Origin of the sequence: Ensifer sp. CCNWLY38, assembly GCF_037120565.1 — a bacterium.
Classification (GTDB): domain Bacteria; phylum Pseudomonadota; class Alphaproteobacteria; order Rhizobiales; family Rhizobiaceae; genus Ensifer; species Ensifer adhaerens_H.
In genome coordinates this window covers 56,825-276,879 of sequence record NZ_JBBBBO010000001.1, presented here as the reverse complement: position 1 = coordinate 276,879, position 220,055 = coordinate 56,825, and the positions used below count along the sequence as shown (strand labels likewise).

At 62.3% G+C, this 220,055-nt stretch carries 243 protein-coding genes and 2 tRNA genes (1 of these 245 cut by a window edge); 128 read left to right on the top strand and 117 right to left on the bottom strand.

Translation table 11 applies throughout. From position 1 onward, the window contains the following. Positions 1-152, top strand: the final stretch of a protein-coding gene (gene mcpU, locus V7S54_RS01480) for a methyl-accepting chemotaxis protein McpU (protein ID WP_442892529.1). 1,936 nt of this gene lie to the left of the window's left edge; only the last 152 of its 2,088 coding nucleotides appear in the window; its start codon lies beyond the left edge, outside the window; the stop codon is at positions 150-152. Positions 153-442: 290 nt separating this feature from the next. On the opposite strand, the gene V7S54_RS01475 is transcribed toward mcpU, so the two are convergent. The 7 genes from V7S54_RS01475 to V7S54_RS01445 form a co-directional block, all read right to left on the bottom strand. Further along, positions 443-1,693, bottom strand: a complete 1,251-nt coding sequence (locus tag V7S54_RS01475; RefSeq protein ID WP_065372644.1) for a class I SAM-dependent RNA methyltransferase — start codon at positions 1,691-1,693, stop codon at positions 443-445. Then, positions 1,690-2,460 (bottom strand): TlyA family RNA methyltransferase, encoded by a 771-nt coding sequence (locus V7S54_RS01470; RefSeq protein ID WP_065372643.1) that lies wholly within the window; start codon positions 2,458-2,460, stop codon positions 1,690-1,692. Before V7S54_RS01470 ends, V7S54_RS01475 begins: the two co-directional genes overlap by 4 nt. A gap of 213 nt (positions 2,461-2,673) precedes the next feature. Then, positions 2,674-4,587, bottom strand: a complete 1,914-nt coding sequence (dxs, locus tag V7S54_RS01465) for a 1-deoxy-D-xylulose-5-phosphate synthase (protein WP_065372642.1) — start codon at positions 4,585-4,587, stop codon at positions 2,674-2,676. A gap of 244 nt (positions 4,588-4,831) precedes the next feature. After that, on the bottom strand, positions 4,832-5,755 hold the full coding sequence (locus V7S54_RS01460) for a pirin family protein (protein WP_057250730.1): 924 nt from the start codon (positions 5,753-5,755) through the stop codon (positions 4,832-4,834). Positions 5,756-5,864: 109 nt separating this feature from the next. Next, a complete protein-coding gene (locus tag V7S54_RS01455; protein WP_057250728.1) occupies positions 5,865-6,116 on the bottom strand; it encodes an exodeoxyribonuclease VII small subunit in 252 nt (83 codons plus the stop codon). A gap of 2 nt (positions 6,117-6,118) precedes the next feature. After that, on the bottom strand, positions 6,119-7,048 hold the full coding sequence (locus V7S54_RS01450; RefSeq protein WP_065372641.1) for a histone deacetylase family protein: 930 nt from the start codon (positions 7,046-7,048) through the stop codon (positions 6,119-6,121). A gap of 63 nt (positions 7,049-7,111) precedes the next feature. Next, positions 7,112-8,083 carry a zinc-dependent alcohol dehydrogenase family protein gene (locus V7S54_RS01445; protein WP_065372640.1) on the bottom strand — a complete coding sequence of 324 codons (972 nt, stop codon included), beginning with the start codon at positions 8,081-8,083 and terminating at the stop codon, positions 7,112-7,114. A 16-nt stretch (positions 8,084-8,099) separates the two neighbouring features. On the opposite strand from V7S54_RS01445, the gene V7S54_RS01440 reads away from it, so the two are divergent. Continuing rightward, complete coding sequence (locus V7S54_RS01440; protein WP_065372639.1) at positions 8,100-8,501, top strand: acyl-CoA thioesterase; 402 nt, start codon at positions 8,100-8,102, stop codon at positions 8,499-8,501. A 170-nt stretch (positions 8,502-8,671) separates the two neighbouring features. On the opposite strand, the gene V7S54_RS01435 is transcribed toward V7S54_RS01440, so the two are convergent. From V7S54_RS01435 to V7S54_RS01415, 5 genes are read right to left on the bottom strand one after another with little or no spacing between them, the layout of a single operon-like run. Beyond that, a complete protein-coding gene (locus tag V7S54_RS01435; protein ID WP_065372638.1) occupies positions 8,672-9,853 on the bottom strand; it encodes a thiolase family protein in 1,182 nt (393 codons plus the stop codon). Beyond that, positions 9,831-11,333 (bottom strand): class I adenylate-forming enzyme family protein, encoded by a 1,503-nt coding sequence (locus tag V7S54_RS01430; RefSeq protein ID WP_065372637.1) that lies wholly within the window; start codon positions 11,331-11,333, stop codon positions 9,831-9,833. The genes V7S54_RS01435 and V7S54_RS01430 overlap by 23 nt, the downstream gene beginning before the upstream one ends. A gap of 4 nt (positions 11,334-11,337) precedes the next feature. Continuing rightward, a complete protein-coding gene (locus V7S54_RS01425) occupies positions 11,338-11,901 on the bottom strand; it encodes a biotin transporter BioY (RefSeq protein WP_058320391.1) in 564 nt (187 codons plus the stop codon). 36 nt (positions 11,902-11,937) lie between these two features. Beyond that, positions 11,938-12,543, bottom strand: coding sequence for an energy-coupling factor transporter transmembrane component T family protein (locus V7S54_RS01420; RefSeq protein ID WP_083203463.1), 606 nt, complete (start codon positions 12,541-12,543; stop codon positions 11,938-11,940). Beyond that, the gene (locus tag V7S54_RS01415) at positions 12,537-13,217 is read right to left on the bottom strand and encodes an energy-coupling factor ABC transporter ATP-binding protein (RefSeq protein WP_065372636.1); all 681 of its coding nucleotides are present in this window, start codon (positions 13,215-13,217) and stop codon (positions 12,537-12,539) included. Before V7S54_RS01415 ends, V7S54_RS01420 begins: the two co-directional genes overlap by 7 nt. A gap of 172 nt (positions 13,218-13,389) precedes the next feature. On the opposite strand from V7S54_RS01415, the gene V7S54_RS01410 reads away from it, so the two are divergent. The 3 genes from V7S54_RS01410 to V7S54_RS01400 all read left to right on the top strand — a co-directional run bounded on the left by V7S54_RS01410 (position 13,390) and on the right by V7S54_RS01400 (position 16,802). Further along, positions 13,390-14,586: a winged helix-turn-helix domain-containing protein gene (locus V7S54_RS01410; RefSeq protein ID WP_065372635.1), complete on the top strand. Its 1,197-nt coding sequence runs from the start codon at positions 13,390-13,392 to the stop codon at positions 14,584-14,586. Between the two features lie 137 nt (positions 14,587-14,723). Beyond that, positions 14,724-16,139, top strand: coding sequence for a metalloprotease TldD (tldD, locus tag V7S54_RS01405; protein WP_065372634.1), 1,416 nt, complete (start codon positions 14,724-14,726; stop codon positions 16,137-16,139). A gap of 6 nt (positions 16,140-16,145) precedes the next feature. Next, positions 16,146-16,802: a hypothetical protein gene (locus tag V7S54_RS01400; RefSeq protein ID WP_065372633.1), complete on the top strand. Its 657-nt coding sequence runs from the start codon at positions 16,146-16,148 to the stop codon at positions 16,800-16,802. A gap of 25 nt (positions 16,803-16,827) precedes the next feature. Here V7S54_RS01400 and V7S54_RS01395 read toward each other — a convergent pair whose 3' ends face one another. Beyond that, on the bottom strand, positions 16,828-18,087 hold the full coding sequence (locus V7S54_RS01395) for a serine hydrolase (protein ID WP_442892533.1): 1,260 nt from the start codon (positions 18,085-18,087) through the stop codon (positions 16,828-16,830). A 221-nt stretch (positions 18,088-18,308) separates the two neighbouring features. Here V7S54_RS01395 and V7S54_RS01390 point away from each other — a divergent pair, with 221 nt between their 5' ends. Further along, complete coding sequence (locus V7S54_RS01390; protein WP_065372631.1) at positions 18,309-19,361, top strand: polysaccharide deacetylase family protein; 1,053 nt, start codon at positions 18,309-18,311, stop codon at positions 19,359-19,361. An 11-nt stretch (positions 19,362-19,372) separates the two neighbouring features. On the opposite strand, the gene pdxH is transcribed toward V7S54_RS01390, so the two are convergent. Beyond that, positions 19,373-19,996, bottom strand: a complete 624-nt coding sequence (gene pdxH / locus V7S54_RS01385; RefSeq protein WP_065372829.1) for a pyridoxamine 5'-phosphate oxidase — start codon at positions 19,994-19,996, stop codon at positions 19,373-19,375. A 315-nt stretch (positions 19,997-20,311) separates the two neighbouring features. On the opposite strand from pdxH, the gene V7S54_RS01380 reads away from it, so the two are divergent. The 4 genes from V7S54_RS01380 to V7S54_RS01365 all read left to right on the top strand — a co-directional run bounded on the left by V7S54_RS01380 (position 20,312) and on the right by V7S54_RS01365 (position 23,736). Beyond that, entirely contained in the window at positions 20,312-20,764 is a 453-nt protein-coding gene (locus V7S54_RS01380; RefSeq protein ID WP_065372630.1) for an RT0821/Lpp0805 family surface protein, read from the top strand. Between the two features lie 206 nt (positions 20,765-20,970). Beyond that, the gene (locus V7S54_RS01375) at positions 20,971-22,077 is read left to right on the top strand and encodes a DnaJ C-terminal domain-containing protein (RefSeq protein ID WP_065372629.1); all 1,107 of its coding nucleotides are present in this window, start codon (positions 20,971-20,973) and stop codon (positions 22,075-22,077) included. Between the two features lie 208 nt (positions 22,078-22,285). Beyond that, positions 22,286-23,104, top strand: coding sequence for an enoyl-ACP reductase FabI (fabI, locus tag V7S54_RS01370; protein ID WP_057250703.1), 819 nt, complete (start codon positions 22,286-22,288; stop codon positions 23,102-23,104). A gap of 47 nt (positions 23,105-23,151) precedes the next feature. Then, entirely contained in the window at positions 23,152-23,736 is a 585-nt protein-coding gene (locus tag V7S54_RS01365; protein ID WP_058320385.1) for a histidine phosphatase family protein, read from the top strand. Positions 23,737-23,785: 49 nt separating this feature from the next. On the opposite strand, the gene V7S54_RS01360 is transcribed toward V7S54_RS01365, so the two are convergent. Continuing rightward, on the bottom strand, positions 23,786-24,046 hold the full coding sequence (locus V7S54_RS01360) for a DUF1344 domain-containing protein (protein ID WP_065372628.1): 261 nt from the start codon (positions 24,044-24,046) through the stop codon (positions 23,786-23,788). A gap of 295 nt (positions 24,047-24,341) precedes the next feature. On the opposite strand from V7S54_RS01360, the gene V7S54_RS01355 reads away from it, so the two are divergent. The 3 genes from V7S54_RS01355 to ribB all read left to right on the top strand — a co-directional run bounded on the left by V7S54_RS01355 (position 24,342) and on the right by ribB (position 29,854). Continuing rightward, positions 24,342-27,515 (top strand): bifunctional diguanylate cyclase/phosphodiesterase, encoded by a 3,174-nt coding sequence (locus V7S54_RS01355; protein ID WP_065372627.1) that lies wholly within the window; start codon positions 24,342-24,344, stop codon positions 27,513-27,515. 113 nt (positions 27,516-27,628) lie between these two features. Further along, positions 27,629-28,726 (top strand): chorismate synthase, encoded by a 1,098-nt coding sequence (aroC, locus tag V7S54_RS01350; protein WP_065372626.1) that lies wholly within the window; start codon positions 27,629-27,631, stop codon positions 28,724-28,726. A 27-nt stretch (positions 28,727-28,753) separates the two neighbouring features. Then, positions 28,754-29,854, top strand: coding sequence for a 3,4-dihydroxy-2-butanone-4-phosphate synthase (ribB, locus tag V7S54_RS01345; protein ID WP_065372625.1), 1,101 nt, complete (start codon positions 28,754-28,756; stop codon positions 29,852-29,854). A gap of 134 nt (positions 29,855-29,988) precedes the next feature. Here the strand turns inward: ribB and V7S54_RS01340 are convergent, their stop codons facing one another. Further along, the gene (locus V7S54_RS01340; RefSeq protein ID WP_373419799.1) at positions 29,989-30,543 is read right to left on the bottom strand and encodes an invasion associated locus B family protein; all 555 of its coding nucleotides are present in this window, start codon (positions 30,541-30,543) and stop codon (positions 29,989-29,991) included. A gap of 341 nt (positions 30,544-30,884) precedes the next feature. Here V7S54_RS01340 and coxB point away from each other — a divergent pair, with 341 nt between their 5' ends. From coxB to rnhA, 13 genes are all read left to right on the top strand, one after another. After that, positions 30,885-31,766, top strand: coding sequence for a cytochrome c oxidase subunit II (gene coxB / locus V7S54_RS01335; RefSeq protein ID WP_065372624.1), 882 nt, complete (start codon positions 30,885-30,887; stop codon positions 31,764-31,766). 20 nt (positions 31,767-31,786) lie between these two features. Next, a complete protein-coding gene (gene ctaD, locus V7S54_RS01330; RefSeq protein WP_065372623.1) occupies positions 31,787-33,475 on the top strand; it encodes a cytochrome c oxidase subunit I in 1,689 nt (562 codons plus the stop codon). Between the two features lie 98 nt (positions 33,476-33,573). Then, positions 33,574-34,530, top strand: coding sequence for a heme o synthase (locus V7S54_RS01325; RefSeq protein WP_065372828.1), 957 nt, complete (start codon positions 33,574-33,576; stop codon positions 34,528-34,530). Next, complete coding sequence (locus V7S54_RS01320) at positions 34,530-34,670, top strand: hypothetical protein (protein ID WP_141679272.1); 141 nt, start codon at positions 34,530-34,532, stop codon at positions 34,668-34,670. Before V7S54_RS01325 ends, V7S54_RS01320 begins: the two co-directional genes overlap by 1 nt. 11 nt (positions 34,671-34,681) lie before the next feature. Further along, on the top strand, positions 34,682-35,275 hold the full coding sequence (locus V7S54_RS01315; RefSeq protein WP_065372622.1) for a cytochrome c oxidase assembly protein: 594 nt from the start codon (positions 34,682-34,684) through the stop codon (positions 35,273-35,275). Positions 35,276-35,339: 64 nt separating this feature from the next. Then, positions 35,340-36,218, top strand: coding sequence for a cytochrome c oxidase subunit 3 (locus tag V7S54_RS01310; RefSeq protein ID WP_065372621.1), 879 nt, complete (start codon positions 35,340-35,342; stop codon positions 36,216-36,218). A gap of 102 nt (positions 36,219-36,320) precedes the next feature. Continuing rightward, positions 36,321-36,809, top strand: coding sequence for a L,D-transpeptidase family protein (locus tag V7S54_RS01305; protein WP_065372620.1), 489 nt, complete (start codon positions 36,321-36,323; stop codon positions 36,807-36,809). Then, positions 36,806-37,189: a DUF983 domain-containing protein gene (locus V7S54_RS01300; RefSeq protein ID WP_065372619.1), complete on the top strand. Its 384-nt coding sequence runs from the start codon at positions 36,806-36,808 to the stop codon at positions 37,187-37,189. The genes V7S54_RS01305 and V7S54_RS01300 overlap by 4 nt, the downstream gene beginning before the upstream one ends. Next, positions 37,158-37,922 carry an SURF1 family protein gene (locus V7S54_RS01295; protein WP_065372618.1) on the top strand — a complete coding sequence of 255 codons (765 nt, stop codon included), beginning with the start codon at positions 37,158-37,160 and terminating at the stop codon, positions 37,920-37,922. Before V7S54_RS01300 ends, V7S54_RS01295 begins: the two co-directional genes overlap by 32 nt. Positions 37,923-37,977: 55 nt before the next feature. Next, entirely contained in the window at positions 37,978-38,343 is a 366-nt protein-coding gene (locus V7S54_RS01290; RefSeq protein WP_065372617.1) for a DUF1304 domain-containing protein, read from the top strand. Between the two features lie 3 nt (positions 38,344-38,346). Beyond that, entirely contained in the window at positions 38,347-39,357 is a 1,011-nt protein-coding gene (gene ispH / locus V7S54_RS01285) for a 4-hydroxy-3-methylbut-2-enyl diphosphate reductase (RefSeq protein WP_065372616.1), read from the top strand. Positions 39,358-39,396: 39 nt separating this feature from the next. After that, on the top strand, positions 39,397-40,377 hold the full coding sequence (locus tag V7S54_RS01280) for a homoserine kinase (protein ID WP_065372615.1): 981 nt from the start codon (positions 39,397-39,399) through the stop codon (positions 40,375-40,377). Then, the gene (rnhA, locus tag V7S54_RS01275) at positions 40,374-40,841 is read left to right on the top strand and encodes a ribonuclease HI (protein WP_065372614.1); all 468 of its coding nucleotides are present in this window, start codon (positions 40,374-40,376) and stop codon (positions 40,839-40,841) included. The genes V7S54_RS01280 and rnhA overlap by 4 nt, the downstream gene beginning before the upstream one ends. Positions 40,842-40,989: 148 nt before the next feature. Here rnhA and V7S54_RS01270 read toward each other — a convergent pair whose 3' ends face one another. Together V7S54_RS01270 and V7S54_RS01265 are read right to left on the bottom strand one after the other, a co-directional pair. Next, entirely contained in the window at positions 40,990-41,475 is a 486-nt protein-coding gene (locus V7S54_RS01270) for a peroxiredoxin (protein WP_057250664.1), read from the bottom strand. A 74-nt stretch (positions 41,476-41,549) separates the two neighbouring features. Further along, positions 41,550-42,392, bottom strand: coding sequence for a protein-disulfide reductase DsbD domain-containing protein (locus V7S54_RS01265; RefSeq protein WP_065372613.1), 843 nt, complete (start codon positions 42,390-42,392; stop codon positions 41,550-41,552). 168 nt (positions 42,393-42,560) lie between these two features. Between V7S54_RS01265 and V7S54_RS01260 the strand changes: the two genes are divergently transcribed. Further along, on the top strand, positions 42,561-43,166 hold the full coding sequence (locus V7S54_RS01260; protein ID WP_057251089.1) for a YqgE/AlgH family protein: 606 nt from the start codon (positions 42,561-42,563) through the stop codon (positions 43,164-43,166). A gap of 111 nt (positions 43,167-43,277) precedes the next feature. Here V7S54_RS01260 and V7S54_RS01255 read toward each other — a convergent pair whose 3' ends face one another. The 4 genes from V7S54_RS01255 to thrC all read right to left on the bottom strand — a co-directional run bounded on the left by V7S54_RS01255 (position 43,278) and on the right by thrC (position 49,909). Then, entirely contained in the window at positions 43,278-46,187 is a 2,910-nt protein-coding gene (locus V7S54_RS01255; protein WP_065372612.1) for an EAL domain-containing protein, read from the bottom strand. Continuing rightward, positions 46,187-46,798, bottom strand: a complete 612-nt coding sequence (locus tag V7S54_RS01250; RefSeq protein ID WP_057250658.1) for a GNAT family N-acetyltransferase — start codon at positions 46,796-46,798, stop codon at positions 46,187-46,189. Before V7S54_RS01250 ends, V7S54_RS01255 begins: the two co-directional genes overlap by 1 nt. Positions 46,799-47,190: 392 nt before the next feature. Continuing rightward, the gene (locus tag V7S54_RS01245; protein ID WP_065372611.1) at positions 47,191-48,492 is read right to left on the bottom strand and encodes a M16 family metallopeptidase; all 1,302 of its coding nucleotides are present in this window, start codon (positions 48,490-48,492) and stop codon (positions 47,191-47,193) included. Between the two features lie 16 nt (positions 48,493-48,508). Next, a complete protein-coding gene (gene thrC, locus V7S54_RS01240; protein ID WP_336408023.1) occupies positions 48,509-49,909 on the bottom strand; it encodes a threonine synthase in 1,401 nt (466 codons plus the stop codon). A gap of 280 nt (positions 49,910-50,189) precedes the next feature. On the opposite strand from thrC, the gene V7S54_RS01235 reads away from it, so the two are divergent. Beyond that, positions 50,190-50,741: a hypothetical protein gene (locus V7S54_RS01235; protein ID WP_058320523.1), complete on the top strand. Its 552-nt coding sequence runs from the start codon at positions 50,190-50,192 to the stop codon at positions 50,739-50,741. A gap of 183 nt (positions 50,742-50,924) precedes the next feature. On the opposite strand, the gene V7S54_RS01230 is transcribed toward V7S54_RS01235, so the two are convergent. Both V7S54_RS01230 and V7S54_RS01225 read right to left on the bottom strand, forming a co-directional pair. Beyond that, complete coding sequence (locus V7S54_RS01230) at positions 50,925-52,031, bottom strand: ABC transporter substrate-binding protein (protein WP_057250656.1); 1,107 nt, start codon at positions 52,029-52,031, stop codon at positions 50,925-50,927. Positions 52,032-52,257: 226 nt separating this feature from the next. After that, positions 52,258-52,953 carry an HAD family hydrolase gene (locus tag V7S54_RS01225; protein ID WP_065372609.1) on the bottom strand — a complete coding sequence of 232 codons (696 nt, stop codon included), beginning with the start codon at positions 52,951-52,953 and terminating at the stop codon, positions 52,258-52,260. Positions 52,954-53,131: 178 nt separating this feature from the next. Here V7S54_RS01225 and V7S54_RS01220 point away from each other — a divergent pair, with 178 nt between their 5' ends. After that, entirely contained in the window at positions 53,132-53,800 is a 669-nt protein-coding gene (locus V7S54_RS01220) for a GntR family transcriptional regulator (RefSeq protein WP_057250651.1), read from the top strand. 124 nt (positions 53,801-53,924) lie between these two features. On the opposite strand, the gene V7S54_RS01215 is transcribed toward V7S54_RS01220, so the two are convergent. Continuing rightward, entirely contained in the window at positions 53,925-54,605 is a 681-nt protein-coding gene (locus V7S54_RS01215; protein WP_065372608.1) for an ArsR/SmtB family transcription factor, read from the bottom strand. Between the two features lie 93 nt (positions 54,606-54,698). Between V7S54_RS01215 and V7S54_RS01210 the strand changes: the two genes are divergently transcribed. The 4 genes from V7S54_RS01210 (at position 54,699) to V7S54_RS01195 (ending at position 57,285) form a co-directional block, all read left to right on the top strand. Further along, entirely contained in the window at positions 54,699-55,019 is a 321-nt protein-coding gene (locus tag V7S54_RS01210) for an NIPSNAP family protein (RefSeq protein WP_065372607.1), read from the top strand. Between the two features lie 3 nt (positions 55,020-55,022). Continuing rightward, entirely contained in the window at positions 55,023-55,373 is a 351-nt protein-coding gene (locus V7S54_RS01205; protein WP_065372606.1) for an antibiotic biosynthesis monooxygenase family protein, read from the top strand. A 135-nt stretch (positions 55,374-55,508) separates the two neighbouring features. Then, the gene (locus tag V7S54_RS01200) at positions 55,509-56,639 is read left to right on the top strand and encodes a site-specific DNA-methyltransferase (RefSeq protein ID WP_057250643.1); all 1,131 of its coding nucleotides are present in this window, start codon (positions 55,509-55,511) and stop codon (positions 56,637-56,639) included. Positions 56,640-56,883: 244 nt separating this feature from the next. Further along, positions 56,884-57,285, top strand: a complete 402-nt coding sequence (locus V7S54_RS01195) for a YkvA family protein (RefSeq protein WP_065372605.1) — start codon at positions 56,884-56,886, stop codon at positions 57,283-57,285. 52 nt (positions 57,286-57,337) lie between these two features. Here the strand turns inward: V7S54_RS01195 and V7S54_RS01190 are convergent, their stop codons facing one another. Continuing rightward, a complete protein-coding gene (locus tag V7S54_RS01190) occupies positions 57,338-57,955 on the bottom strand; it encodes an HAD family hydrolase (RefSeq protein WP_336408022.1) in 618 nt (205 codons plus the stop codon). Positions 57,956-57,978: 23 nt separating this feature from the next. Further along, positions 57,979-59,067 carry an A/G-specific adenine glycosylase gene (gene mutY / locus V7S54_RS01185; protein ID WP_065372603.1) on the bottom strand — a complete coding sequence of 363 codons (1,089 nt, stop codon included), beginning with the start codon at positions 59,065-59,067 and terminating at the stop codon, positions 57,979-57,981. 93 nt (positions 59,068-59,160) lie between these two features. On the opposite strand from mutY, the gene V7S54_RS01180 reads away from it, so the two are divergent. From V7S54_RS01180 to smc, 3 genes are all read left to right on the top strand, one after another. Next, positions 59,161-59,667, top strand: a complete 507-nt coding sequence (locus tag V7S54_RS01180; protein WP_065372602.1) for a DUF721 domain-containing protein — start codon at positions 59,161-59,163, stop codon at positions 59,665-59,667. Between the two features lie 115 nt (positions 59,668-59,782). Beyond that, positions 59,783-60,610 carry a DsbA family protein gene (locus tag V7S54_RS01175; protein ID WP_083203460.1) on the top strand — a complete coding sequence of 276 codons (828 nt, stop codon included), beginning with the start codon at positions 59,783-59,785 and terminating at the stop codon, positions 60,608-60,610. Between the two features lie 102 nt (positions 60,611-60,712). Beyond that, complete coding sequence (gene smc, locus V7S54_RS01170; RefSeq protein WP_065372601.1) at positions 60,713-64,174, top strand: chromosome segregation protein SMC; 3,462 nt, start codon at positions 60,713-60,715, stop codon at positions 64,172-64,174. 14 nt (positions 64,175-64,188) lie between these two features. Here the strand turns inward: smc and V7S54_RS01165 are convergent, their stop codons facing one another. Continuing rightward, the gene (locus tag V7S54_RS01165; RefSeq protein WP_065372600.1) at positions 64,189-64,446 is read right to left on the bottom strand and encodes a caspase family protein; all 258 of its coding nucleotides are present in this window, start codon (positions 64,444-64,446) and stop codon (positions 64,189-64,191) included. Positions 64,447-64,763: 317 nt separating this feature from the next. On the opposite strand from V7S54_RS01165, the gene ppdK reads away from it, so the two are divergent. From ppdK to prfH, 3 genes are all read left to right on the top strand, one after another. Next, positions 64,764-67,430, top strand: a complete 2,667-nt coding sequence (ppdK, locus tag V7S54_RS01160; protein ID WP_065372599.1) for a pyruvate, phosphate dikinase — start codon at positions 64,764-64,766, stop codon at positions 67,428-67,430. Positions 67,431-67,831: 401 nt separating this feature from the next. After that, positions 67,832-69,046 (top strand): RNA ligase RtcB family protein, encoded by a 1,215-nt coding sequence (locus V7S54_RS01155; protein WP_336408021.1) that lies wholly within the window; start codon positions 67,832-67,834, stop codon positions 69,044-69,046. Beyond that, positions 69,039-69,650 (top strand): peptide chain release factor H, encoded by a 612-nt coding sequence (gene prfH, locus V7S54_RS01150; RefSeq protein ID WP_336408020.1) that lies wholly within the window; start codon positions 69,039-69,041, stop codon positions 69,648-69,650. Before V7S54_RS01155 ends, prfH begins: the two co-directional genes overlap by 8 nt. Before the next feature lie 95 nt (positions 69,651-69,745). Here the strand turns inward: prfH and V7S54_RS01145 are convergent, their stop codons facing one another. After that, a complete protein-coding gene (locus V7S54_RS01145; protein ID WP_065372596.1) occupies positions 69,746-69,997 on the bottom strand; it encodes a hypothetical protein in 252 nt (83 codons plus the stop codon). Between the two features lie 275 nt (positions 69,998-70,272). After that, positions 70,273-70,656 carry a hypothetical protein gene (locus tag V7S54_RS01140; protein ID WP_065372595.1) on the bottom strand — a complete coding sequence of 128 codons (384 nt, stop codon included), beginning with the start codon at positions 70,654-70,656 and terminating at the stop codon, positions 70,273-70,275. 267 nt (positions 70,657-70,923) lie between these two features. Between V7S54_RS01140 and V7S54_RS01135 the strand changes: the two genes are divergently transcribed. Continuing rightward, positions 70,924-71,832: a DUF1499 domain-containing protein gene (locus tag V7S54_RS01135; protein ID WP_065372594.1), complete on the top strand. Its 909-nt coding sequence runs from the start codon at positions 70,924-70,926 to the stop codon at positions 71,830-71,832. Between the two features lie 24 nt (positions 71,833-71,856). Here V7S54_RS01135 and V7S54_RS01130 read toward each other — a convergent pair whose 3' ends face one another. From V7S54_RS01130 to V7S54_RS01115, 4 genes are read right to left on the bottom strand one after another with little or no spacing between them, the layout of a single operon-like run. Then, positions 71,857-72,504, bottom strand: a complete 648-nt coding sequence (locus V7S54_RS01130; protein ID WP_065372593.1) for a DUF4166 domain-containing protein — start codon at positions 72,502-72,504, stop codon at positions 71,857-71,859. Continuing rightward, positions 72,501-72,953, bottom strand: a complete 453-nt coding sequence (locus V7S54_RS01125) for a thiol-disulfide oxidoreductase DCC family protein (protein ID WP_065372592.1) — start codon at positions 72,951-72,953, stop codon at positions 72,501-72,503. Before V7S54_RS01125 ends, V7S54_RS01130 begins: the two co-directional genes overlap by 4 nt. Before the next feature lie 2 nt (positions 72,954-72,955). Next, on the bottom strand, positions 72,956-73,879 hold the full coding sequence (locus tag V7S54_RS01120; protein ID WP_065372591.1) for an MBL fold metallo-hydrolase: 924 nt from the start codon (positions 73,877-73,879) through the stop codon (positions 72,956-72,958). A 17-nt stretch (positions 73,880-73,896) separates the two neighbouring features. Beyond that, positions 73,897-74,193 carry a cupin domain-containing protein gene (locus tag V7S54_RS01115; protein WP_065372590.1) on the bottom strand — a complete coding sequence of 99 codons (297 nt, stop codon included), beginning with the start codon at positions 74,191-74,193 and terminating at the stop codon, positions 73,897-73,899. Positions 74,194-74,406: 213 nt separating this feature from the next. Here V7S54_RS01115 and V7S54_RS01110 point away from each other — a divergent pair. Then, positions 74,407-74,481 (top strand) — tRNA-Gln (locus V7S54_RS01110). A 129-nt stretch (positions 74,482-74,610) separates the two neighbouring features. Continuing rightward, positions 74,611-74,793, top strand: a complete 183-nt coding sequence (locus V7S54_RS01105) for a YegP family protein (protein ID WP_065372589.1) — start codon at positions 74,611-74,613, stop codon at positions 74,791-74,793. Between the two features lie 67 nt (positions 74,794-74,860). Here the strand turns inward: V7S54_RS01105 and V7S54_RS01100 are convergent, their stop codons facing one another. After that, entirely contained in the window at positions 74,861-75,298 is a 438-nt protein-coding gene (locus tag V7S54_RS01100; RefSeq protein WP_065372588.1) for a hypothetical protein, read from the bottom strand. A gap of 317 nt (positions 75,299-75,615) precedes the next feature. On the opposite strand from V7S54_RS01100, the gene V7S54_RS01095 reads away from it, so the two are divergent. Next, positions 75,616-75,692: transfer RNA gene (locus V7S54_RS01095), tRNA-Pro, on the top strand. A gap of 86 nt (positions 75,693-75,778) precedes the next feature. Here V7S54_RS01095 and V7S54_RS01090 read toward each other — a convergent pair. The 11 genes from V7S54_RS01090 to V7S54_RS01040 form a co-directional block, all read right to left on the bottom strand. Beyond that, a complete protein-coding gene (locus tag V7S54_RS01090; protein WP_336408019.1) occupies positions 75,779-76,630 on the bottom strand; it encodes a tyrosine-type recombinase/integrase in 852 nt (283 codons plus the stop codon). 68 nt (positions 76,631-76,698) lie between these two features. Then, complete coding sequence (locus V7S54_RS01085; RefSeq protein WP_336408018.1) at positions 76,699-77,094, bottom strand: hypothetical protein; 396 nt, start codon at positions 77,092-77,094, stop codon at positions 76,699-76,701. Further along, positions 77,091-77,552 (bottom strand): DUF4326 domain-containing protein, encoded by a 462-nt coding sequence (locus V7S54_RS01080; RefSeq protein ID WP_442892532.1) that lies wholly within the window; start codon positions 77,550-77,552, stop codon positions 77,091-77,093. The genes V7S54_RS01085 and V7S54_RS01080 overlap by 4 nt, the downstream gene beginning before the upstream one ends. A gap of 149 nt (positions 77,553-77,701) precedes the next feature. Beyond that, positions 77,702-77,878 (bottom strand): hypothetical protein, encoded by a 177-nt coding sequence (locus tag V7S54_RS01075; RefSeq protein WP_336408016.1) that lies wholly within the window; start codon positions 77,876-77,878, stop codon positions 77,702-77,704. Continuing rightward, positions 77,875-78,300 (bottom strand): ASCH domain-containing protein, encoded by a 426-nt coding sequence (locus V7S54_RS01070; protein ID WP_336408015.1) that lies wholly within the window; start codon positions 78,298-78,300, stop codon positions 77,875-77,877. The genes V7S54_RS01075 and V7S54_RS01070 overlap by 4 nt, the downstream gene beginning before the upstream one ends. Further along, entirely contained in the window at positions 78,300-78,635 is a 336-nt protein-coding gene (locus tag V7S54_RS01065; RefSeq protein WP_336408014.1) for a cell division protein FtsQ/DivIB, read from the bottom strand. Before V7S54_RS01065 ends, V7S54_RS01070 begins: the two co-directional genes overlap by 1 nt. Next, complete coding sequence (locus V7S54_RS01060; protein ID WP_336408013.1) at positions 78,632-78,799, bottom strand: hypothetical protein; 168 nt, start codon at positions 78,797-78,799, stop codon at positions 78,632-78,634. Before V7S54_RS01060 ends, V7S54_RS01065 begins: the two co-directional genes overlap by 4 nt. After that, on the bottom strand, positions 78,792-79,700 hold the full coding sequence (locus V7S54_RS01055; RefSeq protein ID WP_336408012.1) for a hypothetical protein: 909 nt from the start codon (positions 79,698-79,700) through the stop codon (positions 78,792-78,794). The genes V7S54_RS01060 and V7S54_RS01055 overlap by 8 nt, the downstream gene beginning before the upstream one ends. Next, complete coding sequence (locus V7S54_RS01050; RefSeq protein WP_336408011.1) at positions 79,697-80,035, bottom strand: hypothetical protein; 339 nt, start codon at positions 80,033-80,035, stop codon at positions 79,697-79,699. Before V7S54_RS01050 ends, V7S54_RS01055 begins: the two co-directional genes overlap by 4 nt. A gap of 73 nt (positions 80,036-80,108) precedes the next feature. Next, the gene (locus V7S54_RS01045; protein WP_336408010.1) at positions 80,109-81,020 is read right to left on the bottom strand and encodes a DUF2303 family protein; all 912 of its coding nucleotides are present in this window, start codon (positions 81,018-81,020) and stop codon (positions 80,109-80,111) included. 36 nt (positions 81,021-81,056) lie between these two features. Beyond that, positions 81,057-81,407, bottom strand: coding sequence for a hypothetical protein (locus V7S54_RS01040; protein WP_336408009.1), 351 nt, complete (start codon positions 81,405-81,407; stop codon positions 81,057-81,059). Here V7S54_RS01040 and V7S54_RS01035 point away from each other — a divergent pair. After that, positions 81,406-81,576 carry a hypothetical protein gene (locus tag V7S54_RS01035; RefSeq protein WP_336408008.1) on the top strand — a complete coding sequence of 57 codons (171 nt, stop codon included), beginning with the start codon at positions 81,406-81,408 and terminating at the stop codon, positions 81,574-81,576. The genes V7S54_RS01040 and V7S54_RS01035 overlap by 2 nt on opposite strands. A 37-nt stretch (positions 81,577-81,613) precedes the next feature. Here the strand turns inward: V7S54_RS01035 and V7S54_RS01030 are convergent, their stop codons facing one another. From V7S54_RS01030 to V7S54_RS01020, 3 genes are all read right to left on the bottom strand, one after another. Beyond that, on the bottom strand, positions 81,614-81,835 hold the full coding sequence (locus V7S54_RS01030) for a hypothetical protein (RefSeq protein ID WP_336408007.1): 222 nt from the start codon (positions 81,833-81,835) through the stop codon (positions 81,614-81,616). 117 nt (positions 81,836-81,952) lie between these two features. Continuing rightward, the gene (locus tag V7S54_RS01025; protein ID WP_336408006.1) at positions 81,953-82,294 is read right to left on the bottom strand and encodes a hypothetical protein; all 342 of its coding nucleotides are present in this window, start codon (positions 82,292-82,294) and stop codon (positions 81,953-81,955) included. A 59-nt stretch (positions 82,295-82,353) separates the two neighbouring features. After that, positions 82,354-83,085, bottom strand: coding sequence for an XRE family transcriptional regulator (locus V7S54_RS01020; protein ID WP_336408005.1), 732 nt, complete (start codon positions 83,083-83,085; stop codon positions 82,354-82,356). Positions 83,086-83,151: 66 nt separating this feature from the next. On the opposite strand from V7S54_RS01020, the gene V7S54_RS01015 reads away from it, so the two are divergent. The 32 genes from V7S54_RS01015 to V7S54_RS00860 all read left to right on the top strand — a co-directional run bounded on the left by V7S54_RS01015 (position 83,152) and on the right by V7S54_RS00860 (position 109,017). Next, positions 83,152-83,364 (top strand): helix-turn-helix domain-containing protein, encoded by a 213-nt coding sequence (locus V7S54_RS01015; protein ID WP_336408004.1) that lies wholly within the window; start codon positions 83,152-83,154, stop codon positions 83,362-83,364. A 224-nt stretch (positions 83,365-83,588) separates the two neighbouring features. Beyond that, complete coding sequence (locus V7S54_RS01010; protein WP_336408003.1) at positions 83,589-84,071, top strand: hypothetical protein; 483 nt, start codon at positions 83,589-83,591, stop codon at positions 84,069-84,071. Position 84,072: 1 nt separating this feature from the next. Then, positions 84,073-84,303 (top strand): hypothetical protein, encoded by a 231-nt coding sequence (locus tag V7S54_RS01005; RefSeq protein ID WP_336408002.1) that lies wholly within the window; start codon positions 84,073-84,075, stop codon positions 84,301-84,303. Then, the gene (locus tag V7S54_RS01000; protein WP_336408000.1) at positions 84,303-85,661 is read left to right on the top strand and encodes an SAM-dependent methyltransferase; all 1,359 of its coding nucleotides are present in this window, start codon (positions 84,303-84,305) and stop codon (positions 85,659-85,661) included. Before V7S54_RS01005 ends, V7S54_RS01000 begins: the two co-directional genes overlap by 1 nt. After that, positions 85,661-86,200 (top strand): hypothetical protein, encoded by a 540-nt coding sequence (locus tag V7S54_RS00995; RefSeq protein ID WP_336407999.1) that lies wholly within the window; start codon positions 85,661-85,663, stop codon positions 86,198-86,200. The genes V7S54_RS01000 and V7S54_RS00995 overlap by 1 nt, the downstream gene beginning before the upstream one ends. Next, positions 86,197-86,871 carry a hypothetical protein gene (locus V7S54_RS00990; RefSeq protein WP_336407998.1) on the top strand — a complete coding sequence of 225 codons (675 nt, stop codon included), beginning with the start codon at positions 86,197-86,199 and terminating at the stop codon, positions 86,869-86,871. Before V7S54_RS00995 ends, V7S54_RS00990 begins: the two co-directional genes overlap by 4 nt. Next, positions 86,868-87,161 (top strand): hypothetical protein, encoded by a 294-nt coding sequence (locus tag V7S54_RS00985; protein WP_336407997.1) that lies wholly within the window; start codon positions 86,868-86,870, stop codon positions 87,159-87,161. Before V7S54_RS00990 ends, V7S54_RS00985 begins: the two co-directional genes overlap by 4 nt. Next, positions 87,158-87,805, top strand: coding sequence for a hypothetical protein (locus V7S54_RS00980; RefSeq protein WP_336407996.1), 648 nt, complete (start codon positions 87,158-87,160; stop codon positions 87,803-87,805). The genes V7S54_RS00985 and V7S54_RS00980 overlap by 4 nt, the downstream gene beginning before the upstream one ends. Continuing rightward, complete coding sequence (locus tag V7S54_RS00975) at positions 87,802-89,046, top strand: helix-turn-helix domain-containing protein (protein ID WP_336407995.1); 1,245 nt, start codon at positions 87,802-87,804, stop codon at positions 89,044-89,046. Before V7S54_RS00980 ends, V7S54_RS00975 begins: the two co-directional genes overlap by 4 nt. Next, the gene (gene nusG, locus V7S54_RS00970; RefSeq protein ID WP_336407994.1) at positions 89,030-89,689 is read left to right on the top strand and encodes a transcription termination/antitermination protein NusG; all 660 of its coding nucleotides are present in this window, start codon (positions 89,030-89,032) and stop codon (positions 89,687-89,689) included. The genes V7S54_RS00975 and nusG overlap by 17 nt, the downstream gene beginning before the upstream one ends. A 768-nt stretch (positions 89,690-90,457) precedes the next feature. Next, the gene (locus V7S54_RS00965; RefSeq protein WP_336407993.1) at positions 90,458-91,096 is read left to right on the top strand and encodes a P27 family phage terminase small subunit; all 639 of its coding nucleotides are present in this window, start codon (positions 90,458-90,460) and stop codon (positions 91,094-91,096) included. A 9-nt stretch (positions 91,097-91,105) separates the two neighbouring features. Then, positions 91,106-92,854 (top strand): terminase large subunit, encoded by a 1,749-nt coding sequence (locus V7S54_RS00960; protein WP_336407992.1) that lies wholly within the window; start codon positions 91,106-91,108, stop codon positions 92,852-92,854. Positions 92,855-92,856: 2 nt separating this feature from the next. Beyond that, positions 92,857-94,092 carry a phage portal protein gene (locus V7S54_RS00955; protein WP_336407990.1) on the top strand — a complete coding sequence of 412 codons (1,236 nt, stop codon included), beginning with the start codon at positions 92,857-92,859 and terminating at the stop codon, positions 94,090-94,092. Then, a complete protein-coding gene (locus tag V7S54_RS00950; protein ID WP_336407989.1) occupies positions 94,043-94,924 on the top strand; it encodes a head maturation protease, ClpP-related in 882 nt (293 codons plus the stop codon). The genes V7S54_RS00955 and V7S54_RS00950 overlap by 50 nt, the downstream gene beginning before the upstream one ends. A 9-nt stretch (positions 94,925-94,933) precedes the next feature. After that, positions 94,934-96,202, top strand: coding sequence for a phage major capsid protein (locus V7S54_RS00945; RefSeq protein WP_336407988.1), 1,269 nt, complete (start codon positions 94,934-94,936; stop codon positions 96,200-96,202). A gap of 74 nt (positions 96,203-96,276) precedes the next feature. After that, complete coding sequence (locus tag V7S54_RS00940) at positions 96,277-96,738, top strand: hypothetical protein (protein WP_336407987.1); 462 nt, start codon at positions 96,277-96,279, stop codon at positions 96,736-96,738. 45 nt (positions 96,739-96,783) lie between these two features. Then, positions 96,784-97,080: a hypothetical protein gene (locus tag V7S54_RS00935; protein ID WP_336407986.1), complete on the top strand. Its 297-nt coding sequence runs from the start codon at positions 96,784-96,786 to the stop codon at positions 97,078-97,080. Positions 97,081-97,085: 5 nt separating this feature from the next. Beyond that, entirely contained in the window at positions 97,086-97,691 is a 606-nt protein-coding gene (locus tag V7S54_RS00930) for a head-tail connector protein (protein ID WP_336407985.1), read from the top strand. A 1-nt stretch (position 97,692) separates the two neighbouring features. After that, entirely contained in the window at positions 97,693-98,013 is a 321-nt protein-coding gene (locus tag V7S54_RS00925; protein WP_336407984.1) for a phage head closure protein, read from the top strand. Then, positions 98,013-98,147, top strand: a complete 135-nt coding sequence (locus V7S54_RS00920; protein WP_336407983.1) for a hypothetical protein — start codon at positions 98,013-98,015, stop codon at positions 98,145-98,147. The genes V7S54_RS00925 and V7S54_RS00920 overlap by 1 nt, the downstream gene beginning before the upstream one ends. Before the next feature lie 191 nt (positions 98,148-98,338). Continuing rightward, the gene (locus V7S54_RS00915) at positions 98,339-98,794 is read left to right on the top strand and encodes an HK97-gp10 family putative phage morphogenesis protein (RefSeq protein ID WP_336407982.1); all 456 of its coding nucleotides are present in this window, start codon (positions 98,339-98,341) and stop codon (positions 98,792-98,794) included. A gap of 3 nt (positions 98,795-98,797) precedes the next feature. Next, the gene (locus V7S54_RS00910) at positions 98,798-99,190 is read left to right on the top strand and encodes a DUF3168 domain-containing protein (protein ID WP_336407981.1); all 393 of its coding nucleotides are present in this window, start codon (positions 98,798-98,800) and stop codon (positions 99,188-99,190) included. A gap of 13 nt (positions 99,191-99,203) precedes the next feature. Further along, positions 99,204-99,893: a phage tail tube protein gene (locus V7S54_RS00905; RefSeq protein ID WP_336407980.1), complete on the top strand. Its 690-nt coding sequence runs from the start codon at positions 99,204-99,206 to the stop codon at positions 99,891-99,893. 9 nt (positions 99,894-99,902) lie between these two features. Next, positions 99,903-100,274: a hypothetical protein gene (locus V7S54_RS00900; RefSeq protein WP_336407979.1), complete on the top strand. Its 372-nt coding sequence runs from the start codon at positions 99,903-99,905 to the stop codon at positions 100,272-100,274. Positions 100,275-100,426: 152 nt separating this feature from the next. Next, the gene (locus V7S54_RS00895) at positions 100,427-100,582 is read left to right on the top strand and encodes a hypothetical protein (RefSeq protein WP_336407978.1); all 156 of its coding nucleotides are present in this window, start codon (positions 100,427-100,429) and stop codon (positions 100,580-100,582) included. Between the two features lie 3 nt (positions 100,583-100,585). After that, positions 100,586-102,496, top strand: a complete 1,911-nt coding sequence (locus V7S54_RS00890; RefSeq protein ID WP_336407977.1) for a hypothetical protein — start codon at positions 100,586-100,588, stop codon at positions 102,494-102,496. After that, positions 102,496-103,218 carry a hypothetical protein gene (locus V7S54_RS00885; protein ID WP_336407976.1) on the top strand — a complete coding sequence of 241 codons (723 nt, stop codon included), beginning with the start codon at positions 102,496-102,498 and terminating at the stop codon, positions 103,216-103,218. The genes V7S54_RS00890 and V7S54_RS00885 overlap by 1 nt, the downstream gene beginning before the upstream one ends. A 2-nt stretch (positions 103,219-103,220) precedes the next feature. Then, the gene (locus V7S54_RS00880) at positions 103,221-103,802 is read left to right on the top strand and encodes a transcriptional regulator (RefSeq protein WP_336407975.1); all 582 of its coding nucleotides are present in this window, start codon (positions 103,221-103,223) and stop codon (positions 103,800-103,802) included. Continuing rightward, entirely contained in the window at positions 103,799-104,197 is a 399-nt protein-coding gene (locus V7S54_RS00875; RefSeq protein ID WP_336407974.1) for a DUF6950 family protein, read from the top strand. The genes V7S54_RS00880 and V7S54_RS00875 overlap by 4 nt, the downstream gene beginning before the upstream one ends. Further along, on the top strand, positions 104,194-106,377 hold the full coding sequence (locus V7S54_RS00870) for a hypothetical protein (protein WP_336407973.1): 2,184 nt from the start codon (positions 104,194-104,196) through the stop codon (positions 106,375-106,377). Before V7S54_RS00875 ends, V7S54_RS00870 begins: the two co-directional genes overlap by 4 nt. Positions 106,378-106,432: 55 nt before the next feature. Continuing rightward, on the top strand, positions 106,433-108,718 hold the full coding sequence (locus tag V7S54_RS00865; protein WP_336407972.1) for a hypothetical protein: 2,286 nt from the start codon (positions 106,433-106,435) through the stop codon (positions 108,716-108,718). Between the two features lie 14 nt (positions 108,719-108,732). Next, a complete protein-coding gene (locus V7S54_RS00860) occupies positions 108,733-109,017 on the top strand; it encodes a hypothetical protein (RefSeq protein ID WP_336407971.1) in 285 nt (94 codons plus the stop codon). Here the strand turns inward: V7S54_RS00860 and V7S54_RS00855 are convergent. Beyond that, positions 108,986-109,912, bottom strand: coding sequence for a glycosyltransferase family 2 protein (locus V7S54_RS00855; protein WP_336407970.1), 927 nt, complete (start codon positions 109,910-109,912; stop codon positions 108,986-108,988). The genes V7S54_RS00860 and V7S54_RS00855 overlap by 32 nt on opposite strands. A gap of 85 nt (positions 109,913-109,997) precedes the next feature. After that, the gene (locus tag V7S54_RS00850) at positions 109,998-110,708 is read right to left on the bottom strand and encodes a hypothetical protein (RefSeq protein WP_336407969.1); all 711 of its coding nucleotides are present in this window, start codon (positions 110,706-110,708) and stop codon (positions 109,998-110,000) included. 92 nt (positions 110,709-110,800) lie between these two features. On the opposite strand from V7S54_RS00850, the gene V7S54_RS00845 reads away from it, so the two are divergent. The 4 genes from V7S54_RS00845 to V7S54_RS00830 are packed head-to-tail and all read left to right on the top strand — an operon-like array spanning position 110,801 to position 112,603. Continuing rightward, the gene (locus V7S54_RS00845) at positions 110,801-111,763 is read left to right on the top strand and encodes a peptidoglycan-binding protein (RefSeq protein ID WP_336407968.1); all 963 of its coding nucleotides are present in this window, start codon (positions 110,801-110,803) and stop codon (positions 111,761-111,763) included. Further along, on the top strand, positions 111,763-112,044 hold the full coding sequence (locus V7S54_RS00840; protein WP_336407967.1) for a hypothetical protein: 282 nt from the start codon (positions 111,763-111,765) through the stop codon (positions 112,042-112,044). The genes V7S54_RS00845 and V7S54_RS00840 overlap by 1 nt, the downstream gene beginning before the upstream one ends. Continuing rightward, positions 111,935-112,186: a hypothetical protein gene (locus V7S54_RS00835; protein WP_336407966.1), complete on the top strand. Its 252-nt coding sequence runs from the start codon at positions 111,935-111,937 to the stop codon at positions 112,184-112,186. The genes V7S54_RS00840 and V7S54_RS00835 overlap by 110 nt, the downstream gene beginning before the upstream one ends. Before the next feature lie 48 nt (positions 112,187-112,234). Further along, a complete protein-coding gene (locus tag V7S54_RS00830; protein ID WP_336408058.1) occupies positions 112,235-112,603 on the top strand; it encodes a hypothetical protein in 369 nt (122 codons plus the stop codon). Between the two features lie 3 nt (positions 112,604-112,606). Here V7S54_RS00830 and V7S54_RS00825 read toward each other — a convergent pair whose 3' ends face one another. Both V7S54_RS00825 and V7S54_RS00820 read right to left on the bottom strand, forming a co-directional pair. After that, a complete protein-coding gene (locus V7S54_RS00825; RefSeq protein ID WP_336407965.1) occupies positions 112,607-113,455 on the bottom strand; it encodes an HNH endonuclease signature motif containing protein in 849 nt (282 codons plus the stop codon). Between the two features lie 282 nt (positions 113,456-113,737). Beyond that, on the bottom strand, positions 113,738-115,342 hold the full coding sequence (locus V7S54_RS00820; RefSeq protein ID WP_336407964.1) for an AAA family ATPase: 1,605 nt from the start codon (positions 115,340-115,342) through the stop codon (positions 113,738-113,740). Positions 115,343-115,726: 384 nt separating this feature from the next. Between V7S54_RS00820 and V7S54_RS00815 the strand changes: the two genes are divergently transcribed. Together V7S54_RS00815 and V7S54_RS00810 are read left to right on the top strand one after the other, a co-directional pair. Further along, positions 115,727-116,566 carry a DNA adenine methylase gene (locus V7S54_RS00815; protein WP_336407963.1) on the top strand — a complete coding sequence of 280 codons (840 nt, stop codon included), beginning with the start codon at positions 115,727-115,729 and terminating at the stop codon, positions 116,564-116,566. A gap of 455 nt (positions 116,567-117,021) precedes the next feature. Continuing rightward, positions 117,022-117,435 carry a hypothetical protein gene (locus V7S54_RS00810; protein WP_065372826.1) on the top strand — a complete coding sequence of 138 codons (414 nt, stop codon included), beginning with the start codon at positions 117,022-117,024 and terminating at the stop codon, positions 117,433-117,435. Between the two features lie 77 nt (positions 117,436-117,512). Here V7S54_RS00810 and V7S54_RS00805 read toward each other — a convergent pair whose 3' ends face one another. Then, complete coding sequence (locus V7S54_RS00805) at positions 117,513-117,692, bottom strand: hypothetical protein (protein ID WP_065372825.1); 180 nt, start codon at positions 117,690-117,692, stop codon at positions 117,513-117,515. A 514-nt stretch (positions 117,693-118,206) separates the two neighbouring features. Here V7S54_RS00805 and V7S54_RS00800 point away from each other — a divergent pair. Then, positions 118,207-118,350: a hypothetical protein gene (locus V7S54_RS00800; RefSeq protein WP_176707513.1), complete on the top strand. Its 144-nt coding sequence runs from the start codon at positions 118,207-118,209 to the stop codon at positions 118,348-118,350. A gap of 20 nt (positions 118,351-118,370) precedes the next feature. On the opposite strand, the gene V7S54_RS00795 is transcribed toward V7S54_RS00800, so the two are convergent. The 5 genes from V7S54_RS00795 to V7S54_RS00775 form a co-directional block, all read right to left on the bottom strand. Next, positions 118,371-118,565, bottom strand: a complete 195-nt coding sequence (locus tag V7S54_RS00795; RefSeq protein ID WP_065372587.1) for a hypothetical protein — start codon at positions 118,563-118,565, stop codon at positions 118,371-118,373. 136 nt (positions 118,566-118,701) lie between these two features. Then, on the bottom strand, positions 118,702-120,207 hold the full coding sequence (cysN, locus tag V7S54_RS00790) for a sulfate adenylyltransferase subunit CysN (RefSeq protein ID WP_065372586.1): 1,506 nt from the start codon (positions 120,205-120,207) through the stop codon (positions 118,702-118,704). After that, positions 120,207-121,160, bottom strand: coding sequence for a sulfate adenylyltransferase subunit CysD (cysD, locus tag V7S54_RS00785; protein ID WP_065372585.1), 954 nt, complete (start codon positions 121,158-121,160; stop codon positions 120,207-120,209). Before cysD ends, cysN begins: the two co-directional genes overlap by 1 nt. A gap of 43 nt (positions 121,161-121,203) precedes the next feature. Next, on the bottom strand, positions 121,204-121,962 hold the full coding sequence (locus V7S54_RS00780) for a phosphoadenylyl-sulfate reductase (RefSeq protein ID WP_065372584.1): 759 nt from the start codon (positions 121,960-121,962) through the stop codon (positions 121,204-121,206). Positions 121,963-122,203: 241 nt separating this feature from the next. Further along, entirely contained in the window at positions 122,204-124,108 is a 1,905-nt protein-coding gene (locus tag V7S54_RS00775; protein ID WP_336407962.1) for a HAMP domain-containing methyl-accepting chemotaxis protein, read from the bottom strand. Between the two features lie 382 nt (positions 124,109-124,490). On the opposite strand from V7S54_RS00775, the gene V7S54_RS00770 reads away from it, so the two are divergent. Together V7S54_RS00770 and V7S54_RS00765 are read left to right on the top strand one after the other, a co-directional pair. Continuing rightward, positions 124,491-124,880: a DUF6152 family protein gene (locus V7S54_RS00770; protein ID WP_065372582.1), complete on the top strand. Its 390-nt coding sequence runs from the start codon at positions 124,491-124,493 to the stop codon at positions 124,878-124,880. Beyond that, the gene (locus V7S54_RS00765) at positions 124,877-125,356 is read left to right on the top strand and encodes a DUF2214 domain-containing protein (protein WP_065372581.1); all 480 of its coding nucleotides are present in this window, start codon (positions 124,877-124,879) and stop codon (positions 125,354-125,356) included. Before V7S54_RS00770 ends, V7S54_RS00765 begins: the two co-directional genes overlap by 4 nt. Before the next feature lie 8 nt (positions 125,357-125,364). Here V7S54_RS00765 and V7S54_RS00760 read toward each other — a convergent pair whose 3' ends face one another. From V7S54_RS00760 to betI (V7S54_RS00735), 6 genes are all read right to left on the bottom strand, one after another. After that, entirely contained in the window at positions 125,365-126,000 is a 636-nt protein-coding gene (locus V7S54_RS00760; RefSeq protein WP_065372580.1) for a flavodoxin family protein, read from the bottom strand. Positions 126,001-126,263: 263 nt separating this feature from the next. Then, positions 126,264-127,160, bottom strand: a complete 897-nt coding sequence (locus V7S54_RS00755) for a sigma-70 family RNA polymerase sigma factor (RefSeq protein WP_065372824.1) — start codon at positions 127,158-127,160, stop codon at positions 126,264-126,266. A 338-nt stretch (positions 127,161-127,498) separates the two neighbouring features. Beyond that, a complete protein-coding gene (gene betA, locus V7S54_RS00750) occupies positions 127,499-129,148 on the bottom strand; it encodes a choline dehydrogenase (RefSeq protein WP_065372579.1) in 1,650 nt (549 codons plus the stop codon). 216 nt (positions 129,149-129,364) lie between these two features. Further along, a complete protein-coding gene (betB, locus tag V7S54_RS00745) occupies positions 129,365-130,828 on the bottom strand; it encodes a betaine-aldehyde dehydrogenase (RefSeq protein WP_065372578.1) in 1,464 nt (487 codons plus the stop codon). A 1-nt stretch (position 130,829) separates the two neighbouring features. Further along, on the bottom strand, positions 130,830-132,365 hold the full coding sequence (betC, locus tag V7S54_RS00740; protein ID WP_065372577.1) for a choline-sulfatase: 1,536 nt from the start codon (positions 132,363-132,365) through the stop codon (positions 130,830-130,832). A gap of 14 nt (positions 132,366-132,379) precedes the next feature. Then, positions 132,380-132,964: a transcriptional regulator BetI gene (gene betI, locus V7S54_RS00735; protein WP_065372576.1), complete on the bottom strand. Its 585-nt coding sequence runs from the start codon at positions 132,962-132,964 to the stop codon at positions 132,380-132,382. Between the two features lie 146 nt (positions 132,965-133,110). Between betI (V7S54_RS00735) and V7S54_RS00730 the strand changes: the two genes are divergently transcribed. Both V7S54_RS00730 and V7S54_RS00725 read left to right on the top strand, forming a co-directional pair. Then, positions 133,111-133,659: an HdeD family acid-resistance protein gene (locus V7S54_RS00730; protein WP_065372575.1), complete on the top strand. Its 549-nt coding sequence runs from the start codon at positions 133,111-133,113 to the stop codon at positions 133,657-133,659. Positions 133,660-133,907: 248 nt separating this feature from the next. Beyond that, complete coding sequence (locus tag V7S54_RS00725) at positions 133,908-135,704, top strand: GGDEF domain-containing protein (RefSeq protein ID WP_065372574.1); 1,797 nt, start codon at positions 133,908-133,910, stop codon at positions 135,702-135,704. Positions 135,705-135,724: 20 nt separating this feature from the next. Here V7S54_RS00725 and betI (V7S54_RS00720) read toward each other — a convergent pair whose 3' ends face one another. Beyond that, the gene (gene betI / locus V7S54_RS00720) at positions 135,725-136,306 is read right to left on the bottom strand and encodes a choline-binding transcriptional repressor BetI (protein WP_058325519.1); all 582 of its coding nucleotides are present in this window, start codon (positions 136,304-136,306) and stop codon (positions 135,725-135,727) included. Positions 136,307-136,408: 102 nt separating this feature from the next. Between betI (V7S54_RS00720) and choX the strand changes: the two genes are divergently transcribed. From choX to V7S54_RS00705, 3 genes are all read left to right on the top strand, one after another. After that, positions 136,409-137,344, top strand: a complete 936-nt coding sequence (choX, locus tag V7S54_RS00715; protein WP_065372823.1) for a choline ABC transporter substrate-binding protein — start codon at positions 136,409-136,411, stop codon at positions 137,342-137,344. Beyond that, positions 137,341-138,153, top strand: a complete 813-nt coding sequence (locus V7S54_RS00710) for an alpha/beta fold hydrolase (RefSeq protein WP_065372573.1) — start codon at positions 137,341-137,343, stop codon at positions 138,151-138,153. The genes choX and V7S54_RS00710 overlap by 4 nt, the downstream gene beginning before the upstream one ends. Before the next feature lie 78 nt (positions 138,154-138,231). After that, positions 138,232-139,230, top strand: coding sequence for an NAD(P)H-quinone oxidoreductase (locus V7S54_RS00705; protein WP_065372572.1), 999 nt, complete (start codon positions 138,232-138,234; stop codon positions 139,228-139,230). Between the two features lie 370 nt (positions 139,231-139,600). On the opposite strand, the gene V7S54_RS00700 is transcribed toward V7S54_RS00705, so the two are convergent. Further along, on the bottom strand, positions 139,601-140,086 hold the full coding sequence (locus V7S54_RS00700; RefSeq protein ID WP_065372571.1) for an NUDIX hydrolase: 486 nt from the start codon (positions 140,084-140,086) through the stop codon (positions 139,601-139,603). Between the two features lie 89 nt (positions 140,087-140,175). Next, positions 140,176-140,913, bottom strand: coding sequence for a DUF3750 domain-containing protein (locus tag V7S54_RS00695; RefSeq protein WP_336407961.1), 738 nt, complete (start codon positions 140,911-140,913; stop codon positions 140,176-140,178). A 71-nt stretch (positions 140,914-140,984) separates the two neighbouring features. On the opposite strand from V7S54_RS00695, the gene V7S54_RS00690 reads away from it, so the two are divergent. Beyond that, positions 140,985-141,992 (top strand): asparaginase, encoded by a 1,008-nt coding sequence (locus tag V7S54_RS00690; protein ID WP_065372569.1) that lies wholly within the window; start codon positions 140,985-140,987, stop codon positions 141,990-141,992. 49 nt (positions 141,993-142,041) lie between these two features. On the opposite strand, the gene V7S54_RS00685 is transcribed toward V7S54_RS00690, so the two are convergent. Beyond that, on the bottom strand, positions 142,042-142,794 hold the full coding sequence (locus V7S54_RS00685) for a DeoR/GlpR family DNA-binding transcription regulator (protein WP_065372568.1): 753 nt from the start codon (positions 142,792-142,794) through the stop codon (positions 142,042-142,044). A gap of 91 nt (positions 142,795-142,885) precedes the next feature. Between V7S54_RS00685 and V7S54_RS00680 the strand changes: the two genes are divergently transcribed. Then, positions 142,886-143,257: a DUF4406 domain-containing protein gene (locus V7S54_RS00680; protein WP_065372567.1), complete on the top strand. Its 372-nt coding sequence runs from the start codon at positions 142,886-142,888 to the stop codon at positions 143,255-143,257. A 116-nt stretch (positions 143,258-143,373) separates the two neighbouring features. Here V7S54_RS00680 and V7S54_RS00675 read toward each other — a convergent pair whose 3' ends face one another. Next, a complete protein-coding gene (locus V7S54_RS00675; RefSeq protein ID WP_065372566.1) occupies positions 143,374-144,105 on the bottom strand; it encodes a DUF4198 domain-containing protein in 732 nt (243 codons plus the stop codon). 241 nt (positions 144,106-144,346) lie between these two features. Between V7S54_RS00675 and V7S54_RS00670 the strand changes: the two genes are divergently transcribed. After that, positions 144,347-144,967: a glutathione S-transferase family protein gene (locus V7S54_RS00670; protein WP_065372565.1), complete on the top strand. Its 621-nt coding sequence runs from the start codon at positions 144,347-144,349 to the stop codon at positions 144,965-144,967. A gap of 18 nt (positions 144,968-144,985) precedes the next feature. Here the strand turns inward: V7S54_RS00670 and V7S54_RS00665 are convergent, their stop codons facing one another. Continuing rightward, positions 144,986-145,909 (bottom strand): bestrophin family protein, encoded by a 924-nt coding sequence (locus tag V7S54_RS00665; protein ID WP_065372564.1) that lies wholly within the window; start codon positions 145,907-145,909, stop codon positions 144,986-144,988. Between the two features lie 170 nt (positions 145,910-146,079). Here V7S54_RS00665 and V7S54_RS00660 point away from each other — a divergent pair, with 170 nt between their 5' ends. Continuing rightward, positions 146,080-146,664, top strand: a complete 585-nt coding sequence (locus V7S54_RS00660) for a dihydrofolate reductase family protein (protein WP_065372563.1) — start codon at positions 146,080-146,082, stop codon at positions 146,662-146,664. A gap of 6 nt (positions 146,665-146,670) precedes the next feature. On the opposite strand, the gene V7S54_RS00655 is transcribed toward V7S54_RS00660, so the two are convergent. Both V7S54_RS00655 and V7S54_RS00650 read right to left on the bottom strand, forming a co-directional pair. After that, positions 146,671-147,024, bottom strand: a complete 354-nt coding sequence (locus V7S54_RS00655; protein ID WP_065372562.1) for an MmcQ/YjbR family DNA-binding protein — start codon at positions 147,022-147,024, stop codon at positions 146,671-146,673. Between the two features lie 30 nt (positions 147,025-147,054). Continuing rightward, complete coding sequence (locus V7S54_RS00650) at positions 147,055-147,264, bottom strand: hypothetical protein (RefSeq protein WP_065372561.1); 210 nt, start codon at positions 147,262-147,264, stop codon at positions 147,055-147,057. Between the two features lie 89 nt (positions 147,265-147,353). Here V7S54_RS00650 and V7S54_RS00645 point away from each other — a divergent pair, with 89 nt between their 5' ends. Then, positions 147,354-148,292, top strand: a complete 939-nt coding sequence (locus V7S54_RS00645; RefSeq protein ID WP_065372560.1) for a LysR substrate-binding domain-containing protein — start codon at positions 147,354-147,356, stop codon at positions 148,290-148,292. 29 nt (positions 148,293-148,321) lie between these two features. Here V7S54_RS00645 and V7S54_RS00640 read toward each other — a convergent pair whose 3' ends face one another. Then, positions 148,322-148,984: a glutathione S-transferase family protein gene (locus tag V7S54_RS00640; protein WP_065372559.1), complete on the bottom strand. Its 663-nt coding sequence runs from the start codon at positions 148,982-148,984 to the stop codon at positions 148,322-148,324. A gap of 203 nt (positions 148,985-149,187) precedes the next feature. On the opposite strand from V7S54_RS00640, the gene V7S54_RS00635 reads away from it, so the two are divergent. The 4 genes from V7S54_RS00635 (at position 149,188) to V7S54_RS00620 (ending at position 154,499) form a co-directional block, all read left to right on the top strand. Beyond that, complete coding sequence (locus tag V7S54_RS00635; RefSeq protein ID WP_065372558.1) at positions 149,188-149,565, top strand: hypothetical protein; 378 nt, start codon at positions 149,188-149,190, stop codon at positions 149,563-149,565. Positions 149,566-149,686: 121 nt separating this feature from the next. Continuing rightward, positions 149,687-151,057 carry a PepSY-associated TM helix domain-containing protein gene (locus V7S54_RS00630; RefSeq protein ID WP_065372557.1) on the top strand — a complete coding sequence of 457 codons (1,371 nt, stop codon included), beginning with the start codon at positions 149,687-149,689 and terminating at the stop codon, positions 151,055-151,057. Positions 151,058-151,232: 175 nt separating this feature from the next. Beyond that, a complete protein-coding gene (locus tag V7S54_RS00625; protein ID WP_065372556.1) occupies positions 151,233-153,566 on the top strand; it encodes an EAL domain-containing protein in 2,334 nt (777 codons plus the stop codon). Positions 153,567-153,710: 144 nt separating this feature from the next. Then, complete coding sequence (locus tag V7S54_RS00620) at positions 153,711-154,499, top strand: L,D-transpeptidase family protein (RefSeq protein ID WP_065372555.1); 789 nt, start codon at positions 153,711-153,713, stop codon at positions 154,497-154,499. A 76-nt stretch (positions 154,500-154,575) separates the two neighbouring features. On the opposite strand, the gene V7S54_RS00615 is transcribed toward V7S54_RS00620, so the two are convergent. Continuing rightward, complete coding sequence (locus V7S54_RS00615; RefSeq protein WP_065372554.1) at positions 154,576-155,052, bottom strand: MarR family winged helix-turn-helix transcriptional regulator; 477 nt, start codon at positions 155,050-155,052, stop codon at positions 154,576-154,578. A 114-nt stretch (positions 155,053-155,166) separates the two neighbouring features. Here V7S54_RS00615 and V7S54_RS00610 point away from each other — a divergent pair, with 114 nt between their 5' ends. Next, positions 155,167-155,589 carry an organic hydroperoxide resistance protein gene (locus V7S54_RS00610; RefSeq protein WP_057250528.1) on the top strand — a complete coding sequence of 141 codons (423 nt, stop codon included), beginning with the start codon at positions 155,167-155,169 and terminating at the stop codon, positions 155,587-155,589. A gap of 119 nt (positions 155,590-155,708) precedes the next feature. Here the strand turns inward: V7S54_RS00610 and V7S54_RS00605 are convergent, their stop codons facing one another. Next, the gene (locus V7S54_RS00605) at positions 155,709-155,921 is read right to left on the bottom strand and encodes an alkylphosphonate utilization protein (protein ID WP_057250526.1); all 213 of its coding nucleotides are present in this window, start codon (positions 155,919-155,921) and stop codon (positions 155,709-155,711) included. Between the two features lie 95 nt (positions 155,922-156,016). Then, a complete protein-coding gene (locus V7S54_RS00600; protein ID WP_065372553.1) occupies positions 156,017-157,591 on the bottom strand; it encodes a helicase HerA-like C-terminal domain-containing protein in 1,575 nt (524 codons plus the stop codon). A 339-nt stretch (positions 157,592-157,930) separates the two neighbouring features. Between V7S54_RS00600 and V7S54_RS00595 the strand changes: the two genes are divergently transcribed. Then, a complete protein-coding gene (locus V7S54_RS00595; RefSeq protein WP_057250522.1) occupies positions 157,931-158,323 on the top strand; it encodes a DUF2780 domain-containing protein in 393 nt (130 codons plus the stop codon). A 90-nt stretch (positions 158,324-158,413) separates the two neighbouring features. On the opposite strand, the gene V7S54_RS00590 is transcribed toward V7S54_RS00595, so the two are convergent. Next, positions 158,414-159,619 (bottom strand): MFS transporter, encoded by a 1,206-nt coding sequence (locus tag V7S54_RS00590; RefSeq protein ID WP_065372552.1) that lies wholly within the window; start codon positions 159,617-159,619, stop codon positions 158,414-158,416. Next, positions 159,619-160,251 (bottom strand): NAD(P)H:quinone oxidoreductase, encoded by a 633-nt coding sequence (gene wrbA / locus V7S54_RS00585; protein WP_065372822.1) that lies wholly within the window; start codon positions 160,249-160,251, stop codon positions 159,619-159,621. The genes V7S54_RS00590 and wrbA overlap by 1 nt, the downstream gene beginning before the upstream one ends. 107 nt (positions 160,252-160,358) lie before the next feature. Between wrbA and V7S54_RS00580 the strand changes: the two genes are divergently transcribed. After that, positions 160,359-161,270, top strand: coding sequence for a LysR family transcriptional regulator (locus V7S54_RS00580; protein ID WP_336407960.1), 912 nt, complete (start codon positions 160,359-160,361; stop codon positions 161,268-161,270). A gap of 98 nt (positions 161,271-161,368) precedes the next feature. Here V7S54_RS00580 and V7S54_RS00575 read toward each other — a convergent pair whose 3' ends face one another. The 3 genes from V7S54_RS00575 to V7S54_RS00565 all read right to left on the bottom strand — a co-directional run bounded on the left by V7S54_RS00575 (position 161,369) and on the right by V7S54_RS00565 (position 164,801). Then, positions 161,369-162,529, bottom strand: coding sequence for an MFS transporter (locus V7S54_RS00575; protein WP_065372551.1), 1,161 nt, complete (start codon positions 162,527-162,529; stop codon positions 161,369-161,371). Between the two features lie 150 nt (positions 162,530-162,679). Then, positions 162,680-163,516 carry an aldo/keto reductase gene (locus V7S54_RS00570; RefSeq protein WP_065372550.1) on the bottom strand — a complete coding sequence of 279 codons (837 nt, stop codon included), beginning with the start codon at positions 163,514-163,516 and terminating at the stop codon, positions 162,680-162,682. Positions 163,517-163,619: 103 nt separating this feature from the next. Continuing rightward, positions 163,620-164,801, bottom strand: a complete 1,182-nt coding sequence (locus V7S54_RS00565; RefSeq protein ID WP_065372549.1) for an MFS transporter — start codon at positions 164,799-164,801, stop codon at positions 163,620-163,622. 140 nt (positions 164,802-164,941) lie between these two features. Here V7S54_RS00565 and V7S54_RS00560 point away from each other — a divergent pair, with 140 nt between their 5' ends. Further along, positions 164,942-165,835 (top strand): LysR family transcriptional regulator, encoded by an 894-nt coding sequence (locus V7S54_RS00560; RefSeq protein WP_065372548.1) that lies wholly within the window; start codon positions 164,942-164,944, stop codon positions 165,833-165,835. A 12-nt stretch (positions 165,836-165,847) separates the two neighbouring features. Here the strand turns inward: V7S54_RS00560 and tam are convergent, their stop codons facing one another. The 6 genes from tam to V7S54_RS00530 form a co-directional block, all read right to left on the bottom strand. Continuing rightward, complete coding sequence (tam, locus tag V7S54_RS00555) at positions 165,848-166,618, bottom strand: trans-aconitate 2-methyltransferase (RefSeq protein WP_065372547.1); 771 nt, start codon at positions 166,616-166,618, stop codon at positions 165,848-165,850. A gap of 11 nt (positions 166,619-166,629) precedes the next feature. Further along, positions 166,630-167,292, bottom strand: a complete 663-nt coding sequence (locus V7S54_RS00550; protein WP_065372546.1) for a haloacid dehalogenase type II — start codon at positions 167,290-167,292, stop codon at positions 166,630-166,632. 191 nt (positions 167,293-167,483) lie between these two features. Continuing rightward, positions 167,484-168,044 carry a phosphatase gene (locus tag V7S54_RS00545; protein ID WP_065372545.1) on the bottom strand — a complete coding sequence of 187 codons (561 nt, stop codon included), beginning with the start codon at positions 168,042-168,044 and terminating at the stop codon, positions 167,484-167,486. A gap of 107 nt (positions 168,045-168,151) precedes the next feature. Next, positions 168,152-168,835: a YoaK family protein gene (locus tag V7S54_RS00540; RefSeq protein ID WP_065372544.1), complete on the bottom strand. Its 684-nt coding sequence runs from the start codon at positions 168,833-168,835 to the stop codon at positions 168,152-168,154. A 111-nt stretch (positions 168,836-168,946) separates the two neighbouring features. Further along, positions 168,947-169,987 carry a zinc-dependent alcohol dehydrogenase family protein gene (locus V7S54_RS00535; protein ID WP_065372543.1) on the bottom strand — a complete coding sequence of 347 codons (1,041 nt, stop codon included), beginning with the start codon at positions 169,985-169,987 and terminating at the stop codon, positions 168,947-168,949. Further along, a complete protein-coding gene (locus tag V7S54_RS00530; protein ID WP_065372542.1) occupies positions 169,984-170,511 on the bottom strand; it encodes a GNAT family N-acetyltransferase in 528 nt (175 codons plus the stop codon). The genes V7S54_RS00535 and V7S54_RS00530 overlap by 4 nt, the downstream gene beginning before the upstream one ends. 153 nt (positions 170,512-170,664) lie before the next feature. Here V7S54_RS00530 and V7S54_RS00525 point away from each other — a divergent pair, with 153 nt between their 5' ends. Next, entirely contained in the window at positions 170,665-171,546 is an 882-nt protein-coding gene (locus tag V7S54_RS00525; protein WP_065372541.1) for a branched-chain amino acid aminotransferase, read from the top strand. Between the two features lie 66 nt (positions 171,547-171,612). Here the strand turns inward: V7S54_RS00525 and V7S54_RS00520 are convergent, their stop codons facing one another. The 3 genes from V7S54_RS00520 to V7S54_RS00510 all read right to left on the bottom strand — a co-directional run bounded on the left by V7S54_RS00520 (position 171,613) and on the right by V7S54_RS00510 (position 173,406). After that, positions 171,613-172,125: a hypothetical protein gene (locus V7S54_RS00520; protein ID WP_065372540.1), complete on the bottom strand. Its 513-nt coding sequence runs from the start codon at positions 172,123-172,125 to the stop codon at positions 171,613-171,615. A 212-nt stretch (positions 172,126-172,337) separates the two neighbouring features. Continuing rightward, positions 172,338-172,925, bottom strand: coding sequence for a TetR/AcrR family transcriptional regulator (locus V7S54_RS00515; protein ID WP_065372539.1), 588 nt, complete (start codon positions 172,923-172,925; stop codon positions 172,338-172,340). 142 nt (positions 172,926-173,067) lie between these two features. Next, a complete protein-coding gene (locus tag V7S54_RS00510) occupies positions 173,068-173,406 on the bottom strand; it encodes a hypothetical protein (RefSeq protein ID WP_065372538.1) in 339 nt (112 codons plus the stop codon). Positions 173,407-173,625: 219 nt separating this feature from the next. Between V7S54_RS00510 and V7S54_RS00505 the strand changes: the two genes are divergently transcribed. Continuing rightward, the gene (locus tag V7S54_RS00505) at positions 173,626-174,228 is read left to right on the top strand and encodes a superoxide dismutase (RefSeq protein ID WP_057250491.1); all 603 of its coding nucleotides are present in this window, start codon (positions 173,626-173,628) and stop codon (positions 174,226-174,228) included. An 84-nt stretch (positions 174,229-174,312) separates the two neighbouring features. On the opposite strand, the gene V7S54_RS00500 is transcribed toward V7S54_RS00505, so the two are convergent. Then, complete coding sequence (locus V7S54_RS00500; protein ID WP_065372537.1) at positions 174,313-175,008, bottom strand: helix-turn-helix transcriptional regulator; 696 nt, start codon at positions 175,006-175,008, stop codon at positions 174,313-174,315. 131 nt (positions 175,009-175,139) lie between these two features. On the opposite strand from V7S54_RS00500, the gene V7S54_RS00495 reads away from it, so the two are divergent. The 4 genes from V7S54_RS00495 to V7S54_RS00480 all read left to right on the top strand — a co-directional run bounded on the left by V7S54_RS00495 (position 175,140) and on the right by V7S54_RS00480 (position 178,410). Then, entirely contained in the window at positions 175,140-175,772 is a 633-nt protein-coding gene (locus tag V7S54_RS00495) for a LysE family translocator (RefSeq protein WP_065372536.1), read from the top strand. A gap of 235 nt (positions 175,773-176,007) precedes the next feature. Next, positions 176,008-176,454 carry a c-type cytochrome gene (locus V7S54_RS00490; protein ID WP_065372535.1) on the top strand — a complete coding sequence of 149 codons (447 nt, stop codon included), beginning with the start codon at positions 176,008-176,010 and terminating at the stop codon, positions 176,452-176,454. 208 nt (positions 176,455-176,662) lie between these two features. After that, positions 176,663-177,577 carry a c-type cytochrome gene (locus V7S54_RS00485; RefSeq protein ID WP_065372534.1) on the top strand — a complete coding sequence of 305 codons (915 nt, stop codon included), beginning with the start codon at positions 176,663-176,665 and terminating at the stop codon, positions 177,575-177,577. Positions 177,578-177,735: 158 nt separating this feature from the next. Next, positions 177,736-178,410, top strand: coding sequence for a nitroreductase family protein (locus tag V7S54_RS00480; protein WP_065372533.1), 675 nt, complete (start codon positions 177,736-177,738; stop codon positions 178,408-178,410). Positions 178,411-178,518: 108 nt separating this feature from the next. On the opposite strand, the gene V7S54_RS00475 is transcribed toward V7S54_RS00480, so the two are convergent. From V7S54_RS00475 to V7S54_RS00440, 8 genes are all read right to left on the bottom strand, one after another. Beyond that, positions 178,519-179,106: a DJ-1/PfpI family protein gene (locus tag V7S54_RS00475; protein ID WP_065372532.1), complete on the bottom strand. Its 588-nt coding sequence runs from the start codon at positions 179,104-179,106 to the stop codon at positions 178,519-178,521. A gap of 10 nt (positions 179,107-179,116) precedes the next feature. Continuing rightward, positions 179,117-179,620: a GNAT family N-acetyltransferase gene (locus V7S54_RS00470; RefSeq protein WP_057250477.1), complete on the bottom strand. Its 504-nt coding sequence runs from the start codon at positions 179,618-179,620 to the stop codon at positions 179,117-179,119. Positions 179,621-179,834: 214 nt separating this feature from the next. Then, on the bottom strand, positions 179,835-180,248 hold the full coding sequence (locus tag V7S54_RS00465; RefSeq protein WP_065372531.1) for a MerR family transcriptional regulator: 414 nt from the start codon (positions 180,246-180,248) through the stop codon (positions 179,835-179,837). 139 nt (positions 180,249-180,387) lie between these two features. Further along, positions 180,388-181,269, bottom strand: coding sequence for an alpha/beta fold hydrolase (locus tag V7S54_RS00460; RefSeq protein ID WP_065372530.1), 882 nt, complete (start codon positions 181,267-181,269; stop codon positions 180,388-180,390). Between the two features lie 229 nt (positions 181,270-181,498). Beyond that, the gene (locus tag V7S54_RS00455; RefSeq protein WP_065372529.1) at positions 181,499-181,966 is read right to left on the bottom strand and encodes a hypothetical protein; all 468 of its coding nucleotides are present in this window, start codon (positions 181,964-181,966) and stop codon (positions 181,499-181,501) included. Positions 181,967-182,071: 105 nt separating this feature from the next. Then, positions 182,072-184,405, bottom strand: coding sequence for a glucose/quinate/shikimate family membrane-bound PQQ-dependent dehydrogenase (locus V7S54_RS00450; RefSeq protein WP_419178145.1), 2,334 nt, complete (start codon positions 184,403-184,405; stop codon positions 182,072-182,074). 517 nt (positions 184,406-184,922) lie between these two features. After that, positions 184,923-186,428, bottom strand: coding sequence for a protein adenylyltransferase SelO (locus V7S54_RS00445; protein ID WP_065372528.1), 1,506 nt, complete (start codon positions 186,426-186,428; stop codon positions 184,923-184,925). 255 nt (positions 186,429-186,683) lie between these two features. Continuing rightward, the gene (locus V7S54_RS00440; RefSeq protein WP_065372527.1) at positions 186,684-187,640 is read right to left on the bottom strand and encodes a homocysteine S-methyltransferase family protein; all 957 of its coding nucleotides are present in this window, start codon (positions 187,638-187,640) and stop codon (positions 186,684-186,686) included. Between the two features lie 239 nt (positions 187,641-187,879). On the opposite strand from V7S54_RS00440, the gene V7S54_RS00435 reads away from it, so the two are divergent. Continuing rightward, a complete protein-coding gene (locus V7S54_RS00435; RefSeq protein ID WP_065372526.1) occupies positions 187,880-188,497 on the top strand; it encodes a TetR/AcrR family transcriptional regulator in 618 nt (205 codons plus the stop codon). Here V7S54_RS00435 and V7S54_RS00430 read toward each other — a convergent pair. The 5 genes from V7S54_RS00430 to gstA form a co-directional block, all read right to left on the bottom strand. Further along, entirely contained in the window at positions 188,494-189,012 is a 519-nt protein-coding gene (locus V7S54_RS00430; protein WP_065372525.1) for a DUF1697 domain-containing protein, read from the bottom strand. The genes V7S54_RS00435 and V7S54_RS00430 overlap by 4 nt on opposite strands. Before the next feature lie 125 nt (positions 189,013-189,137). Further along, the gene (locus V7S54_RS00425) at positions 189,138-191,246 is read right to left on the bottom strand and encodes a S9 family peptidase (protein WP_065372524.1); all 2,109 of its coding nucleotides are present in this window, start codon (positions 191,244-191,246) and stop codon (positions 189,138-189,140) included. A gap of 149 nt (positions 191,247-191,395) precedes the next feature. Beyond that, on the bottom strand, positions 191,396-191,608 hold the full coding sequence (locus tag V7S54_RS00420; protein ID WP_065372523.1) for a tautomerase family protein: 213 nt from the start codon (positions 191,606-191,608) through the stop codon (positions 191,396-191,398). A 10-nt stretch (positions 191,609-191,618) separates the two neighbouring features. Further along, positions 191,619-192,011: a nuclear transport factor 2 family protein gene (locus tag V7S54_RS00415; protein WP_065372522.1), complete on the bottom strand. Its 393-nt coding sequence runs from the start codon at positions 192,009-192,011 to the stop codon at positions 191,619-191,621. Next, entirely contained in the window at positions 192,008-192,622 is a 615-nt protein-coding gene (gstA, locus tag V7S54_RS00410) for a glutathione transferase GstA (protein ID WP_065372521.1), read from the bottom strand. Before gstA ends, V7S54_RS00415 begins: the two co-directional genes overlap by 4 nt. 135 nt (positions 192,623-192,757) lie before the next feature. On the opposite strand from gstA, the gene V7S54_RS00405 reads away from it, so the two are divergent. Continuing rightward, positions 192,758-193,162: a winged helix-turn-helix transcriptional regulator gene (locus V7S54_RS00405; protein ID WP_065372520.1), complete on the top strand. Its 405-nt coding sequence runs from the start codon at positions 192,758-192,760 to the stop codon at positions 193,160-193,162. Positions 193,163-193,187: 25 nt separating this feature from the next. On the opposite strand, the gene V7S54_RS00400 is transcribed toward V7S54_RS00405, so the two are convergent. After that, the gene (locus V7S54_RS00400; RefSeq protein WP_065372519.1) at positions 193,188-194,108 is read right to left on the bottom strand and encodes a LysR substrate-binding domain-containing protein; all 921 of its coding nucleotides are present in this window, start codon (positions 194,106-194,108) and stop codon (positions 193,188-193,190) included. Between the two features lie 148 nt (positions 194,109-194,256). Here V7S54_RS00400 and V7S54_RS00395 point away from each other — a divergent pair, with 148 nt between their 5' ends. Next, positions 194,257-194,529 carry a DUF2798 domain-containing protein gene (locus tag V7S54_RS00395; RefSeq protein WP_065372518.1) on the top strand — a complete coding sequence of 91 codons (273 nt, stop codon included), beginning with the start codon at positions 194,257-194,259 and terminating at the stop codon, positions 194,527-194,529. 147 nt (positions 194,530-194,676) lie between these two features. Here V7S54_RS00395 and V7S54_RS00390 read toward each other — a convergent pair whose 3' ends face one another. Further along, positions 194,677-196,773: a right-handed parallel beta-helix repeat-containing protein gene (locus V7S54_RS00390; RefSeq protein WP_336407959.1), complete on the bottom strand. Its 2,097-nt coding sequence runs from the start codon at positions 196,771-196,773 to the stop codon at positions 194,677-194,679. Between the two features lie 286 nt (positions 196,774-197,059). Beyond that, positions 197,060-197,899: an SDR family oxidoreductase gene (locus V7S54_RS00385; protein ID WP_065372516.1), complete on the bottom strand. Its 840-nt coding sequence runs from the start codon at positions 197,897-197,899 to the stop codon at positions 197,060-197,062. A 133-nt stretch (positions 197,900-198,032) separates the two neighbouring features. Here V7S54_RS00385 and V7S54_RS00380 point away from each other — a divergent pair, with 133 nt between their 5' ends. Continuing rightward, entirely contained in the window at positions 198,033-198,389 is a 357-nt protein-coding gene (locus V7S54_RS00380) for a winged helix-turn-helix transcriptional regulator (RefSeq protein WP_065372515.1), read from the top strand. A gap of 60 nt (positions 198,390-198,449) precedes the next feature. On the opposite strand, the gene V7S54_RS00375 is transcribed toward V7S54_RS00380, so the two are convergent. Then, complete coding sequence (locus V7S54_RS00375) at positions 198,450-199,313, bottom strand: VOC family protein (protein WP_065372514.1); 864 nt, start codon at positions 199,311-199,313, stop codon at positions 198,450-198,452. A 305-nt stretch (positions 199,314-199,618) separates the two neighbouring features. Here V7S54_RS00375 and V7S54_RS00370 point away from each other — a divergent pair, with 305 nt between their 5' ends. Continuing rightward, the gene (locus tag V7S54_RS00370) at positions 199,619-200,041 is read left to right on the top strand and encodes a universal stress protein (RefSeq protein WP_065372513.1); all 423 of its coding nucleotides are present in this window, start codon (positions 199,619-199,621) and stop codon (positions 200,039-200,041) included. Positions 200,042-200,103: 62 nt separating this feature from the next. Beyond that, a complete protein-coding gene (locus V7S54_RS00365; protein WP_057250441.1) occupies positions 200,104-200,448 on the top strand; it encodes a TraR/DksA family transcriptional regulator in 345 nt (114 codons plus the stop codon). A 47-nt stretch (positions 200,449-200,495) separates the two neighbouring features. Here the strand turns inward: V7S54_RS00365 and V7S54_RS00360 are convergent, their stop codons facing one another. Further along, entirely contained in the window at positions 200,496-200,951 is a 456-nt protein-coding gene (locus V7S54_RS00360) for a GNAT family N-acetyltransferase (RefSeq protein ID WP_065372512.1), read from the bottom strand. A gap of 238 nt (positions 200,952-201,189) precedes the next feature. Here V7S54_RS00360 and trhA point away from each other — a divergent pair, with 238 nt between their 5' ends. Continuing rightward, positions 201,190-201,846, top strand: coding sequence for a PAQR family membrane homeostasis protein TrhA (trhA, locus tag V7S54_RS00355; protein WP_065372511.1), 657 nt, complete (start codon positions 201,190-201,192; stop codon positions 201,844-201,846). A gap of 7 nt (positions 201,847-201,853) precedes the next feature. On the opposite strand, the gene V7S54_RS00350 is transcribed toward trhA, so the two are convergent. The 3 genes from V7S54_RS00350 to V7S54_RS00340 form a co-directional block, all read right to left on the bottom strand. After that, on the bottom strand, positions 201,854-202,378 hold the full coding sequence (locus tag V7S54_RS00350) for a hypothetical protein (RefSeq protein ID WP_065372510.1): 525 nt from the start codon (positions 202,376-202,378) through the stop codon (positions 201,854-201,856). A 110-nt stretch (positions 202,379-202,488) separates the two neighbouring features. Beyond that, entirely contained in the window at positions 202,489-202,896 is a 408-nt protein-coding gene (gene msrB, locus V7S54_RS00345) for a peptide-methionine (R)-S-oxide reductase MsrB (protein WP_065372509.1), read from the bottom strand. A gap of 95 nt (positions 202,897-202,991) precedes the next feature. Next, positions 202,992-204,584 (bottom strand): EAL domain-containing protein, encoded by a 1,593-nt coding sequence (locus V7S54_RS00340; RefSeq protein ID WP_083203473.1) that lies wholly within the window; start codon positions 204,582-204,584, stop codon positions 202,992-202,994. Between the two features lie 461 nt (positions 204,585-205,045). Between V7S54_RS00340 and V7S54_RS00335 the strand changes: the two genes are divergently transcribed. From V7S54_RS00335 to mucR, 8 genes are all read left to right on the top strand, one after another. Next, positions 205,046-207,406 (top strand): putative monovalent cation/H+ antiporter subunit A, encoded by a 2,361-nt coding sequence (locus V7S54_RS00335; RefSeq protein ID WP_065372507.1) that lies wholly within the window; start codon positions 205,046-205,048, stop codon positions 207,404-207,406. Beyond that, a complete protein-coding gene (locus V7S54_RS00330; RefSeq protein WP_065372506.1) occupies positions 207,403-207,822 on the top strand; it encodes a Na(+)/H(+) antiporter subunit B in 420 nt (139 codons plus the stop codon). Before V7S54_RS00335 ends, V7S54_RS00330 begins: the two co-directional genes overlap by 4 nt. Continuing rightward, the gene (locus tag V7S54_RS00325) at positions 207,822-208,199 is read left to right on the top strand and encodes a Na+/H+ antiporter subunit C (protein WP_065372505.1); all 378 of its coding nucleotides are present in this window, start codon (positions 207,822-207,824) and stop codon (positions 208,197-208,199) included. Before V7S54_RS00330 ends, V7S54_RS00325 begins: the two co-directional genes overlap by 1 nt. A gap of 7 nt (positions 208,200-208,206) precedes the next feature. Beyond that, entirely contained in the window at positions 208,207-209,769 is a 1,563-nt protein-coding gene (locus tag V7S54_RS00320) for a Na+/H+ antiporter subunit D (protein ID WP_065372504.1), read from the top strand. Further along, entirely contained in the window at positions 209,766-210,242 is a 477-nt protein-coding gene (locus V7S54_RS00315) for a Na+/H+ antiporter subunit E (protein ID WP_065372503.1), read from the top strand. The genes V7S54_RS00320 and V7S54_RS00315 overlap by 4 nt, the downstream gene beginning before the upstream one ends. Beyond that, positions 210,239-210,613 (top strand): cation:proton antiporter, encoded by a 375-nt coding sequence (locus V7S54_RS00310; protein ID WP_065372502.1) that lies wholly within the window; start codon positions 210,239-210,241, stop codon positions 210,611-210,613. The genes V7S54_RS00315 and V7S54_RS00310 overlap by 4 nt, the downstream gene beginning before the upstream one ends. Beyond that, positions 210,610-210,969 (top strand): monovalent cation/H(+) antiporter subunit G, encoded by a 360-nt coding sequence (mnhG, locus tag V7S54_RS00305; protein WP_065372501.1) that lies wholly within the window; start codon positions 210,610-210,612, stop codon positions 210,967-210,969. Before V7S54_RS00310 ends, mnhG begins: the two co-directional genes overlap by 4 nt. Positions 210,970-211,372: 403 nt before the next feature. Then, entirely contained in the window at positions 211,373-211,804 is a 432-nt protein-coding gene (gene mucR, locus V7S54_RS00300; RefSeq protein WP_034789336.1) for an exopolysaccharide biosynthesis transcriptional regulator MucR, read from the top strand. Between the two features lie 355 nt (positions 211,805-212,159). Here the strand turns inward: mucR and V7S54_RS00295 are convergent, their stop codons facing one another. The 3 genes from V7S54_RS00295 to V7S54_RS00285 form a co-directional block, all read right to left on the bottom strand. Next, on the bottom strand, positions 212,160-212,582 hold the full coding sequence (locus V7S54_RS00295; protein ID WP_065372500.1) for a SufE family protein: 423 nt from the start codon (positions 212,580-212,582) through the stop codon (positions 212,160-212,162). Positions 212,583-212,766: 184 nt separating this feature from the next. Continuing rightward, positions 212,767-213,456: a hypothetical protein gene (locus V7S54_RS00290; RefSeq protein ID WP_065372499.1), complete on the bottom strand. Its 690-nt coding sequence runs from the start codon at positions 213,454-213,456 to the stop codon at positions 212,767-212,769. 208 nt (positions 213,457-213,664) lie between these two features. After that, positions 213,665-214,135, bottom strand: a complete 471-nt coding sequence (locus V7S54_RS00285; RefSeq protein WP_057250413.1) for a DUF5330 domain-containing protein — start codon at positions 214,133-214,135, stop codon at positions 213,665-213,667. 641 nt (positions 214,136-214,776) lie between these two features. Between V7S54_RS00285 and V7S54_RS00280 the strand changes: the two genes are divergently transcribed. From V7S54_RS00280 to V7S54_RS00265, 4 genes are all read left to right on the top strand, one after another. Next, on the top strand, positions 214,777-216,345 hold the full coding sequence (locus V7S54_RS00280; RefSeq protein WP_336408057.1) for a sensor histidine kinase: 1,569 nt from the start codon (positions 214,777-214,779) through the stop codon (positions 216,343-216,345). Then, entirely contained in the window at positions 216,317-217,282 is a 966-nt protein-coding gene (locus tag V7S54_RS00275) for a peptidoglycan-binding domain-containing protein (protein ID WP_065372497.1), read from the top strand. Before V7S54_RS00280 ends, V7S54_RS00275 begins: the two co-directional genes overlap by 29 nt. A 65-nt stretch (positions 217,283-217,347) precedes the next feature. Then, positions 217,348-217,707, top strand: coding sequence for a DUF1491 family protein (locus tag V7S54_RS00270; protein WP_065372819.1), 360 nt, complete (start codon positions 217,348-217,350; stop codon positions 217,705-217,707). Between the two features lie 65 nt (positions 217,708-217,772). Next, positions 217,773-218,696, top strand: a complete 924-nt coding sequence (locus V7S54_RS00265) for a MerR family transcriptional regulator (RefSeq protein WP_065372496.1) — start codon at positions 217,773-217,775, stop codon at positions 218,694-218,696. A 104-nt stretch (positions 218,697-218,800) separates the two neighbouring features. Here V7S54_RS00265 and V7S54_RS00260 read toward each other — a convergent pair whose 3' ends face one another. Beyond that, the gene (locus V7S54_RS00260) at positions 218,801-219,874 is read right to left on the bottom strand and encodes a DUF2336 domain-containing protein (RefSeq protein WP_065372495.1); all 1,074 of its coding nucleotides are present in this window, start codon (positions 219,872-219,874) and stop codon (positions 218,801-218,803) included. Positions 219,875-220,055: the final 181 nt, after the last annotated feature.

Below are 220,055 nucleotides of genomic sequence, written 5' to 3'. Positions count from 1 at the left end.
AGGGCACGCAGCAGAATGCAGCGATGGTCGAGGAGCAGACGGCGGCAAGCCATGGCTTGGCCTCCGAAGCCGCTTCGCTCAATGCGCTGCTTGCCCAGTTCAACCTCGGCGAAGTGCAGGCGGCAAACGGGGGTCGTCGTCGCGCGGCCTGAGCGGAGGAACACCGCAATAACAAAGCGATAAGGCCACCGCCGTGAATCCGTATGGCAAGTGCCTCAAGCCTGATATGACAAAGGCCCGGGAAACCGGGCCTTTGTCATTGGGATGCTGTTGACGTCATCCGCCGACCTTTTCTCCCGTCATCCTCGGGCTCGACCCGAGGATCCAGCGACATAGAGGGCCCGTACATGGATGCTCGGGTCGGCCCGAGCATGACAGAGAGCGAAGGTAACAATCTGGGACAAGGCCGAGCAGTGGCGCGGCTCGGAAAGCCGGCTTGTCCTCATTTCTCCAGCGTTGCCACCGCCTCGACATGAGACGACCAGAGGAACTGGTCGATCGGCGTCACCGAGGTGATGCGATAGCCGGCAGCGGTCAGGATCGAGAGGTCGCGCGCCAGCGTGACCGGGTTGCAGGAGACGGCGACGATCTTCTTGACGCCGGAGCGGGCGATCTCGTGACATTGCGCCTCGGCGCCGGCCCGCGGCGGGTCGAAGACGATCGCGTCAAAGACCTTCAGTTCCTGCGCCATGACCGGGCGGCGGAAGAGGTCGCGCTTCTCGATCGTTACGGGTTTGAGCCCTTGCGTGTTGCGCGCGGCGAAATCGAGCGCTTTCAGCGCCTTGTCCTCGCCTTCGACCGCATGAACGCGCGCCTTGCGAGCGATGCGGAGCGCGAAGGTGCCGCAGCCGGCAAAGAGATCGGCGACGCGCTTGGCCTTGCCGAGATGATCGAGCACCAGCTTCGCCATTGCCTCTTCGGCCTCGGCTGTCGCCTGGGTAAAGCTGCCCGGCGGCGGCGAGACCGGGACGCCGCCGAAGTCGATCACCGGCTTCACCGGTTCCACGATGACCTCGCCGTTAAGGCTGACGCGGGCGATGCCGCGCTCGGCCAGCACCGCTTCGACCGTGCGGCGGCGCTCGCGGTCGTCGAGCTTCTTGATGCCGTCGACAGCGAGGTCGAGGCCGGAGAGCGTTTCGAGCACGGTGATGCGGAACGGCTCGGCATTGACGGCCATCGCCGTGCCGATTCTGGCGATCGTTGCGAGCTTCGAGACGATGCCCGGGCTCGCGATCGGACATTCGGAGATCGCGACGATGTGGTGGCTTTCGGCCTGGTTGAAGCCGAGAAGCAGGTCCTTCTCGGTCTTGCGCGCGGTGAAGACGGCGCGGCGGCGCTGGCCCGGTTCGGCGGTGATGAGCGGCGCCACCTCCGGCTTCAGCCCTTTCGACTTCAACGCGGCGATCACGAGATCGCGCTTGAAACCGTGATAGAGCGTGTCCGAAGCATGCTGCATCGTGCAGCCGCCGCAGGTGCCGTTGACGCCGTCGGGCCCGAAATGACGACAGAGCGGCTCGATGCGTTCGGCAGAAGGCTCCCTCAGGGAAATCAGCGTGCCGTGCGACTTGTTGACGGCCAGAGCCACGCTCTCGCCAGGCAGCGTAAACGGTGCATAGATCGGGCCTTCGTCACCCTCGGCAATGCCGTCCCCCTGCGCGCCGAGGCGAGTGATCGTGACCGTCTCTGTGCTCATGGCTTCTTGCCCGCCAGCAGGAACTCGACATTGCCGTCACCGCCGGCGATCGGCGAGGGGATCAGGCCGAGGCTCTGCCATCCCATGTCCTCGACGAGCCAGCGCTCGAGTTCGGCGGCGACCGCCGGTGCGCTGTCGGGATCCTTGAGCAGCCCCGCCTTGCTGATTGCATCGCGGCCGGCCTCGAATTGCGGCTTTACCAGCAGGATGCAATGCGCGCCGGGAAGCGCCATCTCGAGTGCCGGGGGGAGGGCGAGCTTCAGCGAGATGAACGAGACGTCGGAGACGACGAAAGTTACCTCGCGATCGTCGATATCGTCCTCTGTCATCGCGCGGGCGTTGAGGCCCTCGATGCTGGTGACGCGCGGGTCACCTTCGATGCGCGGATGGATCTGGCCGTGACCGACGTCGATGGCAACCACGTGCTCTGCGCCGCGCTTCAAAAGCACTTCGGTAAAGCCGCCGGTGGAGGCGCCGATATCGAGACAGCTTTCGCCCGAGGGATCGAGCGCGAAATGATCGAGTGCCGCGACAAGTTTCAACGCTGCGCGCGAGACATAGTCCTGCGCCGGGTCATCAATGGTGATCGTCACGCTTTCGGCGAACATTAATGACGGCTTGGTGACCGTGCGGCCATCGACCTTGACGGTGCCGCGCTGGATCGCGTCTCGAGCGCGGGCGCGGCTGGCAACCAGTCCCGTGTTGAGCAGCAATTGATCCAGGCGCACCCTGTTTCTGTGTTCTTCATTCTGGCGTTCTTCTGACATGTGTTTCTCATGGCGACTTGCCGGCAGAATGGCAAGCCCTTGCGGCCGCAGCCATGGAGCCCTTTGGGTGAGACGGGTAGAAAAACTCAAAAAATAGGGGAGACGACGGGTCATGGCGCAGGACGATGGCTAGAAATTCTGCATATCCGTCTGGAAAAGCAAAAACCCCGGCTCAGCACCGGGGTTTTTCTTTGTGTCGTGTCGCGAAAGTCGTCAGCCGGCAGCGCCGATGCCGATATCCTGCTTCTGGCCGAGCGCCTTGAAAACAGTAGAGACGATACCAGCGCGGTCGAGACCGGCGGCGGCATACATGGCCTCGGGCTTGGCCTGTTCCATCCAGATGTCAGGCATGACCATCGGGCGCACCTTCAGGCCACCGTCGAGCAGGCCGTCTTCGGCGAGGAACTGCAGCACGTGGCTGGCGAAGCCGCCGACGGCGCCTTCCTCGATGGTGATCAGCACCTCATGGTTACGGGCCAGCTGGCGGATGAGGTCATGGTCAAGCGGCTTGGCAAAGCGGGCGTCGGCAACAGTCGTCGAAAGGCCGGCAGCGTCGAGATCTTCGGCGGCCAGCAGACAGTCGGCAAGGCGGGTGCCGAAGGAGAGCAGCGCCACCTTCGATCCTTGCTTGACGACGCGGCCCTTGCCGATCTCGAGGATCTGGCCGCGCTCGGGCATTTCGACGCCGACGCCTTCGCCGCGCGGATAGCGGAACGAGATCGGGCCGGCATCATAGGCGGCGGCGGTGCGCACCATGTGCTTGAGCTCCGCCTCGTCGGCGGCTGCCATCACCACGAAACCGGGGAGCGTGGCGAGATAGGTCGTGTCGAAGGAGCCTGCATGGGTCGGGCCATCGGCGCCGACGAAACCGGCGCGGTCGATCGGGAAGCGCACCGGCAGGCCCTGGATCGCCACGTCGTGCACCACCTGGTCGTAGCCGCGCTGCAGGAAGGTCGAATAGAGCGCCGCGAACGGCTTGTAGCCTTCGGAAGCAAGACCGGCGGCAAAAGTTACGGCGTGCTGCTCGGCAATGCCGACGTCGAAGCAGCGCGACGGATGGACCTTGGCGAATTTGTCGAGACCGGTGCCGGACGGCATTGCGGCGGTGACGGCGACGATCTTATCGTCGAAACCGGCTTCCTGCGTCAGCGCATCGGCGAAGACGGAGGTATAGGCCGGAGCGTTCGGCTTGGCCTTCGCCTGGGCGCCGGTGATGACGTCGAACTTGTTGACCCCGTGATACTTGTCGGCTGCGGCTTCCGCCGGCGGATAGCCCTTGCCCTTCTGCGTGACTACATGGATGAGCACCGGACCCTTGCCATTGTCGCGCACGTTGCGCAGCACGGGCAGGAGATGGTCGAAGGAGTGCCCGTCGATCGGGCCGATATGGTAGAAGCCCATCTCTTCGAAGAGCGTGCCGCCGGTGACGTAGCCGCGGGCATGCTCGACAGCGCGAGTGATCGCCCGGTCGACGGTCTTGCCGAGATAGGCCGTCAGCTTCTTGCCGACTTCGCGGATGCCCATGTACGTGCGGCCGGAGGCAAGGCGCGCCAGATAGGCGCTCATGGCGCCGGTCGGCGGCGCGATCGACATGTCGTTGTCGTTGAGGATGACGATCAGCCGTGCATCGAGCGCGCCGGCATTGTTGAGCGCCTCATAGGCCATGCCGGCCGAAAGCGCGCCATCACCGATGACGGCAATGACGTTGCGGTTCTTGCCGTCGAGATCGGCGGCGACCGCCATGCCGAGGCCGGCGGAAATCGAGGTCGAGGAATGGGCGGCGCCGAAGGGGTCGTATTCGCTCTCTGCACGGCGGGTGAAGCCGGAAAGACCGCCTTCCTGGCGCAGCGTGCGGATGCGGTCGCGACGGCCGGTCAGGATCTTGTGCGGATAGCACTGGTGGCCGACGTCGAAGATCAGCCGGTCATCCGGCGTGTTGAAGACCTTGTGGATGGCAATCGTCAGTTCGACAACGCCCAAGCCCGCGCCGAGATGGCCGCCGGTGCGCGACACCGCGTCGATCATCTCTGCCCGGACCTCACCGGCAAGCTGCGGCAGATCCTTGTCGTCGATCTTCTTCAGATCGTCGGGGAAAGTCACCTTGTCGAGCAAGGGAGTAGCCGGCATCGGATTGGTTGGCAGTTGTGTCACGCTGCATGCCTCATGCGCGCCGCGGGATCAGGCGCGCGATAGTTGGTGGTACCGTCGAAGCGGCTCTTTAGACGCAATCGTTGCTGAATGCAAAATTAGGCGTTCCTGCGTCGTCAACCAAGAGACTAGCGCATGATTCTGTGAATCGAAATCGATTCAAGCGCCATGAGGCAATGTTGCGCGGTCTTATGCACTCATCCCGCTCTACTTTCGGTCGAGATCAGCTTTCGGGCAGGGGAACGAATTCTTCCTCGTCGCCGGGCACGATGTCGAAGCGACCGGTGCGCCACTCTTCCTTGGCTTTTTCGATGCGCTCCTTGGAGGAGGAGACGAAATTCCACCAGATGTGGCGGGCGGAGCCAAGTGCTGCACCGCCGAAGAGCATGACGTGACAGCCCTCGGGCCCGGCGGTCACCGTGATCTCGTCGCCCGGACGGAAGACGAGCAGCTGGTTGTCGGCAAAGTGGTCGCCGGCGATGATCGCCTCGCCGGAGAGAATGTAGAGCGCGCGTTCTTCCCACTGTGCGGCAAAGGGGGCGCTTTTGCCCGGAGCGATGTTGAGGTCGACATAGATGGTGTCGGTGAAGACCGAGACGGGCGACTTCGCGCCTTCGAAATTGCCGAGGACCACCCGCGCCTTGATGCCGTCGTCGCTCATATGCGGCAGCATGCGCTCCTCGGTGTGGCTGAAAATCGGGTCGATTTCTTCCTTGTGGTCGGGCAGCGCCAGCCAGGTTTGCAAGCCGGAGATCGAGCGAGCGTGGCCGCGCTGGTTTTCGGGCGAGCGCTCGGAATGCACGATGCCGCGGCCGGCGGTCATCAGGTTCACGTCGCCGGGGCGGATCACCATCTCGGTGCCGAGGCTGTCGCGATGCTTGATTTCGCCGTCGAAGAGATAGGTGACGGTCGAAAGCCCGATATGCGGATGCGGGCGCACGTCGATCGCCTCGCCGGCGCGCAACAGCGCCGGGCCCATGCGGTCGAAGAAGATGAAGGGACCGACCAGGCGCCGTTTCGCCGACGGCAGGGCGCGGCGAACCTGCAGCCCGCCGATGTCGCTGGTGCGCGGAACGATCAGATGTTCGATGGCGTCGCAGGCGGGCTTGTCGCCGGCGAGCGGATCGGGGCCTGGAAAGAAGGACATGGCGCGTGCTCCCGTTTATGCTGTCATATCAATAACTAGCGCCTGCGCACTGAGGCGGCTAGGGACCAATCCGATACGAAGCGTTTCCGCGGAGCAATCAATCCACTTCTCAATCGGCGTCGAGCGGCTCCACGCCCTGCGGCTTGCCGGCCCGGTCGAGGCGGATCTTTTCGATGCGGTCTTCGGCAGCCTTCAGCAGCGCCTCGCAATGCTTCTTCAGCGCTTCGCCACGCTCGTAGATCTCGATCGACTTGTCGAGGGCGACGTCGCCGCGCTCCAGCGCCGAGACGATCCGTTCCAGTTCCTCGACGGCCTGCTCGAAGGAGAGGGCGGAAACGTCCGGTTGCGTGGTGTTGTTCATGGTTACCCTCTCATCAGTCTTAGGATATGCAGGCCGGCCGATTCGGCCAGGCCTTGAAGGTCATAGCCGCCTTCGAGCAGGCTGACCATGCGGTTGCCGGCGCTGCGGTCGGCGATCTCGTGCAGGCGCCCGGTCGCCCAGTCGAAATCCTCGGCGACGAGGTTGATCTGTGCCAGCGGATCGCGGTGATGGGCGTCGAAGCCGGCGGAAATCAGAATGAAATCCGGCCGGAAATTGGTGAGCGCCGCAAGCACGCGGCTGCGGAACGCCTCGCGGAATTGCTCGCTGCCCATGTTCGGCGACAGCGGCGCGTTGACGATGTTGCCCTTGATGCCCGTCTCGTCCTTGGCGCCGGTGCCGGGGTAAAGCGGCATCTGGTGCGTCGAACAGAAGAGCACAGACGGATCGTTCCAGAAAATGTCCTGCGTGCCGTTGCCGTGGTGCACGTCCCAGTCGACGATCGCGACGCGCTCGGCGCCGTAGGCCTTCTGTGCGTACCGGGCGGCAATCGCCACCGTGTTGAAGAGGCAGAAACCCATCGCCTTGTTCTTTTCGGCGTGGTGTCCCGGCGGGCGCGCCGCGACGAAGGCGTTGTCGGCTTCGCCGGAAAAGACCGCGTCGACCGCGGCGGTCGCCCCGCCGATGCCCGTCAATGCGGCTTCGAGGCTCAAGGGGCTGGCATAGGTGTCCGCCTCGAAATGGTTGATGCCTTCCTCCGGGATGGCGCGCTTGACGTTACGCAGGTGTTCTTCCGGGTGAACGAGCAGAACGAGATCTTCGCTCGCCTTCTTCGCCTCGATCCGCTTGAGATCGGCGAAGTTCGGATGTTCGAGCGCAAGGTTCAGCGCCTTCAGCCGGTCCGGCCGTTCGGGATGCCCCTCCGGAACCTCGTGTTCCAGAAAGACCGGATTTTCATAGAGGAACGTGGTCATGTCGCGAAACCTAGTGCTGTCACCCTGCAAGGTCCATGGCGAGGCAGTCGAAAGGCGGAATTTTCAACAGCGCGGATCGAGCAGCAGTTTACCGTCGCGGCCCGCATCTGCCTGATGCGCAAGCGCCGCGCCGAGCTGGCTCAATGGATAGATCTCCGCGATCCGGCTGGAAAAGAGACCGGTGCGCAGGCCGTCGAAACTTTTTGCGAAGGCGGCCTCGATCGCGAGCCGTCCGGCCGAATGCACCCAGGTGCGCAGCCACAGGAAGGAGAAGCGGATATCCGACCGCGCCTGGATCACTGCCTGAGATACCGGTACGCCGCTCAGCGCCCCGTACTGGATGAAGGCGCCGCCGGGTTCGAGCGTGCGAAGGACGAGGTCGCCGGCAAACGGACCGCCGACGGCGTCGATGATCGCTTCGAGCCGGAGTTCGGGTAAACGGCTCTCGTCGCCAAGAACAACGTGGCCGGGAACGTCGCCGGCAAGCCGCGCGGCGCTGCGTTGACTGCGAACGATGCCGGTGGCCTCCGCCCCTTCGCCGGCAAGCAGCTTCATCAGCATGCCGCCGATGGCCGACCCTGCCGCCGTGACGCCGATCCGTCGTCCTTCGAGCGAACCCAAATGACTGCGCAGCGCATCGATCAACTGCAGCGCCGTCAGCGGATTGACGTAGCAGGTCGCTGCATCTGTGTCGGTGATGTCGTCGGGCAATGTGAAACACCATTCGGCCGGTCGCAGCAGATACTCCTGCCAGAGGCCGCTGGCGCCGATCGGTACCACTCGGTCGCCGGGATTCAACGAAGTCACGCCGCCGCCGACGCGCGTCACCGTACCGAAGCCCTCGAAGCCCGGAACGAAGGGCAGGGTTGTGCGGGCGCTGTAGGCGCCGGTCACCGGGATGAGATCGGACGGGTTGATGGCGGCAAGCGACAGCGCTACTTCGACTTCGCCCGGTCCCGGTGCGACGCGTTCCCCATCGACGAGCGCAATCACTTGCCGGGGGTCGCCGAACTGTCTAACGAGGGTGGAGCGCATCGTCGGGGAGCCTCGCATGGACGGCAGGGAGCTGGAGAACGTTACGGAAATCCGTATTCCGTTTCGCGATATAGACATGCACGGCCATATGCACAATGCCGCCTATTATGCCCATGCGGAAGCAGCCCTTTCCAGTCTTTGGCGCCACCGTCCCCATGTGGTGAACGAGCCGAGCTATCTCGTGCGCCGCTCGGCCTGCGTCTATCACCGCGGCCTGCGTTACGACGAACCGGCCCGCTTCACTGTCAACGTAACAAAGATCGGCGGCAGCTCGATCAGCTTCGCCGTCAAGGTCGAGGCGCGCGGCCAACTTGTGGCGGAAGTGGAGGTCGTCTGGGTGGCGGTCGATCCGCAACGCCACACCCCCCTGCCGCTGCCGACCGCGACACGGGAATGGCTGACGGCCTATACGGTCTGAACCAAAGCAATTGCAGGAAAAGTGCGAAGCGGTTTTCCGTCCGCAATTGCGCACCCTCCAGCTACGATTGCAGGAAAAGTGCGAAGCGGTTTTCCGTCCGCAATTGCGTACCCTTCAGCTACGATTGCAGGAAAAGTGCGAAACGGTTTTCCGTCTGGAACTGCGCGCGCTCAAACCGCGCGAAACAGGGCGACGATGCCCATGCCGCCGCCAACGCCCATCATCGCCAGTCCTTCGGTGCCGGCGGGCGCGGTCGACATTTGCGAGAAAAGCCGGACCGCAAGGATTGCTCCTGATGCGCCATAGGGATGGCCGAGCGCGATGGCGCCGCCATCGAGATTGACCCTTTCCTTGGCAATATCGAGCTGGTCGAGGCTGCCAAGCACCTGTGAAGCGAAGGCCTCGTTGAATTCGATGAAATCGACCTTGGCCGGATCGAGCGCGGGTTGCCGCACTTTCAGCTTCTGCATCGCCGGCACGGGGCCGAGGCCGAGAAGGTTGGGGTGCACGCCGGCCGTCGTGGCATCGACGAATTCGACCGCGAAGGGAACGCCGAGCCGTTTTGCCTCCGCGAGGCTCGTCACCAACACGAGCGCCGCTCCGTCATTGATCGGGCAGGCATTGCCGGCGGTCACCGTGCCACCCTCGACGAAGACCGGCTTCAGCCGCTGCAGTGTTTCCATCGACGCGTTCGGACGCGGGCACTCATCGCGAGACACAAAGCCCGCCGCCGTCTCGATCGGCACGATCTCGCGGACGAAACGGCCGGCAAGCTCGGCTTCAACGGCGCGGCGATGGCTTTGAAGCGCAAAGGCATCCTGCCGTTCGCGAGAGATCCTACAGGCGGTCGCGACGTTTTCGGCGGCGACGCCCATGTCCGGATCGCCGATTTCGTCCGGCGCCATGCGGGCGCGCTTGACCGGCGCGAGCTCGCCGCCGCGCTCCAGCGGCGGCCTCAGACGGATATGCGCGCGGCTGGCGCTCTCGGTCCCGCCGGCCAGGTAGAAGCGGCCGGCACCCGCCTGGATCATCCGCGCCGCAAGCGTGATCGCCTCCAGCCCGGAGCCGCATTGCCGATCGACGGTCACGCCCGGCGTCGAGACCGGCAGGCCTGCTTCGAGCGCTGCGAGCCGGGCGAGATTGCCGGCGCTGTTTGCGGCATTGCCAAGGATGACGTCGTCGATCTCGGTCGCTTCAAGCCCGACATCGCCGAGAATACGGGCGATCAGCGGTGCTGCCAGCTGCGAGGGTTCGATATCGCGAAGCGTGCCGTTGACCCGGCCGATTGGTGTCCGGAGCGCGGCGATGATCACCGGTGTGCGTGCCGGCTCAGTCGATGAGTTCGAGAGCATCGTTTCCATCCGCGATCCATTGCCTGAGCGTGCCCGCCGCCACCTTGCCCGACTGCGTCATAGGCATCTTCGAGCAGAGCCAGATGCGGCGCGGATGTTTGTAGCGCGGCAGGTGGGCGGCGAGATGACGGTCAAGCGCTTCTCGGTCAAATATACTGCCAACCGGCTCGATGACGGCGACGAGTTCGCTGCCGAGGTCCGGATGATCGAGCCCGAGGACGAGCGCAGCATGAACGTCAGGGTAGGCGACAAGTGTCGCCTCGACTTCCTGCGGGTAGATGTTATTACCGCCCGACAGCACCATACCGCCGGCGCGCCCGAGAAGATGAAGCGTACCGTCGTCGTCGAGGAAGCCGATGTCGCCCACCGTCGCAAGCTGGCCAAGACGGCGGAAACCGGCGCCATCGGCGTCGCCGACATAACCGTCGGAGATGAGGGCGCTGTTAACGAAGATCGTCCCCGTTTCGCCTGTGGGCACTTCATCCCCTGTGTCATTGCGAATGCTGAGCGCAACGCCGGGAAAGGCGCTGCCGACGGCGGTGGCCGAAGCGGTGTCGTCCTTTGTTGCGACGCTGATGAAGCCCAGTTCCGAAGCGCCGTAATATTCGATGACCTCCGCTTTCGGAAAAGCGAGTGCGGCGACGGCGCGATCGCTCGCCGTCAGTTTGGCGCCGGCGACGGTGATCTGTGTGACGCAGGCCTGCGGTCTGTTCGTCGCCGCGGCGCAGAGCCGCCGCAGCATCGTCGGTACCAGCACCAGGCGTTGCACTTTCTCCGTCTCGATGATGGTGAGCGCTCGCGCTGCGTCGAAATGAGCCGCCCCGATGAATTCGGCGCCGGCGACGAGCGTTTCGGCGAGCGCGTAGAGCGTCAGCCCGTGCGCCAGGGGACCGGGAGCAAAGGTGCGGGTGCCATGGTCGATGCCAAAAAAGCGCGCGCCGGTGGCCAGGCTCCTGCGCCACGAGCCGCGATCACGGATGATCGCTTTCGGCGTGCCGGTCGTTCCCGAGGTGAAAACGACCAGAAACGGCTCGCCGTCTTTGCCGGCTGCGAGCGGCGCTCGCTCTTTGCCTTCGCTCTCGTGAAAAGACCGCGTCTCGCCGTTTGCCGGAACGTGAAGAGACAAGTCCGCGCCATTGGCGCTGATGATGAGATCAGGAGACAGACGATCGCGCATCGCCTGACGCGTCGCTTCCGGCAGATGTGGGTCGATGAGCGCGACGCAGTTGCCTTGGCTGGCGGCGGCGAGAAAGGCGGCGGCGAAGAGTGGATGATTGCCGGCCTCAAGTACGATCAGGCGCGCGCGGTTGCCAAGCACGCTGCGGTGCCCGGCACTCCCCGCCAAATCGTCGAACGCCGCAACGAGCTGTCCGGCGAGGCGCTTCAGCTCATCGAAAGTGAAAACCCGGCCCTCCATACGGAAGGCCGGGGCATACGGATGTTCCTCCGCGTGGCGATGGATCGCGGCGGCAAACGGCATCGGCTCAGGCGCGTGCCGGCAGCAGCGGATAGCCGGCGTAGACGGCGCGGGCGGCCAGCGTTGCGATCGCTGCCTTCAAGAGGTCGCCCGGGATGAAGGCGAGCGAACCGGTGGCGACGGTCAGGAGCGGCGTGCCGGTAACCGCCGAAACCCAGGGCATGCCGATCGCATAAAGCACGACGATGCCGCCGAGGACGGAGGCGAGGAAGAAGCCGATGAACTGGCGCGTTTCCGCCTGGCCCTCGCGCACGGTGCGCTGGGCAATCAGGCCGGTGACAAAGGTGGCGACGACCCAGCCGATGATGAAGCCGCCCGATGGGCCGGCCAACACGGCAAGGCCGCCGCGACCACCCGAGAGCACCGGCAGGCCGATGGCGACCAAAAGCAGGAACAGGAGAAAGGCGAGTGCGCCGCGCTTGGCGCCGAGAATGCACCCCGCGAGCATCACGCCCATCGACTGGGCGGTGATCGGCACCGGAATGAAGCCGAGCGTGATCGGCGGAATGAGGCCAAGCACGACGACGATCGCGGCGAAGAGGGCGATGAGGACGAGATCTCTGGTGTTCATGACGTTGCGGTTCCCTGTGTATTAGATTTTTCGCATCTATTGGCGACGAAATCCGCGCGCGTCAATTGCCGCCGCGATGGTATCGGCATCTTTGAGCGTCAGGATGATCAGCGGCCCGATGATCGTCAACGGTCGGATCGGCAGGCCGCGGGCGCGGTGCGCCTCGCGGATCGCCTCGTAGCGCGCGAAGATGTCGGGGACGAAGCGCAGCACCAGCCCGAGCGCCAGGCTGACATCGGCCGCCCGCAGCCAACCGAGCCGTTCGAAAGGGGTCAAGAGGATGGTGATCTCGTCCATGAAGGCGCTGATCGTCGTCGTCGCCGTGACCGCGGCCGCAAACAGCACCAGGGCCATCAGCCTCAACGTCAGGGTCGCGACCTCGCCGACCGGCAGCAGAAAAAGGTTGACCGCGGCCAGAAAGAAGATCGTCAGGAAGACGAGTCCGACGCGCGCGATTGCCTCCTTCAGGGGGAGCCCGACGGAAAGATAGAGGCCGGCGGCAAGGACGAAGGCGATCGCCTGCAGCGCCAGTGAACCGCTGAGGAAGAGGACGATGCTCAGGGCTACGAGTGCAATGAGCTTCACTCTCACCGGCAGACGGTGCAGCAGGCTGTCGCCTTCGATGTGCAGGCTCGTCAGCATCCGGCAATCTCGTGGTAGCGGCGAATGGTCTCTGGCGGGTCGCCATCGCCGGCAAGCCGCCCCTCGTGGAAGAGCAGCAGCCGGTCGACATTCTCGACGAGTGCAAGATCGTGGGTGATCACGACAGTATCCTCCGGCAGCCCCTCGATCGTTTCGGCGACGTGTCGTCGATTGCGCAGGTCGAGCTGGTTTGTCGGCTCATCGAGGATGAGGATTTTCGGATCGGTGACGACGACGCTCGCCATGGCGACGAGCTGCGTCTCTCCGCCCGAAAGCTCATGCACGCGCCGTCGTGCCAGATGTTCGATGCCGAAGCGCGACAGCGCGCCTTGCATGCGGCGGTCGATTTCCTCGCGCGAAAGGCCACGGTTCTTCAAGCCGAAGGCGATGTCTTCGGCGACGATGGGCATGATCAGCTGGTGCTGCGGGTTCTGGAAGATAAAGCCGGCTTCGGAAAGCACGGCGCGATCGTCTTCGACCGTGTTGAGCCCGTTGACCATCACTCGGCCCGAGGAAGGCTTGACCAGGCCATTGATCAGCCGGGCGAAAGTGGTCTTGCCGGAACCGTTGAGCCCGATGATGCCGACGCGCTTTTCGCTGAGCGTCAAATTCAATGGGTGCAATGCCACCCGCTCGCCGAAGCGGACCGCGCAATCGGTAAAGCGGATGTCCATTCCGTCCCTCGCTATCTTCGGCTCGCGCCGTTTTCGGGGTGCTCTATAGGCCAAGTCCGACAACAAGGGCAATGCGGTGAAGCGGGACCGAGATCCGGGCGGAATACGGCGCATACATTTCCTCATGCTGCTTCAGTTTGAATTATGGGAATAAAAGCCTATTCTTGTCGCCATGACGATTCGCCTTTCCAACAGCGACGCCCGTCGCATCTTCCTCGCCAAGCAGGGCCTTTCCGGCGCTCCGAACCGTGCGCTCGGCAAGGAGGGGTTGCTGAAGCTCATCCACGACATCGGCTTCGTGCAGGTGGACAGCATCGCCACGGTCGAGCGCGCCCATCACCAGATCCTGTTTGCCCGCAACCAGACCTACCGGCGCGAACATCTGACGGCGCTCCTGGAAGACGATCGAGACCTGTTCGAGCACTGGACGCACGACGCCTCGATCATTCCGAGCAGCTTCTTCCGCTACTGGAAGCACCGCTTCAAATGGGAAGGCGAGACGATCGTCGAGCGCTGGCAGAAATGGCGTGGCGAGGGCTTCGAGAAGGGCTGTGACGAGACCTATCAGCGCATCGCCGAGGGCGGACCGGTGCTGGCCCGCGACCTCAAGGAAGCCGAGCACGAATCCGGCGGCTGGTGGAACTGGCATCCCTCGAAGACCGCACTCGAAGTGCTCTGGCGCACCGGAAAACTGGCGATCGCGCGGCGTGAGAATTTCCAGAAGGTCTATGATCTGACCGAGCGGGTGATCCCGCCGCATCATCAGGATGGCGATGTTAGCCACCAGGAGTTCATCGATTGGGCTTGCCGCAGCGCGCTCGAACGCCTGGGCTTTGCCACCCACGGCGAGATCGCCGCCTTCTGGGATCTCGTATCCCCCGACGAGGCGAAGACCTGGGTTGCCGAGCATCGCGATGAACTTTGCGAAGTGTTGATCGAGGCGATCGATGGCGGCCGTCCGCGCGCCGCCTTCGCCTTCACCGGTTTTCCGCAAACGCTCGGCGATATCCCCGAGCCGCCAGGCCGTGTCCGCGTACTCAGCCCCTTCGACCCGCTGCTGCGCGACCGCAACCGCACCGAGCGCCTGTTCGGCTTCTTCTATCGCATCGAGATCTTCGTGCCCGAGGCAAAGCGCGAATACGGCTACTATGTCTTTCCACTGATCGAAGGTGACCGGATGATCGGCCGCATCGACATGAAGGCGGACCGCAAGCGCGGCAGCCTCGATGTGCGCAAGCTCTGGCTCGAGACGGGCGTCCGCGCGTCGGCCGGCCGCCTGGAGCGCATCGATGCGGAACTGGAGCGGGTCGCCCGCTTTGCCGGCGTCGAAAAGGTGGAGCGCCTCGAAGGCTGGAACGCGACGCTGTAGCACCTTGAACTGCTGCATAATTCCCTGGACCGATCCTGATCTAGGGAATTATGCAGCAAGTGATATTTTCCTTGGCTTGAACCCGCGGCCTTCCTAAATGGAGGCGATAGAATTTCTCGATGCGGGAGCGCACTGCCATGAACACCGATCTGATGAGCCTCTTCGATGCCGACGAGGCAACGATCCGTAAGGTTCTCTCGGAGACGCTCGCCGGCGCCGACGATGGCGAACTCTTTCTTGAACATGCGCAGGCCGAAGTGCTGTCCTTCGACAACGGCCGTCTGAAGGGCGGCAGCTTCAACACCGACCAGGGCTTCGGCCTTCGTGCCGTCGCCGGAGAAGCGGTCGGCTACGCCCATTCAGGCGAGCTTTCGCTGTCGGCGCTTCGCCGCGCTTCCGACGCGGTGGCGCAGGTCACCCGCGGCTATGCCGGCTCCTATGCGGCTGCGCCGCAGCGCACCAACAAAAAGCTCTATGGCGACGAGAACCCGATCGGCGAGCCGAGTTTCGAGGCGAAGGTCGCCCTCTTGCAGGAAATCGACGCCTATCTGCGCGCCAAGGATCCCAAGGTTCGGCAGGTGACGGCGTCGATCGCGGCAAGCTGGCAGGTTGTCGACATCCTCCGGGCCGACGGCCACCGCGTGCATGACGTCAGGCCGATGACCCGCATCAACATCTCCGTCGTCACCGGTGACGGCGACCGCCAGGAAAGTGGTTCCTTCGGCACCGGCGGGCGTCGCGGCTTCGGCGATTTCGTCACCGAGGAAAACTGGAAAACGGGCGCCGATGAGGCGCTGCGCCAGGCGCTGGTCAATCTCGAAGCGATCGATGCGCCGGCCGGCACCATGGACGTGGTGCTCGCCTCCGGCTGGCCCGGCGTCATGCTGCATGAGGCTGTCGGCCATGGCCTCGAAGGTGATTTCAACCGCAAGAAAACCTCGGCTTTCGCCGGCCTTTTGGGCGAGCAGGTCGCCGCTAAGGGTGTCACCGTCGTCGACGATGGCACCATCGAGGCGCGCCGTGGTTCGATTTCCATCGACGACGAGGGTACGCCGTCCGGCTACAACGTGCTGATCGAGGACGGCAAGCTCGTGGGTTACATGCAGGATCGGCAGAATGCCCGGCTGATGGGCATGCAGCCGACCGGCAACGGCCGCCGCCAGGGCTACGCCCATGTGCCGATGCCGCGCATGACAAACACCTACATGCTCTCGGGCGACAGGACGCCGGAAGAAATCATCGCGTCGGTCAAGAAGGGCATCTATGCCGTTTCCTTCGGCGGCGGCCAGGTGGACATCACCTCCGGCAAGTTCGTCTTCGGCTGCACCGAGGCCTATCTGATCGAAAACGGCAAGATCGGCGCGCCGGTCAAAGGTGCCATGCTGATCGGCAACGGTCCGGACGCGATGAAGCGCGTGACGATGGTCGGCAGCGACACCAAGCTCGACACCGGCATCGGCAATTGCGGCAAGGCCGGCCAATGGGTGCCTGTTGGCGTCGGGCAGCCGCATCTGCGCATGGATCAGATCACGGTCGGCGGCACGCAGGCATAAGATCGAATGTCGGTCTTCACGCTCTCGTTTCTGTCGCCGGAGACCGCCACGCCGAGTCACGAACTCAGGTTCGACGCGGATGCTGGCGAGATCGCGCGGGCGCTGGGGCTGCGGGACGCCGTTATTCCAGGCCATGTCTACTACCAGCTGGATCGAAACGATCTGACCATCCTGTCTTCGCTGCTCGGGCTCGCCTTGCCCGCGACCGACGAGGAGGCTCTGCTTCGACGGCCACAGGCAATCGATGCGATGCCCTATCTGGTTCACACCGACTACGAACTTCCGCTGATGCTCGAAGGGCGCAAACCCTTTGCATATTTCTGCGATGACCCGGAATCGTCGTGGTTGGAGGAAACGCGAGCGCTCTTCGCACCGCACGTGGACGCGGGGACCTTCCTTCTAGGCACCTTCGCGTTCTCGAGGATGTGCCCGACGTCAACAGGCGGCGAGAAGGAGCAACGCACCGTGTATCTCACCTATGCACTGCCGGGCGAAGAATGGCGCTTTGCGCACTTCAGGAAGCGCCGCCACCAGCTCTTTCACAACTGGCGTCCATGGACTGCGGAAGACGAGCGCGAGGAAGGATTGCTCCTCGGCTATAGCGAGGAGCAATGCGACTGGTGGCTCGCGAATCGTTTCCGCAGGATCGTCGCGGAAACTTGATGAAGACCGCCTCTATTGCCGCCGCTCACCCGCGCGACGGCAGCATCATGCAATCATAGGAGCGCTGCTTGAGCGCATCGCAGGCCGCGGCCGCAGCGTCCCGGCTCGAGAACCCGACGAAGCGGGCGCGGTAGATCGCATTGGCGCCCTTGCCGACAGCTTCAGTGTAGGGCGTGGCTCCGGCGAGGGGAGCGCCGGCCTCGGAGCGTGCCTGAGCGAGCAGCATGCGGGCCGCCTCGGCAGACGGTGCCGCCGAAATCTGGATCTGCCAGCCGCCAGCTGCAGCCGGTGCCGCCGCCGTCGTTTCGATCTCAGCCACCTCGGTGGGCCGTTCCGCAGGTATAGCGGCTGTGGATGTTGCCGCAATCAAAGCGGCAACGGAATCCTGCTTCGTCCGCTGGGGCGTGGCAAAGGGCATCGGAACGTCCGATGTCGCGGCCGACGTCACCTCGACCACCTTCCCGCCGCGGGTGGACGCGACCAGCTGCCGCCCGATCTTCGTCGAAGCCTTGCCGACATGGCGATCGAGAAGTGCCGCCATCTTGGCATCGCGGCTGCGCGCCGACCGCCCACCGAGCACGACGCCGACCACCCGGCGATTGCCGTCCTTGACGGCGCTGACGAGATTGAAGCCGGAAGCGTTGGTATAGCCGGTCTTGATGCCGTCCATGCCCTCGTAGCGATACATCAGATTGTTGTGGCCGCGGACCTTGCGGCCGCGGAAGCTGAAGCTCTCGGTGGCAAACAGCCGGTATTCCCTGGGAAAGTCGCGCATCAGCGCGACGGCAAGCGTCGCCATCTCACGCGCTGTCGTCACCTGCTGGCTGGCCGGCAAGCCGGAGGCGTTGATGAAGACCGTCTTGCGCATGCCGAGCTGCCGCGCCTTGGCGGTCATTATCCTGGCAAAGTTTGCCTCCGACCCTCCGAGCTTTTCCGCCATTGCCGTCGCGGCATCGTTGCCCGAACGCACGATCATGCCGAGTACCGCCTCGCGGACCGTGATGGTCATGCCGGGCTTGAGGCCGAGGCGCATCGGCGGCTTGGCCGCCGCCGCCTTCGAGACCTTGATCGTGCTGTCCCAGGAAAGTTCGCCGCGCCGCAGCGCCTCGAAGGTCATGTAGACTGTCATCATCTTGGTCAGCGAGGCCGGATGGTTGAGGACATCAGGGTTTTCGGCCGAGAGGACTTTGCCGGTGCGCGCATCCAGTACCAGCGAGGCGGTTCCGGCGATCGCCGTTGCGGACCCAAGCGCGAAAGCGAAGATCGCAAGCAGGAGGCAGCGCAAAGTTTTCATGTCGATCCCCGTCGGAAAGCGCCATCGGTCACAGGCGCGATGCTGTTTCGTTTTGTGACAAGATCCGTGTCTTTGCTGCAACTTTAGGGCGGAACGTGGCGGTCCCGCCCTGTTTTCGGGGCCGTGGTAAATGGCCAATGAATGTCCTCTCCGTTCAACAAGGTTTAACGCCCTCGCCGTTAACTTTCCAGGCCTGTATGCCGCGAGGAAACATGGGGCCGACCGTCAGGAACACGATCGCGACAATTGTTCGCCGCGCCGCCATCGCCGGCGGGCTGGAGGTCGCCGGAGCGCTGAGCCGCGTCGGGCTGATGGCTGGCGCGCGCGGAAAGGGGGCGATCTTCACGCTGCACCATGTCCGGCCGAGGCTTGTGCGTGCCTTCGATCCCAACGCCCATCTGGAGATCACGCCGGAATTCCTCGACGCAGCTTTGACGACGCTGAAGCGTGACGGCTATCGCTTCGTCCCGCTCGAACAATTGCCGGACGCGTTGGCCGCCGGAGGCGGGCCGATCGCCTGTTTTACGCTTGATGACGGCTACCGGAACAATCTCGCGCATGCGCTGCCCGTGTTCGAGCGCCATGCTGCACCCTTCACCGTGTTTGTCACTGGTGGCTTCATCGATCGAACCCATACGCTCTGGTGGGAAACGCTCGCCGACGTGCTGGCGACGAAGGAGACGCTGCGGTTCGACTTCGGTCACGGTGTCGAGACGCTGCCAACGCATACGACTGCAGACAAGCAGGCGGCCTTCAATCGTGTCGCGGCGGTCGTTCATAGCCGCGATGAAGCGACGGCCATTGCATTGCTGAACGCCGTAGCGATCGAACACGGTATCGATCCGCTGGCGATCACCGAACGGCTGACTTTGGATCAGAAAGGGCTTCGGCGGCTGATCGAAAGCCCGCTGGCCAGCCTCGGCGCACACACCATCAGCCATCGCTCAGTCGCGCGCCTGAGCGGCGACGACGCAAGGCGAGAAATTCGCCAGTCGGCGGAGCGTGTCGAGGCCATTACCGGCCGGCAGCCTCTGACCTTCGCCTATCCCTATGGCGACCCACCGGCCGTCTCGGCGCGCGATCATCGCATCGTCGCCGATCTCGGTTTTTCCCTCGCGGTCACCACCCAGCCCGGCACGCTCGTCGAACGCGCAAAATCCAGCCTTCATGCGCTGCCGCGCATTTCGCTGAATGGGCATTTCCAGCGGGCACGTTACGTCTCGGCGCTGGCGTCCGGCATCCCATTCCGCTTGGCGGGCGCCTGAACGGCCGCCAACTAAGGGTACATGCGCACCTTTTCCCAGCCGCCTTCGGGTGTTGCGCGACGGAACTCCATCCGGTCATGCAGCCGGAAGGGGCGGTCGTGCCAGAATTCGATCGAGGTCGGGCGGATGCGGAAGCCGGACCAATAGCTCGGGCGTGGGATCTCGCCGAGCGCGTGGCGGGCGGTGTATTCGGCGACGGCCTTTTCCAGTGCGAAGCGGCCCTCCAACGGGCGTGACTGTTTTGATGCCCAGGCGCCGATGCGGCTGCCGCGCGGCCGGCTCTTGAAGTATTCGTCTGCCTCTTCGTCGGTCACGATCTCGACCGGACCGCGCACGCGCACCTGCCGCCTCAGGGATTTCCAGTGGAAGCACATGGCCGCCTTGCGGGCGCCAAGGATTTCCTGGCCCTTCTGGCTCTCGAAATTCGTGTAGAAAACGAAGCCGCGTTCGTCGAAGCCCTTCAGCAAAACCATGCGGACATTCGGCAATCCGTCGCCGTCGACGGTGGCGAGCGCAACCGCGTTCGGATCGTTGATTTCGCTGCCTTCCGCGTCCTTCAGCCATGTGCCAAACAGGGAAAAGGGCTCATTTGATTCGGTGAAGTCACCGCTTGCATTCTCACTATCTTTAGAAATCAATGGCTTATACCCCAGTTATCCGAAGGTTCTCCAAGAGGTGGTTCTCCGCTCGCCGAATGACGATTCGGAGGACCTCGTGAACGGACGGGAAAACGACGCGGAGAACGCGCAGCTAAGTAATTGTTTCCCGTTGGGTCGTAAGGAACCGCTTGTTAACTCATTCGCCGCCATTATTGCCTTCCAATGCCGTGATGTCTGGCGCGGAAATGCTTCGGGATGAGCCCGACCGGTATTTCCGCATCAAAAATGTCGGAGCCTGTACGTTGACCTTCTCGAGCAGCGTGCGGCTCCAGCGAGTCTGACAGGATTGCCGTGCAAGACATAGCAAAGTGGATCGATACCAAGAAGGGGTATTCCTTCGCCTTGCTGCGTAGCGCGGCAATTTGCCTGCCGGTCCTGGCGCTTTCCGGCTGCATGGGCGCGGGTCTCGATTTCTTTGGCAGCGGCGTCGACCGCACGGTCTCGACAGGCACCGTTCCGGTTGCCAAGACCTCCGATGGCCTCTCCGACGCCGTGATGGTTCGCAATGCTGTGACTTCGGCCGAACTCGGTGGCGGTACCATCAACCCGATCCCCTGGGCCAACGCGACTTCCGGCAGTGCCGGTGTCATCAGCATCATTCAGGAAGACCGCGCAAGCGGCATGCTCTGCCGCCGCTTCACCACGACGCGCCATTCCTACGAGGGCATCGCAAAGTTCGACGGCAGCACGTGCCAGGGTGGTGATGGCGCCTGGTATCTGACGAGCTTCGGCCCGCGCGCCTAAGATAGCGCGGCAATCGGCGATTAACCACAATTCTCTAAAAGTGCGAACGATCGTCCGCGGCGCTCGTTCCAGAGCCGGTGGCGCCGTTGCGGCTAACCACTATTTAGCAAGTTCTCCGGATCATCGGTGCTCAGTGGACGGGCGACAATGACGCCTTCAATCGGGGCATAAGGCGGGCATCAGGGAGAGGCCGCCGATCAGAGAAGATGGTAGAAGCCATGCGTGATCCCTATGCGATCCTCGGCGTCCGGCGCAATGCCGGGCAGGACGAAATCAAGGCGGCCTGGCGTTCGCTGGCAAAGGCCGTGCATCCGGACCATAACCAGGACGACCCCAGCGCCGCCGAACGCTTTGCCGAGGCAGGCAAGGCCTACGAGCTTCTGCGCGATCCAAAGCTCAGGAGCCGCTACGACTATGCGCGCCGAGAGGCCGAGCTTCGTCGCATGGAGGCGATGAAGGCAAAGATGCGTGGCAATGTGCAGGAGGAGGCGCCCGTCGACGCGGAGACTGCCGAGGACGCCATCTCACAGATCTTTGGCGCCGAGTCTCGTGCCAAGTCGGCCCGGCCATCGCCGAAGCCGGCGTCGAACCCGACGCCCGGGCCCGCGCCGAAACCGGCAGCGGCCAAGGAGCCGGAACGCCCGGCTCAAGCTGCCGAGGCAAAGCCTGAACCTGTGGCCGAGGCGCAGCCGGAAACAGTGGCAAAGACGGATACGCCGCTCATGCAGCGCGCCGCAGCGCCCGCAGCTGAACTCGTCGCAGCCATCGTCCGGCGCATCCGCGGCCGCGCAGCAAAGACCGCCGAGAAGGTGCCCGACCTTACCGTCGATCTGGCTGTCAGCATCGAGGACCTGATCAATCGCCATCGCCTGACTGTCGAGCTTCCGGATGGCGAGAGCCCGAAGGTTCAAATTCCCCCGGGTGCCGTCGATGGGCAGACCATTCGTCTTACGGAGCAGGGCTATCGCGTCACCGGCATGAGCCGTGGCGACGTCGTCGTCACGCTTAGGGTCGATCAGAGCGGCACCTTCCGCACCCGCGGCCTTGACCTGCTCACGACCCTGCCGATCGATCTGCAGGGTGCCGTCCTCGGCTGCGAGGAGCGCATCGAGACGCCGGTTGGTCCGGTCACCGTCGTCGTTCCGGCCTGGTCCGGTTCGGACAAGATCATCCGTCTCGCAGGCCAGGGCCTGCCCGGAACCTACGGGACCCACGGCGATCTTCTGGTGGAATTGCGACTGGTCCTGAAAGACACGCCGGATGAGAAGGTGACTGATCTGATGAAGTCGCAGCGCGACGGATTCTATCTGTGACGGTCCATTTGTGACAGTTCGCTGACACTTTGAACCAATATTACGGGGACTAACAGTTCCTGATCTCAGGCGCGCTTGAACCACCCTTGCCACTATGCCATAGGCAATTCTCGGCAATTTGCCGCACCCGTTCGGTGGGGTGTCTATGACATTTGTGAACTTTGGCACCGGCGCCGGCCGTTGCTGGAAATAGTATTGGGGACTTACCATGGCTCAGGCATCCGGTCTGATGAAGGGCAAACGCGGCGTCATCATGGGCGTTGCAAACAACCGTTCCATCGCATGGGGCATTGCCAAGGCCATCCACGCGCAGGGTGGTGAAGTTGCGTTGACCTATCAGGGCGATGCGCTCAAGAAGCGCGTCGAGCCGCTGCTCGCCGAGATCGACGGCTTCATGGCCGGCCATTGCGACGTTAGTGACGAAGCCAGCATCGACGCCGTCTTCGATACGCTCGAAAAGCAATGGGGCAAGATCGATTTCGTGGTGCACGCGATCGGTTTCTCCGACAAGGACGAACTGACCGGCCGCTACGTCGATACCTCGCCGGAGAACTTCGCCAAGACGATGCAGATTTCGGTCTACTCGTTCACCGCGGTTGCTCGTCGTGCTGAAAAGCTGATGACCGATGGCGGCTCGATGCTGACCCTGACCTACTACGGCGCCGAAAAGGTAATGCCGAACTACAACGTCATGGGTGTCGCCAAGGCTGCGCTCGAAGCCAGCGTGAAGTACCTCGCGGTCGACCTCGGCCCGAAGAACATTCGCGTCAACGCCATTTCCGCCGGCCCGATCAAGACCCTGGCCGCCTCCGGCATCGGCGACTTCCGCTATATCCTCAAGTGGAACGAGTACAACGCGCCGCTGCGCCGCACCGTGACGATCGAGGAAGTCGGCGACGTCGGCCTCTACATGCTCTCCGACCTGTCGCGTTCGGTCACCGGTGAAGTCCACCACGCCGACAGCGGCTACCATGTCGTCGGCATGAAGGCGGTGGACGCGCCCGATATCTCCGTGCTCAAGGACTGATCGGCACGGCTTGCCGGTTCGACGGCCCCGCTGCCCGGAGACATGTTGTGCTGATCTATGTGATCCGTCACGGACAGACCGACTGGAATGCCGAAAGCCGGCTCCAGGGGCAGAAGGACATCCCGCTTAATGATTTCGGTCGCCAGCAGGCGACCGGCAATGGCGCCGCACTCGCCGGTATCCTCGGCACCGACGCCGCGCATTTCGATTTCGTTGCGAGCCCGCTTGGCCGCACGCGCGAGACCATGGAGCGCGTGAGGCTGGCGATGGGGCTCGATCCCGCCGCCTACCGTACCGATGAACGGCTGAAGGAGGTATCCTTTGGTGACTGGGAAGGGCACACGCTTCCCGAGCTCAAGCGCTCGGCGCCGCAAAGGATCGCCGAACGGCGCGCGGTGAAGTGGGACTTCATTCCGCCGGGACCTGATGCCGAGAGTTACGAGATCCTCTCCTGGCGTGTTGCCGCCTGGCTGAAGGATGTGACGAAGCCGACCGTCTGCGTCAGCCACGGCGGCGTCATCCGGTCGCTTTTCAAGCTCTTTGGAGAAATGGAAGCCGAAGAGGCTGCGTCTGCGGCGATCCCGCAGGATCGCCTTCTGCGCATTTCCGGCGGTGCCATCGGCTGGATCTGACGGCCGAAATGAAAGAGCCGCCCCAGAGAGAAGGGCGGCGGATCGCTGCTTACTGTACGATTTCTAGGTCGTTGATGACCCGTTTGCCATCGACTTCGGTATAGAAGACCAGAACCTTCACGCCCTCCTTCAGGCCCTCGAAATTGAATTCTTCGGGTGCCTGGTAGCTCTTGCCATCATCGAGCTGCAGGCTGAGACGTTCGGTGTCGACACCCGTAATGGTCGCTTCCACGTCGGCGCTTTCCGCAAGAGCGGACAAAGGCGAAAGCAAGCCGGCGGTGGCCATGAGCGCGGCAATGACGAAACGCATCTTTCTTGCCCTTTTCAACGATTCTGCGAACATTCCTGTCATCACCCTTGGTCCCCGATTGTGGCAAAAATTGCCTTGTGACTTGGCTTTTGGCCGCCAGGCCCCGGTTTTTTGATGGCCCGTCCGACGCCGGAAGACTGGACGGCGACATCGTTTTTTTCAAGCGGGGGAGCGTCGAAGTAGGGGCGGCGGAATATTGATTTCCCCATGAATCATAGGGTTTTCCAAGGATTTGTGACGAAAGCCAATCTTAAGGTTCGCTCGCTACCTTTGGTTGGGGATCGAGGGGAAGAGATTGAACATCATCGACGTTCTGCGCCAGCGCATTCGGGCGGCAGCCAAATTTGCGAAACCATCGCTCATACCAGCGGCGATCGCCGGCCTCGTCGTGTTTGCCGGCGGGTACGTCTATGAGCGGCAGAATCGCGAAAACTTCCAGAATGACCTCAGGATCGACGTCGAGAACGAACTGAACCTCATCGCCAACCGGTTGCAATCGGAGATAAACACCAACATCGCCGCGCTGAACGGATTTGCCAACAGCATCGGCGTGCACCCGGCGATGACGCCTGACGATTTTACCGTCATGGCAACGAAGCTTCTTCTCCAGAACCCGCAGATGGTGCGCGCTTCGGCTGCGCCCGCCGGTGTTGTGCGGATCGCCTTCCCGCGTGAAAGCCAGCAATGGTTCGTCGGCACCGATTTCAACAGGTTCGGCGCGACAAGGCACGCAATAGAACGCGCATCGTCGACGGTGAGACCCGTGATGATCGGCCCCATTCGCCTGCCGAGCGGCCGTAACGGCTTCGAGCTTTTCTTGCCTGTCTTTTCCAAGATCCAGGGGCGGATGGAGCGCTGGGGCTATGTCGAGGCCATCATCGACGAAAAGGCGCTCTATCGCGCCGCGCGCCTTCTGGAGGCGGGCAGCGAAACGCCGGAACTGACAAAGGATCATCGCCACGTCGACGTTCACCTCGCGATCAGGGATATCTCCGAGCAGGAACGCATCCAGGACGCGTTCTTCGGCGACGACGCGCTTTTCCGCAAGGCGCCGGTAACGCGTCGGCTGGATCTGGCGGGTGGCGCATGGGAGCTCGCAGCCATGCCGGTTGGCGGGTGGGACCAGCTTCCCGAAGACATCGATGCCACTCGCTTGGCGATCGCCGCCGCTGTCGCAATCGTGGTAATCCCGATCCTCTTGACCGGCGGGCTCTTCAACGAACGGCAGCGCAACATTGCCAAGCTGAAAGCGCGGGAAGGGGAGGTGATGACGCTGTCGCACCGGCTGAACCTCGCGCTCGACGCGTCCAAGATCGGCGTCTGGGAGATCGATGTCGAAACGCAGCAGCGCTCCTGGGACGATCGCATGTTCCACCTGCATGGGCTGGAGGTCCATCTGGAGGAACCGACCTATGAGGAGTGGCGCGCAACGGTGCATCCGGAGGACATCGGCATCGCCGCCAACGCGCTGTTCCGCAGCCTGGACGACGGGTTGGAATATCGCTCGCAATACCGGGTTGTGCTGTCTGACGGAACCTTGCGCCACATCCGCAACGTCGGATCCAGCCACCGCGGCGCCGATGGGCGCGCAAAGGTCACCGGCATCAGCTGGGATGTCACGGACGACGTTATGAAGACCGAGAGGCTGACTGCGGCCAAGGCCCAGGTCGATCAACAGAACCTCGAGCTCGAACAGGCACTGAAGGGTCTTTACGAGCGTGAGCAGGATCTTGAACTGCTTTCACGCCGGCTCGACCTGGCACTCGATTCCTATCGATGCGGCATGTGGGAGGCGGACCTCGATAGCGGACTGACCTATTGGGACGATCGCATGCACCAGCTCTACGGTCTCGTCTACACCGATGGGACCACTAATGAAGAGACATGGCTCACCGCGCTTCATCCCGATGATCGGGCGCCGGCGCTGGACGCGGTCAACCGCGCAATCGCGGCGGACGAGACCTATGTGCACCAGGCGCGCGTGTTTCTGCCGGCTGGCGGCGTCCGCCACATCCGGTCGGTCGGCAAGCTTCATGTGGCGCCGGATGGTGCCCGCAAATTCGTCGGCATGGCGCTCGACGTCACCGAAGACGTGCTGATGACCGAGCAATTGCGGGTCGCCAAGGCCATGGCCGATGCGAAGAACGCCGAGCTGGAGCAGGCGCGGGTGCGGATCGAGCACAACGCCCTGCACGATCCCCTGACCGGTCTTGGAAACCGCCGCATGCTCGACAAGGCGCTGGAGCGGTTGGCGAGGGCCGGTGATCACGAGGATATCGCCATCCTCCATATCGATCTTGACCGCTTCAAGCAGATCAATGACACGCTCGGCCACGCAGCCGGCGACGCCATGCTGATCCATGCTTCCGAAATCCTCCGGGCAAATATCCGGCCCGGCGATATCATCGCCCGCATCGGTGGTGATGAGTTCGTGGTCGCCGTCACCGGTGCGCCCGGCGAGACGGCACTGGCAGCGCGCTGTGACCGGATCATCGCTGCGATGCGCCAGCCGGTCGACTACAACGGTTTTCCCTGCCGCTTCGGTGTCAGCATCGGTGTGGCGGTGGGCCGTGGCGCGGAAATCGATGCGCGCAGGCTGCTCGTCAATGCCGATATCGCGCTCTACCGGGCCAAGGAGGCGGGCCGTAACCGCTATCAGTTCTTCACCGAGGTGTTGCAGGCCGAAGTGGTGACCGCCAAGCGGATCGCCGACGAGATCCTCGAAGGCATCGAACGGGACGAGTTCGAACCCTGGTATCAGCCACAGTTCGACGCGACCACGCTTGCGCTGTGCGGAGTGGAGGCGCTGGTGCGCTGGAACCACCCGCGTGAGGGCGTCCTGACGCCGGATCGTTTCCTTGGCATCGCCGAGGAATTGAATGTCACGGCGGCGCTTGATCGCCTCGTGCTCGAAAAGTCGCTGATCGACCACATGCGTTGGGCGGCCGCCGGCCTGAGAGTTCCCAAGATCTCGGTCAATGTTTCGGCGAAGCGGCTTCAGGAGGATGATCTGCTGTCCTCGCTCGAAGGCTTGAGCATCGCGCCCGGCCAGATCTGTTTCGAACTGGTGGAATCGATCTTCCTCGATGAGAGCGACGACATCGTTGCCACCAACATCGAAGGTATCAAGAAGCTCGGCATCGATATCGAGCTCGATGACTTCGGCACCGGTCATACCTCGATCGTCAGCCTGCTGAAGATCAAGCCGAAGCGGTTGAAGATCGATCGGCAGCTCGTCGTTCCGGTTCTGGGCGCACGGCGGGAGCAGGCCCTGGTGCGTTCGATCATCGAGATCGCCCGCTCGCTCAACATCGAGACCGTTGCTGAAGGCGTCGAGACGATGGCGCATGCGGAGATGCTCGGCATCCTCGGCTGCGACGTCCTGCAGGGCTATGCCTTCTCCCGGCCGTTGAGCGCGGAGAAGTTCCTCGCCTTTGCGGCCGACCGCGGCCTGCGCCTGGCATCGTGACGAAGCGACGGCGGCAGGCGCAAAAGTCTTTCCCCGTCCCCGGCTTTCCACTAAGAGAGGGCATCCGCGTACGAAATGTACGGCCGTTGCTTGCTTAAGGTCCGGTAGCCTTCATGTCGCATAACACTTTCGGTCACCTCTTCCGCGTCACCACCTGGGGCGAAAGCCACGGGCCGGCGCTTGGCTGCGTCGTCGATGGCTGCCCGCCCGGCATCCGTTTCACGCTCGCCGAACTCCAGGCCTGGCTCGACAAGCGCAAGCCCGGGCAGTCGCGTTTCGTGACGCAGCGCCGCGAGGATGATCTCGTCAAGGTGCTCTCCGGCGTGATGTTCGACGAGGACGGCGAGACGATGATCTCGACCGGGACGCCGATCTCCATGCTGATCGAGAACACCGACCAGCGTTCGAAGGACTATTCCGAGATCGCCAAGCGTTACCGCCCGGGCCACGCCGACTATACTTACGATCTGAAATACGGCATCCGAGACTATCGTGGCGGCGGCCGTTCCTCGGCGCGCGAGACCGCGGCGCGCGTTGCCGCCGGCGGCATCGCCCGCAAGGTCGTGCCGGGCCTCGTCGTGCGCGGCGCGCTCGTGCAGATCGGCCAACACAAGATCAACCGCGCCAACTGGGATTGGGCCGAGGTCGACAACAACCCCTTCTTCGCCCCGGATCCGGAGATCGTGCCGGTTTGGGAGGAATATCTCGACGGCATCCGCAAGGCCGGCTCCTCGATCGGCGCCGTCGTCGAAGTGGTCGCCGAGGGCGTGCCCGCCGGCATCGGCGCGCCGATCTATGCCAAGCTTGATCAGGACATTGCCTCCAACCTGATGTCGATCAACGCCGTCAAGGGTGTCGAGATCGGCAACGGTTTCGGTGCGGCCGAGATCACCGGCGAGGAGAACGCCGACGAGATGCGCATCGGCGCCGACGGCAAGCCGGTCTTCCTCTCCAATCATGCCGGCGGCATTCTGGGCGGCATCGCCACCGGCGAACCTGTGATCGCGCGTTTTGCCATCAAGCCGACGTCGTCGATCCTCACCGAGCGTCGCTCGGTCGACAGCGATGGCAAAGAAGTCGATGTCCGCACCAAGGGTCGCCACGACCCCTGTGTCGGCATCCGCGCCGTGCCGATCGGCGAGGCGATGCTTGCCTGCACGATCGCCGATCACTACTTGCGTGACCGCGGCCAGACCGGCCGCCTCAAGTAATTCGCCCTCTATTTCGGGAAGAGCACCATGTCCTATGACCAGAAGCGTGTCGTCGACGCCATCCGCGCCTTCGAGGCCGGCGAAATCGTTGTCGTGACCGATGATGATGGCCGCGAGAACGAGGGCGATTTGATCGTCGCCGCGGTGCATTGCACGCCGGAGAAGATGGCCTTCATCGTGCGCCATACGTCGGGCATCGTCTGCACGCCGATGCCGCGCGAGGAGGCGAAACGCCTCAACCTCAATGCCATGGTTGCTGAAAACGATTCTGCCCATACGACGGCCTTCACCGTCTCGGTCGATTTCAAGCATGGCACCACGACCGGCATTTCCGCCGATGATCGTACGTTGACGGTGCGCAACCTCGCCAATCCCAATGTCGGGCCGACGGACTTCGTTCGCCCGGGCCACATCTTCCCGTTGGTCGCCCGCGAAGGCGGCGTTCTCATGCGCTCCGGTCATACGGAAGCCGCCGTCGACCTCTGCAGGCTCGCAAGCTTGCCGCCGATCGGCGTCATCTGCGAACTCGTCAACGACGACGGCACCGTCATGCGCGGACCGCAGGTCGCAAGCTTTGCCGACACCCACGGCCTCAAGCAGGTTTCGGTCGCCGACCTCATCGCCTACCGTCAGCGCAAGGAAACGCTGATCGAGCAGGGCGGGTCCTTCGATATCGAAACGCCCTACGGTGCGGCCAAGGGTCATTCCTATTCGCTACCCTGGGATCCGATGCAGCATCTCGCCGTCGTCTTCGGCGATATTCGCGATGGCGTCGATATCCCGGTCCGCCTGCATCTCGAAAATGTCGGCGCCGATGTGTTCGGCAAGGACTGCCAGATCGATCGCGTCATGAAGCGTATCGCCGACGAGGGCAGGGGGGTCATCGTCTACCTGCGCGAAGGATCGGTCGGTGTCGGCGTGTCGCAAACGGCCCGCAAGGGCAAACACGATCGTGAAGCACATGACGAGGCGCAGGCGCGCGAGAACGAATGGCTGGAAATCGGCCTCGGCGCGCAGATCCTGAAAGATCTCGGCATCAGCTCTATCCGTCTTCTTGCCTCGCGGGAGCGCCACTATGTTGGCCTCGAAGGCTTCGGCATCAAGATCGCCGGAACCGACATCATCTAAAGCATGACGCCTCTGAATACGACAAAGCCCGGATCGTGGATCCGGGCTTTGTCGTTTGTACCGGTGCCGGCCAATAAAAAAGCCGCGCTCGAAGCGCGGCGTTGTGTCTTGTTTGCGTGGGGTCCGGCGACCGGTCAGGGCAGCGCGTCGTAGCCTTCGCCGAAGCCCTTGAGATCGACCGGGATGCCGATGCCTTCTTCCGGCGACTGGAAGACGATGAAGGTCGCCGTCGCGCCGGAGCGGAAGGTCTTCAGCAACTCGTCCTCGAGCACGACTTCCGCATAGCAGCCGTCGGAGAAGCAGCGCACGAAGTAGGCGCGGCCGATATCCTTGCCGTCGACATTGAGGCCGAGGCCGTTTGGCAAAAGCACGCCGAGCGGAGCGAGCACGCGCAGGATCTTCGCCTTGCGGTCCGCCGTCTTCAGCACGACCACCGACAGGCCGACTTCCGGCCGGTCCTCGGCAATGACGTTCTGCATCAGCGCGCACTGGTCGGTGGAAGCGCCTGCCGGCTGATCGCAAACGATCGACCACGCGCCGTGGTTGGACTTGACCGTGCCGGGTGTTCCGGCGGGCTGCTGGGCCAGGCTCTGAGCGGGGAGAGCGAGAACGGCAAGGCCGAAGGCGGCGAAGGCCGACAGTCGCGAAAAGAGGGGCAGGCCCATGTAAACCTCAAAACGTCGAATCATCAGGGCTATTCTTGAAGCGCGCAGGAATAAATGAAAAGCCCTGCGGGGCACATTCCAGCGTCATATGGCGGAAATTGGGCGGGTTAACGCCCTCTCCTGTGTGTTGCCGCGCGAACCGCGTGCGATCGCGCCTCCAGGGGCGCGGAAGACGTCATATAAGTCGATTCGTGACGGCTTCTAAGGGGTGCCTGTGTGAAAAGATGCGTTTGTGCAAAAATGCCGCATGGGGTTGATTGGTCAGATGTTGCGGCATCGGACAAACTGTGGTTTGAAGCGCAGCAGTATCGCAGGGATTCTGCGTTCCGGTTTGATCCTGATCAAGCGCATTGGGGAGACATATTGTGAAAAACAAGGCTTATGCAGTTCTGGCAGCGCTTGCCTGTCTGCTTTTTGCTTCGAGCGCCTTTGCTGACAAGCCTGTCGATTGGCAGACGAACTTTCAGTCGGCCGCTACGGGCATTATGGAAGAAATCACATGGTTTGAACATTATACCCTGTGGTTCATCATTCCGATCACCCTCTTCGTTCTCCTCCTGCTGATCATCGTCGTGGTCAAGTTCCGCGAGAGTGCTAACCCGGTTCCCTCCAAGACCAGCCACAACACCGCCATCGAAGTCGTCTGGACCGTCGGTCCGGTCATCGTGCTTCTTTTCCTCGCCATTCCGTCCTTCCAGCTCCTGACCGCGCAGCTCACGCCGCCGGCCAATCCGGACCTGACGGTCAAGGCGACCGGCAACCAGTGGTACTGGTCCTATGAATATGAAGTCGGCGAAAGCCCGCTCTCCTTCGACAGCCTGCTGATGAAGGAAGAAGATCGCGCCGCCCTCGGCAAGGAAGACAAGAAGGAATATCCGCGCCTGCTCGCCGTCGACAACGAAGTTGTCATTCCGGTCGGCAAGACGGTGCGTGTCCTCGTCACCGCCGCCGACGTGATCCATGCCTTCGCAATGCCTGCCTTCGGCGTGAAGATCGATGCCGTTCCCGGCCGCCTGAACGAAACCTGGTTCAAGGCTGACCGCGAAGGTCTGTACTACGGCCAGTGTTCCGAGCTCTGCGGCAAGGATCACGCCTATATGCCGATCGCGATCCGCGTTGTTTCGCAGGAAAAATACGACACCTGGCTCGCAGCCGCCGCAACCAACATTGGCGATGCGAACAAGGCGCTCATGGCGTCCATCGATGCGGCCAAGACCGTCGACGTCGCCGCAAACGCCGCACAGTAATCGGAAGGGGAGCTCGACCCATGGCTGGAACAGCCGTTCATCACGATCAACGCCATGATCACTCCGATCATGGCCACGCAGACCATGCGCATAAGCCTCTGAGCTTCTTCCAGCGCTGGTTCCTGTCGACCAACCACAAGGACATCGGCACGCTGTACCTGATCTTCGCGATCATCGCGGGTATCATCGGCGGCACGCTTTCGGTGTTCATGCGCGCCGAACTGCAGGAGCCTGGCATCCAGATCTTCCACGGTCTGGCGCAGATGGTCTACGGTTTCGAGGGCGATGCTGCCATCGACGGCGGTAAGCACATGTTCAACGTGTTCACGACCGCGCACGCGCTCATCATGATCTTCTTCATGGTCATGCCGGCGCTGATCGGCGGTTTCGCCAACTGGATGGTTCCGATCATGATCGGTGCACCGGACATGGCGTTCCCGCGCATGAACAACATCTCCTTCTGGCTGATCATCCCGGCCTTCCTGCTGGTGCTGCTGTCGATGTTCGTCGAAGGTCCTGCAGGCGCCTATGGTGCAGGCGGCGGGTGGACGATCTATCCGCCATTCTCGACATCGGGCATGCCCGGGCCGGCCATGGATTTCGTGATCCTCGGCCTGCACATCGCTGGCGCGTCGTCGATCCTCGGCGCGATCAACTTCATCACCACGATCCTGAACATGCGCGCTCCGGGCATGACGCTGCACAAGATGCCGCTCTTTGCCTGGTCGGTTCTGATCACCGCCTTCCTGCTGCTGCTTTCGCTGCCGGTTCTGGCAGGCGGCATCACCATGCTGCTCACCGACCGCAACTTCGGCACGGCCTTCTTCGCGCCTGAGGGCGGCGGCGACCCGATCCTGTTCCAGCACCTGTTCTGGTTCTTCGGTCACCCGGAAGTGTACATCCTGATCCTGCCGGGCTTCGGCATCGTCAGCCACATCGTCTCCACCTTCTCGCGCAAGCCGATCTTCGGCTACCTCGGCATGGCCTACGCCATGGTCGCGATCGGCGCCGTCGGCTTCATCGTGTGGGCGCACCACATGTACACCGTCGGCATGTCGCTCGACACGCAGCGCTACTTCGTCTTCGCGACGATGGTTATCGCTGTTCCGACCGGCGTTAAGATCTTCTCGTGGATCGCGACGATGTGGGGTGGTTCGATCCGCTTCACGACCCCGATGGTCTGGGCGATCGGCTTCATCTTCCTGTTCACCGTCGGTGGCGTCACGGGCGTTCAGCTCGCCAACGCCGGCCTCGACCGTTCGCTGCACGACACCTACTACGTGGTTGCTCACTTCCACTACGTTCTGTCGCTCGGCGCCGTGTTCGCGATCTTCGCCGCCTGGTACTACTGGTTCCCGAAGATGACCGGCTACATGTACTCCGAGTTCGTCGGCAAGCTGCATTTCTGGGTCATGTTCATCGGCGTGAACCTGATCTTCTTCCCGCAGCACTTCCTCGGCCTCGCCGGCATGCCGCGCCGCTACATCGACTACCCGGATGCCTATGCCGGCTGGAACATGGTTTCGTCCTACGGCTCCTACATCGCGGCCGTCGGTGTCCTGATCTTCCTCTTCGGCGTCTTCGAAGCCTTCGCCAAGAAGCGCGTCGCAGGCGACAACCCGTGGGGCGAGGGCGCGAACACTCTGGAATGGCAGCTGTCTTCGCCGCCGCCGTTCCACCAGTGGGAACAGCTCCCGCGCATCAAGTGACGGGCAACGAACAGAAGCCGCCGGTTCCGGCGGCTTCACCCCGCCGGGAAACCGGCGACAAACGGCCTTTGCGGCCGGGACTTGCACAGGGACACGACATGACGGTCATCGACAATCACGAAGCAGTCGGCATGGAAGGCGCACCGCGTCTGTCCGAAGCCTCTGCGCGCGATTATTTCGAGCTTCTGAAGCCGCGTGTCATGTCCCTCGTCGTCTTCACGGCGCTCGCCGGGCTCGTGCTCGCGCCGGGCCACATCAATCCCTTCATCGGCTTCATCGCTATTCTCTGCATCGCCGTCGGCGCAGGTGCGTCCGGCGCCCTGAACATGTGGTATGACGCCGATATCGATGCGGTCATGAGCCGTACCGCCAAGCGCCCGATCCCGGCAGGCAAGATCCTGCCGCAGGAAGCGCTGGCTTTCGGCCTGACGCTCTCCGCCTTTTCCGTGATCATCCTCGGGCTCGCCGTCAATTGGCTCGCAGCCGGGTTGCTCGCCTTCACCATCTTCTTCTACGTGGTCATCTACACGATGTGGCTGAAGCGCTCGACGCCGCAGAACATCGTCATCGGCGGTGCGGCCGGTGCTTTCCCGCCGATGATCGGCTGGGCTTGTGTCACCGGCGCCGTATCGATCGAAAGCATCGTTCTCTTCCTGATCACCTTCCTGTGGACGCCAGCGCATTTCTGGGCGCTTGCCCTCTTCAAGATGGGCGACTATGGCGCCGTCGGTGTGCCGATGATGCCGAATGTCTGCGGCCAGGCGACCACCAAGAAGCAGATCGTCATCTATGCTGTGCTGACTGCGCTCATCGGTATCTGTCCCACCTTGCTCGGTTTCGCGAGCATCGGTTACGGCCTCGTCGCAGCGGCACTCGGTCTCGGCTTCATCTGGTATTCGATCGGCGTGCTGCGCATGCCGGAAGCGGATGAGCGCATGCTGCCCGCCAAGAAGCTGTTCGCCTTCTCGATCATGTATCTGTTCGTGATCTTCTCCGCCCTGATGGCGGATCACCTGATCGTCAATATCTGGCTGAACGCCGGGAGTATTGCCTGATGGAAACCGTCAAGCTCACTGAAGCCCAGAAGAAGTCGCGCCGAGGCCGCAACATTGCGCTCGGCTTCGTCCTCGCGGGGCTCGTCGTTCTGTTCTACATCGTCACGCTGATCAAGTTCGGCAACGGCATGGTCAGCTGAGGCAGGATGGCATGACGAATTCACCGGAAATCACGCCCAAGCAGCACTCGAACCGCGTCGTCGTCGGCACTTGCCTCGCCTTCGTCGCCGGGATGGTCGGCATGGCCTATGCGGCCGTGCCGCTCTACGACATGTTCTGCCGCGTCACCGGCTACAACGGTACGACGCAGCGCGTCGAGCAAGCTTCCGATGTGATCCTGGACGAGAAGGTGAAGGTCACCTTCGACGCGAACACCTCGGGCGGTCTGCCCTGGGAGTTCAAGCCGGTCCAGCGCGACATCGATATCCGCATTGGCGAAACCGTGCAGGTGATGTACCGGGCGAAGAACCTGTCGTCGAAGCCGACCACGGGCCAGGCGACCTTCAACGTCACGCCGATGCAGGCTGGTGCCTATTTCAACAAGGTACAGTGCTTCTGCTTCACCGAGACGACGCTGCAGCCGGGAGAGGAGATGGAGATGCCGGTGGTATTCTTCGTCGATCCGGACATCGTCAAGGCGGTGGAGACCAAGGACATCAAGACGTTGACGCTTTCCTACACCTTCTACCCGCGCGAACCGTCGAAACCGGTGGCGCAGGTGAAGACGGAAGAGAACAAACTTTGACTGGAGGTCCTTTTCGGCTATGCCGGAAGGGCGACAAGAGAGAGACATTTCGGGGATTACTGACATGGCCGGTGCGCATCAGAAGAATCACGACTACCACATCATCGACCCGAGCCCCTGGCCGTTGCTTGCCTCGATCGGCGCCTTCGTCATGGCGTTCGGCGGCATCTGCTACATGCGCTACCTCGCGGGCAGCTCGCTGAAGATCTTCGGCCTCGAGTTCGCCAACGTCTGGATCCTGCTCGCCGGTCTGATCATCGTTCTCTACACCATGTTCGGCTGGTGGTCGGACACGGTGAAGGAAGCGCATGAGGGCCACCACACCCGTGTCGTGTCGCTCCACCTGCGCTACGGCATGATCATGTTCATCGCTTCGGAAGTGATGTTCTTCGTGGCCTGGTTCTGGGCCTTCTTCGATGCGAGCCTGTTCCCGGGCGAAGCCATCCAGGCAACACGCTCTACCTTCACCGGCGGCGTCTGGCCGCCGAAGGGCATCGAAGTGCTCGATCCGTGGCACCTGCCGCTCTACAACACCGTCATCCTGCTGCTTTCGGGCACGACGGTCACCTGGGCACACCACGCTCTGCTGCACAACGACCGCAAGGGCCTGGTCTCGGGCCTGACGCTGACCGTCGTTCTCGGCGTGCTGTTCTCCTTCGTTCAGGGCTACGAATACGCCCACGCTCCGTTCGCCTTCAAGGACTCGATCTACGGCGCGACCTTCTTCATGGCGACCGGCTTCCACGGCTTCCACGTTCTGGTCGGCACGATCTTCCTGCTCGTCTGCCTCATCCGTGCCCTGCGCGGCGATTTCACGCCCAAGCAGCACTTCGGCTTCGAAGCGGCTGCCTGGTACTGGCACTTCGTTGACGTCGTCTGGCTGTTCCTCTTCTTCTCCATCTATATCTGGGGCAGTTGGGGTGCGCCGATCGCTCACGGCTGATAGCGCGAGCATCTCGATCTTTATGAACAGGGCGGTTGCAGCCATGCAACCGCCCTGTTCTTTTGGTGGCTTGTGGTGATGGAAACGCGACAGGGGTGCGAAATGCGGGTTGCGTCGATCACGGTCATGGCGGTGCTGGTCGGATCCGTCTCGGCTGCGGCGGACGACGTTGCGGATAGGGTCGTCGTCCACAAGGAACGACGGCTCTTGCAGCTCTTCCACGATGGGCAGGTGATCCGCGAATATTCCGTCGCGCTCGGCGGCAACCCCGTTGGTCACAAGCGGCAGGAAGGCGACCAGAGGACGCCGGAAGGGCTCTATCTGCTCGATTGGCGCAATCCGGGAAGCGGCTACTACAAATCCATCCACGTCTCCTATCCGGCACCGGAAGATACCAAGTCTGCGGTCGCAAATGGCGTCGATCCCGGCGGCATGATCATGATCCACGGCCAGCCCAATTATTTCGGCTGGCTGGCGTTTTTGACGCAGCGCTTCGATTGGACGAATGGCTGTATTGCCGTTACCAATGCCGAAATGGAAGAAATCTGGACGATGGTCCCCAACAACACGCCGATCGAGATCAAGCCGTGAGCGAAGACAAGGCACATTTCCCGCCGGTGGACCCGGTGATGACAGGGATCAAGGGGCTTTGCCCGCGCTGCGGCCAGGGCAGGCTCTTCGACGGTTTTCTCAAGGTCAAACCGGCCTGCACAAGCTGCGACCTGGATTATCGCTTTGCCGATTCCGGCGATGGCCCGGTGGTCTTCGTCATCCTGATCGTCGGCTTTGTCGTCGTTGGCGCGGCGCTTTGGGCGGAGGTCAACTTCAGCCCACCGCTGTGGCTGCATTTCCTGTTGTGGATCCCGCTTGCGACTATCCTCAGCCTCGGACTGACACGCATGCTCAAGGGCGTCCTGATCAACCTGCAGTACCGCAACAATGCGCGCCCGGGCGAGATCGACCGTGGCTGAGATCGAAGTCAAGAAGCGCGGCCTCGTCGGACGCCTCGGCGCCTTCCTTTTGCTCGCAGTCGCCTTCGCCATCCTTATCTCGCTCGGCACCTGGCAGATGCAGCGGCTGCACTGGAAGGAAAGTCTGCTGACAGCGATCCAGGAGCGTCGGTCGGCGCCTCCGGTGTCGCTTGGCGACATCGAGAAGATGCTCGCGGATGGCGTGGACATCGATTACCGCACCGTCACGGTTACCGGCACCTTCGATCACAGCAAGGAGCGGCATTTCTTCGCGACCTTTAACGGCCGCACCGGCTACTACGTCTTCACGCCGCTGACGCTCGACGATGGCCGCGTGCTCTTCGTCAATCGCGGCTTCGTGCCCTTCGAACAGAAGGATTCGTCCACCCGTCTTGCGGGCGAGCTTCCCGCCTTCGTGGGCATCAACGGCCTCGCAAGGCCGAAGCTTGACGAGAAACCGTCGTCGCTCGTTCCGGACAATGATCTCGCCAAGAACATCTTCTACTGGAAGGATCTCGACACGATGGCGTCGTCGGTCGGTCTTCCCGCCGACAAGGTCGTGCCGCTGTTCGTCGATGCCGATGCGACACCCAACCCCGGTGGCCTGCCGATCGGCGGTGTCACCCAGTTCGACCTGCCCAACAACCATCTGCAATACGCGCTGACCTGGTATGGGCTGGCGGCAGCACTGGTGCTGGTCAGCGGTCTCTACGTGGCGCGCCGCGGGCGATAGCCCGGACGGCGCCGCCGTGCTAACCCTGCTGAAGGGATCGACAGCGGGGAATAAGATGGCGATTATCGCGAACACTCTGATTGCCGTGACGGGCTTGCTGCATGTCGGCTTTCTCGTGCTCGAGATGTTCCTGTGGACAGGACCTCGGGGGAGGGCTGTCTTCCGCATGACACCGGAGCAAGCGGAGACAACACGGGTCCTTGCCGCCAACCAGGGGCTTTACAACGGGTTCCTCGCGGCTGGCCTGTTCTGGTCGTTGATCCAATCGGAACCGTCCTTTGCCTTCGAGTTGAAGGTGTTCTTCCTTGTGTGCGTGATCCTTGCCGCTATATATGGCGCGTGGTCGGTCAAGCCGCGTATCCTCTTAATCCAGGGCGGCTCGGCGATCGCAGCGCTTGTTTTCCTTCTATTGGCATTCTGATCCATGGCATCATCAGCGGCAGCAAAATCCCCGATCACCATTCGCCTGTGCGGGCCGCGCGGCTTCTGCGCCGGCGTCGACCGGGCGATCCAGATCGTCGTCCTGGCGCTGAAGGAATTCGGCGCGCCCGTCTATGTCCGCCACGAGATTGTGCACAATCGCTATGTCGTCGAGGGCCTCGAGGCCAAGGGCGCGATCTTCGTCGAAGAGCTCGACGAGATCCCGCCGGAGCACCGCAAGCAGCCGGTGGTCTTCTCGGCCCATGGCGTGCCGAAATCGGTGCCCGCGGATGCTGACGCCCGCAATCTCTTCTATCTCGACGCCACCTGCCCGCTGGTCTCCAAGGTCCACAAGCAGGCGATGCGCCACAACCGTCTCGGCCGCCACGTGGTCTTGATCGGCCATGCCGGCCATCCGGAAGTGATCGGCACGATGGGGCAGTTGCCGGAAGGCACGGTATCGCTGGTCGAGACCGTCGAGGATGCAGACGTTTATCAGCCGCCGGACCCGGACAATCTCGGCTTTGTCACCCAGACGACGCTGTCGGTCGACGACACGGCCGGCGTCATCAAGCGGCTGCACGAGCGCTTTCCGAACCTGACGGCGCCTGCTGCCGATTCGATCTGTTACGCCACCACCAACCGCCAGGAGGCGGTGAAGCAGGCAGCGCCGGGCTGCGACCTGTTCCTCGTCGTCGGTGCGCCGAACTCTTCCAATTCCAAGCGACTGGTCGAAGTGGCGCTGAAAGCGGGTGCGAAGAAATCCGTGCTGGTCCAGCGTGCATCGGAAATCGACTGGGACGAGATGGGCGATATCTCGACGGTGGGTCTGTCGGCTGGCGCTTCGGCGCCCGAAGTGATCGTCAACGAGATCATCGAGGCGTTTCGCGAACGCTATGAAGCGCAGGTGGAACTCGCCGATACGGTCGAGGAAAACGAGAACTTCCTCGTCAACCGCGAGATCCGCCATGTGCCGCTGACATCAGCCGACATGGCCTTCGTCAACGGCGAATAGTCATATTTCTTGCCCGCATTTTCTTGAGAGTGGAAGCCCTTGGCAGTTTACACCGATATCACGGAAGACGATCTCTCCCGTTTTCTCACCGCCTATGACGTCGGCCAGCTGACCTCCTACAAGGGGATCGCCGAAGGCGTCGAGAATTCCAATTTCCTGATGCACACGACCAAGGGCTCCTACATTCTCACGCTTTACGAAAAGCGCGTGAACGCCGATGACCTGCCATTCTTCCTGGGATTGATGCACCATCTGGCCGACGGCGGCCTGTCCTGCCCACTACCGCTGCCGCGGGCCGATGGCAAGCTGCTCGGCGAGCTCTCTGGCCGCCCTGCCGCCGTCATCTCGTTCCTCGAGGGCATGTGGCTGAGGAAGCCCGAGGCAAAACACTGCCACGAGGTTGGGAAAGCGCTTGCCGCCATGCACCTCGCCGGTGAAGGCTTCGCGCTGAAGCGCACCAATGCGCTTTCCGTTGGCGGCTGGCGGCCCCTCTGGGTCAATTCCGAGGCACGCGCCGACGAGGTGCAGTCGGGTCTCAAGGACGAGATATCGGCGGAGCTCGAGCATCTGGAACGCCACTGGCCGAAATCCCTGCCGGATGGCGTCATCCACGCCGATCTCTTCCCGGACAATGTCTTCTTCCTCGGCGACCAGCTTTCCGGCCTGATCGACTTCTACTTCGCCTGCAACGACTATCTCGCCTATGACGTTGCCGTCTGCCTGAACTCCTGGTGCTTCGAGAAGAACGGCTCCTACAACATCACCAAGGGCATGGCGATGCTTTCGGGCTACGAGAGCGTGCGCAAGCTGACGCCGGCCGAGGTCGACGCCCTGCCGCTGCTCTGCCGCGGCTCGGCGCTGCGCTTCTTCCTGACGCGGCTCTACGATTGGCTGATGACGCCCGCCGGCGCGCTGGTGGTCAAGAAGGATCCGCTCGAATATCTGACGAAGATCCGCTTCCACCGGGCGATCGCTTCGAGCGCGGAATATGGCCTGCGCCGAGACGAGGGCCAGGCATGAAACACGTCGACATCTTCACGGACGGCGCCTGCTCCGGCAATCCGGGGCCGGGCGGCTGGGGCGCCGTGCTGCGCTACGGCGAGGTGGAAAAGGAACTCTCCGGCGGCGAAGCCGAGACGACCAACAACCGCATGGAACTGATGGCGGCGATCTCGGCGCTCGATGCGCTGAAAAGCGCCTGCGAGGTCGATCTCCATACCGACAGCAAATATGTGATGGACGGCATCTCCAAGTGGATCCACGGCTGGAAGAAGAACGGCTGGAAAACCGCGGACAAGAAGCCGGTGAAGAACGGCGAGCTCTGGCAGGCGCTGGATGAAGCCAATCGCCGACACAAGGTGACCTGGCATTGGGTCAAGGGCCATGCCGGCCACCCGGAAAACGAACGCGCCGACGAGCTCGCGCGCAAGGGCATGGAGCCCTTCAAGAAGGGCCGCCGGTCGGACTCTCTTCTCGTGAAATGAAAAACGGGCCGTTGAGGCCCGTTTCCATTTGCACTTACTTCTGCGCTCAGAGCAATTCCAGGAAAAGTGTGAAACGGTTTTCCGTCCGGAATTGCGCAATTTCAAACAGTTGGAGCAATTCGCTGTTTCAATGAAACAGTGAATTGTTCTAGAGCTGTTCGAGCATCGCCGCAGCGCCTGAAACGGTCGCCTGGCCCGGACTTTCTTCGAGATTGAGCGACTTCACCACGCCGTCCTCCACCAGCATCGAATAGCGCTTCGAGCGGACGCCAAGCGTGCCGGCCGAAAGGTCGATGTCCATGCCGAGTGCCTTGGTGAAAGCGGCGTTCCAGTCGGAAAGGAAGTGGATCTTGCCCATGCCGCCGGACGCGGTTGCCCAGGCGCCCATCACATGCAGGTCGTTGACCGAGACGACGGCGATATCGTCGATGCCGCGGGCAAGGATCGCGTCGCGGTTTTCGAGATAGCCGGGCAGATGGTTGAGCGAGCAGGTCGGCGTGAAGGCACCGGGAACGGCGAAGAGCACGACGCGCTTACCCGCGAAGAGCTGATCGGTGGTGACCTCCACCGGACCGTCGGCGGTTTTTTCCTTGAAGGTTGCGGCTGGCAGTTTGTCTCCGACGGCGATGGTCACGGCACTCTCCTTGCGTTTCTTGAGTCTTCGCTTCTCCGTTCGCGTCGGAGAACTCGGCGGACTATAGATGCGGCCTAATCAAAGGCAAGGGTCGTCTCCATGCTGCGGCCCTTGGCGCGTATGGTGACAACGATTGGCTTGCCCTTGAGTTCCCTGTCCTTGCCGGAGAGGCGAACGGGGACGGCTGCGCTGAGGCCCGTCTCGCCCTCGATCGCGATCTCGGGTTTGCCGAAGGAAACGCCGGAAGGGCCAGCCAGGAACAGCTCCGGATGGTCCGCGCCGTCAGGCAAATGCACGGAGAGGTGCAGCACGGTTTTTTCCGCATCATAGCGGCTCGCCGTGACGGCAAAGTCCTTGGAAGGTGCTTCCGGCAGTGCGGCAACCGCGTTATCGATGCGCGCGCTGTCGAGCGGATTGTCGAAGTCGCCCTGCTTCAGCGCCAGCGTCAATTCGCCCTGGACCGGGATGCAGATGTCCTCGCAGATGCCGAGAAACACCGAGGCGCGAATATTGACGTCGCCGGTGCCTTGGACGCGCTTCAGTATCAACGGGAAAGCGACCGACTTGTCGTAACCGACATAGCGCACGACTCCATCGTCGAACGTCTTCGGCACCGGGAAGCCGATCTTCTCAAGCACGACGCCGCTCGCCGGATCGATCGTCACCTGCGGAGGGATGCCGCTTGCGCCCGGCTCGCGCCAATAGGTCTTCCAACCGGCGTTGAGCTTGACTTCGAGCGTTGCGGGGATCGTACCATCCTGCCTGGGTTGGGCTGCGACGAGGCGGATCATGCCGCCTGGAGAGGTCACCCAGTCGCTGGTGGCCGCCTGTGCAGCGACGGTAAGAAAAAAAGCGGCGATGAGGCTTGCCGCGCCAATGAACTGGGCCATGTTCTGGTGTGTGGAGCGCTGGATCATATCGGAAGCAATATCGCTTTTGCCGATGCTGCTCCAGACGCTCCAAGAGAGCAACGATCATAATCGCTTGATCGGACACGGCGAAGTGAACGTCGTGCGTGCAATATTTCCCGGCCGCGACGCTGAGGCGCTTTTCATTTCGCGGCGAATTGGTAGGCTGTTCCCATGATGTCGACTCCGATGGCGCAGAAGAGACGGGAGCGAGGTTTCCTTGACGGTCAATTCCTGATCGCCATGCCGGGAATGTTTGATGCCAACTTCGCCCGCACGGTCATCTTCATCTGCGCCCATTCCGACGACGGTGCGATGGGCTTCGTGCTCAATCGGCCTCAGCAACTGACTTTTCCGGACGTGTTGCTTCACCTCGATATTCTCGACGAGGAGGAGGCGATCCGGCTTCCGCAGATGACACGGGATTTCCAGATTCAAGCCGGCGGACCGGTTGAGACTGGGCGCGGCTTCGTGCTGCATTCCGACGATTATCTGAGCGATTCCAGCATTCCGGTCAGCGATGACATCTGCCTGACGGCAACGCTCGATATCGTCCGCGCCATTTCGCGCGGGGAGGGGCCAGTCAGGGCGACGATGATGCTCGGCTATGCCGGCTGGGGTCCGGGGCAGCTCGAGGCGGAAATCACCCAGAACGGCTGGCTCACGAGCCCGGCACGCGAGGAACTGATCTTCGACAAGGCGCTGGACGACAAATACGACCGGGCGCTGGCGCTGATGGGCGTGTCGGCCGCGATGCTCTCGGTGGACGCAGGCCACGCCTGATCGCCGTCTTAGCCGGCTTTCTTCAAATCATACATGCTGAAAAACTGAGCCCGTCGGGTGTTGCCGACGGGCCAGGCAAGATTGTGCGTTGCCGGGGGCGCCTTGGCGAATTCACGCCCGCTTCATCAGCGGAAAGCGCTCCTTCAGCAGCCGCTGGATTGATTCCGAGCCGATCGGCGGGCCGAAGAGGAAGCTCTGGCCGTAGTCGCAGCCCATCTGTGAAAGCTGGATCGCATCGTCTTCGGATTCGATACCCTCGGCCACCACCTGCATGTCGAGCTCACGCGCCATGGTGATCACCGAGCGCAGGAGAATGCCGCGCTTGTCGCTCGGGTCGCGCACCAGCGCCTTGTCGATCTTGATCGTGTCAAAGGGGAAGCGGGTGAGGTAGGAAAGCGACGAATGGCCGGTACCGAAGTCGTCGAGTGCCAGTTTCAATCCGGCTTCCTTCAGCTTTTCGAGGACGAGACGGGCCTGCTCGGGATTTTCCATCACCAGCGATTCCGTCAGTTCCATCTTCACCTTACCCGGATCGCAGCGGTTTTTGGTGAGGATCGCACGGACGTCGTCATAGAGCTCGTTGTTGAGCAGCTGCGCGCTCGAAAGGTTGATCGAGACGAAGATCGGCAGGTCGCCGGTCTGAAGTTGCCATTCCGTCAGATCGCTCGTTGCCTTGTCGAAGGCGAACATGCCGAGTTGGTTGATGAGGTCGGAATTCTCGGCAATCGGAATGAACTCGGTCGGCGAGATGTTGCCGCGCTTCGGATGATCCCAGCGCATCAGCGCTTCGAAACCGGCGATCTCCGCATCGTTCAGCCGGACGATCGGCTGATAGACCAGCGAGAGCTCCTTGCGTTCGATCGCCCGCTTGAGATCGGCTTCGAGCTGAAGCCGGTCGGATCCCGAAGTACGGAAGGCAGGGCGGAAGGGCTCGACACGATTGCCGCCTTCCTTCTTCGCCCGGAACATGGCGAGCTCGGCATCGTCGAGCAGGCCTGCCGCGCTTTGCTCCTGATCGAGCCAGGAGACGAGGCCGATCGAAGCCGTCAGGTTGATTTCGCGGTTGCCGTAGTTGAGCGGCACCATGATCGCCTTGCTCACCGCGTCGGCGAAATCCGCGACCTTGGCGGGATCGCGCTCCGACATCAGGATCAGGCCGAACTGGTCGCCGCCGAGGCGGGCAAGCGTATCCTGCGGGCGCAGCAGCCGCCGCAGCCGCCGCGTCAAGGCGATCAGGATGTTGTCGCCGGCGGCGATGCCCAGGAGATCGTTGACCTGCTTGTAGCGGTCGATGTCGATTGCGAGCACCGTCGGGCGGACCGAATTGCTGCCGTCGGCCATCAGCAGGATCGCCTGAAGCCGGTCGAGGAAGACCTGGCGGTTCGGAAGGCCGGTCAGATTGTCGAGCAGCGCGTTGTGCAGCAGACGCTCCACGGAATTACGCTGTTCGGTGATGTCGATAATCGTGCCGACGCAGCGGATGATTTCGCCGTTGGCGCCGAGCACTGGCCGGGCGCGAATGGAAAGCCAGTGATAGTGGCCGTCTTCAGCGCGCACGCGGAATTCATGATTGAGCTTGCCGCGACGACGCTCGAGCAGCACGTCGAGTGTCGCCCGGAAGCGGTCGCGGTCGTCGGGATGCAGACGCGGCAACCAGTTGCGCAAGGGGCCATGCATGCTGCCGAGCGATAGGCCGAGCTGGGTCGAGATATCGGGCATGGTCACCACGCGGTCGCGGGCGACGTCCCAGTCCCAAACGGTGTCGCCGGAGCCGGTGAGCGCGAGCGACTGGCGTTCGAGATCCGAGAACAGGCCCTGCTGGTAGCCGCTGCCGGCAACCGCATGCTGCATGACGGTGAAGCCGATCAGGAGCACGATGAGGACGAGACCGCCGCCGAGCGCCGGCTGCACGATGTCGTTGGCGAGCTGGCCAGTGACGGTCAGCCACGCGCCGAAGAGCCAGACGAGTATGAGCAGCCAGGCAGGCACCAGAAGGATTGCCCGGTCGTAGCGGTTGAAGCCGAGATAGGCGATCAGCACGATCCCGACCGTTGCCGTCAGCGCGAAGGAGAGGCGGGCGATGCCCGACGCAATTGCCGGATCGTAGACGGCGACGCCGAAGAGCAGGCCGAGGCCCAGGATCCAGGCGAGCGTGGCGTAACCCAGATGCTGGTGCCAGCGGTTGAGATTGAGATAGGTGAACAGGAAGATCACGAGGCCCGCCGCGAGGAAGACCTCGGTGCCCGCTCGCCATATTCGCTCGTCGCCAGCGGTGACGCTGATGAGCTTCGACAGGAAGCCGAAATCGACGCAGATATAGGCGAGAACCGCCCAGGCGAGCGCCGCCGTTGCCGGCAGCATCGAGGTTCCCTTGACGACGAAAAGAATGGTCAGGAACACCGCGAGCAGGCCGGCAATGCCAAGCACGATGCCGCGGTAGAGCGTGAAGGCGTTGACCGTGTCTTTGTAGGAGTCCGGCTCCCACAGGTAGATTTGCGGCAGCTCCGGCGTCGCGAGTTCGGCGACAAAGGTGATGATGACGCCCGGCGCCAGCGTGATGCGGAAGACGTCCGCCTCGTCGCTCGGCTCGCGGCTGAGCGCGAAGCCTTCGCTGGGCGTGATCGAAAGGATGCGCTTGGAGCCGAGATCCGGCCAGAAGAGTTTGGAATTCACCAGCCGGAAATGCGGCGCCACGATCACGCGGTCGAGCGGTTCGGCCGAAACGTTGGCGAGCGCGAACACCGCCCAGTCGCCCTGATGGTCTTCGCTGCTGGAGCGCACTTCGATGCGGCGCACGATGCCGTCGGTTCCGGGCGCCGTCGAGACCTGGAAGGCCTCGTTGCGGCCGCTGTAGATCTCGGTTGTCGCCGTCAGGTCAAGCGCGGTGTCCTCGCGCGAAATCTTCACCGGCTCCAGAGCCTCAGCCGCACCGCCGAGCGCGCAGAAAAACGTCGTGAGCGCAATCAGAAACGCTGCCAGCTTCGAGGCTGACCAAGCGAAGGGCGAGCGGGCTAGAGGCATCAAAGGGGCATATTCCTGTTCGGTAGGGCATCGTCGGACAGGAGAGAAAAGAGCACGTGGTCTCGCCACTGGCCATTGATTCTCAAGTACTGTCTTAAGTAGCCTTCACGCTCAAAACCGGCCTTTTCAAGGAGCCGGATGCTTCTTGAGTTGTCCGGAATACAGGCTGCTTCAATACGGTGCAACTCAAGGGTCGAAAAGATGTAGGGAATAGCGAGCCTCAGGGCAGCGTACATATGGCCCTTGCCGGCGTGGCGCGCGCCCATCCAGTAGCCGATCATGCAGTTTTGCCCCGCGCCGCGGCGGATGTGGCCGATCGTCAGCCCCCCGAGCAGCGTCTCGTCTGGCTTGTGGAAAAGAAAGAGCGGCACGGCCTGGCCAGACGAATATTCCTGTTCGTTGCGGATGACCCGGCTGCGAAAGGAACTCTCCGTCATCTCGTCAGTACGCCAGGATGGTTCCCAAGGCTCCAGGAAGGCGCGGCTCTCGCTTCTGAGCTGGTACCATTGACGATAGTCGGCATAGCGCGGGAGCCGCAGCAGATAATTCTGGTCGGCAATTTCGATCGCCTCCGGCTGCCGCGACAGGAACCGAAAAACCGATCGTGTCATAGCTGCCTCCGAGGCCGTCCAGTTTGCGTGCGGGGACCTTTTATCATCCGCCCGGCAGCGCGCCTTTGCGCTGTCACAAACCGAAACGTGTCACAACTTTGCGCGCAAATCGAATCCGAATTTGCGAAAAGACGCAAAGACTTCACCATTTGGATATGGTGTTTGCGTCCTCGGCGGCCCGGGGCAATTTCAGGAAAAGTGGCAAACGCTTTCCGCCGGGGTTGCCTACAGCGCCGCGCGTCCTGTCAGACGCGCAAAGGTCGCTGTAGCACTTTGATTTTCTGCATGTCTTTGTCCTTAAATCGAGGTCGATTTAAGCGGACATGCAGTAGCCTCGAAAAGGTAAGATCATTTCACGGTTTCGATGAAACCATGAAATGATCTAGGCCCGACTAGCTGGCGACGGCGTGCGGTACGGCGGCCTTGCCGGTCAATGACGACAGGATGTCGTTCATCGGGGCGAGCTGTTCCAGCGGGCCGATGGCCGAGAGCGTCGGGGTCGTGTCGAAGAACAGCCGGCCGGCTAGGTCGGTCAGACGCTCGATGGTGATGCCGGAGAGGCGCTCCATCAGTTCTTCGTTGGGGATCGGGCGGCCGTAGAGCATCATCTGGCGGGCGATCTGGCCGGCGCGAGCGGCCGGGCTTTCCTGGCCCATCAGCAATTGTGCACGGATCTGGGCGCGGGCCCGCTCGATTTCCTGCTGCTCGATGTTCATCGAGGACTTGCGCAGTTCGTCGACGATGACGGGCATCAGTTCCGGCAGGTTCTCGCCGCCGGTTGCCGCGTGCACACCGAAGATACCGGTGTCGGAAAAGCCCCAATGGAAGGCATAGACCGAATAACAGAGGCCGCGATGTTCGCGCACTTCCTGGAAGAGGCGGGAGGACATGCCGCCGCCGAGGATGTTGGCGAGGATCTGCGAGCAATAGAAGTCGCGGGCGTGATAGGCCTTGCCTTCGAAGCCGAGCAGAACCTGGGCGTCCATCAGGTCGCGCGTCTCGCGGCTCTCACCACCGGTGTAGCGGGCGGTTTCGAGCACCGGGGTCGCGATCGGCGTGCGTGGAAGCGAGGCGAAACGCTCCTCCACCTGGCGCACGAAGGCGTCGTGCTCGACGGCGCCGGCCGCGACCACGAACATGCGATCGGTCGTATAGTTGCGGCCGAGATACTGGCGGATCTGGTCGGCGGAAAACGACATGACCGTATCGGGGGTGCCGAGGATCGGACGTCCGACGGTCTGGTTGCGATAGGCGGTCTCGGCGAAACGGTCGAAGACCACGTCATCCGGCGTGTCGTCGGCAGCGCCGATTTCCTGCAGGATCACGTGCTTTTCGCGCCGCAGTTCTTCGTCGTCGAAGCTGGATTCGGTGAGAATATCGGCGAGAATGTCGACCGCCAGCGGCACATGGTCCTTGAGGACACGGGCATAGTAGGACGTCGTCTCGGTCGACGTGGCGGCGTTGACTTCGCCGCCGACATTTTCGATTTCCTCGGCAATCTGGCGGGCCGTGCGCCGCGCGGTGCCCTTGAAAGCCATGTGCTCCAGCAGGTGGGCAATGCCATGTTCGCCCAGGGTTTCATTACGCGAACCGGACTTGATCCACACCCCGAGCGCCACGCTTTCAAGATGCGGCATCTGCTCGGTTACCACCGTCAACCCGGAAGGGAGCCGGGTGCACTCAACTTTCATCATACGTTTCTTCTCGTTCTTACCCCCGGAGACGGGTGCGCTCGCCGATAAAGGTCTCGACGCTCTTCAGGTCCGCATCCAGGATATCGAAACGCTCCTCCCTGTTCATCAGGTCAGCAAGCCACGTCGGAAGCGCCGGGTCAATACCACTGGCCGATTTTACCGCGTCCGGGAATTTTGCCGGATGGGCGGTGGCAAGCGTCACCATGGGGGCGGACGGCTTCTCGTGCTTCTCGGCGACGAAGACGCCGACAGCACTGTGGGGATCAAGCAGATAGCCGGTTTTTTCCAGCGTCTTGGCGATCGTCTTGGCCACTTCCTTCTCCGAGGCGCGGCCGGCGCGGAATTCCTTGCGGATGGCCTTCAGCGCCTTGTCGCGAATGGTGAAGGAGCCGGACTGCTTGAGGCCGTCCATTGCCGCGCGCACTTCGCCCGGGTCGCGGTCGTTCGCCTCGAACAGAAGCCGTTCGAAGTTCGACGAGATCTGGATGTCCATTGACGGCGCCGTGGTCGCCTTGACGTCGCGCATCTCGTAGCGGCCGGATTTCAGCGTGCGGGCGAGAATGTCGTTCTCGTTGGTGGCGATCACCAGCTTGTCGATCGGCAGGCCCATGCGCTTGGCGACGTAACCGGCGAAGATGTCGCCGAAGTTGCCGGTGGGCACCGTGAAGGAGATCTTGCGATCCGGGCCGCCGAGCGCGACCGAAGTTGTGAAATAATAGACGATCTGGGCCATGATGCGCGCCCAGTTGATCGAGTTGACGCCCGAAAGCTTGACGCGATCGCGGAAGGCGGCGTCGTTGAACATGGCTTTGACGAGGTTCTGGCAATCGTCGAAGTTGCCCTTGACGGCGATGGCGTGAACGTTTGATGCCTGCGACGTCGTCATCTGCCGCTGCTGCACCTGCGAAACCTTGCCGTGCGGGAAGAGGATGAAGATGTCGGTGCTTTCGCGGCCGGCAAAGGCATCGATCGCCGCACCGCCGGTGTCGCCCGAGGTTGCGCCGACGATGGTGGCGCGCTCGCCGCGCTCGGCAAGCACGTAGTCCATCAACCGCGCGAGCAGTTGCATCGCAACGTCCTTGAAGGCGAGCGTCGAGCCGTGGAACAGCTCCATGACAAAAGCATTTGGGCCGGTCTGCACGAGCGGCGCCACCGCCGGATGGCGGAAGGTGGCGTAGGCTTCGTTGATCATTTCGCGGAACTTGGCCGCCGGGATCTCGCCATTGGTGAAGGGTTCGAGCACTGTGAACGCGATTTCCTGATAGGATTTTCCGCGCAAGCCCCGGATTTCCTTCTTCGAAAACTTCGGCCATTCCTTGGGGAGATAAAGACCGCCATCGCGCGCAAGACCGGCAAGCAACGCGTCGCAGAAGCCGAGAGGAGCGGCTTCGCCGCGCGTCGAGATATACTTCACCATGATTGTCCTTCGTCCCACCTGCCGATCGCGACGACCCTAGAAAGCGGCGCCGCGGTTTGCCCGTCTTATTGCGTCAGTCCTTGACAAAGTCTGCATCTATTCTTGTCACCGACGCAATTTCCGACCGTAGATCAGGTTTCGGAAAATTCGGAAGGGACACGCCGACCCAATCGATTTTTCAGTTTGTCGCTGCTATAGACGATGCCCGAAGGCCATGAAAGGTCTTCCGGCCGAGATTTCGGTCAAGGAGTTTCAACCGGTCCAGCAGAGGTTGTTCAACGTGTTTGGCAAAGTATCCCGGCCTGTTCTCGCAATATCTTTTCTCGCGGTCCTCGCCGGCTGCAACAAGACGCAATCCGGCGGAGCGATCGATGCGGGCGGCAGCGCCACCGCTCCGACGCCAGCCGTCGTCCAGGCCGCGTGCCCGCAGGTCATCCTGCGCGATGGCACGTCGGTGTTCACCAGCTACGCCAAGGGCGCCAAGAACGACCCGACGAAGGTCGTTTATCAGGCCTCTCTTGCCGACACGACGCGCCAATGCGTACAGAGCGAGAGCGCGATGACCATTACTGTCGTGGTCCAGGGCCGCGTCGTCAGCGGTCCCGCCGGCGGTCCCGGCAAGATCACCATGCCGATCCGCGTGGCTGCGACCGACGAGGACAAGACGCTCTATTCCGAGCTGACGCAGCATGCGGTCGAAATTCCTTCGACCGGCTCGACGCAGTTCGTCTTTACCAAGGCCGACGTGACACTGCCGGCAGGGTCCGGTTCCAATGCCACGGTCTATGTCGGCTTCGACGAAGGTCCGCCGGCAAAGGGCAAGAAAAAGTAAGCTGCGATTGCAGCCTGCAAACAAAAACGCCGGGGCAAGCCCCGGCGTTTCTATTTTATATCGCGGTAGATCACGATGATCTTGGGTCGGATCGACCCAAGATCATAAACGTGATCGACTCTCATAAGTTAGGGCGGGATGCGGGCGGAAAACCGCACACACTTTTCCTCATCCCGCTCTAACTTACTCAGCCGGAACGCTCTTGCCGCCTTCCCACTTGTAGAGCGAGAAAGCCTGCGAGGTGAGGTCGCCGGCTTCGCCGTAGGTCAGCTTGCCGAGCACCGTGTCGATCGCTTCGCCGGACTTGATCGCAGTGGCAACCGCAGTCGCGTCTTCGGCGGAGCCGGCCTTCTCGATGCCAGCCTTCAACACCTGCACGGCGGCATAGGCGTTGAGAGTGAAGGCTTCGGCCGGAATGTTCTTCGCCTTCAGCGCTTCGACCGCCGGAGCCGATGCCGGGTTGCGGGTCGCGTCGCTGGCATTGGTGTAGACCGTGCCGGTCGCAGCTTCGCCGCCGATTGCCCAGAACTCGGTGTTCGACAGGCCGTCGCCGCCGAAGATCTGTGCCTTCACGCTCTGGTCGTGCATCTGGCGTGCGAGCAGGCCGCCTTCCGGATGGTAACCGCCGAAGTAGACGACATCGACATTCTCGGCCTTCAGACGGGTGACGATGGCGCTGAAGTCCTTGTCGCCCGGGTTCAGGCCTTCATAGACGACCTCGGTGATGCCGCCTGCGTTGATCGCCTTCTTGAAGCCGTCAGCGAGGCCCTTGCCGTAAGGAGCCTTGTCGTGCAGCACGGCGACCTTCTTGTCCTTGAGGTTCTTGACCACATAGGCAGCGGCGACTTCAGCCTGCTGGTCGTCGCGGCCGCAAGTGCGCAGCACGTTCCAGAGACCGCGGGTGGTGAGGTCAGGCGTCGTTGCCGTCGGCGTCACCATCAGAATGCCGTTCTCGGCGAGAACGTCGGAAGCCGCCATCGAGGTGCCCGAAAGCACCGGGCCGACGACGTAGCGGATGCCTTCGCCGGCTGCCTGGTTGGCAACCGAAACGGCCTGCTTCGGGTCGCCGGCGTCGTCGAGCAGCTTCAGGACGATCTTTTCGCCGTTGATGCCGCCAGCCTTGTTGATCTCTTCAGCGGCCGTTTCCGCCCCGTTCTTCACCTGCTCGCCATAGGCCGCGACCGGGCCGGTGAGCGGCGTGATGACGCCAACGGTGATATCGGCAAAGGCGAGCGGGCCGAAGGCGACGCTGGCCGCCAGGGTCAGGCCAGTCAACATTGAAAGACGCATAGTGTTTCCTCCTAGAAATACCCCTGATGGGGCTTGCTTGATATGGCCCTCGTGCGCGGCTTTTCGAAAACCGGGGAGATTTTCTAGGGGATGCGACGCCACTGCAATGTGTCATCGTGTCCCTCGACGCCTAATTGGACGCCGGCCGTGGTGGCCGAAGGCTTCTTTCCCGCTCCGACGGTAGCCGGGGCGAAAGGGTTTGCGGTCGATATCGGCCGCACAGGCGTCAGGCCGTCATCGACTCCGACCACTCGGAAAGTGCGGCGATGACACCCGGCAGCGCCGACATGCGCGAAATCACCGTCTCCGCGCCCGCCTCGGTCAGCTGGTCGGCATGCGAGGGATGGGTGTGCGAGCCGCCGGTAAAGCCGACAACGCGCATGCCGGCGGCGCGCGCGCCGTGAATGCCGTGCACCGAATCCTCGATGACCAGCACGCGGGACGGGGCGACGCCCATCTGCTTGGCGCCATGCAGGAAGATATCCGGCTTCGGCTTGACGCGGTCGGCGCCGAGGTCACGGGCGGAATAGATGTGGCGGCCGAAGTGGTCCTTTATACCGACTTTGCCCAGCATCATGGCAAGCCGTGCCGAGGTCGAGTTGGAGCAGATGCAGTGCGGCAGCGTCAGCTGCGCCAGCATCTGCTTAACGCCGTCGATGATGTTGAGGTCGCGCGCGAGGCGCTCGTCGAGGATGACGTCGACCTTGCTGATCAGGGAAGCCGAAAGCGGGATGCTCGCTTCCTTTTCGATCTGCAGCAGCGTGTTCTGCCAGGTCATGCCGGCAAAACGCTCCGCCATTTCTTCGACGCTGATCGGGTAGCCCGCTTCGGTGAGCAGTGCTGCTTCGACTTCAGAGGCGATGATTTCGGAATCGACGAGAACGCCGTCGCAATCAAAAATGATGAGATCGATACCGGACATTTGGTTCAGTTCCCTGGGAGGAGAGGCGCCGCAGGCGGGGGAGGATCGGTCGCGCGGCGCGGGGATTTCGTACGCCAGAGCTTTATACGAAGGCGGCCTAAAGCTCAACCTTTGGAAATTATCGAAACCGCAGTTCCGCTTGCTCGACAGTATTGTTTCGCGGCTCTATCTGTAGGCGATGGAAAAGCAGCAGGACGACACACTTGCAAGTCGCATCAGCAGGGCACTCGCCGAGAGGATCATCTCCGGCATTTTGATGCCCGGGGAGCGCTTGCGGCAGGATCACATCGCCGAGGAATTCGGCGCGAGCCACGTCCCCGTTCGCGAGGCCTTTCGGCGGCTGGAGGCCCAGGGGCTTGCCGTCAGCGAACCGCGCCGCGGCGTCCGCGTCGCCTCCTTCGATCTCAAGGAGGTGAGGGAGGTTGCTGAAATGCGCGCGGTTCTCGAAGTGCTGGCACTTCGCCATGCGATCCCGCATTTGACGCCGGCGATCCTTGATCGGGCGGAAGCGGCGACGGTCGCCGCCGACACCTCGCGCGACGTGCGCTCCTGGGAAGCAGCGAACCGCGCCTTTCACCGATTGATCCTGCAGCCCTGCGGCATGCCGAGGCTCTTGGCGGCGATCGACGATCTGCATGCGGCCAGCGCCCGCTTTCTCTTTTCCGCCTGGCGCACGAGCTGGGAAGCGCGCACGGATCACGATCATCGCGCGATTCTTGCCGCTTTGCGCGAAGGCCGCGGCGACGAGGCCGCGAAGATCCTCGAGCGACACGTGGGCTGGATCGGCAAGACGCCGGTGAGGACCGCCGCAGGTGAGACCCGCGAGGCTTTCTCGATCGTCGGCTAGAAGCAATTCCAGGAAAAGTGTGAAACGGTTTTCCGTCCGGAATTGCGTTGCCTACGAAGCAATTCCAGGAAAAGTGTGAAGCGGTTTTTCCGTCCGGAATTGCGTCGATTTAGACGCGTGGCCGCTATTGCGGGAACAGCTCCGAAAACGCCTTGTCGCCATTGGCCGTAAAGCGGATGGCGCGGCTGTTGGCCTCGCGTTTTGCCCAGCCCCTGTCGATGAACAGCGTCAGCAGCGCTTCGCCCAGAGATCCCGCGAGATGTGAGCGGCGCTCGCTCCAGTCGAGACAGGTGCGGCAGATCGGCCGGCGGGATTTTTTCAGTGCGGCATAGTCGATGCCGAGCGCCTCGATCCGGCTCTGGCCGGCCGGCGTCAGCGCCAGGTCGTCACCGGTGATCTCGATCTGCTTCTCTGCAATCAGGCTGTCATACATGCGCACGCCATAGTCGCCGGCGAGATGGTTGTAGCAGACGCGTGCCTTCCGGAGCGCCGGATCCTTCGGGCCTGGGCGGTGACGGTTCATGCCGCGGCTGGCGGCAAAACCCATCAGGTTCTCAAGCATCAGGCCGACTTCGTCTTCCGCGAGCTGAAAGTAGCGGTGCCGCCCCTGCTTGCGCTGGGTGAGCAGACCGCCCGCCTCGAGCTTCGAGAGGTGGGAACTTGCGGTCTGCAGCGTGATACCGGCATGGGTCGCGAGCTCGGTCGCCGTCAGGGCACGGCCGGCCATCAGCGCCGTCAGCATGTTGGCGCGGGCGGGATCACCGATCAGCGATCCGATGAGAGCGATGTCAGGGCCTTCCTTCATACTTCGATCGTAGTCGAAGCATCCCTGTCAAACAAGCGGGCATAGTCACCACATCGAAGGCCCGCGAAATGCCGTGGCCACAAGGAGACGACGATGATCACCTGCTTCATCCGCTACGAAATTGATCCCTTCAAGAAGGAGGAGTTTGCCACCTATTCGCGCAACTGGGGCGAGGCGATCCCGCGCTGCGGCGCGGATCTCATCGGTTACTACGGGCCCCACGAAGGTTCGGCGACAACGGCCTACGGTGTCTACAACATCGAGAGCCTCGCGGCTTACGAGGCCTATCGCGCACGGCTCTCAGCCGATCCGCTCGGCCGGGAGAATTACGCCTTTTCCCGCCGCGAGCGGTTTATCCTGAAGGAGGACCGAATCTTCCTGAAGAACGTATCTACACCTGCCGGAGGTAAGTGAAACATGATTGCCGTCATCTTCGAAGTCCTGCCGGCCGACGGTCGTCGCGACACCTATCTCGGCATTGCCGCCGATCTGCGCCCTTTGCTTGACGACATCGATGGCTTCATCTCGATCGAGCGGTTCCAGAGTCTCGCCAATCCCGACAAAGTCCTGTCCCTATCCTTCTGGCGCGACGAGGAGGCGGTGAAGGCCTGGCGAAACGGCGCCGAACACCGTGCTGCGCAGGATGCGGGACGCCATGGCGTCTTTGCCGACTATCGCCTGCGCATCGCCTCCGTGATCCGCGATTACGGGCTGAACGAGCGCCGTGAAGCGCCGGCCGACAGCCGCGCCTTTCACGACTCCAAATGAATCGCCGCAGCAAAAATTCTCACTAACATATCGGGAATACGAACTTTTTCGGAACGGCCTTCAGGCTTTGGTAACCATCTTCGGTAACCATAAGCTCCATAGTCCGTTCCGAGTAAGCGTATTTGCGAGTTGTCCATGTCTTCAGTTGTTTCGCTTGCCGAAGTCTCCCGCTCCACCCGCCCGCTGGGCTGGCTCGACAGCATCATCAAGGGTGACTGCGTTGCGGCGCTCAATGCGCTTCCCGACAATTCGGTCGACGTCGTTTTCGCCGACCCGCCCTACAATCTCCAGCTCGGCGGCATGCTGACCCGTCCCGATCAGTCGGTGGTCGATGCCGTCGACGACGAGTGGGACCAGTTCGCCTCCTTCGAGGCCTATGACGCCTTCACCCGCGCCTGGCTGCTGGCCTGCCGCCGCGTGCTGAAGCCGACCGGCACGCTTTGGGTTATCGGCTCCTACCACAACATCTTCCGCGTCGGCGCCATCCTGCAGGACCTGCACTTCTGGATCCTCAACGATATCATCTGGCGCAAGACCAACCCGATGCCGAACTTCAAGGGTCGCCGTTTCCAGAACGCCCATGAAACGCTGATCTGGGCGACGCCGAACGCCAATGCCAAGGGCTACACCTTCAACTACGATGCGATGAAGGCGGCCAATGACGACGTGCAGATGCGCTCCGACTGGCTGTTTCCGATCTGCTCCGGCCATGAGCGCCTGAAGGGCGACGACGGCAAGAAGGTGCATCCGACCCAGAAGCCGGAAGCACTGCTCGCCCGTATCCTCATGGCCTCCACCAAGCCTGGCGACGTCGTGCTCGATCCCTTCTTCGGCTCCGGTACGACCGGTGCCGTCGCCAAGCGCCTCGGCCGTCACTTCGTCGGCATCGAGCGCGAGCAGGACTATATCGACGCGGCTTCGGCACGCATCGACGCGGTCGAGCCGCTCGGCAAGGCCATGCTGTCGGTGATGACCGGCAAAAAGGCCGAACCGCGTGTTGCCTTCAATACACTGATCGAGAGTGGCCTGATCAAGCCGGGCACGGTGCTCACGGACGCCAAGCGCCGCTACAGCGCCATCGTCCGCGCCGACGGCACGGTCGCTTCCGGCGGCGAGGCCGGCTCAATTCACCGCCTGGGCGCCAAGGTCCAGGGGCTTGATGCATGCAACGGATGGACATTCTGGCACTTCGAAGACGGGAACACCCTGAAGCCCATCGACGAACTCAGAACCGTCATTCGAAATGATCTGGCAAAGCTGAACTGATCAACCAGTTCGCCAGATCCTTCGAAAAGCGCTCCGACCGGTTTTTGTACCTTCAGTCCCGGAAGGAGTGCTTTAAATGCCCGGAATCCTCGAAAAGGGGTTTCCGGGCATTTGTATGTTCTCGGTATGCTTGCCGGAACCGCTTACGCGATGGGCAACGAAGCTGCGCCTGATTGCCAATTATCGTGTCCGGAAATAGGGTTCGGAGAAACCTGTCTTCACCCGAACAAGGGTTGCCATCCGCATGACCTCGCCCGATCGACTCCAGCGCGTGAAGCAATGGGCGCGTCAAATCAAACGCGACGTCGTCGCACTCTGGTTCGCTGCACGAGATCTTCGAACGCCGCTTTCAGCGAAATTCGTTGCCGGCGCCGTCGCCGCCTATGCGCTGTCGCCGGTCGACTTGATCCCCGATTTCATTCCGGTGCTCGGCTACCTTGATGATCTGGTCATCGTTCCGCTCGGCATCCTGCTGGCGGTGCGTCTCGTGCCGCCGGCGCTGATGCACGAGTTCCGGGAGCGGGCGACGGCTTTGGAGGGGCGCCCGTCCAGCCGCGGCGGTCTGGTCGCGATCCTATGCATCTGGCTGGTGGTCGCAGCGCTTGCTGGCTGGGTGGTGTGGCGGATTGTTTCGGCCGAAAGCTGACAATACCGCAACTTAGCTGGCCATCGGCTGGTTTTCGGCGAGACGGCCTGCGTCAGGGATGGATGCCGTAGGCGACGAAGTCGGCTTTCAGCTTCTCCGGATCGACGAAATGCACCGCGTGCCATCCTGCGAGCCGTGCGGCTTCGACGTTCGGAACGCTGTCGTCGATGAAGAGCGTGGCCGAGGGGGTAAGCCCGAAGATGCGGGTGTGCGTCTCGTAGATGGCAATGTCGGGTTTGATCAGCTTCACGTCGCCCGAAACCGTGACGCCGCGCGGCAACGTCAGGAAGGGATAGAGCTGCTGGGCCTCGCGGAACGTATCAGAGGCGAAATTGGTCAGCATCGTCACGTCGCGGCCTTCGGCGATCAGCCGCTCCAGCAGCGAGACCGTTTCGACATAGGCGTGCGGGACCATCTCCTGCCAATGCTTGCGGAACGCGCGGATCTGCTCTTCGCGTTCCGGATGGTCTTTGATCAAAAGCGCTTCGGCTTCCTCCCAGGGGCGGCCACGGTCCTGCTCGATGTTCCAGTCATGGGTGCAGACATTGGCGAAGAACCATTCCCGCTCGGCCTCGTCGGGAATGAGGCGGCTATAGGGCAGGTTGGGATCGTAATGTATCAGCACCTTGCCGATGTCGAAGACGATGTGGCGGATATCGATGCTGCTCATGACTGCATTCCTTGCTCGATCTTTCAGCGTTCAGCCTTGAAGGCGTCAGGGATTGCTTGGGTGATCGCCTTTTTCATGACCGTCGGCAGCGCCTGGGCCCTGAGGGAGTGAACCGGTTCCCACCAGCCGTCGCCTTCCGTTCCGGCGCGCGCGACATTGGCGCGGTAGACGGAGAGACGCAACTCGAAATGTGTGAAGACGTGGCTGATGGTTCCGCAGTCTTCCCAGGGCGCGACGAAGGGTTGGGAGGCGAGCGAGGTGTCGCCGTCCTGACGCGATGTCCAGTCGGTGCCGGGCACCTCGGTCATGCCGCCAAGAAGGCCGGTTTCGACCCGCTTGCGCAGATAGACGGCATTGTCGGCATCGATCGCGACGAAGGCCGCGCCGCGCCGAAGTGGCTTTTCTTTTTTCTGCGCCTTGCGCGGAAAGGTCTCGGGATCGGCAACCGAGAGCGCGCGACAGTGCGCACGGAAGGGACAGAGCGAGCAGGCAGGGCGCTTCGGCGTGCAGATCGTCGCGCCGAGATCCATCATCGCCTGGGCGAAATCGCCCGGACGATCATCAGGCGTGAGGATGGCGACGCGCGCCCACATTTCGGGCTTCGCTGCCGGCAGGGGCGTTTCGATCGCATAGAGGCGCGAGATCACCCGCTCGACATTGCCGTCGAGCACGGCGCTTTTGCGATTGAAGGCAATCGCCGCGATCGCGGCTGCGGTGTAATCGCCGATGCCCGGAAGGGATTTCAGCCCGTCTTCCGTGTCGGGAAAACGGCCGCCGTAATCGTTCGCGACGGCTTCGGCACATTTCTTCAGGTTGCGGGCACGGGCATAATAGCCGAGCCCGGCCCAGGCCTTCATCACGTCCTCGTTGTCGGCGCGCGCCAGGTCCTCGACGGTCGGCCACAGCGACAGGAACTTCTCGAAATAGGCCTTCACTGCCTGGACCGTCGTCTGCTGCAGCATGACCTCCGACAGCCAGACGTGATAGGGATCGGCAACGATCCCTCGGCTCGCCATAGGCGGAGAGACCCGCCAGGGCAGGTCGCGGTGGTGCCTGTCGTACCATTCCAAAAGTAGGGGAGCGGCGTCGGCCGCTGGGATTGTATCGTGCATGATTTGCCGGGAGTTCTCTTTCCGGCCTATACTTGGCGAAGCGGAGCCGCGGCATCAAGGCTCAATCGACGTTGCATACAGAAAGTCGCTTTCGTGAGTGAGCAGAAGCCCCGCAAGGGTGTCGTCCAGATCAGCGAAGTCGCCAACGGCCTGATCGACCCCGTCCTCGCCAAGCGGGCAGGCATCAACACTATGCTGCTCGGCTCCTGGGACGAAATTGCCGGGGAAGGCTTCGCCGATTGCACAAGGCCGGAGAAGATCGCCTGGCCGCGCCGCGCCTCGGAAATCTCGGGCGAGGGCGGCTACCAGCCGGGCGTGTTGACGGTTGCTTGTGAAGGCGCACGTGCGCTCTTCCTGACCCATGCCCAGGGCGAACTGATCCAGCGCATCAACGGCTTCTTCGGATTCTATGCCATCGGGCAACTGCGTATCGTTCAGAAGCCCGTGTCGCCGCAGCCCAAACACCGTGGCAAGCCGAAGCCGCTTTCGGGAGAGCCCGCGCGCCGGCTGGAAGCGATGGTCGAGGGCATAGAGAGCGAAGAACTGAAGGCAGCTTTGCGTCGGCTTGGGACGGCCGTGCTCGCGCCGCGTCGGCGATAGGGCCATCAGCCGGTCACAATTCTTTGAATTCTGTTGACGACCGGCCACTTGCCGCCCTGCGCGCAGCAAGATATCGAATCCGCACCATAAATCCCTCCGAACACGGGTCAAATTCATGTCCGCTTCCGCAATGAACCTTACGAAACGCCTGCTCAGCGGTGCCGCCATCGCAACCGTCGCCTTGGTGCTTGCTGCCTGCAGCGACGAAAAGAAGGAAACGGCATCGACCGCGCCGACTGAGGCGAGCGAGACGGCGGCAAAGCCCGCTACGGACGCCATCACCACGGCATCGACGGCCGCGACCCCGGCAAGCACCGAAGCAAAGCCGGCTGCAGGCACCGAAGTCGCTCAGTCGACGGCTGCTCCCGTGAAAGTCGAGCTTCCTTCGTCGGAAGGTTCGGTCGATCAGGCCAAGCTGCTCGAGCCGGGCGCCCTGCCGGAAATGGCGCTGGGCGAAGCCAATGCGCCGGTGACGATCGTCGAATACATGTCGATGACCTGCCCGCACTGCGCGGCCTTCCACAACAACACGTTCGAAGCCATCAAGACGAAGTACATCGATAGCGGCAAGGTCCGCTTCATCGTGCGCGAATTCCCGTTCGATCCGCGCGCGGCTGCCGCCTTCATGCTGGCGCGTTGCGCGCCGGAAGGCCAGTACTTCCCGATGATCTCCATGCTCTTCAAGCAGCAGCAGCAGTGGGCCGCGGCCCAGAATGGCCGTGATGCACTGTTGCAGATGTCCAAACTCGCCGGTTTTACACAGGAGAGCTTCGAGGCCTGCTTGACGAACCAAAAACTTCTGGATGATGTGAACTCTGTCATGCAGCGGGGCGCAAAGGATTTCGGCGTACAGTCGACGCCGACCTTCTTCGTCAATGGTGAGCACTATTCGGGGGACATGTCGGTTGACGTTATGTCGGCCCTCATCGACAGCAAGCTCTGATCCTTCGCTTTTCCTGAAAACGGGCGACGGCAGCAGCCGTGCGCCCGTTTTTTTCGTTTTGCGGCGCTGTAGAGGGGGGTACTCCACCTCAGCGTCGCCCGCATGAAGTTCAACAAGCTTCGCCTGCTCGGCTTCAAATCCTTCGTCGAACCGACCGAGTTCATCATTGAGCGGGGCCTGACCGGCGTCGTCGGGCCGAACGGCTGCGGCAAGTCGAACCTCGTCGAAGCGTTGCGCTGGGTGATGGGGGAGAACTCCTACAAGAACATGCGCGCCTCCGGCATGGACGACGTGATCTTCTCCGGATCCGGCAACCGCCCGGCGCGCAACACGGCGGAAGTCGGCCTCTATCTCGACAACAGCGATCGCACGGCACCGGCCGCTTTCAACGACAGTGACGAGATCCAGGTGACGCGCCGTATCGAGCGCGAACAGGGCTCCGTTTACCGCATCAATGGCAAGGAAGCGCGCGCCAAGGATGTGCAGCTCCTCTTTGCCGATGCCTCGACCGGCGCGCGCTCTCCGTCGATGGTCGGGCAAGGGCGTATCGGTGAGCTGATCGCCGCCAAGCCGCAGGCGCGTCGGCAACTCCTCGAAGAAGCAGCCGGCATCTCCGGCCTGCACTCGCGCCGCCATGAGGCGGAACTGCGCCTCCGAGCAGCCGAGACCAATCTCGAGCGCCTTGACGACGTAACCTCGCAGCTCGAAAGCCAGATCGAGAGCCTCAAGCGCCAGTCGCGTCAGGCCAATCGCTTCAAGATGCTTTCGGCCGACATCCGCAAGCACGAGGCGATCCTGTTCCATATCCGCTGGGTGCACGCCAAGGAGGCGGAAGCGGACGCGACGAGCCAGCTCAATCAGATCACAGCGCTGGTCGCGGAAAAGGCGCAAGCGCAGATGCAGGCGGCGAAGGATCAGGCGATTGCCAGCCTGAAGCTGCCGGAGCTGCGCGAGAATGAAGCGCGGTTCGCGGCAGCACTTCAACGCCTGCAGATCGCCCGCTCGCAGCTCGAAGAAGATGCTGGCCGGATCCTGAGGCGGCGCGACGAGTTGCAGCGCCGTCTGGCGCAGCTTGCCGAAGATATCGCCCGCGAAGAGAGGCTCGTCGTCGACAATGCCGGTATCCTGTCGCGGCTCGACGAGGAAGAAGCCGAGCTCAGCGACATGCTGGCCGAGGCCGACGACCGTGCGACGGAAGCGCGCGAACGGCTGCAGGAGGCGAACGAAAAGCTCGCCGGCAACGAAGCGCTGTTGGCGCGGCTGACCGCTGAGCGTGCCGAGGCGCAGGCCGGCCGCAACCAGCTCGAACGCACTCTCCGTGATCTCTCGGAGCGACAGGCCCGGCTTGCCCGCCAGCTCGCCGATCAGTCGCGCGATCTCGACGAGCTCGACCGGCAGATGGCCGCACTTCCCGATCCGCATGAGAAACAGGGCCAGGTCGAGGTCGCCGAAGCCGCGCTCGAAGAAGCCGAAACCAATGTGCTTGCGATCGAGGAAGCACTGGCAGAGGCGCGTCGCGCCGAGGTCGAGGCACGTCCGCCGGTTGATCGTGCACGCGCTACCCTCAACGGCATCGAAACCGAAGCACGCACGATCCGGCGCATGCTGGAAGCGGTGGCTGGCGGCACCTATCCCGCCGTCGTCGAGGACATGAAGGTCGACCGAGGCTTCGAAATCGCGCTCGGCGCAGCCCTTGGCGACGATCTCGATTCCCCGCTCGAAACGGACGCGCCGGCCCATTGGCGGGCGCTGGGAAATCATGCCGGCGATGCCGGCCTGCCGGAGGGCGTTACGTCGCTGATTGCGCATGTGAAAGCGCCGGATGCGCTGACCCGCGCGCTGAAGCAGATCGGCATTGTCGCAAGCGAAGCGGATGCGGAACGGCTGCTGCCTCTGTTGAAACCGGGCCAGAGCCTGGTAACGAAGCAGGGCTCCGTCTGGCGTTGGGATGGTCACGTGACCGGCTCCGAGGCGCCAAGTGCTGCCGCCCTGCGGCTTGCTCAAAAGAACCGGCTGGCCGAACTCGATGCCGAGGCTGAAGGCGCCGCGGAGGCGCTGCGCCGCGCAGAGGCCCAACTCGCGGCCGCCGGTACGCGCATCCGCGCCGAAGACGAAAGACTACGGCTCTCGCGCGATGCGCAGCGCATGATCACCCGACAACTGGCCGAAGCCCGTGATGCCCTTGCTGCCGCCGAGCGTGCGTCCGGCGATCTCGCCCGTAGGCGCGCGGTATTGGCGGAAACGCGCAGCCAGATCGAGGCCCAGATCGAGGAAGTGGCCGAGCAGATCGAAACGGCCAACGACGCGCTGGCGGATACGCCCGATCTTTCGGAGCTGGAACTGAAACTGCGCACCCAGACGGCCGATGTCGCCGCCGATCGTGCCGCTGTTGCCGAGGCCCGTGCCGCCCATGACGGCCTGGCGCGCGAGAACGAGGCCCGCCAGCGGCGCATCACCGCGATAGCCAACGAGCGCCAGACCTGGAAGGCGCGCGCCGCCAGCGCCGAAGAGCATATCTCCACGCTACGCGACCGCGAGGCCGAGGCTCGCGGCGAGGTGGAAGAACTGATCGACGCGCCCGACGAGTTCGATGACAAGCGCCGTGCGTTGATGAACGAATTGCAGAAGGCCGAAGCGGCACGGCGCGAGGCGGCCGACCTTCTCGCCGAGGCCGAAAATCACCAGCGCGAGGCGGATCGGCTGGCGGCGACGGCGCTGTCCGAGCTTGCGGAATCGCGCGAGAAGCGTGGCCGCGCAGAGGAACGCCTGGTCTCGGCCCGTGAGCGCCGCGTCGAGATCGAAGCACGCATCCAGGAAGCACTCTCCTGCGCGCCGCATGAGGTGATGCGCCTGACCGGGCTCGCTGTCGATGAGGCGCTGCCGGACATGCGCAACATCGAGCGCGAACTCGAACGGCTGAAGATCGAACGCGAACGGCTTGGCGCCGTCAACCTGCGCGCAGAAGAGGAGCAGAAGGAGCTTTCCGAAAAGCTCGCCCTTCTCCTTAGGGAGCGCGACGACGTCATCGAGGCGATCCGCAAGCTCAGGAGCGCCATCCAGAACCTGAACCGCGAGGGCCGCGAGCGCCTGATCGCCGCTTTCGATGTCGTCAACGTCCAGTTCCAGCGGCTGTTCACCCACCTCTTCGGCGGCGGCACTGCCGAGCTGCAGCTGATCGAGAGCGACGATCCGCTGGAAGCGGGCTTGGAAATCCTCGCTCGCCCGCCAGGCAAGAAGCCGCAGACCATGACGCTGCTTTCGGGCGGTGAGCAGGCGCTGACGGCGATGGCGCTGATATTTGCGGTATTCCTCACCAATCCGGCGCCGATCTGCGTGCTCGACGAAGTGGATGCACCGCTCGACGATCACAATGTCGAGCGCTACTGCAACCTGATGGACGAAATGGCGGCCTCGACCGAGACCCGCTTCATCATCATCACCCACAACCCGATCACCATGGCCCGCATGAACCGCCTCTTCGGCGTGACCATGGCCGAGCAGGGCGTGTCCCAACTCGTCTCCGTCGACCTGCAGACGGCGGAACGGTTGCGCGAAGTGGTCTAGATCATTTCATTGTTTCATCGAAGCGCGGCCGCAAGGCCCCTGCGATCCGCGTTGAGCACAAGATCGGTCTCAAATCCCTGGCCCTTGAGGAAGGTGCCGAATGCTTCGGCGTCGCGCGAGGCATTGGGCAGAGTTCCTGCTGCCACGTAGTTCGTCAAGCCGACGACGAGCGCAAGCCGCTTGCCGCTCTCCTCGGCGAGGCCATGCCCGACCACGAGCAAGACCATCGGGACCGAGAGGAGCCAGGATCTCACTTTCGCACGCCATTGCATGACCTACCCTCCAAGCCCACGGGACTGAAACGGATCGCCACGACGGGATATTCTCGGATGCGCCCCATCGCGTGCAATTATATTAGTTTTTTATAATGTATCCGGCAATATCGACACTCAAGCCTCTGGCGGGCATTTGTGGTGCCGGTAGAAGAGGCGAAGCCCATCTTATTTGGGTCCCGGCCTGAGGCCCGCCAATATGTTGCATTGTTACAGAAAATGATGCGGTGCAGCATAAATCTTCGCCGGATGCATTTTCAGCCTGAAGCATATACTGTAAATCGTCATAAAACACTGTATCTGGGTGGAGAGCAGGCATGACGAAATGGGTTTACACCTTCGGCGGGGGCAAGGCCGAAGGACGTGCAGGTGACCGCGAGCGGTTGGGTGGCAAGGGCGCAAACCTTGCCGAGATGTGCAACCTCGGCTTGCCGGTGCCGCCTGGCCTCACCATCGTCACCGATGCTTGTAACAACTTCTTCGACAACGACAGGCAAATGCCTGACGGCCTGCACGATCAGGTGCGCGAGGGTATCCGCCGGATGGAGGAGGTGACGGGCCGCGTCTTCGGCGACACGGCTCATCCCTTGTTGCTTTCGGTTCGCTCCGGCGCCCGCGCCTCGATGCCGGGCATGATGGACACGGTTCTCAATCTTGGGCTCAACGACGAGTCCGTGCACGCGCTCGGCCATGACGCCGGCGACGCGCGTTTTGCCTGGGACAGCTACCGCCGCTTCATTCAGATGTATGGCGACGTGGTCATGGGCGTCGATCACGACGTCTTCGAGGAAATCCTCGAAGATGAGAAGGCGCGTCTCGGTCACGAGCAGGACACCGAGCTCTCCGCGGTCGAGTGGCAGCATGTCATCACCCGCTACAAGGAGGCCATCGAAGAGGCGCTCGGCGAGCCGTTTCCGCAGGATCCGGAAGTACAGCTTTGGGGCGCGATCGGCGCCGTCTTCTCAAGCTGGATGAACGCGCGCGCGGTGACCTATCGTCACCTGCACGGAATTCCGGCTGCCTGGGGCACGGCGGTCAACGTCCAGGCGATGGTCTTCGGCAATCTCGGCAATTCGTCGGCAACCGGCGTCGCCTTCACTCGCAATCCGTCGACCGGCGAGAGCGAACTCTACGGCGAGTTCCTCGTCAACGCCCAAGGCGAAGACGTTGTTGCCGGCATTCGTACGCCGCAGAACATCACCGAGGCTGCGCGCCTCGCCTCCGGTTCCGACAAGCCGTCGCTCGAAAAGCTGATGCCGGAAGCCTTCACCGAGTTTCGGTCGATCTGCGATACGCTCGAGCGGCACTACCGCGACATGCAGGATCTCGAGTTCACCATCGAGCGCGGCACGCTCTGGATGCTGCAGACGCGCTCGGGCAAGCGTACCGCCAAGGCGGCGCTGAAGATCGCCGTCGACATGGCGGAGGAGGGGCTGATCTCCGAGCAGGAGGCCGTCGCCCGCATCGATCCGGCCTCGCTCGACCAGTTGCTGCACCCGACGATCGATCCGCATGCGCGGCGCGATATCATCGGCTCCGGCCTGCCGGCCTCGCCAGGTGCTGCGACCGGCGAAATCGTCTTTACCTCCGAGGAGGCGGTGCAGGCCGACAAGGAAGGCCGCAAGGTCATTCTCGTGCGCGTCGAGACCAGCCCGGAAGATATTCACGGCATGCACGCCGCTGAAGGCATCCTGACGACCCGCGGCGGCATGACCAGCCATGCGGCTGTCGTTGCCCGCGGCATGGGCACCCCTTGCGTTTCCGGCGCCGGCAGCATCCGCGTCGATCTTCGCAACGAATTGCTGACCGCCGGAAGCGTGACGCTCCGCAAGGGCGACATCATCACCATCGACGGCTCGTCTGGCCAGGTGCTGAAAGGGTCGATCGCCATGCTGCAGCCGGAGCTTTCCGGGGACTTCGGCAAGATCATGGCCTGGGCGGATGCCAGCCGCCGCATGACTGTCAGAACCAATGCCGAAACCCCGGCGGATGCGCGCGCGGCGCGCTCCTTCGGCGCCGAAGGCATCGGCCTCTGCCGCACCGAGCACATGTTCTTCGAGGACGACCGCATCAACGTCATGCGCGAGATGATCCTCGCCGACGACGAGGCCGGCCGGCGCTTGGCGCTCGCCAAGCTCCTGCCGATGCAGCGCTCGGATTTCGCCGAGCTGTTCTCGATCATGCATGGCCTGCCCGTGACGATCCGCCTGCTCGACCCGCCGCTGCACGAGTTCTTGCCGAAGACCGACGAGGAGATCGCCGATGTCGCCGGCGCGCTTTCGCTCGACCCGTCGGCACTGCGCCAGCGTGTCGACGAGCTGCACGAGTTCAACCCGATGCTCGGCCATCGTGGGTGCCGTCTGGCAATCTCCTATCCTGAGATCGCCGAGATGCAGGCACGCGCGATCTTCGAGGCTGCTGTCGAGGCCGCCCGCGAAACCGGCGCAGCCGTCGTTCCTGAAATCATGGTGCCGCTCGTCGGCCTCCGGGCCGAGCTCGACTACGTCAAGGAGCGCATCGACGCGGTCGCCAAGGAAGTGATCGGCGAAGCCGGCATCGGCATCGACTATCTCGTCGGCACGATGATCGAACTGCCGCGCGCGGCATTGCGCGCCGGCGTGATCGCCGAAGCGGCCGACTTCTTCTCTTTCGGCACCAACGACCTGACGCAGACGACCTTCGGCATCTCGCGCGACGACGCCTCACAGTTCCTGGCGACCTACCAGCAGAAAGGCATCATCGAGCAGGATCCCTTCGTCTCTCTCGATTTCGATGGCGTCGGCGAACTGATCCAGATCGCCGCCGAACGCGGACGACGCACCAAGAACGGCCTCAAGCTCGGCATCTGCGGCGAACATGGCGGCGACCCGGCCTCGATCCGCTTCTGCGAGGACGCCGGTCTCGATTACGTCTCCTGCTCGCCGTTCCGCGTACCGATTGCCCGTCTTGCCGCCGCTCAGGCGGCAATCAACGGCAAGGGGTAGGGGCGCCCTTTGCGTGTTGCAACGATGCAACGCGCGGGCGCTGGTTGTCGGAGCCCTGCATTCCTGGTTGCAACCGGCGAGCGGATAGTGCATCAGCACCTCGTTCGCGCCGTGTCGGCGCGGGCGATCACTACAGCGCCGCGCGTCTTATCAGACGCGCAAAGGTCGCTGTAGCACTTCGAATTGCTGCATGTCTTCGTCCTTAAATCGAGGTCGATTTAAGGAGACATGCAGTAGCTATGCATGTGCATAGCGGTTTGTTCAGAACGGGAGCGGAAAATGACGCAGTGCGTTTCCACACGCCCCTTGGGGCTTCGCGGCTGATCAGCGTTGATGCGCTGAAAGGGCCCGTCCTGCCGGCCAATGTGCCGGCTGTTTGACCCTGTTCTGGATTATTTTTCATGGGCAATCATTCTTTTGGGGACATCGTCCCCGAAGGCGACGATGGTGCGCGCAGAGCGACCGTCACGCATTATTTTACTGCCGGCAGCTGGATTGAAGGCGCGGCAGTTCATCAACTGGCGGAAATTGCCAGTCTCCCCGGCATGGTCTCGGTCGCGGGTTTCCCGGACCTGCACCCGGGCAAGTATGGCCCCGTCGGTATGGTCGCGCTTTCGCAGCGGCTCTACCCGCAGCTGATCGGCAACGATATCGGCTGCGGCATGTCGTTCTTCGAGCTCTCCTTGCCGCTGCGCAAGTTCAAGGTCGAAAAGGCGGCCGAGCAACTGCGCAGGCTGGAGCAGATCGATCTCGGCGACATGGCAACCCGCCTGGCGGAGCACGACCTTTCGCCTGACATGGGCCCGCAATCCCTCGGCACCATCGGCGGCGGCAACCATTTCTGTGAGCTGCAGGCCGTGGACGAAGTGTTCGAGTACGAGGCGGAAAGCGTGGCCGACCGGCAGAAGCTCTATCTTCTGGTCCACTCGGGCTCGCGTTCGCTGGGCGCCGATCTTTTCGGACGCACGCTCGGCACGGAACACCTGCGGGACGGTCTGGCTATCGGTTCGGCCGCCGCCGTTGAATGGCTCGCCGGAAGCGGCGAGTGTGTTCGATGGGCTTCGCTTAATCGGCGAATGGTGGCGGAGCGGGCAGCGCGGGCGTTGCGTGCCGAGCTGTCGCTGGTTGCCGATATCCCGCACAACCTGGTGCGGGCCACGGCGTCGGGCTTCCTGCACTATAAGGGCGCGGCCGCAATCGGTGAGGATGCCGTCGCGCCGGTCGCTGGATCGCGCGCGACGCGAAGCTTTCTGGTGCGCGCCCTGGCTGGTGCGGAGCGATCGCATTGGGGCATCTCGCACGGTGCGGGGCGGAAATATGACCGCAAGGCCATGCACGGCCGCGTGGGTGGCAATCGTTCCGATCGCGATGCCTTGCGCATCAATGCCTGGGGTGGTCTCGCAATCTGCGAGGATCGCAACCTGCTGATCGAGGAGGCGGCAGGCGCCTACAAGGATGCCGCTAAGGTTGTCGCCGACCTCGAGGCATTCGGGCTTGTTCGGCCGATCGCGGCGATGAAGCCGCTCGTCACCTACAAGAACGTGCAGCCGCAGGAGCGGGTGCGCGCGAAAACGAAGTGGGAGCGGACGACGATCAGGAGGATGCGCCATGGGTGAGGTGACGCTCTTTCTGACCTCCGGCAACGGTCCGGTGGAATGCCGCATCGCCATTGCCGCGCTGATCGACATCTTGGGCAAGGAAGCCAAGGTCAACGGCTGCAGCTTTGACCTGGCCCTTGGCGGGCAACCGGATGCGTTCGGTCCAAAATCCGCAATCGTCACGATGGCAGGCGCTCGATCCGAAGATTTGGCGAGAGCCTATTGCGGGACGATTCGCTTTGTTTTCAAGAGCTCGGTTAGAAAAGGGCATCAACGGCAAAACTGGTTTGTCGGTGTCCGGCAAGTGGATCTTTCCGGCGTGGGCGTTGTACCGACGATCGAGCTTGGGGATTTGCGCTTCGAAACCTTGCGAGCCGGCGGGCCCGGTGGCCAGCATCAAAACACCACCGATAGCGCCGTGCGGGCGACGCATGTCCCCACGGGCCACACGGTCGTCTGCCGAGAGGAGCGATCGCAGCATCGTAACAAGGCAACTGCAATCCGCAGGCTAGCCATTCTGGATCTCATCGCCGCCGGGAACGAGCAGCAGGAAAAGACGGCCTTGTTCATGGCCAGCAAGGAGCTGGAGCGGGGTAACGCGGTCAAGACCTTCCGCCTGTAGCCTTGTTTGGCGATCCGGGCTTGTGCGCCCGGGTCGCCTTGATGCGCTAATTGTCGGGCCGCGACATTGCCGGTTGCTTCGGTTGAACGACCCCGTCAGCGCATGATGACGACGGGGCGGTCCCAGCCCCACATCATCACGTCGTTCTGATAGCGGAAGGCGCGCGATTCAGCGCGTCGGTCGAGTTCGATGCGTTGCAGGCAGGTGGCAAAGGCGTCGGTGCCGCGGCGGAAACCGTAGGAGGCGCAGGTGTTGCCGTCGGCGATGCGCCGTTCCTCAGGTGTCACCGTCTGGCACGCCGTCAGCAGCAGGGCGGCTGCGACTAGGATCGTCAATCGGGTCGTCATGGTGTTCGTGCCTCCTGAGTGCCGGCGCGTGCCGCCTTCGGGTCCATTTCTCGAATCGCAATTAATATAGGGAGTTGCGCCGAAAATCGAAGCGGATCGCGCCAATTCTGGGGCGCGCGCGCGGTCACATGCAGCGGCGCCGTAAAGCGTCCGATGTCGTCCTGAAAGTTGATTTTCGGAGGCTTGGCCCGACGTGACCAACACGCCAGCACCGACACGTCAGCGCGTAGGTTTTTCGATTGAAGCCAGTTTGCACCGCCGCCGACAGGCGGCGATCACATGCGTTCGAGCACGCCGACGAAGGACTCGGCGAAGCGCTCGAGGTCTCGCGTACCATCACCCGGATGCTCGAGGCGGATGGTCGTGCCCTGCTCATCAAGGCAGGCAAACAGGATCGATGTTTCGGTGTCCTGCTCGCCAAGCCGAAGCACGGCGATACTCAGGCAATCTTCGACCAGTTCCGAAGCAGGCAATGCAAACAGAAACTCGCCGCCGGCATTGTCGGCAACGGTCCGGACAAAACCAGGGAAATCGTCCTTGTTTCCGGAAAAGCCGTCGAGGGAGAGTTCGAGCTCGAGGAACCCCATCGGAATTCCGCCGTCACGCGGGGGAAGAGGGGTAGGGGTGGCAATGGCCACGGCTGCCTGCGATGCGCCCATGTCGGTTCTCCGTCGATCGCCGCGTACTCTCGCATGAAGCCGTGCGCGGCCGTTGCCTCCGATTGAAACTCCGCGCGCCGGCCGATTCTTAGGAGCGCGGGCACATTCCCATGTGTTGATAGGTGGTTAACGAGAATGGCGATTTTGCGGCGAAGCCTCAGGCGTGGCCCGCAGCGCGGCGGCCGACTGGCGCATTGCCTGTTTTCACGGCACGGGGCATGGTCTAAGAATGCGATCTGTTTCGCGGCAGGGGATTGATTCAACTACATGATGGTCCGGTACGAGCGTCCCTATTCCTATGCCGCCCATTGGGCGCGTCGCTTCGCCCGTGTCTCCTTCGTGCTTTTTGTGCTCTCGCTGCTGGCGCACCGCTTCGGGCCACTGACGACACCGCATTTCCTGGCTCTTGTCGGCCTGTCCGGCATTTTCGCGCTGCTTGGCGTATTGCTTGCGGTCGTCGGTCTTGCACGCCTCTGGCAGGTCGCCGCGATCGGCGGCCTCGCGTCTGCTGCCGCTCTTGTCTATGCCGCGCCGGCGCTCGGTTTCATCGGCTTCGGCGTCGTGCAATATCTGACCCGCCCGGCGATCTACGATGTCAGCACCGACACGGTGACGCCGCCGCCATGGCTCAAGGTACCGCAGACCGAAGAGAGCTGGCTGAAACGCAAGGATGCTGTGACGCCCGAGGACCGGGAAGCGCAGATCCTTGCCTATCCGGGCCTCACCGGCCGGCGCTATGATGGCGCACTCGACCGCGTTTACCAGGGCGTGCGCACTGTCATCGAACAGAACCGCGTCGGCATCACCGAGGAGCTTGGCGTCGAAAATGCCCGCGCCGATCTCGAGGATCTGACCGTCCGGCCGAATGCCGGGGCGGAGACGACCGTCGAACCGGAGAACGTACCGGTGCCGGCGGCGCGGCCGGAACTCTCGCTCGAAGGGGCGATCGCGGGACGCCGCGCCAGCGACGTCGTGCTCCAGGGTGAATGGCGCACGCTGATTGCCGGCTTCCGTTTCGATGTGTTGATCCGGCTGCGCGAAGAAGCCGAAACGACCTTCGTCGACCTGCGTGTCGCCTCCCGCTATGGCCCGCATGACCTTGGCATGGGTGCCGTCTTCGCTGATCAGTTCCTGCGGGCGCTCGATGCCGAGCTGCTCGGCATTGCCGGCGATTGATCGGCAGAGTACCGCCAGGAGACGTCAGTCGTTCACGACGGCGCCGCGGCCATCGAATTCAGCGGTAGCTTTTCGGTCAAGGGCGGGCGGCTGCAACCATGTCGGCTCATCGGCTGGTGCCAGCCAGCCGCGATAGCGCACGATCAAGCCGGTCAAGGGGCTTTCGACTTCGACATGGAAGTGAAACAGGCCGTCGCGATCTTCCTCGAACGTCCGGCCGCCCGGCGCGAGAGGCAAGGGAAGCGGGAGGCCGAGGAAGGACCACGCGCGAACCGAGAGGTGCAGGCGATTTTCTGCAGGCTCCAAGGCGCACAGGATGCGGAACGGTCCGAAATCCTCCGCCAGCAGTTGTTCGTTCCGCCTCTCCACCTCGTGCTGCGAACTGCGCAGGATCTTTTCGCCGAAGCGCCGGGTCCAGACCTCCCGACCGTTGCCGCATGCGAAGCGGATTTCGACCGGCACATCCGCACCGGCGCTGGGAAAGCCGACGATAGAGGCGACAAGACGAGCCCAGATCGAGCCGCCTCGCTCGACGACCGCACGTCCGCGAAACGTTGCGTGTCCCTCCGACCTGTCATGCAGGGCGCGGATAGAGGCGGGCACGCGATCCCAATCGCGTCCGAGAATCCGCCGGTAGAGGCTCTGCTGTTGGACCATGATTTCCGTCGTCATGCGATGAAGCGTCCACGCTCCTCGGGTGTCGGCACCATGCAACTCTGACGGCGCCCGGCGATGCGATACCGGTTTTTCGCAACGAGATCATAGAGTGGGTCGCGAAGGGCAGTGGGCAGGATACGGCAGACGTTCACCAGCGACCATGGCAGGCCCAGCTGCGCAAGCGTCCGCATCGATCCGTCGGATTTGAAGCGGGCGACGCCGTCCTCGATCAGGATGTTGCTTTCGAAGCTGGTGGCGTCGAGCCCGTAGTGTCGATAGAGCGCCTGGCCCAGCGGCGACTGCGCCGTGAGATAGCGATATTGCGCTCGCCGGTCATGGCGAAGCAGGAAGCGCACCCAGCCGGAACAGAAAATGCATTCGCCGTCGAAGACGATTACAGGTTTGTCGTCGGCAAAGGCAGGCACCGCGGCATCGCTGCGATAGCTATAGGCCTCCCGCCGCATGGTCAGTCGGCTCCGCCAGGCGCCAGCCGGTAGGCGCCAAGGAGCGAGGGCGGCCCATCGGTCTCGACCCGCCCTTGCTCGATCAGGTCTTCCAGATGAGCAAGGACCGAAAGTGCTGCCGCCCCATGCAACCGAACATCGGTCGAGGCATAGATGACCTTGACCATATCCGGGATATGGCTGTCTCCGGCGCGGATGCGTTCGAGCACGGCGCGTTCGCGCATCTTGCGGTGGGCGCGCAAGCCCCGAAGGAAGGAGGCGGGCTCGGTCACCGGCCCGCCATGGCCGGGCAGGTAGAGATGCTCGTCTCGGTAGAGCAGTTTTTCGAGTGAAGCCATGTAGTCCGCCATGGCCCCATCCGGCGGCGCGACGATCGTTGTCGCCCAGGCCATGACGTGATCGGCGGAAAAGAGGATGCCGGTGCCGTCGAGTGCGAAGGCCATGTGATTGGCCGTATGGCCCGGCGTCGTCAGCCCTGTCAGGCTCCAGCCATCGCCCTCGATCCGCCCGCCATCGGCAAGCCCGAGATCGGGGGCGAACTCCATGTCCGAACTCTCGGCGAAAGGATTGGTCTCGCCCGTATGCAAGGGGCGGGCGGAGCGGTGCGGGCCTTCGCCCACGATCAGTGCGCCGGTCGCCGCCTTCAGCCGGCGCGCAAGTGGCGAGTGGTCGCGATGCGTATGGCTGACGGCGATATGGGTGACTTCACGGCCAACAAGGGCCGCCATCAGCGCCTGAAAATGCGCCTCGTCATCAGGGCCGGGGTCGATCACCGCAACGGAACGCTTCCCGACGATATAGCTGTTGGTGCCGTGGAAGGTGAAGGGGCCGGGATTGTTGACGGTGATGCGCTGCACATCGTCCGCAACTGTCACGGCCTCGCCGTGGGCCGGCTTGAAATCGAGATCGAAGTCCGGGCCCTGCATGCGTCTCTTCCTGGCTTTCACTTGTATTCGATCTCGATGAACGACATCGGCTCGGCTCCGGCATTGACGACATTGTGCGCCATGCCCGCCTCGCGGCGATAGGCCGCCCCCTTGGCGATATCGACACGGCGGCTGCCGCCTTCCTCCTCGAGCAGGAACTGGCAGTCTGTCATCGGCACGACGACATAACCAAGCCCGTGCACATGATGGCCGGTGTCGGCGCCGGGCTCGAAATCCCAGCGGGTGATCCGCACAACCGCGTCATCGACGAGCACGCTCGGAACGGCAGGGGGGCGGGCGCGAAACTGGCTCATGAGGTTCTCCATTTGCCGGGACAATAGGAGGTGCTGTCGGCGAAGGGAAGGGCGCATACGCGGCCCGTGTCGAGGAGCCCGGGGCGCCTTTTGCACAAGGCGCCAACAAATCCGCCGAAAATTCAACGAAGTGCCAACTTAGTGATTGTGACCGGCGGCGAGCTTTGATAATCAGGCGCTCGATTTGGCGGACTTCTTTTCCGTCAGTTCCGTTGGGGCGTCGCCAAGCGGTAAGGCACCGGTTTTTGGTACCGGCATTCCCAGGTTCGAATCCTGGCGCCCCAGCCACATTCTTCCAATCGTCCGATCCGGAACGGCCAAAGCCAGCTTTGGGCCGGGCTTCTACTTGCACTCTTGTCAAGTCACTCTGCAACTGACACGCTAGCTGCGGTGATTCCTACTTGTATGAGGGAGAAGATGGCTCACAAATTCGAAATCTACAAAGACAAGGCTGGTGAATACCGGGTTCGCTTCAAGTACAACAGCGAAGTGATGTTCTCGACCGAGGGCTACAAGACCAAGGCCAGCGCGCAGAACGCCATCGACTCGATCAAAAAGAACGGTCCCGACGCACCCATCGAGGACAACAGCAGCAGCTGAGTTCGACATTCTTTCCATAGAAAAAGCCCGCCGATTTTCACCGGCGGGCTTTTTTGTTTCTTGGCGTTTAGCTTGCGGTTGCGGCCGGCTTGGTCTGCGCCGGCGCGCCCAGGAACTCTTCGCACCAGCTCGGGCCATCGGCGCGCTTGCGGTCGCCGGCAATGCGGATCGAGCGGATGACATAGTCGGACGAGACGGTGAGCTGGATCGAGCAGCTCAGATATTCCGTGCGGGCCGACGAAATGCGTTTGCCGCGCTTGCCGTCCTTGGTGGTTTCGTACTGCGCCGGAACCTTGCGGGTCTTGTAGCCGCCCTTCCAGCTATAGACGGTGGAGCTGCCGCTTTCGACGTCGGAGATCGGCGGACCGTATTGAGCGAAGAAGCCGCCGGCCGGCTGGCCGAGCCAACGCGCTTCGACCGCGTTCTTGGAGATCCCCGTTCCGGTCGTCGTGCAGCCGGCGAGCACGAGCGCAACGCCCGCCACCGTCATCATACGGAAGTTCATGTTTCTGTCCCTTTGGCTCTCGTTCTGAAATAGGCATGGCGCGGAAGCCCGTATCCCCTGGGTTCCCGCGCTTTCCGTTGTGCCTCTAGCGCCAAACCAGGCGAAAGGAAATCCACGCCGCGCCTTGCATTTCAGGAAAATATGAAGCGTTGCACAAAGTCCCTATCGGGCGGGCTTTCAGGCGCCGCCGCCCCCGGAAAACGGCAATCTCCGCATGAGTTTTCCACCGTCACAAGTTTTTTGAAAAAGGCGCAAGGTTTTTCGAGTTAGGCGCTTGTGAAATCAAAATGCCTGTTCTATAGAGGCGCCGCTGGTCACGGAGTGTAGCGCAGTCTGGTAGCGCACCACGTTCGGGACGTGGGGGTCGCAAGTTCGAATCTTGCCACTCCGACCAGCCAAATCAATTGCTTAGCTGATATTCCCGACAGTTCGCGCTAGGCGCGCGGACCGATTGCGGACCGTTTCAATCTCCGGACCGCTTTAGAACGCGTTTGCTGCCTGTGCCTGGAAGTCAGGGCTGGCGTGTGCATAGGTGCGTTCGAACTCTTCCGTCGTCATGCCAAGTGATGCTGCTGCCTGTTCGGTGGCGACGCCCGCCTGGGCAAGCCAGGTTGCTCGGGTATGGCGCAGAACGTGCGGGGTGACATCCTCGCCAAAGCCGGCAACAGCCCGGATCGAGCGGAAAGCCTTATGCGGCTTCGTCAGCTTTTCCCCCTGATAGTGCACCACATAGCGAAGCGTGACTTCGCGGCCCATCTCGTCCTTGTCTGTGTCGGCTTTGTGCCAGTAGCGCAAAAAGCGAAGCAGGCGCGGCGGAACCTTCACGGGTGTTTTGCGCTTGTTGTGCATCGTCCGCTCGCCCTGGGCCTTGCGGTAGATGACGCCTCGCTCAAGATCAACGTGGCCGCCCACAGTGTTCGGCATCCGTTGCAGGTTGAGAACTGCCGAGAGACGCGTGCCCGTGTACAGGCCAATCATGATAAGCCGGACAAGGTGGGGGTTTCGCCGGCCCATCCGAGACCATCTATTCGGCTCTCTGCTTTCGATGTCGCACGAAAGCGGAACCCAGCCCATAGCCGCGAGCAACAGCTTGGCAATCTGGCTTCGGGTCAACCAGCTTTGGCGTGGTTCTCCCTTCTCGGGCAGGGTCACCTTCGGCACCATGTCGAGGGTTTCTTCGGCGTGATAGTGGTTGATGGCAGCGCGAAGCACTTCCAGATCACGACGTGCGCCGCCGGGTGAGCCTCGGTCGTCAACGTATTCTCTGAACGTCTGGCCCCTTAGCTCGGTGAGTGTCATCTCCCCGAAAAACTCGTTGATGCGATCGAGCATCGCGAGCGTTTCCTTCGGCCTCGCCGTGGATGGCGCCTTCTCCTCGCCGTAGATGATGACAACGTCACCTACCGTGACCTCAGCGGCACGACTGCTGCGGCCCGGCCGGTACTGCTCGTCGATGTACTCGGCAAGCGCTCTTTGAGCTGCTTCAACCTCAGCCTCGCCGCACTCTGTGGGGATGCGCTTTTTTCCGTCCTTGATGAACCACGTTCCGGTGTCTGATCTGAGCCAGAGCCTTGCTGGTCTGCGTTTTTGCGGCATTTTTCAATCATCCTTTTGACTCCGTTTCTCGTGACGAAGTCCTTGTTGGCGATCTGGTGGATCTCCAGATTGCCTTTCCGGTGCTCCGTTCGGAGCGAGGACTTCGTCAGTTCGCCACGGAAGAACAGCTTTGCAGCTTTTGCAAGCGGCACGAGATCATCGTCGCCGTACTCGTCGGTGTTGTCGCCATTGATCGTCATCGGCAACGCCTCCCTGCGATATCATTTGCGGTGTCAGGGCCATTGGCGATTTCTAGCAGTACGTCGGCGTGGCAGGGGGCACCGGGCTTGCACCAGCAGGCGAGGTTCTTTCCCTTCAGGTCGCGGCGTATCTCCGCCGCTGTCGGCGGCTTTCCCAACTCCGCGAACTCGCCTCCGAGCCATGCGTCAAAGCAGCGGACGGCGTGCTGCTGCCATGGGCCTTCGATGGGTTTGCGGCCCATTTCCTTCCATATCGCTTGCAGTTCCAGAAAGTCCTGCTGGGTGACCGGATTGCCATATCTGAAAGGGCGCGCGACGTTGACCGCTGAAAGGCCGTTTGCCTCAACGCTATGGCACTGAAGGTTGAAGCCCTTCGATCTGGAAAGCTGCAGCCGCACCGGTTCGGCGCCTGTTTCAACGGTGACCGCGACTTGTGAACCGCGGTCGATCGGTTCCATCTCCTTTAGGGCTTCGAGCAGCGCCTTATCAGCGCCGAGCGTTTGCGCGAGCAAGCATGCCCGGTCGCGGGCCTGAAAGAAGCCCGCGCGGTGGATTGCCTTCTGAAGTCTCTCCCGGCGCCGCCGGTTGGTGCGGTTCTGGTCGGTCATCAGATGCCACCCACGTAGGCGGCGCACCACGCGATCACGATGCAGGCGACGGCTGCCCAGATGTGCGCATTCTTGTCGTTGGCCGCAATCTGGCCTCGGCCGAACTGGAACATGGCGAGGATGCCGGCGGCGAAGAACAGCAGCGCAAAAAAATATGCGATGGCGGCGGCAATCATCGTTTCGATCCCTCCAGGTTCTTGCGCCAGTCAAAGAAACCGAGTTCGCCCTTCACGGGCACGAACTCGACCGGATGGGGATTGGCGAGGCGGAATCCGTGCTTTCCGAAGAACCACGGGCTGGCGGATTGCTGCACCGAATCGACGATCTCGACGACGCCGACGATGCCGCCGCGCTGTAGCTCCTCGATCGAGGGCATCGTGATGCCCGGTGGAAATGGCGCGTCTTCGCTGAGGGTCTGGATCGTCTCCAGGCAATCCGCGAATTCGGCTTGCGTCAGGCCCTTCGCGGCGTGCAGGGCGATCGGGCCGCGCATGCGGGTTCCCCAGGAGCGGTTCTCGATGTCCTTGCCGGCGTGCAGGATGCACCATGCCCACGGCTGGCGGACGGAGAGGGCGAACTGCGGGATAGAGCTATCCATCACTGAAACCTCACGCCGGTAACCGGGAAGGCGCGACGCTGGTCGGCAGTGGCCAGCTCGAAGTACGCCAGCTCATCGGACGGTTCTCCGTGGGGGCGCAGCCAAAATTGTGAAATGACTGCGCCACCCGCGTTTTCGAGGATCTCGCTCACGTCGCCGGCGAAATCGGGCGAGAGATCATTGAAGGCTTTGATGATCGCCTCCTCGGCGTCTCCCGCGAGTGTGAACGGGTTGACATGGCCGCGCACGAAGGCGGCGAAGGGCTCGCCCTCGTCGGTGATCAGGGCTTCCCAAAGATGAGAGGCGGCGGCTGTTTCGAGCAGAGCTGCTTTCATTTCGCGGTTCCCTTCAGGATCTTGACCTTCTTCACGAAGCCGCCAGGATGGGCGGCGCGGGCTTTCTTCTCGGCGATCAGCGGATGGCCGGCCTCGAAGTCGAACGTCTTTCCGTCGTGGAAAAAGACGCGGAAGGTGGGGAGGGTGGTGATCGGCTCAGACATCGGTCGCAGCCTCGGCCTTCGGGGCGGCGTCGAGTGCTTCCCGCTCAATGTCAAACTTATCCATGTTGCGGTACGGCACGATGGTCAGGTGGGTGCTGCCGTGCTTCTCCAGCAAGTCGCGGGCCGTTTTGATGTAAAGCTGGTGCGGAAGCCCGAGCCAAACCGGGAGGTGGCCTGCCGGATTGGCGAAAACCACGATCATGTCGCATCCGAACGGCATCACCGGCGCGATGTACCTTCCGAAGTCACTGTCCCGCAGTTTGAAGCGGTGGGCCAATGACAGCGCCGGGTTCCGGGGAGCTGGGGCTTTCAGGAATGCCCGCACCTTGTCTGCCAGCATGTGAAGCTCGTAGCGATCGAGCAGCATCATTTCCGGCGCCTCGTCGGGGGACGTGCGGTCGGGCAGTTCGCAGCACCACGTCTCGAGTTCTGTGAGGAAATGCTGCCAGGCGTCCCAATCCGCCTTTTGCCGGTCATCCTCTCCGGTCTCAGTGGGGGTGGAGGGAAACAGCAGCTCTTGAGCTTCCTGCGCGAGCTCCATCAAGACGCTATCCGGGTTCGGGTGCGCGCGGCCTGACATGGCAACGCCCATGCACACGCCCTGCACCTTGCCGAGGAAGTTTCGGATACTGGCGGGCACCGCCACTACCGGCGCGGCTGGCGGGGAGACGAGGGCGGAAAGGATCGGCTCTAACGCCTTGGTGACGTCAGACACGCGCACGAGGTCGCTGTGTTCATCAGGCCCATCGCCAAGGCCGGCGTAAGCCCGTGCCGTTGCCCCGCCTCGCGCAACGAAAAGCGTCCCCACCACTGGCAGGGTGATGTTTTTGAGCATTTCGATAATGGTCCCATGATCTTTGGGTACGCCCACAGGCTCATCAGCTTGGATCGCGTCGCTCATGCCCGCTTCTCCAGGGCTGCGCGGTGCATCGAGATGGCGGCGACAGAGAAGGGCCGGAGATCGCGGCCGCCATCACCGCGCGAGCGCCAGCGATAGAAGACGGTCTTGTCGGGCATGAACTCGATGCGGCCTTCGTCGCGGTAGCGAAGCCAGCGGGGGCGACGGACGGCGAGGAACGCTTCGGCGCGGCGTTCGGTGGTGTCGAAGGCCTCGGCGATCTCGGCTGTCGAATTGCCGGCAAGCACCATGCGGCGGATCTTGTCGACGCCGGCCGGGGTGAGATTGTGCGGAAAGGATTTCGTGCGTTCGGGCACGGGCAGGCTGCTTGCGGACATAGTTCTATCCTCAATCGGTCAGGTTCAATTGTGAGAAGGGTGTGAGGGCGGCCGGAGCCGCCCTGCTGCGCCGTTAGCCGGCGGACATTTCCGGTGCGCCCTCGAACTTCGGCAGGCCGGTTTCCTCGGCGGCCTTGTCCAGGTCAGAGCGAACCTGTTCGGTGATGTAGCGGTCGGGCCGGTAGAGCTGGCAGATCCAGGTCAGTACGCCATCGCGCAGGCGGTAGCGCAGGCGCACCGGAATGCGCTTGGCTTCGCCCATGAAGAACGGCGCAATCTGCAGGATGAAGACGCCCGGAACGGTCAACGGCTCGCCGTTGGCGTTCTTGTGGTCCTCCTCGAACATGATCTGGGTTTCGCCGGTCTGGAGCTTCACCGCCTGCTTCACGCGCGTCTCGGCATTAACCTGCAGCCCGCGAGACAGCATGACGATATCGTTCGGGAAGCCAACCTTGGCGCCGAACATGCGCTCGAAGTCCTCGGCCTCGTTCAAATCCGGCGAGGAGAGATCGGCGATATGGTCTTCGATGAACTCGGCAAACACAGCCTGGTTCATGCCTTGGCTGTCGATCTTGAGCCACGCCTTCCATTCCTCGGACAGCGGGAACTCGTAGTGGATGCGGTGCTTGCCGTTATCCGGGCCATCGGCACTGTGATAGTCGATGACGGCGGTCAGCGCCGGCGACTTCCAGTCCGTCTTGGCGAAGATGACGCTGTTTTCCTGCTTGTGGCGGTCAATCAGCTCGATGAAGGATTCGAGCGTTTCAACGCGGGCCGTGCCGACCTTGCGCTCGGGCTTGGTGCGCCAGGGCGCAAGTAGGTCGTAAAGGCCGGTGGCCTTGCCCGTGTCGGCATGCAGGAGAGCCGGGATAGACGACGGCAGGCCGTTGATCTTTTCCGGCAGGGTAATAGAGACGACCTTGGTCTCGGAGAGTTTCGCGAGTTTGGCGACGGCATCGACCGCGCCTTTGTCCAGTTGTTCCACCGTGTTTCCTTTCGTGGCGTTGGAGGGTTGAAGGGCTTACTGGCTCTGGCGGTTCGGCTCTTCGGAGGAGACCGGCCGCGGGAACATGTCGTGCTGGCGCGGGTGCTCGGTCGAAAGGGAGCCGTCCTCGACGACCCAAAAGACGGAGTTTTTGCGCGGGCGCTTGGGAGTGACAGACGTGAAGTCGGCGGCGATCGTCGCCATGCCGTCCTTCACGTTGAAGCTCAGTTTCAGGGTGGTGGAACCCTTGAAGGTGGCGCCCTGGTTGCCCTCGGACAGCTCGTAGAGCTTGTTGAGGGTGTCGCCGATTTCTCCGGAGAGCGCCGGGTTGAGCTGGCCGTTTTCGAGCAGACCGATGATCTGGCCGAAATCGCGGATCTTCTTCATGAGGGGTTTTCCTTTCGGGTCAGGCCGCGAGGCGCCAGAGGGCGGCAAGGGCAACGAGAGTGAGGAGAACGCCGAAGATCACGCCGCCAAGGAACTCGCTCTGGCGATCAGCGCGCTCGATCTCTGCAGCGGCTGCTTCAAGTTCGGTGCTGGGCAAGGGGAAGCGTGAGCGATTTCCCGCGAGGCGTGATTTCGGCGCCATGGGCTTAAGCTGCCCTGGAAGCGGGAACGCGGGCGCGGATCGTGCTCGATGCGAGCGCGGTGGCGTGTTCGCGGGCGTGGTCGCCGTAACGGTCAATCTGATCATTGGAGAAGCCGTCAGACTTCAACTGGTTGCGGGTGCAGCCGTCGCCGTGGCGGCGCATGGCGTCCGCCATGGCTTCGGTGATCTGGTCGGGGGTGGCGTTGTCGAAGCGATTCTTGAGCATGTCTGTCTCCGGTTGAAGGGATTAAAGGCCCTCGCCGGAGTGCTGTGCTGTTGCCGCAAGGCCCGCTCAGCTCCGATGAGGAAGCAAGCGGAAATATGCATAACGCATTTCTATGCGTCAATCTAAAATGATGCAAAACGCATTATTTTGTTTTGAAGGGTTGATCGAAACGAATTTTGGGAGGCTTGAAAAACGACTCGACACGCCGACAGGAACCTGCTTCCTATGCGTGAACGAAATGAGAACAAACAGGAGAGGGATATGACGAAAGGTTGCCCAGTCGACCATCCGGATGCGCTGCGCCTCGTGGTGGAACTGGAAAGCGTCTATGTCGCTTGTGACGATTGCGGGCACTCGCGAACGCTGCGCCTGAGCAATCTTCGGCAGGCGGCGTCCTTGGGCGTGCACAACTACATGCAGTTGTGCAGGAAGATCCGGTGTAGCGAATGCCCAAAGCAACCGCCCGCGTACCGAAATCTAACGATCCGGCCGAGTTGGTTTGCTGCAACCGCTGTCGCTTAGACTGTCGCGTGAAATACAATCTTGTGCACTGAGAAGACACGCTCGGCGTCAAACTCAAGTTCGTTGTCTTCGCCTTCGTCCGGGTGGTGTTGCCAGAGGCGAAGGACCTTGGACGACTTTGAGCGAAATTCTTTGATGTAGCTTTCAGGCAGATCCTGGTCGTCGCCGATTATCTGCGCGACCACGTCGTCTCCGGCCCTTACAGGCTCGTGTGGATTGAGCCAAACGGTCTCGCCCGCCTTGAAGCGCGGTTCCATCGATGTCCCGTAAACTCTGACCGCATACGCGCCTTCAATGCCCTCCAGACCTGGCGGGCAGAAAACGCGCCCGACTTCCGAGCCGTTGAGGACAAAGCGCCCGTTCGGGCCTCCAACTGTCTGCCCTCGCAAGGGAATGGAATGGGTGCCTTCGAATTTTTGGTAGCGTGGCGGAAAGCTCGCGTTCGGGCGCGGCCTGCTGACCGGCTCGTCGTCGGTGTCGTCTTCGACGAGGGCTGCAACTTCAGGGCCTGCGCCTTTTCCTCTCAAGAGCCAGTCTAGCGACACCTTGAAGCGCCGCGCGTACAGCTCGGCCTCGCGCACGATCCCTCTCGTGCCATTCTCGTGCTGACTGTACGTGGGGTAGCGGACGCCGAGAGACTCTGCAGCCTCGCGTGCTGTTTTGAACCCGGCGGACTTCCGAGCCAGCTTCAATCGCTGACCAACATCTTTTTCGTCTGTCATAAGCATTTTTGTACCCGAAAGAGATATGCGAGAGGCATTGACAGAAAAGAATGCGTAATGCATTTAAAATGCATGACGAAAGATTTTGCCGCCTCCGATATGATTGCTGACGCAATGGAAACTCTCGGTCTCAACCAACCGAGGTTCGCCGACGCCTTGGGTGTCGACCAGGGAACCGTTTCCAAGTGGATCAATGGAAAGTCACGGCCATCTGGCCCCGTGATCAAGCTTATTGAGCTGCTGATCGCGAACCACCGCGCGCAGCATGCGGAGGCGGCAGAATGAGGATGCAAGGCGAGAGAAGCGCGGGCGCCCTCCCTCCCGCGAGCCTTGCCACCTGGCAGGGGCGCAGTGGCTTTGCGGCACGCTGCGTCCCTGCCTCTGTTTTTGCATCTGCCTATCCATGCGGGCCTCCCTGATTTGATGGCCCATTCGTAGCAGCGCCAGCGCTGCCACTCACCGAATCCTTCTCCCGTTTTCTTTCCTTGCTTTTCCAGTGGGGTGTTTTCGTGCGCCTGATATCCGAGCAACAGATTCTTGCCCTTAAGGGCGTTACGGATGCCTGCTACCGCCTGGGCGGTGGCGTCACTTCCTTCGCGATGCTAACGCGCGTCGCCGTCTCCAGCCTCGTCAAATATGCCACCCTCGGCGAGCGTCGACAGGACGGCTCTTATGAGCACGGCCAGTCGATGATCCCGATCGATATCGCCGTTGAGGCGGACATGCGGGCCGGCTCGCCGATCATCCTTTCGGAGGCAGCGCAGATCCTGGGCTTCGATCTCGTGCCCTCGGCCGGACGGGAAGGGGTCAAGCCTCTTACCGAACTCGATGCGCATCGCGTCCTCTCTCAGACCATGGACGTCTCCAAGGCGATCATCGATGCCGGCGCTGATGGCAAGTATGACGCGCTCGAAAAGCGGACGATTCACCGCGAGGCACTTGAGGCGATCAGAGCGCTCGAACTGGTCGCAGCCGCGACGGCGGAGGCCTGACATGCGCCGCGCTCCTACCATTTCACCGCTCAAGCCCGATCAGCGCTCATTCCTGCGCCGGCTCAACCAGATCGACGGCGAATACCTGATGGCGACTGGGCTGCGGGACAAACTGGCGGCCTGCGCGCTCGTCCAGATCGGCTATGCGCGCCGTCACCCGGTTTATCCGCATCACTTCGTGATCGCGGCGGCCGGCGAATACTACCTCGACCGGATCATGAGGGCAGACTGATGTTGGATATCGTCGCCTCGCTCTCTCCCGAGCAGAAAGACATCCTTCGCGCGGTCGCCACCGGTGAGTATCGCGCGCCGGACGGTGGCGCCAAGCGTCGCATTCAGCGCCTTCATCAGCATGGTCTGGTGCGCCGGCACGACACCGACGTTGCGCTTTGCTTCCCAACGGATGCCGGCATGATTGCCGCGCAGTCGCTCGGGCTTCTCGATGGTGCGCCAGCTCCGAGCACGGCAATCGTCGAGATGCCGCAGCGGGCGCAGGTGCCGCAGATCGTTTCCATGCTGGAGACTGCCGCTCGGCTTTTCGACGAAGGCGATATCCAGCGCGCGCTGGTCATTGCCGATGGCGCATATGACTTGACGCAAGCCGAGGCTCGCTTCGCCGCCAAATATGCCGCCACGCGCGAGCTGGTGCCGAAGTTCCGGCAGCTCCAGGGCGACGCGTTGCTGATGGAAACGCGCTGCAAGATCGAGCTTGCGAAAGCATATGACGCTGCACAGCAGGCGGGGCAGGCGGCCAAAAAGGGGCGGCCGAAAAATGTCGCAACTGACGACATTTTCAAGCAGGCGGAAGCGGGCCTGACCCGGCAGGAGATTCACGACGCTCGCAAGCTGGCGGCGGCGGAAGAAAAGACGCCGGGCATCGCAGAGCGCGCCATTGCCGCGCGTGTTGCCGCCGGTCTCGCGCCGACGCGTGCGAACCTGAGGCACGCGATCGGCACCAAGACGGCGACCAAGGAAGAGCGCGGCAACAATCTTTACGAGACGGCAGAGGAAGCGACTAGCGCAATACTTGCGCTCGAGCAGTTTTCCGCAACCGTTGATGAGCCATTCTGCGGTCGGGGCGCGATCGTTCGAGTGCTCGAAGCGGCCGGTTACGACGTCGTTCTCGGCGACCTCGTCGACTACGGCACGACGACGAAAGACGGCGTGGTGCAGGACGTCGGCGACTATCGCGAAACCGAAGGTCCGTCTCACGATATCCTCTCGAACCCGCCCTATGGCGACGAGATGAACGCCTGCATCGCGCATGCGCTGCGGGTGCGCAAACCGCGCAAGATGGCGTTGTTGCTCAACCTCAATGTGCTCGCCGGCTTCGAAGATCCTGACCGGAATTTCTTCATGGAGACCTGCCCGCCGGCGCGGATCTACGTGATGAAGCGCCGCGTGCCAATGATGCACCGCGACGGCTGGGACGGCAACAAGGCGTCCAGCCAGATGAACACGATGTGGTGCGTCTGGGAGCTGCAGGAAGATGGAACCTACGGCGACACGACCATCATCAAGCGGATCGATTGGGCCTACACGTGGAACCCGGCCACCGTGCCGGAGGACGAGGAGGGGGATAGCCAGTGATGGCCAGTTCTCCCGATCGCGCGCGCGAAAAGGCGCAGCTGGCCCGGTTCCGCGACATCGCGGATCGGTTGATGGGCGACGATTGGGAATTTGACGTCGATGGCTCCGTCACGCGCATCATCGCGAAGCGCTCGACCGGAGAATCGGTCGCGCTGTGCACCATTCATGCCGATGCCTTGGCGCCGGAACTCGAGTTGCTGTCGAGCGGCCTTGGTCTGCTGAGGCTGTTCTTGTCGTTGCAGGATCGGGCGGCGGCGACGGTGCTCGATCTTCGCGGCCAGTTGGAGGGGCGTGCACGGGCGAACCGTCCGCCAAGCCAGGTCGCCGCGATCCTCTGCGGCAAGGCGACATTTCAGCGCTTCCTGGAGGGGCGAGGGGCGGGCGGACAGGTCCGCTCGATGGCCGAGGCCGATACCCGCCTCAAGTTCCTGCTGAACATCAAATCGAAAAAACAGCTCGACGACGACGCGTCCTGCGCGGCGCGGTTCCGAAAACTGCGCCGCGATTATGATCTCTACATGCGTGCGAGGCCGGCATGAGCGCACGCACGTTCCCTGTCGACAGGATCGGCACCACCGATACCGGCAATGCGGCGCTTGGTTACCGCATCCGCTGCACCTGCGGCGCCGTCTGCTTCTACCCGCTGAAGCGCGGCGTGAAGCGGCGGACGCCCGAATCCATCCCGACACATTTCCGCAGCTACGGCTGGCTGGTGGGCACGACGGACCGCAAGGACCGGTGCCCGGAATGCCAGAAGCGAGCCGCCACCACCTCAGAGGAGACCGCAACGATGACGACGACCCAGAAAGGGCCGGCAGCAACGGTCGTGCCGCTCAAGGCCGAACCGCCGCCGGAGATGAGCCGCGCCGACCGGCAGATCGTGTTTGCCAAGATCTCGGACCACTACACCGGCGAGGCCTATAGCGCCGGCTGGACCGATAAGCGCGTGGCGGACGATCTCAACGTGCCGCTCGCGTGGGTGCGCGAGATCCGCGACCAGTTCTTCGGCGCGGAAGGCTCAAACCCGCTGCTCGACGATTTCCTGAAAGCCAAGGCGGACTTCGACCGCGAGTATCAGGGCGTGATCGAGATGCGGAAAAGGCACGTCGAGGAAGGGTCGGCACTACGGCGCCGGTTCGACGATCTCGACGCCAAGGCGCGCGACCTCGCGGCACTTGCCAAGCGGGTTGAAAGGGAGATCGGTCGATGACGGCGGCTCTCCTCCCGATCGTCGAAGAATTGTTCGACGCAACCAATCATGCGGAACGCGCCCGCTGGCTGCTGGCCGTGCCGCTCGACGTGCTGGCACGGGAGCGGGTGCATATCCGCCAGGCGCTCGTGAAGTCCAATTTCCCGGAAGGGCTTGCTTATCTCGAAGCTGAGATCGCGTCGCTCTGTGCGGTTCGTGGCAGTGATGGCCTCGCGCCGGCAACCACGCGCTCGATGCGGGAAACTTCGCGCATCGTTCTCGGCATATCGGCGCGTGGGGGGCAGGCATGAAAGTACTCGTCGGCTGCGAGACCTCCGGCGTGGTCCGGCGTGCCTTCGATGCCCTCGGGCACGATGTCTGGTCGTGCGATCTTCTCCCGGCGGACGACGGCAGCAATCGGCATATCGTTTGTGATGTTCGCGATCTGCTCGGCGACGGGTGGGACCTGCTGGCCGTCATGCATCCGCCGTGCACGCGTCTGTGCAACTCCGGTGTTCGTTGGCTCAAGGTGCCGCCTCCGGGCCGCACGCTCGAAGAGATGTGGGCAGAGCTGGACGCCGGTGCGGCACTCTTCTCGGACTGCTGGAATGCGCCGATCGAGCGCGTAGCCGTCGAAAACCCGGTCATGCATCGCTATGCGAAAGAGCGCATCCGCAACTACCAGCAGGCAGCGCAGACGGTGCAGCCATGGTGGTTTGGTGATCCGGCGTTCAAGGCGACGTCCTTCTATCTCCGCGGTCTTCCCAAGCTCGCGGCAACCCATCGCCTGACGCCGCCGGCGTCGGGCACCGAAGAGCACAAGCGGTGGTCGAGGGTGCACCGATCTCCGCCGCGTGCTGATCGCTGGAAACTGAGATCCGTTACCTATCCCGGCATTGCGGCGGCAATGGCGGCGCAGTGGGGCGGACATGCAATGCAGGAGGCGGCGGAATGAGCCAGGAGGCGACCATTCGCCGTGGCGTGCGCAATGCGCGATATGCGGCGATACCGAACCATGTCTTTGAAGATGCCCGGCTTTCCATGGAGGCGCGGTGGCTGCTCGGCTACCTGCTCTCGAAGCCGGACAATTGGACCGTTGTCATTGGCGACATCATCAAGAAAGGCGGATGCGGGCGCGACAAAGCTCGCAAGATGATCGCCGAGCTGGTCGAGTATGGCTATGCCGAGCGGGAGGAACAGAACCGCGAAAACGGCAAGTTCGGCGCCTCGGCACTGGTCATTTTCGACGAACCGAAGGTCATGCCGCCGGCCGGCGTCGTCGAGAGTGTTGCATCTTTGCCGCAGACTGATTTGCCGGCGACGGCAAAACCGTCGACGGCTGAGCCGTCGCCGGTAAAATCGGCACATAGTAATAACTTAGATTCAGCAAAGACTGATTATAGATCGAGAGAGGGCGTGCGCGAGGCGGATGGGCAGGAAAGCCCGACCGAAAGCTCGGCGGCCATCGACAAGGCGTTCTGGGCGCTGGTGAAGGATTGGCCGGGTTTCGCCGGCATGCCGAAAGAGCCGGCCCGCCGCGCCTGGTACCAGCTCACGGCCGATGAACGTCAGGAAGCTGCCGAGCGTTTCCCATGTTGGCTGGCGTTGCTCAGGGCGCAGAAGAAATCCCACGTCCCGGCGCCCTCGACCTATTTCGGCGAAAAGCTTTGGCAGGACGTGCCATCTGCGGCAGAGGCCGATAAGCCGACCAACGTCATGGCAGGCCCGTACGGCAAGCTCTGGAATGCGACCCGCATTGCCGAGTTGCTGTGCCCTCCGACCGGTCCCATTGCAGGGCCGACAGCTTTCGACAGGCTGCAGATCGACAACGGCAAGACGACGCTCGCGGACGTCATGGCTGAAAAGCGCATGCGTAGCGGGTGGCCGACCGTGAACACGATGCATGAGCGCGCCAGAGACCGGCAGGGCTGGGTGTGCCCGCTCTCGATCGAGGAGCCGGCCAAGGGCTTCGAGCAGGTGCACCGCGATTCCGACCGCATGGAAGCATGGCGACGCGAACACAAGCGCCGCGGCTGGCCGTTCTTCGATGGCCGGTTGCCCGAATGGGTCTACTTCCCAGCGCTCGATGCCGACGACGATCTCGACCGCGCCGTTGCCTCGGCCGTCGACCGCTACCGAGACCAGATTTCCGATTTTCTCACCGTAAGGAGCAAGGGCGATGATCATGCAGCGTAACGTGTTCGAAGGTGCTCCGATCGCGGTGGGATCGGCCGAAGGCTTCGACGAGCGGATGCGTCGAATCACAGACAGCTTGATCGATGAGGGCGCGCTTCTGACCGTGAATTATCGAATCAACGGCGGACACGCGCCTTGGTTTGCGCTACGGGTTTGGACTGGTCGCGAGAAGTCGGTGGAAAAAACGCTTGAAGCGATGGGTGTGCGCTCCCTGGTGCCGATGCGCAAAGGGCCGGATTTGCGTCGTCGTGGACGTGTTATCGAGGGCTCGCTGATGCCCGTCATCCACGGCTATGTGCTTGTCCAGATGATGGCGATACCTGAGTATCTGGCTGGCTTGAAGGGTGTTGATCACGCCATCGACGTGCTGGGCGGATGCGAGCAGCCTATGCGTTTGACAGACGCGGAAGTAAACAGATTCAACGTGCTGGCTTGTGGTGGGGCGTATGATTGGGAGCGTCCCGTTGACCTGGTTCTGAAGGCTGGAGAACCGGTCTGGGTGACCGAAGGGCACTTCCGTGATCAGAAGGGAATTGTGGTGACGCCGAACCGCAACGGGCGTGGTGACGTGGTGATAGCCATCATGTTCATGGGTCGTGAGGTGCCCGTAACTGTGCCTCTTGCATTGCTGAAGAAGTTGTGAGAGTCATTTCGGCATTGGACAAGCTGATGATCCTGCAGTGAGCCTCTGAGAACGCACGAGAGTGCGGGGCGTAAAGCCTGAGGTCGGTACACCGGTCAGCCCCACGCCTTGGCGGTCCCGAAGCGGACATCGACTCAAGGCCAGTGCGAAAGCTATGACCAGACGACAGGCGGCCGAGAGGTCGCCTTTTTTGTTTAAAGGATATGAAGCGCGCAAAGCAGTTTCGACCCGCTGGAGCGCCGACCAGGCAAGAGCAGAAACGGCAGGCCGATCGGTGGCGAGGTAGCGCAAGCGAGCGCGGCTACAATCACCGTTGGTCCAAAGCCAGCAAGACGCACCTCTCACGAAACCCGCTATGCATCGGCTGCCTTGCCCTTGATCGTGTAGAGCCCGCAACGCTGGTCGACCACGTCGACCCGCACCACGGCGACCCGGATAAGTTCTGGGATACCTCGATGTGGCAGTCGGCATGCAAGTGGCACCACGACAGCGTGAAGCAGAGACTCGAGCAGCTCTATGCCCACGGTCGGATAGGTCTCAACGACCTGTGGCTCAACAGCGAAGTTGCGATCCGGACCGCGCAGGGTTTGCGATGCGATGAGGTCGACCCTTGATCCTGCACGGGGAGGGGGGAGGGTAAAAGTCTCAGACCCCTCCCTTCCTGACCGGCGGCCTCACAACAAAAAAAACGGCGCGATATTTTTGGCGATAACTTTTTTTTCGGGACCGGGCGGGGCGGTTGGCCGACGAGCGGATGACTGATCGACCATGGGACGGCGCAAAGATGATCCGTTGTTGCAGGCTGCGAAGGGCTATCCCGGTCGCCGTCGTGGCAAGGTCGAAAAGGAAATCGAGGCGGCGGCCGAAGCGGCTGCCGCGCAGCCGGCAACCGCGGCAGACCCATTTCCGATACCCGATGAATTCCTGAAGGCGCCGGCCTACTGGAGTGTGGCGATTAAGGTCTGGAAGGAACAGTCCGAGGTGCTGCGCTCCGCCGGTCGTCGCCGACCAGGCTATCGCCGAGCGCTTGCCCGTTATTGCATGTGGAACCAGTTCTTCATCGCGGCCGGCGAGCAGCTGCGCAAGGATCTGCCGAAAGGCGGGGCCTCGATCAAGGTCAAGAAGGGTGACGGTGAGATCGTCATCCGAACACACCCGAACATCGACTTCATGGCGAAGGCTGAGACGGCGCTGCGCCTGCTCGATGCGGAGTTCGGTTTCACCCCAGTGCGCGACCAGGACCTGGTGCGCGTCGAATCCTTCAACGCCGGTCAAGGCAAGCTTCCGCTCGGTGGCACCCATCCATCGCAACCGGCGAGGGCCGCGCCAAACGCTGGCCCGGTCGCGGACCCAATGGACTTGATGAACGGGAGCGACAGCCCGCCGCCTGGAATGCGAACGCAGTAAGGAGCCGACATGGCCGCGCCGTATCCGCTGGCCATGCCCTATCCCGACTGGCTGGCAGAGGTCGCCGACGATCCCGCCTATGCATGGGCGGTCTCGGGTTGGGACCGAGCCGCGGCGGTGCCTGGTGCGTGGTTCGATCATGCCAAGGCCGACAAGGTCGTCGAACGCTGGTCGGAAATCTTCCGGCTCACGAACGACCGCTTCAAGGGCGTTCCGTTTCGCCTGGTGAAGTGGCAGGCGATCGGCGTTCGGTTGCTGGTCGGCTGGAAGAAGCCGATCGAGGTTATCGATCCGGCCACGCACCTGCCGGCGATCGAGCATGTCCGCGTGTTCAAGCGCCTGGATCTCTGGATTCCGCGCAAGAACGGCAAGTCGGAGTTTCTCGCGGCGCTCGCCGTGCTCTTCTTCGTTCTGGAGAAGGTGAATGGGGCGGAAGCCTACGTCTTCGGGCGCAACGAAGATCAGGGTCGCGTTCCTTTCGGGAAGATGCAGGACATTATCCGTGAAGCCGTAGGGCTGATGGAGGATGTGCAGGGCAACGAACGGATTTCGTTGCACGACAAAAGCATCTTTCTGCGCGAGACGACATCGCTCTGCCAGCTGCTCACAGGTACGCCGGACGGGAAGCACGGCCGCTCGCCGACCGTCATCGTCGGCGACGAAATCCACGAATGGAAATCACGCGATCTCGCCGACAACCTGAGGCAGGGGACCGGCGCAAGACTGCAGCCGATCGAGCTTTACGCATCGACGGCGGGTCGCAAGCAGAACCTGACGGGCTTCGAGTGGTTCGAAGAGTCGATGGCCATCATGCGCGGCGACCTCGATGACCCGTCAACGCTGGTCGTCTTCTTCGGTATCCAAGAGGACGACGACTGGACCGACGAGGCGGTCTGGCGGAAGGCAAACCCGAGCCTCGGCCTGACGCCGACGCTTGATTACCTACGGACAGAGTTCAAAAAGGCCAAAGGACGGCCGGCGCAGGAAGCGATCTTCCAGTGCTATCACCTCAATCGTTGGGTCGACCAGCTTTCCGGCTGGATACCGCGCCCCAAATGGGCCGCGTGCTGCGCAGATCCGACGAAGCGTTTGTGGCGTGATCTTTGGAACCAGCACAAGGGGCGGAAGGCGTACGTCGCCTGTGACGTCTCATCGACGCAAGACTTGACCGCGCTTGTTGTCGTTATCCCGCCCGATGACGAGCACGAAAAGTGGGTGATCATTCCCCTCTTCTGGGTGCCTGAGGCGACGCTCGACGAGCGTGCGCAGCAGGACAAGCGGGTAAACTGGAAGCAATGGGTCGCCGACGAGGCGCTTCGGACCACGCCCGGTGATTCCGTCGATCAGAACTTTGTGAAACGGGCGATCCACGAGGCATTCAAGCATTTCGATGTTCAGGCGCTCGGCCTTGACCCTTGGAATGCTCAGAAACTGAAAGGCGACTTGCAACTCGACGGCCTGGATGCCGAGTTGCAGGTCGACATGCGTCAGGGTCATCAGACCTTGGGTGGGCCCACGAAGGAATTCGAGAGGCTCGTATTCGCCGGCAAGGTCGAGCATGGCGGCCATCCAGTTCTCGCTTGGATGGCAGGGCATTGCACGGTGCGGTTCGACGAGAACCTCAACTACGTGCCCAGCAAAAAGAAGTCTTTGGACAAGATCGACGGGATGGTGGCGACAGTGATGGGTATCGGTCTCGCGATGAGTGTTGAGGATACAAGCTCGGTCTATGACGAGCGCGGTTTTGAGGTGCTTTGACCGTGGACCTGTTTCGTTTCTTCCGGCGAGAGCCGGTCGCGGCCAGCGCCTCTGTTCAGAGCATCGGCGGCGGTGAGGCTTATAGCGTCACTGACCCAGCCTTTCTTGAGGCAATTCGCCGTGGTCTTTCGTCGAGCGGCCGCGACGTGCTGCTGAATGGAGCGATCAATCGTTCCGTTCGCCTGCTCTCTGAGAGCATCGGCATGCTGCCGATACACCTCCATTGGCAAGATGAGCAAAAGGGGAAGGCGACCGATCACCCCGTCTATCGGGTGCTGCACAAGAAGCCCAACAACTGGCAGACGCCCTATGAGTTCAAGCGTCTCATGCAAGCGGTGTTGCTGCGAAAGGGTGTGTCCTACGCACAGATTGTGAAGTCGCGCGGACAGGTTCTTCAGCTGCAGCCGCTCGCAAAGTTCAATGTGGACCCGCTCCAGAACGCCGACTGGTCAATCAGCTACAAGCTGACCTCGCCGAATGGTGTCACCAGTACGCTTCGGCAGGACGAAGTCTTTGTTTTGCGCGACATGGACATTGAGGATGGTGTTTGCGGTTCGTCCCGCGTCAGCCAAGCGAAGGATGCGATCGACTTGTCGAGGTCGATTAGAAGAGCAGCCCAAAAGCTATTTGACAACGGGCTTCATGTTGGCGGTTCGATTTCCTCGCCCACCAAATTGAGCCCTGAAGCAAGGGCCAACCTTAAGGCGTCCATGGCCGAGAAGACGGGCGCTGGGAATGCAGGAAAGTGGTTCCTCCTGGAGGAAGGGTTGGAGGCGAAGACCTTCGCGCAATCGCTTAGCGACAGTCTGCAGGTGGAGAATCTCGCCGCGCAAACGGAAGAGATTGCCCGGATCTTTGGCGTACCGCGCCCGCTGTTGATGATGGATGAAACGGCATGGGGCTCGGGTATCGAGGCGCTGGGGCAGTTCTTCGTTACCTACGGTCTCGCGCCCCAGTTTGTGAATTGGGAACAGGCGGTCGCCCGATCGGTGCTCACGGAAGATGAGACCGCAATCTACGAAGCCAAATTCAATGAGGCGGCGCTTTTGCGCGGTTCGCTGAAGGACCAGGCGGACTTTTTCGCGAAGGCTCTCGGGGCCGGTGGATCGCAGCCTTGGATGCGCGTCAATGAAGTCCGCTCTCTTTCCGAACTGCCGAAGGTCGACGGGTTCGACGTGATCCCGGAACGTGCAAATCAACCCGCTGGAGCGAAAAATGACCCTCAGAAAACTGCCTGAAGCGAAGACGTTTCAGCGTCCGCAGAACTTTCAGTGGGATGCGCCTTCGGATGTTCTCGCCAAGTGGGCGGAATTGCCGATGGCTGCTGCCAGCGACGAAGACAACACCATCTCGATGTTCGAAGTGATCGGCGAGGATTGGTGGACAGGCGGTGGCGTGACTGCCAAGCGGATCGCCGCCGCGCTGCGCACCATCGGCGATCGCGAAGTCACCGTGAAAATCAACTCCCCCGGCGGCGATATGTTTGAGGGGATTGCCATCTACAATCTCCTGCGCAGCCATCCGGCAAAGGTTACCGTCGAGGTGCTCGGCTGGGCCGCTTCAGCGGCCTCCATCATTGCCATGGCAGGCGACGAGATCCGGATGGGGCTGGGCACCTTCATGATGGTGCATAACGCATGGGGCGTCGTCGTTGGAAATCGCCATGACATGCGCGAGGCGGCGAAGCTGTTCGACGGCTTTGATGCCGCAATTGCGGATATCTACGAAGCGCGCACCGGCATGAACCGCAAAGATATCGAGAAGCTCATGGACGCTGAGACGTTCATGGGGCCGTCCGACGCCGTCGAGAAGGGTTTTGCCGACATTGTCGACAGCACTGTCGAAGCTGGCTCTGGCGATGCGAAGAATATGGACCGTGGGCTCATGGCCCGCCGTCAGACCGAAGCCGCGCTGGCGCGCGCCGGCTTTTCCAGAGACAAGCGTTCCGAGCTTCTGAATGAACTCGGAGCTTCAGCGGCCCCGCGTGATGCAAGCCGCAAATCCGCCGCGCGTGATGCAGGCAAACACGAAGCTGCCGCCCGGCAGCTTGTCGAGCTTTTCAAACTCTAGGAGATATCCATGAATATGGTTCTGAACAGCCGCGCGCGCGGCCTCGTCGGCGTGCGCGCAGATGCCGGCAATGCGCCGGCAATTTTCGAGGAACTGAAGAAGACGGTCGAGGCTTTCAAGGCCTCGCACGAGGAAGAGCTGAAGGGCATCAAGGCGAAGTTTGCCGATGTCGTCCAGGCCGAACAGGTAGCGAAGATCAATGCCGAGATCTCGACCCTGACAAAGGCGCTCGACGACTGCAATGCCCTCGTCGCGGCCTTGAAGATCGGCGGCGGTGGCGGTGACGCTTCCGATCCCGCGAAGAAGGAACATGCCGAGGCCTTCAACAAATGGTTCCGTCGCGGCGTGGACAACGGTCTCTCGGATCTCGAAGTGAAGGCGTCGCTGACGACGCAGTCTGATCCGGACGGCGGTTTCCTCGTGCCGACGGAAACCGAAAAAACGATCGACCGGGTTCTGGGCGTCGTTTCAGTTATGCGCCAGCTCGCGACCGTAATGCCGATCGGCACGAGCGAGTACAAGAAGTTCGTCAGCATGGGTGGTGCCGGCGCCGGCTGGGTTGGCGAGGAAGATCAGCGGCCGGAAACGGGTACGCCTACTCTCCGCGAACTCGTCTTCACCGTGATGGAAATGTACGCTAATCCGGCGACAACCCAGACGATGCTCGATGATGGCATCATCGATATCGCCGCCTGGCTTGCTGACGAAGTGCAGACTACGTTTGCGGAGCTGGAGGGCGCGGCCTTCATCTCTGGCAGTGGTTCGAAGCGTCCTCGCGGCATCCTCGCCTATGACGCCGTCGCAAATGCCAACTGGCAATGGGGCAAGCTCGGTTTCAGTGTGACTGGCGGCGCAGCAGGCTTTGCTTCGACCAACCCGGCGGATGCGTTCATCAAGCTCTATTACAGCCTCAAACAGGGCATGCGGAACAACGCTTCCTGGCTGACGTCTGATGGCGTCATGGAAGAGATCCGCAAGTTCAAGGACGGGCAGGGCAACTACCTGTGGCGGGCGCCAGATACTGCCGCCGGCGTCGCGACCATTCTCGAGAAGCCGGTGAACACGGACGACAACATGCCGGCGCTCGGGGCGGGTTCCTTCCCTGTTGCATTCGGTGATTTTAAGCGTGGCTACCTGATCCTCGATCGGCTTGGCATCCGCGTGCTGCGCGATCCCTATACCAACAAGCCGAAGATCCACTTCTACACGACGAAGCGTGTCGGCGGTGGTGTGGCGAACTTCGAAGCGATCAAACTGATGAAGGTGGCGGCAAGCTAAGCCCGCCCTCGATATCACTGCTCGGCGCATCAGCGTCGAGCTTTTCCCCTCTGCACTTCGAAAGGATCGGTCCCATGAAAGACCTGCATTCCAAGCTCTTCGCGACGCCCATCATCATGGCCGCGTTGAGCGCTGACAACACGCCCGCCACGCTCGACCTAAAGGGCTATGAGTCGGCTGTGATCCTGCTTGGCGTCGGTATCGGCGGCATCACCTTCGATGCAACCAACAAGATCGAGTTCAAGCTCACGCACGCCGACGACAAGGCAGACGGTTCGGCGCCGGATGCCGGCGACTACACTGCCGTCGACATCGACGACGTGCTCGGCGTCGCCAGCGTTGGCACCGGCGGCATCATCAAGGCGCTGGTCGCGGCGCACGCGGCGGCTGCCGCTTATCGCGTCGGCTACAAGGGCGGCAAGCGATGGCTCAAGCTGCTCGCCGACTTCAGCGGCACACATGGCGCCGGCACTCCGCTCGGCATCTTCCTGATCAAGGGCAACGGCTCGGACAATCCGCAGGCCGACCAGATCTGATCGTAACGGGCGGCGCAAGCCGCCCACATCTCAGGAGAGTAAGCCATGCTTGCGAAGGTGAAAGTAGCATTCCCTGGCGTGCCCGATGGGCTCGTGCATCCGCGAAACTTTGAGGTTGGCGATACCGTCGAGGGTGACCTCGCTGCAGTCGCTGTCGCTGAGGGCTGGGCCGAAGCCGAGGAGGGTGACGATAACGGCGCAGGCGGCGTTGCTCTCGACAAGATGAAGGTCGACGAGCTGAAGGCGCATGCCGCGTCTCTGAGCATCGACCTCGGGGAAGCAAAGACCAAAGCGGAGATCATCGCCGTCATCGTCGCGGCCGCAGCCGCATCAACCGAGTAAGATTCATGCACCGTCCCGTTCTTGTCACGCCGCCGGCAGATCTCGCCGTGTCGATCGAGGAAGCGATGCGGCAGTGCCGTATCAGTGCCGATGCTCTGGACCCTGTCGGTTTGACGGAAGTCCAGCAGCTGCTCGGCGCCTACATCCTTGCCGCGACCGAACATCTCGAAGGCTGGACAGGCATTCTGGGGCGGTGCCTGAAAACTCAGGTCTGGCGGCAGGATTTCGACGGGTTTGCCCGTTGCCTGCCGCTCGGCCTCGGGCCGGTCAGCGCGATCGGCTCGGTGACCTGGCTCAGCAGCGAGGGGCAGGTTTCGACCGTGACTCCTGGCGATTATGCGCTGGAGACGGATGGCGGCGGCCGCAGTGCCGTTCGGTTCCGCAATGCCTGGTCGATGCCGGGCGATCTCTTCGAGACCGCTGCTGTTTCTGTCACCTATACGGCAGGCAGTGATAGCGTGCCGGTTCCGATCCAGCAGGCCATCCTTCTTTCTGTCGGCGCCTGGTATGAAAACCGGGAAGAGACCGTGGTCGGTACCAATGTTTCGAGCCTGCCGGCAAGCGTTGCTATGGACCGGCTGCTCGCACCTTATCGGCGGGTGGGTCTCTGAGATGCGCGCAGGGAAACTGGATAGGCGCGTCGTAATTCTCCGCGAGCTGGAAACCGGTCGCGACGAGGTCAACCAGCCGATCATTGAATGGGTCGCTGTCGCCACCGTCTGGGGGCAGCTCGCGCCCGATCGCGGCGCGGAACGCTTCGAGGCACAGCAGCTGACCGGATCGGAGAACGCGACGTTCCGGATCGGCTATCGCGGTGACGTCACGGTGAAGGATCGCGTGAACTGTGAGGGGCGCACCTGGGATATCCTCAGCGTGCGCGAGATCGGTCGCCGCGTCGGAACTGAGTTCGATGTGACGGCGAGGGCAGATTGATGCTCGTGCGCTTCCTGCGGCGGTTCTTCCTGGGGCGGCTGTATTTCGAGTACCGGCTCGGTCGCGATCTCGCAGAAGACCGGCGCCGCGCGTGGCGCGTTGCCTGGAATATGGCCTGTTGGGCTTCGATGTGAGGTTTGGAAATGGCCGAGATATCGACGTTGAAGCTTTCCGTTCAACCGAAGTGGTGGGTTCGCCCCTTCCTGACAGCCGCGTACTTTCCTGCGTTCTTGCTTATCGTTTTCAGCAATGAAACGCGCGTCGACGCCTTTGTGGACTGGGTTGGCGGGTTTGTCGTACGACACGGCGTTTCAGTGAGGGTGCAGTGAGAGGGTCGAAGGTCAAGGTTGAGGGCCTGCGGGAGTTGGAGAAAGCTCTCCGCGATCTCGGTAAGGTCACCGCTCGCAACGTCGGCCGTCGTGTTCTCACGAAGGCGGCGGAGCCAATCGCGGATGCCGGGCGTGCGAATGCGCCGCTGGGGCCGACCGGCAACCTCAAGGATTCCTACGGCGTCGGCACGAAGCTGACGCGCCGGCAGTCGAAGCTTAACCGAAAGCAAAGCCCGGTCGAGGTCTATGCCGGGCCGAATGATCCCGCGGCCGTGCAGACCGAATTCGGCAACGAGCACCAGGCGGCCGAACCGCACCTGAGACCCGCCTGGGATGCAAATAAGGACAGGTCGCTCGGCATCATCAAGACCGAGCTTGTGACCGAAATCGAAAAGGCGACGGCGCGCGCGCAGCGCAAGGCCGAACGCGAAGCCCGGAAACTCGGCGGCTAATCCATGGAAGAAGCATTGACGGCACTTCTGCTCGGCGATCCCGCCGTGGGGCGGCTGGTTGGCGACCGCATCCATTGGGGCAGGGCGCCGCAGGGTGTGAAGCCTGACTATCTGGTGCTCCAGACGATTGGCGGCAGCCCTGATTATCACACTCAGGGTGCCTCCGGTCTCGTCGACCAGCGGGTACAGTTCGACGCCTACGCCGAAACCTATCTGGCGGCAAAGCGGATTTCCGAAGCCGCGGGGCGCGTTCTTTCCGGCTACCGCGGCGCGGTTGCGGGGGTGCAGATCAAGGGCGGCTTCATCGACAACTTCCGCGACCTTCCAACTGAAACCGACGTCAAGAAACTTTTCCGTCGATCGGCGGACATCATCATCTGGCACTCACGCCTCTGAAAGGGAGCCTGTCATGGCAGACACGCAAGCATCCATTGGTTACGGCATCACCTTCGAGATGGCCGATCTCGCAACCCCGACGGTATTCACCTACATCGCCGAACTGAACGATATGACGCCGCCGTCGGAGGAAACCGACCAGGTTGATGCGTCGCATTTCCAGAGCCCGAACCGGACACGAGAGTTCATCGAAAGCCTGACGGATGCCGGCGAGGCCTCTTTCGAGATGAACTATGTTCCGGGCTCGGCGTCTGACAAGGCGCTGATCGCCTCCAAGGGCAAGCGCAAGTGGTGCCGCATCACGTTCCCGAACGGGGTGCAGATCCTCTTCGTCGGCAGCCGACAGACCTATGAGAAGGCGGCGCCGCTCGACGACAAGATGACGGCCACCGTCACCTTCAAGGTTTCGGGCGATCCGATCCAGACTGACCCGACCGCGCCCCGCAACCTCGTCGCTCCGACCGTTACCGGCACTGCGAAGGTGGGTGCGCCTCTGATCCTCGATCCGTCCATCTGGGCCGGCGCCGAGCGCTTCACCTTCCAGTGGAAGGCTGGCGGCGTGGCAGTCACCGGTGCGACGGGCACGTCCTATGTGCCCGTGACCGGCGATATCGGTGATACCATCACCTGCGAGATCACCGGCGCGAACGACAACTTCAACACGATGGTCGCGACCGCCGCGACTGCCGCTGTCGTTGCGTAAGGTCGGATCATGACCAACAGCGTGAAGGGTGTCGTCACCCGCGAAATCGACGGCAAAACCTACGGCTTCCGGCTCGGCACCAACGAATGGTGCGAGCTGGAGGATGCTTTGGGCAAGAGCACGACGGCGATTGTGCGAGACCTCGAAGCGATGGCGAAGGGCAAGGACGTCGATCAGCGTCTTTTCCGTGCCATCTTTCGGGCGGCTCTCAGCTACTCCGACCCGGAGGCAACGGCTCATGATGCCGGCAATCTGATGGAGGCCATGGGCCTTGAAAAGGCCGGGCTCCTCGTCGTCGAGGTCGTGCAACTCGGCATGCCGAAGCAGACGGCAGGGGCAAAGCGCCCCGCGGGAAAGCCGAAGCGGGTGGGGCGGCCCTAGACTGGGACGCTCTGCTCGCATCATGGGTCGAGGTCGGGCAGGACCCGGCGCTCTTTTGGAATCTCACGCTTCGCGAAATCGACATCATCGTTCGCGGGGCGGTCGCCGGGCAACGCAAGCGGCAGAATGAACTGCTCACCGCCGCCTGGTTCATGGCGAAGCTCAACGCCTATGCGCCGCAGAAGGCCAAAGACTTCGTCAAGCTGGAGAAGATCCTTCTCCGCGACGCTCCCACAAAAGCCGCGAAACCTCACTGGCGCGACGTGCTCGCGAAGATGAGCAGCTGGGCAAAGCCCAAACAAGGATAGCCTATGAACTCGGTCATCGGTGCGCTGCGCGTCGTGCTCGGTCTCGATACGGCGGCATTCGAGAAGGGTGCGGCCGGGGCACCGCGCACCCTGTCGAAGCTCGGCAAGAGTTTGCAGAACTTCGGCGCGTCGATGACAACCTATGTCACGGCGCCGCTCGCTGCGGCCGGGGGCGCGATCACGGCCGCGCTTTCCGGCATCTCCAGCGATATCAGCCAGCTCCAGAACTCGGCGAAGGTGGCAAACGCCGGCTTCGAAGAGTTTCAGAAACTGGCGTTCGCCGCCAAGTCGGTCGGTATCGAGAGCGACAAGCTCGGCGATATCTATAAGGACGTGAACGACAAGGTCGGCGACTTCCTGCAAAACGGCGGCGGGGAGATGGCGGACTTCTTCACCAACATCGCGCCGAAGGTCGGCGTGACGGCGGAAGCGTTCCGCAATCTCTCTGGCCCGCAGGCCTTGCAGCTCTACTATGACAGCTTGCAGAAGGCCGGTCTCAGCCAGGCGGAAATGACCTTCTACATGGAGGCGGTTGCCGACGAAGCGACGGCGCTGATCCCGCTTTTGCAGAACGGCGGGGCGGAGTTCACTCGCCTCGGCGATCGGGCTGTCGAGCTGGGCGCAGTCTTTTCCGGGGACACGGCCGCTGCAGCTGCGAAGTTCAATACCTCCATGACCGAGCTTGGGGCGTCGCTGCGCGGCCTTGCTGTGGTCATTGCCAACAGCGGGCTGATCGAATGGGTGACGCAAGCCGTGCAGGGCATCACTGTCTTCGTGCAGCAGCTCGCGCAGACGAACCCGGAAATCGTCAAATGGGGCGCGATCGTCGGCGGGCTCGCTGCCATCATCGGTCCGGTCGTTGCGGCGCTCGGCCTGATGGTGAGCGCGATTGCTGCCATCGGCGTGCCGATCGCGGCGGCCGTTGCCGGGATTGTTGCGTTGACGGCGGCGATCGTCGCCTTCTGGCCGGAGATCCAGGCGGCGTGGGACTGGGTGAAGAAGATCACCGCCGCCTTCGTCGAGCTGCATACGCAGGCTCTGACCGCCGTCATTCAGAAATTTGGGGAGTTGCGCACGGCGATCGTTGCCGCGCTGGCCGGTCTCGGTCAGGAGATCCTGGCGACCTTCCAGGCACTGCCGGCGCAGATGATGCAGATCGGTTCGGATATCATCAGCGGTCTGTGGCAGGGCATCAAGAACAAGTGGGAAGAGCTAAAGGGTGGCGTCGCCGAGATCGCCTCTGGGATCAAGGACACCTTCACCGGCTTCTTCGATATCCACTCGCCGTCGCGTGTCATGCATGAGGTCGGCACGAACATCATGCAGGGCCTCGGCAACGGCATGAGCGACATGCAGGGCAGTGTCGTCGGCGTCGCCGGCGGCGTTGCCGGAGGTATCAAGTCCGCCTTCGACGGCATCCAGGATGTTGGGACTGGCGTCGGGAACGGCATCAGCAGCATGTTCGACGGCATCGGGTCGTCGCTTGCTGAAGCCATCAAGGGCACGAAGGACTGGCGCGACGTGGCTCTGGACGCGTTGCGCAGCATCGGCTCCAGCCTGTTGCAGACGATGAGCTTCGGTGGCGGTTTCGGCGGTGGGCTGCTCAAGGGTCTGCTCGGCGGGCTTATGGGCTTTGCCAATGGCGGGTCGTTTCAGGTCGGCGGCGCCGGCGGCATCGACAGCCAGCTCGTTGCCTTCCGTGCGAGCCCGAATGAGACGGTCAGCATCACCAAGCCGGGGCAGACTGCCCGCAGTGGCTCCAACTATTCACCCGTCTACAACATCGACAACCGGGGTGCGGCACCTGAAGCAGTGGCGCGCCTGGAGCGATGGATGACAGAGCGTGACAGAACGGAAAGCAAGCGCGTGGCCGGATACCAGCACGCGGCTTCGACCCGGAATACGAGGGCCTAATGGCGAGACTGATATCGATGCCGGTCGGCCTCGTTCCGCGTGCGATGACGCCGCTTAGCGGACCTCGCGCCGTGGGCGGTGCGAGCAACACCTCGATCGGCAACTTCATGCAAACGGTGGCGTCGCCCTTCGGCGCCTGGCGCTGGCAGTTCACGTTCCCGGTTTCGAAGGATGCGAAGTTTCGCAGGTATCGGGGTTGGGCCACGGCGTTGCATGCCGGCGCCAATGCGACGCGCGTTCCCTTCGGTGATCCGGACATGATGACGTTGCTTGAGGCGGGGCTTTCGGCATCGCCGACGCAGGAACGTTTCGGCCTGCCTTGGAGTCATGGCGAGGCTTGGTCGAATGGGCAGAACTGGCAGATTACGGCGCCGAACGTGAAGCTTGCCGCCGCTTCTACTTTCGATGCCACGATCATTCGCCTCGAAGATCAGTTCTGGGGGCATCGCCTTCAGATGGGTGATTACCTCGGCTTCTTCCCGCTGCACTTCGGGCTCTACACCGTGACCGAAGAGCGGGGAGACGGCGAGTACCGGATCTGGCCGCCCCTGCGCAAGGCGCTGGCAGTGGATGATTTCGCGACGCTCTATCCCACGATGGTAATGCGGCTCGAAAGTGAGGATGCGGCCTCGGCCGTCCGGAATGTCGGTTTCGCCGAAGAGGCGACGGTAACGCTCGTCGAGGTCTTCGATTACGACGTGCGCCAGTATTTTGCGGATTGATCATGGCGGGTTCGTTTTCTGAAGACGAGCTGGCGTTTCTGCGCCAGCCGCACATCGCGCGCGCCTGGTTCGCCGATCTCGACCTGCCGGATGGGCGCTGGAGACTGCACAACGGCGTCGGCCGGAAGAGCATAGGTGGTTTCGAATGGTCCGGTATTTCTGATCCGCTCGGCCGGCAGCTCGTTTCGATCAGCGCCGTCGAAGATCCGCGCTTCGGTCAGGCGGCAAAGGTCGATGTCGTCATTGCCGGCGTGAACCTCGATTTCCTCCGTTCGGTCAAGGATCTGGGACGTGAGATCGAGGGACGCGTTGCGGACGTTTATTGGTGCGCCTTCGACCAGGAGACGCAGGAGGTCTGGGCCTCGGGGCTGAAGAAGCTGTTTCCAGGCTACCTCTCGGCGCCGAAGATTCGCTGGTCGGGGCTCGGGGCGCGCACGGTCTCGATCACCATCGAAAGCCTCTGGCATTCGCAGAACTATCCCTTCGGCGGCAAATGGAGCCCGGCCGACCAGCAGGCGCGACATCCGGGTGACAAGGGTCTGGGATTCGTCGGCGTCAAGGTACAGGAGATCATCCGCGCATGATCGACATCGATGCCGAGCTTCGCGCCTACATCGAGGCCGCCAACGATGCACCGGTTGAATGGGGCGTCTCTGACTGCTCGTCCTGGTCGGCAGGATGGGTGGCGAAAGTGACCGGTGAGCCGGTGCCAATGCCGCCGTGGCATAGCGCTGATGAAGCCTATGCACTGATTGCCGAGGCCGGCTCGCTCGACGCGCTTTGGCGCGATGCCCTGGCGACGCGGGGCCTTCGCGAGACGGGCGACCCTGACGTTGGTGACGTGGGCATTATCGATACTGGCCGTTTCGGTCAGGTCGGCGGGATCTTCCTTGCCGGCGAATACTTTGCGTGGCGTGCCGAGAAAGGCACGCGCTTCCTTGTTCCTCGCCGTATCGTCCGGTCCTGGTCTATCCGATGACATTCAAACGATCTGCTCTTCTTGCCGGCGTCGCCTATGCCGCGATGACGGCGCATGCCCATGCCGCGCCGGCTGCGTTGATCACGCCGATCTGGGGTTTCCTGCTTTCGAGCACGGCGATCCCGGCCGCATTGACGGGCACGATCGCGACCATTGCCGCGAATGCGCTCGTCGTCGGCGCCGTTGCCGGTGCGCAGTTGCTCGGCCGTCAGCGCCAGACGGGCAAAGTCAAGGCGGCCGATGCGAAGAGCACGTTCGAGACTGGCGAAAGCTCCGTGATCGAGGGGCTCGGGCGCGTGCGGGTCGGCGGTCTGAAGGCCTTCGGCAATACGGATGGCTCGACCAGGTGGCGGCTCGTCTGCCGACTGCAAGGACCGATTGATGCGGTGGAAGCCTATTTCGTCGGCGGACGCGAGGTGACCGTCGATCCGGACGGCAAAATCTCGTCACCGCCGTGGGCGACACCCGGCGGCTCTTGGATGCGGTGGGAGGATAAGAAGGGGACGGGCGCGGAGACGGCATGGCCGGCTCTCACAGCGGCCTTTCCGACGCTCTGGACCTCGGCACATCGGGTGCGCGGCATCGCGCAATCGCTGGTGACCTTCTTCAATCCGGGGCTGACCGAGCCGAAGTACCTGACGCTTTATCAGGGTGGCGTGCCAGATACGGAATGGGTGGCGCGCGCTTCCCTCGTTTTCGATCCGCGCGACGAAACGCAGGATGCGAACAATCCCGCGACCTGGAAGTGGAGCGAGAACGGCATTCTCGGGCTGGCGCATGTGTTGCGGCGTGATCCCGCTTTTGTCTCCGATCGTTTCGACTGGCCGTTGATCGTGACGCAGGCCGTGAAGGCTGACGTCAACGTTGCCACGAAAACCGGCACTGAGAAGCGTGCGCGCATCGGCGGAATGTGGGCTTGGGAAGGCGCGCGGCGCGACACCCTGCAGGACATGCTGGATTCGGTCGGCGCCGAGATCCGGATGACGGCGGCCGGCAAGATCTGGTTCGAGCTGATCGACGATGACCCCGTTTCCGAACTCCGCCTTGGACCCCGCGATATCGTCGATCTCGACTGGGCATCCGGGCCTGAAGCGGTGGAGCGGCCGAACATCTGCCGGATCTCCTACTTTTCGCCGGAACGCAATTATGAGATCGCCGACATCGACATGACCGGCATCGCGTGGGCGCGCATTGATGACGAGGTGACGCGCTACGGCCCGAAATATTTCGATGTGGAGCTGTCGTTCTGCCCTTCGGCCAGCCAGGCGCAACGCATCGCCCGTCGCCGGTTCTTGCTGGCGCGCGGCGATACCGGTGTCGCCCAGACGAACATGGCAGGGCTTGCGGCCTGGGGCACCTTCTATGGTGAGGTTGAGCTACCGGATCTCGGCGACGTCGAGAAGGTCAGGTTCTCGCCGCCGCGCGTCGACGACAGTCGCGGCATGGTCGAGGTTCCTTTTGCCGTCTGGCCCGCACTCGAACTATGGAACCCGGCGACAGACGAGGCGGCCGCTCCAGACCAGATACCGGAAATGGAATACGAAAGCACCTTGCCGACACCAGGGGCGCCGACGGCTGCGATCCAGATCACATACCCGGTCGGCGGCGCCAAGGAAATCCGGGTTGCCTACGCACTTCCCGGCGTGCCGCGCACCGCGGTCGAGGCGAACTATCGCGTTTATTCTGGTGGCTTGCCCGGCACCTGGCTGGGCATGACGGAACAGTTCAACTTCGCCTATGCGCCGGCCGACGTCTTCGGCAGCGAAATCGATGCACGTGTTCGCATCTTCAATGGTGACGACGGGAGCTACTTCTCGCCGTTGCTGCACATGACCGTTGCTGTCGACAACACGCCCTGCGGACAGCCGATCGTGCTTTCCGGTGGCACGACCGGCGGCAGCACTGGTGTCGGTACACTCGATGTCGTGGTCGAAGCCTTGGAGCTGTGGTGCGCATCGATCCGTCTCGATCGCCGAGTGAACACCGGCAGCGGGTACGGCGGCTGGGTGACGATCAGCGAGCAGAATGCCCTTCCGGGGCAGGATCTGACGTTCAACAACAGCTATTCGAACATGTTTGGTCCTCAACACACTGTCCAGTGGCGGCTGGTCACCCGGACCACGGGTGGCGTCGATGGCAACCCGCGCACCTATACGCTGGACGTTTGGGACAACAGCTGACCTGAAGCCTCCAGTCTGGGCCTCCAGCGATACCAGTCAAAAATCGGAGAATTGAATGTTCACGAAGACGGCGAACGATACCTTTGCGCCCTATGACATTGCTGGAAACCCGCGGGAGATCGTGCCTCAGGACGCGCAGGTCTGGGGCACGGAGGTAGAGCGGGGCTTTCTCGCCTTCCAGGCGGGCGGCGGCATCGTGTTTCCGAGCAAGTCGGCGATGGATGCGGCGCTTACCTACAACGCCAATCAGATGGCGTGGGTGATCGGCGATGTCGTCGTTGGCAACAATGGCGTTTACCGCAAGATCGGTGCCTCCGGCTCGGGTTCGTGGGTGCGCATGGGCGACCTGCCGTATTCGTTCATTGTCGCGTCCGACGCCGGCGCCGGCACGGCGAACGCCATCCAGGCGACCACGAGCATCCCGGTCAGCAGCTCGGCGCTGATCTGGATGAATATCTTTGAGGCGAACACGGCCTCGCCGGTGACCGTATCCTTCAACGGCGGCGCCGCGCTGACGATCAAGACGAACAGCGGCGGAAATGTTGCGGCCGCTGGCTTGAAAGCGGGCATGATCATTCTCGGCATTGTGTCTGGTGCAACGTTTCGGCTCGTCAGCGACCAGGCGAGTAGCGCAGTTCTCGCAGGCGCCGAGGCGGCCGCGACGGCGGCCGCGGGAAGCGCGACGGCTGCCGCAAACAGTGCTTTTGCGGCGTCCAACAGCGCAAACGCGGCTGCTGCAAGTGCGGCCGCAGCTGCGGCAAGCGCGTCGCTGATTGCCTCGCGCACCCTGACCGCAGGGGCGGGCCTGACGGGCGGCGGCGATCTTTCCGCCGACAGAAGCTTCGCGCTCAGTGGGGCGTCCATCGCGTCCCTCGCCAAAGCGGATAGTGCCGTTCAGCCGAATACGAACCCTTCGCTTTCTGGAGTGACTGTCAGCCGTACCGGCTCCGGCCAAACCCTTTTGTTCATTAACGGCGATGCTGGCCAGCCCAAGCGGATCAACTTCGCCAGCGGCGGCGCGGACAGGTGGCGCCTCCAGAACAACGCGTCGGATAACCTGGACCTGGTGCGCGTCAGCGACTCTGCCGTTTCCACGGTGACGTTGAGCGTCAACCGGACAACCGGCGTTGCCAACTTCGAAGTGCGGCCGACGGTCGCCGGCGCTCAAGTTGCGCTGCTCTCGGACATGGCGACGGGGTCTTACAAGGGTGTCTGGAACGCGAACACCAACAGCCCGACGATTGTCTCAAGCACGGGCACCAATGGTGACTATTACATCGTCGGCACGGCCGGCACGACGAACATCAATGGCACCGCCTCTTGGGCGGTCGGAGACACGATCCGCTTCAACGGCACGGTCTGGCAGAAGATACCAAGCGCCTCGGCGGTTTCATCGGTGTTTGGTCGGACCGGCGGTGTCAGTGCGGCATCCGGAGACTACACCTCTGCTCAGATCACGCACGGCGCGGGGTCGGTATCGAGCAAGTTTGCGGCGATGGATGCTGGATTGCCGAACCTCAGCGCCAGCGTTCAATCAAGTGGGACGCCTGGCCTCGACAATTCGAACTGGTTTATTTGGAACAAAAAGCCAAGCTTCGACAGCCAGTCCACACTTCGCGTCGATCGCCACGTCATTGACGGGTCAGGCGGCATTGATACCTTCACGTATAGCGCTTTGTGGGTTCTTGCCACGTCCGCACCCACCGGCGCTGGATACGAGTGGGCGCACAAGGTCGAGTTCCACAACAAGACTGCCAAGACTTCCGCTGCGCAGAACCTCGCCTTCAATGCCACGACGTTCATCGATAATGAAGCTGTTGAAGTCGGCAGAACGTGGTCCTCGAACCTCAACATCGATGATCGGCAAGGTGTGCCGAACCCGACCTTGGGCCGGGTTGCGGTAGAGATCGACAACTATTGCCTACCTACGGGCGGCGGCGACACCAACAGGGCACGCGTCGGAATTCAGCTCGCCTTCGGAGTTGGAACGAACGAGACGCCAAGTGCGGGCAACCCGCTCCACTTTGGACGCGGTTTCTTGATCGGCCACAACCAAGCGAATGTGATTGTTGACCGGCTTATGGAGGTCAGTGGGCCGGGTTCGTACGAAATTGGTTTCGACACGTCTGCAGCCACCTTCACTAAGCCAGTCCTGTTTATGGCTGAAAACCAGCGGATCGCGTTCGATGGCAACACTGCTGGGGGCCATAATCGCTCACTCCGATATCAATCTGGCTACCTCGTCTACGAAACGAACACGGGACAAGCGTTCCGCTTCGCCGACAACGGCAATCTCTACATCACCGGCAACGTCTTCAGAAACGGCGTTCCACTACCCTAAGAAAAGGACTTGAGATGAAGACTGTTAAATTCCCGGTATTGTCGATTTTCAATGCCAGAGATCAGTTGCGCACGATTATTGCTGACGGGCCGAAAAGCACGGGCTACTCCATTTCGGAAGTCCGCGCCGCGGTGAAGGTTTTGGACAAGCTTGATGAAGCGCCGGCAGATGCGACGGCCATCGAACTGGAAGATGCGGAGCATGCTTTTGTCCTAGCCCGCGTGAAAGATGTCAGTTGGACCATTGCTCACGCCGATATCATCGCCTTCACCGAAGCGATTGAAAATCCGGCGTCGTGACGCTTCGCCGCGTTTGCCATTGATCAAAGATTCTCTCGGCGGCGGAATAGGCAAAGAAATAGGGATGGTGCGGCGTCATGATTTGGCGCCGTAATTCCCTATCAACTACGGCGTCAAACCGGCGAATAGCGGTGTCTACACACTGGTTCTGATCCAGCTGGGCAAAACGAGAAAAACTATCATCTCTTGGCTTGCCGGGGTGTCCAATGGGCACATTTGCATCGCCTCGCCGCATCCTAAGCCGAAATTCGGCGAAGGTTTTACACTGATAGTGATTAATCTGAATGCCGTCGTGGCAAACACGTAGGGATGCACCATCTACCAGTGTCTCAAAATCCGAGAAATCCGACAGGCAGCGTCGACCATCCGCGACGATGTTGTGCACCGCTACTCGCGTAACTCGGGTGCGGCGGCCGATTGACTTGAAATGTCGATTGTTGTCCCAGTCACGCAGTGCGGCGGCGGAGAACGCTCGGGTAACTAAAGGATAGTCTGCTGACTGTCTCCCGCCTGATCCGAAGCCGGCCCAGTTGATGTGAACGGTCGACACGTCGTCCGGAACTGTCATCAGCCAGGCCGGCAAAGTGTTGGCCGCTAGTGGAACGATAAATTCGTCGATGTCTATAAAGCTGATCCACTCGGTCGAAGCTTTATCGAGTGCATCTTGATAGGCGGAGACTTGGGGGGATATGCCTTCTCTGGATGGCCAACGTATCCAGGCGATACGCTGGTCCGACCGAGATATCCGCTCCAAGAATTCTTCCTGTAGGTCCTCAGTGTCGTTGCTGTAGACCAAAATCCGTGAAACACCGATCGCAAGATGATACGCGATCCATTCAGAAAGGTATCGAGCCTCATTTTTGGCAATTGCGGCGATCGTAATGTCGTTTCTCATGCAGGTGCTCCATCCCGATAAGAGTAACTTATCTTTGGTTGCATCTGCCAGCCCCTTTCGGAACTGACCCATTAGGTCGCGGTGCCTAGCTTTGCCTGCCAACAAAGACGTACGCTTCTGGCTCGTCCAAACCTAAGGGAAGGGGGTGTCGGAGCTGACCGCTCTCGCCTGTCAGACCGATGACCGCGACGCGCCCAATTTCGTTTGTTCTTGGAAAGATACCCGCGAAAAAGGGATGGTCCGTGGGGATCATTTCACCCTCGTCGTTTTTCTGGAGCAATGTCAGATGAAATCCCTCAAGTAGAAACGCATCGGGCACCTCCAAGACAACGTATGGTGCAAAGCCCTCGTCGTGAACGATCTTAGGCAAATCCCCCAGCTTCCAACCGACTTTTGCTGCGAGGATGGGAAGGTATGCAGCGATGGTATCGTAAAGGTCGAATGACCCAAAACGTTGGTTTGAAGCCACAATATATTTTCGGTGGTATCGGATGGATTTGTCTTCGATAAACTCGAAAGCAATTCCAGCCGTTATCTCAATCTGCAGCTTTGGGTCTTTTCTAATCCGGTGCTTCTTGGTGTTGGCAACGTCGCCGAGTTTGCTCTGGAGTTCCTTAGCGATTGCATCCGTCCACTTGAAGTCAGGGAAGATCTCCGTGAAATGGAAGGCGCTTATGGCGGCGTCTTGCCCAGCCGATATCGTGTCAGAGAGTTTGATATCTTCGATTGTTCTCGAAATGATCTGCGAGTGGAATTTCAGGCAGGGCTTTAAGACGTTCTGAAGAAAGTCGTTCATCGGCATTACCTAAACCTCCCCTCGGAATGACGCGTGTCCCGCCTAGCGTCGCGGTCTAATCTTTCGTTCTCAGAAAAAATCAGGAGTCTCAGATGAGCGCAATCTCGGCGCAACAAATTCGCATGGCCGCGAAAGCGCCGGTCAATGATGCCAACCTGAAATCCGTCCTGGTCGCGCTTGATCGTTACGGCGACATGTTCGGGCTCGATAAGCCGCATCGCCTGGTGCACTACTTTGCCCAGCTCGGGCACGAAAGTGCGGACTTCCGGTTCGATCGCGAGCTTTGGGGACCGACGCCGGCGCAGCAGCGCTACGATACCCGCACCAATCTCGGTAACACGCCTGAGCGCGACGGCGACGGAAAGAAGTATGCGGGCCGCACAGCCATGCAACTGACCGGCAAGTACAATTACGGGCTCTTCCGCGATTGGTGCCAGCGGCAGGGGCTCGATTGCCCGGACTTCGTTGACGACCCGGACGCCGTCAACCGCGATCCGTGGGAAGGGCTCGTGCCGATCTTCTATTGGAGCGAACGCGACCTTAACCGATGGGCCGACCAGGGCGACGTCGAGACGATCACGAAGAAGATCAACGGTGGCAAGAACGGTTTTGCCGATCGCGTCGACAGGTTCGCGCGCCTGGCGCTGGTCGTTCTCGGCTACCGGCCGGACAACATCAGGCAATTCCAGGCGGACAATCGCCTCGATGTCGACGGCGATGTGGGACCGAAGACGCGCGCGGCTTTGCATAAGCGCCTCGTCGCGCTGGTGCCCGGCGAGGCTGACAAACCGGAAGTGAAGGTGGCGCCTGTCACAGAAACCATCGTGCCGCCTGCCGTCGAGACCGAAGTGAAGAAGAAGACGAACCTTTGGGGCTGGCTCTTCGGTGGTGCGTCGGCGGCCGGCACGGGGATTTCCGCGCTTGCTGGCGCCAACTGGCAGACGGTGCTTGCGATCGGCGGCGTTGGCCTCGTCGCGATCGGCGTCGGCCTGGTGCTGCGGCATCAGATCATCGCGGCCGTTCGCGACATCAAGACGGCGATCGAGGGAGCGTGATGTTGAAGATCCAGTTGGCCGCCGGGGGAGTGGTCGGTGGCCTTATCGTCTTCCTCGCCATGCAGACGGTCAACGGCGTCTGGCTGCTGCCTGCCGCGAGGGAACAGGGCAGGGCGGCGGAGCGCGTCGAAGCCCAGGCCGCCACCACGAAAGCAATCGGAGAACTAACCAATGCAGCGGATCGCGCTCGCGTTAATCGCCGCCTTTGTCTTGAGCGGGGCTGGCTGTACCTCAACGGCACGGGTCAATGCGTCGAAAGAGCAACTCAACCTGGCGGCTAGGGCAGTCGTCGGGACTTCGCTTATCGGCGCGCGCGGCGCGACGCCGTCCGACCAGGACAGGATCGACGACACAGTCGCGGGGATATGCGGCGCCCGCATCTGGACGAAGGAAGAATGCAGCGCTCACGACGCTGCGCGATGATCAGCAATTTGCATCGAGGGGCAAAGGGTGAGCAACGGGAACGAAGAGATGGTCAGCGTTCGAGCACCAGCCTGGAAGTGGGAATGGAACCTAAATACCGTGGTCATTCTGCTCGGCTTCGCCGGCGGGCTGGTCGCGTGGGGTGCGACATGGGAACGTGTCAGCGGCAACCAGGATGCTCATGCTCAGTCACTCGACAAGCTGGACAAGCGGGTAACCGCCCTAGAGGCGACAATCCGGCAGCTCGACACGCACGAGCTCCGCATCACCTCTGTCGAGAAACAAGCCGCCGAGGCGGCGACCTCGATGCGAGCTGTCGAAAATACGCTAAATAGCCTGGCGACCGACATGCGTGTCACTCGGGAAATCCTTCAGCGGATCGAGGCGGGGCAACGCGAGGGACAGTTGCGGCGCTGATTTTTACCTGAACCCGAACAATGTGCCGCCTTCTGGACCGCACCACGTGATGCCACTCTTGTCAGGCCCTGGACCGGACAGGCGCATTGGCTTGCGGCCACGCGCACACATGAAAAAGGACTCTTGGGTTAGCACCATAGCTTCGTCATTGTTCGCCCAAATTCCCTTTACTCTTACCGTGCCGGGCTTGACGACCTCTATGTCAAGAATATGCGCTCGGTCGTCCGTCTGTGAAAATGTACTGTCTTTGCGGCCAATTTCACTCCATTGTGAAAGCAACCAGCCCGGGAGATAGGGCTGTCGTTTTGGAGCCGACGCGGCAATCCGTCCTGGTCTGAAATCGAGGCGGATCTCATTATCGTGGATCTCTCGCCTGACGTTGTTTTCGACGATCCGTAGGATCTGGTTTCCCGCAGCGTCCTGGTGCCGAGCCGACACTTGCAATATATCTCCGTCAAGTACCCTGATGCTAAGCTTGCTGAACTTACTCAAGTTAAACACTGAAACATTGTCGCGCTCTGACGCAACGTGGAAACTACCCGTCAATAGCCTCAATACAGAAGACGGCTCGACATAGAGAAAAGCGTCATCTGAATTCTTTGGTCGTTGGATGCCCTTCCAAGTGTAGAGTGTCTGATCTGACGCTTTCAGACGGCCATGATGAATATCATCATGGCACGCGGGGCAAACCGCGATCATGTGTTCGGCGTCATGCGCTTTGTACACTGCCCACGCTCGGATGTGATGGATCTCTAGGCGGCGGTTTGGGCATCCAGGGTTAGCGCACTTGCTCCCCGCCTTATCGATCAGCAGTTTTTTGATTGCCGCTGGTATTTTGCGTTGAGGCTGCAAAGTGTCGTTACCTAAAAAAAGATGACGCAACCAAAAGCGTTAATCAACGCTGTTACGATGTCAAGCTGAACGCCTTTAGCGTTCGCGCTTGCCAAACCTTGATCGTGTTCCCGTCGCTGTTTCGGCACTTCCCGCAAAATGTCGCAGAGCGTGAGACATCAGCGGCAAAAAAGATAACAAAACGACGTTCTGCCAGCGTGTCCCGCAAAACGGCAGGCGTTTGATTTTGGGCGCTTACCTTGCTTCGGCATGGGGCGCCATGTCGAAGGTCCTCACGGTCAGCTATAGAGCCTTAATTTTCGGCAAAACGGATTGTAGAGCGTCGCGCAGTTCCGGCGTATTGGTACTCCCCACCTTTCTCGCTATCCACGCTTCAAACTCGCTCTTGTTAGTGTTGCGGAACTGTTTGCCGACAAAGGTCAACATAAACTTCTCGTCAAGCCACTTGGCGATCTCGGCCAGATCCTTTTTTTCGATCGCGCCACGAATGCGGTCGGCATGCACTTTCGCTATCTCTTGGATGTCCAGTTCCTTGGTGTTCTTCTCGAAAGCAGCTGCTATCTCGTCAACGGTTTCCATGTCTGTGAAGTCAAGCGCCTTAACTGCGCGGTCGATGCGTCTTCGCAGGTAGCGCGCAATTGCTTTCGCTACGACCTTGTCCCCAGTGGCATTGAGGATTTCGTCGACGAGGGCCTTTGTACGGCGCGCGATCTCATCTCTGGGCAGTTCCTCAATTTTTCCAATCGCCTCAAGAACCGTAGGCAGCAAGAATAGGTTCTCGATCTCGGCCACCGGCAGTACCGCAATGCCAAGCTTTTCCAGAGACGTTTTGTCGCTCTCAGAATAGTCATCCGCGTCGACGATACCCGCGCACGTGATCCTTGTCAGGGAAGCGTTTGCTCTCATCGTCGCGACGGAGTGGATCACGTTTGCGCACCCGCCCCTAGGCAGAATTGTCCAGGTCGGATAGCAGGCCCTATAAATCGCGAGATCGAGGCTCGATTCCCCTCCTTCCACGAAGAGAATAGGACGGCGACTTCCCAATATGAGTGTGGCTGTTTCTTCATCGAATCCGCTCTCAGGAACAGGTTCGATCACCCACCCGGTCGCTGGATCATAGGCCCGAAGAACATACAAAGTGGCGACTTGCCCAGTCGCAAATTCAAGATCGTGTGTAATGACTATAAAGCCGCAATCTGGTCGCGCGGCCTCGATCTCACTCCACAGCTTACCCAGGATCGATCGATGAAGATGCAGTTCTGGTTCGTCAAAAATTAGCAGACTATCCGGTGCGGCTACGAGCGCTTGTCCCAAGAGGTAAAACGCCGCTCGTTCGCCGTCGCTCATATCTCGGCCACTGTACTCTGCGCCCGTACCTGCGACCTGCACGAGAACATTGTCGCCGGTTATTTTAAGTTTTCTGTGCGGGAGGACTCGGTCCCAGATATCTGCCAGTCTCTCGAACTTTGTGGGCTCGGCCGATGTTGCGCCACCGGCGCGGACACTCTTATGCGTAACAAGGGCGGTATTGGATTGCTCGGCAAATAGTGTCTGCAGCAGCGCGTCGAAGTCATTTAGGAGATGTGTCGCCGCGTTACTTCCATAGCGGCTGCCTGGCCTATGGTGGATGCTTACGCCATCAAAATAGGTACCGTATCTCAGGGTTTTGAGCGCTTGCCCTTCGCTGACCTTGGGCACGTCAGCGTTAAGGGTAAGCGCACGGTGCGCAGCTATCCGATGCGCTCGTTCACCCAGGGCTTCCTCTATCTCCGCTGCCAGTCGTGTCTTCCCGCTTCCGTTGGCGCCGACGAAAAACGTCGACGTGCCTTCCTCGACGGCCATTGCTTGCTTGCCGCTAGGTGTTCTCACATCGAAAGTGATTGTCATGCTTGTCGTCCCTCGCAGCTAAGGTGTGTCGACGCGAGTCCTTACCTGATCCAATCAATGGTTGAAAGTAGAGTCGCAAGGTTCTCATCAACATGGCGTGGACAATTAGGCCGCAAAACGCCCGAATGAAATCCGGGGGGATGGCGTGAGACAGTCCCGCGCTACCAATTTAAGTCGGTGCCAACAGGGGCGCCATTTCTAAGATTGGCCGGAGAGCATCTGCCCTCCGGCCTTTGGCTGCCCGGCCACGGGTGGTCGCAGCCCTGAGGCTGCAACGGCGGAGCTGATTGGCGTCGTTCCCGCCCGGCAATCCTAACGGATCATTGCCACACCCGCTGCCTGCGCAGGCGCTCGGCGGTGTGCCAGAAAAAATGGTCCTCGACAATGCAAGACAGTTTTCAGTTCACGGCCGTTCGGCCCGTGTCCCCGCCGGCGGCTTACCTCGGCGGCAAGAAGCAACTCGCGGCGCGCATCGCCTCGATGATCGAGCAGATTCCGCATTCGCTCTATGCCGAGCCATTCGTCGGCATGGGTGGCGTGTTTCTGCGCCGATCGCTGATCCCGAAGGCGGAAGTCATCAACGATCGCTCCGGCGACGTAATCACACTCTTTCGCATCCTGCAGCGGCACTACCCGCAATTCATGGAGGTGATAAAGTTCCAGCTCACGTCTCGCCGCGAGTTTGAGCGGCTCGCGGCGACCGATCCGTCGACGTTGACGGATCTCGAACGCGCCGCGCGCTTCCTTTATCTTCAGCGTCTGGCGTTCGGCGGCAAGATCACCGGAAGGACGTTCGGTGTCGATACGAGCGGACCGGCCAGGTTCAACATCGGCCGGCTCGGCATCGTCTTGGAGGAAGTGCATGAGCGCTTGAGTGGCGTGGTGATCGAGAACCTCGACTGGCGGGACTTCATCGAGAGATACGACCGGCAGGGCGTACTCTTCTACCTGGACCCGCCATACTTCGGCAATGAGGGTGACTATGGCAAGGGTGCCTTTAACCGCGCGCGGTTTGCAGAGATGGCGGATCGGTTGGCAACCATCAAGGGGCGCTTCATGATCTCGCTCAACGACCGACCAGAAGTCCGTGAGGTCTTTTCAGCGTTTCCGATTGTGCGTGTTGACCTGACTTATACGGTCGCCGGCGGGGTGGGGAAGGAAGTTGGGGAGGTAGTGATTATGGACGGCAAAGAGCCGGCAGTGGCTAATCTACCAGTTTCTTAGGCCTGCCGTAATGACGGGGTCGAGCGTTCGATACGTTTTCCCGAAATTCGGCCGTTTGCGGACCGTTTGCGGACCGTTTCGATGGACAGAATGAGAACAGAATAGAACGGAGGGGGATCGCATAGCCCGGAAAACATGGGTTTTCGCGAAGCCTCCTCCGTTCGGGACGTGGGGGTCGCAAGTTCGAATCTTGCCACTCCGACCAGCCAAATCAATCCTTTACCCGATCATTCCCGTGCATACCGCTCGGCGCCGCACCGTATGCGCTTGCGCTTTGCGCGCCTGTTCCGGCGTCCATCTTTACGCCCGCTCATCCTCCATCTTAGCCGTTCGTCGCTCCCTTCAAGCCGTTGGTCGAATAGCCGTGCATTCGGGCGCGCGTGGCCTGTCTGCGCGAAGGCGAAGGTTCTAGGTTCCCGTCATTCGATCAATGACGACGAGGAACGGGAATGTCGATCAAGCATCTATCGATTGCAGCGGTTCTGCTTCTGGCCGGCCATTCGGTGGCGGCGGCGCAGAGCTGCGAGAAGAATTTCAAGGCTTCGGGCGTGCCGCTGGTGACGCCCGTCTATTACAAGACCTGGCAGGAGTTTCCGAAGCTGAAGCCCGAGGCCGCCTTGCAGCGGATGGCGCGGGGTGTCGCGGCGGAAGGATTTTCGGGAATCGAGATCAACAAGTCGCTCGGGACCATCGAAGCCTATCAGGATACCGCCGGCTCCGGACGGCTGCAGACGCTGCGCGTCGTTGCCCGCAAGCGCGGTTCAGGCACGCGGGTTGATGCGATGTTCGATATTCAGGTGGGGCAGGTGACCACCAAACAGGTGGTGCAGGAGGGGCTCTGCAACATCATCCGCTCCGCAGTCGAGTAAGGACCAGGCGGGCGCAACGGACAGGCACCGGCAGGAGAGCGTTTCCATCATCGATACGGCAACGCTCCGCCCGCTTGTCAGCCCTGCCTTTCGAGCGTCTTTAGCGTCGATTGGGCAGCGGCCTGCGCTTGCAGCATCGACGTGAAATTGCCCTGGGCGGGATAGGTGACGCCGCGATATTTGATGACGAAGCACCATTTGCCGTTGATGCGTTTCTCGACCTTCACGGTGGTTTCCGGTTGCTTGTCCGTGCTCACCTTTTCGTCTCCCTGATTCGGCGCATCGTTGCGCGAAAGTCGTCCAGATACGCCGGAGAGGTCGGTTCTGTCCATCGATACGCCGCATACATGGGGCGCTGTGGCGGGGGAGAGGCCAGGGATGACTGCGCATGCCGGGCAGGAACCTTGCTGCCGGTCCACGGTCAGGCGGACTGTCCCACAACGTCCAGGAACGGTGAAACAGCCCTATCGATCCTCATGATCGACGCGCCAACTTACGAATGCGGAGACGGATGAAAAGGTGCGATCTGTGCGATTTCGGGTCAAGGTGAAGCGATTGCCAGCCCTGTCCCGTTTTGGGACGGTGCCGGCTTCAGGGCGTCGGAGAGCCTCCCGCAGGGAGCAGATCCAACAGCGCCGGATCACGCTTGCACCAGCAATACGCAGCTTTATTGTTCACTTTGAAACGACGTGTTCACGGAATGATGTCTTATCAACGTGAACAATCAGGGCGATATTTCTATCAACACTTGTTCTTGCCTGAGAGGCTCAGATGTTGAAGGAACCGATACTCACCTTTCGCGAGATCGCCATATGGACAGCCATACTTGGCAGCGTCGTCGGCTATCAGCTTTGGCAGCACGCCGAACCGGCGCCGTTGACGATGGTTCTGCCGGCGATCGAGCAGCAGCTTTGATGATGAATGCCGGCAGGAGTTCACTCCTCCGGCATGCCGTTGCGCCTGGCCGCCTGCAGCAGGTCGATTTCGCCGGCAACCGGACCGAACTGGCTCTCCAGTCGCTCGGCTTCCTCCGCATCGAGCCGATACTTCCGGGCAAATGCTTCGATCGATACCATACGCCCGCGAAATCCTTTTTGCCTCGCATCCTCGCCTTGATGTTCCGTTTTCATGGTGCTTCTCCCATGCGCCAGGGAGATAGGGCGACAGACTTGTTTGAAAAGGTCCAAATCGACCGGTAGCAACCGCGGTTTCAGCAACGAAAAAGGGGCCTTGGTCGGGCCCCTTTTTTTGTGCTGCGGCTGTCGATCAGCCGTCGATATCGTCGATGATCTCGACCGCCTTGCCGGCGCTTACGCGTCGGACTTCGGCCTCCTCGCGGCGGCCCGCGAAGAGTTCGGTCGCCATCAGCTGGTCGGCGAGGTCCGCCGGCAGCGAGAGGATGACGCGGGCGTCTTCCGTGTGGATGCCGCCGAGTGCCGAGCGCTTGGCCGTAATCATGCCGCCAGCCACCGTGTTGTTGGTGTCCGGGTCGATCAGGATGAAGGCGCCGGTGGTGCGGTTCTGCTCGTAGGTGTCGAAGATCGCCTGTTCGTCGAAGGCGAGATGCACCTTGCCGATGGCGTTCATCGGCAGCTGCTCGGCATGGTTCCACTTGCCGGTCTGAAGGTCGAGCTGGCTTGCCGGCTGGATCTGGACGCGCTGGCGGCGGCTGCCGCTCTTCAGCCAGTAGCGCTTGCCCGGCTGGATGCCTTCCGGCTGCAGGGCAACGAGCTGGGCATCGAAGGCAAGGCCGGTCAGCGGCTGGCTGTCGATCGCCACGATCATGTCGCCGCGCGACACGTCCACCTGGCGGTCGAGCACGAGCGTGATCGCGTCGCCGGCAACGGCGGCGTTGCGCACGAGGTCGAAGGTGACGATCTTGGTGACGTTGGCCACCATGCCGGAGGGCAGGATGACGACGCTGTCGCCCGGTTTCACCGAGCCGCCGGCAACCGTGCCCTGATAGCCGCGGAAGCTTTCGCCGGGCCGCGAGACGCGCTGCACCGGCAGGCGGAAGCCGACGGTCTGGGCCGAACGGGTGGTTGCCAGTTCCAGCACCTCGATCAGCGTCGGGCCGTCATACCAGGGCATGGAGGCGCGACCGTCATAGACGACATTCTCGCCCTTCAGAGCGGAGACGGGAATAGAGGTGACCTGGCGCACGCCAAGCGACAATGCCAGTTCCCGGAACTCGTGGTTGATCTCTTCGAAGCGGGCGCGATCGTAGTCGGTCAGGTCGATCTTGTTGACCGCCAGCACGAACTGCTTGATGCCCATCAGCGTCGCGATCGTCGCGTGCCGGCGGGTCTGTTCGAGCAGGCCGACGCGGGCGTCGACGAGCAGCACGGCGAGGTCGGCGGTCGAGGCGCCCGTTGCCATGTTGCGGGTATATTGCTCGTGGCCGGGCGTGTCGGCGACGATGAAGGAGCGCTTGTCGGTCGAGAAATAGCGATAGGCGACATCAATGGTGATGCCCTGTTCGCGCTCGGCCTGCAGGCCATCGAGGAGCAGCGCGAAGTCGGGCAGGCCGAGATCGTTCTGCTTGCCGTTGGAATCGCGCTGGAGCGTCGCGGCCTGGTCTTCCTTGACCGCCTTGGTGTCCCAGAGCAGGCGACCGATCAGCGTCGACTTGCCGTCGTCAACCGAGCCGCAGGTGATCAGGCGAAGCGGGCGGCTGTCACGCGTGGCGCGCGCCGGCTCCTGCGCCGGGAAGGCCAGAACCTCGCCGGCAGCAACGTGCTCAACGGCATTCGCGGTTGCGGGAGCAGTCATCAGAAATATCCTTCGCGTTTTTTCTTTTCCATCGAGCCGGACTGGTCGCGGTCGATGGCGCGGCCCTGGCGTTCGGATACGGTCGCGGTTTCGAGTTCGGAGATGATGTCGTCGAGCGTCGTCGCGCTGGAGCGGATGGCGCCGGTCAGCGGGAAGCAGCCGAGGGTGCGGAAGCGGATCACTTCCTCGCGCTTGGTTTCGCCCGGAAGCAGTTCGAGGCGCGGGTCTTCGGCAAGGATCATCATGCCGTCGCGTTCGACGATCGGGCGCTTCTCAGCGAAGTAAAGCGGCACGATCGGAATCTCTTCTGCCTGGATGTAGCGCCAGATGTCGACTTCGGTCCAGTTGGAGAGCGGGAAGGCGCGCACGCTTTCGCCCTTGCGGATCATGCCGTTATAGACGTTCCAGAGTTCCGGACGCTGGTTGCGCGGATCCCAGCGATGATCCGGCGTGCGGAACGAGTAGATGCGTTCCTTGGCACGGCTTGCTTCCTCGTCGCGCCGCGCGCCGCCGAAGGCCGCGTCGAACTGGCCGGCGTCGAGCGCCTGGCGCAGCGCCTCGGTCTTCATGATGTCGGTATAGAGCGCCGAACCGTGGGTGAAGGGCGTGACGTTCTCGGATGCACCGCGCGGGTTGATGTGCTCGATCAGGTCGAGGTCGTAGCGCTCGACGATCTCGTTGCGAAACGTGATCATCTCGGCAAACTTCCAGCCGGTGTTGACGTGCAACAGCGGGAAGGGCACGCGGCCGGGATAGAAGGCCTTACGGGCGAGGTGCAGCAGCACCGAGGAGTCCTTGCCGATCGAGTAGAGCATGACCGGGCGTTCGAACTCGGCGGCCACTTCGCGGAAGATGTGGATCGCTTCGTTCTCGAGTGCCTTCAGATGCGGATCGAGCGGCGGCTTGGCGCTCTGCGGATTGTGCAGTTCCGTTTCCGGATGGATATGGGGCATTTCAGTCTCCGGGAGGATTTGTCTTCAGAGGGGCGCGCCAGCCTCAGGCGGCGCTGCTCGAATTCGGGATGATGGAACTGGCGGCAGCTTCCGGAACGTGCAGACCACATTCGCGCTTCTCGTCGTTCTCCCACCACCAGCGGCCGGCGCGCTCCGGCTCGCCGGGCTTGATGGCGCGGGTGCAGGGCTCGCAGCCGATCGACGGATAGCCGCGGGCGTGCAGCGGGTTGACCGGAACGGCATTGGCGGCGACGTAAGCGCGGATGGTTTCGATGTCCCAGTCGGCCAGCGGGTTGATCTTGATGAGGCCGCGTTCGAGATCGGCTTCCGCGAACGGGGTCGACGCGCGATTGCCCGACTGGCCGCGGCGCAGGCCGGTGATCCAGAAGGTTGCCCCTTCGAGCGCGCGCGCAAGCGGCTTTAGCTTGCGCACGTCACAACAGGCATGCCGGGCCTCGACGCTCTCGTAAAAGCCGTTGAGGCCATAGCGCGCCGCGTAGGCGTCGACGTCGGCCTGCTCCGGATGGTAGCGCTTGATCAGGATCCCGTAGGTTTCCTCGGTCTTGTCGATCAGGGCGACCGTCTCGTTGAACAGGCGCCCGGTCTCCAGTGTCGCGACATTGATGGACAGCTTGTTCTCGCCGATGGCCGCGGTAATCACCTGATCCTCGATGCCGAGCGAGGTCGTGAAGACGGCCTGCCCTTCAAGGCTTGCGACAAGAGCCAGCCGGCCGGCGAAATCCAGGCCTTCGAGCGTCTCGTTCAGTGCCTTGGCAGTGGTTTCGAGGGATGGCGTGGTCATGGTTGCGTCCTGTTCCAACTTGGTCGGAATATCGCAGCCCAATGTGACAATGAACAGAAATAGCGGTTTCTAATGCTCTTTGTTTGGAGCAAATCTGCCTCTCAGAACGAAAGGCAGCGAAAAACCGAATATAGACTAGTAAATTACTAGATTTTATACTGTATGGCGACGACGGCAACCCTTAAAGAGGAGGCGCGAACCTTGCGGGCCCGCGCCTCCAGCCAAGGGGAGAGCCAGACCGTCAGAACTCTGCCCAGCCGGCCTCCTGTGCCTGCGGGGCACTGCGATAGGCCGTGGCGAGTTTGCGGCTCAAGGCGCGTGCGGGCGAGGGGGCAGCAATCTCGCTCGTCACGAGGCGTGGTGCCGCCGCTTGGCCGTTGCCCGTCTTGAAGCGCATCAGCAGATCGTTGAGCGCGCCGGCCTCGCGGGCGAGGCTATGGCTCGCGGCGGTCGATTGCTCCACCATGGCCGCGTTCTGCTGCGTTCCCTGGTCGATAGCATTCACCGCCGTATTGATCTGCTGGATGCCGGCGGCCTGTTCGCGGGCGCTTTCGACGATCGCCGTCACGTGGCTGCTGATCTCCTTGACCTCGGTGATGATGCTTTCGAGCGCCGTACCGGTCTCGCGCACCAGCGTGACGCCGGATTTGACCTGCTGGCCAGATGTGGCGATCAGCACCTTGATCTCCTTGGCGGCCTGCGCCGAGCGCTGGGCGAGCTCGCGCACCTCCTGGGCGACGACGGCAAAGCCCTTGCCGGCTTCGCCCGCGCGAGCCGCCTCGACGCCGGCATTCAGCGCCAGGAGGTTCGTCTGAAAAGCGATGTCGTCGATGACGCCGATGATGCTGGAGATCTCCCGCGACGAGGCTTCGATGCCGCTCATGGCCGTGACCGCATTGCCGACGATCTCGCCGGATTTCTCTGCCGCACCGCGGGTGCGCGTCACCAAGGTGCCTGCCTCCTCCGCACGCCGGCTGGCATCCGCCACGGTGGTCGCGATCTGGTCCAGTGCAGCCGCCGTTTCCTCGACCGAAGCCGCCTGCTGTTCTGTGCGCTTGGAAAGGTCACCGGCCGCAGAGCGGATTTCGCTGGCGCCAGCATTGATGCTGCGGGCGTTCTCGCCGACCGAGCGCAGCGCATCTTCGAGATTGGTGACGGAGCTGTTGAAGTTCGTGCGCAGCGCGTCGAGCCGTTCGGCAAGCGGCGTGCCGATGCGATAGGTGAGGTCGCCTTCCGCCAGCCGGTCGAGACCGAAGCCGAGCGCATTGACCGCGGTCTGGATCTCTGCAGCTTCTTTGGCCTTCTGCGCCTCGCGTTGCTCGCGTTCGCGTTCGGAAAGTGTTCGACCCGCCTCCGCTTCCTGCTCGAGCCGCTGGCGTTCGGCCGCATTGTCGAGGAAGACAGCGACGGCACCCGCCATCTGGCCGATCTCGTCACGACGACCTTCGCCGAAGATCGTGGTCTTGAGGTTGCCGGCGGCAAGCTGGCGCATGGCCTCGCGCAACATCGTCAGCGGCCGGAAGAGGCCCGAGACGACGAACCAGACTGTTGCCCCGAGAAGCGCGATGGCAAAGGCGCCGATCATGACCTGCCAGCGTGTCAGGGTGTCTTTCTCCACCTTGGCCGCCTCCAGCTCGTGGTTGGCTTCGGCGAGCTGGAGCTTGACCAGGGCGCCGATCGGTTCGGCCAGCGGATCGATGGCCGCGTAAAGGCGGCTGTCGATAAACCGGCCGAACCCGGCGATGTCCTGTCGATCGATGATCTCGAGCATGTCCCTGACCGCCTGCTCGCTGCCGACGCGGGCGGCGTCAAAGGTCTTCGCGAGCTTCTTTTCCTCAGGCGTCATTCTCGTTGCTTCATAGGCCCGCCATTGTTCATCGATGGTGGCAAGCGCCGCGTTGATCTTCTCCTTGCCGTCAGCCCACCCAAGCGCGCCGCTTCGCATCTTGTGGGTCGTATCGACGATTTCGACGGCATACATGTCGGCGACGGTATCGAGCTGCGCCACCGGCAACAGCCGGTCGGCAACGATCGTTTCGGTGCGCTTGGAGATCGATGTCATCGCATTGAAAGCCGTGACGATCATGACCAGCATGGCGACGGCGAGCAGGGACAAACACACGAGCAGGCGTGCTTTGATTGTCATGAAAAACGCTCCTCGGTTGCCCGCAAGGCAAATTGTCCTCGGCCGGTGACCGCGGACAAGGCCGCATGGTCATCGGGAAGCGAGCTCGCCTTGGCAGGGAGTGATGACGATGATGGGATGGAGCACGCGTCACTACGCGGCGAAACTGCCCTCATGGCACGTTCGCCCAGCGTTCACTCCGTCTCATCTAGACATAACAACCGGAGATTAAGAATGGCTAAATTTTAAGGTGTTGAATTATGTTCGCGCAACCCTTGGTCATCGCAACCGCAGGAGGCGGTTGAATGGTGATGCTCAAGAAGTGTTGAAGACCACGTGCTTCCGCAAATTCATCTTCCGGCGCAAGCTGCCGGTTCTCCAAAACAGGCGAAGGAGAAGGCAGATGTTGAAGGGCATTTCACGCCGTAGCGTCACGGCGGGCATCATGACGGTGCTTCTTGCCACCAGCACTTACGCCCATCATGGGTGGTCCTGGGCCGAGGCCGACCAGATCGAGCTCAAGGGTACCATACGCGACATTTCGATGGCGCCGCCACATCCGACGCTACAGGTCGAAACCGAAAAGGACGGGCTCTGGCGTGTCGAGTTGGGCAACCCCAGACAGACGGAGCGATCCGGCTTCGTCGAAGGTGTCGCCAAGGTCGGCGATCAGATCGTGGTCCTGGGCAATCGCTCGCTTGATCCGAACGAGAAGCGCATGAAGGCGGTGCGCGTGACGGTGGCCGGCAAGACTTTCGACATTTATCCGGAACGTATCCGGACCGGCGGATGAGTGCGGCGGAGCTGCTGGAGTGGCTCGCCGCGTGGCCGCTGGCATCGGCGATGCGGCGATCGGCGATCCTGTACCTCGTCGTCAACGCGGCCCACATCCTGGCGATCGGGCTGCTGATCGGCGCCATCGTGCCGTTGGATTTACGGTTGCTCGGTTTCTTCGGCCACACCTCGCTTGAAGTGCTCGGACCGTTTCTGTCGCGTGCGGCGGCAGTTGGCTTAGCATTGGCGATCACCACTGGCTTCTGCCTCTTCAGCGTGCGCCCCGCGGCCTATGTCACGAATGCTGCCTTTCTCGCAAAGATCGCTCTGCTGGGGATCGGTGCCGTCAACGCTGTCAGTGTGCATATGGGCGGCGCATGGGGGGCCGCCGTAAACGGCGGCCCGGTCTCATGGCGTCTTCGCATCCCGGCAGCCGTCTCGCTGACGGTGTGGCCGGCAGCGCTTCTGGCTGGGCGCTGGATCGGCTTCCTTTGACGCCGATACTATCGGTCGCTTGCCGTTCTCCACGTGGGGAGAGCCGGCTCCTGCTCGACCGTTCTGCCGCGCACGAACTGCAGCGTCGCTTCGGCCACCCGTTGCCCGAGATGCCTTGCGGTGGCGAGATCGGATTGCGGCGGGGCGAGATCGGCGCCCTGGTCGACATTCGACTGGGCACCCGCACCCAGCCAGAAGCCTAACCGGTTGAGATCGTCGGGCGATCCTGTGGTCGAGTGGTTGGCCGGCGGCAGATCGAGGTTGATCCAGTGCATGCCGTGCTGGGCAGCAAAGAGCGCAAGTTGCATCAGCGTCGCGAGCTTGTCGCCGGAAGCGGTTCCCGAATTGGTGAAGCCAGCGGCGATCTTGTCTTTCCAGAGATAGCCTTTGGCCATCACCGCGTTCGAACTTGCCTCCTGGAAAGATTTGAACGCGGCTGATGGACCCCCGACATAGGTTGGTGTGCCGAAGATGATCGCCTCGACCGAGAGCAGATCGTTCCACCGGTCCGGTGCTTCGTCGACGGTCAAGAGCAGGCATTGCGTGCCGTCGACCCGCTCGATTCCGGCTTTGATGGCTTCCGCCTGACGTGCGGTGTGGCCGTAGCCGCTGTGATAGATAACGGCGATGCATATGTTGCTCATGGTTTGGTCTCCATTGGTTTTGGGTGATGGATCTGCAGCGCGCGAGCGAAGACGCGCGCCTGCGGCGCGTTGCACGTTGAAGGGAACGCTGGTCAGGATCGGTTGATGGGGCGGTGGGCTCTACAGCGCCGCGCGTCTTATGAGACGCGCAAAGGTCGCTGTAGCACTTTGACTTGCTGCATGTTTTTATCCTTAAATCGGCGACGATTTAGGGAAACAGGCAGTAGCGTTCGCGTGATCGTCAGGACGCAGTCACATGTCGTTCAATGAACGGCGTGACCATCGAACTGCCGCAGCGCATCCGGGAAATGTTTGAGCTTCTCCGGATTGCGCGTGACATAGATGGCGGTGATCCGGTCCTGCTCGATCTCAAGGGCGGTGGTCTGCAGCCGGCCCCCTTCTTCGATGGTGATGAAACCGGGTAGCCCGTTGATGAAGTCGTAGCGCACGAGTCGCGACATCGTTTCTGCAAAGATCAGAGCCAGCGACGCATGGAGTTTCATGACCTTGTCGAAGCCCATGATTGGCCGTCTCGGCGCCGCTGTCTTGCCGCCGCCGTCGGCATAGACGATCGCCTCCGTTGCGAGCAGCGAGCGAAGCTGCTGCATGTCCCCGCTGCGCGAGGCCGCGAAGAAAGCGCAGGCGATTTCGAGGCCCTGTTCCCGGGGCATGACAAAGCGGCGACGAGCACTGCGGATATTGACACGGGCGCGGCTGGCAAGTTGACGGCAGGTCGCCGGTTTGCGGTTGAGCGTCTCGCCGATTTCATCGAAGCTGACGCCGAAGACGTCGTGCAACAGAAACGCGGCCCTTTCGAGCGGCGACAGGCGCTCCAGCGCCATCATCAGTGGCAAGGTGATGTCGTCGAGGTCGTCGTTTTCCTCGACGACCGGTTCCGGCAGCCATGGTCCGACATAGGTCTCGCGTCGACGCCGCGCCGACTTCAACTGATCGAGGCAAAGTCGCATCACGATGCGGCGCAGGAAGGCTGACGAATCCTTGACGGCAGTGCGGTCGGCGTCGAGCCAGCGCAGGAATGCCTCCTGGACAACATCCTCGGCTTCGCTGACCGAACCCAGCATCCGATAGGCGATGCGGATCAGTCGGGGACGCAGCGGCTCGAAGGTCGTTCTGACGTCTTCGTCGGTCATCTCGGCCATCACGATCCCCATCGCCGTTCGAGGCAATCGGCTATGGCATAGCCGGCACGCGCGAGGAGCCATGATGGCATTGCCGCTGCGGTAGCGGCAAGCAAGTCCAGCCTCGGTGTCATGTTCGTCTCCTTCATCTCGGGCACTCGAGAAGACAGGACGAGATACCGTCGGCGAACGTGACATGCCGCAGACATTGCAGCTGTCGAATGCGAGGAAAACGTGCCGCCTAGAGCATCCGCTTTCAAGTGGAATCACTGAAAGCGGATGAGATGCTCTAGAATCAAAGTGCCAGAGCGTCCTTAGTGCGTTCGTCTGAACGCACGGCGCTCTGGTGCATGCGATCCTTATCGGTCGCTGACCTCCCAGCGTGGGTTGACCCACGGCTCCTGGTTGGAGCGCGCCAGCGGCTGCTTGCCGAGAATGTGGTCGGCTGCCTTTTCGCCGGTCATGATCGAAGGGCTGTTGAGATTGCCGTAGGTCACATGTGGGAAGATCGAGCTGTCGGCGACGCGCAACCCGTCGACGCCGATGACGCGGGTCTCCGGATCGACGACGGCCATCGGATCATCTTTCGCGCCCATCTTGCAGGTACCGCAGGGATGGTAGGCGCTTTCCAGATGTTCGCGCAGGAACTCGTCGATCTCTTCGTCCGACTGCACCTTCTCGCCCGGTTGGATTTCCGGCCCGCGATAGTGGTCGAAAGCCTTCTGGCCGAAGATCTCGCGGGTGAGGCGCACGCAGTGGCGGAACTTCTCCCAGTCCTCCGGATGGCTCATATAGTTGAAGCGGATGACCGGATCGGCCATCGGGTCGGAGGAGCGCAGCGTGACGTTGCCGCGCGACTTGGAGAGGTTGTAGCCGACGTGCACCTGGAAGCCGTGGGTGTTGGCGGCCGCCTTGCCGTCGTAGCTGATCGCCACCGGCAGGAAGTGGTACTGGATATCCGGCTGCTTGACGCCGGGGGCGGAGCGCAGGAAGGCGCAGGCCTCGAACTGGTTGGAGATGCCGAGGCCCTTCTTGAAGAACAGCCATTGCGCGCCGGCGACCCCCTGCCAGAACCAGGGCAGCCAGGAATAGAGCGACACCGGCTTGGTCGAAATCTGCTGGAAATAGAACTCCATGTGGTCCTGCAGGTTCTGGCCGACGCCGGGGCGGTCGACCTTCACCTCGATACCCATGTCCTTGAGGTGCTGTGCCGGACCAATGCCCGAGAGCATCAGCAGTTTCGGCGAATTGAACGACGATGCCGAGACGATCACCTCACGGTTCGCCTTGACGATCTCGATCTTGCCGCCGCGCTCGATCTCGACCCCGGTCGCCCGGCCGTTCTCGATGATGATCCGGCGGGCGAAGCAGCGCACGAGCGAGACGTTCTGCCGTTTCATTGCCGGCTTCAGGTAGGCGTTCGCCGCCGACCAGCGCCGGCCCTGCCAGACGGTCTGCTCCATCAGCCCGAAGCCTTCCTGCTTCGAGCCGTTGTAATCGTCGGTGAGTTCGAAACCGGCCTGTTGGCCCGCTTCGATGAAGGCGTGGAACAGCGGGTTGTGGACCGGGCCGCGCTTGACGTGCAGCGGCCCATCGGTGCCGCGCCAGCCGGCTTCCCCGCCGTGAGAATGCTCCATGCGCTTGAAATAGGGAAGCACGTCCGCATAGGCCCAGCCGCGTGCGCCGAGCTCGTCCCAGCGGTTGTAGTCTTCCGCATGGCCGCGCACATAGACGAGACCGTTGATCGATGACGAGCCGCCGATCACCTTGCCCCGCGGCGCGGTGATGCGCCGGTTGTTGAGGTTCGGCTCGGGTTCGGAGAGATAGCCCCAGTTATAGCGCTTCATACTCATCGGCCAGGCAAGCGCTGCCGGCATCTGGATGAAGGGGCCGACATCCGAGCCGCCATATTCCAGCACCAGCACCGTGTTCTTGCCGTCTTCGGACAAGCGGTAGGCGAGCGCCGAACCGGCGGAGCCGGAGCCGATGATGATGTAATCTGCCTGCATAAGCGTGGTCTTTCTCTCGCGTCTCTCGTTCCGCCTGTGCGCTTCCCCCCTCATTCCTGTGCTCGTCACAGGATTCCAGCCAAGCGACGTCCGTCGCTTGAGGACTCTTGTGCGCCACCGACGTGGCGCTGCTGGATCCCCGGAACTCGCTTCGCTCGCCCGAGGATGAGGGGTAAAACAACCGCCTCTCAATGGAGGGGCGGCCCTGTCTCATTCTCAATACGGCGCCTGCACCGGCCCCATGCCGACATAGACGGTCTTCAATTCGCTGTAGTGGTTGAGCGCAGCGACCGAGTTCTCGCGGCCGAAGCCGGACTGCTTCGAGCCGCCGAACGGGATTTCCACCGGGCAGAGATTGTAGGTGTTGATCCACAGTGTGCCCGCCTCGAGCTGGTCAACCACGCGGTGCGCGCGGGTGATGTCGGCGGTGAAGACGCCGGCGGAAAGGCCGAATTCGGTGGCATTAGCACGCGCGATCACCTCGGCCTCATCGTCGAAATCGAGCACGCACATGACCGGTCCGAAGATCTCCTCGCGCGCGATCGTCATGTCGTCGGTGACGTCGGCAAAAACCGTCGGCTGGATATAGGTGCCTTCTGCGTTGACGGCATTCGGAATGCCGCCGCCGGTCACGAGCCGCGCACCCTCGGCCTTGCCCTTCTCGATATAGGAGAAGACCTTGTCGCGCTGCGGCATCGAGACCATGGGGCCGAGCTGCGTCGCCTCGTCCATCGGGTCGCCGATGACGATTGCCTCGGTGCGGGCTTTTAGTCGGGTGAGGAACTGCTCCTTAATGCCCTTGTGCACAAAGACGCGGGTGCCGTTGGAGCAGACCTGGCCGGTCGAATAGAAATTGCCGAGCATGGCGCCGCCGATGGCGCTTTCGAGATCGGCATCGTCGAAGACGATCAGCGGCGACTTGCCGCCGAGTTCCATGGTCACGTGCTTGAGTTCGGCTGCGGCCGCACCCGCTACCTTCTTTCCTGTCGGCACCGAACCGGTCAGGGACACCTTGGCGACATCAGGGTGATTGACGAGCAGCGGCCCGGTGGTGCGGTCGCCCTGGATGACGTTGTAGAGCCCCTTCGGCAGGCCGGCTTCGACGAGGATCTCGGCGATCTTGAGCGCGCCGAGCGGGGTGTTCTCCGACGGCTTGAAGACCATGGCATTGCCGGCGGCAAGCGCCGGCGCGCCCTTCCAGCAGGCGATCTGCTGCGGATAATTCCAGGCACCGATGCCGACGCAGACGCCGAGGGCCACGCGCTTGGTATAGGCAAAGTCGCCGCCGAGCGGGATGTAATCGCCGTTGAGCGCGGTGGCGATGACGCCGCCGAAGAATTCGAAACTGTCAGCACCCGAGGTCGGGTCAGCGACGATCGTCTCCTGGATCGGCTTGCCGGTGTCGAGCGTTTCGAGTTCGGAGAGCTCACGGTTGCGCTCGCGCATGATCTCGGCAGCGCGCTTCAGAATGCGGCCGCGGGCCGTCGGGCTCATCGCCGCCCATTCCGGCTGGGCGCGCTTGGCGGCGGCAATCGCCTTTTCGACGATGGCGGGCGTTGCCGCGTGCAAGCGCGCGATCACTTCGCCGGTTGCCGGATAGATGCTCTCGATGACGGTGCCTTCGATGTCCTCGACATATTCGCCGTCGATGAAGTGCGAGGCTTGCGGTTGGGCTTTCATCTCATTCTCCTCGCGGATAGCGTTTGGATTCCTCGAGATTGTCGAGGTTCATGTGGTTGCGCATGTAGCGCTCGGATGCCTTCTGCAGCGGCTGGTGATCCCAGGGGTAATAGGCGCCGTTGCGAAGCGCCTCGTAGACCACCCAGCGCCGTGCCTGGCTTTCGCGCACGGCCGCATCGAAAGCTTCCATGTCCCAATGGGCGGCGCACATGTCGCGGAAGGCCTGCAGCGTTGTCGCCTGAACAGGTGTTTCCGGATTGGCCGCCAGATTCTTCAGTTCCAGCGGGTCGGCGTCGAGATCGTAGAGCTGATCCGGATCGAGCGCGCAGTGGATATATTTCCACTTGCCCTCGCGAATGGCGACCAGCGGCGCGTAGGAGGCCTCCGCTGCATATTCCATCAGCACCGGCTCGCTGCGCTCCTCACCGTTGATCATGGGCACGAGGCTGATGCCGTCGGTCCAGGGCTTCACCTCGTCCATGGATATGCCGGCGAGATCGGCGAGCGTCGGTGTGACGTCGAGATTGGAGGTCGGGGCCAGGTGAAGGCCGGGCGCGATCCCCGGGCCGGCAACCATCAGCGGCACCCGGGCAGAACCCTCGAAGAAGTTCATCTTGAACCACAGGCCGCGCTCGCCGAGCATGTCGCCATGATCCGAGCAGAAGAGGATCAGCGTGTCGTCGAGCATGCGGGTGCGCGTCAACGTATCCAGAAGTTCGCCGACTTTTTCGTCAAGATAGGAGATGTTGGCGAAATAGGCGCGGCGCGACCGGCGGATATTGTCCTCCGTCAGGTCGAAATTGACGTAGTCGCACGAGTGCATGATGCGTTTCGAGTGTGGGTCCTGATCCACCTCCGGCAGCATGCCGACCTCGGGTAGCAGATGTTCGCAACCCTCATAGAGATCCCAGAATTTCTTGCGCGCCACATAGGGGTCGTGCGGGTGGGTGAACGAGACCGTCAGGCACCAGGGGCGGCGCTCCGCGTCGTCGTTTTCGCGCGACAGCTGGTAGAGCTTCTGGTTGGCAAGGAAGGCGACCTCGTCGTCATATTCCATCTGGTTGGTGATCTCGGCGACGCCGGCACCGGTGACCGAGCCGAGATTGTGGTACCACCAGTCGATGCGGTCGCCGGGCTTGCGATAGTCGGGCGTCCAGCCGAAATCGGCCGGGTAGATGTCGGTCGTTAGCCGCTCCTCGAAGCCGTGCAACTGGTCCGGACCGACGAAATGCATCTTGCCCGACAGAGCCGTGTAGTAGCCGGCGCGGCGCAGATGATGTGCATAGGTCGGGATGGAGGACTGGTACTCGGCAGCGTTGTCGTAGACGCGGGTGCGGCTCGGCAATTGCCCGGCCATGAAGGAGGCGCGGGCAGGGGCGCAGAGCGGCGACGAGGTGTAGTTGTTGCGGAAGCGGGCTGAGCGCGCGGCGAGCGCTTTCAGGTTCGGCGCATGCAGGAACGCGGCCGGTCCGTCCGGAAAGAGCTTTCCGTTCAGCTGATCGACCATGATGATCAGGATGTTCGGTCTTGCGGTCATGCGGCCGTTCCCTGCTATTTGAGCCGATCGATGTGCGAGCTGACGTAGTCTTCGGTGAGCGCGATCGAGGCTTCGATGCTGATCGGCGCGGAGCGCAGACTCTGGCGGATATAAAGCCCGTCGATCATCGCAGCAGCGCCTTCGGCGATGCGTTCCGCGTCATCGTCTGCACAGAGCGCCTTAAGGCTCGCCATGAGGTTGGAGCGCAGACGCCGGGCATAGACGACGAGCAACCGTCGCACCTCCTCAGACCGTTGCGCCTCCGAATAGAAGGCGAGCCATGCGGCAATCGTATCTGGGGCGAACTGGCTTGCCTGGAAGGAGACGCGGATCAAAGCGCTCAGCCTTTCGCGCGGGCCGGCCACCGTGCGAAGCGCCGTCACCGTGTCGTCGCGCAGCTGCCGTAGAAGGCTGCGGATCGTCTCGATCAGCAATTGTTCCTTGCTGCCGAAATAGTGGTGGGCAAGGGCAGGGGAGACGCCGGCGTGGCGGGCGATCTCGGACATGGTGACGGTCAGCGTGCCCTGGTCGCCGATCACGCGAAGTGCTGCGTCCACCAGCGCCTTGCGGCGCACTGGCTCCATTCCGACCTTTGGCATCCGTCTCTCCCTTGACGGCGCTCAGTTTATTTTTGATTGACTCATCAATCAATAAAAATCTTCGGTGTTTTCGCTTCCCTTTTTCGAAGAAATCCGGCTCAATCCTCCCGGTAGCGATCCTGCGATTTGAAGGACTGGAGGTTGAAATGACCCATGCATTCGATCAGGCCGACAAGACGGCGGTTGCCCGCAAATGGGGATGGTTCGTAGCACTCGGCGTGCTGCTCATCATGTGCGGTGGTCTTGCCTTCGGCAATCTGCTGATGGCCACGGTCGCTTCGGTCTATTATGTCGGGATCATCATGCTGGTCGGCGGGCTTTTCAATCTCGCCCACGCCTTCCAGGTCAAGGGCTGGGACAGCGTGCTTTACTGGGGCTTGAGCGGCGCCTGCTATACGATCGCCGGCCTGTTTGCCTTCATCAATCCCTTGCTTGCCTCGTCCTTCCTGACCTTCGTGATGGCGATCGCCCTCATCGTCGCCGGCTGCTTCCGCATCTGGGTCGGCCTCAAGCTCAGGCCAGTACAAGGCTGGGGATGGGTGGCGCTCGGCGGTCTGGTCACGCTTGCCGCCGGCCTCATCATCGCCGCCGGCTGGCCGGTCAACAGTCTCTGGATCCTCGGCCTGTTCCTCGCCGTCGACCTAGTGATGCAGGGCCTGTCGCTGATCGCTTTCGGGGTGCTGGCGAAGGGGTAATCCACCTGCGATCTGTGGGTTGCGAGTTCAGTGCCAGGCGGTGCGAAAGTGCCAAGCTCGGTGCATTGGCCAGTCGCAGCAACTGCTCATGAAACCACTGATTTCATTAGAAGGTTTTCATCTGAAAAGCGCGGTCGCGACTGTCGTATAGCTTTCATCAAAGCTTCATAATGGGGAAAGACTTCCTTGACTCTTGGCGGCCATGCTGCCGGCGTCCGATCGTCCGTTCCCTGTTTCTGGAGCCCGGCATGTCCGCCGCCCCCGCCGAAATCCTCTCGTTGCGCCGGTTCGGCGATGACCAGATCGTCACGCTTGCCAAGCTGGTGATCGAGAGTGCGTTCCAGCCGATCGCCGAAGCGGCGACCGGCACCGTCTTCGGCTACGAATCGCTGATGCGCGGCTTCCAGAAACTGGGCTTCGCCTCGCCGCTGGAACTGCTCGACAAGGCGGAAGAGGCCGGGCAATTGCTGGCGCTGGAGCACATGATCAACAGCCGCGCCGTCGCCGGCTTCGCGACGCTGCCCGATCATTCCGCCCGTACCCTGTTTCTGAATTTCGACTCGCGCCTCGTCGGCGGCGAGGGCGACATCGTCGAGCGCCTGGTCAACCATCTGAAGCGCGCCAACATCGCCCCTTCGTCGCTCTGCTTCGAGCTCTCCGAGCGTTTCGACAGCGGCAAGATGCCGGACTTCTCCGCGCTCGTGCGCGATCTTCGGCTCGCCGGCTTCAAGCTGGCGATCGATGATTTCGGCGCCGGCTTCAACGGGCTGAAGCTGCTTTGCGACCAGCCGGTCGACTATGTGAAGATCGACAGGCACTTCATCTCCGGCATCGAGACTGACGCCCGCAAGCGCCACCTCGTGCGCCACACCGTCAACACCGCGCATGTGCTTGGTACGCGGGTCATCGCCGAGGGCGTCGAGACGGAGGCGGAATTCCTGACCTGCCGCGATCTCGGCTGCGACCTGGTGCAGGGCTATTATGTCGCCCGGCCGACCACTCATCTCAGCGAGCTTCTGCCCGCCTATCCGCATCTCGATCAGAGCGTCAGCGTGAGGCGATCCTCGTCCTCGCTCGACAGTATCCTGATCCGCAAGCAGATCGAGCAACTGCCCACGGTGCGCGAAAGCGATGAACTCGATTCCGTCTTCGATCTCTTCCGGCGAAACCCGCGCCAGGGCTTCTTCCCGGTTCTGAACGCCAATGGCGAGCCGCGCGGCATTCTGCATGAGTATCACGTCAAGGAGCTGATCTATCACCCCTTCGGCCGCGATCTCCTCAAGAACCGGATCTACCAGCGGCGGATCTCGCATTTCGTCAGCCCGGCCCCGATCGCCGATCTCGATACGCCGGCCGACGAGATGCTGAAGATCTTCGCCGGCATGGATGGCAGCGATTGCCTGATCCTGACGGAGAACATGCGTTACGCCGGTACGCTTTCGGCCTCGTCGCTTCTGAAGATCATCAACGAAAAGCAGCTGAAGATGGCACAGGAGCAGAACCCGCTGACGGGCCTGCCCGGCAACCGCGCCATCCGCGATTACGTCCAGGACGCGATCCTCGACGGCGATCAGGCCCGCTACTTCTGCTATTGCGACTTCGACGACTTCAAGCCGTTCAACGACACCTACGGCTTCCAGAAGGGCGATCTCGCGATCACGCTGTTTGCCGCACTCCTGCGCCGTCACTTCATCGGTGAGGAGAAGTTCCTCGGCCATGTCGGGGGAGATGATTTCTTCGTCGGCATCAGCGGCTGTTCGGTCGAAGAGCTGGAGGCGGTGCTGAACCGCCTGCTGGACGATTTCCGCTCCGACGTGCGCCAGCTCTACTCGGCGGAGCACCAGGCCGAGGGCCGCATCAGCGGCCATGGTCGTGACGGTGCGCCGAAGGAATTCGCGCTGATGCGCTGCTCGATCGCCGTCCTCGGCCTGCCGGAGGGCTTCGTCTTTTCCGATGCCCAGGCCGTCAGCGCCCGCATCGCGGAAATCAAATCCCGCGCCAAGGCCAGCGAAGCAGGTCTTGTCATGGATGCACTCGGCGGCTGATTTCCCGTCTTCGGGATCGCTTAGGTCGCGGGTATGCGATGGGCGAGATAGTCGCGCATCTGAGAAAGCGCCGTGTCGCGCGTCAGCCCTTCCGATTGCAATCCAAGTCTAAGCCAAAGGCCGTCGATCAATGAAGTGATGCCGAGCGCCACGGCCTCGCAGTCTTCTGCCGGCAACAGATCCACGAGCGCGGAAAGCAGGTTCGAGCGCATGCGCGCGTGGATCACCTTCTGGATGCGGGCAAGCTGAGGCTCGCGCGGAACTTCGGCACAAAGGGAAAGCCAGGCATGGCAGACCGAAGGCTGGAAGAAGCGCTCCTCGAAGTTCGCCTCAATGATCGCCTCAAGCCGCTCGCGCGGCGTGCGTGCGCGGTTCAGCCGAACGACCACCGCTTCCTTGAGCGCGGCGTTCGCCTCGCGCATGGCATGTTCGAAAAGCTCCTGTTTGTTGGCGAAATAATGCAGCACGATGCCCTTGGAGGCGCCGGCGTGTGTCGCGACCTTCTCCAGCGTCGCGCCGGCCATGCCCTCTTTCTGCAGCACCTCAAAGGCCGCGCGGCGCAGCTCGCGCCGCCTGATCTCGCTTATCCTCGTCAGTCGCATCAGCCGCCTCCAAACGATTCCCACATTGACAAACTTTCCGGAAAGATCAAATGTTGACCCGTGGGACAATTTTTAGTCCGAATGGACAAACTGGAGGATGCGATGCCGAAGCTGAAACTGTTGATGTCCACCATTGCCGTTGTCGCCGTTGCCTCTCCGGCCTTGGCCGGCGAGGCGCAATCCTGTCGGCAAGTCCGGCTGGCCGAGCCCGGTTGGAACGATCTGGCGTTCACCACGGGCGTCGGGCTGACCGTGTTGAAGGCGCTGGGTTATGAACCGGAGAGTAAGCTGCTCGGCATTGACGTCATCTACACCAGCCTGCGCAGCGGCGATCTCGACGTCTTCCTCGGCTTTTGGGACCCGGCGATGGTCTCCTACTACAAGCCCTACAAGGACGACGGTTCGGTCGAAACCGTCCGCACCAATCTGAAGGGGGCCAAGTACACGTTCGCCGTACCCGATTATGTCTGGGAGGCGGGCGTCAGGGATTTTTCCGACCTGAAGACCTTTGCCGACAAATTCGAGAAGAAGATGTACGGCATCGAGCCCGGCTCCAACCAGCTGATGCTGGATGCCGTCAAGGACCAGAGCCTCGGGCTTGATGGCTGGGAAGTGGTGGAATCAAGCGAGCAAGGCATGCTGGCGGAAGTCACGCGCCGGATTCGCGACAAGTCCTTCATCGTCTTTCAGGGCTGGGCGCCGCATCCGATGAACACGGCCCTGTCGATCAAGTATCTGACTGGCGGCGACAAGTTCTATGGACCGGACTTTGGCGCGGCGACCGTTTCGACCCAGGTGCGCAAGGGCTATCTGCAGGAATGCCCGAATGTCGCCAAGCTCCTCAACAATCTGAGCTTCGATATCGACTTCGAGAACCGCGGCATGGGTTCCCTGATGAACGACGGGCTGGCGCCGGAGGAGGCTGGCGCGAAGGCGATCAAGCAGGAGCCGCAGCGGCTCGACGCCTGGCTTGCCGGGGTGACGACCTTCGACGGGCAGCCGGGGCTTGCCGCGGTCAGGGCCGCGCTGGGGCTGTGATCGCCATCGACCAGGAAGACTGGTCGTCGCTGAAGCGGCGGCTCGAACTGCCCGGTGGGCGCCAGTTCGCCTATGTCGATCGCGGCGAGGGGCAGGTGCTGTTGCTGCTGCATGGCTATTCCGACAGCAGTCGTTCTTTCTCGCTGGTTGCGCCCCACCTCGTGGGCTATCGGCTGATCATTCCGGATCTCGCCGGCCACGGCGCGTCGCAGGCGGGGCCGGGGGCAACGGTTGCCGATTTTTCGCGGGATCTCGCTTGTCTGGCCGATAGGCTAGCGCTGAGGGATATCGTCGTCATCGGCCATTCCATGGGGGCAATGACCGCCATTGCGCTTGCCGCCCTTCGCCCGGACTTGATACGTGCCCTGGTTCTTTTATCCGGCAGCCTGCAGCCCGGCCTTGGCCAAGACAATCCAACAGCGCGGGCGATCCGCGCGCTGAAGGATCCGCTGGATCAGGAACACCCGTTCTTCGATGTCTGGCACGCCTGCAACCAACCAGTCGACCCGGCGTTCCTTGCTCACATGCGCAAGGAGGCCGCAGAGATACCGACGCAGACGTGGCTCGCTATCCTCGATGGCCTTGCCGCGACCGATCTTCGCGCCAGTGCGCGGCAGTTGCGTTTGCCGGTGCTGGCGATCGGCGGCAGCGAGGATCCGCTGTTCGACGCCGGGCATCGCCGGCTGCTGGCGGAGACCATCGGCTCGGCGCGCTCGATCAACTTGGCCGGCCATGGCCATAACCCTCATTGGGAAAGCCCGGCACTGGTGGCTGGCGAGATCCTGTCCTTCCTGGCGGCGGAACTCTGATCGGCCAATACTGCTGCCACCCTTTTCGCGGCACGCCGTCAGCGCTAGATGTGGCGCATCAGCAGCATGAGGTGTGCCATGTCCCTTCCATCGGAAATGAACTTCGTCGACCTTCCGGCTCCCGGCGGACCGGAAAACATGGTCTTGAAAAAGGGACCGTTGCCTGAGATCAAGCCGGGCGACATCCTCGTTCGGGTGGAGGCGGCCGGCATCAACCGTCCCGATGTCTTGCAGCGCAAGGGCGACTATCCGCCGCCGCCGGGTGCAAGCCCGATCCTCGGCCTTGAAGTGGCCGGCGAGGTGGTGGCGCTCGGCGCGGGCGCGGAAGGATTTCAAATCGGAGACAAAGTCTGCGCGCTCGCCAATGGCGGCGGCTATGCGGAATATGCGGCAGTCCCGGCAACCCAGGCGCTGGCCTGGCCGAAGAGCTATGACGCGGTGAAGGCGGCGGCTCTGCCGGAAACCTTCTTCACCGTCTGGGCCAATGTCTTCGACATGGCCGGCCTGAAGGCGGGCGAAACGATCCTCATCCATGGCGGATCGAGCGGCATCGGCACGACGGCGATCCAGCTTGCCAAGGCCTTCGGCGCCGAGGTCTTCGTCACGGCCGGCAGCGCAGAAAAATGCCAGGCTTGCGAGGCGCTCGGCGCCAAGCGCGCGATCAACTATCGCGAACAGGACTTCAAAACGGTCGTCATCGAAGAGACGGATGGACGCGGCGTCGACGTCATCCTCGATATGGTCGGCGGGCGTTACTTCGATCGCAATATCGCTTCGCTGGCGAAGGACGGCCGCCTGTCGATCATCGCCTTCCTCGGCGGCGCCAAAGTCGAGGCGGCGAACATCGCGCCGATCCTGACAAAGCGTCTGCATGTGATGGGCTCGGCGCTCCGTCCCCGTACGCCGGCGGAGAAGCAGGCGATCCGCGATGGTCTGGTGGCAAAGGTCTGGCCGCTGCTCGAGGCGGGCAAGGTCTCACCGGTGATCCACTCGGTGCTGCCTTTCGCCAAGGTGGCCGACGGGCACCGCGAGATGGAGACCGGCGACCATATCGGCAAGATCATCATGTCCATGTGACCCGAAGGATCATCATGGCCCTGTGATCGGAACGAACATCAGGTCCCTGTGATTGGCAAGATCATCAGGTCCATGTGACCGGAACGATCGCAATGCATGCGTTCTGCGGCGTGACGAAGGGATGCGATCTTCGACCATCGTCGCGCTTGCAATCGGCGACAGATCGCTTACCTTCAACGCATCAGCAACGAACAGAAAGGAAGGTGATCCAATGTCTAATGAGATTTCGGTCTTGGTGAAGGGCATGGGAGAGGTGAACACGTCGAGGCAGCCCTCGGCTTGATCCCCGCCTTCCTTCGGGCCTAGAGCCCGGGCCACTCACTTGGCCAGAACTCAGGGAAGGGTCGCCTCGGGCGGCCCTTTTCCATTTCTAGCAGGCTGCGCCGGCCGGTGAGGCTTCCTGGATCAGCAGCCACGGGTTCGGTTCATTGTCGATGAACTCCTCGCGGATGTGCTTCAAGACTTTCCGTTGCCCGGCAAAGGGCACCATGCGGATCGCTTCGTCAAAGCTCACCCAGCGAAAGTCGCTGTGCTCGGCATTCAGCCGGACCGTGGCGCCATCGGGCGCAAAGCCGACGAAGACGGGCAACAGGCTGATCGCATTGCGATCGGCCTCGTAGAACTGCTCGCAGATGTCGGCCGAATAGAAGCGATCAGGTCTGAGCCCCGTTTCCTCCTCGACTTCACGCAGGCCCGCCTGCCAGGCCGTCTCGTTCGCCTCGATCGCGCCGGCGACCTGGCACCACGTTCCGGCAAGCGTGCCGGTACGTCGGAGAAGCAGAACCTCGCAGCTGTTCTCCGCGGGGCGCAATACGACGACCGAAACGGCGAAACTTCTGATCGGAATCTCATGCATCGGGCGTCCTCCTGATTCGATGCCGGAAGATGCAATGCGGGGAAAGCGCCTTCAACCGCGAATGTTCGTCGCCTCGGTTCTGGCGTTGCTCACACCCCGAAGCGTCCGAGCGCCGGGATCTTGACGCCGGGTCTTGCGAAATCGAAGCCGGCGACGAGGCCGAGGAAATGCAGCTCGAAACCGCTGCGAACACCGGCTGAAACGCCCGCAAGGCCATAAAGGGTCGCATGCATGTCGCGGCCGTCGGCATCGATCTGGAACAGCTTGCCCTCCGGCAGATAATCCCGGCCGACGGCGTCCGGCGGCAGCACGGCGCCGAGTTCCGGCACGGAGCGCAGCACATGGGCAACGAAGGTGTTGGAGTTCGGGCCCGGCCAGATCCGATAGCCGCCGGGTGAGTCATAGGGATAGCTGGCGATCGCCGCTTCGATCTTCGGGATCAGCCTGGTGGCTTCGGTCCCGGTAACCGAAACGACCAGTCGTGGCTCGTTGGAATACCAGCGGGCGTCCGCCGGATAGCCGTTCCGGCGGATCGGCTTGCCCCAGCCGACCTTGTCGTAGCGGTTGTAGGCGAGGGCGCCCTGTTCCTTGGTTACGATCCAGGCGTGGCTGGCGACGGCGCCCTTCATGCCGCCGGTCGTTGCCGAAAACACGTAAATCGCCGCATCGGTATTGTCCGCGGCTTTGGGCAGGATGTCGGCCGAGGACCAATCCGCGTCGCGCCAGCTCTGTGGCCGGTCCTGCATGTACCACCAGCCGGCCGAGGCTAGCGCCGGCAGCAGGTAGATGACGAGAAAGGCGGCGGCGAGCCTGCGGGCGAATTTCATGAAAACTCCGTTTCCTGCCTTAAGATTCCTGCTAAATGCACGGAGCAATTTCGGAAATTTGAGGGCAAGGCATGTCGAATCCCGTTCTCGTCGAAGTCACCCGCGGAAACCTCGTCGAAAGTCGTCATCGCGGATTTGTGGTCGCCGTCGATGGCGATGGCCGGACCGTCTTTTCGCTCGGAGAAACAGACACCGCTGTTTTTCCGCGCTCCGCCTGCAAGGCGATGCAAGGGCTGCCCTTGGTGGAAAGCGGTGCGGCCGACGCCTACGGTTTCGGCAACAGGGAACTGGCGCTTGCCTGCTCCTCCCATTCCGGCGAGCCGGAGCACGTAGAACTTGCCGCAAAGATGCTCGCGGCGGCGGGCCTCGACGTCTCGGCGCTCGAATGCGGCGCCCATTGGTCGTCCGACCAGAAGACCTTGATCGGCCAGGCCCGCAGCCTGGAGGCGCCGACGGCGCTTCACAACAACTGCTCCGGCAAACATTCAGGCTTCATCTGCGCCTGCTGCCATTCGGGCACCGAGGTGAAGGGCTATGTCGGCTACGAGCATCCGCTGCAGCAGGAAATCCGCGGCACGATGGAAAGCCTGACCGGGGCGATCCTCGGCACGGACAATTGCGGCGTCGACGGCTGCTCGATCCCGACCTATGCCGTTCCGCTTAAGGGCCTGGCGCACGGGTTTGCCAAGATGGCGACCGGCGTCGGTCTTGGACCCGAACGCGCCCGGGCCTCCAAGCGGCTGATCGAGGCCTGCATGGCCGAGCCCTTCTACGTGGCCGGAACCAAGCGCGCCTGCACCCGGCTGATGAAAACGGCCCCCGGCCGCATCTTCGCCAAGACCGGTGCCGAAGGCGTGTTCTGTGCCGCCATCCCGGAAAACGGCATCGCCATCGCGCTGAAATGCGAGGACGGCGGGACCCGCGCCGCCGAAGCGATGGTGGCGGCAACGCTTGCCCGTTTCTTCCGCGATGAGCCGGAGCTGCATGCGGCCCTGATGGCGCAGGCAAATCACTCGATGCACAACTGGAACGGCATCCATGTCGGTGACGTCAGGGTCACGGACGCCTTCGCCGCCTGAGGTTCGCGGGCGACGGTTCACGCCCGGCAGCCTCGGCGCGCTGGCACCGTCAGGCGCCGATCATCACGACGCTCGCGTCGTCATAGGGCGTTAGCATCTCGCGCTCGATTTCCTCCGGTATGATGAAGCCGGCGAGATCGGCGATTCCGGCCACGCGATGTGGCGAAACTGCGTCGAATTTCTCCGCTGTCGCCAGCACATAGGTGTCGGCTGCCTGGGCGAGGATCGCGCGCTTGACGGCCGCCTCCTCGAAGTCGCCGGTTGAGACGCCATGGACCGGATGAATGGCGGTGACGCCGAGGAAGAACAGGTCGATGCGGATGCCGGCGATGGCGGCGAGCGCCGCCGCGCCCGTCGCAACCATCGAATGTTTGTAGAGCCGGCCACCGATCAGGATCACTTCGGCTTCGTGTCGTTCGAGTTCGGCGGCAATCGTCGGGCTGTGGGTGACGACGGTCAGCCGCATCTCCCGCGGCAGTGCCCGCGCGATTTCCGCGTTGCTCGTGCCGCCGTCGAGAAAGATCGTCTGGCCCGCCTCGATCATCGTCGCGGCCTTTCGCCCAAGCCGGTGTTTGACGTCGCCGGCGATCTCCTGCCGTGCGGCAAAGTTCGGTAGCGGCGGGACCAGCGGCAGCGCGCCGCCATGTACGCGCTTCAGCAAACCTTCCGCCGCCATCTCGCGGAGATCGCGCCGGATCGTGTCTTCCGAGAGGTCCAGTTCGTCGGCCAGGCGCTTGGCGACGATCTCGCCGTTGCTTGCCAGCCGCGCCGAAATCAAAGCCCGTCTCTGTGTTGTCAGCATGAATGCCTCCTTGACTCTTCACGATATTGCACGAAATATCGTGAATATTCCAGAATGATCTGGAAATTCGTGCAAAAATGTGGAGAAGATCATGCTGATTTTGATCGCGGGACCCTATCGCTCGGGAACGGGAGACGACCCGGACAAGATGGCCGCCAACCTGAAGCGATTGGAGGAGCCGTCCTATGCGCTGTTTCGGGCCGGACACCTGCCTGTCATCGGCGAATGGGTGGCGCTGCCGGTGTGGAATGCGGCGGGTGGCGAGCGGGTCGGAGACGACCTCTACGAGGAAATTTTCCATCCCGTCGCCGGCCGCTTGTTGGCATTGTGCGACGCGGTGCTGCGTCTGCCGGGTGACAGCAAGGGTGCCGACAACGACGTGCGCATCGCCCGTGAGCGCGGCATTCCCGTCTACTACCGCCTGGAAGACGTGCCCGGTTGCGGCGAGGCGCTGGTTGCCTGACCGGAAACGGCCTGGCAGGGATACCTGCCGGGCCGTGGCGGTGCTTCTGAACTCCACCTCAACCTCGGCCCCAACCCGAGGATTGGGTCCGCATTGCGGTGAGGGAGGCGGGAGGCCTATTCGTGCACGTGCGGCTCGGCGACGAAGGTCAGCGTGGCCGTTAAACCTTTCTTGTCGGCGGCGATGTTGCTTTCGAGCGGGATCGCGTGGCTGACGGCAAGAATGTTGACGCCGGCGTTGCGCAGCGTCACTTCCGCTTCGCCATTCGCGTTCGTCTTTTCGGAGACGAGCTCAGGCAATCCGGCATAGTCGAGGGTGATTTCCTTGCCTTCGAGCGGCTTGCCGTCGAGCAATAGGCGGATGCGAAATTTCTCGCCCGGCTTCAGGCCAACAGGGTTGTCGAGCGGGACGATCTGCAGCGGCTGTGCCGGGAAGGCCGGCAATGCGCCATGCGCATGCACCAGAGCGATGCTGTATTTGACCGAATGGCTCGCCTGTTTGGCACCAGGCACCTCGTTCTTCGGCTTGTTCACCCATTTGCCGTCGGCGCCTTCGCTCCAATAGCCGTTGTCGAACTCAAGAGCGATGAGCGCCGGCTCGCCGTCGAGTTTCAGCGTAGCGTGATTATCTTCCGCCTCGATCGTCACCGGCAGCGCTTTGCCGTCTTCGCCAACGGCCGAGACCGATTTCACTTTGGCCGGATCATAGGCTTCGTCCGCGGGGCCGTGGCCGTAGATCACCGCCAGCGTTCCCCAGCGCTCGCCGATCCATGCGCCATGGGAGAAGGCGGGCGTCGCAGCGGCGGCAAACAGGCCGGCAGCGAAGAAGGTTGAGAAAAGCGTTTTCATAAGCAACTCCGAAATAATGTTATAACGTAACATTCGTGTTCTATTGAAATCCGTTCGGGCTTGTCAATCGGGGTGACATCCTTTCTTCTGTCGCCGATCTTTGGTTGGTCTGGAGTTGAAACGGCCGGAAGCGCACGGTTCACCGACAGCATTCCGCTTCAGTTCGGCAAAATTGATAGGGCAGGGTCGGGTCTGTCGGCACCACGTCATCCGATCCGCATGATCGCAGAGGAGAGTTGAAGTGTTGAAATTGTTCTACGCCCCGGGCACCTGCTCATTGGCCTCGCATATCGCGCTGGAGGAGGCGGGCGCTGACTATGAGGCACGCCGCGTCGATTTTTCGACCGCCGAACAGACCAAGCCTGACTATCTCGCGGTAAACCCGAAGGGCCGGGTGCCGGCGCTGTTGACCGACCGGGGCGTCATCACTGAAACGCCGGCGATCCTCACCTATATCGCCGAGACAAATCCGGCAGCGAACCTTGCACCAAGGGGCGATGCCTTTGCTTTTGCGCAGTTGCAGTCGTTCATGAACTATCTCTGCTCGACGGTGCATGTCGCCCATGCCCATGGACGTCGCGGCGCGCGCTGGGCCGACGATCCGGCGGCGCACGAGGCAATGAAGGCCAAGGTCGCCTCCAACATGGCGGCCTGCTTCGAACTGATCGAGAACAAGATGTTGGAAGGCCCCTTCGTCCTGGGCGAGACCTATTCGGTTGCCGATCCCTACCTTTTCACCATCGCCGGCTGGCTCGAATCGGACGGTGTGGATCCCGCGCGTTTCCCGAAAATCCTGGATCACCGCAACCGCATGACCGCGCGTCCGGCCGTTGCCCGGGTCCTGGCCGCGCTCAAGACCTGAGCTGCGCGATCATCTGGGCTACATCAGGATGTAGTCCTTGGGCTGCGGCAGGGGCGGAAGATCAGTCTCGCCGAGCGCCTCGCGCAGGTTGATCTCGATCGTTTCGGCAAGCGCCATGATCGGCAGGTCGTTCGGCAGCACGCCGAACGGCTCCTCCAGTTCGTCGCCGAGTGCATCGAGGCCGAAGAAGGTGTAGGCGACCAGCGCGGTGACGAAGGGCGTCGCCCAGCCGAGCGCATCGGCAAAGCCGAAAGGCAGCAGGAAGCAGAAGAGATAGGCCGTGCGGTGCAGGAGCAGCGTGTAGCCGAAAGGCACCGGCGTGTTGCGGATGCGCTCGCAGGCGGCAAGCATCGCCGACATCCTGCCGACGGTGCCATCCAGTTGGGCCCACTGAAAGTCGCTGATCGCGCCCGAAGCACGCAAGCCCGCGAGATCGCGGCCCATCTCGCGCAGGAGGTAGTCCGGCGCGTTGCGGCTTGCCTTGTAGCCGGGAGCGAGATCGTCGGGCAGTCTCGCGAGCGCCCTGGTGGCATGATTGCCCGGCCGCAGGTGGCCAACCAGGGCGTGAGCAAAGGCGATGGCGATGTTGAGGAGCCTTTGCCGCGCCGCATTCTCCGATGCTTTCGCGTCGACCAGGACCAGCGTCTGCCGGGCGAGATCGCGCGACGTGAAGATCAATTGTCCCCAGTCTTTCCGTGCCTCCCACCAGCGGTCGTAGCAGGCGTTGTTGCGGAAACCGAGGAACACCGAGAGGGCGATGCCGAGCAAGGCGAAAGGACCGCTGTTGACGCTCGGAACGATGCCAGGATCGGCGCGGTGCGCCCAGACGACGAAGGCGGAAAGGCCGAAGACGAACAGCACCTGCGGAAATATCCGCTGAATGACCGATCCCCTGAGGATGAAGAACAGTTTCAGAAGGCTGGGGCGGTCGCGAACGATCATGGAAGAGCACCTGTGCGGCTATCGTTTCCACCGGTATAGGCGCCGGCCGCGAAAGGGAAGTCCGCGCATCGAATGCCGCCAGCTGCCGGCGCGAGATTTTTACCGCTCGTGTCGGTTCAATCGCCGCCCGCACGTCCTTGTTGCGTAACGCCAACAGGGAGACAAAGACGATGCGCAAGGTGGTTGCGGGCATGCAAATGTCCATCGACGGGATGATCGATGGACCGGATGGCTATACGGACTGGGTCGATTCCTGGTCGGACACCTTCGACCTCCTGCCTGAGATCGATGCCTGCGTCCTCGGGAGCGGCATGTATTCGGGCTATGAGCAATATTGGAGTGCGATCAAACGGGATCCCCATGCGCCGCTGGAGTTTACCGGCAAGGTGCCGACGCAGGAAGAGATCGAATATGCGGATTTTGCTTTGAGCACGCCGCATTATGTTCTCTCGAAAGAGCGCTCCGAGGTGCAATGGGCCAACGCCACTCTTGTTAGCGATGCCGAAGAGATCGACCGGCTAAAACGTGAGCCGGGCCGGACTATCTATGTCGTCGGCGGCGCTCGCACGGTGTCGAGCCTGATGGATCGCGGCCTGATCGACGAATTGCGTCTCACCATCCATCCCCTGGTGGTGGGGCAGGGCAAGGCGCTGTTCGATACCATCGCCCAACGCCACTACTTGCAACTCGATCAGGTGAAGAGGGTGGATGGCGGCAAGGTCTGCCTGATCTACAAGGTCGGCGATCGGGGCTAAAAGCGGTCAGCCGGCGAGTTTCGCAGCAAGCCGCTTTGGCGCCTTCTGGCGCCAGGCGGCAACCAGCCGCCCGGTCAGGCTTTTGTCGTCGATCACCGAAAGCCGAACCAGCATCGCCGGCCAGCCCTTGTAATGATCGGTCTCGAAATAGAGTTGCGGATCGAGTTCCAGCAGCATTTCCTTTTCTTCGAGTGCACACATGACGACAAGCGTGTCGCCGTCCTTCATGCGTACGAAGCTCTTGTCTTTCACCAGCAGTGCCGGCGTGCCGTAGGAGGTGCCGATGGTAACCTCCGGCAAGCCGGCGGCTTCCGCCAGCTTGACGACCCGTGCGAAATTGCGGTCGAGATCCTCGCTCATCCCGTCAGCATATCACATGGCCATTGTCCGTCACCGGCCCCGGGCCTGCAGGCAGTCGCTGGCACACTCGGCCGCGCGCGGCCAGGGCCAGCCGGGGAAGGGCAGATCACCGAGTTCGCGTTCGTCCATCCGCTCGAGATCCGGGTGCTGCAGCGGGTCGCGCGCCCAGGCTAGTCGCGTATCCTGCTTCCGACTTTCAAAAGTGGCGAATGCGGTCAACATCGAGAGAAGCTTCAACATGGCGGACCATCCTTTCGATGCTTGGATGATCTGCCTGTCTCGCTCTCTTTTCAATTGAGAATGGTACCGGACGGGTTTAGGAAAACTATATGAGAGACTTGAATTCCGTCCATTTGAACGGGCTTCGCGCCGTCGAAGCGGCCGGTCGCCTTGGTTCGTTGGCGGCTGCTGCCGAGGAGCTCGGCGTGACCTCAGGCGCCGTCAGCCAGCAGATTGCCAAGGCGGAGGCCCAGCTTGGCCGCATCCTATTCGAGCGCACGCCGCGCGGCCTCGTTCCGACCGACTTTGGCCAGCGCTTCCTCGTCCGCCTCAGCAACGCCTTTCAGGAACTGGCGGAGGCCGTGGCCTCGGCTCGGCGGCGCGACGAGTCGGTGCTGACGATCTCGGTGGCGCCGGTCTTTGCTGCCCGCTGGCTGGTCTATCGGCTGAACCGTTTCGCCGAGCGCCACCCCGACATTCGCCTGCGCATCGATGCCACGACCAAGCTCGTCAATCTCGACACATCGGATGTGGATGTCGGCATCCGTGTGGGCTCGGGCGACTGGCCTGGCGTTAAATCCGAACTGCTGTTGCAGCAGGAGGTCTTTCCCGTCTGTTCGCCGGTCGTGGCGCAGAACTTGCGCGTACCTGCAGATATTCTAAAGCTCCCCGCCGTGATCGACGGACACTCGATGTTCAGCTGGGAGGTGTGGCTTCGCGAAGTCGGCCTCTCCGGTGCCGAAATGACCGTTCGCCACACGTTCAATGAGGCGTCGCTGGTGCTCGATGCGGCGATCTCGGGGCAGGGGGTCATGCTCGCCTGGCAGACGCTCGCCGGCTTCGCGATCACCCAGGGAAGTCTGGTCGTGCCCTTCGGTATCCGCGTGGGCACAGGCTACGGCCACTATTTCGTCAGCTCGCCATCGCGGCGGGAAAGCAAGGCCGCAGCCGCCTTCAAGCGATGGGTTCGTGACGAGGTGGAGGAGGGCATGCGCCTTCTCGATCTCAGGGCGCCGCGTGTACGCTTCGACGCGGCGACCATGCGCTGATCATTTGAAGCGAGCCCCCTCCGGACGGCTCAATCCGCCGGCTCTTTCAGCCGCTCTTCCATCATCGCCTTGAAAGCCGGGCGGGCATGGCAGCGGGCAAGCCAGGCCGAAACGCGTGGATGCTTCTCGAAGAGCTGCTTCTGGCTCATGGCGTAGCGGAAGACTTCCGCGAGATTGAGGTCGGCTACGGTGAAGCGATCGCCAACCAGGTAGTCGCGCCCGTCGAGATGCGCTTCCAGGCGGGTAAACACCTTGTCGAGGGACTGGGCGCAGGTAGCGATCGTTGCCCTGCCTTCGTCGGTTTCCTCGGTGCCGTAGTCGTAGGTCAGGATGATCTGCACCGCCTGCGGCTCGACCTCGGTCGCCGCCCACATCGTCCAGTTGCCCATCAGTCCCTCTTCACGGATATCAGCCGGTCCGAGCGGGCCGCCGTATTTGCGCGCAAGGAAGAGATTGTTGGCAAGCGATTCCGTCAGCACGACGCCGTCATCTTCGATCGCCGGGATCAGCCCCATCGGGTTGACGGCGAGGAAGGCCGGCGACTTGGTGTTGATGGGCGCATCGGCGGCAAGCGGATCGGCGACCCGGCGTGCCTGGAGGACCGGCACGGACTTGAAGGGGATGCCGAGCTCCCGCGCCATCCAGTAATTGCGCGATGCGCGCGAGCGATAGACCCCGTAGATCGTCAGCATGTCGAATTCCTCCCGTCGTTGCCGTGACCTTGTCTTAAGGCAAGCGCGTAGCAGGGCGGAAGTCGATGCCGCTGATATCACGCATGAAATCTTTTGATAGGCCATGCGGCTCATTGATGGCTTGCCTTTCGCGCCGTTGGTCTTTAGCTGTCGCAGTCGATTTTGGGGGGGCACTTTTGGCGCAACGGTTTCTAGGCGATCGGTTGACGGACTTGGCGGCGCGTTTGCTCTGCGCACTTGTCCTCGTCATCTCGGCCCTGATCCAGCAGCCGGCGGCAGCCATGCCGATTGCGCCGAACACGACCGCCTACGTGCTTCCCGATGGCACGTTTGCCGATCTCTGCCTCACCGGCCACGACGATGCCGACGGAAAGGGTGGTACGAAAGGCCATGGATGCCAGTCCTGCTGCCTCGTCGCGCCCGCTGATCTGCCGGCGCCGTATGCGATCGCCGCACCACCGCTATCTCTCGCCTGGCATGTGTCGGTTCCTGCCAATGAACTTCTGTTTGTTCGCGGTGTGCTCCGCGGCGGCACGGGCCCTAGGGGGCCACCATCGGGTTTCTCCCTGATATCCGCTTGAGCGGCGGCTGACGGCCTCCCAGGCGTCGAAACTGCTGTTCGACGTCGCCGGCCGTGATCCGCGATCGACCCGACCATCAAGAGGCGAAACCGCGATAATGCGGTCTTCCCCGGAGAAACCCATGACAAACGCATCCTTTACCGGCGCCGCAGCGCAGCCGGTCGCCGCCGAGCGCGGTATCTCCCTCTATCGCGCCATCTGGCGCTGGCACTTCTTTGCCGGCCTGCTCGTCATCCCGTTCATGATCAGCCTGGCCGTGACCGGCGGCCTCTATCTCTTCAACGACGAGATCGACGATACCGTCTTCGCCTACCGCAACATCGTGCCCGCCGGCACCGAACGGCTGCCGCCTTCGGCGATCGTCGCCACCGCCGTCGAATCCGTGCCCGGCAGCGCCGCCGTCTCCTATCGCACGCCCGCCGGTGCCGATCGCTCGGCCCGCGTCACGGTGGGTATCGGCAAGGCCAAAATGCTGGTCTTCGTCGATCCCTATACCGGCGCCATCCTCGATCACGTCGCGCCCACGGAAGAGTTCAATCAGGTGGTTGAGGACCTCCATAGCCTCGACTACTTCGGCAAGTCGGTCGAAACGATCATCGAGATCGTTGCGGGCTTTGCCATCCTGCTGGTCTTCACCGGCATTTATCTCTGGTGGCCGCGCCAGCAGACCGGCGGCGTGCTGACCGTGCGCGGCACGCCCGCGCGCCGCGTGTTCTGGCGTGACCTTCATGCCGTGACCGGCATCGTCGCCGGGCTGCTGATCGTCTTCCTGGCCTTCTCCGGTCTTCTGTGGTCGGGCTACTGGGGCGGCACCGTCAATGGCAAGCTGACGGCTATGGGGCTCGGCTATCCCGCGGTGCTTTGGGACGAGGTGCCAACCTCGACCAAGGTCTCGACCGATGTCCTCCCCAGGGCGAACTGGCTGATGGAGAATGCACCGGTCCCGACCTCGAGCGGCGCTGCCGCCGAGCCGGTTGGCATCGACCGCGCGGTCGCCATCGCCGATGATGCCGGCATGCTGCCCGGCTATGAGCTGGCGCTCCCGACCGATGAGAGCGGCGTCTACACGGCCGCGATCTTTCCGGCCGACCTCGCACGGGAGCGCACGATCCACATCGACCAGTACTCCGGCAAACCGCTCGTCGATGTCGCCTTTGGCGACTACCCGGCGCTCGGAAAGGCGATCGAATGGAGCATCAACGTGCACAAGGGGCAGGAGTGGGGACGCACCAACCAGTTGTTGATGCTTGCCGCCTGCCTGTCCATCGTGCTCGTATCCCTTTCCGCCGCCGTCATGTGGTGGAAGCGTCGCCCGGCGGGCCGCGTTGGAGTACCGCCGATGCCGCCGAAGCGCAGCGTCTATGCCGGATTGTGGATCATGGCCATCCTCTTTGGTCTGGCCTTTCCGCTGACGGGGCTCGCAATCCTCGTCATGGTGGTGGCCGACCAATTGCTGATGCTCTTCCCGGCGGCACACCGGCGGCTTTCTTGAGCAGTGCCTGAGGGGTGGCATTGTCCACCCCTTCTTTCATCTCCGATGACTTCGAGATTGCAACCTCTGCACGATTTTTCTACAAGTTATTTAGGAAGGGCTAACTCTTGCTCGTCTAACGTGAAGTGGGGAAAGATCGATCAGCGACGCGGCTGAGCGCGTCGGGAGGCCTTGCTTGGCGAAGAACACGTCTCGCAATCCGCGATATGCCGCCTTAAATGCTGGCGGCAACGAGGATACACGTCGTCTGATCGATGCCAGCCATCGGCTGGCTGAAGAAGTTGCGCGCATTTTTCCGACCGAACCCGACATCGCCGACCGCCACTACTGGTTGGAGACGATGATCAACCATGTGCCCGACTACATTTATGCCAAGGATGTCGAAGGGCGGTTCCTCATCGCCAACCAGGTGACTGTTGCCGACAACGGGCTGGAAGCGCTCAAGGATATCGTCGGCAAAACTGACTTCGATCTCCATCCTCAGCACATGGCACAGGCGATCGCCGACATCGAGCGCCGCGTCATCGAAACCGGCGAACCGATTTTCGGCATCGAGGAACGGGCGATCGTCAGCAAGGGCCGCGACCGCTGGCTGATGACCTCCAAGGTGCCGCTGCGCAACAAGCGCGGCGAGATTGTCGGCGTCGTCGGCGTGTCGCGCGATATCTCCGACAGAAAGGCGGCCGAGCGCCTGCTCGAGGGGCAGGCCCGCCTACTGGAAATGATCGCCAATAGCCGGCCGCTCGACGAATTCTTCCGCGACATGATCCTGCTGATCGAGGCGCTGATGACTGGCATCAAGGGGTCGGTGCTGTTGCTATCGGCCGATGGCCGCCATCTCTTCCATGGCGCGGCACCAAGCCTCGACGAGAGCTATTGCGCGGGGATCCATGGCGTCGAGATCGGCCCTCACATGGGCTCCTGCGGCACGGCGGCCTGGCGCGGCGAACAGGTGATCGTCTCGGACATTCTCGCCGATCCTCTCTGGGACGATTATCGCGAGCTCGTTCGACCCTATGGTTTCCGCTCCTGCTGGTCGACTCCCATCCATTCGCGCGATCGCAAGGTGCTGGGCACATTTGCGCTCTATTCCGGCGCGGTCTGCGTTCCCGACGAAGGGCAGAAGGAGCTGATTGCGATGGCGGCGCATCTGGCCGGCATCGCCATCGAGCGCAAGCAGGCGGAGGACCGTATCAGTTTCATGGCGCATCATGATGCGCTGACGGGCCTGCCCAACCGGGCGCTGTTCGAGGAGCAGGTCGCCGAGGCGCTGGAGGCCCTGCGCGGCACCGGTCAATGGGCGGTGCTCGCCTTCCTCGATCTCGATAATTTCAAGCTGGTCAACGATACGCTCGGCCATGCGGCCGGTGATGAGCTGTTGAAGGTCACCGCCTCCCGCATGCGCTCGTCGGTGCGCAAGTCGGATATGGTCGTGCGCGTCGGCGGCGACGAGTTCATTCTGCTTCTGAACGGCCTTCCCTGCGAGCGGGATGTCGTGCTCGCGAGGCTTGAAGATATTCGCCGCGCCATCGCGGGGCCGATGCAGATCGAGGGCCGAAGCCTGCAGGTCACCTGCAGCATGGGCGTCGCCTGCTTTCCCAATCAGGGCAAGACCGTCGGCGAGCTGCTCGCCAATGCCGATATGGCGATGTATCGGGCCAAGGAGCTCGGACGCAACAATCTGCAGGTCTTCACGGAGGAAATGGCCGCCAAGGCGCACGAGAAGCTGCGTCAGCAGGAAGAGCTGCGCACGGCGTTGGCGCGTGAGGAGTTCTTCCTGCAGTACCAGCCGCAGATGAATCTTGCGAATGGCCGCGTTTTCGCAGCCGAAGCCTTGCTTCGATGGCGTCATCCCGAGCGGGGCACGGTCTCGCCGGCCGAGTTCATTCCGCTTGCCGAAGAAACCGGGCTGATCGTGCCGATCGGCGACTGGGTGCTGCGCGCCGCCTGCCGGCAGGCCAGGGACTGGCAGGATGCCGGCCTGCCGCCGCTGATCGTCAGCGTCAACGTTTCGGCGCGCCAGTTCCGCGAGCGCAACTGGGCAGGTCACGTGGCGGCAATTCTCGCCGAAACCGGGCTTGAGCCCTGCTGTCTCGAGCTTGAGCTGACGGAAAGCCTGATCATGCAGGACGTGCCGGGGGCGATTGCCACCATGCATGAGCTGCAGGCGATCGGCGTGCACCTGGCAATCGACGATTTCGGCACCGGCTATTCGAGCCTCAGCGCCTTGAAGCGCTTCCCGGTGCGCCGCCTTAAGATCGATCGGTCCTTCGTTGCGGATATTCCTGTCGATCTCGACGACAACGCGATCACCGCGGCGATCATCTCACTCGCCCAAAATCTTGGCCTGCGCGTCATCGCCGAAGGTGTGGAAAACCAGGCCCAGGTCGAGTTCCTGCGCCAGAGCGGCTGTGACGAGATCCAAGGCTATTTCTTCAGCCGGCCGCTCTCCGCGCCGGATTTTGAAACACTGATGCGCCAGCCACGTTTCAACGCTCACAGCGTCTGAGTTCTCTTCGTTTCACGCCAAGACGCAAGCTTCGGTCCAGCCGGAAATGCAAGCATCGCCCCATTCCGAGGGGCTGTGCGTAGTATTTCGTTAAGCAATTTCATGCAGCACTCCTCAGGCCGCACTCAAGCCCTTCAGAGTTCGATGTCCTCTTCAGTCGTCTTCTCCCGCCGTCAGTTTCTCCGCTCGTCCGGATTGGCTCTTGCCTCCGCCGGTCTTGCAGGCTGCACCTCCTCGATGAACACGGATGTCTTCCGCTATGAGACGGCGCCTGTGTTCCGCAATCCCGCGCTCGAGGGACGCTTTACCGATCCGCGCGCCGGAGGCATTTATGAGGGGCAGGATGGCCCAGGGCCAGTTCCGACCGGTCTACCGCCGCAGGGCCTTTATGTTTCGGACATTTATGCCTCGATGTACGACGGCGGCTATCAGGTGCCGGAGGTACCGTTCCGTCAGATCGACGCGCGCTTCTATCGTCAGGAGGTCAGCGATCCGTTTGGCGAACAGCCGGGAACGATCGTTGTCGATACCGGCGACCGCTACCTCTATCTGATCCAGCCGGGCGGCCGGGCACTGCGCTACGGCGTTGGCCTCGGCCGTGAAGGTTTCGCCTGGTCGGGCCGCGGCGTCATCCAGTGGAAGCAGAAGTGGCCGCGCTGGACCCCGCCGGACAGCATGGTCGCCCGCCAGCCGCAGCTGAAGCCATATTCGGCCAAGAACGGCGGTATGGCGCCGGGCCTCAACAACCCCTTGGGTTCACGCGCGCTCTACATCTTCCAGAACGGTCAGGACACGCTCTACCGCGTCCACGGAACGCCGGAATGGAAGTCGATCGGCAAGGCCGTCTCGTCCGGCTGCGTTCGCATGCTCAATCAGGATGTCATGGACCTTTACGATCGCGTGCGTGGCAAGGCGCCGATCCTCGTCATCTGACAACCACGGGCGTCGTCGCTCGCGGCATCCGTCCAGTCCAAGGGGCGGCCCTGCAAGTCCGATAGTATGGTTGCAGTCAGTCTGCGCCGTGGCCGGAATTGAGCTGCCGCGTCAACTGATGCAGCGTGTCCCGGATTTCACCCGCTTCTTCCAGGCTGCAGCCTGAAGCCTTGCCGATATCCATGAGAATGCCGAAGGCCTCGCTTTTCAAATCGCGGCCTTTCTCCGTGAGGCGAACGATTACCTGTCGCTCGTCACCTGGGTCGCGCTGCCGCGCGACAAAGCCGGCTGCCTCCAGGCGTTTCAGAAGCGGCGACAGCGTTCCGGAATCGAGCCCTATCTCCTCGCCAATGCGCTTCACCGTCATTTCGTCCTGTTGCCATAGCGCAAGCAGCACGAGATATTGTGGGTAGGTGAGGCCGAAACGATCGAGCAGCGGCTTGTAGGCACGATTGAAGGCATGCGCCGCCGAATAGACGGCAAAGCAGAGCTGCTTGCCGAGCGACAGCGCCTCCTCCGGAATGGTGTCTATATGTGCCGCTTTGTTTGCCATGGTCGCATTCTCGCAAAAACAGGGCGAAAATGCAATTTGCAAAATTAATTTGCACGCAATTGAATTTTGCGCTATCTAACCCTCATCCACTTGGAAACGCAAAGGAGACCGCCAATGCCTATTCTCTACCGCACCACTGCATCCGCAACCGGTGGCCGTGCTGGCCAGGCCAAGAGCGCCGATGGCGTTCTCGATGTTACTCTTACTGTGCCGAAGGAACTTGGCGGCGACGGCGCCCGCGGCACCAATCCTGAACAGCTCTTTGCCGCCGGCTACTCGGCCTGCTTCCTCGGCGCCCTGAAGTTCGTCGCCGGCAAGGAGAAGGTAAAGCTTCCGGAAGACACGAAAGTGACGGGAACAGTCGGCATTGGTCCGCGCGAAGATGGCACCGGCTTCGGTATCGATGCCGCGCTCGAGATTACGTCTCCGGGCGTCGACAAGGCGGTTCTCGAAGACCTCGTCCAGAAGGCGCATATCGTTTGCCCCTATAGCCACGCGACCAAGGGCAATATCGACGTCAAGCTGACGGTCGCCTGACATCTGAATTCCAATCGGAATCGAAAAGCCCGGCGGATCGTTCCGCCGGGCTTTTGTTTTCTCGCAGATAATGATGCTCCACGCAGGCGCTGCCGACGGAGAAGGCCGTTAGCCGTGGGCTATGCCTTCTTCAAAAACTCGGTGCGCAGCACCAGGCCCTTGATCTTCTCTACCCGGCATTCGACTTCGTCAGGGTTGTCGGTGAGGCGAATACCCTTAACCATCGTGCCGCGCTTCAGCGTCGTCGAAGTGCCTTTGACCTTCAGATCCTTGATCAGGGTAACGTTGTCACCGTCCTGGAGGATGGCGCCGTTCGAATCCTTAACGTCCATGCGAATGTTCCTTTCAAAGTAACGACGCGCCCCGATCAAAATCGGGGCGCGGGCAAAATAACGACCTCAAGCGTTGCCGGTTGCCGCGGTTGTGTTCAGCGCCGGCTGAGGCTGCCGAGGATGCCGCGCACCAGGGCGCGGCCGACCTGGGTGGCAACGGTGCGGGCGACCGATTTCATCGCGGCTTCGACGACCGTCTCGCGCTGGTAGCCGGAGCTGCGCGGGCGCGCCTGCTTGCCGGCCGGGGCGGCCGGCTCGTCGTCGCCGAAGCCGGGCAGCGTCCAGCGGCTGCCGCCGGTATCGGCTTGCGTTGTCTCCTGCTCCGCCTGTTCCTGCGCCTCAGCCTGCGCGTCGGCTGCCTTCTTGGCGCGTGCCGCCAGGATCTCATAGGCCGACTCGCGATCGAAATCCTCGTCGTAGAGGCCACGGACGGGGCTGACATCCATCACCTTCTGCCGCTCGGCCTCCGTCAACGGGCCGACGCGGGATTGCGGCGGACGCACGAGCGTGCGCTCGACCATCGAGGGCGCTCCCTTGCCTTCGAGCGTCGAGACGAGAGCCTCGCCGGTGCCGAGATTGGTGATGACGGTTGCGCAGTCGAAGTCCGGGTTCGGGCGGAAGGTGTCGGCGGCGGTTTTGACCGCCTTCTGGTCGCGCGGCGTATAGGCGCGAAGCGCGTGCTGAACGCGGTTGCCGAGCTGGCCGAGGATCGTTTCCGGCACGTCGAGCGGGTTTTGCGTGACGAAGTAGACGCCCACGCCCTTGGATCGGATGAGCCGCACGACCTGTTCGACGCGCTCCGTCAGCGCCTTCGGCGCGTCGTTGAAGAGCAGATGCGCCTCATCGAAGAAGAACACCAGCTTGGGCTTGTCCGGGTCGCCCACCTCAGGCAGTTCCTCGAACAGCTCCGAAAGCAGCCAGAGCAGGAAGGTCGCGTAAAGACGCGGGTTCATCATCAGCTTGTCGGCCGCCAGCACCGAGATCGCGCCACGCCCGTCATTGGTCGTGCGCATGATGTCGGTGATCTTCAGCGCCGGCTCGCCGAAGAAGTGCTCGGCGCCCTGCTGCTCGAGGATCAAGAGTTCGCGTTGGATCGAGCCGACCGAGGCCTTGGAGATGAAACCGAACTGATTGGAAAGCGCGCTGGCATTGTCGCCCATGTAGTTGAGCAGCGCTTGCAGGTCTTTCAGGTCGAGCAGCGGCAGGCCGCCCTCGTCGGCGATCTTGAAGGCGATGTTGAGCACGCCTTCCTGGGCGTCGGTCGCGTTCATCAGCCGCGACAGGAGCAGGGGGCCCATTTCCGACATGGTGGTGCGGACGCGGTGGCCCTTTTCGCCGTAGAGGTCCCAGAAGATGACCGGGAATTCCTGGAACTCGTAGGGGTTCGTCGGCAGGCCGATCTGCTCGGCACGCTTCAGGATGAAATCCTTGGGCTCGCCGATCGCGCCGATGCCGGAGAGATCGCCCTTGACGTCGGCGCAGAAGACGGGGACGCCGGCATTGGCAAAACCTTCGGCGAGGACCTGCAGGGTGATGGTCTTGCCGGTTCCGGTCGCGCCGGTGATCAGGCCATGGCGGTTGCCGAACTTCAGTTCCAGATACTCGCCCTTGTTGATCGAATCATCAGGCTTGCGGCTGGTGCCGATAAAGAGCTTGCCTTCTTCCAACATGTGGGCTTCATCTCCGTTTCATCAATGAAAGCGGGCGGTTCGCGGTTGATCGCGAGTGCCCGTCATCGAAATGTGCCTAGTTTTCTGTTATAGGTGCTGCGGTTGCGCCCGGCAACAAGACTGTGGCAGCCTGCAACCGGAAACACGACGCGGATGTCGCAGGCGAATCGTCGCCTTGCCATGAACGTGGCGCGATGAAACCATAGACTTCGGACGGTGGCGCATAGGCCGGAAAGGGCCGCGCAAAACCGTGGTCGTCAGGCCGTTCGCAGCTTGTCATTGCCGATGCGATCATTTACCTTGACGTCAACGTCAAAATCCAAGTGAGGGAGTTTTTCCATGAATGAACTGGTCACGCGCGTCGCGGAGAATGTCGGCATCGAGCCTGCAACGGCCGAAAAGGCTGTCGGCATGATCCTCGGCTTCCTGCAGCGCGAAGCCGCTGACGGCCCGGTTGCCCAGATGATCGAAGCGATTCCGGGCGCCTCCGAGCTCATCGCCCAGTACAATGGCGAAGGCACGGGTGGCGGCGGTCTGCTCGGTGGCCTGATGTCGGCGATCGGCGGCGGCGGCGTCATGGCGCTCGGCCAGCAGCTGATGAGCCAGGGCCTCGGCATGGGCGAAATCACCTCGCTCGCCAAGGAGACCATCGCGTTTGCCAAGGAAAAGGCAGGCGATGAAGTGGTCGACGAAGTCGTCGCCTCGGTTCCGGGCCTCAGCCAGTTCGTCTGATCCGCGGACAACCCGCCGGAAATGCCGAACCCACCGGTTTGCCGCCGGTGGGTTTTTCTTTGCGATTTGCCTTTTGGCGCATCGTCGCCATCACCCTTTCTGGGCTTTGGCCCGCAGCGTCCTCTCGAGCGTCGATGAGAGGAAGATGCAGAGCAGGGCGCCGACGCCGATAAAGGCCGCGCCGGAACTCCATCCATAGCGCTCGATCGCCGTTCCGACCGCGACCGGGCCAACGAGCTGCCCGAGGTTGCTGCCCTGCATCAGCAGCCCCATCGCCATCGGTGCAAGTGCCGGGCGCGGCGACAGGAGCGGCACCGACGAAATCAGCGTTGCCGGAATGAGGCCGCCGATCGCGGAAAACAGAAGGCAGAGGCCGACAGTCAGAGTATCGCCGGGCTGACCCAGAAAGATCCACAGACCGGACACGCCCATCAGCACCGCAGCGGTGGCGATCAGCCGTCCGCGGGTGAAACCGCGCGACAGCAGATGACCGGCGGTGAGATTGCCGATGACATTGACCAGCGTGATGACGGCGCTGATGACGCCGACGGCTGCGAGCGAGACTTTCAAGCGCTCGACAAGCAGGATCGGCAGGAAACTGGAAAGCGTAAAGCTCATCAAGCTGAAGAGGGAAAAGAGCACAAAGAGCAGCACCGGGCCGCGGCTCGTCAGTGTGTCGGCCACATCGGTCTGGAAACTGCTGCCGATTGAGCGAGGTGTCTTCGGCTGCGGCGACACAACCAGGAAAACTGCCAGCAGGCTTGTGAGCGCGACCATCCCGTTGCTCCACCAGATCGCCTGCCAATCGGGAAAAATGGGCCCGGTCAGCATGGCGGCCGCGATGCCAGCCGGCATGAAACAGCTCCACAGCGAAAAGACGAGGTCGCGGCGATCCGATGTCACCAGGCGCATGAGAATGGCCGGGCCGGCCACGACGACGAGCAGGAACCCGAAACCTTCGACGATGCGCGACAGCAGAAGCAGCGCGAACGCGTGGCTGGTTGCTCCACTGAAAGAGCCGAGCGCCAGCATCGCCATCCCGATACCAAGCAGACGCCGGTCCCCGGCCGCAGTGACGAACGCGCCGGCCGTCATGCCGCCGACGACGCCGACAATGGCGAAGATCGAGGTGATCCAGCCAAGGGCGGAGAGATCGAGCCCGAGGTCGGCCTGAAGCAACGGGCCGGCGATCAGCCCCTTGCCGACCTGCATCGCCGCGACCACGCCGGCGGCAACGACCGTCATCACGCTCGTCCAATCGGTTCTCTCCCGGACGAAGGTTGCCGCTGTGGCCATCAGGCGAACTCCGCCACGCGCGCACGACCAGCGACCAGCGCTGCCGCCAGGTCTGCGACGTGGCGTCCCTGGAAGCGTGCTCCTTCCAGCTCGTTGGCGCTCGGCCGACGGTCGCCGCCATTGCCGTCGTCGGCGAGCGTTGAGGCGCCATAGGGCGAGCCGCCGGTGATTTCGTCCATGCGCATCTGACCCTTGAAGCTGTAGGGCAGGCCGGCAATCACCATACCGAGATGGAGAAGCACGGTATGGGTGGCGAGGATTGTCGATTCCTGGCCGCCATGCTGGCTTCCGGTCGAGGTGAAGACGCTGCCGATGCGGCCGACCAAGGCGTCGCGCGCCCAGATACCGCCCGCCTGATCGAGGAAGTTTTTCATCTGGGCCGCCATGTTGCCGAAGCGTGTCGGCGTACCGATGATGATCGCATCGTAGTTCGGCAGTTCCGCGACGGTCGCCACCGGCGCCGCCTGGTCGCGTTTGTAGCCCGCCTTGATGGCAACGGCTTCCGGCACGATTTCGGGTACGCGTTTGAGTGCGACCGTGGCGCCAGCGGCGCGCGCGCCCTCGGCAACCGCCGCCGCCATGGTCTCGATATGACCGTAGGATGAGTAGTAGAGCACGAGTATCCTGGCCATCGGGCTTCCTTCCTTCTGAGCACTTGCTGTTCGGAAAAGAAGATGGATGCTTTCCATGATCTGAAGAAGTGAGATAATTTTCATCAAATTGATCTATGGAATCGATCATGCTGGATGCCCTGACACTCGATCAGATGCGGACCTTCGTGACCGTCGCCGAAAGCGGGAGTTTCCGTGCGGGTGCCGCCCGGCTATCCCGAGTGCAGTCGGCGGTCAGCCATGCCATCGCCAATCTCGAGACGGAACTCGGAGTCGCCCTGTTTGATCGCTCGGGCCATCGGCCGGTGCTGACACAGGAAGGGCAGGCGCTGCTCGCCAATGCCCGCGATATCCTGCTGCGGGTCGATGCCATGCGCGCCCGCGCGCGCGGGCTTGGCGAGGGCATCGAGTTGGAGCTTTCCGTGATAGTCGACACGCTCTTCCCGATCGAGACAGTTGGGCTGGCCCTGAACGAGATGCGGACGATCTACCCCAATGTTTCGATCAGGCTCGCGGTTTCACCGCTGGGCGGACCGCTGGATGGCCTCGTCGAACGCCGCTTCACTCTCGGCATCATAGTCGGGGAGGATTTCCGCGATCCGGCTATCGCCCGCCAGGCGCTTTCGACGGTTCAGATCGTTGCAGTCGTTGCGGCGCATCATCCCCTGGGGTTGAGTGCCGGCGATGGCGCACTCGAAAATGCCGAGCTTGCCGACCATCTGCAGATCGTGCAGTCCGATCCGTCGCAGCGCACGGTGGGGCGGGATTTCGGCGTGCTCTCGCCGCAGACTTGTCGCGTCAGCAGCCAGGATACGAAACATGCGATGATCCGGGCAGGTCTCGGTTGGGGCCGGCTGCCGCTCTGGCAGGTGGAGCGGGATCTCGAAGAGGGCCGGCTGGTGCGCATGCCGACGACGGCCCTTGGCCGCAACAGTCAGGTCGGTGCAGAGGCCTATCTCGTGCATCGGATCGACGAGCCGCTCGGCCCCGCCGCCCGTGTTTTCGGTGAGGCGCTTGCCTTGCGCTGCGCCGAGGCCTAGCGCAATTCCAGGAAAAGTGTGAAACGGTTTTCCGTCAGGAATTGCGTAATTTCAAAGACTTAAATCATTCCAGTGTTTCGATGAAACAATGAAATGATCTAACGGCGCCCTGCGGCTGCAAACATCAGAGTGAAGATGACGAGGACGGCGCCCACGCCAAGCGGGCCGGCGATAGGGTCGATGAAGTTCATCAGCGCGCCGGTGGCGCCCGACCCTGCAGCGCTGCCGGCGGCATAGGCGAGCGAGAAGGCGGCACTGCCGGCAACGAGCATGCTGCCGCGATATTCTTCTCCAAGCATCGTCAGGGCGGCCGTGTAGAGCGCGAAGCTCGCCGCGCCGATGAAGGCGAATGTCAGCAGCAACGCCACGTTCGAAGAAAGGAACGGCACCAGAAGGTAGCCGGTGGCGGCGACGGCGGCTGCTGAGATTGCCACGCGGCGGCGCGGCAGCCGGTCGAGAAGCACGCCGATGAAGGGCTGCGCCAGCGCGGTCGGGATCGCCAGCGCCGTCACGCTGAGCGCGGCAAAGGCCTGGCTGTGGCCCGTCTTGACGAAGTAGACCGGCATGGCCGAGATCGCCGCGATATCGGCAAAGCCGAACATCAGCACCATCAGGATCAGCATCGGCGCCTTCGCGAAGAAGGCGAAGAGGTCGCGTGTCGAAGAAGGCTCGGGCCGGGTGCGGGCACCCATGGTGAGGAGCCCGGTGAGGAAGGCGACGAGCGCGATGTAGATCGCCAGCAGCGCAAAGCCGAGGCCGCCGCTGGTGCCGAGCAACGGGATCGCCAGCGGACCGGCGGCAAAGCCGCCGCACATGCCGGCGCCGTAAAGGCCGGAAACGCGACCGCGCAGCCGGTCGGGACAGGCCGTGTTGAGCCAGGCTTCGCCGAGCATGAACACCATGCTGACGAAGAAGCCGAGGGCGAAACGGGCGATAAACCAGATGGGAAGCTCCGACGTCGAGGCAAGCGTCGCGAGGCAGATGGAGCAGCCGCAGAGACTGGCGATGATCAGCTTGTCGGCGGAGCCAAGCCGAGTCAACCGGCCGAGAAGCAGGGTCGCCACGCCGAGACCAGCGGCAAAGCCCATGGCATTGAGGCCGATCATGCCGGCGGAAACACCGCGACTCTCAAGCGAAAGGGAGATCAACGGATAGGTGAGCCCCTGCGCCACCGAGAAGGCGGTGACCCCCAGGACGACGGCGATGATCGCCGGCCAGTCGGGAGCGAAATCGCTCGTCTGTGCCTCGTGCAATGACATCGCCCCCTCCCTCTGATCGGTGTCTGCGGGCCATGTCCATATCGTATCCGCCGCCGGCAGGGAATTGGCCGGCGGCGAAATGGCGGAGCGGGATGAGGAAAAGTGTGAGCGGTTTTCCGCCCGCATCCCGCTCCACTACAAGAGAGCAGATCAGGCGGCCTTGTCCCAGACCGGAGCCAGACCTTCCGGATTGACGATGCGGCCATCCGGGCGGGCAAGCGCGTGGATCTCGGCCATCTCGCCGTCGCCGAGCGCGAAGTCGAAGATCGCGAAGTTTTCCTTCAGGCGATCGATCGTCGCGGTCTTGGAAAGCGTGATCACGTCCTTCTGCTGCACCAGCCAGCGAAGAGCCACCTGGGCGGCCGTCTTGCCGTGGCGTGCGCCGATCTCCTTCAACAGTGGATCGTTCGGGACCTTGCCGTTCGCCATCGCGTAGTAGGCAGTGATCGACATGCCGTGCTTGCGCGCGATCTCGAGCACCTTGGTCTGGTCGAGATAGGGATGGTATTCGACCTGGTTGGTGGCGATCGGGGCGTCGCTGAGCGTCACAGCCTCTTCCATCTGCGCCGTGTTGAAGTTGCTGACGCCGATATGACGGACCTTGCCGGCCTTCTGCACCTCGTTGAGGGCACCGATGCGCTCGGCCATCGGCACGTCACTGCCGCCCGGCCAGTGCAGGAGAAGCAGGTCGACATGGTCGGTCCTCAGCTTTTTCAGGCTCTCGTCGACCGAGGCGAGGAAGTCGCGATGCGCATATTTGTCGACCCAGACCTTGGTGGTGAGGAAGATGTCGGCGCGCGACACGCCGGAATTGTGGATGGCTTCGCCGACCTCGGCCTCGTTGCCGTAGATCTGGGCCGTGTCGACGTGGTGGAAGCCGAGCTTGAGCGCTTCCGGCAGCACCCGCAGCACGTCGGCGCCGGGCATGCGGAAGGTACCGAAGCCGAGCGCCGGGATGTTGGCACCGTTTGAATTGACGGAATGCATGGTGGGTAACTCCTTGTACTTGACCTGCTGTACTTGGCGAGCGCCCGGCCGGATGGCCGGGCGAAAAAGGAACGATCTATAGGTGGTCCTCAGGGGCGGCGGTTCAAGCCGGTTGGTAGGCGGCGCCGGCCCGACGATCAAGAACGCCGCTCAAAAGCGTGAGCAGCAGCGCGGCGGCGACAAGCAGGGCGCCGATGACGGGCGTCATGCCGAGGCCGAGCGGTGAGGCGACGATCAAGCCACCGAGCCAGGCGCCGACGGCAATGCCGAGGTTGAAGGCGGCGATATTCAGCGCCGAGGCGACATCGACGGCGCCCGGGCGGTATTGCTTGGCAAGCTGCACCACATAGAGCTGCAGGCCGGGAACATTGGCGAAGGACAGGAAGCCGAGCGCGGCGAGCGTCACCAGCGTCAGGACCGGCGAGGGGGCCGTGAAGGTGAAGAGCACCAGCACGGCCGCCTGGGCCAGAAACAGGCCGATAAGCGCCTTGACCGGGTCTCGGTTGGCGATCTTGCCGCCGGCAATGTTACCGATGGCGATCGCAACGCCATAGAACACGAGGATCAGGCTGACGGCGCCTTCCGAGAAACCGGTGATGTCCTGCAGGATCGGCGCGAGGAAGGTGAAGGCGACGAAGGTGCCGCCGTAGCCGAGCGCGGTCATGGCAAAGACGATCAACAGGCGGCCGGACCCGAGCACGCGCACCTGGTCGATAAGCTTGGCCGGCGGGGCCTTGGAGAGCGTGTTCGGCAGCAGGGCGATGATGGCGGTGAGCGCGACGACGCCGAGACCGGTCACGGCCCAGAAAGTGGCACGCCAGCCGAAGGTCTGGCCAATCCAGGTGCCGAGCGGCACGCCGGTGACGATCGCGACGGTGAGGCCCATGAACATCATGGCAATGGCCGAGGCGCGGCGGTCTTCCGGAACGAGATCGGCGGCGATGGTCGAGCCGACAGAGAAGAACACGCCATGGGCAAAGGCGGAGATGACCCGCGCAATGAGCAGCGGTTCATAGCTCGGCGACAATGCTGCGGCAGCATTGCCGACGATGAACAGCGCCATCAGGCCGATCAGGAGCGGTTTGCGCTCGATCCGGCCGGTGAGCGCGGTCAGCACCGGAGCGCCGAACGTGACGCCAAGCGCATAGACGCTGACGATCAGACCGGCGAGCGGCAGGGTGACGTTGAGGTCAGTGGCGACCGTCGGCAGCAGGCCGACGATCACGAATTCCGTAGTTCCGATCGCATAGGCCGCGATCGTCAGCGCAAGGATAGCAATAGGCACGACGAGACCTTTCCCACCCGGCTGGGAGGAACCGGGCGCGTTGGTTGTTGTTGAAGTCGGGCGGAATATGAGCCTTGGCACTCATCATGATAATCAGCATAATGGTACAAAGGACTGTGAATTCATTTCAAAGGTGGCGCATGGACAATCGGGCGGGTGAAATGGAGGTCTTCGTTGCCGTTTCGGAGACCCGCAGCTTTTCGGCCGCTGCGCGGCGCCTGAAGCTGTCACCGTCTGCGGTCAGCAAACTGGTGACCCGCATCGAGGACCGACTTGGCACGCGGCTGCTCGTGCGTTCGACCCGGACGCTGCAACTGACGCCGGAGGGGGAAGTCTATCTGCAACGCGCCCAGCGGATCCTCACGGAAATCGTCGAGACCGAGCAACTGGTCGCTGCCGGCGGCCGCATGACGCCGCGCGGGCTGTTGCGGGTGAACGCCGCAGTCGGCTTTGGCGAGCGCTACATCATGCCGCTCGCGCCGGAGTTCCTCGCCCGCTATCCGGAGGTACAGCTTGATCTGACGCTCACCGACAGCATGATCGACGTCGTCGGCGAGCGCGCCGACGTGGCGATCCGCACCGGCCCGCTGCGCGATTCATCCCTCAAGGCGCGCAAGCTCATGGAAAGCCGTCCGGTCGTGATCGCATCGCCCGCCTATCTGGAAACGCACGGGACACCGAATACGCCCGATGAACTCGATGGTCACAATTGCATTCGCTTCAATTTCCGTCGCAGCGTCGACGAATGGGCGTTCCGCGCGCCGGGACAGCCGGTTGCGGAACTCCGCTCGGTCTTCGGCAACATGCAGGTCTCGAGCGGGTCGATCGTCCGCCAGCTTTGCCTTGCCGGCATTGGCATTGGCCGTATCGGCCGTTTCCACGTCGAGCCGGACTTCGAAGCCGGAACGCTCGTGCCACTGCTCGAAGATTATCAGTCGGGCGAGATCGAGACGGTCTACGCCGTCTATGCCGGACACGAGCATCTCGCCGCCCGTATCCGTGCCTTCATCGATTTCCTGGTCGACCGAATGTAGCGTCGCCCGGCGCTACGCCTTCACCGCGACGATGAAAAATCTCGGGAAGCGCAGAAGGACCTTGCCGTCGCTCATGGCCGGATAGGCAGCGCGGATCCGGTCCGTGTAGTCGGCAGCAAAGGCGTCGCGTTTATCTTCCGGCAAGGCATCGAGATAGGGTCTGAGGCCGGTCCCCTTCACCCATTCGACGATCGCTTCGGCATTGGCGAGCCGGTGGTAGTAGATCGTGTGCCAGACCTCGATGCTGGCGGCCTGTGGCGCCAGGCATTCGACATAGGTTGCCGGGCCCGGCATGGGATTGCGGCGGACGGTCTTGCCGGCAAAGGCGTCAGTGAAAGCCGGGCTGCGAGTTGTCTCCTCCATCAGCAAATGGCTCGGCTCCCCGAGATTGTCCGGCATCTGGACCGCAAGCGTGCCGCCTGATGCGAGCGCTCCCATCAGTCTTTCGAAGATCGTGAGGTGGTTCGGCAGCCATTGAAAGACAGCGTTGCCGTAAAACAGCGAAGCGCCGGCAGGCGGGACCCAGGTTGCGAGATCCGCCTTCTCGAAAGTGATGCCCGGCAGCCGCTTCGCCGCCGCAACGAGCATGTTCTCGTCGCTGTCGAGGCCCGAAAGTGTGGCCTCGGGAAACCGGTCGCGGATGAGCTCGGTGGAGTTGCCCGGGCCGCAGCCGAGGTCGAAGGCGATGCCGTCGGGCAGCTCGGGCACTTGGGCGAGGAGATCTCTGGCTGGGCGCGTGCGTTCGTCTTCGAACTTCAGATACTGCGCAGGCGACCAGACCATGGGGAGATCCTTCAGATACCGAATTGCAGACTTTCGAGAGAGGGCAGGATCAGCGCCGGCCCGTGATCACGATATTCGTCCGGCATGTCCGCGCGGTTGATCCATACGGTGCGGAAGCCGAATTTCGTCGCCCCGGCGATATCCCAGCGGTTCGACGACTGGAAGGAAACGGCATGCGGGTAAAGCCGGTAGCCGGTTGTGACGATGTCGTAGACGGCAGGCGCGGTCTTGAATGCCTTCACCGCGTCGACGGAAAACACGTCGTCGATGACGATGTCGAGTGCCGCGTTGCGGACCGCAGAGGCGAGCATGGCCGGCGAACCGTTGGAGAGGATGGCGATGCGGGCGCCGCGTTCCTTGAGCCCCTTCAGGACTGCCGGCACTTCCGGATAGCAGTCGAGCGTCCAGTAGGCATCGAGCAATCGCTTGCGAAGTTTCGGGTCGGCGGAGGGAAACCGTGCGAAGGCGTAGTCGAGCGACTGTTCGGTCAGTTGCCAGAAATCCTGATAGCTGCCCATCAGCGAACGCACCCAGGAATATTCGAGTTGCTTGGCTCGCCAGAGTTCGGAAAAAGCCTGCCCGTCCGGGCCGATCTCCTCAGCGTGGCGCCTGACAGCCGCATGCACGTCGAAGAGCGTGCCGTAGGCGTCAAACACATAGGCCGCGTGGGACATCTTTTCCTCCCGTCTTTTGTCTTCGGCGCTGGCGGGTCAAGGTCGAATCTTCCCGTCAAAGCCCGTCCGAAAACAAAGGCTTACAGCATCATGCCTGATCAGGCAGCCAACTGTCACCGTTCTTTCGTCGGATCATGTCAAATCTTTGTGCGATGCACAACGGCTGGCGGCCAAGCTGCGTATTTCTAGCTTCAGCTTTTGGCTGGTTTCCAGACCTTCGCCGGGAAGCGCAGTGCCTGCTTGGCGAGCTTGCCCTTGAGGCCGAGCGCCGTGTCGCAAAGGTTGACCACATGCCTGTTCGGCTTGGCCTCCGGGCGCAGCGCATGGAGTGCGGCGGCGGCGTCCTCCGGTGGCATATAGCGCGCCAGAATGCCGAGGGTGAGCGCGGTCGCGCGCCCGATGCCGCGAAGGCAATGGACGAGCAGATGGGCGTCTTCGGGCAGGCGGTCGACAAAGGCGAAGGTGGCTTCGATGGCTTGCGGACGCGCCGCATCCGGCTCGTCCGGATCGGTGGTGTCGCCGAAAAAGAGTTCCAGATGCTTTTCCGGTGGCAGCTCGATCATCGAGAGCAGTCGGCTGCCGGGAGCGCGGATCGAGATCAGATGCGTTGGCGCCCAGAGCGCGCGATTGTGTCGCGCTTCGGTCTGTGAGCTGACGATTGCCCGGATCCGCCATCCGGCCGGGTGCGCCGGATTGGTCTTGAGGATGGGATGATAGAGTTCATCCGTGGTGACGGCTGCCGCAAGCGCCATGGCAGGACCTCGCTCGTGATTCTTCTTTGCAGATTTTGCCCTGAAACCCGGCCGGGCTTAAGGGCAAAATCTTGGGAGGGGCGGAAAGCTGCCGTTGGAGCTGACGCTCACCCCGAATGGATATAGCGCCGCGACCAGCGGGACGGCACGAGAACGGTGGCAAGCGCAAGCCCAGCGGCGAGCGCAAAGGACGCCCAGAGCGAGGCCGCGCCGAAGTGGCGCTGCAAGAGAGCGCCGGCGACCGCGCCGGAGAACATGCCGAGCCAGGGCACGATCTGCACCAGCCACTGACGGTTCTTGTTGCCGAGCAGCCAGCGGCCGAGACCGCGCCCAAAGCGGGAGAGTGCGCCCGTCACGTAGGTAAGCCCGATCGGCAAGCCCTCGATATGTTCGACCGCCGCATTGACCAGGCCCATGGCGAGCACGACGCCGTAGAAATAGAAAGGTCGCGGCATAAGGGCCCCGAAACCGGCGCAGAGCATCAGCACGAGGCTGACCGTCGAGAGCAGGCCGACGACACCGAGGCGCGCGGCCACGATGACGCCAAGTGCGTTGCCGATGATGAACGCCCCGAGCGCGCCGACGAGCAGCAAGGCGCCGATAAAATCGCCATCGCCGAGCGCGATCGCTGCCCGGGTCGTGTTGCCGCTCATGAAGGAGACGAAATCGCCAATACTCAAGAGCCCGATCGCGTCGGTCATGCCGGCGAGGAAAGAGACCGTCGCGGCAATGGCAAGCGCCGTGCCGGTGCGCTGCCGCTTGATCAATCTTCGCCGTCTCGCAATGGTCATCTGCCTTGCCCCCGATCCGGAACAAGATTTAGCGCATTGAGGCCGTGAGTCGGAATGGGCGTTGCCGGCGTTCTCTCGCAAACGATGGTGTTTCGGCTGCCCCTGGCCGCATTAAAACCGCGTGATGACGCTTATGCCGAGGTCGGTTGCGCGGTCCATGGCGGTCAGCGCAGGGATCGCCTCTGCTAGCGAGATCTCCCGGCCTATCAGTTGCTGCGGCTTCAGCTTGCCGTCAGCGATCATCGCCAGCATGGCGTCGTAGCGCCAGGCCTGCATGCCGTGGCTGCCGTAGATCTCGAGCTCGTGGCCAATCACCTGCGCCATCGGGATCTGCGGCGTTGCCTGGTCGCCGAGCATCAGGCCGACCTGGACGTGACGCCCGCGCCGACGCAGGTTCTTGATCGAGTTGAAGCAGGTCACCGGGTTGCCGAGCGCGTCGATCGAGACGTGCGCGCCGCCGCCGGTGATGTCTTTCACCGCCGCAGCCACATCCTGCACTTCTCGGCCGTTGATCGTCGCGACCGCGCCGAGCGTCTTCGCGAAGGCGAGCTTGTCCTCGGCAATGTCGATCGCGATCGGCTGGGCGCCGAGCGCCGCTGCGATCATGATCGCCGACAGGCCCACACCGCCGCAGCCGTGTACAGCGACCCATTCGCCGCCCTTTGCCTTCGCCTGGTCGGCGATGGCGCGAAACGAGGTGGCAAAGCGGCAACCGAGGCTCGCGGCCGTGGTGAAGTCCATGCTTTCGGGCAGATGCACGAGATTCTGGTTGGCAAAGTCGAGTGCGACATATTCGGCAAAAGAACCCCAATGGGTAAAGCCCGGCTGGAACTGTGCCTCGCAGACCTGCTGGTTGCCGGAGCGGCATTCGCCGCAGCGGCCGCAGCCGGAAACGAAGGGCACGGTGACCCGGTCGCCGACCTTGTATCGCATCACGCCGCGGCCGGCGGCGGTGACAACGCCCGCCAGCTCGTGGCCCGGTACGTGCGGCAACCGGATATCGGCGTCATGGCCCATCCAGCCGTGCCAGTCGGACCGGCAAAGCCCTGTGGCCTCGACCTTGATGACGACGCCGTTTTCGGTCGGGGTCGGATCGGGAAGGGTCCGGATTTCGGGCGTCTTCTCGAACGCGTCGTAATACATGGCTTTCATCGGGGCGCTCCTTGCACTGTGGGTGCGGCGCGGCCGTCGATGTGCCGCGCCATCAGAATTTCGTCGACCTCTACGTCTCCGTCGAGCATGCCCCCCGGGACACGGCCGATTTCGTGAAAACCTTCACGCGCGTAGAAGCGGATGGCCGTCGGGTTGTCGGCGCGTACGACCAGTTCCAGCAGGCGGATGCCGGACGCGCGGGCATGGTCGGTCAGATGGGTGAGAAGGTGCCGCGCCACGCCGGATCCGCGGGCTTCGTCGCGCACATAAACCATGATGATCGTGGCCCGGTGCGCCAGCCGGCTCGCGCGCTCGCGCATCAGCCCCATGATGCCGACAGGCTGGTCCCCGTCGAGCGCGGCAAAGACGGCGTTGCTTGTAAGCCGCGCCTGCCATTCCTCCGTCGAAAGGCGCTCCCAGTCTGCCGTAGTCGAGGCGAATGCTTGTGGCTCGCGGTGGAGCGCTTCCAGCCGTATGCGGCGGAAGATATCCACGTCGTCTTCGTCCAGATGCCTGATGCGCACGGCTGTCCCTTTCCTTTGCGCATGAGACTAAGCGAGAGACCGTCCGGGTACCAGAATGGCCGCCATGACATTTTTTGATATACCCATTCACCACGATGCTGTTTTTTCGGGTTATGCCGAATGAGCAGAACAAAAAACCTGAAGGAGACGCCGATGGCCGTCGATACATCCCCCCGCTCAGTGACCTGGACCTATGTCGATGGCGAATGGCTCTCGGGCAACCCGCCGCTGATCGGCCCGACCTCGCACGCGATGTGGCTGGGTTCGACGGTGTTTGACGGCGCCCGCGTCTTCGACGGCGTTGCGCCCGACCTTGATCTGCATTGCCAGCGCGTCAACCGCTCGGCGACGGCGCTTGGTCTGAAGCCGACCATGACCGCCGAAGAGATCGAAGCATTGACCTGGGAGGGTGCCAAGAAGTTCGACGGCAAGACCGCGCTCTACGTGAAGCCGATGTATTGGGCCGAGCACGGCGCTGCCGGTGTCGTCGCCATCGACCCGGAATCGACCCGTTTCGCGCTCTGCCTGTTCGAGGCGCCGATGGGCAATGGCCATGGCGGCTCGTCGCTGACGCTCTCGCCCTTCCGCCGGCCGACGCTGGAATCGATGCCGACCGATGCCAAGGCCGGCTGCCTCTATCCCAACAATGCGCGCGTCCTGACCGAAGCCCGCTCGCGCGGCTTCGACAATGCGCTGGTGCGCGACATGCTCGGCAACATCGCCGAGACCGGCTCTTCCAACGTCTTCCTGGTCAAGGACGGCGTCGTTTATACGCCGGCCGCCAACCGCACCTTCCTCGCCGGCATCACCCGCTTCCGCGTGATGACGCTCCTGCGTGAAGCCGGTTTCGAAGTGGTCGAGGCGACACTGACCATGGCCGATTTCGAAGCGGCCGACGAGATCTTCACCACGGGCAACTATTCGAAGGTGCTACCTGTCACGCGCCTCGAAAGCCGCGACCTGCAGGCCGGCCCGGTCGCCGCCAAGGCGCGCGATCTCTACATGGATTGGGCGCACGCGGCGCGCGACGTCTGACACCCGCTCACATGCAAAGCCCCGGCGCTCGGCGCTGGGGCAAATGGCTGTCGGTTCGGGCACTCATTACGAGCGGGGAGCGCGCGCCCTGACCAAGGCACGCTTGTGGATCAGGTAGGCCTGGACCGACAGGCCTGCCAGGAAGATGACCAGCCAGGCAAGCAGCGTGGTCTGCACGATCGGCGATTCCGGCCCGCTGGCAAGCGGTTGCGAGGCGGGCAGGCGCTTCAGCGTCTCGGCGATTGCCGGCACGATCAACAGGAAATAGCTGAAGGAGAAGCCCAACGTCGTCAGGTAGGGTTTCAGGCGGCCAACGAAGGCCAACCGTTCGATCGCCAAGCTGCCGGCGATGACCGCCAGTGTCACGATGCCCAGCGCATGACCCTCGTTGAAGCCGCCGGTGCTTGAAAGCCCGGCAGCGGTCAGGACCGCCAGGACGAGAGTAGCGAGATAGATCTTGCCGGAGCGCGTGGCGGCATCGATCGCGCCGTAACGGGCGAAGCCGTAGAGGCCCGCAACGACTGGGGCGAGGCTGATGGTCGTATGAATGATGCCGAGCGTGGAAAGCGGATTTGCCATGATATTACTCCCTGAGATTTCGACCGACTAGTTGGTCGGCTCTGGTTCAAAAAAGAGATGCGCTTGCTCACGCCGGCGCATCGGGTTCGTTCATGGTGAACCTTATGGCTACTGCAGGCTGTCTGGCGTTACCGCGGGAACAGCCCTTGCGGAGTTTGCGTAGTCATTGTTGCGGCTTTGTGACGCCGCAACAACGCTAGCGAAGCTGTCGATCACATCGTCTTGGTGGTCAGAAGCTGATCCATTGCGCGACGGGCGATGGCGGAAAACACGCTTGGATCGGAGCCGGCGACGCGCGCCGCCAACATGGCGCCGTGGACGGAGGCAATCAAGGAATCGGCCGCCACTGCCGATCCATGTTCAGCCGTGAGCAAGCCGTTGGCGACGCCGTCCTCGATCACCGCGCGAAGCCAGCCGGCGAGATCGGCGAAATGGCCACGCACCTGTTGAACTACAGTTTCCGGCAGTGACGGGATCTCGGAGGCGAGCAAAGCACCGATACAGAACGGCATGTCCTGTCTGCGAATGCAGTCCTCCCAAAAGCCGATATAGGCTTGAAGCCGCGCAACGGGATCGGTAACGGCGGCCAGCAACCTTTCGACGTGGCGGCGATTGTTCTTGCGGTAACGCGCAAGCACCGCAGCCGCCAGATCCGCCTTGGTCGGGAAGTGATGATGGATCGTAGCCTTCCCGACACCCACTTCGGGCGCGATGTCGGCATAGCTGAATGCGTTGTAGCCCCGCGACACCATCAGGCGTTCCGCGACATCCAGGATGTTTTCGTAGGTCTCGCTCACCATGGCAAAAGCTCTACCAACTGGTCGGTTGAAGCTCAAGCGGCAAGCGGTGTCCAAGGGTAGGGGCCGCGCAAAACGGGCGACCTGCCGGTGTTTCGATCGGCTGCGAAGCGTTGCATGATCGTCGCGTGTCGGCGCTGGTTGCTCACTTGGCTTTTGCCGGTGCCTTGATGATCACCGTCTCTGGGGTCAATTCGCCGCCGAGTTCGACCGTCTTCTTTTTCTTGTCGAAGACGCAGATCTGCGTGACCGCGGCCTTGGAGCCCTTTGGCGTACCGATCACCAGCGCCAGGCCGAAGCTCTCGGAGCCGAAGGGATCGACGACGGCACTGGCCTTTTGCAGGGAGGTGGCGGCGGCCAGGCACTTCTTTGAGACCTCTGCCCGGAATGTCTCCCACGCATCGCCGGAAGAGGCCGTGGCACCGGATGCGGTGAAGGCCGCAGCAGTGGAGAGAACGAGAGCCGGAAGCAAGCGCTGTGGCATGGGTGATCCTTATTGCATGATTGCAAGAGCGGCGAGGCTGCAGGCAAACCGTGGCGTCAATGTGCTCGAAAGTGTCATGCTTTCAAAATGATGTTGAAAGTATATTCCGTGGGTTGAGGAAAAATTGGCATTGCATCGGTTGCCTCCATGGGGGCCGGTGCCTATGTTCCCGCTCACAGATTTACCTGACGAAATCCCATGCCAAGAGGAGATGCCCACATGGCTTTCGAATTGCCGAACCTTCCCTATGACTATGATGCGCTGGCGCCCTACATGTCGCGCGAGACGCTCGAATACCACCACGACAAGCATCACCTCGCTTACGTGACCAACGGCAACAAGCTTGCTGAAGAAGCCGGCCTTGCCGACCTGTCGCTCGAGGAAGTCGTCAAGAAGTCCTACGGCACCAACCAGCCGCTGTTCAACAATGCCGGCCAGCACTACAACCACATCCACTTCTGGAAATGGATGAAGAAGGGCGGCGGCGGCACCAGCCTGCCGGCCAAGCTCGACGCGGCCATCAAGTCCGATCTCGGCGGCTACGACAAGTTCCGTGCCGACTTCATCGCCGCCGGCACCGGCCAGTTCGGCTCGGGTTGGGCCTGGCTCTCGGTCAAGAACGGCAAGCTTGAGATCTCCAAGACCCCGAACGGCGAAAACCCGCTCGTTCACGGCGCTTCGCCGATCCTCGGCGTCGATGTCTGGGAACACTCCTATTACATCGACTACCGCAACGCCCGTCCGAAGTACCTCGAAGCCTTCGTCGACAGCCTGATCAACTGGGATTACGTGCTCGAAATGTACGAAGCCGCGGCCAAGTAAGGCGCTCGTTTTCTGTGCATGACGATTGGACCCGGTGCTTGCGCCGGGTCTTTTTATTTGGGCTGCTCTCCGGCGATAGCTGCGTCAGGCCGCGGTCGGTGGCGTCTTCCATCCGCTGACCCAGAGTTCCCTCAGGCGGTTGCCTTCGCCCGGGAAATACGCGTCCGCCGCCTCGCAATGTTCGACGCGGTCGGCGCGAAAATTGCGGATCGCCTCCCGCAATTCGCACCAGGCAACGATGTTGGCGGTTTCCGAATAGTAGATCAGCGCCACCGGCCGGATCATCCGCTCCGTCGCGCGGCCGAGTTCGTCGCGATAGTTGAGTTCGAGCTTCTGCTCGTCGCGGATCGCCCGGCGCACCAAAGCGAGATCGATGCCGGCGGGCGAAGGGGCGATCGTTCCCCAGGCATGCAGCGCCTGGGAACGGAAGGCGAGCCGCAGTGGTTCGGGCACCGCGGCAGTGATCTTCTTGTTGACGCGGCCGGCTGCCGCCTTCAGTTCTTCGTCGCCGGTTCGCGACAGCAGCGCCAGCGCCACGGCGATCGCTTCCGTTTCTTCGATCGAGAACATCAGCGGCGGCAGGTCGAAACCAGGCCTGAGGATATAGCCGATTCCGCGGCCGCCCTCGATCGGCACCCGCATCGCCTGAAGTGCTGCGATATCGCGGTAGATCGAGCGCACCGTCACCTCCAGCGCTTCGGCCATCTGCGCGCCCGTCACCGGTTTTCGGGCAAGCCTGAGGATCTGGATGATCTCGAAAAGCCGTGCTGCCTTGCGCATCGAAAACCGCTCCCGTCGTCAAGGCTCCTGACAATACCTTGTCAGTTGCCCGGATTTATACCATCAGCCAACGAATTGAAAAAACAGCAATTCGTCTAGGGAAATGAAAACTCGGACGACGGACAACTGACATGACCTACACGGAAAATCTCTGGCTCTTCTTCACCTTGCTGTTCGGCATCATCATCGTGCCGGGCATGGACATGGTCTTCGTTCTGGCGAACTCGCTGACCGGCGGCCGGGCCTCCGGCCTGTCGGCGACGGCCGGCATCATGGCGGGCGGCGTGTTGCACACGCTCTATGCGGCGCTCGGGGTCAGCGTCATCCTGCATCTGGTGCCCGGTCTCTTCAACGTGCTGCTCGTCGCCGGTGCTGCCTATATCGCCTGGATCGGTTTTTCACTCGTCAGGAGTTCGATCACTATCGGCGGCATCGAAGGCTCGGGGAAGCTCTCCCGCTGGGCGAGTTTCCGGCAGGGCGCGCTGACGAGCCTGATGAACCCCAAGGCCTATCTCTTCATGCTGGCGGTCTATCCGCAGTTCCTCAAACCCCAGTTTGGGCCGATCTGGTCGCAGGCTCTGGTCATGGCCGCAATGATCGCGACAACGCAGCTCGCGATCTATGGCGGCCTGGCGCTTGCCGCCGGCCGTGGTCGTGATTTCCTGGTTGGCAGCCCCGGTGCAACGGTGTGGATCGGCCGCGCCGCCGGCGCCGTGCTCATTCTGGTCGCGGCTTTCACCATCTGGCAGGGCTGGGCGAACTGATGTCCATCGTGACCGCGGGTGAAGTATAAACATGATTTTAAAAGTCATGTTTATACTTCTGGGCGGTCGAATTCCCGGAAATACAAGGCGACCATCGGAAATTCTGCTGTCGTAACAAGCACATCAAAAAAATGTTACTTCCGCAGAATAATCAAGATGACATCATGCCGGCGCATTGGACATGAAGGCTTGCCAGGCAGATTCGCCAAACAGATTGATTGACCGGGAGATCCTGATGAAAGTACGCGCACTGATGTTGGCTGCCGCTCTTGCGGGCCTGGGGGTTACTGCCGTCACGGCAGCCGACGAGCCGCAGGTGGTTCGCCAGCAGCTGATGAAAAAGGTGGGTGCGGCGACCGGCGCGCTTGCCGGCATCGCCAAAGGCGAGAAACCCTATGACGCCGAGGTCGTCAAGGCGTCGCTGACGACGATCAGCGAAACGATAAAGACCTTCCCAAACCATTTCCCGGCCGGTTCGGAGACGGGGCATGAGAGCGAGGCGAGCCCGAAGATCTGGGAAAACATGGATGACTTCAAGGCCAAGGCCGCCAAGCTCGGCACTGATACCGCGACGGTCCTGGCACAGCTCCCGGCTGACCAGGCGGCCGTTGGCGCTGCCCTCGGCGGCATCGGCAAGGACTGCGGCAGCTGTCATGAGAGCTATCGCCTGAAGAAGGATTGACGGGCGGCGACGTCGCATCATGTTGACAAGGGAGGCACGCGACTTCGCGCCGCGTGCCTCTATCTGCATCTACAGCGCCGCGCGTCTTATCAGACGCGCAAAGGTCGCTGTAGCGCTTTGATTTTCTGCATGTCTCCTTAAATCGAGGTCGATTTATGGAGACATGCAGTAGCGCCGGTCCGCCTGCGGCTAGGCATGAGGGGTGACAATGGGGCGTCGCACGAGAAAGGTGATTTCGGGTCTTGTGGTGCTGGGCGTTGTCGGCGGTGCAGCCTTCTGGTGGCTGACGAAGCCGGCGCCGTGGAGTGCGTCTCATTGGGAGGGGCTCGGGGAACCGGATCTTGCCAACGGCGAACAGGTTTTCTGGGCCGGCGGCTGTGTGAGCTGTCACGCCAAGCGGGGCGCCGAAGGTGAAGCTCGTCTCGTTCTTTCCGGCGGCGCACCGCTGAAGAGCCCGTTCGGAACCTTCCACGCGCCGAACATCTCGTCTGACGAGACCGCCGGCATCGGCGGGTGGACGCTTGCGGACTTCGGCAACGCCATGACCCGCGGTGTGGGACGCAACGGCGAGCATCTCTATCCATCCTTCCCCTACGGCTCCTATGCGCGCATGACGACCAAGGACGTCAATGATCTCTGGGGTTACATGAAGACCCTGCCGAAGAGCGCGGACGTGGCGCCGCCGCACGAACTGCCGTTCCCATACAACATGCGGGTGGCACTGGGCGGCTGGAAGCTACTGTTCCTGACAGACAAGCCGCGCGTCGCGGTGGACGCCAACGATCCAAAGCTTGCCCGCGGCCAGTATCTCGTCGAGGGACCGGGCCATTGCGGCGAGTGCCATACGCCCCGCAATGCGATTGGCGGTTTCGAGCCCGATCAGTGGCTGGCCGGCGCGCCGAATCCGGAGGGCCAGGGCCGAATCCCCGACATCACACCCGGCTCCAAGAGCATCGGCGGCTGGAGTGCCTCGGATATCGCCTCGTATCTCGAAACCGGTTTCACGCCGGAATTCGATTCCGTCGGCGGTTCCATGGTCGAGGTGCAGAAGAACATGGCGAAACTGACGCCGGCCGACCGGGAGGCGATTGCCGCCTATCTCAAGGCGGTCCCGGCGCTCTGACCTTGATCTTCGCTTCGAGGCGCGCTCAACTCCTTCTGCATGCTTTCCCCGATCGTCGCCGCTCGAGAGGATAAACATGCGGGAATTCAAAGTGCTGCAGCGACCTTTGTGCGTCGAGAGGGGCGCGCGATGCTGCAGGACAACGAGGAGGAGACTGAGTGCGCCCACACGAAACCGTCCCCTACGACCAGTGGATCGAACGCAGCCCCGAGGAGATGGCGACGCGCGCCGCCGACTTCTACAAAGAGATCAACCGTCGGCGCACCACGCGCTATTTCCGCGATCGCGCCGTGCCGCGGGAGGTCATCGAAACCTGTCTGAAGGCGGCCGGCACGGCGCCGAGCGGCGCCAATCATCAGCCCTGGCATTTCACGGTCATCGAGAGCGCCGCGATCAAGGCCGAGGTGCGCCGGGCGGCGGAAGAGGAAGAGCGCATCTTTTATCGGGATAAAGCACCGCAGGAATGGCTCGACGCATTGGCGCCGCTCGGCACGGACGAGGACAAGCCTTTCCTTGAGACCGCTCCCTACCTGATCGTCATCTTCTCGCAGAAGCGCGGCGGCCCCAATCCGGGTGATCTGAAGAAGAACTATTACATCAACGAGAGTGTCGACATCGCCACCGGCATCCTGATCACGGCGCTGCATCATGCCGGGCTCGCGACACTCACCCATACGCCAGCGCCGATGAATTTCCTCAACGAGATCTGCGGCCGACCGGAAAGTGAAAAGCCTTTCCTGATCCTGGTTGTCGGTTATCCCGCCCCGGATGCGACCGTTCCGGTCGCCGGCAAGGTGAAAAAGCCGCTCGATCAGATCTCGAACTGGCTTTAGAAGATCCTGCCCTCAAGTGGAATCGCTGTGAGCAGAAAGATGCTCTAGAATCAAAGTGCTAGAGCGACCTTTGTGTGCATAAGAACGCGCGGCGCTCTAGCGCAAGTCTCAGCCGACACTCGCGCTTTCACTTCCCCGATGCTCGTGTCCGTAGAGCGCGAGAAAGCCGTCGAGTTCCGACGAGCCAAGGCCAAGGCCGTGCAGGATCTCGCCGGCAAAACTGATCGGCGCGGTTCCGGCGGCGGTGACGACGTGGCCGCTGCGCAGCGCCTGCGGCTGATCGCGATAATGCGGCCGACCACGATAGCCGGGCAGCGCCGCGAGGCTTTCGGCGCTGTTGCCGGTGTGGTCGATGCCGTTGAGAAGACCGCTTGTGGCGAGCGCATTGACACCACCGCAAATGGCCGCGACCACGCGCTTGTCGCGATCGAAAGCGCGGATCGTTGCGGAGAGATCGGGAGCCTCATTCATGTCCCAGATCGATCCGCCGCAGATCACCAACCCGTCGAAGCCCGCAGGGTCGAGCGCGTCGATCGACAGATGCGCCGAGACGTCGAGCCCGCCCATCGACGTCACGCGTGCGCCGTCGGCAGTGGCGACCTCGACATCGATGCCGAGATGGGTGCGCGCCGCCGCCATCAACAGCGCACATTCCCAATCGGCGAAGCCTTCACAGAGCACGATTGCAAGACGCATCGTTCGATCCTCATCCAAGCTTTTGCATATAGCGCATGCCGGTCACCGGACGAGGCACGAAGCGTTCGGATTCGTAGAAATGATGCGCCTGGAAGTTGCCCGTGGCGGCGCTGACCGAAAGAAAGTCGCAGCCGGCCATCTTCGCCTGCTCGCGCGCCTTGGCAACGAGGTGGCGGCCGATGCCGGTGCCGCGGCTTTCAGGGCGAACGAAGAGGTGATGCAGTTCCATGCCGCGTGCGCCTTCGGCTGCCCGGTAGATCGGCACCAGGATCGCGTAACCGATCAGCCGGTTGCCGGCCTCGGCAACGAGTGCTGTGATCCAGGGCGTGCGGCCGAAGAGGTCGCGCTCGAGCTGTTCCGGCGTGATCGGCGCGGCATCGCCGTGGTGGGCGGCAAGCTCGGCGATCATCTCGCGCAGTTCCGGCAGGTCGCGCTGCTTGGCGCAGCGGATCGTGACCATCGGCGGTCGTGTCGATGGGACAGGATGAAGGGTAGGGATGGCGGTCTGTAGCATGTCTGGGCTCCTCGGGTTTTCTCGCCATCAGGAGCCGGAAAAACAAAAGCCGCCTGATGGCGGCCTTGTTGAATATGATCAGCAGGCCGCTCCTATCGGAAGAGCCAAAAATACACGCGGCAAATGGGTGCGTTCTTGATCATGGGCGCTAGATTGTTCGTTTTCGCGATTTTGTCAACGGGGATTTTTCGCGCGGTTGAACTAAGTTCGCAGCCTAGTGCTCGCTGTCGCACATGGAGTGGTCGGCCAGGGCCTGGATCACATAGCAGTCGCCCACCGTGTGATTGCCGTCGCAGGCGACGATGCGTTCAAGCTCCTGTTCCAGTTTCTTCAGTTGGGCGATTTTCTCGCGCACGGTCGCCAGGTGCTCGGTTGCAATACGGTCGGCCTCGCCGCACGGGCGTTCCGGGTGCTGGCTGAGGGCGAGCAAGTCGCGGATCGAATCGATCGACAGGCCGAGGTCGCGCGCATGTCGGATGAAGGCCAGCCGCTCGAGCTCGCTTTTCTCATAACGCCGCTGGTTGCCTTCGGACCGTTCGGGTGCCGCGATCAGCCCCATCTGCTCGTAATAGCGGATCGTTGGAATCTTGACGCCGGTGCGCCGTGAGAGATCGCCGATGGAATACATGTCCGCCTCAAAACCTATAGCTTCTGGAGTAATAGATAGTTGCACGCTGCCTTGTGTCAATGGCGAGGTGAGGGAAGGGCCCGGGTAGGCCCCTCCCGAAGGCGGAGACTATGGCGTCGGCAGCAATCCTGACCCCGACTCAGCCGCAGTTAGGTTCGCTGCCGAGGAACGAGAGCAGGACCTCGTCGAAGAGGTCGCTTTCCTCCAGTTGCGGTGTGTGCCCGCTCTTCTCGAAGGTTCGCACCGTCAGGTCCGCGAAGTCTCCCCGGTAGTCGTCCCAGGTGAAGGCCGGGGCGACGAGATAGTCCGATCGGCCAAGCGCAAGCAGCACAGGTGCCGTCAGCGCGTTCAATCCCTTGCGGATATCGATGTCGCGAAAGACCTCGCCCCAGAGGTGATCGAAGACCGCGTTGTTGACGGTGACATCTAGCCAGAGCGGCGCGGCGTCGAAGTCCGGCCGATGCCAGCTCTTTGCGCCAAGCCGGATCAGCAGCGATTTGAATCGCTCCTCCGGCCGCGCGGTGATGTCGGCGCCAAGCAAGGCCATTTCCCGTTCGAAGATCGCCTTGCGCTCGGGCGAGACGGTCTCCTCCCAGATCCGGTCTGCGAGCGCCATGTGGCGGGCCGAATGGCTCGGGCCGGTCCCGACCATAACCACGTGGCTGATGCGCTCCGGGTGCCGTTTGGCGTATTCGAGCGCCATGTAGCCGTGGCCGGAATGACCGAGGATGGCAAACCGCTCGAGACCGAGATGCGCGCGCAGCCGGTCGATGTCGTCGAGCATCGTCTCGAAGCCGATGTCGCCAGCGGTATATTCCGCCCATGCGGGAGCGAAGCCGCGATGGTCGATGAAGAACAGTCGCAGCTTTTCGCGAAGCGTCCTGGAGAAGGTGCGCGGGTAATAAATGGCACTGCCAACGACGAGCAGCGGCATGCCGCTGCCCTCGATCGCGTAGCCAAGGTCGAAGGGACCGGCGCGAAGGCTGCCGGTTTCGGAAACAAATCCGTCTTTGGTTGTCATGTAGATGATCCCAGCGATGGCCGGTGAACGGTCATGTCAATGTTAGGCGTTCATACGGCCGGAAAAAATGCCATGCCAAAAGCCGCCGAAGGGCGGCCCGGACTCGGTGAATCTTCTGGCGATGAACGTCGCTAACGGATCAGGCGCACGGATCTTAGTCCTCTCTTGAGGATGGCTGGATATCATCCGTTGCTGGAACGAGACAAGTCCGTCCGGACATGCCGGCTTTTTAGAGGGCGTCGCTGCCGCCGTTGGCGATGTCCGTGGCGGCGTCGTCACGTTGCTTTTCGACACCCATCGCACGTTCGATCGCCTGGCGGATTTCGTCCTCAACGCCCTTGCGCTGCTCGGAATCCATCGCCTTGAGGTCTTCCTCGCTGAGACCAAGCGATTCAAGGATCTGCGCGCGGATCTGTTCTGCCAGGCTCATCTTCGCCCGCTTCAGGAATTCGTCGCTGACCGAGTTGCCGGAGGGAGCCGCCCCTTCCTTGTCCGTGATCGAAGCCGTGCCGGTTTCGTCGCGGGTCGCGGTCGCCCACAAGGCGTTGGAGAGCGCGTTCGACGTCGACGGCGGCGCAATCGTCGGGGCCTGGCGCGGGCGTGCGTCGGTGCCGGTCTCTTCGATCGGCGAAACCGTACCCATCTGCTGGCGGCGTTGGGAGAAGTAGTAGTTCGAGATGCTGTTGTCGATCTTCATGGGAAACCCCCGGAATCTGTCGTCCGGGGGAAGCTGCTTTTGCGGGCTTGCGCGGAGCTTGCCGCTGCAACCTTCTAGCGAGAACTAGGGATGTCTCCTCGCGTTTCAGGGCAGGGTGTAGGCGATGATGTAGTCGCCGGGCCTCGTGCCGACCGAGCCGTGGCCCCCGGCGACGATCAGCACATATTGCTTGTCGCCGACCGCGTAGCTCATCGGTGTCGACTGGCCGCCGGCGGGCAGGCGTGCTTCCCAGAGCTGGCGGCCGGTCGTCAGGTCATAGGCGCGCAGATAGTCGTCGACCGCGGCGCCGAGGAAGGCGAGGCCGCCCTTGGTGATCATTGGTCCGCCGATGCCTGGCACACCTACCTTGAACGGCAACGGCAGCGGCGTCATGTCCTCGACGGTGCCATTCTTGTGCTTGTAGGCGATCTTGCCGGTTCGAAGATCCGCGCCGGCGACATAACCCCATGGCGGCGCCTGGCAGGGAATGCCGAGCGGCCCAAGGAAGGGGCCCATGAACACACCATACGGCGCGCCGTCGTTGCGGTTGAGGCCCTGTTCCGACCCCTTCTCGTCCTGTCCCTTTGGCGGAACCTGATCGCGAGGCACGAGACGCGAGGTGAAGGCGAGATAGGTCGGCATGCCGAACATCACCTGCCGTTCCGGATCGACGGCGACGGAGCCCCAATTGAAGGTGCCGAAGTTGCCGGGATAGACGAGCGTCCCTTCGATCGACGGCGGCGTGTAGCGCCCCTCGTATTTCAGCGACCGGAACTCGATGCGGCAGGCAAGCTGGTCGAAGAGCGTGACGCCCCACATGTCCTTCTCCTGCAGCGGCGCAGGCATGAAGGTGAGGCCGGAGACCGGCTGCGTCGGCGCGGTGAAATCCTCAGGGATCGCTCCGCCCGGCGCCTGAACCTCCTCAACCGGAATGATCGGCTCGCCGCTCCTGCGGTCGAGCACGTAGATATCGCCTTGCTTCGTCGGCCCGACCAGCGCCGGCACCACTGTGCCGTCTTCCTTGGTGATGTCGAGCAGGGCTGGCTGTGCCGGCACGTCCATGTCCCAGAGGTCGTGGTGCACGGTCTGCCGGACCCAGCGGACGGCGCCGGAGTTGATGTCGAGTGCAACGATCGAGGACGAGTATTTCTCGACGTGCTCGCTGCGGCCCATGCCGAGCTGGTCCGGCACCTGGTTGCCCATCGGGATGTAGACGAGGCCGAGGCCCTCGTCATAGCTGAACACCGACCAGCTGTTTGGCGAGTTGGTCGTATAGGTCTGGCCCTCGGGAAGAGGCGTCGTCACATCCGGATTGCCGCTGTCCCAGTTCCAGATCAGCGCGCCGGTGTTGATGTCGAAGGCGCGGATGACGCCCGATTGTTCCTGGGTCGAGTAGTTGTCGTTGACGGCGCCGCCGATAATGAGCTTGCCGCCAACGGCCACCGGCGGTGACGTCGAATAATAGTAGCCGGCCGGATTGTACTTCATGCCCGTTTCGAGATGCAGCACGCCGTTATCGGCAAAGCTGGTGCAGACGGAGCCGGTCGCGGCGTCGAGCGCGATCAGGCGCGCATCGGAGGTCGGCAGGTAGACCCGCTCGGCGCAGGGGCTGCCCGGCGCAGCACCCGGGTCGGCCCAATAGGTGACGCCGCGGCAGGTCTGATGCTGGCGGTCGGGGTTCATGCCCGAGTTGGAATCATACTTCCATTTTTCCTCACCGGTTGCGGCATCGAGCGCGATCGCCCAATTGTGCGGCGTGCAGGCATAGAGCGTGTCTTTGATCTTGAGCGGGGTGACCTGATAGGTCGTCTCCCCGACGTCGTCGGGCCGTTTGACGTCGCCTGTCTGGTACTGCCAGGCAACCCTCAGATTGCCGACATTGTCCGGCGTGATCTGATCGAGGGGCGAGTACCTTTGACCGAACGGCGTGCGCCCGTATTGGTGCCATTCGCCCGGAGGCACCGAGCCTCCCAGCGGCGGGTTGGCGGCAACGACATCGCTTGGCAGGTCGCCGCGGATATCGTGCGGATCCAGCATCAGGGCATAGCCCGCCACGCCGATCGAGATGAGTACGGCGATCGCCAGCGGCCAGGCGCTCACCGCATAGCGCTCGCCCGTAGGGCTCTGGAAGCCGAGCGGCTGACGGACGGCCGGCAGCAGCAGCCAGAGCCCCAGAAGCACGATGACGCCGCCGCGCGGGCCAAGCTGCCACCAGTCGAAGCCGACTTCCGAGATCGCCCAGCCGAGTGAGCCGACGATAATGAACGCATAGAGCCAGATCGCCGCCGATTTCCGCATGAACAGGAGCACGGCCGTCAGCAGGAAGCCGATACCGACGACGAGGTAGTAGGGGCTGCCGCCGAGTATCAGCAGCTTGGCCCCGCCGCCACCGAGCACGAGGCCGATGAGAGCGAAGACGATGGCCGTCAGGATGAGCATGATGGAAACTCCCGCATTGAAGAACGGTGCCGCGGCACGGTTTTTTCCATAACGCCGGTCCCCGTTCGGGGCCGCGTGAGACAGGTCGGTTTCGGAGTTGGCGGTCGCAAGCAACGTCGCGGCAGCCGGGTGTGGAATGGCGCGTTTGGCACCCTTACCGGTAGCACCTAACGCGCCGCACCTGCCTTTCAATAGCCACAATTCCGCAGCGCGGAAATTAGGGGTATGCGATGGGGTTGTGCTCAAGGCGCCGAGATAGCTGAAGGCAAGGCGGACATGCGCTTACAGCGCCGCGCGTCTTATCAGACGCGCAAAGGTCGCTGTAGCACTTTGAATTGCTGCATGTTTTCGTCCTTCAATCGGCCACGATTAAAGGAAACATGCAGTAGGCTCGACCCGCTGCCAGAGAAAGCGGCGCTGCCTTCGCAGCGCGCAAAAACAAGAGGATAGCGCGTTTCGGTGAATCAACACGGAGGCACTGTGCGGGATCGCTTCAGCGGCTTGCTTCAGGCGGCGGTCACGTGCCGCAGAAGGTTCGTTGCACTTCCTCCTCGGGCTTTGGCGGCTCCTGGTAGGCGGCAAATTGCGGTTGATCCTCGTAGGGCTTCGCGGTGACGTCGATCAGCGCTTCGAACAGCGAAAAGTCGGCGTCGTCGGTTGCCGCCGCGATCGCCTGTTCGATGCGGTGATTGCGGGGGATGTAGGCGGGGTTCACGGCCTTCATTCCAATTGAGCGCGCTTCGGGCGTCGCCGTTTCGCGGGAAAGCCGTTGGCGCCAGTCCTGAAGCCATGGCTGGATTGCCTCGGCCGAGGCAAAGGTCGCGCTGAACATCGCATCGCCTGCCGGATCGCGCGCACTGTCGCACAGCCGCCGGAAGGTGAGAGTGAAATCGGCCTCGCCCTTGTGCATGGCGGTCAGCAGTGATTGCACGAGATCGAGATCGCTCTCTTCGCTCGTGGCCAGTCCGATCTTGGCCCGCATGCCGTCCAGCCAATGGCGCTGGAAGATTGCGCCGTATTCGCCGAGCGCATCGTTGGCCAATTCGACCGCCTTGTCCGCATTATCGTCGAAGAGTGGCACCAGGGTCTCTGCGAGGCGGGCGAGGTTCCACTGGCCGATGCCGGGTTGGCTCGCATAGGCATAACGGCCGATCTGGTCGATCGAGGAGAACACCTTCTTGGGGTCGTAGGCGTCCATGAAGGCGCAGGGGCCGAAGTCGATCGTCTCGCCGGATATCGTCATGTTGTCGGTGTTCATTACGCCATGGATGAAACCGACATGCAGCCAGCGGGCGATCAGCTCCGCCTGGCGCGCGGTCACCGCCTTGAAGAAGGCGAGATACGGCCGGTCCTTGTCCTTGATGTCGGGATAGTGCCGGTCGATCGCGTAGTCGGCGAGGATTTTCACCGAAGCCATGTCGCCGCGCGCGGCGAAGAACTGGAAGGTGCCGACGCGCATGTGGCTGGCGGCAACGCGCGTAACGATGGCGCCGGGCAGGATCTGTTCACGATAGACCGGCTGGCCGGTGACGACTGCCGCCAGCGCCCGTGTCGTCGGGATACCCAGGGCAAACATCGCTTCGCTGACGATATACTCGCGCAGCACCGGCCCGAGCGCCGCGCGCCCGTCGCCGCGGCGTGAAAACGGCGTCTGGCCCGGTCCCTTTAACTGGATGTCGCGCCGCGTCCCGTTTCGATCGATCACTTCACCGAGCAGGATCGCCCGGCCGTCGCCAAGCTGTGGCACGAAGGTGCCGAACTGGTGGCCGGCATAGGCCATGGCGAGCGGTTCGGCGCCAACGGGCACACGGTTTCCGGAGAAGATCTGCGCGCCTTCGCGCTCGAGCGCGGCGACGTCGAGCCCGAGCTCTTCAGCCAAGGACTTGTTGAGCTTGATCAGCCAGGGTTCGGCAACAGGGGTCGGCTCGACGCGGGCGAAGAACTGCTGCGGCAGCCGCGCATAGCTGTTGTCGAAGACAAAGGCTTCAGCATTTCCGGTCGGTGAGGGGGGAGCGTAATTCATGATCAAGCGGTCAACGGCGTCTGCCGGGATAACCCGGGCCGTCCTTTCCGTCCAAGTCTACACGAGATCACGATGATTGTGGGTCGGCGCGACCAAAAATCATCGTGATCGATTCTTGGAAGTGAGCGGGATTCGGGCGGAAAGCCGCGCACGCTTTTCCTCGTCCCTAACACTATGGCTTTTGCGAGAGCCGCAAAAGCGCGGCGCCCTCCCGCGATCACTCGCGAGAGGGCCGGGAGGGCGAGGCCCCGTGCCTCAGGCGCTCAGCGCCGTCGGTGGAAGGCAGGCCTCGCAGATTGCCGCGATATGGCGATGATCGGTGCCGCAGCAGCCACCGAGGATGCGCAATCGTGGCAAATGCGCTGTCAGTGTTCTGTACCGCTGCCCGAGGTCGGCGGGATCGCCGGCATCGAGCGTTTCGCTATTGTCGAGTTCGGCATGGCTCATCATCGAGGCATTGGCCCGGATGCCGGCAATGCGTTGCGTCCAGGTGCCTTCGGCGTCGAGGATTGCTTCGAAGTGGCTCGGATGGGCGCAATTGATCATGTAGTAGTGCGGATAGCCGCCGGTCGCAGCGTCAACGGTCTCGATTGCGGCCTGAAGGCTGCGGCCGTCCGGTAGCCGGCCATCGGTCTCCACCGTGAAGGAGATGGCGCAGGGCATGCCGTGGCTCTGAGCCGCACGGGCAATGCCGGTCGCTTCGTCGATGCTGGTCAGCGTATAGGCGCTCACCATGTCCGCATCGCTGACGGCAAAGGCCGAGATTTGCGGCGAGTGATAGTCTTCGGCCTCGTCAGGGCTCATACGGCCCAGGCGGTAGCCGTCGCCACGCGGCCCGATCGCCCCGCTGAGCACGATCGGTGCCTGCGGGCGCTCGTATTCGGCGCGCAGTTCCGTAAGCATGTAGACGGCATTCTGGTTTGTGACGGCCAGGGCCTCGTCATTGTAGCCAAGTTTTACGCCCCAGTCCGAGCTTGCCCGCCATGTGGGCGTATCGAGCACGAAGCCGGTGCCATGTTGCTGAGCAATCGCGAGGTAGCGCGCGTAGTAGCTCAGCAACCGACGCCGCCCATCGGCGGTCGAAAGCAATACGAACGCTGCGAAGTGTGGAAGCGTGACGCCTTCTTGGAAAATCAGCGTCGTCTCCATGCCGCCGTCGCTCAGGAACAGCCCACCCTTCAAGAGTGGCAGGCTCCGTCGGTATTTGGCCATGTCGGTCTCCACCGGTTCAGTCTTGCTGATGGGGCTCGGGGACGCCTCCAATCCCGCAGAACCACGTAAATTACTGCCTTTTTATCGTCTTCTAAACTAGACGACTTAAGGTATACTATTGCTAATATATCCGCATATTGTAGCGAAATCAGTCACTTACTGCGTTGGTTCCGTCACGGCGTCGTCGGCTGGTGGCCCCTTCGTTGTCGGAAACCGCACCAATGGTAGGGCAGCGGCTAATGCGAAAGGGTGAGGAAACGCGAGCGAGAATCCTCGACACCGCGGAGGCGGCGGTGCTGGCGAAGGGTTTCGGCGCGACCTCGATCGACGAACTGATCGCCGAGATCGGCATTACCAAGAGCGGTTTTTTCTACCATTTCCGTGACAAGAACGAGCTCGCCCGGGCGCTGCTCGAACGCTACATCGAGAACGACGAGCGCATCTACGATGAGATCTTCGGTCGGGCCCATCAGTTGGCCGACGACCCGCTGCAGGCGTTCCTGCTCGGTTTGAAACTGCTGTCCGAAACTCTGTCCGACCTGCCGAACGGCCACCCCGGTTGTCTGGTTGCGGTGATGTGTACCCAGGAGCGCGCCTTCGACCGCGAGATCCAGGAAATCAACCGGCAGGCGGCGTTGGCGTGGCGCCGACGATTCGGCGCGATGTTCGAGGAGATCATGCGCGTCTATCGGCCGCGCGAACCGCTGGATGTCGATCAATTGGCCGACATGGTTTCGACCGTGCTCGAAGGCGGCATCATCCTGTCGAAAGCGCTGAAGCAGCCAGAAAGCCTGCCGCAGCAGTTGCTCGTACTCCGGTCCTTGGTCCGGCTGCTGTTCCAGCCGGCCGCCGCCTAACCTTCCATCTCAAGCGCCAAAGCGGCGAGCTTGCGCACCGTATTGAGGTTGCGCGCGGTGCCGGCCTTTGCCGCCGGCAGCTTGAGCTTCGAACGACCCGAGCCATTGGGGAAATGGATGTAGATCTCGCTCCCAGCCAACCGCACTTCCTCACCATCCGGGGCAACAAGCTTGTCGATTGCGTCCGCGGGTGCGGGCTCCGAGAGGAACACGATGTGCAGCAGGTTGGGTTTGGCGTCCGGGAACGGGGCGCGATCGGCGATCGCCTGCAATTGTGCGCCGGTCCGGATCGTCACGCCCGGCGCCTTCCCGAACTTTTCGAGAAGCGCGCCGTCCAGCATTTCTGCTGCCTTGGCTGCCGGCAGATCCGAGCGGAACAGGACGTTGCCGCTCTGGATGTAGGTCCTGACGTCGGCAAAGCCGAGCCCCTCGCAGATCGCCTTCAGGTCTGCCATCGCAAGCGAGGTCGTGCCGCCGACATTGACGGCACGGAGCAGGGCGACATGGACGGGCATGGCAGTGCCTCCTAGATCACGATGATTTTGGGTCGGATCTCGCCCAAATCATCGTGATCGGTTCTCATAAATTAGAGCGGGATGCGGGCGGAAAACCGCATACACTTTTCCTCATCCCGCTCCAGTTACATCCTGCCGGCGACCTTGATCGCGAAGGCATATTCGAAGGCGATCTCTTCGAGCCGCTGGAAGCGCCCGGACGCGCCGCCATGGCCGGCATCCATATTGGTCTTCATCAGGATCGGCTCGCTACCCGTCGTCTTCTCGCGCAACCGCGCAACCCATTTCGCCGGCTCCCAATAGGTGACGCGCGGATCGGTGAGGCCGCCGAGCGCGAGGATCGCCGGGTAGGACTTTGCGCCCACATTGTCGTAGGGCGAGTAGCCGGCAATGATGTCGTAGAATTCGCGGCTCTCGATCGGGTTGCCCCATTCCGGCCATTCCGGCGGGGTCAGCGGCAGCGTGTCGTCGAGCATGGTGTTGAGCACGTCGACGAACGGCACGGCGGCGATGATGCCGGTGAACTTCTCCGGAGCCATGTTGGCGATGGCGCCCATCAGCATGCCGCCGGCCGAGCCGCCCTCGGCGACGATCTTTGCGTAGGACGTGAACTTCTGTTGATTCAGATAGTCAGCGGCGGCGATGAAATCCTTGAAGGTGTTGGTCTTCTTGGCCATCTTGCCGTCTTCGTACCAGGCAAAGCCGCGATCCTTGCCGCCGCGAATGTGGGCAATGGCATAGACGAAGCCGCGATCGGCGAGCGACAGGCAATTGGTATTGAAACCGGCCGGAATGGTGATGCCATAGGCACCATAACCATAGAGCAGACAGGGGGCGGAACCGTCGAGCGGCGTGTCCTTGCGATAGAGCAGCGTCACCGGCACTTCGGTGCCGTCGAAGGACGGAGCGAAGACGCGTCGGGTGACATAGTCATCCGGGTTGTGGCCGGAAGGCACCTCCTGGGTCTTCAGCAGCGTGCGTTCACGCGTCGCCATGTCGTAGTCGAAGAGCTGCGATGGCGTCGTCATCGACGAATAGGAGAAGCGGATGACGTCGGTATCGTATTCGGCGGCACCCGAAAGGCCGAGCGAATAGGCCTCTTCGGCAAAGGCGATCGCATGTTCCTCGCCCGTCTTCCTGTCGCGGATGACGATTTCGGGCAGGCCTTCGCGCCGCTGCAGCCAGACGAGATGACGGGCATAGGCCATGTGGCTGAGGATCAGTGTGCCGGGCTTGTGCGGCACCACCTCGCGCCAGTTCTCCTTGCCCGGTGCATTGACCGGCGCTTCCAATATCTTGAAGTCCTTGGCGCCGTCGGCGTTGGTCAGGATGTAGAAGACGTCGCCGCCTTCGGTCATCGAATATTCGAGCCCGGTGACACGCTCGGCAACGAGCTTCGGCTCCGCAGTCAGATCCTTGGTCGAGAGCAACCGGTATTCGCTCGTCTCGTGATCGTGGATGTCGATATAGATGAAGTCGTCAAGCAGCGAGCCGCCGACCGACATGAAGAAACCCGGATCCTTTTCCTCATAGACCAGCCGGTCGTCCGCCGGGCTGGTTCCGAGCACGTGATGGAAGATCTTCGACGGGCGGTGGTTGTCGTCGAGTACGGTATAGAAGAAGCTCTTGCCGTCGGGCGCCCAGGCGCCGCCACCGCCGGTGTTCTCGATGATATCGGTCAGGTCCTCGCCGGTGGCGAGATCGCGAACCCTCAGGGTGAAATATTCCGAGCCCTTGTCGTCATAACCCCAGATGCCGAGGCTATGGTCGGTCGAGTGGTCGAGGCCCGCGAGGCGGAAATAGGCCTTGCCCTCGGCCTCCTTGTCGCCATCGAGCAGCAGTTGGCGGATTGTCTCATCCTTGTGGTCGCCGTCACGGGGAATGCGGAAGTAACGCGGCTGCTCGCCGCCAGTGACGTAGGCATGGCCATAGGCAAATGGGCCGTCCTTGACCGGTATCGAGCTGTCGTCTTCCTTGATCCGGCCGCGCATCTCGGCAAACAGCGCCTTCTGCAGCGCTTTCGTGTCGTCCATGGCCGCGTTCATATAGGTGTTTTCCGCTTCCAGGTGCTTGCGGATTTCCGGATCGAGGATCGAGGGATCGCGGAACATCGCTTGCCAATTGTCGGCGCGCAGCCAGGCATAGTCGTCGGTGCGGGTGATGCCGTGGCGCGTGTCGCTCACCGGCTTCTTTGCGGCGACGGGAGCTTGGGGGAGGTTGCTGAATACGGACAAGATGCGTCTCCGGGATCAATGCGGCGGGAGACAATGAGATAGAGAGCCCGGCGATAGCGATCAAGCGCAAAGGCTCCGGCGGCGGAGTATTCGCCGTTCCCTGGGAGTTGCCTTCCCCCCTTTGAGTTGGGAGGAAGGCCCGGCCATTCTTACGTTTTCGTCTTCGCCTGCCGCCGGTATTCCTCAACCGGCAGTCCGCCGACACCCCAGTCTTCAAGCGCCACCTCGTCGATGACGACGAAGGTGGTGGCGGGGTTCTTGTTGAGCACCGTTTGCAGCAGATCGGTCACGCCCTTGATCAGGGCGGCCTTCTGTTCGGCGGTCGCGCCCTCGCGGGTGATCTTGATGTTTACATAGGGCATTTGCCTCTCCTTATTTCGCGGGCTTGATGTCGTAGTGGAAGACCTTGGCGATGATCTGCCAGCGGCCGTCGACGAAGACAAGAGACAGAAGATCGGCGAAGGCCCTTTCGCCGATAGCGCATTGAACCTTCGCAAGTGCCGTCACCGGTCCCGCAAGTTCGATCGAAAGGATCCGGTCGGCGCGTTCCTCGCCACGGCTTTCGGGCGAGGGACGCTTGTCGACAACAGGGAAATACCTGTCCATGTCGAGTTCCAGCAGGGTGCCGTCCGTCGCCGTAGCGTAGAGCGCCTTCGGATGGAAGACCTGCTTGAGGATGCTGGTGTCGCTTCGGTAGAGCCCATCGAAGTAGCGTTGCAGCACCTCGACGATCGCGGCGAATTGCGGATTGTTCGGGGCGCTCATGCTGCGATCAGCCCTTCGGCTTGCATTGCCGCCTGCACAGACGGGCGCTGGCCGACCCGCTGCATATAGGCTGTCAGGTGGGGCCAAGGGCCAAGCGAAATACCCGTGACGCTGGTCCAATTGACGACGGTGAAGAGATAGGCGTCGGCCACGGAAAAAGCGTCTCCGAGCAGATGGGCGCGACCATCGGATAGCAGCGTCTCGACATTGCCGAGGCGTTTGCCGACCTGCGCTGCGGCGGCTTCCTTTGCGTCGGCGCTCGCCGTCTTGCTGAACAGTGGCGAGAACGCCTTGTGCAATTCGGAGGCGATGAAGTTCAGTTGCTCCTGCAGGCGGGTGCGCTCCAGCGTGCCGTTGGCGGGCGCCAGCCCGGCCTCAGGAAAACGGTCGGCAATATACTGCACGACGGCCGCGCCCTCGGTGACGACGTCGCCGGTTTCCAGCACCAGCGCCGGCACATAGCCTTTGGGATTGATCGCCTTGAAATCGGCACCACCTTCGGTGAGGTGTGTTGCGGTGTCGACCTTGACGATCTCAAAATCGACGCCGGCCTCGTGCAGGCTGATATGGGGCGAGAGCGAGCAGGCGCCGGGGGCATAAAAAAGCTTCATGGCTAAATTCCTTTTGCAATGGTGGTCTCTGCGAAGACGGGCGGAACCTAACCTCAGGCGATAACTTTTGTATATGAGATAACTTTATGTTACCGACGTTTCCGGTTTCCCCGCGGTAACTGGAGAATTTTGCCCATGAGCTTGAAAATTCGAAAGAATAGGGCTGCCGCCTTGCCGCCGACCTGCCCGGTCGGCGAGTGCATGGTCATGCTCGGCGGCGCCTGGGCGCCCAACATCATCTGGTATCTGAGCGGCGGTCCGCGTCGCTTCAGTGAGCTCAAGATTGATATTCCCGGGATATCGGCGAAGGTGCTGAGCACACGACTGAAGGAGATGGAGGAGAAAGGCGCGATCGAACGGCGGATCGTGCCAACGTCACCGCCTTCGGTCGAATACAGGCTCAGCGACCTCGGTGAGGAGTTCGTCCCGGCGATCCATGCGATCGTCGAAGTCGGCTATAAACTCAAGCTTCGCCGCGAGGCAAAGCTCGCCGAGGAAGCCGACTGGCAGAATGTCCCGCAGGCGGTGCCCGCCTTATAGCGTGGCTACCTGGCGATTGTGACGGCTACCACCGGCCCTTGAGCGACTGCGCCGCATGATCGATGAAGGCCCGAACCTTCGGTGTTTCCGCCTGACGGTCGGCAAAACAGGCGTAGAAGTCGAACGGCTCGTGGTCGGTGTTGGCAACGCCTTCGCGCGGTGCGCCGCCAAACAGCGGCACAAGCAAGCCGCGTGAAATCAAGTCAGTAGCGATAAAAGCTCCCAGGCGGGTGATCCCGGCACCGGCGATTGCCATTTCGGCGAGCGTGTCGATGTCGTTGCTGACGATCGTCGCCTTCAGTTCCGGCTCGAAGCGCAGGCCGTCGCGGGTGAACGCCCAGCGAAAGATGCGGCCGTGCCCGGCATAGCGGTAGACAAGGCAATCGTGATGGATGAGGTCTTCCGGCCGTTGCGGGCGGCCGCGCCGCTCCAGATAGGATGGCGCGGCGCAGATGATCATCGGCACGGAAGCAAGCTTGCGGGCGATCAAGCCCTGTTCCAGTTGCAGACCGAAGCGCACGCTGATGTCGATCCCTTCGCCGATATGGTCGATCTCCCGATCGGTAACGACGAGTTCGATCGAGACATCGGGAAATTTTGCAGCGAAGGACGGCACCAGGGGCGCCACGACATGGCGGCCGAAGGCGACCGATGAAGCGATCTTGAGCGGTCCGCGCGGTTCGGCGTTGAGTGCCGAGACCGCTGCGGCCGCAAGCTCCAGTTCATGAACGACACCGCGTACCCGCTCGTAATAGATCCTGCCGCTTTCGGTCAGCCCGAGCTGGCGGGTTGTTCGGCTGAGCAGCCGACTGCCAAGCGTACGTTCAAGCCGCGCAATGTTCTGGCTTGCCGATGCGGGGGTGATCCCCAGCTTTCGCGCGGCCGCGGCGATGCTGCCCTCTTCGACGCTTCTGACAAAACTCTCCACCCCGCGCAGCGTGTCCATAATCCTACCCATCGAATATTGGTTTCTATTCGATGGTTTTGCCTACTTCTGAAGGAGGCTGCAATGGCCTACATCGCCGCAGCGCGATCCGTATAGTTCGGTCCGAAGCGAGGGGATGGTCCCCTCGGTCATTTCAGGAGAGCTTCTGATGGAAGATACCCTATCGGCCCCGCGGATCGCGCGTCGCCGCAAGTTGCCGCCCCGAGCAGCGCCCATCGCCTTTGCCTTCTTCATGTCGGCGATCATGGCGTTTCTGATGTGCTGCGTCATCGTCGGCGCCAACACAGGCATCGATGCCGGTTATCCAACCCGCGTGCTCAGCTCCTACGGGCTCGCAATGCCCGTCGCCTTCATCTGCGTGCTTCTCGTGCGGCCGCTGGTTGCCAGACTCGTCGGCGCCGTCTGCCGCCTGCCTGTCTGACAAGGCACCGTCCCGGAAAACCGGGACGGGCGGTCCCCCGCATCGCCGGTGACCACGTGGTCACCTTCGAGTGCCGTCGATCGGAATAGGCCAACCCGAACGGACAAAGGAGAAGCCACGCCCAGCTGCCCGGGCGTGGATTGCGCGTTAGCGGCAACGGGCCGCGGCGTTGCCCTGGTCGAGCTTGGTGCCGTTGACGGTCAGCACCGAGCCTGGCGACTGGGTGATCGTTCCGGCCGACCAGCCGTTGTCGAGCAGGCAATCCTTCGGCGTGTTGGTGACGCTGACGTTGCCCGTGATGTCCTCGGTCGGACCGGAGAAGTAGAGGCCCGCCTTGCCGGCGTTGTCGACCGTCATGTTCTTCAGCACGATGTCGCGCACCGGTCCTCCCAGGAACTCGTATTCGTTGCCGTAGATGTAGGCGCCATAGGTGCCGGCATTGGTAACGGCGACGTCCTGAAGCGAGATGCCCGAGACCGGATTGAAGAAGATGCCGGCGTTGCGCGTGCCGTCGACCTTCAGGCCCTTTACGTTGACGTTGGTGGTCGTCGCATCGAGGTTCGGGCTGGAAACCAGCATCAGGCCGTTGATGCCGCCCATGAGCCGCATGTCGTTGATGGCGACATTCGAAGTGCCTTGGAGCACCACGAGGTCCATGTCGCGATCCTGCTTGGAATTGTCGACCGTTACGCGATCGAGTTTGACATCCTTGCCTGCGACGAGCAGCACGCCTTCGCGGCGGGAGTTGCTGATCGTCACGTTGTCGATCGTGACGCTTTCCGTGCCAGTGACCAGCTCATAGTCTGTCCGGCCGACCTTCCTGAATTCGCCGCCGGCAAAGACGCCGTAGGTCAACTTGTCGATCGAGCTGTCGCGTACTGTCACGTCGCGGCTGCCGACGGAGCTGACGGCGGCAAAGGGCGCCTTGTTCGGATTATAGATCGAGAATTCGCAGGTCGTGTTGTTTTCGCAGATGAAGAGATCGTGGATGCGGCTGTCCTGAACCAGTGCGCCATTGACCCGCGTAAAGCGAATGCCGTCGTGATTGGTGGCGGAAATATCGACGTTGTCGATCGTCACGTTCGCTGCATCGGTCGCCGAGATACCGGCGAGACCGCCGCGGACCGCAAGCGACGAGACCGTGCTGCCGCTTGCCATCGCGATGACGTCCTGGGCCGGATTGTAGCCGGTGATCGTCGTGGCCGCGCCGTCATTGACGAAGGTGGCCGTCGCGCCGCTTCGTGCTCCGCGCACGGCAAGCGCACCGCCGCCGCCGAGAAGTGTCTGGCCGTTCTGAAGGGCCAGCGTCCGGTCGAGGCCGAGGTCGCCGTCGGCAAGGATCAGTGCGTTCGTCCCCGCCGAACCGATCAGCGTATTGATGGCATCGGCATTGCCGGAGGCGGAAGACACGGTGACGACCCGGCCGGCGTTGCGGCCGCTGTCGGCGAGTTGGGCCGCTTCGATGTCGCCGGTGGCGCCTGCGTGGGTGTGGATCCTGGTCGACCTTTCGACACGTTGCGTCATCGGGTCGAAGGCGTTGCCGCTCGAACCGGTCGCTCCGAACGGAATGCGCAGCCGGGCCATGACGGCGCCCTTGAGCTTGTCCTCGTTGTCATAGGTGCCGGTGACGCCGAGCGAAACCGTCGAGCCTTCGGAGAGGCCGGGCAGGTCGGCAAAGGTCAGCTCCGCACGCAGCTTGGCGCCGAACATGTCGTCGAGGTTGCGTCCGCCATACCAGTAGCTGCCGCCAAAGACCTTGAGGTGCACCTTGGAGTCGTCCTCGAACACCTGCAGCCGGTCGCCGATTTCGGCATCGATGCCGCGCCGCGCCCGTTCCCTGCCTTCCTGGAAGACGAGCACGTGGTCGCGCACGTAGGCGGTGTTGAAAGCGTTTAGCGTCTTCGCGCCCGTCAGCGGCAGATAGAAGTTGCTGCGCATTTCAAGGTCGCCGCTCAACGCTTCGAGTCCGATGGACAGCTGGCTGAAGGAGTTGCCGTAGCTGCTCTTCAGATAGTCGTAATAGCCATAGGCGCCGATCACCCATTGATCATTGGCGAGGAAGCGATAGCCCGCACCGATCGAGCCCTGACGAACGGAGTCATTTTCAATCGCTCCGCGTGTATCGATGAAAATCGCATTGCCCGAATCGAGCACGAAGGGCAGGAAAAAGCCGCCACTGGCACCCGAACCACCACTGAAGAAGCCGCCTTCGATCTCCGCCTGGGGGCGGAAGTCAACGGCCATGGCAGGGCTTGAAAGGAGGGTGCTGCTTGCCAGGGCAGCCATAAAAATATTCTTATTTTTCATATCATTAACTCCGAATGTATGTGACCTTGGGCGAGGCCACTTGGACATGCGGTTAAGATATGTGAGTAAATTACTCAAGTTTATTGATTGACGAAGCAGCGGCTATCCAGCGACGTGTTGACGCAGGAGGTTCAAACAGGCTCATCCGCAACTCTAGGAATGTACGATTCGCGGTCGGCATGTCGCCCGCCAGTCGGCGGGCGGATCCGTTCAAAAGGGTAGTTTAGGCTTTGAGCGCAGCGATGTTGTCCTTGGCGTAGGTCTCCACGCTGCGCGGCTCATGGCCCGTCATCGTCTTCACGTCGCCGGTCGGTTTAGCGACCCAGCCCTCGCGCACCGGATAGAAGATGGAGGCAAGGAAGCGGGCATAGTCCGCCGGCACGCCGGCACCTGTCAGAATGCCAACGAAGGTATCGTCGTCGACCGGTGCATAGGCGATCGGTTTGCCGGTGACGCGCGACAGGATCGCGGCGGCTTCGTCGTAGCTCAGCGCTTCCGGGCCGGTGAGATTGTAGGCGCGACCGTTGAAGGCGTCGCTCGTGAGGGCGGCTGCCGCACATTCGGCGATGTCGCGCGTATCGATGAAGCTCGTCTTGCCCTCGGCTGCCGGCACGGCGATGGCGCCATGTCGGATGCCTTCGATCCAGTAGGTCTGGAAGTTGTCGGCGAACCAGTTGGGGCGAAGGATGACGAAGGGCGCGCCGGTCTTTTCGACAAGCAGTTCGAGCTGGCGGTAGGGGATCTTGTCATCCGCATCGACGCCGATGACGGTCATCAGCACGATCTTGATGCCGCGTGCGGCGGCAGCGGTGACGATCGGGCTGAGCAGGCCCACCGGGTCGAGGTAACCTCCCGGCGTCAGTACAAAGACGCGGTCGACGCCATTTAGCGCAGGCCCAAAGGTCGCGGCGTCCTGGTAGTCGAAGGCGACGGCTTCGGCGCCTTCGACCGGCGTCGCTTTGCGGGATGCTGCCTTGACCGTTTCCCCGGCTGCGATCAACGCGCGCACCACCTTGCTGCCGATCGTTCCATTTGCCCCGAGAACCAGAATCTTGCCTGCCATCGTCATGCTCCCTAGTATCTAAGTGAAACCATATTGCGGATGGATACTAGATATAAACCCAGAAAAATGCTGTAAAGGAGGCAGTTTTTGGTGACATGGTTTCCGGCCGGAAACCGCCGTGGGGGCGTGCCTGATGGAATACGACGTTTATATCCAGACTTGCCCGACCCGCTTGGTGCTGGACCGGCTTGCCGACAAATGGGCGGTCCTGGTGCTCGGCAAGCTTGACGAGCAGCCGGTGCGCTTCAATCAGCTGAAGCGCGAGATCGACGGCATTTCGCAGAAGGTGCTGTCGCAGGTTCTAAAGAAGCTGGAGCGCGACGGTCTCGTCAGCCGCAGCGTCTATGCCACCGTGCCAGTGACCGTTGAATATGCGATCACGCCGCTTGGCCGCACGCTGAGGTCGACCGTCGCCGCCCTGACGCGCTGGGCCGAAGACAACATCGAGGCGGTGCTGGAGGCGCAGCAAAAATACGACCGCAGCGCCTGAGGCGGCTGCGGCCGACGAGTTGCCGCAGACATCATTCGTCTGCGGTCCGGGAGAGAGCGGTCAGGCGACCAGCTTGAGGCCGATGCCCCAGGGGTCGATGAGGCTGTAGCCATCGCCGGCGCGGTTGACCGGAATTTCCAGCGCATCGAGCTTGGCAAGCGCCGCGGCGCGTTCGGCCGGGTCCTTGTACTGGATCGTATAGTCCGAAAGCCCGGTCATATGGCCTTCGCGCTTCGGCGCGCCACGCGAATTCCAGATGTTGGCGGCGACATGGTGGTGGTACTTGCCCGAGCCGAAGAAGCTCGCGCCCGGATAGCGTGCCATCAGCCCAAGTCCCAGCACGTCGCGGAAGAACGCGTCGGCTTCGGGGATGTTGGAGACCTGCAGATGGATATGGCCGATGGCGGTTCCATCAGCCATGCCGTCCCAATTGTCCTTGGGTGCTTCGTCATAGAGAGCCTGGAGATTGAGCGGCAGCGTGTCCATGCCGACGGTGCCGTCTGGGTTGAAGCTCCATTCGGAGCGCGGCCGGTCACGATAGACCTCGATACCGTTGCCTTCGGGGTCGGCGAGGTAGATCGCTTCGCTGACCAGATGGTCGGAAGCGCCCTGTAGCCTAATGTTGTTGTGGGCGGCGTGGGCCAGCCAACGGCCGAGTTCGTTGCGGTTCGGCACGAGAAAGGCGTTGTGGAAGAGACCCGGTGCATTGCGGGGTGCCCTGGCAGCGTTGCCTTCGGTTGTCAGGCTGAGGAGCGGGCGGCCGGCAACGCCGAGCGTTTCGCCGCTCTTGCTCGTTTCGATCGGCTTCAAGCCTATGATTTTCTGATACCAGGCCGAAACAACGGGCAGATCCTGGACGACCAGATGTGCGTGGTCGACATGCGCAGGCATGGCAAGGGCGTGTTCGGTCGGGGTATCCGTCATGTCTGCCTCCTTGGGCGTCGAAACCGTAGCGGCTCTGCCGGCCCAGTTTCGTTGAAACTGTTGTCCGGAATATGGGCCGGCTCGCCCGTTCACGGAAGCCCGTCAGTCGCTTGATGTTGTGTTCGATGAGCGTTGACAGTGGTTTCCGTCGCCCTACCTCCATTTGAGTAGGGTCACGCGAGCGCGGCGCTTTCGATTTGATTTCAATCAAAGCCGGGAAAGCGGTCGAGGCGCAATCTCCAGACGAGGGATTGGCCCGCCACATCTGGCGCGGCGATCCGTGAGGGCAACAGAAGGAGTACAGCATGTACAAGAAGATCATCGTCCCGATTGCCATGGATCAGCTCGAGCACGGCGAATCTGTGCTGGGCATCGCCGAGAAGCTGATCGACGAAGGGGGCGAGATTATCCTGCTCAACGTTGTCGAAGATCTGAATGCCTATGCGCAGGGCTACATGATCGTCGATTTCCCGTTGGAGATGGTCGAGGAATCCCGCAAGCAGGCAAAAAAGACGCTCGAGGACATGAAGACCAAGCACGGGATCAACGGCCGTGTTGAAATTCGCACCGGCGGCGCTGCCGGCACCATCAATGCCTTCGCGAGCGAAGAGAATGCCGATCTGGTGATCATCGCCTCCCACCGGCCGGGCCTGATCGATTACTTCATCGGATCGACCGCGAGCCGCGTGGTCAGCCATTGCGCCTGCGCCGTACTCGTCGACCGGTAACCCACCAACAATAAGAGCGGCTGCGGCGCGATCTTGCGCCGCCACCGCCGAGGAGTCTTCAGATGGACAAGTTTGCGCTTGACGATTTTCGCAGCCGCCTCACGCACCGCAAGGAGGAGCTGCAGGGGCGGCTGGTCAAGATCGAGCACGATCTCGATGAGCCCATGAACGCCGATGTGCCGGATCGCGTGACCGAGCGGGAAGGCGACGAGGTTCTGGAGGGCCTCGGTCTTGCCGGTCAGGAAGAGATCCGCGCGATCGACGCGGCACTCGACCGGATCGCTGCCGGCACCTTCGGCACCTGTGTCCGCTGCGGCCTGCCGATTTCGTCAGCGCGCCTGCAAGCCGTTCCCCATGCGCCGCTCTGTCAGGAATGTGCGGCGGAGGTTGCCCGCGGCGGAAGATGAACCATCGCGCGATCGCCGCCGTGCCCGCAGCGGCGATCTTCGGATCGTTATCTTAGCTCCAGCTTCAGTCTCGGCAGAAAGCGCCCCGGGACTACGGTCGATGCGATGACGCCATCATCGACCGCGCCCATGCGGCGATAGAAATCGGCAGCGCCCCGGTCGGCATCGATCGTCATCACCGTGGCGCCGCGGTTGAGCGCTGCTTCGACGCACCAGTCGAAAAGGCTGCGGCCAATGCCAGCGGCGCGCGCGTCCGGATCGATGAAGAGCTTGTCGAGTTCGGCGATCTGGCCATCGGAGCGAACCTGCGCCAGACCGAGGATCCTCTCGCCATCGACGGCGATCTGCAGGTCCGAATCCTTCCAGTCTTCGGCCGTCAGCGTCAGCGCCGGACGGCAGGCCTCCAGGAAGGCGGCGTCGTATCCCCATACCGCTTTCGATCGCAGGCAAAGGTCGCTGAGCGCGGCCGCCAGTTCCGGCTGAGGGGTGCGCAACATCAACATGGTTCTCCTCCCGATCGGCTTAATCATTTCAGCCCATGGGTCATCGATGCGCCTGCGAACAAGGACCCGCGCACTTCGCAGACATATCATGCGATTGTCGTAATGCGTTGCAAAAGTTGATGCTTTCGCCACGCCCCCATATCTTTTCGGCGGCCCGGGGCTGTGGCAGGATGGCGATGATGGCGCGACAGCTACGAGCGTGCCCGAGAAAAAGACAGAGACCCGGGAGAGGGATCGCGTGGAATTTGCTGGCGTCAAATGGAACTATGACCGCTCGGAATTGATTGCCGACGGCATCGTGCACGGCATCGGTCTTGCCGCCGCGCTCGTCGGTGTCACCGCACTGATCTTCTATGCGACGCTTTGGAGCACCAGCGGCCAGCTTGCCGCCGCCGCCGTCTACGGAGCAGGACTGCTTGCAACGCTGTCGATCTCGTTTCTCTACAATCTCTATCCGGTCTCGCGGACCAAATGGTTCCTGCGCCGCTTCGATCATTCCTCGATCTTCATCCTGATCGCCGCGACCTATACGCCGTTCCTGCAGCGCGGCTTGGACGACCCGTTCCTGTTCGTGATGCTGATCGGCATCTGGGCGATCGCGGCCCTTGGCGTTGCGATCAAGTGTCTTTTCCCCGGCCGGTTCGACCGGCTGGCGATCCTGCTCTATCTCGCCATGGGCTGGAGCGGTGTGCTCGCTGTCGGGCCGCTCTTGTCGGCACTGACGGCAACGACGCTGGTGCTGATCCTGATCGGCGGTATCATCTATTCCGCCGGCGTGATTTTCCATGTCTGGGAAAGGCTGCGCTTCCAGAACGCGATCTGGCACGGTTTCGTTGTCACCGGTGCGGCCGTTCATTATTCGGCCGTGCTGACCTGCTTCAGCGCCGCAGTCTGAGCGGCGGTCAGTTCGGCGCTTCGCCCGCAACCGCAGCGACAGGCGGGTGTTGACAGCCTTCCGATGGCCTGAGGGCCTCCGCCATCCGCGAGATCACGCCGTCGAAACTGGTGAGCCGGCTCTTGCGGTACTGCAGGCGGAAATAGGCGGCGCTGCCGTCGCAGAGCGCGATGGCACGGGTATAAAACACTTCTTCGCCACGGACGCCCGAAAAGCTTGCCCAGGCTGCCGTCACCCGTGCATAGGCGATCCGCCAGTCGCCCTCGCGCTCGACCCCGATGCGGTCGTTGACGTCGGTTTCGAAGTCGCCATCCAGCAATGTGCTGCCAAAGACCGAAAGGGTCGCGCCGTTGTCGTTGGCATGAAAGCTGGCGCCATCGCCATTGTCGCCCTGGCTCTGCAGTTCGAAGCCAGGGGGAATGTCGAGCACATAGCCGAAACGCGCATTGGCATAGGGTAGCCAGTCGTCGGCGGCCGAGGTTGCCACGGCAGACGAAAGCAGGAGCGTGAGTGCTGTCAGGATGCGTAGCATGCGGACCTCCTCTCGCTTGCTCGACCCAAAGTCTAGATAGCGCGGCTTCGGCGCGGGGCCTGTTCCTAATGGAACAGCAGGCCCCATGCCACTCCTTCCGCGCGTCAGTGTCAATCCTCGATAAACGTCATCGCATGGCCGTTGAGGCAATAGCGAAGCCCCGTCGGCGGCGGGCCGTCCGGGAACACGTGACCGAGATGGGCGTCACAGTCGGCACAGCGGATCTCGGTGCGCACCATGAAGTGCGAGCGGTCCTCGATCTCGTGGATCGCCTGGTCGTCGATCGCCGCGAAATAGCTCGGCCAGCCGCAGCCGGAATCGAACTTGGTATCCGAGCGGAAGAGGGCTCGGCCGCAACAGACGCATTCATAAGTGCCGGTCCGTTTGTTGTTGAGGAAAGGGCCGGTGAACGGACGCTCGGTACCCTGCTGTCGGGTGATGCGGTATTGCTCCGGCGAGAGCACGGCCCGCCATTCCGCATCGGTCTTCACCACCTTGGGCGTCTTAACGGTCGTCATGAAAGATCTCCTGTCGTTGCGGCGACTATATAGGAATGGTGCCGGAAGCGCGCAAATTCACGTCGCGGCCTAGCATTGCGGTCGACGGCGTGGCGTCAGGCGATCTCGCGGCGGATTACGGTCGGGCCGGTGCCCCGCCGGCGCTTGCTGTTGTTGTAGAAGGCGATGAACTCCGCTGCGGGCAACGCCTTGGAGAACAGCCAGCCCTGGCCGTACTGGACACCGCGTTCGATGAGATAGTCGGCCTGCTCCTGCCGCTCGACTCCCTCGGCGACGATGTAGAGATCGAGCGACTTGGCAATGTCGATGATATGCGGCGTGATCGAACTGGTGGCAGAGTCCGTTCCGATCGTGTCGATGAAGGATTTGTCGATCTTCAGTGCGTCGAGCGGAAGCTCCTGCAGGTATTGCAGGCTTGAGTAGCCGGTGCCGAAGTCGTCGATCGCCACCGAGTGGCCGCGCCGGCGGGCCTCCTCGATCGTTGCGCGGGCGGATTTCACGTCCATGAAGCCCCGTTCGGTCGCTTCCAGCCAGATCTGCTGGGTCAGTATGCCGGTGTTTTCCAGCACCGCCTGGATCACCGGCAGGATGCGCCCCGACTTGATGTCGTCGGCGGCAAGGTTGACGGCAATGTGCAGCGAGCGATCCGCAAGGAGGATCGTTTTCAACTCGGCTATCGTGGCATAGATGACCTGGTCGGTGATTTCTTCGATCAGGCCGTTCTCCTCCGCCAGCGGTATGAAGAGATCGGGGCGGACCATTTGCCCGTCTGGCCGCCGCCAGCGTACAAGCGCTTCGGCACCGACGCAGATGCCGGTCTTCAGTTCGATGAGCGGCTGATAGTGGACGATGAATTCGCGCCGCTGAACGGCGATGGAGAGCTCTCCGAGCGGCGAAAGACGGCGCCGCGACAGCCAGACGACGAGGCCGACCATAAGCGCTGCGACCAGGGCGCCGACCGGCAGAAGCAGCAGGCGCTCCCGGTCCATGTCCTTAAAAATGGCGATGTTGGGGGCGCTCGCGACGGCGATCCAGTTTGCTCCATGGGAGGTTGCGAACAGATCGTCGGCGTTGCTGCCGGTTTTGGGAAGTTCGGCGAGCCGGGCCGTAAGCGACGCGTCAGGATTGTTCAGAGTGCCGATCAGGACGCCGTTTTTCGTGGCGACTGCAAGCCGGGTGCCCGGCTCCGCAATCACGTCGACGAATCGAGCCGGGTTGGTCAGTACGGTGTAGGAACGATAGCGAAACGCCGTCATGGGGGCGCCGGTACTGATCGTCGGATACATCCGCGGGATGACTTCGACGCCGTTGCTCGCGAAGAAATCGGCGGGCGAAGAGCGGGTGAGACGGCGCGGCGGGTAGCCCCACGAGGTGCACCTCAGCAGCCCGTTTTCGAAATAGCCGATGTCTTCGATGGAGGTCGTGTTGACGACGAGGGAGCGCAACGCTGCGATATGCGTTGCCATACAGGGCGGCATGTCGAACCGGTCGGCGGCTTTCAGCGCCCGGGAGGCTTCCTCGAGCGCCGCATCGGCGCGCATGATGGCGTAGTCGGCAAGATGGGAAAGCCGTGTCTGCTCGCTGCGCACCGCGATCGACCAGGAAAGATAATAGGCCGCCAGCATCGGCAGGATCGCGCCGAGTGCAGCCAGGATACTGGCGATGACGACTATGCGAGATCGTTCCAAGCAGGCCTCGCCTGTGATCGTTGTGTTGTTCCGTTTCATGCTGCTTGCGCAGAAAGACGGTCGATGAGCCGGAGCCTTGCGGTTCACAGAGATAGTCGAAGGCAGACGTTGCGAGCAGTTGTTGGTTCCCGCCGGGTGGCGGATCCAGGCTTCGTATTATTTTGAATTGAAGCAGCCTTTACGTACAACTACCACGTCTTATTGTCCCGATTCCAGGACGTTCGATCCTGCTGCGACGACAACTGAATATTATGCTAACAGCATTTTAATTGTTGTCGGCCGTCGCCGCATGAAACGAACGAATCTGATAGTGCTTGGACTGCAGCGTCCGATCTCCGAAGCGACTTAACGGCAGATAACGTCGATTTTATCTGGATAAGGCTTGAGACGCCACAACCCTTCTTTTATGTCGGGTCTTCGATTGATTGTATCGTGAAAACATAAAGGAGCAGGCCAGGACGATGGATGTTGCGGCCCTGACATTTCTGGCTCTCGCACTCCCTTTCGTGGGGGCTTTGGTCGCACCGCTGCTCACGCGCCTCCTCGGGCACAATGCGGCCTGGGTTCTGGCACTCTTCCCGGCGGCCATTGTCCTGCATTTCACCCGCTTCTGGCCGGACGTGGCCAAAGGTGAGGTGGTCACTGGCGGCTATGCCTGGATCCCGTCGTTCAATGTCAGCTTTTCCTGGTTGATCGATGGCCTGTCGCTGACTTTCGTCCTGCTGATCGCCGGCATCGGCATGCTGATCGTGCTCTATTCCGGCGGTTACCTGAAGGGCCATCCGCAGCAGGGACGGTTCTTCTCGTTCATCCTGATGTTCATGGGATCGATGCTCGGGCTTGTCGTGTCCGACAGCTTCCTGATGCTCTTTGTCTTTTGGGAACTGACCTCGATCACGTCATTCCTGCTGATCGGCTTCGACCATTCGCGCGAAGCGGCAAGGCGCGCGGCCCTTCAGGCGCTGGTCGTGACCGGAGGAGGGGGCCTGTTCCTGCTCGCAGGGCTCCTGATTATCTGGAACGTCAGCGGCGTCACCCAGCTTTCGCTGCTCATGGCCTTTGGCGCCGAGATGCGCGAGAGCCCGTTCTATCTGGCCGCGCTTATTCTCGTCCTCGGCGGCGCCTTCACCAAGTCGGCGCAGTTTCCGTTCCATTTCTGGCTGCCGAACGCGATGGAAGCACCGACTCCCGTTTCGGCCTACCTGCATTCCGCGACGATGGTGAAGGCCGGCGTCTATCTGTTGATGCGGCTCAATCCCGTGCTCGGCGGCACGCCCGAATGGCAGATCCTGCTGCCGCTCTTCGGCGGCGCCACGCTCGTCATCGGCGCAGCTCTTGCCTGCCGCCAGACCGACCTGAAGCTGATGCTTGCTTATACGACCATGGCCTCGCTCGGGCTGCTGGTCATGCTGACCGGTCTCGGCTTCCCGCACGCGATCGAGGCGGCGGCGCTCTATCTTGTCGCACACTCCCTGTTCAAGGGTGCCCTGTTCATGGTTGCCGGCATCATCGATCATGAGACCGGCACCCGCGACGTGACCAGGCTCGGGGGCTTGCGTTCCGCCATGCCGCTTACGTTCGTCATTGCGCTTGCAGCCGCATTTTCGATGGGCGGCCTGTTCCCCTTCTTCGGCTTCGTCGCCAAGGAGGAAATCTACTACGCGCTCTCCGGCTTCGACCGCCGCTCCATGGTCTTTGCGGCAATCGCGATCCTTGGCAATGCCCTGATGTTCGCGGTGGCCTTTGCCGTTGCCCTCAAACCTTTCATCGGTGCGAAGGTGGAGACGCCGAAGGCGGCGCACGAGGCGCCGGTGCTGCTCTGGCTCGGGCCGGCGCTGCTTGCTGCCAAGGGGCTTTCCGCCGCCTTGCTCTCGGGGCTGACCCACGAACTCGTATCGACGCCGATGGCGTCGGCGATAGCAGGCGAACCGCGTACGGTCACGATATCTGTCGTTCCGAGCGTCGGGGTGCCCCTGGCCATGTCGACCGTAACCGTGTTGATCGGGATCGTTTTCTACCTCAAGCTCGATCGCCTGCGTGGTTTCATCGCCACGATCCTTGCCGATATCGGCTGGGGGCCGGACCGTGGTTTCGACCAGTTCATCCGGGGGCTCGTTCGTTTTTCCATCGGGCTGACGCGCCGACTGCAATCCGGCCGGCTCGACGTTTACATGACGGCGACCTTCATCCTGGTTGCCTTCGTGCTGCTGGTCGTTCCGCTCACCTACGGCGAACTGCCGCGCGCACCGTTCTTCGCACCCGACGTGCCCCTGCATGAGCTTGCGATCATGGCGATTGCCGTTATCGGCCTCGTTGCCGTCGTGCTTGCGGCCGACCGCCTGACGGCGATCGTCTCCCTCGGCATCCAGGGTTTTGCCGTCGCCGTCATCTTTCTGCTCTACGGCGCGCCGGATCTCGCCTTCGTCCAGTTTATGATCGAGACGCTCTCGGTCGTCGTTCTGGCGCTGGTGATGACGCGGCTCAGGCTGTCGCCGTCTGACCATCGGCCGCTTGCCCAGAAGGTCCCGGATTTCGCCATTGCGCTCGCCTGCGGCCTCGGCTTCGGTCTGATGTTGCTGAAGGTGACGGGCGTTCCCTTCGACGCCACGCTTACGGAATTCTTTAATCTGTATTCGAAGTCGATCGCGCACGGCGCCAATGTGGTGAACGTCATTATCGTCGATTTCCGCGGCACGGACACGCTGGGTGAGATCGCCGTGGTGATGGTCACCGGCCTTGCCATCCTGTCGCTGGTTCGCTTGAGAGCCGGCTCGCTCCGGCGCATCGCCGACAACGATCCGGATGCGGAGGAGCGCGCATGAAGTCGGTGATCTTCCGCGCCGTCGCACCGTTTCTCACGAGCCTGATGGTGCTGTTTTCGATTTTCGTCCTTTTGCGCGGCCACAACGAGCTGGGCGGGGGCTTCACCGGCGGCTTGATCGCGGTTTCGGCGCTCGCCATCTACGGCATAGCCTGCGGCGTCGAGACCGTACGCCACGCCATCTATTTCCACCCGATGGCGATTGCCGGCGCCGGGCTCTTCGCTTCGACGATCGCCGGCCTGGTCTCCATCGCCGCCCGCGTCCCCTTTATGACCGGCCTCTGGATCTACCCATCGGTTCTCGGCCTGGAGATCCCGCTCTCGACGGTGATGCTGTTCGATTGCGGCGTCTATCTCGTCGTCGTCGGTGCGATCAGTTCGATTGCGCTCTCGCTCGAAGAGCGGGGAGGCGAGTGATGGAAGCCTGGTTTTCCCTGCTCGTCGGCATCTTCTTTACGGTCGCTATCTATTTGTTGCTGTCGAAGTTCATCATCCGCGTGCTGCTCGGAGTGGCCATCCTCGGCAATGCCGTCAATCTGCTGATCTTCACCGGCGGTCGGCTGACCCGCAGCGTGCCGCCGGTCATCCCGGCGCATGAAGACGCGCTCACTGGCCCGGCCGCCAATGCCTTGCCACAGGCACTGATCCTGACGGCAATCGTGATCTCCTTCTCCTTCTTTGCTTTCTTGCTGGTTCTCGCGTGGCGCGCCTACGAGGAGCTGCAGACCGACAATACCGACGAGATGCGCGTCGCCGAGCCGAAGGACGAGCCGGCTCCGCCGCTTGGATACTGACCGACCCATGGCCGCTTCAATTTCTCCCCCCGCAGATCTATCCACCGCACTCGTTCTCGAGCCGGTCGCTTCTGCCGATTGGCTGGTGATCCTGCCGGTCGCCTGGTGCCTGGCAATCGGCGCACTGCTTGTCATGCTGCGCCGAAAGATCGACTGGCAGCCTTACATCGCGGTCCTTGGCCTTGCCGGCCTCGTCTTGATAGACATTCTGCTCCTTCGGCACGTGCTTGCGAGCGGTTCGGTAACAATGGTCATGGGACGCTGGCTGCCGCCCTTCGGCATTGCCTTCACCGTCGATCTGACGGGCGCTCTCTTTGCGTTGACCGCCTCGGTGGTGGCACTTGCCGGCGGGATCTATTCGCTCGCGGATATCAACGACAGCGGTCGGCGCTACGGCTTCTATCCGTTCCTGATGCTCCTGATGGCTGGCGTTTCGGGTGCATTTCTGACGGGGGACATCTTCAACCTCTATGTCTGGTTCGAGGTGCTGCTGATCTCGTCATTCGGCCTGATCGTGCTCGGCTCCGAGCGCGAGCAGATCGACGGAGCGGTGAAATACGGTTTCCTCAATCTGGTCGCGACCACGCTGTTCCTGATCGCGACCGGCTATCTCTATGCGAGCTTCGGCACGCTCAACATGGCCGATATCGCCCGCAAGGCAGAAGGTCTTGCCGGCACCGCGCCGCTGACGACGCTGACGGCGCTCTTCGTGCTGGCCTTCGGCATGAAGGCGGCGGCCTTCCCGGTCAATTTCTGGCTGCCGGCCTCCTACCATACGCCGCGCGTCGTGGTGTCGGCGCTGTTCGGCGGCCTGCTCACCAAGGTCGGCATTTACGCCCTGATCCGCGTCACCGTCATGCTGCTGCCGCTCCAGCGCGAGGAACTGAGCTTCGTCATTGCCCTTGCCGGCGCGCTCACCATGCTCGTCGGTGCCTTCGGGGCGCTGGCGCAATCGGATTTCCGCCGCATGCTCGGCTATCTCGTGGTCTCCGGCATCGGCTCGATCCTCGCCGGTATTGCCGTCGGCGGGCCGGGCGGCATTGGCGGTGCGATCTTCTATGCGCTGCACTCGATGCTCGTCATGACTGCGCTTTATTTCGCATCCGGCGTTGCGGCCAAGCTCGGCGGCAGCTTCTCGCTTTCGTCGCTGGCAGGCCTTTATCGTCGCCACGCCGGTTTCGCGGCGCTGACGCTCATGCTGGCCTTCGCCGTTTCCGGTCTGCCGCCATTCTCCGGCTTCTGGCCGAAGGTCATGCTGGTCAAGGCGGCACTCGATATCGGCGCCTGGTGGCTGGCCGCGGCCCTGCTTTTCACCGGCTTCCTGACGACTGTTGTCACCGGACGTTTCTTCCTGCTGGCCTATTGGCGCGATGCCGCAGCCGGGGAGGGCACGACGGCTTCCGCGACGATCTCGCCGGCGGCACTGCTGCCGCTGACCGTATTGGTCATCCTGGCTTTGGCGATTGGTCTCTACCCGGAGCCATTGCTTTCGACCGTTCAGAGTGCTGCTGCCGGGCTCGCTGAGCCCTCGGCCTATCTGAACTCGGTTTTCCCGGGAGGTGCCCCGTGACCAAGTTCCTCACCATCAACCTGGTGTTCACGGCGATCTGGGGCGCGATCAGCGCCAGCTTCTCGCTAGCCAATCTGATCCTCGGCTTTGTCGTTGGAGCGCTGTCTCTATGGCTGATCCGGCGCGAGCTCCAGCCCATCACCTATCCGGTGCGTCCGCTCAAGCTGTTGTTGTTGACCGCTCTCTTTTTCAAGGAGCTTGCGATCTCGGCCACCAAGGTCGCGCTCATGGTCATCCAGCCGAAGATGAAGCTGAGACCCGGCATCTTTGCCTATCCCTTGACGGTCAGGAGCGACTTCGAAATCGCGTTGCTCGCCAATCTCATCACGCTGACGCCTGGGACCTTGTCGGTTGACGTTTCCGACGACCGCCGCACGCTCTACGTCCATGCGCTCGAGTGCGCCGATCCGGGCGGCTTGCGACGCGACATCGCCAACGGCTTTGAACGGCGGATAAAGGAGGCTTTCGAATGAGCCTGCCAGACCAGATCGAAGCCCTCGCTACGGGCTTTGCACTAATCGCGCTGTCTGCTGCCCTGCTGTTTACTGTCTGGCGCATCATCCGCGGCCCGACCTTGCCGGACCGCGTGCTCGGCCTCGACATGCTGGTGGCGATCGCCATCGGCCTCATTGCCGTCGTCGCGATCCGCACCGGTTTCAATCTCTACATCGACATTGCCATTGCCCTTGGCCTGGTGGGCTTCCTCGCGACCGTCGCTTTTGCCCGCTTCGTCCTGGCTCGCGGGCATTCGCCGGAGGCGGCCAACGTTGAGCGCAGCTCGCCGGAATCAAAGCGCATGTCGGCAAATGCGGTCCGTCGCAAGCACAAGGGCGCGCGCCGATGAACCCCGTCCTGGACATAGCCATTGCTGTATTGGTTGCCGCTCTGTTGATCGTCGGCGCGATCTTTTCGCTGCTTGCGGCAATTGGCATCTTGCGTTTTCCCGATCTCTACACCCGTATGCATGCAGCGTCTAAGGCCGGCACCATAGGTTCAGGCCTGTTGCTGCTAGCTGCGGGCGTTCATTCTCTGGATGCGGCAATACTGATTCGGGCGCTTGCGGGCTTCTTCTTCTTCATTCTGACTGCACCAATCTCGGCTCATCTCTTGGCAAAAGCCGCACATCAGGCCGGTTACAAACTTACGAAGCTGTCAGTCGTAGATCAGCTTCCGCAAAAGGAAGAGCGACGTCATAGCTGATCGATGACATTTCTGAATCTGTATTTCAGAACTTTGCGATGCAGTGTGGCCATTTTAGCAATTTGGAGATAAAGTTGCTAACTGTCGTCAAATTTATGTTTGGAAATTTCACGCATCGATGTTAATCGAGTAAATGTAAAGTGTCGTCGTGGAAAATACTTTGATCTGAAATTCCAGCTTGAGTTGTGAATGTTGGTTGTTGCTTTGAGAGTTCGGTCGTCCCGGTGACTCGGCAGCAGGTTTGGTAATCAAAATTCCTACTCTTGATATCGTGGCCGGCGTTTGTCCTTGCCGCGTTTGATGGTCCATCCCAAGGCAGCGAAGGCTCCCTGGCGGCTCTTGCAAGCGTTCCTCCCCCCGAGACGCCGTTTCGGGTTGTGCTGAAGTCCGATAGGAGAAAGAAATGACTGAAACAGCGCTTGGCGCGAGCCATGAACTTCTGGTTGAACTGACGGCGGAAATCGTTGCCGCCTACGTCAGCAATCACGTGGTTCCCGTCGCCGAGCTTTCCACGCTGATCGCAGATGTGCACTCGGCGCTCAACAACACCGCGGCGCCGGCACCGGTCGTCATCCCCGTTGAAAAGCCGAAGCCGGCCGTGTCGGTTCGCAAGTCCGTCCAGGACGACCAGATCACCTGCCTCGAATGTGGCGGCACCTTCAAGTCGCTGAAGCGCCACTTGATGACCCACCACAATCTGTCGCCGGAAGAATATCGCGAGAAATGGGACCTGCCGACCGACTACCCGATGGTCGCGCCCGCCTATGCGGAAGCACGCTCGCGTCTCGCCAAGGAAATGGGCCTCGGCCAGCGCCGCAAGCGCCGTGGCAAATAAGACTTCAACCGTCTGGTGAAGCTTGCGGCTGTTTGCTGCAATTTGCCTGACGGTATTTGGTTTGATCACAAAGGGCCGGGCCTGCGCGTCCGGCTCTTGTGTTTTGTACTGTCAGCGGTGCGGTCGCTGCGGCAGCTCCTGACGGCGCCTTAAAGCCCGTCGCGCAAAAGTGCGCAGCGGTTTTGCGATAACGACATGCGAAATATCAAAAACTTAAAGCGCAGGGCGCGAACCTGAAAGATCGCGACGCGCTTTAGATCATTTCAGTGTTTCATTGAAACACTGAAGTGATCTTAGTCTTTGAAACTACGCAGTTCCGGACGGAAAACCGTTTCACACTTTTCCTGGAATTGGTCTAGGCGGCCAGCCGAAGCTCCGCTTCGTTCTTAATGCGGCGGATCATCGAGCGCAGGCCGTTGGCGCGTTGCGTCGACAGGTGCTCGATCAAGCCGATCTTGCCGAAGGTATCGATGGCATCGATCTTGGCGATCTCCGAGGCATGTTTGCCGGAATAGATGGTGAGCACGATTGCGACCAGGCCGCGCACGATATGCGCATCCGATTCACCTTCGAAGGTCAGGACGGGGTCCTCCGGATTGCCGGCCGTCTGGGTGACGAGCCAGACCTGGCTGGCGCAACCCTGAACCTTGTTTTCCTGGGTCCGCTTGGCTTCCGGCATCTCCGGCAGCGCTTTGCCGAGCTCGATCACATAGCGATAGCGATCCTCCCACTCGTCGAGGAAGGCGAAATCGTCGATGATCTGGTCAAGCGTCGTCATGGTCCGGGTCCAGTTATCAGGGGATTATACGCCCGCCGGGCCTTGCCGCGAACGAAGTTCGTCCCTGTTCATGCCCTTTGCCATCAGGCATTCGGGCTTTCAGTCCTCATATAGGGGATGGCAAGCCCATTGAGAACCGCCAATTGCAGTTGCCCTGGGCGTCGGCGGTATTTCGCCGGCGCGGTCAGATCGAAACGCTTGACGGGAAGGGGAAGGCATTTCCGGCGCCTGCATCGATCCCACCGAGTTTGCCGACCGCCGCCGACAAGGCATGGCCGGCCGCGCGCGCATCGTCAGCGTCACGGGCAGATCCCTCGGTGCGCAATTCCTGCTCGGCCTTTCGCAACAGCTGCTTTATTTGCTCGGCAACCGATTTGAGTTCGGCGGCCACTTTGGTGGTGGAATCGGACTCGTGATTGTCGCCGCTGAATTCGCGATAGGCGCGCTCCGCGAAGCTTGTCGGCTCTGCGGACGTGGCTGCATCGTTTCCGGCGATAGCACCTTCCACTTGCGCACTGCCGGCATCTGCCAGGGCGGCCACGGCCGCAGCGGAGGCAACACTGCTTGCCGCTCCAGCACCGTCTGCGCCGGCCAACTGCTGGGCGGCTGTGCCGAGTTGCTGGGCGAGTTGTTTGGCGAGCCTTGCGAGCGTTTCCGGATCCGATGCAAAGAACCGGAGCATGCGAAGTTGTTCCTTGATGTCGTCGAGCTTCTTCTTTGCTGCGGCGGCGCGGTCGCCAGTGTCGTCGTCGGTGCCGAGGAGCAATGCGGCCGATGCCGGGCTCTTGCCTTCGACGGTTTCGCCGGCGGTCGATGCGCCGGCTGTCGCCGGCCGCGTCACGCCCGCATTCGAAAAAAGCCCGTAGATCTGCATTGGGTGCCTCCGCTCGCCGTGCGGCGGACCTAAGCAGCCACGGCTTGTGCGTGGCTGGCTCTTGCGCGATCAAAGGTTGCGCCTGAAAAAGAAAACGCCGCGAGGGGATGGGATCCTCGCGGCGGCCACGACAGGGCGGCAAGTCAGGCAGTTAAGTTGCGAATGGTGTGGATGGGCGGCCCCGGTCTCGACCGAGGGCTCGGCGTGATTACTGGATGATCGCGGCCTTGGGATCGAGGCGCTTTTCCGGAACCGGCGTGCGCTTGAAGACGGGCTCTGCATCGATGGTGCTGACCTCGGTGGCCGGTGCTGCCACATCGGCAGCGGGCTTGACCGTGCCGGTCATGACCGGTGTGACCGTTCCGGTCATCACCTTGGCATCGGGTTGGGCCGCATCGGTTTCGGCAAACTGGGTATCGAGGAACTCATAGGCGATACGTGCGCCTTCGCGAGCCCGGTGGCCGAGGGCGACGAAGGTCTCCGCCCCTTTCTCGCAAATCTCGGGCTTCTGGATGCAGATGGCGCTGATGTATTGGAAGGCCTCATTGGCGGCGGCGAAGGTGTCGCCAAGCTCGACCTTGGGAGCGTGCTCCAGCTTCTGCGAGCTCGACGGATCGAGGAATGGCAGCAGCACCAGCACCAGCGAAAACCAGAATGTCGCCTTGATGAGAAACCACATGTTCTGCCCATCCTTCGTTCAGCTGCCTGAGCTCGCCAGTCTTCTAGCCGGCTTTTGTGCCGTCGGCATCCCGCAGCGCCGTCGTATCCCCTGATACCCGTTCACGCTGCCGTCGTTTCCTCGGGGAGCTGCTGCCTTCGATGCAGCGTCCGTCCCTTTGTTGACACCGACATTAGGACGGGAATCACAAGACGGCTTTTCCAAAACGAGCGGCATTTGCTTCAAATTTTAATGAAATGCCGCCGTCGAGTGCTTTGCCGCGCATTTGTGTCGCATTTTAGCTTTCGCCGTTAAGGTTCATGGCGGGACCCTGTGTGCGAAGCCCGGAAGCGTCGGCAATGGCGTGCAGGCGGGCTCGCCACAATCGTTAACGCTGTGCAGAAAATGCACAGAAATCCGTTGCTTACGCCCCGTTAACCACAAGAAATGAAGGTCGCTGGATTTGCTCCAAAACGGGATTTTTCGGCCGTTTCGCACCGTTCCGGCACGGGCGCGTTTATTCTTTCATTAAGCCGGGGATGCGAGATTCCGACATGTCACGAGGCGGTCTGAATCGCGCTTTCCAAGTAGGGGAAATCGGTCGCGCCAGCCTCGCAAGAACAACAAATGTAGCAGGGTAAAGCGTGAGCGTATTGCGTAACATGGCTGGCAGATGGGCGTCCCGCGTGGACGAGATCGCGGCCCTGTGGCTGCCCCGTCGTGAGGCTTCTTCACTCGCCCGACGCCGCGATACGAAACGTTTGCGCACTGTTGCAGCCGTATCCTTGACGACGCTGCCGGTGGCGCCGCTCGCCCTGTCGCTCGCCATGCCCGTGTCCTCGGCCCTGCCGCTCGGCACGGCGCTTTGGGCTTCCGCTTCGCTGCTGGCGGCAGCCGTGGCGATCGCCCGCGGCCGGGCGCCGGAAACTGCAGCGCCGGCTCCGTCCGATCCCGTTCTCCCGGACCTCTCTGCAGCCTATGATCTGTTTGCGGGTCTCGTGACCCTGCATGACCTGCGCGGCAATGTTCTTTCCGTGCATGGGCGCGATGCAGCGGAGCACCTGACGCTGATGCGCGACCCGGCGGGCCGCGGTTTCATCGAGCAGATTCACGTCTCCGACCGCATCACCTTCCTAAGCGCGATCGACATCCTTCGCCAGGGCGGCGACCGGGCGACGGTCGATATCCGCATCGAACGGCGGACCTTGCCGATCGAAGGCGAACAGTTCGTCTACATGTCCTGCGACTTGGCGCCCTTGCGCGATCGCGATGGCAACTTGACGGCGATCCTTGCGCAGTCGCGCGATGTCTCTCAGGAGGCAGGCCTGCGCGCCGAGGCGGCGGCCCGGACGGCCGAAGCGGAGTCTGCGAACGATGCCAAGACCCGTTTCCTCGCTGCCGTCAGCCACGAGCTGCGCACGCCGCTCAATGCCATCCTCGGCTTCTCCGACGTGTTGGCCGGCGAGTATTTCGGCAAGCTCGAAAACGATCGCCAGCGCGAATATGTGGGCCTCATCCACAAGTCGGGCGAACATCTGCTCTCCGTCGTCAACACTATGCTCGACATGAGCAAGATCGAGGCGGGACGCTACGAGCTCATGCCCGAGCCGTTCCGCGTCGCCGAGGCGGTTGCCGCCTGCGAGGCGATGCTGTCGCACCAGGCCACGGAGAAGGGCGTCAAGCTCGTCAGCCGCGTCACCCGCGGCATCGGCGAAGTCAACGCCGATCAGCGCGCCTTCCAGCAGGTTCTCATCAACCTGGTCGGTAACGCCGTGAAGTTCACCGATCATGGCGGCGTCGTGACGATCGACGCCGAAGTGGATGGCGCGATGCTGAAGCTCTCGGTCAGCGACACCGGCATCGGGATTGCCGCCGACAAGCTGGAGCTGCTCGGTCAACCTTTTGTCCAGATCCAGAACGACTATACACGCCGCTACGAAGGCACGGGTCTCGGTCTTTCGCTGGTCAAGGGCCTCGTTGCCCTTCATGGTGGCGACCTCACGATTCGCAGCAGCGAGGGTGAGGGGACCGTCATCGTCGTGACGATACCGCGCGACGGCTCCGGCATCGCCGTTGCCGAGCACGAGGAGCAGCGTTCGTCGGTGACGGTGGAATTCCCGCCGCGCCTGCGCGACGGAGAGGCGAGACCGGCCGCCGAAGGAGGGCGGTCCGAAGACGTTGGTTTGAACGGGGAACGGGGATATGGCGCCGCGCAAGCGAAAACAGCCTGAACGGAAGAAGGCCGCGCGGCGTGCGCCTGGCCTGGCCGTGCGCGGGCTGGCTCTTGCCGGACAGGGTGTTGGACTTGCCGGCCGGCTGATGGCGCGTCATCCCCTGGTCTCTGCCGGCTCGGCCGCCTTCCTGGTCGTGTTTTCCTTCGTTGCCGCCAATGCCATGTGGTACCAGCACGGTGTGCACCCGTCGCCGCTGATGCGCACCCGCGTGCCGCTCGTCAGCGCCGAAACCGCGCAGCGGATCGCCATCGCCAAGGGCGAAGAGATCGAGCCGCGCAACGTGACCACCTTCGTCATCGAGCGCGAGGGCGAGGCCAAGGCGGACAACGTCGAAGATGCGATAGCTGCGGCTTCCGCGGATCTGCCGACGGAAAAGCCGTCGCCTGAGCGCGTGGCAAGCGTGCCCGGTGGCGCGACCTCGAAGCTCGTTGCCGACATCCAGAAGGAACTGAACCGCGTCGGCCTTTATGACGGCGCGCCGGACGGGCGCAGCGGTCCACGGACGGCGGCCGCGATCCTGCGCTTCGAAGCGCAGGCCGGCCGCGCCGAGACGGGTTCGGCCAGTACGGAGTTGCTACGGGCACTTCGTGCGGCACCTGGCGATCAGGCTGCTCAGGTCATGCCGGCGGGAAGACCTCTTGCCGAGGCCAAGGGCAGTGGCGTGGAGATCGATCCGGTCGCTGCCGCCATTCGTTCATCCGAGAGGGACGGCAATTTCATTCCGCGTGCCGAAATCCCGGTTTCGAGCGACCTGGTGCTGAACATCCAGAAGGGGCTGAGCAACCTCGCCTATGCGGATGTGACGGTCGATGGCGTCGCCGGAGAGCAGACGCGGGCGGCGATCCGCCATTTCGAGAAACATTACCGCCTGCCGCAGACCGGTGAGCCGAATGCCCAGGTCTTGAAAAAGCTCAAGGAAATCGGCGCGCTCTGATTGCTGGCGGGGTTCGGCGACGCCGCCGATTTGCCTGCGCCGTCCGGCGCGTGTATCAGCCTTTCATGCGCCTGAAGTCTCACATCTTCGTCTCTTCCCTGTTGCGCCGCGCGTTTTCGCTCGGCGGTTATGCGGCCGTGTTGCGCAAGGGAGCGGAGGAGGCCGGCGCGATCTTCATCCGCCAGCGGACGCGGCTTGGCACGGAGACGCTCTTTGCCCCGGCTCCGCAGAATTTCTTCGACGACGAGGTCGCGCTCGGCCGCAAGTTCGAAGTGAGGCTGCGCGACAGCGATACTGAGCGGGTCGATGCGGCGCTTGCGAGCGAAATCCGCTTCGACCCGGATTGCTGGATCGTGGAAATCGAGCTGGAGGACCATGGCGATCTGTTCGAGGTGGTTCCGGAGGAAGGGGCAAGCCGGCCCTGACGCCGTCTTGCCGATTGCGCGGACCTGCTTGACTCTCCACTTGGTGGAGGCCGTAGGACGCGCTCATGGACGATCAAATCTACTCGATAGGCGAACTCTCGAAGCTGAGCGGCATCCCGGTCAGGCGGCTTCGGTTTTATTCGGACAAGGGGCTGTTGCCGCCGTCCGCACGGACGGAGAGCGGCTACCGCATGTATTCCGGAGCGGATCTTGCCCGGCTGGACCTCGTTCTTGCCCTGCGTGAAGCGGGTGTCAGCCTCGCGGAGATCCGGAGAATCCTGACCAGCCGAACATCGTTTGCCGACGTTCTGGCGCTGAGGCTTCGGACGCTCGAAACCGAAATCCGGTCAAAGCGCCGGATCGCCGCAGCCCTGCGAATGGCTTTGAAACTCCGTGACCCCTCCCCAACGGATCTCAGGAGATTATGGACCGTGACCAGGCTTTCAAAGACGGAATTCCGTTCCGCACTCGAACGCTTCTACGATGACGTCGCCGGCGGCGCACCGGTGGACGCTGAGTGGAAGAGGAAAATGATGGATGCCGGCACGCCGGATCTGCCCGCGGATCCGACCCCGGATCAGATTGACGCATGGGCGGAGCTGATGGACATGTTGTCCGACAAGACCTATGCGGCCGAAATGCGCGCCCATATGTCCCGGCTCTGGACCGAAGAGTTCGACCCCGCCGCCTATGCCCTGGCAGCCGATGCGACCTTCGCACGGGTGAGGGCTGCCATGGAAAACGGCTTGGGCCCTCAATCCGCCGTCGGCAGGGAAATCGCCGCTGAGTGGTTGGCAAGATCGGCAAGAGCGATGAAGCGGGCTCCGGACAAGGGTTTCCTGGACTGGCAACTCGAGCAGTATCGCAAACACCACGCTCGTTCCGCCAGATACCAGGAGCTGATGGCCGTTTTGCAAGGGAAGGGGCCGCAGACACCGACCGGCCGCGAGTGGAGCTGGATCATCGACGCGATGAAACAGCTTTTCTAGGGCAGGGGCGGCGGCCTGCAGGCACGTCAGCCATTGCCCAGGCATGCTCTCGACACGGGAGCATGCCGCATCAAGGCGAGGAGCATGATGAGTATTTTCTGCGCCTAGCCGCGTCGCCGGCCGAAAAGCCGCTGGGGCTGCACATTGCCGGCGGCCGCCGCAATCTTGCGAGGGCCGATCTGCCGCGCATCGTTGGCGGGATTTTCGGCGAAGTAGGCTTCGTGCCTCGCAGCCGGCGCTCCTTCTTCGGCCTCTGCCTCGAACCAGCCATCGAGCTGTTCGCGGCAGGCGGTACGGTTCATGGCGCCGATCAACGCTTCCGCATGGCTCGTCTCGCCGAAGGGTTCGCGAAGATGCGGATACAGGGCCTGAAGCACGAAACCGGCATCGGCCGCCTGGACATCGAGCGCGACGAGGCTCGTCGCAAGCCGCTGCCCGGAGATATCGAGCAGGATGCGTTCGATTTGGGCGTCCTTGGTGCCGAGCGCCTGGCCGAGGACGCGCGAGAACAGGATGATCTCGCCGCTGCGGGCAAAGCGCACGAGCAGTGCCGCATGCACCTCATCGATTGCCTCGGATGAGGCGGCCGGCACGGGGTTGCGTGACCCCGCTCGCGCCAGGGTCTTGATCTCGTGCCTGAGTGCTTCTTCGCGGGCAGTCCGCAAGGAAGCGGCTTCAGCCTCCGGGTGTGGCTGTTCCGCCACCGCCTGCTTCGCTGCGCTGCTGCGCGCGGCGAGCCCGGGTGGATTGTGGTGCTCAACCAGGGCATCGACGACAAGGGGGGAGAGGTTGGGACGCCGCGCGATCGCTGCGGCATGTTCCGGCCCGCGCTCGCGGATGACCGCAATGAGGGTGCGGTCCGCTATCGCCTTCGAACGCGTCAGGAAAATCGCGGCAATCGAAATCGGCATGCCGCCGATCAATGCGGCGACCGCTTCGGGGATCTGCGAGCACTGGGAAAGGGCTGCCGCCGCCTGACGGCGCGCTTCGTTGCTGGAGCCGAGGAAGAGCGGCTCGAACAATTCGGCAAACTGCTTCATGTCGGATTTGCGGGGGATGCGCAGGCTTTCGAAACCGGTAACCGTCGCCATCAGGACAACGTCCTTCAAGCGGCCGGTCTGTGGCCTTTCCAACTCACGAAAGCGATCCGTCACGGTAATTCCCTGCACGCAAAACATGATCGCCGTTTCCGGTGATCCGGAAAGGCACACGTCGCAAAAATTAGAAGAAAAGCGTTAGCGCACTGTTAACTATGGATGTTGGAGCTTTATTCAGGCTTACGGCACATGCGTGGCGCGCCACAGGGCCGACCGTTCGCCCCGCTGGCCCCGCATTTCTCGGGGACATCCGCGGCATAAG

Bases quoted from the DNA above. Each gene is read 5' to 3' on its own strand.
- V7S54_RS01055 (WP_336408012.1), bottom strand. From the start codon at position 79,700: ATGAGCGACGCGATCCAAGCTGATGAGCCTGTGGGCGTACCCAAAGAT.
- V7S54_RS00325 (WP_065372505.1), top strand. From the start codon at position 207,822: ATGGAAGCCTGGTTTTCCCTGCTCGTCGGCATCTTCTTTACGGTCGCT.
- V7S54_RS00560 (WP_065372548.1), top strand. From the start codon at position 164,942: ATGGACAATCGGGCGGGTGAAATGGAGGTCTTCGTTGCCGTTTCGGAG.
- V7S54_RS00515 (WP_065372539.1), bottom strand. From the start codon at position 172,925: ATGGTGAGCGAGACCTACGAAAACATCCTGGATGTCGCGGAACGCCTG.
- V7S54_RS00350 (WP_065372510.1), bottom strand. From the start codon at position 202,378: ATGCTACGCATCCTGACAGCACTCACGCTCCTGCTTTCGTCTGCCGTG.
- tldD (WP_065372634.1), top strand. From the start codon at position 14,724: ATGAACACCGATCTGATGAGCCTCTTCGATGCCGACGAGGCAACGATC.
- ppdK (WP_065372599.1), top strand. From the start codon at position 64,764: ATGACGAAATGGGTTTACACCTTCGGCGGGGGCAAGGCCGAAGGACGT.
- fabI (WP_057250703.1), top strand. From the start codon at position 22,286: ATGGCTCAGGCATCCGGTCTGATGAAGGGCAAACGCGGCGTCATCATG.
- V7S54_RS00400 (WP_065372519.1), bottom strand. From the start codon at position 194,108: ATGGACACGCTGCGCGGGGTGGAGAGTTTTGTCAGAAGCGTCGAAGAG.
- V7S54_RS01155 (WP_336408021.1), top strand. From the start codon at position 67,832: ATGGGCAATCATTCTTTTGGGGACATCGTCCCCGAAGGCGACGATGGT.
- V7S54_RS00945 (WP_336407988.1), top strand. From the start codon at position 94,934: ATGAATATGGTTCTGAACAGCCGCGCGCGCGGCCTCGTCGGCGTGCGC.
- V7S54_RS01310 (WP_065372621.1), top strand. From the start codon at position 35,340: ATGGCCGGTGCGCATCAGAAGAATCACGACTACCACATCATCGACCCG.
- V7S54_RS01320 (WP_141679272.1), top strand. From the start codon at position 34,530: ATGGAAACCGTCAAGCTCACTGAAGCCCAGAAGAAGTCGCGCCGAGGC.
- smc (WP_065372601.1), top strand. From the start codon at position 60,713: ATGAAGTTCAACAAGCTTCGCCTGCTCGGCTTCAAATCCTTCGTCGAA.
- V7S54_RS00330 (WP_065372506.1), top strand. From the start codon at position 207,403: ATGAAGTCGGTGATCTTCCGCGCCGTCGCACCGTTTCTCACGAGCCTG.
- V7S54_RS00610 (WP_057250528.1), top strand. From the start codon at position 155,167: ATGCCTATTCTCTACCGCACCACTGCATCCGCAACCGGTGGCCGTGCT.
- V7S54_RS00365 (WP_057250441.1), top strand. From the start codon at position 200,104: ATGGACAAGTTTGCGCTTGACGATTTTCGCAGCCGCCTCACGCACCGC.
- V7S54_RS00495 (WP_065372536.1), top strand. From the start codon at position 175,140: ATGACCTACACGGAAAATCTCTGGCTCTTCTTCACCTTGCTGTTCGGC.
- V7S54_RS00705 (WP_065372572.1), top strand. From the start codon at position 138,232: ATGTCCCTTCCATCGGAAATGAACTTCGTCGACCTTCCGGCTCCCGGC.
- V7S54_RS01305 (WP_065372620.1), top strand. From the start codon at position 36,321: ATGCGGGTTGCGTCGATCACGGTCATGGCGGTGCTGGTCGGATCCGTC.
- wrbA (WP_065372822.1), bottom strand. From the start codon at position 160,251: ATGGCCAGGATACTCGTGCTCTACTACTCATCCTACGGTCATATCGAG.
- V7S54_RS00470 (WP_057250477.1), bottom strand. From the start codon at position 179,620: ATGCTACAGACCGCCATCCCTACCCTTCATCCTGTCCCATCGACACGA.
- V7S54_RS00505 (WP_057250491.1), top strand. From the start codon at position 173,626: ATGGCTTTCGAATTGCCGAACCTTCCCTATGACTATGATGCGCTGGCG.
- V7S54_RS01135 (WP_065372594.1), top strand. From the start codon at position 70,924: ATGATGGTCCGGTACGAGCGTCCCTATTCCTATGCCGCCCATTGGGCG.
- V7S54_RS01435 (WP_065372638.1), bottom strand. From the start codon at position 9,853: ATGCTCTCGAACTCATCGACTGAGCCGGCACGCACACCGGTGATCATC.
- V7S54_RS00500 (WP_065372537.1), bottom strand. From the start codon at position 175,008: ATGCGCAAGGCAGCACGGCTTTTCGAGATCATCCAGATCCTCAGGCTT.
- V7S54_RS00615 (WP_065372554.1), bottom strand. From the start codon at position 155,052: ATGGCAAACAAAGCGGCACATATAGACACCATTCCGGAGGAGGCGCTG.
- V7S54_RS00935 (WP_336407986.1), top strand. From the start codon at position 96,784: ATGCTTGCGAAGGTGAAAGTAGCATTCCCTGGCGTGCCCGATGGGCTC.
- V7S54_RS00880 (WP_336407975.1), top strand. From the start codon at position 103,221: ATGGCGGGTTCGTTTTCTGAAGACGAGCTGGCGTTTCTGCGCCAGCCG.
- V7S54_RS00270 (WP_065372819.1), top strand. From the start codon at position 217,348: ATGCGCCTGAAGTCTCACATCTTCGTCTCTTCCCTGTTGCGCCGCGCG.
- V7S54_RS01165 (WP_065372600.1), bottom strand. From the start codon at position 64,446: ATGCAATGGCGTGCGAAAGTGAGATCCTGGCTCCTCTCGGTCCCGATG.
- V7S54_RS00590 (WP_065372552.1), bottom strand. From the start codon at position 159,619: ATGGCCACAGCGGCAACCTTCGTCCGGGAGAGAACCGATTGGACGAGC.
- V7S54_RS00685 (WP_065372568.1), bottom strand. From the start codon at position 142,794: ATGCTGACAACACAGAGACGGGCTTTGATTTCGGCGCGGCTGGCAAGC.
- V7S54_RS00275 (WP_065372497.1), top strand. From the start codon at position 216,317: ATGGCGCCGCGCAAGCGAAAACAGCCTGAACGGAAGAAGGCCGCGCGG.
- V7S54_RS01460 (WP_057250730.1), bottom strand. From the start codon at position 5,755: ATGTCCTTCTTTCCAGGCCCCGATCCGCTCGCCGGCGACAAGCCCGCC.
- V7S54_RS00985 (WP_336407997.1), top strand. From the start codon at position 86,868: ATGACGGCGGCTCTCCTCCCGATCGTCGAAGAATTGTTCGACGCAACC.
- V7S54_RS00695 (WP_336407961.1), bottom strand. From the start codon at position 140,913: ATGAAATTCGCCCGCAGGCTCGCCGCCGCCTTTCTCGTCATCTACCTG.
- V7S54_RS00920 (WP_336407983.1), top strand. From the start codon at position 98,013: ATGCTCGTGCGCTTCCTGCGGCGGTTCTTCCTGGGGCGGCTGTATTTC.
- V7S54_RS00450 (WP_419178145.1), bottom strand. From the start codon at position 184,405: ATGCTCATCCTGACGGCCATCGTCTTCGCTCTCATCGGCCTCGTGCTC.
- V7S54_RS01035 (WP_336408008.1), top strand. From the start codon at position 81,406: ATGAGGGGTTTTCCTTTCGGGTCAGGCCGCGAGGCGCCAGAGGGCGGC.
- thrC (WP_336408023.1), bottom strand. From the start codon at position 49,909: ATGGTGAAGTATATCTCGACGCGCGGCGAAGCCGCTCCTCTCGGCTTC.
- V7S54_RS00660 (WP_065372563.1), top strand. From the start codon at position 146,080: ATGCGCAAGGTGGTTGCGGGCATGCAAATGTCCATCGACGGGATGATC.
- V7S54_RS00540 (WP_065372544.1), bottom strand. From the start codon at position 168,835: ATGACCATTGCGAGACGGCGAAGATTGATCAAGCGGCAGCGCACCGGC.
- V7S54_RS00655 (WP_065372562.1), bottom strand. From the start codon at position 147,024: ATGAGCGAGGATCTCGACCGCAATTTCGCACGGGTCGTCAAGCTGGCG.
- V7S54_RS01230 (WP_057250656.1), bottom strand. From the start codon at position 52,031: ATGCGTCTTTCAATGTTGACTGGCCTGACCCTGGCGGCCAGCGTCGCC.
- V7S54_RS00550 (WP_065372546.1), bottom strand. From the start codon at position 167,292: ATGTCCCACGCGGCCTATGTGTTTGACGCCTACGGCACGCTCTTCGAC.
- V7S54_RS00850 (WP_336407969.1), bottom strand. From the start codon at position 110,708: ATGAACGACTTTCTTCAGAACGTCTTAAAGCCCTGCCTGAAATTCCAC.
- V7S54_RS00875 (WP_336407974.1), top strand. From the start codon at position 103,799: ATGATCGACATCGATGCCGAGCTTCGCGCCTACATCGAGGCCGCCAAC.
- V7S54_RS00975 (WP_336407995.1), top strand. From the start codon at position 87,802: ATGAGCCAGGAGGCGACCATTCGCCGTGGCGTGCGCAATGCGCGATAT.
- betB (WP_065372578.1), bottom strand. From the start codon at position 130,828: ATGAAAGCCCAACCGCAAGCCTCGCACTTCATCGACGGCGAATATGTC.
- V7S54_RS00755 (WP_065372824.1), bottom strand. From the start codon at position 127,160: ATGGCCGAGATGACCGACGAAGACGTCAGAACGACCTTCGAGCCGCTG.
- V7S54_RS00360 (WP_065372512.1), bottom strand. From the start codon at position 200,951: ATGTTGATGTTGCGCACCCCTCAGCCGGAACTGGCGGCCGCGCTCAGC.
- cysD (WP_065372585.1), bottom strand. From the start codon at position 121,160: ATGCCCCATATCCATCCGGAAACGGAACTGCACAATCCGCAGAGCGCC.
- V7S54_RS01070 (WP_336408015.1), bottom strand. From the start codon at position 78,300: ATGGATAGCTCTATCCCGCAGTTCGCCCTCTCCGTCCGCCAGCCGTGG.
- V7S54_RS01120 (WP_065372591.1), bottom strand. From the start codon at position 73,879: ATGCAGGGCCCGGACTTCGATCTCGATTTCAAGCCGGCCCACGGCGAG.
- V7S54_RS01340 (WP_373419799.1), bottom strand. From the start codon at position 30,543: ATGATTCGACGTTTTGAGGTTTACATGGGCCTGCCCCTCTTTTCGCGA.
- V7S54_RS01130 (WP_065372593.1), bottom strand. From the start codon at position 72,504: ATGACGACGGAAATCATGGTCCAACAGCAGAGCCTCTACCGGCGGATT.
- V7S54_RS00455 (WP_065372529.1), bottom strand. From the start codon at position 181,966: ATGAAGATCGACAACAGCATCTCGAACTACTACTTCTCCCAACGCCGC.
- V7S54_RS01060 (WP_336408013.1), bottom strand. From the start codon at position 78,799: ATGTCTGAGCCGATCACCACCCTCCCCACCTTCCGCGTCTTTTTCCAC.
- V7S54_RS01200 (WP_057250643.1), top strand. From the start codon at position 55,509: ATGTCTTCAGTTGTTTCGCTTGCCGAAGTCTCCCGCTCCACCCGCCCG.
- V7S54_RS00435 (WP_065372526.1), top strand. From the start codon at position 187,880: ATGCGAAAGGGTGAGGAAACGCGAGCGAGAATCCTCGACACCGCGGAG.
- V7S54_RS01050 (WP_336408011.1), bottom strand. From the start codon at position 80,035: ATGTCCGCAAGCAGCCTGCCCGTGCCCGAACGCACGAAATCCTTTCCG.
- nusG (WP_336407994.1), top strand. From the start codon at position 89,030: ATGATCATGCAGCGTAACGTGTTCGAAGGTGCTCCGATCGCGGTGGGA.
- V7S54_RS00525 (WP_065372541.1), top strand. From the start codon at position 170,665: ATGGCCGTCGATACATCCCCCCGCTCAGTGACCTGGACCTATGTCGAT.
- V7S54_RS01265 (WP_065372613.1), bottom strand. From the start codon at position 42,392: ATGATCCAGCGCTCCACACACCAGAACATGGCCCAGTTCATTGGCGCG.
- V7S54_RS00285 (WP_057250413.1), bottom strand. From the start codon at position 214,135: ATGTGGTTTCTCATCAAGGCGACATTCTGGTTTTCGCTGGTGCTGGTG.
- V7S54_RS00320 (WP_065372504.1), top strand. From the start codon at position 208,207: ATGGCCGCTTCAATTTCTCCCCCCGCAGATCTATCCACCGCACTCGTT.
- V7S54_RS01105 (WP_065372589.1), top strand. From the start codon at position 74,611: ATGGCTCACAAATTCGAAATCTACAAAGACAAGGCTGGTGAATACCGG.
- V7S54_RS00780 (WP_065372584.1), bottom strand. From the start codon at position 121,962: ATGACCACGCCATCCCTCGAAACCACTGCCAAGGCACTGAACGAGACG.
- V7S54_RS01195 (WP_065372605.1), top strand. From the start codon at position 56,884: ATGACCTCGCCCGATCGACTCCAGCGCGTGAAGCAATGGGCGCGTCAA.
- V7S54_RS00440 (WP_065372527.1), bottom strand. From the start codon at position 187,640: ATGGCCAAATACCGACGGAGCCTGCCACTCTTGAAGGGTGGGCTGTTC.
- V7S54_RS00925 (WP_336407984.1), top strand. From the start codon at position 97,693: ATGCGCGCAGGGAAACTGGATAGGCGCGTCGTAATTCTCCGCGAGCTG.
- V7S54_RS00405 (WP_065372520.1), top strand. From the start codon at position 192,758: ATGAGCTTGAAAATTCGAAAGAATAGGGCTGCCGCCTTGCCGCCGACC.
- V7S54_RS01440 (WP_065372639.1), top strand. From the start codon at position 8,100: ATGGACGGCAGGGAGCTGGAGAACGTTACGGAAATCCGTATTCCGTTT.
- V7S54_RS00910 (WP_336407981.1), top strand. From the start codon at position 98,798: ATGGAAGAAGCATTGACGGCACTTCTGCTCGGCGATCCCGCCGTGGGG.
- mnhG (WP_065372501.1), top strand. From the start codon at position 210,610: ATGAACCCCGTCCTGGACATAGCCATTGCTGTATTGGTTGCCGCTCTG.
- V7S54_RS00265 (WP_065372496.1), top strand. From the start codon at position 217,773: ATGGACGATCAAATCTACTCGATAGGCGAACTCTCGAAGCTGAGCGGC.
- V7S54_RS00640 (WP_065372559.1), bottom strand. From the start codon at position 148,984: ATGCTGACGATCTACGGGGTCTATCGCTCGCGCGCATCGCGCAATTAC.
- V7S54_RS01080 (WP_442892532.1), bottom strand. From the start codon at position 77,552: ATGGAACCGATCGACCGCGGTTCACAAGTCGCGGTCACCGTTGAAACA.
- V7S54_RS00420 (WP_065372523.1), bottom strand. From the start codon at position 191,608: ATGCCCTATGTAAACATCAAGATCACCCGCGAGGGCGCGACCGCCGAA.
- V7S54_RS00580 (WP_336407960.1), top strand. From the start codon at position 160,359: ATGCTGGATGCCCTGACACTCGATCAGATGCGGACCTTCGTGACCGTC.
- V7S54_RS01015 (WP_336408004.1), top strand. From the start codon at position 83,152: ATGACGAAAGATTTTGCCGCCTCCGATATGATTGCTGACGCAATGGAA.
- V7S54_RS01125 (WP_065372592.1), bottom strand. From the start codon at position 72,953: ATGCGGCGGGAGGCCTATAGCTATCGCAGCGATGCCGCGGTGCCTGCC.
- V7S54_RS01455 (WP_057250728.1), bottom strand. From the start codon at position 6,116: ATGAACAACACCACGCAACCGGACGTTTCCGCCCTCTCCTTCGAGCAG.
- mucR (WP_034789336.1), top strand. From the start codon at position 211,373: ATGACTGAAACAGCGCTTGGCGCGAGCCATGAACTTCTGGTTGAACTG.
- mutY (WP_065372603.1), bottom strand. From the start codon at position 59,067: ATGCACGATACAATCCCAGCGGCCGACGCCGCTCCCCTACTTTTGGAA.
- V7S54_RS01315 (WP_065372622.1), top strand. From the start codon at position 34,682: ATGACGAATTCACCGGAAATCACGCCCAAGCAGCACTCGAACCGCGTC.
- V7S54_RS01075 (WP_336408016.1), bottom strand. From the start codon at position 77,878: ATGATTGCCGCCGCCATCGCATATTTTTTTGCGCTGCTGTTCTTCGCC.
- V7S54_RS00385 (WP_065372516.1), bottom strand. From the start codon at position 197,899: ATGGCAGGCAAGATTCTGGTTCTCGGGGCAAATGGAACGATCGGCAGC.
- V7S54_RS00510 (WP_065372538.1), bottom strand. From the start codon at position 173,406: ATGCCACAGCGCTTGCTTCCGGCTCTCGTTCTCTCCACTGCTGCGGCC.
- V7S54_RS00830 (WP_336408058.1), top strand. From the start codon at position 112,235: ATGGTCAGCGTTCGAGCACCAGCCTGGAAGTGGGAATGGAACCTAAAT.
- V7S54_RS00465 (WP_065372531.1), bottom strand. From the start codon at position 180,248: ATGTATTCCATCGGCGATCTCTCACGGCGCACCGGCGTCAAGATTCCA.
- V7S54_RS00900 (WP_336407979.1), top strand. From the start codon at position 99,903: ATGACCAACAGCGTGAAGGGTGTCGTCACCCGCGAAATCGACGGCAAA.
- V7S54_RS01090 (WP_336408019.1), bottom strand. From the start codon at position 76,630: ATGCTCGATCGCATCAACGAGTTTTTCGGGGAGATGACACTCACCGAG.
- V7S54_RS00650 (WP_065372561.1), bottom strand. From the start codon at position 147,264: ATGTTGAAGCTTCTCTCGATGTTGACCGCATTCGCCACTTTTGAAAGT.
- tam (WP_065372547.1), bottom strand. From the start codon at position 166,618: ATGGTCTGGTCGCCTGCGCAGTATCTGAAGTTCGAAGACGAACGCACG.
- V7S54_RS00535 (WP_065372543.1), bottom strand. From the start codon at position 169,987: ATGAAAGCCATGTATTACGACGCGTTCGAGAAGACGCCCGAAATCCGG.
- V7S54_RS01415 (WP_065372636.1), bottom strand. From the start codon at position 13,217: ATGGACATCCGCTTTACCGATTGCGCGGTCCGCTTCGGCGAGCGGGTG.
- dxs (WP_065372642.1), bottom strand. From the start codon at position 4,587: ATGCCGGCTACTCCCTTGCTCGACAAGGTGACTTTCCCCGACGATCTG.
- betI (WP_065372576.1), bottom strand. From the start codon at position 132,964: ATGCCAAAGGTCGGAATGGAGCCAGTGCGCCGCAAGGCGCTGGTGGAC.
- V7S54_RS01360 (WP_065372628.1), bottom strand. From the start codon at position 24,046: ATGCGTTTCGTCATTGCCGCGCTCATGGCCACCGCCGGCTTGCTTTCG.
- V7S54_RS01255 (WP_065372612.1), bottom strand. From the start codon at position 46,187: ATGCCTCTAGCCCGCTCGCCCTTCGCTTGGTCAGCCTCGAAGCTGGCA.
- V7S54_RS00645 (WP_065372560.1), top strand. From the start codon at position 147,354: ATGAGAGACTTGAATTCCGTCCATTTGAACGGGCTTCGCGCCGTCGAA.
- V7S54_RS01115 (WP_065372590.1), bottom strand. From the start codon at position 74,193: ATGAGCCAGTTTCGCGCCCGCCCCCCTGCCGTTCCGAGCGTGCTCGTC.
- V7S54_RS00490 (WP_065372535.1), top strand. From the start codon at position 176,008: ATGAAAGTACGCGCACTGATGTTGGCTGCCGCTCTTGCGGGCCTGGGG.
- V7S54_RS00335 (WP_065372507.1), top strand. From the start codon at position 205,046: ATGGATGTTGCGGCCCTGACATTTCTGGCTCTCGCACTCCCTTTCGTG.
- V7S54_RS00800 (WP_176707513.1), top strand. From the start codon at position 118,207: ATGTTGAAGGAACCGATACTCACCTTTCGCGAGATCGCCATATGGACA.
- V7S54_RS01030 (WP_336408007.1), bottom strand. From the start codon at position 81,835: ATGCTCAAGAATCGCTTCGACAACGCCACCCCCGACCAGATCACCGAA.
- V7S54_RS00460 (WP_065372530.1), bottom strand. From the start codon at position 181,269: ATGACAACCAAAGACGGATTTGTTTCCGAAACCGGCAGCCTTCGCGCC.
- V7S54_RS00395 (WP_065372518.1), top strand. From the start codon at position 194,257: ATGGAAGATACCCTATCGGCCCCGCGGATCGCGCGTCGCCGCAAGTTG.
- V7S54_RS00845 (WP_336407968.1), top strand. From the start codon at position 110,801: ATGAGCGCAATCTCGGCGCAACAAATTCGCATGGCCGCGAAAGCGCCG.
- V7S54_RS00835 (WP_336407966.1), top strand. From the start codon at position 111,935: ATGCAGCGGATCGCGCTCGCGTTAATCGCCGCCTTTGTCTTGAGCGGG.
- ispH (WP_065372616.1), top strand. From the start codon at position 38,347: ATGGCATCATCAGCGGCAGCAAAATCCCCGATCACCATTCGCCTGTGC.
- V7S54_RS00905 (WP_336407980.1), top strand. From the start codon at position 99,204: ATGGCAGACACGCAAGCATCCATTGGTTACGGCATCACCTTCGAGATG.
- V7S54_RS00665 (WP_065372564.1), bottom strand. From the start codon at position 145,909: ATGATCGTTCGCGACCGCCCCAGCCTTCTGAAACTGTTCTTCATCCTC.
- V7S54_RS00990 (WP_336407998.1), top strand. From the start codon at position 86,197: ATGAGCGCACGCACGTTCCCTGTCGACAGGATCGGCACCACCGATACC.
- prfH (WP_336408020.1), top strand. From the start codon at position 69,039: ATGGGTGAGGTGACGCTCTTTCTGACCTCCGGCAACGGTCCGGTGGAA.
- V7S54_RS00815 (WP_336407963.1), top strand. From the start codon at position 115,727: ATGCAAGACAGTTTTCAGTTCACGGCCGTTCGGCCCGTGTCCCCGCCG.
- V7S54_RS01425 (WP_058320391.1), bottom strand. From the start codon at position 11,901: ATGAACACCAGAGATCTCGTCCTCATCGCCCTCTTCGCCGCGATCGTC.
- V7S54_RS00795 (WP_065372587.1), bottom strand. From the start codon at position 118,565: ATGAAAACGGAACATCAAGGCGAGGATGCGAGGCAAAAAGGATTTCGC.
- rnhA (WP_065372614.1), top strand. From the start codon at position 40,374: ATGAAACACGTCGACATCTTCACGGACGGCGCCTGCTCCGGCAATCCG.
- V7S54_RS00475 (WP_065372532.1), bottom strand. From the start codon at position 179,106: ATGCGTCTTGCAATCGTGCTCTGTGAAGGCTTCGCCGATTGGGAATGT.
- betI (WP_058325519.1), bottom strand. From the start codon at position 136,306: ATGCGACTGACGAGGATAAGCGAGATCAGGCGGCGCGAGCTGCGCCGC.
- ribB (WP_065372625.1), top strand. From the start codon at position 28,754: ATGTCCTATGACCAGAAGCGTGTCGTCGACGCCATCCGCGCCTTCGAG.
- cysN (WP_065372586.1), bottom strand. From the start codon at position 120,207: ATGACTGCTCCCGCAACCGCGAATGCCGTTGAGCACGTTGCTGCCGGC.
- V7S54_RS00595 (WP_057250522.1), top strand. From the start codon at position 157,931: ATGAATGAACTGGTCACGCGCGTCGCGGAGAATGTCGGCATCGAGCCT.
- V7S54_RS01420 (WP_083203463.1), bottom strand. From the start codon at position 12,543: ATGCTGACGAGCCTGCACATCGAAGGCGACAGCCTGCTGCACCGTCTG.
- V7S54_RS00885 (WP_336407976.1), top strand. From the start codon at position 102,496: ATGGCGAGACTGATATCGATGCCGGTCGGCCTCGTTCCGCGTGCGATG.
- gstA (WP_065372521.1), bottom strand. From the start codon at position 192,622: ATGAAGCTTTTTTATGCCCCCGGCGCCTGCTCGCTCTCGCCCCATATC.
- V7S54_RS00770 (WP_065372582.1), top strand. From the start codon at position 124,491: ATGTTGAAGGGCATTTCACGCCGTAGCGTCACGGCGGGCATCATGACG.
- V7S54_RS01065 (WP_336408014.1), bottom strand. From the start codon at position 78,635: ATGAAAGCAGCTCTGCTCGAAACAGCCGCCGCCTCTCATCTTTGGGAA.
- V7S54_RS01295 (WP_065372618.1), top strand. From the start codon at position 37,158: ATGCGCGCCCGGGCGAGATCGACCGTGGCTGAGATCGAAGTCAAGAAG.
- V7S54_RS00545 (WP_065372545.1), bottom strand. From the start codon at position 168,044: ATGGCGCTTGCGGCAGCCGTCACCACGGATGAACTCTATCATCCCATC.
- V7S54_RS00690 (WP_065372569.1), top strand. From the start codon at position 140,985: ATGTCGAATCCCGTTCTCGTCGAAGTCACCCGCGGAAACCTCGTCGAA.
- betC (WP_065372577.1), bottom strand. From the start codon at position 132,365: ATGACCGCAAGACCGAACATCCTGATCATCATGGTCGATCAGCTGAAC.
- V7S54_RS01375 (WP_065372629.1), top strand. From the start codon at position 20,971: ATGGTAGAAGCCATGCGTGATCCCTATGCGATCCTCGGCGTCCGGCGC.
- V7S54_RS00630 (WP_065372557.1), top strand. From the start codon at position 149,687: ATGACAAACGCATCCTTTACCGGCGCCGCAGCGCAGCCGGTCGCCGCC.
- V7S54_RS00775 (WP_336407962.1), bottom strand. From the start codon at position 124,108: ATGACAATCAAAGCACGCCTGCTCGTGTGTTTGTCCCTGCTCGCCGTC.
- msrB (WP_065372509.1), bottom strand. From the start codon at position 202,896: ATGACGACCGTTAAGACGCCCAAGGTGGTGAAGACCGATGCGGAATGG.
- V7S54_RS00675 (WP_065372566.1), bottom strand. From the start codon at position 144,105: ATGAAAACGCTTTTCTCAACCTTCTTCGCTGCCGGCCTGTTTGCCGCC.
- V7S54_RS01040 (WP_336408009.1), bottom strand. From the start codon at position 81,407: ATGAAGAAGATCCGCGATTTCGGCCAGATCATCGGTCTGCTCGAAAAC.
- V7S54_RS01390 (WP_065372631.1), top strand. From the start codon at position 18,309: ATGGGGCCGACCGTCAGGAACACGATCGCGACAATTGTTCGCCGCGCC.
- V7S54_RS00680 (WP_065372567.1), top strand. From the start codon at position 142,886: ATGCTGATTTTGATCGCGGGACCCTATCGCTCGGGAACGGGAGACGAC.
- V7S54_RS00960 (WP_336407992.1), top strand. From the start codon at position 91,106: ATGGCCGCGCCGTATCCGCTGGCCATGCCCTATCCCGACTGGCTGGCA.
- V7S54_RS01470 (WP_065372643.1), bottom strand. From the start codon at position 2,460: ATGTCAGAAGAACGCCAGAATGAAGAACACAGAAACAGGGTGCGCCTG.
- V7S54_RS00600 (WP_065372553.1), bottom strand. From the start codon at position 157,591: ATGTTGGAAGAAGGCAAGCTCTTTATCGGCACCAGCCGCAAGCCTGAT.
- V7S54_RS01430 (WP_065372637.1), bottom strand. From the start codon at position 11,333: ATGCCGTTTGCCGCCGCGATCCATCGCCACGCGGAGGAACATCCGTAT.
- aroC (WP_065372626.1), top strand. From the start codon at position 27,629: ATGTCGCATAACACTTTCGGTCACCTCTTCCGCGTCACCACCTGGGGC.
- V7S54_RS01245 (WP_065372611.1), bottom strand. From the start codon at position 48,492: ATGATGAAAGTTGAGTGCACCCGGCTCCCTTCCGGGTTGACGGTGGTA.
- V7S54_RS01260 (WP_057251089.1), top strand. From the start codon at position 42,561: ATGTCGACTCCGATGGCGCAGAAGAGACGGGAGCGAGGTTTCCTTGAC.
- V7S54_RS00485 (WP_065372534.1), top strand. From the start codon at position 176,663: ATGGGGCGTCGCACGAGAAAGGTGATTTCGGGTCTTGTGGTGCTGGGC.
- V7S54_RS00895 (WP_336407978.1), top strand. From the start codon at position 100,427: ATGGCGAAGCTCAACGCCTATGCGCCGCAGAAGGCCAAAGACTTCGTC.
- V7S54_RS00375 (WP_065372514.1), bottom strand. From the start codon at position 199,313: ATGACGGATACCCCGACCGAACACGCCCTTGCCATGCCTGCGCATGTC.
- V7S54_RS00445 (WP_065372528.1), bottom strand. From the start codon at position 186,428: ATGAATTACGCTCCCCCCTCACCGACCGGAAATGCTGAAGCCTTTGTC.
- V7S54_RS00290 (WP_065372499.1), bottom strand. From the start codon at position 213,456: ATGCAGATCTACGGGCTTTTTTCGAATGCGGGCGTGACGCGGCCGGCG.
- V7S54_RS01210 (WP_065372607.1), top strand. From the start codon at position 54,699: ATGATCACCTGCTTCATCCGCTACGAAATTGATCCCTTCAAGAAGGAG.
- V7S54_RS01005 (WP_336408002.1), top strand. From the start codon at position 84,073: ATGCGCCGCGCTCCTACCATTTCACCGCTCAAGCCCGATCAGCGCTCA.
- V7S54_RS01085 (WP_336408018.1), bottom strand. From the start codon at position 77,094: ATGACGATCAATGGCGACAACACCGACGAGTACGGCGACGATGATCTC.
- V7S54_RS00865 (WP_336407972.1), top strand. From the start codon at position 106,433: ATGTTCACGAAGACGGCGAACGATACCTTTGCGCCCTATGACATTGCT.
- ctaD (WP_065372623.1), top strand. From the start codon at position 31,787: ATGGCTGGAACAGCCGTTCATCACGATCAACGCCATGATCACTCCGAT.
- V7S54_RS00310 (WP_065372502.1), top strand. From the start codon at position 210,239: ATGAGCCTGCCAGACCAGATCGAAGCCCTCGCTACGGGCTTTGCACTA.
- V7S54_RS01250 (WP_057250658.1), bottom strand. From the start codon at position 46,798: ATGACACGATCGGTTTTTCGGTTCCTGTCGCGGCAGCCGGAGGCGATC.
- V7S54_RS01225 (WP_065372609.1), bottom strand. From the start codon at position 52,953: ATGTCCGGTATCGATCTCATCATTTTTGATTGCGACGGCGTTCTCGTC.
- V7S54_RS00370 (WP_065372513.1), top strand. From the start codon at position 199,619: ATGTACAAGAAGATCATCGTCCCGATTGCCATGGATCAGCTCGAGCAC.
- V7S54_RS00620 (WP_065372555.1), top strand. From the start codon at position 153,711: ATGTCCTCTTCAGTCGTCTTCTCCCGCCGTCAGTTTCTCCGCTCGTCC.
- V7S54_RS01220 (WP_057250651.1), top strand. From the start codon at position 53,132: ATGGAAAAGCAGCAGGACGACACACTTGCAAGTCGCATCAGCAGGGCA.
- V7S54_RS01325 (WP_065372828.1), top strand. From the start codon at position 33,574: ATGACGGTCATCGACAATCACGAAGCAGTCGGCATGGAAGGCGCACCG.
- V7S54_RS01100 (WP_065372588.1), bottom strand. From the start codon at position 75,298: ATGAACTTCCGTATGATGACGGTGGCGGGCGTTGCGCTCGTGCTCGCC.
- V7S54_RS00870 (WP_336407973.1), top strand. From the start codon at position 104,194: ATGACATTCAAACGATCTGCTCTTCTTGCCGGCGTCGCCTATGCCGCG.
- V7S54_RS00605 (WP_057250526.1), bottom strand. From the start codon at position 155,921: ATGGACGTTAAGGATTCGAACGGCGCCATCCTCCAGGACGGTGACAAC.
- V7S54_RS00890 (WP_336407977.1), top strand. From the start codon at position 100,586: ATGAACTCGGTCATCGGTGCGCTGCGCGTCGTGCTCGGTCTCGATACG.
- V7S54_RS00940 (WP_336407987.1), top strand. From the start codon at position 96,277: ATGAAAGACCTGCATTCCAAGCTCTTCGCGACGCCCATCATCATGGCC.
- V7S54_RS00260 (WP_065372495.1), bottom strand. From the start codon at position 219,874: ATGTTTTGCGTGCAGGGAATTACCGTGACGGATCGCTTTCGTGAGTTG.
- V7S54_RS00575 (WP_065372551.1), bottom strand. From the start codon at position 162,529: ATGTCATTGCACGAGGCACAGACGAGCGATTTCGCTCCCGACTGGCCG.
- V7S54_RS00730 (WP_065372575.1), top strand. From the start codon at position 133,111: ATGACCCATGCATTCGATCAGGCCGACAAGACGGCGGTTGCCCGCAAA.
- V7S54_RS00725 (WP_065372574.1), top strand. From the start codon at position 133,908: ATGTCCGCCGCCCCCGCCGAAATCCTCTCGTTGCGCCGGTTCGGCGAT.
- betA (WP_065372579.1), bottom strand. From the start codon at position 129,148: ATGCAGGCAGATTACATCATCATCGGCTCCGGCTCCGCCGGTTCGGCG.
- V7S54_RS01290 (WP_065372617.1), top strand. From the start codon at position 37,978: ATGGCGATTATCGCGAACACTCTGATTGCCGTGACGGGCTTGCTGCAT.
- V7S54_RS00390 (WP_336407959.1), bottom strand. From the start codon at position 196,773: ATGGCCGTTGACTTCCGCCCCCAGGCGGAGATCGAAGGCGGCTTCTTC.
- V7S54_RS00430 (WP_065372525.1), bottom strand. From the start codon at position 189,012: ATGCCCGTCCATGTCGCCCTGCTCCGTGCCGTCAATGTCGGCGGCACG.
- V7S54_RS00930 (WP_336407985.1), top strand. From the start codon at position 97,086: ATGCACCGTCCCGTTCTTGTCACGCCGCCGGCAGATCTCGCCGTGTCG.
- V7S54_RS00820 (WP_336407964.1), bottom strand. From the start codon at position 115,342: ATGACAATCACTTTCGATGTGAGAACACCTAGCGGCAAGCAAGCAATG.
- V7S54_RS01175 (WP_083203460.1), top strand. From the start codon at position 59,783: ATGTCCGCTTCCGCAATGAACCTTACGAAACGCCTGCTCAGCGGTGCC.
- V7S54_RS00765 (WP_065372581.1), top strand. From the start codon at position 124,877: ATGAGTGCGGCGGAGCTGCTGGAGTGGCTCGCCGCGTGGCCGCTGGCA.
- V7S54_RS01400 (WP_065372633.1), top strand. From the start codon at position 16,146: ATGTCGGTCTTCACGCTCTCGTTTCTGTCGCCGGAGACCGCCACGCCG.
- V7S54_RS00295 (WP_065372500.1), bottom strand. From the start codon at position 212,582: ATGACGACGCTTGACCAGATCATCGACGATTTCGCCTTCCTCGACGAG.
- V7S54_RS01190 (WP_336408022.1), bottom strand. From the start codon at position 57,955: ATGAGCAGCATCGATATCCGCCACATCGTCTTCGACATCGGCAAGGTG.
- V7S54_RS00980 (WP_336407996.1), top strand. From the start codon at position 87,158: ATGAAAGTACTCGTCGGCTGCGAGACCTCCGGCGTGGTCCGGCGTGCC.
- V7S54_RS01020 (WP_336408005.1), bottom strand. From the start codon at position 83,085: ATGCTTATGACAGACGAAAAAGATGTTGGTCAGCGATTGAAGCTGGCT.
- V7S54_RS01140 (WP_065372595.1), bottom strand. From the start codon at position 70,656: ATGGGCGCATCGCAGGCAGCCGTGGCCATTGCCACCCCTACCCCTCTT.
- V7S54_RS01205 (WP_065372606.1), top strand. From the start codon at position 55,023: ATGATTGCCGTCATCTTCGAAGTCCTGCCGGCCGACGGTCGTCGCGAC.
- V7S54_RS01000 (WP_336408000.1), top strand. From the start codon at position 84,303: ATGTTGGATATCGTCGCCTCGCTCTCTCCCGAGCAGAAAGACATCCTT.
- V7S54_RS01475 (WP_065372644.1), bottom strand. From the start codon at position 1,693: ATGAGCACAGAGACGGTCACGATCACTCGCCTCGGCGCGCAGGGGGAC.
- V7S54_RS01410 (WP_065372635.1), top strand. From the start codon at position 13,390: ATGACGATTCGCCTTTCCAACAGCGACGCCCGTCGCATCTTCCTCGCC.
- V7S54_RS01445 (WP_065372640.1), bottom strand. From the start codon at position 8,083: ATGCGCTCCACCCTCGTTAGACAGTTCGGCGACCCCCGGCAAGTGATT.
- V7S54_RS00570 (WP_065372550.1), bottom strand. From the start codon at position 163,516: ATGCATTCCGTCAATTCAAACGGTGCCAACATCCCGGCGCTCGGCTTC.
- V7S54_RS00280 (WP_336408057.1), top strand. From the start codon at position 214,777: ATGGCTGGCAGATGGGCGTCCCGCGTGGACGAGATCGCGGCCCTGTGG.
- V7S54_RS00760 (WP_065372580.1), bottom strand. From the start codon at position 126,000: ATGAGCAACATATGCATCGCCGTTATCTATCACAGCGGCTACGGCCAC.
- V7S54_RS00840 (WP_336407967.1), top strand. From the start codon at position 111,763: ATGTTGAAGATCCAGTTGGCCGCCGGGGGAGTGGTCGGTGGCCTTATC.
- V7S54_RS00855 (WP_336407970.1), bottom strand. From the start codon at position 109,912: ATGAGAAACGACATTACGATCGCCGCAATTGCCAAAAATGAGGCTCGA.
- V7S54_RS00700 (WP_065372571.1), bottom strand. From the start codon at position 140,086: ATGCATGAGATTCCGATCAGAAGTTTCGCCGTTTCGGTCGTCGTATTG.
- choX (WP_065372823.1), top strand. From the start codon at position 136,409: ATGCCGAAGCTGAAACTGTTGATGTCCACCATTGCCGTTGTCGCCGTT.
- V7S54_RS01450 (WP_065372641.1), bottom strand. From the start codon at position 7,048: ATGACCACGTTCCTCTATGAAAATCCGGTCTTTCTGGAACACGAGGTT.
- V7S54_RS00860 (WP_336407971.1), top strand. From the start codon at position 108,733: ATGAAGACTGTTAAATTCCCGGTATTGTCGATTTTCAATGCCAGAGAT.
- V7S54_RS00995 (WP_336407999.1), top strand. From the start codon at position 85,661: ATGGCCAGTTCTCCCGATCGCGCGCGCGAAAAGGCGCAGCTGGCCCGG.
- V7S54_RS00965 (WP_336407993.1), top strand. From the start codon at position 90,458: ATGGGACGGCGCAAAGATGATCCGTTGTTGCAGGCTGCGAAGGGCTAT.
- V7S54_RS00380 (WP_065372515.1), top strand. From the start codon at position 198,033: ATGGAATACGACGTTTATATCCAGACTTGCCCGACCCGCTTGGTGCTG.
- V7S54_RS00415 (WP_065372522.1), bottom strand. From the start codon at position 192,011: ATGAGCGCCCCGAACAATCCGCAATTCGCCGCGATCGTCGAGGTGCTG.
- V7S54_RS01215 (WP_065372608.1), bottom strand. From the start codon at position 54,605: ATGAAGGAAGGCCCTGACATCGCTCTCATCGGATCGCTGATCGGTGAT.
- V7S54_RS00520 (WP_065372540.1), bottom strand. From the start codon at position 172,125: ATGGCAAATCCGCTTTCCACGCTCGGCATCATTCATACGACCATCAGC.
- V7S54_RS01145 (WP_065372596.1), bottom strand. From the start codon at position 69,997: ATGACGACCCGATTGACGATCCTAGTCGCAGCCGCCCTGCTGCTGACG.